The organism is Streptomyces noursei ATCC 11455 (genome assembly GCF_001704275.1).
GTDB lineage: Bacteria > Actinomycetota > Actinomycetes > Streptomycetales > Streptomycetaceae > Streptomyces > Streptomyces noursei.
The window spans coordinates 2,850,660-3,081,345 of record NZ_CP011533.1 but is presented as its reverse complement, the minus strand read 5'-3'; the positions used below and the strand labels follow the sequence as shown (position 1 = coordinate 3,081,345).

At 72.1% G+C, this 230,686-nt stretch carries 168 protein-coding genes, 1 tRNA gene, 3 rRNA genes and 2 pseudogenes (2 of these 174 only partly in view); 115 read left to right on the top strand and 59 right to left on the bottom strand.

Annotated elements, in window-relative coordinates; genetic code table 11:
* Positions 1 to 84, top strand: partial view of a DUF4232 domain-containing protein gene (locus SNOUR_RS12685; RefSeq protein ID WP_067346562.1) — the end only. It extends 639 nt beyond the left edge of the window; the window shows 84 of its 723 coding nt (coding positions 640–723); its start codon lies off the left edge, out of view; the stop codon is at positions 82 to 84.
* A 192-nt stretch (positions 85 to 276) separates the two neighbouring features.
* On the opposite strand, the gene SNOUR_RS47125 is transcribed toward SNOUR_RS12685, so the two are convergent.
* Both SNOUR_RS47125 and gabT read right to left on the bottom strand, forming a co-directional pair.
* Positions 277 to 1,116: a phosphatase PAP2 family protein gene (locus tag SNOUR_RS47125; RefSeq protein ID WP_312632558.1), complete on the bottom strand. Its 840-nt coding sequence runs from the start codon at positions 1,114 to 1,116 to the stop codon at positions 277 to 279.
* Positions 1,117 to 1,617: 501 nt separating this feature from the next.
* Positions 1,618 to 2,967, bottom strand: a complete 1,350-nt coding sequence (gene gabT, locus SNOUR_RS12675; protein WP_067346560.1) for a 4-aminobutyrate--2-oxoglutarate transaminase — start codon at positions 2,965 to 2,967, stop codon at positions 1,618 to 1,620.
* Positions 2,968 to 3,220: 253 nt separating this feature from the next.
* On the opposite strand from gabT, the gene SNOUR_RS12670 reads away from it, so the two are divergent.
* The 10 genes from SNOUR_RS12670 (at position 3,221) to SNOUR_RS12625 (ending at position 19,050) form a co-directional block, all read left to right on the top strand.
* Positions 3,221 to 5,398, top strand: coding sequence for an ATP-binding protein (locus SNOUR_RS12670; protein WP_067346559.1), 2,178 nt, complete (start codon positions 3,221 to 3,223; stop codon positions 5,396 to 5,398).
* 305 nt (positions 5,399 to 5,703) lie between these two features.
* Positions 5,704 to 7,392: a PucR family transcriptional regulator gene (locus SNOUR_RS12665; protein ID WP_067358219.1), complete on the top strand. Its 1,689-nt coding sequence runs from the start codon at positions 5,704 to 5,706 to the stop codon at positions 7,390 to 7,392.
* A gap of 251 nt (positions 7,393 to 7,643) precedes the next feature.
* The gene (locus SNOUR_RS12660; protein ID WP_067346557.1) at positions 7,644 to 9,101 is read left to right on the top strand and encodes an aldehyde dehydrogenase family protein; all 1,458 of its coding nucleotides are present in this window, start codon (positions 7,644 to 7,646) and stop codon (positions 9,099 to 9,101) included.
* A 551-nt stretch (positions 9,102 to 9,652) separates the two neighbouring features.
* Entirely contained in the window at positions 9,653 to 11,572 is a 1,920-nt protein-coding gene (locus SNOUR_RS12655) for an acyl-CoA dehydrogenase family protein (RefSeq protein ID WP_067346555.1), read from the top strand.
* A gap of 99 nt (positions 11,573 to 11,671) precedes the next feature.
* Entirely contained in the window at positions 11,672 to 13,012 is a 1,341-nt protein-coding gene (gene dxr, locus SNOUR_RS12650) for a 1-deoxy-D-xylulose-5-phosphate reductoisomerase (protein ID WP_067358216.1), read from the top strand.
* Positions 13,009 to 14,310, top strand: a complete 1,302-nt coding sequence (locus SNOUR_RS12645; RefSeq protein ID WP_067346553.1) for a M50 family metallopeptidase — start codon at positions 13,009 to 13,011, stop codon at positions 14,308 to 14,310. The genes dxr and SNOUR_RS12645 overlap by 4 nt, the downstream gene beginning before the upstream one ends.
* A 177-nt stretch (positions 14,311 to 14,487) precedes the next feature.
* The gene (ispG, locus tag SNOUR_RS12640; protein WP_067346551.1) at positions 14,488 to 15,645 is read left to right on the top strand and encodes a flavodoxin-dependent (E)-4-hydroxy-3-methylbut-2-enyl-diphosphate synthase; all 1,158 of its coding nucleotides are present in this window, start codon (positions 14,488 to 14,490) and stop codon (positions 15,643 to 15,645) included.
* A 168-nt stretch (positions 15,646 to 15,813) separates the two neighbouring features.
* On the top strand, positions 15,814 to 16,659 hold the full coding sequence (locus SNOUR_RS12635) for a GNAT family N-acetyltransferase (RefSeq protein ID WP_067346550.1): 846 nt from the start codon (positions 15,814 to 15,816) through the stop codon (positions 16,657 to 16,659).
* 24 nt (positions 16,660 to 16,683) lie between these two features.
* Positions 16,684 to 17,220 carry a GNAT family N-acetyltransferase gene (locus SNOUR_RS12630; protein ID WP_067346548.1) on the top strand — a complete coding sequence of 179 codons (537 nt, stop codon included), beginning with the start codon at positions 16,684 to 16,686 and terminating at the stop codon, positions 17,218 to 17,220.
* 126 nt (positions 17,221 to 17,346) lie between these two features.
* Positions 17,347 to 19,050, top strand: coding sequence for a proline--tRNA ligase (locus SNOUR_RS12625; protein ID WP_067346547.1), 1,704 nt, complete (start codon positions 17,347 to 17,349; stop codon positions 19,048 to 19,050).
* A gap of 76 nt (positions 19,051 to 19,126) precedes the next feature.
* Here SNOUR_RS12625 and SNOUR_RS12620 read toward each other — a convergent pair whose 3' ends face one another.
* From SNOUR_RS12620 to SNOUR_RS12610, 3 genes are all read right to left on the bottom strand, one after another.
* Positions 19,127 to 20,035: an aminoglycoside phosphotransferase family protein gene (locus SNOUR_RS12620; RefSeq protein WP_067346545.1), complete on the bottom strand. Its 909-nt coding sequence runs from the start codon at positions 20,033 to 20,035 to the stop codon at positions 19,127 to 19,129.
* 50 nt (positions 20,036 to 20,085) lie between these two features.
* Positions 20,086 to 20,589: a ferritin-like domain-containing protein gene (locus SNOUR_RS12615; RefSeq protein WP_067346543.1), complete on the bottom strand. Its 504-nt coding sequence runs from the start codon at positions 20,587 to 20,589 to the stop codon at positions 20,086 to 20,088.
* A gap of 152 nt (positions 20,590 to 20,741) precedes the next feature.
* Positions 20,742 to 21,242, bottom strand: coding sequence for a hypothetical protein (locus tag SNOUR_RS12610; protein ID WP_079142567.1), 501 nt, complete (start codon positions 21,240 to 21,242; stop codon positions 20,742 to 20,744).
* Positions 21,243 to 21,402: 160 nt separating this feature from the next.
* On the opposite strand from SNOUR_RS12610, the gene rimP reads away from it, so the two are divergent.
* The 9 genes from rimP to SNOUR_RS12570 all read left to right on the top strand — a co-directional run bounded on the left by rimP (position 21,403) and on the right by SNOUR_RS12570 (position 31,025).
* Complete coding sequence (rimP, locus tag SNOUR_RS12605; protein WP_067346540.1) at positions 21,403 to 21,972, top strand: ribosome maturation factor RimP; 570 nt, start codon at positions 21,403 to 21,405, stop codon at positions 21,970 to 21,972.
* 2 nt (positions 21,973 to 21,974) lie between these two features.
* Positions 21,975 to 22,967, top strand: coding sequence for a transcription termination factor NusA (gene nusA / locus SNOUR_RS12600; RefSeq protein ID WP_067346538.1), 993 nt, complete (start codon positions 21,975 to 21,977; stop codon positions 22,965 to 22,967).
* Between the two features lie 129 nt (positions 22,968 to 23,096).
* The gene (locus SNOUR_RS42890) at positions 23,097 to 23,375 is read left to right on the top strand and encodes a YlxR family protein (protein ID WP_078875727.1); all 279 of its coding nucleotides are present in this window, start codon (positions 23,097 to 23,099) and stop codon (positions 23,373 to 23,375) included.
* A gap of 178 nt (positions 23,376 to 23,553) precedes the next feature.
* On the top strand, positions 23,554 to 26,640 hold the full coding sequence (infB, locus tag SNOUR_RS42885) for a translation initiation factor IF-2 (protein ID WP_079142565.1): 3,087 nt from the start codon (positions 23,554 to 23,556) through the stop codon (positions 26,638 to 26,640).
* Positions 26,641 to 26,826: 186 nt separating this feature from the next.
* Complete coding sequence (locus tag SNOUR_RS12590; RefSeq protein WP_067346535.1) at positions 26,827 to 27,120, top strand: DUF503 domain-containing protein; 294 nt, start codon at positions 26,827 to 26,829, stop codon at positions 27,118 to 27,120.
* Positions 27,121 to 27,187: 67 nt separating this feature from the next.
* Positions 27,188 to 27,643, top strand: coding sequence for a 30S ribosome-binding factor RbfA (gene rbfA / locus SNOUR_RS12585; protein WP_067346533.1), 456 nt, complete (start codon positions 27,188 to 27,190; stop codon positions 27,641 to 27,643).
* A complete protein-coding gene (gene truB / locus SNOUR_RS12580) occupies positions 27,640 to 28,566 on the top strand; it encodes a tRNA pseudouridine(55) synthase TruB (protein ID WP_067346531.1) in 927 nt (308 codons plus the stop codon). The genes rbfA and truB overlap by 4 nt, the downstream gene beginning before the upstream one ends.
* Before the next feature lie 334 nt (positions 28,567 to 28,900).
* Positions 28,901 to 30,010: a hypothetical protein gene (locus SNOUR_RS12575; protein WP_159425855.1), complete on the top strand. Its 1,110-nt coding sequence runs from the start codon at positions 28,901 to 28,903 to the stop codon at positions 30,008 to 30,010.
* A gap of 61 nt (positions 30,011 to 30,071) precedes the next feature.
* Positions 30,072 to 31,025 carry a bifunctional riboflavin kinase/FAD synthetase gene (locus SNOUR_RS12570; protein ID WP_067346528.1) on the top strand — a complete coding sequence of 318 codons (954 nt, stop codon included), beginning with the start codon at positions 30,072 to 30,074 and terminating at the stop codon, positions 31,023 to 31,025.
* Positions 31,026 to 31,109: 84 nt separating this feature from the next.
* Here the strand turns inward: SNOUR_RS12570 and SNOUR_RS12565 are convergent, their stop codons facing one another.
* The 3 genes from SNOUR_RS12565 to eccE all read right to left on the bottom strand — a co-directional run bounded on the left by SNOUR_RS12565 (position 31,110) and on the right by eccE (position 36,160).
* A complete protein-coding gene (locus tag SNOUR_RS12565; RefSeq protein ID WP_067346526.1) occupies positions 31,110 to 33,740 on the bottom strand; it encodes an SCO5717 family growth-regulating ATPase in 2,631 nt (876 codons plus the stop codon).
* Between the two features lie 345 nt (positions 33,741 to 34,085).
* On the bottom strand, positions 34,086 to 34,934 hold the full coding sequence (locus SNOUR_RS12560) for a hypothetical protein (RefSeq protein ID WP_067346524.1): 849 nt from the start codon (positions 34,932 to 34,934) through the stop codon (positions 34,086 to 34,088).
* Positions 34,934 to 36,160: a type VII secretion protein EccE gene (eccE, locus tag SNOUR_RS12555; RefSeq protein WP_067346522.1), complete on the bottom strand. Its 1,227-nt coding sequence runs from the start codon at positions 36,158 to 36,160 to the stop codon at positions 34,934 to 34,936. The genes SNOUR_RS12560 and eccE overlap by 1 nt, the downstream gene beginning before the upstream one ends.
* Before the next feature lie 333 nt (positions 36,161 to 36,493).
* Here eccE and SNOUR_RS12550 point away from each other — a divergent pair, with 333 nt between their 5' ends.
* The 7 genes from SNOUR_RS12550 (at position 36,494) to SNOUR_RS42875 (ending at position 44,239) form a co-directional block, all read left to right on the top strand.
* Positions 36,494 to 38,161, top strand: coding sequence for a type VII secretion protein EccB (locus tag SNOUR_RS12550; protein ID WP_067346520.1), 1,668 nt, complete (start codon positions 36,494 to 36,496; stop codon positions 38,159 to 38,161).
* Positions 38,162 to 38,572: 411 nt separating this feature from the next.
* Positions 38,573 to 38,893, top strand: a complete 321-nt coding sequence (locus SNOUR_RS12545) for a WXG100 family type VII secretion target (protein ID WP_067346518.1) — start codon at positions 38,573 to 38,575, stop codon at positions 38,891 to 38,893.
* 122 nt (positions 38,894 to 39,015) lie between these two features.
* On the top strand, positions 39,016 to 39,309 hold the full coding sequence (locus SNOUR_RS12540) for a WXG100 family type VII secretion target (RefSeq protein WP_067346516.1): 294 nt from the start codon (positions 39,016 to 39,018) through the stop codon (positions 39,307 to 39,309).
* Between the two features lie 289 nt (positions 39,310 to 39,598).
* Positions 39,599 to 40,879 (top strand): type VII secretion-associated serine protease mycosin, encoded by a 1,281-nt coding sequence (gene mycP, locus SNOUR_RS12535; protein WP_067346515.1) that lies wholly within the window; start codon positions 39,599 to 39,601, stop codon positions 40,877 to 40,879.
* A complete protein-coding gene (locus SNOUR_RS12530; RefSeq protein ID WP_067346513.1) occupies positions 40,872 to 41,201 on the top strand; it encodes a hypothetical protein in 330 nt (109 codons plus the stop codon). The genes mycP and SNOUR_RS12530 overlap by 8 nt, the downstream gene beginning before the upstream one ends.
* A gap of 60 nt (positions 41,202 to 41,261) precedes the next feature.
* Positions 41,262 to 42,827, top strand: coding sequence for a hypothetical protein (locus SNOUR_RS44630; protein WP_067346511.1), 1,566 nt, complete (start codon positions 41,262 to 41,264; stop codon positions 42,825 to 42,827).
* A gap of 86 nt (positions 42,828 to 42,913) precedes the next feature.
* The gene (locus tag SNOUR_RS42875) at positions 42,914 to 44,239 is read left to right on the top strand and encodes a S8 family serine peptidase (protein ID WP_079142563.1); all 1,326 of its coding nucleotides are present in this window, start codon (positions 42,914 to 42,916) and stop codon (positions 44,237 to 44,239) included.
* Positions 44,240 to 44,373: 134 nt separating this feature from the next.
* Here the strand turns inward: SNOUR_RS42875 and SNOUR_RS12520 are convergent, their stop codons facing one another.
* Together SNOUR_RS12520 and SNOUR_RS12515 are read right to left on the bottom strand one after the other, a co-directional pair.
* On the bottom strand, positions 44,374 to 44,586 hold the full coding sequence (locus SNOUR_RS12520; protein ID WP_067346509.1) for a DUF397 domain-containing protein: 213 nt from the start codon (positions 44,584 to 44,586) through the stop codon (positions 44,374 to 44,376).
* Positions 44,583 to 45,431, bottom strand: a complete 849-nt coding sequence (locus tag SNOUR_RS12515; protein WP_067346507.1) for a helix-turn-helix domain-containing protein — start codon at positions 45,429 to 45,431, stop codon at positions 44,583 to 44,585. Before SNOUR_RS12515 ends, SNOUR_RS12520 begins: the two co-directional genes overlap by 4 nt.
* Before the next feature lie 122 nt (positions 45,432 to 45,553).
* On the opposite strand from SNOUR_RS12515, the gene SNOUR_RS12510 reads away from it, so the two are divergent.
* Complete coding sequence (locus SNOUR_RS12510) at positions 45,554 to 46,108, top strand: ATP-binding protein (protein WP_067346505.1); 555 nt, start codon at positions 45,554 to 45,556, stop codon at positions 46,106 to 46,108.
* Between the two features lie 313 nt (positions 46,109 to 46,421).
* Here SNOUR_RS12510 and SNOUR_RS46170 read toward each other — a convergent pair whose 3' ends face one another.
* The 5 genes from SNOUR_RS46170 to SNOUR_RS12495 form a co-directional block, all read right to left on the bottom strand.
* On the bottom strand, positions 46,422 to 47,006 hold the full coding sequence (locus tag SNOUR_RS46170; protein WP_159425854.1) for a hypothetical protein: 585 nt from the start codon (positions 47,004 to 47,006) through the stop codon (positions 46,422 to 46,424).
* 5 nt (positions 47,007 to 47,011) lie between these two features.
* The gene (locus SNOUR_RS12505) at positions 47,012 to 48,691 is read right to left on the bottom strand and encodes an alpha/beta hydrolase (protein WP_067346503.1); all 1,680 of its coding nucleotides are present in this window, start codon (positions 48,689 to 48,691) and stop codon (positions 47,012 to 47,014) included.
* 6 nt (positions 48,692 to 48,697) lie between these two features.
* Complete coding sequence (locus SNOUR_RS45340; protein ID WP_107407297.1) at positions 48,698 to 49,060, bottom strand: type VII secretion target; 363 nt, start codon at positions 49,058 to 49,060, stop codon at positions 48,698 to 48,700.
* Between the two features lie 351 nt (positions 49,061 to 49,411).
* Positions 49,412 to 50,419, bottom strand: a complete 1,008-nt coding sequence (locus SNOUR_RS12500) for a WXG100-like domain-containing protein (protein ID WP_067346502.1) — start codon at positions 50,417 to 50,419, stop codon at positions 49,412 to 49,414.
* A gap of 90 nt (positions 50,420 to 50,509) precedes the next feature.
* On the bottom strand, positions 50,510 to 50,839 hold the full coding sequence (locus SNOUR_RS12495; RefSeq protein ID WP_312632557.1) for a WXG100 family type VII secretion target: 330 nt from the start codon (positions 50,837 to 50,839) through the stop codon (positions 50,510 to 50,512).
* Between the two features lie 290 nt (positions 50,840 to 51,129).
* On the opposite strand from SNOUR_RS12495, the gene SNOUR_RS12490 reads away from it, so the two are divergent.
* On the top strand, positions 51,130 to 51,498 hold the full coding sequence (locus SNOUR_RS12490; protein WP_376738585.1) for a hypothetical protein: 369 nt from the start codon (positions 51,130 to 51,132) through the stop codon (positions 51,496 to 51,498).
* 502 nt (positions 51,499 to 52,000) lie between these two features.
* On the opposite strand, the gene SNOUR_RS12485 is transcribed toward SNOUR_RS12490, so the two are convergent.
* Positions 52,001 to 53,434, bottom strand: a complete 1,434-nt coding sequence (locus tag SNOUR_RS12485; protein WP_067346498.1) for a WXG100 family type VII secretion target — start codon at positions 53,432 to 53,434, stop codon at positions 52,001 to 52,003.
* 341 nt (positions 53,435 to 53,775) lie between these two features.
* Complete coding sequence (locus tag SNOUR_RS12480) at positions 53,776 to 54,087, bottom strand: WXG100 family type VII secretion target (RefSeq protein WP_067346497.1); 312 nt, start codon at positions 54,085 to 54,087, stop codon at positions 53,776 to 53,778.
* Positions 54,088 to 54,233: 146 nt separating this feature from the next.
* Here SNOUR_RS12480 and SNOUR_RS12475 point away from each other — a divergent pair, with 146 nt between their 5' ends.
* Positions 54,234 to 55,529, top strand: a complete 1,296-nt coding sequence (locus tag SNOUR_RS12475) for a C2 family cysteine protease (protein WP_312632556.1) — start codon at positions 54,234 to 54,236, stop codon at positions 55,527 to 55,529.
* A 94-nt stretch (positions 55,530 to 55,623) separates the two neighbouring features.
* Positions 55,624 to 56,061, top strand: a complete 438-nt coding sequence (locus SNOUR_RS48310) for a hypothetical protein (protein WP_312632555.1) — start codon at positions 55,624 to 55,626, stop codon at positions 56,059 to 56,061.
* Between the two features lie 171 nt (positions 56,062 to 56,232).
* Here SNOUR_RS48310 and SNOUR_RS12465 read toward each other — a convergent pair whose 3' ends face one another.
* The 3 genes from SNOUR_RS12465 to SNOUR_RS12455 all read right to left on the bottom strand — a co-directional run bounded on the left by SNOUR_RS12465 (position 56,233) and on the right by SNOUR_RS12455 (position 60,624).
* Entirely contained in the window at positions 56,233 to 57,282 is a 1,050-nt protein-coding gene (locus tag SNOUR_RS12465; protein WP_067346493.1) for an SUKH-4 family immunity protein, read from the bottom strand.
* Positions 57,279 to 59,714 carry an ATP-binding protein gene (locus SNOUR_RS12460; RefSeq protein ID WP_376738510.1) on the bottom strand — a complete coding sequence of 812 codons (2,436 nt, stop codon included), beginning with the start codon at positions 59,712 to 59,714 and terminating at the stop codon, positions 57,279 to 57,281. Before SNOUR_RS12460 ends, SNOUR_RS12465 begins: the two co-directional genes overlap by 4 nt.
* Positions 59,715 to 60,222: 508 nt before the next feature.
* Positions 60,223 to 60,624 carry a hypothetical protein gene (locus SNOUR_RS12455; RefSeq protein WP_067346491.1) on the bottom strand — a complete coding sequence of 134 codons (402 nt, stop codon included), beginning with the start codon at positions 60,622 to 60,624 and terminating at the stop codon, positions 60,223 to 60,225.
* A gap of 239 nt (positions 60,625 to 60,863) precedes the next feature.
* On the opposite strand from SNOUR_RS12455, the gene SNOUR_RS12450 reads away from it, so the two are divergent.
* On the top strand, positions 60,864 to 61,172 hold the full coding sequence (locus SNOUR_RS12450; RefSeq protein ID WP_039632235.1) for a WXG100 family type VII secretion target: 309 nt from the start codon (positions 60,864 to 60,866) through the stop codon (positions 61,170 to 61,172).
* Positions 61,169 to 61,945: a WXG100 family type VII secretion target gene (locus SNOUR_RS12445; RefSeq protein WP_067346489.1), complete on the top strand. Its 777-nt coding sequence runs from the start codon at positions 61,169 to 61,171 to the stop codon at positions 61,943 to 61,945. The genes SNOUR_RS12450 and SNOUR_RS12445 overlap by 4 nt, the downstream gene beginning before the upstream one ends.
* A gap of 112 nt (positions 61,946 to 62,057) precedes the next feature.
* Here the strand turns inward: SNOUR_RS12445 and eccCa are convergent, their stop codons facing one another.
* Complete coding sequence (gene eccCa, locus SNOUR_RS12440) at positions 62,058 to 66,020, bottom strand: type VII secretion protein EccCa (RefSeq protein WP_067346487.1); 3,963 nt, start codon at positions 66,018 to 66,020, stop codon at positions 62,058 to 62,060.
* Positions 66,021 to 66,274: 254 nt separating this feature from the next.
* Between eccCa and eccD the strand changes: the two genes are divergently transcribed.
* The 6 genes from eccD to SNOUR_RS12410 all read left to right on the top strand — a co-directional run bounded on the left by eccD (position 66,275) and on the right by SNOUR_RS12410 (position 73,354).
* The gene (eccD, locus tag SNOUR_RS12435) at positions 66,275 to 67,738 is read left to right on the top strand and encodes a type VII secretion integral membrane protein EccD (RefSeq protein ID WP_067346485.1); all 1,464 of its coding nucleotides are present in this window, start codon (positions 66,275 to 66,277) and stop codon (positions 67,736 to 67,738) included.
* Positions 67,739 to 67,890: 152 nt separating this feature from the next.
* Positions 67,891 to 68,178: a 30S ribosomal protein S15 gene (rpsO, locus tag SNOUR_RS12430; protein WP_039632228.1), complete on the top strand. Its 288-nt coding sequence runs from the start codon at positions 67,891 to 67,893 to the stop codon at positions 68,176 to 68,178.
* Between the two features lie 295 nt (positions 68,179 to 68,473).
* Positions 68,474 to 70,696, top strand: coding sequence for a polyribonucleotide nucleotidyltransferase (locus SNOUR_RS12425; RefSeq protein ID WP_067346484.1), 2,223 nt, complete (start codon positions 68,474 to 68,476; stop codon positions 70,694 to 70,696).
* On the top strand, positions 70,693 to 72,072 hold the full coding sequence (locus tag SNOUR_RS12420; RefSeq protein ID WP_067346482.1) for a M16 family metallopeptidase: 1,380 nt from the start codon (positions 70,693 to 70,695) through the stop codon (positions 72,070 to 72,072). Before SNOUR_RS12425 ends, SNOUR_RS12420 begins: the two co-directional genes overlap by 4 nt.
* Before the next feature lie 47 nt (positions 72,073 to 72,119).
* Positions 72,120 to 72,872 (top strand): 4-hydroxy-tetrahydrodipicolinate reductase, encoded by a 753-nt coding sequence (gene dapB, locus SNOUR_RS12415; RefSeq protein WP_067346481.1) that lies wholly within the window; start codon positions 72,120 to 72,122, stop codon positions 72,870 to 72,872.
* A 5-nt stretch (positions 72,873 to 72,877) separates the two neighbouring features.
* Positions 72,878 to 73,354 (top strand): tetratricopeptide repeat protein, encoded by a 477-nt coding sequence (locus SNOUR_RS12410; protein ID WP_067346479.1) that lies wholly within the window; start codon positions 72,878 to 72,880, stop codon positions 73,352 to 73,354.
* Positions 73,355 to 73,420: 66 nt separating this feature from the next.
* Here the strand turns inward: SNOUR_RS12410 and SNOUR_RS12405 are convergent, their stop codons facing one another.
* Together SNOUR_RS12405 and SNOUR_RS12400 are read right to left on the bottom strand one after the other, a co-directional pair.
* Positions 73,421 to 73,978: an SCO5741 family PH domain-containing membrane protein gene (locus tag SNOUR_RS12405; protein WP_067346475.1), complete on the bottom strand. Its 558-nt coding sequence runs from the start codon at positions 73,976 to 73,978 to the stop codon at positions 73,421 to 73,423.
* 129 nt (positions 73,979 to 74,107) lie between these two features.
* Entirely contained in the window at positions 74,108 to 74,347 is a 240-nt protein-coding gene (locus SNOUR_RS12400; protein WP_039632216.1) for a hypothetical protein, read from the bottom strand.
* A 251-nt stretch (positions 74,348 to 74,598) separates the two neighbouring features.
* Here SNOUR_RS12400 and thyX point away from each other — a divergent pair, with 251 nt between their 5' ends.
* The 8 genes from thyX (at position 74,599) to SNOUR_RS12360 (ending at position 84,967) form a co-directional block, all read left to right on the top strand.
* Positions 74,599 to 75,345, top strand: a complete 747-nt coding sequence (gene thyX, locus SNOUR_RS12395) for an FAD-dependent thymidylate synthase (RefSeq protein WP_067346468.1) — start codon at positions 74,599 to 74,601, stop codon at positions 75,343 to 75,345.
* 224 nt (positions 75,346 to 75,569) lie between these two features.
* Positions 75,570 to 76,469 (top strand): 4-hydroxy-tetrahydrodipicolinate synthase, encoded by a 900-nt coding sequence (gene dapA / locus SNOUR_RS12390; RefSeq protein ID WP_039632212.1) that lies wholly within the window; start codon positions 75,570 to 75,572, stop codon positions 76,467 to 76,469.
* Between the two features lie 114 nt (positions 76,470 to 76,583).
* Entirely contained in the window at positions 76,584 to 78,269 is a 1,686-nt protein-coding gene (locus tag SNOUR_RS12385; protein WP_067346463.1) for a ribonuclease J, read from the top strand.
* A gap of 631 nt (positions 78,270 to 78,900) precedes the next feature.
* Positions 78,901 to 80,429 (top strand): 16S ribosomal RNA (locus SNOUR_RS12380).
* A 304-nt stretch (positions 80,430 to 80,733) separates the two neighbouring features.
* Positions 80,734 to 83,855 (top strand): 23S ribosomal RNA (locus tag SNOUR_RS12375).
* 71 nt (positions 83,856 to 83,926) lie between these two features.
* Positions 83,927 to 84,043 (top strand): 5S ribosomal RNA (gene rrf / locus SNOUR_RS12370).
* Together the 16S, 23S and 5S rRNA genes form the textbook arrangement of a ribosomal RNA operon.
* Before the next feature lie 115 nt (positions 84,044 to 84,158).
* Positions 84,159 to 84,836: a DegT/DnrJ/EryC1/StrS family aminotransferase gene (locus SNOUR_RS12365; RefSeq protein ID WP_067358207.1), complete on the top strand. Its 678-nt coding sequence runs from the start codon at positions 84,159 to 84,161 to the stop codon at positions 84,834 to 84,836.
* Between the two features lie 58 nt (positions 84,837 to 84,894).
* Positions 84,895 to 84,967, top strand: a tRNA-Thr gene (locus SNOUR_RS12360).
* A gap of 95 nt (positions 84,968 to 85,062) precedes the next feature.
* On the opposite strand, the gene SNOUR_RS12355 is transcribed toward SNOUR_RS12360, so the two are convergent.
* Positions 85,063 to 87,723, bottom strand: coding sequence for a SpoIIE family protein phosphatase (locus SNOUR_RS12355; RefSeq protein ID WP_067346461.1), 2,661 nt, complete (start codon positions 87,721 to 87,723; stop codon positions 85,063 to 85,065).
* 261 nt (positions 87,724 to 87,984) lie between these two features.
* Here SNOUR_RS12355 and SNOUR_RS12350 point away from each other — a divergent pair, with 261 nt between their 5' ends.
* From SNOUR_RS12350 to SNOUR_RS12305, 10 genes are all read left to right on the top strand, one after another.
* Positions 87,985 to 93,486: a HAMP domain-containing protein gene (locus SNOUR_RS12350; protein ID WP_079142560.1), complete on the top strand. Its 5,502-nt coding sequence runs from the start codon at positions 87,985 to 87,987 to the stop codon at positions 93,484 to 93,486.
* A 267-nt stretch (positions 93,487 to 93,753) separates the two neighbouring features.
* Positions 93,754 to 94,413 carry a response regulator gene (locus SNOUR_RS12345; RefSeq protein ID WP_067346459.1) on the top strand — a complete coding sequence of 220 codons (660 nt, stop codon included), beginning with the start codon at positions 93,754 to 93,756 and terminating at the stop codon, positions 94,411 to 94,413.
* Between the two features lie 110 nt (positions 94,414 to 94,523).
* On the top strand, positions 94,524 to 97,325 hold the full coding sequence (locus tag SNOUR_RS12340) for a DNA translocase FtsK (RefSeq protein WP_067346458.1): 2,802 nt from the start codon (positions 94,524 to 94,526) through the stop codon (positions 97,323 to 97,325).
* A 224-nt stretch (positions 97,326 to 97,549) separates the two neighbouring features.
* Positions 97,550 to 98,386, top strand: a complete 837-nt coding sequence (locus tag SNOUR_RS12335) for a helix-turn-helix domain-containing protein (RefSeq protein ID WP_067346455.1) — start codon at positions 97,550 to 97,552, stop codon at positions 98,384 to 98,386.
* 105 nt (positions 98,387 to 98,491) lie between these two features.
* Positions 98,492 to 99,997 (top strand): 30S ribosomal protein S12 methylthiotransferase RimO, encoded by a 1,506-nt coding sequence (gene rimO, locus SNOUR_RS12330; protein ID WP_067346452.1) that lies wholly within the window; start codon positions 98,492 to 98,494, stop codon positions 99,995 to 99,997.
* Positions 99,994 to 100,653: a CDP-diacylglycerol--glycerol-3-phosphate 3-phosphatidyltransferase gene (gene pgsA / locus SNOUR_RS12325; RefSeq protein WP_067346444.1), complete on the top strand. Its 660-nt coding sequence runs from the start codon at positions 99,994 to 99,996 to the stop codon at positions 100,651 to 100,653. Before rimO ends, pgsA begins: the two co-directional genes overlap by 4 nt.
* Positions 100,650 to 101,186: a CinA family protein gene (locus SNOUR_RS12320; protein WP_067346443.1), complete on the top strand. Its 537-nt coding sequence runs from the start codon at positions 100,650 to 100,652 to the stop codon at positions 101,184 to 101,186. Before pgsA ends, SNOUR_RS12320 begins: the two co-directional genes overlap by 4 nt.
* Before the next feature lie 94 nt (positions 101,187 to 101,280).
* Positions 101,281 to 101,664 (top strand): helix-turn-helix domain-containing protein, encoded by a 384-nt coding sequence (locus SNOUR_RS12315; RefSeq protein ID WP_067346442.1) that lies wholly within the window; start codon positions 101,281 to 101,283, stop codon positions 101,662 to 101,664.
* A gap of 195 nt (positions 101,665 to 101,859) precedes the next feature.
* Entirely contained in the window at positions 101,860 to 102,330 is a 471-nt protein-coding gene (locus SNOUR_RS12310) for a Dps family protein (RefSeq protein ID WP_067346441.1), read from the top strand.
* 137 nt (positions 102,331 to 102,467) lie between these two features.
* Positions 102,468 to 102,845 carry a hypothetical protein gene (locus SNOUR_RS12305; RefSeq protein ID WP_067346440.1) on the top strand — a complete coding sequence of 126 codons (378 nt, stop codon included), beginning with the start codon at positions 102,468 to 102,470 and terminating at the stop codon, positions 102,843 to 102,845.
* Between the two features lie 51 nt (positions 102,846 to 102,896).
* Here SNOUR_RS12305 and SNOUR_RS12300 read toward each other — a convergent pair whose 3' ends face one another.
* Both SNOUR_RS12300 and SNOUR_RS12295 read right to left on the bottom strand, forming a co-directional pair.
* Positions 102,897 to 103,742 carry an Fpg/Nei family DNA glycosylase gene (locus SNOUR_RS12300; RefSeq protein WP_067346439.1) on the bottom strand — a complete coding sequence of 282 codons (846 nt, stop codon included), beginning with the start codon at positions 103,740 to 103,742 and terminating at the stop codon, positions 102,897 to 102,899.
* A 69-nt stretch (positions 103,743 to 103,811) separates the two neighbouring features.
* Positions 103,812 to 108,551, bottom strand: a complete 4,740-nt coding sequence (locus tag SNOUR_RS12295; RefSeq protein WP_067346438.1) for an ATP-dependent helicase — start codon at positions 108,549 to 108,551, stop codon at positions 103,812 to 103,814.
* A 134-nt stretch (positions 108,552 to 108,685) separates the two neighbouring features.
* Here SNOUR_RS12295 and SNOUR_RS12290 point away from each other — a divergent pair, with 134 nt between their 5' ends.
* The 3 genes from SNOUR_RS12290 to SNOUR_RS12280 are packed head-to-tail and all read left to right on the top strand — an operon-like array spanning position 108,686 to position 110,740.
* Positions 108,686 to 109,588, top strand: a complete 903-nt coding sequence (locus SNOUR_RS12290; protein ID WP_067346437.1) for an AraC family transcriptional regulator — start codon at positions 108,686 to 108,688, stop codon at positions 109,586 to 109,588.
* A gap of 10 nt (positions 109,589 to 109,598) precedes the next feature.
* On the top strand, positions 109,599 to 110,435 hold the full coding sequence (locus SNOUR_RS12285) for an AzlC family ABC transporter permease (RefSeq protein ID WP_376738509.1): 837 nt from the start codon (positions 109,599 to 109,601) through the stop codon (positions 110,433 to 110,435).
* A complete protein-coding gene (locus tag SNOUR_RS12280) occupies positions 110,432 to 110,740 on the top strand; it encodes an AzlD domain-containing protein (RefSeq protein WP_067346433.1) in 309 nt (102 codons plus the stop codon). The genes SNOUR_RS12285 and SNOUR_RS12280 overlap by 4 nt, the downstream gene beginning before the upstream one ends.
* A gap of 48 nt (positions 110,741 to 110,788) precedes the next feature.
* Here SNOUR_RS12280 and SNOUR_RS12275 read toward each other — a convergent pair whose 3' ends face one another.
* Positions 110,789 to 111,712, bottom strand: coding sequence for a hypothetical protein (locus tag SNOUR_RS12275; protein WP_067346432.1), 924 nt, complete (start codon positions 111,710 to 111,712; stop codon positions 110,789 to 110,791).
* Positions 111,713 to 112,276: 564 nt separating this feature from the next.
* Between SNOUR_RS12275 and SNOUR_RS12270 the strand changes: the two genes are divergently transcribed.
* Positions 112,277 to 113,698: a hypothetical protein gene (locus SNOUR_RS12270; protein WP_067346430.1), complete on the top strand. Its 1,422-nt coding sequence runs from the start codon at positions 112,277 to 112,279 to the stop codon at positions 113,696 to 113,698.
* A gap of 683 nt (positions 113,699 to 114,381) precedes the next feature.
* On the opposite strand, the pseudogene SNOUR_RS48305 reads toward SNOUR_RS12270, so the two are convergent.
* The 6 genes and pseudogenes from SNOUR_RS48305 to SNOUR_RS12240 form a co-directional block, all read right to left on the bottom strand.
* A pseudogene (locus tag SNOUR_RS48305) lies at positions 114,382 to 114,945 on the bottom strand (TerD family protein); the annotation flags it as partial.
* A 178-nt stretch (positions 114,946 to 115,123) separates the two neighbouring features.
* Positions 115,124 to 115,804, bottom strand: coding sequence for a hypothetical protein (locus SNOUR_RS12260; RefSeq protein WP_067346428.1), 681 nt, complete (start codon positions 115,802 to 115,804; stop codon positions 115,124 to 115,126).
* 75 nt (positions 115,805 to 115,879) lie between these two features.
* Entirely contained in the window at positions 115,880 to 116,458 is a 579-nt protein-coding gene (locus SNOUR_RS12255) for a TerD family protein (RefSeq protein WP_067346427.1), read from the bottom strand.
* Between the two features lie 139 nt (positions 116,459 to 116,597).
* A complete protein-coding gene (locus SNOUR_RS12250; RefSeq protein WP_067358199.1) occupies positions 116,598 to 116,933 on the bottom strand; it encodes an ArsR/SmtB family transcription factor in 336 nt (111 codons plus the stop codon).
* Between the two features lie 183 nt (positions 116,934 to 117,116).
* Positions 117,117 to 118,754 (bottom strand): LCP family protein, encoded by a 1,638-nt coding sequence (locus tag SNOUR_RS12245; protein WP_312632552.1) that lies wholly within the window; start codon positions 118,752 to 118,754, stop codon positions 117,117 to 117,119.
* Positions 118,747 to 119,322 carry a DUF6542 domain-containing protein gene (locus tag SNOUR_RS12240; protein ID WP_067346426.1) on the bottom strand — a complete coding sequence of 192 codons (576 nt, stop codon included), beginning with the start codon at positions 119,320 to 119,322 and terminating at the stop codon, positions 118,747 to 118,749. The genes SNOUR_RS12245 and SNOUR_RS12240 overlap by 8 nt, the downstream gene beginning before the upstream one ends.
* 391 nt (positions 119,323 to 119,713) lie before the next feature.
* On the opposite strand from SNOUR_RS12240, the gene SNOUR_RS12235 reads away from it, so the two are divergent.
* The 4 genes from SNOUR_RS12235 (at position 119,714) to recX (ending at position 123,247) form a co-directional block, all read left to right on the top strand.
* On the top strand, positions 119,714 to 119,908 hold the full coding sequence (locus SNOUR_RS12235; protein WP_039632166.1) for a DUF3046 domain-containing protein: 195 nt from the start codon (positions 119,714 to 119,716) through the stop codon (positions 119,906 to 119,908).
* A gap of 135 nt (positions 119,909 to 120,043) precedes the next feature.
* Positions 120,044 to 121,228 carry an AI-2E family transporter gene (locus tag SNOUR_RS12230; protein ID WP_312635948.1) on the top strand — a complete coding sequence of 395 codons (1,185 nt, stop codon included), beginning with the start codon at positions 120,044 to 120,046 and terminating at the stop codon, positions 121,226 to 121,228.
* Between the two features lie 222 nt (positions 121,229 to 121,450).
* Positions 121,451 to 122,575, top strand: a complete 1,125-nt coding sequence (gene recA / locus SNOUR_RS12225; protein WP_067346425.1) for a recombinase RecA — start codon at positions 121,451 to 121,453, stop codon at positions 122,573 to 122,575.
* Between the two features lie 6 nt (positions 122,576 to 122,581).
* The gene (recX, locus tag SNOUR_RS12220; protein WP_067346424.1) at positions 122,582 to 123,247 is read left to right on the top strand and encodes a recombination regulator RecX; all 666 of its coding nucleotides are present in this window, start codon (positions 122,582 to 122,584) and stop codon (positions 123,245 to 123,247) included.
* A 70-nt stretch (positions 123,248 to 123,317) separates the two neighbouring features.
* On the opposite strand, the gene SNOUR_RS12215 is transcribed toward recX, so the two are convergent.
* From SNOUR_RS12215 to SNOUR_RS12185, 8 genes are all read right to left on the bottom strand, one after another.
* Positions 123,318 to 123,746 (bottom strand): rhodanese-like domain-containing protein, encoded by a 429-nt coding sequence (locus SNOUR_RS12215; RefSeq protein ID WP_067346423.1) that lies wholly within the window; start codon positions 123,744 to 123,746, stop codon positions 123,318 to 123,320.
* Positions 123,747 to 123,819: 73 nt separating this feature from the next.
* A complete protein-coding gene (locus tag SNOUR_RS12210; protein ID WP_067346422.1) occupies positions 123,820 to 124,362 on the bottom strand; it encodes a cupin domain-containing protein in 543 nt (180 codons plus the stop codon).
* A gap of 99 nt (positions 124,363 to 124,461) precedes the next feature.
* Positions 124,462 to 124,548, bottom strand: a complete 87-nt coding sequence (locus SNOUR_RS48300) for a putative leader peptide (RefSeq protein WP_312635946.1) — start codon at positions 124,546 to 124,548, stop codon at positions 124,462 to 124,464.
* Complete coding sequence (locus SNOUR_RS12205; RefSeq protein WP_067346421.1) at positions 124,541 to 126,313, bottom strand: FAD-dependent monooxygenase; 1,773 nt, start codon at positions 126,311 to 126,313, stop codon at positions 124,541 to 124,543. Before SNOUR_RS12205 ends, SNOUR_RS48300 begins: the two co-directional genes overlap by 8 nt.
* Before the next feature lie 183 nt (positions 126,314 to 126,496).
* The gene (locus SNOUR_RS12200) at positions 126,497 to 127,420 is read right to left on the bottom strand and encodes an amino acid ABC transporter permease (protein ID WP_067346420.1); all 924 of its coding nucleotides are present in this window, start codon (positions 127,418 to 127,420) and stop codon (positions 126,497 to 126,499) included.
* A 91-nt stretch (positions 127,421 to 127,511) separates the two neighbouring features.
* A complete protein-coding gene (locus SNOUR_RS12195; RefSeq protein ID WP_039632149.1) occupies positions 127,512 to 128,159 on the bottom strand; it encodes an amino acid ABC transporter permease in 648 nt (215 codons plus the stop codon).
* 167 nt (positions 128,160 to 128,326) lie between these two features.
* On the bottom strand, positions 128,327 to 129,238 hold the full coding sequence (locus SNOUR_RS12190) for a glutamate ABC transporter substrate-binding protein (RefSeq protein WP_067358193.1): 912 nt from the start codon (positions 129,236 to 129,238) through the stop codon (positions 128,327 to 128,329).
* Between the two features lie 56 nt (positions 129,239 to 129,294).
* On the bottom strand, positions 129,295 to 130,080 hold the full coding sequence (locus SNOUR_RS12185) for an amino acid ABC transporter ATP-binding protein (RefSeq protein WP_067346418.1): 786 nt from the start codon (positions 130,078 to 130,080) through the stop codon (positions 129,295 to 129,297).
* Between the two features lie 283 nt (positions 130,081 to 130,363).
* On the opposite strand from SNOUR_RS12185, the gene SNOUR_RS12180 reads away from it, so the two are divergent.
* Positions 130,364 to 131,107 (top strand): response regulator transcription factor, encoded by a 744-nt coding sequence (locus tag SNOUR_RS12180; protein ID WP_067346417.1) that lies wholly within the window; start codon positions 130,364 to 130,366, stop codon positions 131,105 to 131,107.
* A 15-nt stretch (positions 131,108 to 131,122) separates the two neighbouring features.
* Positions 131,123 to 132,538, top strand: coding sequence for a sensor histidine kinase (locus tag SNOUR_RS12175; RefSeq protein WP_067346416.1), 1,416 nt, complete (start codon positions 131,123 to 131,125; stop codon positions 132,536 to 132,538).
* A 194-nt stretch (positions 132,539 to 132,732) separates the two neighbouring features.
* On the opposite strand, the gene SNOUR_RS12170 is transcribed toward SNOUR_RS12175, so the two are convergent.
* Complete coding sequence (locus tag SNOUR_RS12170) at positions 132,733 to 133,725, bottom strand: TAXI family TRAP transporter solute-binding subunit (protein WP_067346415.1); 993 nt, start codon at positions 133,723 to 133,725, stop codon at positions 132,733 to 132,735.
* A 48-nt stretch (positions 133,726 to 133,773) separates the two neighbouring features.
* On the bottom strand, positions 133,774 to 134,712 hold the full coding sequence (locus SNOUR_RS12165; protein ID WP_067346414.1) for a LysR family transcriptional regulator: 939 nt from the start codon (positions 134,710 to 134,712) through the stop codon (positions 133,774 to 133,776).
* 118 nt (positions 134,713 to 134,830) lie between these two features.
* Here SNOUR_RS12165 and SNOUR_RS12160 point away from each other — a divergent pair, with 118 nt between their 5' ends.
* The 3 genes from SNOUR_RS12160 to SNOUR_RS12150 all read left to right on the top strand — a co-directional run bounded on the left by SNOUR_RS12160 (position 134,831) and on the right by SNOUR_RS12150 (position 137,829).
* The gene (locus tag SNOUR_RS12160; protein WP_067346413.1) at positions 134,831 to 135,448 is read left to right on the top strand and encodes a maleylpyruvate isomerase family mycothiol-dependent enzyme; all 618 of its coding nucleotides are present in this window, start codon (positions 134,831 to 134,833) and stop codon (positions 135,446 to 135,448) included.
* Positions 135,449 to 135,539: 91 nt separating this feature from the next.
* The gene (gene miaB / locus SNOUR_RS12155) at positions 135,540 to 137,048 is read left to right on the top strand and encodes a tRNA (N6-isopentenyl adenosine(37)-C2)-methylthiotransferase MiaB (RefSeq protein ID WP_099055816.1); all 1,509 of its coding nucleotides are present in this window, start codon (positions 135,540 to 135,542) and stop codon (positions 137,046 to 137,048) included.
* A 61-nt stretch (positions 137,049 to 137,109) separates the two neighbouring features.
* Positions 137,110 to 137,829, top strand: a complete 720-nt coding sequence (locus SNOUR_RS12150; protein ID WP_067346411.1) for a class III extradiol dioxygenase subunit B-like domain-containing protein — start codon at positions 137,110 to 137,112, stop codon at positions 137,827 to 137,829.
* 184 nt (positions 137,830 to 138,013) lie between these two features.
* On the opposite strand, the gene SNOUR_RS12145 is transcribed toward SNOUR_RS12150, so the two are convergent.
* The gene (locus SNOUR_RS12145) at positions 138,014 to 138,460 is read right to left on the bottom strand and encodes a hypothetical protein (RefSeq protein WP_067346410.1); all 447 of its coding nucleotides are present in this window, start codon (positions 138,458 to 138,460) and stop codon (positions 138,014 to 138,016) included.
* 181 nt (positions 138,461 to 138,641) lie between these two features.
* On the opposite strand from SNOUR_RS12145, the gene miaA reads away from it, so the two are divergent.
* From miaA to hflX, 6 genes are all read left to right on the top strand, one after another.
* Entirely contained in the window at positions 138,642 to 139,580 is a 939-nt protein-coding gene (gene miaA / locus SNOUR_RS12140; RefSeq protein ID WP_067346408.1) for a tRNA (adenosine(37)-N6)-dimethylallyltransferase MiaA, read from the top strand.
* 109 nt (positions 139,581 to 139,689) lie between these two features.
* Complete coding sequence (locus SNOUR_RS12135) at positions 139,690 to 140,244, top strand: hypothetical protein (RefSeq protein WP_174717865.1); 555 nt, start codon at positions 139,690 to 139,692, stop codon at positions 140,242 to 140,244.
* Between the two features lie 79 nt (positions 140,245 to 140,323).
* Positions 140,324 to 141,202, top strand: coding sequence for a diaminopimelate epimerase (dapF, locus tag SNOUR_RS12130; protein ID WP_067346402.1), 879 nt, complete (start codon positions 140,324 to 140,326; stop codon positions 141,200 to 141,202).
* Positions 141,203 to 141,410: 208 nt separating this feature from the next.
* On the top strand, positions 141,411 to 143,582 hold the full coding sequence (locus SNOUR_RS12125; protein ID WP_067346400.1) for a RelA/SpoT family protein: 2,172 nt from the start codon (positions 141,411 to 141,413) through the stop codon (positions 143,580 to 143,582).
* A 136-nt stretch (positions 143,583 to 143,718) separates the two neighbouring features.
* Positions 143,719 to 145,338 carry a M1 family metallopeptidase gene (locus tag SNOUR_RS12120; RefSeq protein WP_067346399.1) on the top strand — a complete coding sequence of 540 codons (1,620 nt, stop codon included), beginning with the start codon at positions 143,719 to 143,721 and terminating at the stop codon, positions 145,336 to 145,338.
* A 254-nt stretch (positions 145,339 to 145,592) separates the two neighbouring features.
* The gene (gene hflX, locus SNOUR_RS12115; protein WP_067346398.1) at positions 145,593 to 147,080 is read left to right on the top strand and encodes a GTPase HflX; all 1,488 of its coding nucleotides are present in this window, start codon (positions 145,593 to 145,595) and stop codon (positions 147,078 to 147,080) included.
* 135 nt (positions 147,081 to 147,215) lie between these two features.
* On the opposite strand, the gene SNOUR_RS12110 is transcribed toward hflX, so the two are convergent.
* Positions 147,216 to 148,400 (bottom strand): trypsin-like serine peptidase, encoded by a 1,185-nt coding sequence (locus tag SNOUR_RS12110; protein ID WP_174717864.1) that lies wholly within the window; start codon positions 148,398 to 148,400, stop codon positions 147,216 to 147,218.
* A 284-nt stretch (positions 148,401 to 148,684) separates the two neighbouring features.
* On the opposite strand from SNOUR_RS12110, the gene SNOUR_RS12105 reads away from it, so the two are divergent.
* From SNOUR_RS12105 to SNOUR_RS12085, 5 genes are all read left to right on the top strand, one after another.
* The gene (locus SNOUR_RS12105; protein ID WP_067346395.1) at positions 148,685 to 150,079 is read left to right on the top strand and encodes a diaminobutyrate--2-oxoglutarate transaminase family protein; all 1,395 of its coding nucleotides are present in this window, start codon (positions 148,685 to 148,687) and stop codon (positions 150,077 to 150,079) included.
* Positions 150,076 to 152,100 (top strand): IucA/IucC family protein, encoded by a 2,025-nt coding sequence (locus SNOUR_RS12100; protein ID WP_067346393.1) that lies wholly within the window; start codon positions 150,076 to 150,078, stop codon positions 152,098 to 152,100. Before SNOUR_RS12105 ends, SNOUR_RS12100 begins: the two co-directional genes overlap by 4 nt.
* A gap of 36 nt (positions 152,101 to 152,136) precedes the next feature.
* Entirely contained in the window at positions 152,137 to 152,817 is a 681-nt protein-coding gene (locus SNOUR_RS12095; protein ID WP_067346391.1) for a GNAT family N-acetyltransferase, read from the top strand.
* A gap of 100 nt (positions 152,818 to 152,917) precedes the next feature.
* Positions 152,918 to 154,735, top strand: a complete 1,818-nt coding sequence (locus SNOUR_RS12090; RefSeq protein ID WP_067346389.1) for an IucA/IucC family protein — start codon at positions 152,918 to 152,920, stop codon at positions 154,733 to 154,735.
* Positions 154,736 to 154,796: 61 nt separating this feature from the next.
* The gene (locus SNOUR_RS12085) at positions 154,797 to 156,794 is read left to right on the top strand and encodes an ATP-dependent DNA helicase (protein WP_067346388.1); all 1,998 of its coding nucleotides are present in this window, start codon (positions 154,797 to 154,799) and stop codon (positions 156,792 to 156,794) included.
* Positions 156,795 to 156,884: 90 nt separating this feature from the next.
* On the opposite strand, the gene lexA is transcribed toward SNOUR_RS12085, so the two are convergent.
* The gene (gene lexA, locus SNOUR_RS12080; protein ID WP_039632107.1) at positions 156,885 to 157,682 is read right to left on the bottom strand and encodes a transcriptional repressor LexA; all 798 of its coding nucleotides are present in this window, start codon (positions 157,680 to 157,682) and stop codon (positions 156,885 to 156,887) included.
* 560 nt (positions 157,683 to 158,242) lie between these two features.
* Between lexA and nrdR the strand changes: the two genes are divergently transcribed.
* The gene (nrdR, locus tag SNOUR_RS12075; RefSeq protein ID WP_039632105.1) at positions 158,243 to 158,770 is read left to right on the top strand and encodes a transcriptional regulator NrdR; all 528 of its coding nucleotides are present in this window, start codon (positions 158,243 to 158,245) and stop codon (positions 158,768 to 158,770) included.
* A gap of 122 nt (positions 158,771 to 158,892) precedes the next feature.
* On the top strand, positions 158,893 to 161,778 hold the full coding sequence (locus tag SNOUR_RS12070) for a vitamin B12-dependent ribonucleotide reductase (protein ID WP_067346387.1): 2,886 nt from the start codon (positions 158,893 to 158,895) through the stop codon (positions 161,776 to 161,778).
* Between the two features lie 130 nt (positions 161,779 to 161,908).
* Here the strand turns inward: SNOUR_RS12070 and SNOUR_RS12065 are convergent, their stop codons facing one another.
* Together SNOUR_RS12065 and SNOUR_RS12060 are read right to left on the bottom strand one after the other, a co-directional pair.
* Positions 161,909 to 162,748, bottom strand: coding sequence for an alpha/beta fold hydrolase (locus SNOUR_RS12065; protein WP_067346386.1), 840 nt, complete (start codon positions 162,746 to 162,748; stop codon positions 161,909 to 161,911).
* 135 nt (positions 162,749 to 162,883) lie between these two features.
* The gene (locus SNOUR_RS12060) at positions 162,884 to 163,405 is read right to left on the bottom strand and encodes a TerD family protein (protein ID WP_067346385.1); all 522 of its coding nucleotides are present in this window, start codon (positions 163,403 to 163,405) and stop codon (positions 162,884 to 162,886) included.
* Between the two features lie 409 nt (positions 163,406 to 163,814).
* Here SNOUR_RS12060 and SNOUR_RS12055 point away from each other — a divergent pair, with 409 nt between their 5' ends.
* Positions 163,815 to 164,420: a YdbC family protein gene (locus SNOUR_RS12055; RefSeq protein WP_079143410.1), complete on the top strand. Its 606-nt coding sequence runs from the start codon at positions 163,815 to 163,817 to the stop codon at positions 164,418 to 164,420.
* A 9-nt stretch (positions 164,421 to 164,429) separates the two neighbouring features.
* Here the strand turns inward: SNOUR_RS12055 and SNOUR_RS12050 are convergent, their stop codons facing one another.
* The gene (locus SNOUR_RS12050) at positions 164,430 to 165,170 is read right to left on the bottom strand and encodes a TetR-like C-terminal domain-containing protein (protein ID WP_067346383.1); all 741 of its coding nucleotides are present in this window, start codon (positions 165,168 to 165,170) and stop codon (positions 164,430 to 164,432) included.
* Between the two features lie 122 nt (positions 165,171 to 165,292).
* Here SNOUR_RS12050 and SNOUR_RS12045 point away from each other — a divergent pair, with 122 nt between their 5' ends.
* The 5 genes from SNOUR_RS12045 to SNOUR_RS12025 all read left to right on the top strand — a co-directional run bounded on the left by SNOUR_RS12045 (position 165,293) and on the right by SNOUR_RS12025 (position 170,211).
* Entirely contained in the window at positions 165,293 to 166,912 is a 1,620-nt protein-coding gene (locus SNOUR_RS12045; protein ID WP_067346381.1) for an ABC-F family ATP-binding cassette domain-containing protein, read from the top strand.
* An 82-nt stretch (positions 166,913 to 166,994) separates the two neighbouring features.
* Positions 166,995 to 167,654 (top strand): histidine phosphatase family protein, encoded by a 660-nt coding sequence (locus SNOUR_RS12040; RefSeq protein WP_067346380.1) that lies wholly within the window; start codon positions 166,995 to 166,997, stop codon positions 167,652 to 167,654.
* 11 nt (positions 167,655 to 167,665) lie between these two features.
* A complete protein-coding gene (locus SNOUR_RS12035; RefSeq protein WP_067346378.1) occupies positions 167,666 to 168,571 on the top strand; it encodes an ADP-ribosylglycohydrolase family protein in 906 nt (301 codons plus the stop codon).
* 220 nt (positions 168,572 to 168,791) lie between these two features.
* Entirely contained in the window at positions 168,792 to 169,493 is a 702-nt protein-coding gene (gene rnhB / locus SNOUR_RS12030) for a ribonuclease HII (protein ID WP_067346376.1), read from the top strand.
* A gap of 67 nt (positions 169,494 to 169,560) precedes the next feature.
* Complete coding sequence (locus SNOUR_RS12025) at positions 169,561 to 170,211, top strand: hypothetical protein (protein ID WP_067346375.1); 651 nt, start codon at positions 169,561 to 169,563, stop codon at positions 170,209 to 170,211.
* A gap of 123 nt (positions 170,212 to 170,334) precedes the next feature.
* On the opposite strand, the gene SNOUR_RS12020 is transcribed toward SNOUR_RS12025, so the two are convergent.
* A complete protein-coding gene (locus SNOUR_RS12020; RefSeq protein WP_067346373.1) occupies positions 170,335 to 171,072 on the bottom strand; it encodes a hypothetical protein in 738 nt (245 codons plus the stop codon).
* Between the two features lie 560 nt (positions 171,073 to 171,632).
* Between SNOUR_RS12020 and SNOUR_RS12015 the strand changes: the two genes are divergently transcribed.
* Positions 171,633 to 173,792: a RecQ family ATP-dependent DNA helicase gene (locus tag SNOUR_RS12015; RefSeq protein WP_067346372.1), complete on the top strand. Its 2,160-nt coding sequence runs from the start codon at positions 171,633 to 171,635 to the stop codon at positions 173,790 to 173,792.
* An 832-nt stretch (positions 173,793 to 174,624) separates the two neighbouring features.
* Positions 174,625 to 175,185, top strand: a complete 561-nt coding sequence (locus SNOUR_RS48295; RefSeq protein WP_067346370.1) for an ATP-binding cassette domain-containing protein — start codon at positions 174,625 to 174,627, stop codon at positions 175,183 to 175,185.
* Positions 175,186 to 175,260: 75 nt separating this feature from the next.
* Here the strand turns inward: SNOUR_RS48295 and SNOUR_RS12005 are convergent, their stop codons facing one another.
* Positions 175,261 to 175,998: a thioesterase II family protein gene (locus SNOUR_RS12005; RefSeq protein WP_067346369.1), complete on the bottom strand. Its 738-nt coding sequence runs from the start codon at positions 175,996 to 175,998 to the stop codon at positions 175,261 to 175,263.
* 3 nt (positions 175,999 to 176,001) lie between these two features.
* Positions 176,002 to 177,345, bottom strand: a complete 1,344-nt coding sequence (locus tag SNOUR_RS12000; protein WP_067346367.1) for an MFS transporter — start codon at positions 177,343 to 177,345, stop codon at positions 176,002 to 176,004.
* Positions 177,346 to 177,582: 237 nt separating this feature from the next.
* Between SNOUR_RS12000 and SNOUR_RS11995 the strand changes: the two genes are divergently transcribed.
* Together SNOUR_RS11995 and SNOUR_RS11990 are read left to right on the top strand one after the other, a co-directional pair.
* Positions 177,583 to 177,792, top strand: coding sequence for a hypothetical protein (locus SNOUR_RS11995; protein WP_039632078.1), 210 nt, complete (start codon positions 177,583 to 177,585; stop codon positions 177,790 to 177,792).
* A gap of 40 nt (positions 177,793 to 177,832) precedes the next feature.
* Entirely contained in the window at positions 177,833 to 178,264 is a 432-nt protein-coding gene (locus SNOUR_RS11990) for a DUF8711 family protein (protein ID WP_067346365.1), read from the top strand.
* Between the two features lie 174 nt (positions 178,265 to 178,438).
* Here the strand turns inward: SNOUR_RS11990 and SNOUR_RS11985 are convergent, their stop codons facing one another.
* Together SNOUR_RS11985 and SNOUR_RS11980 are read right to left on the bottom strand one after the other, a co-directional pair.
* Positions 178,439 to 179,110, bottom strand: a complete 672-nt coding sequence (locus SNOUR_RS11985; RefSeq protein ID WP_067346364.1) for a response regulator transcription factor — start codon at positions 179,108 to 179,110, stop codon at positions 178,439 to 178,441.
* Positions 179,098 to 180,309 carry a sensor histidine kinase gene (locus SNOUR_RS11980; protein ID WP_067346362.1) on the bottom strand — a complete coding sequence of 404 codons (1,212 nt, stop codon included), beginning with the start codon at positions 180,307 to 180,309 and terminating at the stop codon, positions 179,098 to 179,100. The genes SNOUR_RS11985 and SNOUR_RS11980 overlap by 13 nt, the downstream gene beginning before the upstream one ends.
* Before the next feature lie 241 nt (positions 180,310 to 180,550).
* Here SNOUR_RS11980 and SNOUR_RS11975 point away from each other — a divergent pair, with 241 nt between their 5' ends.
* The 17 genes from SNOUR_RS11975 to trpC all read left to right on the top strand — a co-directional run bounded on the left by SNOUR_RS11975 (position 180,551) and on the right by trpC (position 218,713).
* Positions 180,551 to 181,351 carry an ABC transporter ATP-binding protein gene (locus SNOUR_RS11975; protein ID WP_067346361.1) on the top strand — a complete coding sequence of 267 codons (801 nt, stop codon included), beginning with the start codon at positions 180,551 to 180,553 and terminating at the stop codon, positions 181,349 to 181,351.
* 5 nt (positions 181,352 to 181,356) lie between these two features.
* Positions 181,357 to 184,104, top strand: a complete 2,748-nt coding sequence (locus SNOUR_RS11970) for an ABC transporter permease (protein ID WP_067346359.1) — start codon at positions 181,357 to 181,359, stop codon at positions 184,102 to 184,104.
* 32 nt (positions 184,105 to 184,136) lie between these two features.
* Positions 184,137 to 184,553, top strand: coding sequence for a hypothetical protein (locus SNOUR_RS11965; RefSeq protein ID WP_067346358.1), 417 nt, complete (start codon positions 184,137 to 184,139; stop codon positions 184,551 to 184,553).
* Between the two features lie 190 nt (positions 184,554 to 184,743).
* Complete coding sequence (locus SNOUR_RS11960; protein WP_079142556.1) at positions 184,744 to 186,063, top strand: serine hydrolase domain-containing protein; 1,320 nt, start codon at positions 184,744 to 184,746, stop codon at positions 186,061 to 186,063.
* Between the two features lie 57 nt (positions 186,064 to 186,120).
* On the top strand, positions 186,121 to 200,319 hold the full coding sequence (locus tag SNOUR_RS11955; RefSeq protein WP_067346355.1) for a non-ribosomal peptide synthetase: 14,199 nt from the start codon (positions 186,121 to 186,123) through the stop codon (positions 200,317 to 200,319).
* Between the two features lie 59 nt (positions 200,320 to 200,378).
* On the top strand, positions 200,379 to 208,280 hold the full coding sequence (locus SNOUR_RS11950) for a non-ribosomal peptide synthetase (protein ID WP_067346353.1): 7,902 nt from the start codon (positions 200,379 to 200,381) through the stop codon (positions 208,278 to 208,280).
* 36 nt (positions 208,281 to 208,316) lie between these two features.
* The gene (locus SNOUR_RS11945; RefSeq protein ID WP_039632070.1) at positions 208,317 to 208,529 is read left to right on the top strand and encodes an MbtH family protein; all 213 of its coding nucleotides are present in this window, start codon (positions 208,317 to 208,319) and stop codon (positions 208,527 to 208,529) included.
* 22 nt (positions 208,530 to 208,551) lie between these two features.
* Complete coding sequence (locus SNOUR_RS11940; protein ID WP_067346352.1) at positions 208,552 to 209,568, top strand: TauD/TfdA family dioxygenase; 1,017 nt, start codon at positions 208,552 to 208,554, stop codon at positions 209,566 to 209,568.
* Positions 209,558 to 209,944: a nuclear transport factor 2 family protein gene (locus SNOUR_RS11935; RefSeq protein WP_067346350.1), complete on the top strand. Its 387-nt coding sequence runs from the start codon at positions 209,558 to 209,560 to the stop codon at positions 209,942 to 209,944. The genes SNOUR_RS11940 and SNOUR_RS11935 overlap by 11 nt, the downstream gene beginning before the upstream one ends.
* Positions 209,945 to 209,988: 44 nt before the next feature.
* Positions 209,989 to 211,101, top strand: a complete 1,113-nt coding sequence (locus SNOUR_RS11930; protein WP_067346348.1) for a branched-chain amino acid aminotransferase — start codon at positions 209,989 to 209,991, stop codon at positions 211,099 to 211,101.
* The gene (locus SNOUR_RS11925; RefSeq protein ID WP_067346346.1) at positions 211,098 to 211,613 is read left to right on the top strand and encodes a YbaK/EbsC family protein; all 516 of its coding nucleotides are present in this window, start codon (positions 211,098 to 211,100) and stop codon (positions 211,611 to 211,613) included. Before SNOUR_RS11930 ends, SNOUR_RS11925 begins: the two co-directional genes overlap by 4 nt.
* Positions 211,614 to 211,782: 169 nt before the next feature.
* On the top strand, positions 211,783 to 213,333 hold the full coding sequence (locus tag SNOUR_RS11920) for a tryptophan halogenase family protein (protein ID WP_079142554.1): 1,551 nt from the start codon (positions 211,783 to 211,785) through the stop codon (positions 213,331 to 213,333).
* Positions 213,334 to 213,372: 39 nt separating this feature from the next.
* Positions 213,373 to 214,629 carry a cation:proton antiporter gene (locus SNOUR_RS11915; protein WP_067346342.1) on the top strand — a complete coding sequence of 419 codons (1,257 nt, stop codon included), beginning with the start codon at positions 213,373 to 213,375 and terminating at the stop codon, positions 214,627 to 214,629.
* Positions 214,626 to 215,171, top strand: a complete 546-nt coding sequence (locus SNOUR_RS11910) for a flavin reductase family protein (protein ID WP_312632551.1) — start codon at positions 214,626 to 214,628, stop codon at positions 215,169 to 215,171. The genes SNOUR_RS11915 and SNOUR_RS11910 overlap by 4 nt, the downstream gene beginning before the upstream one ends.
* A gap of 49 nt (positions 215,172 to 215,220) precedes the next feature.
* Positions 215,221 to 216,102 (top strand): dimethylargininase, encoded by an 882-nt coding sequence (gene ddaH, locus SNOUR_RS11905; RefSeq protein ID WP_067346341.1) that lies wholly within the window; start codon positions 215,221 to 215,223, stop codon positions 216,100 to 216,102.
* 89 nt (positions 216,103 to 216,191) lie between these two features.
* Positions 216,192 to 217,889, top strand: coding sequence for a 2-isopropylmalate synthase (locus SNOUR_RS11900; RefSeq protein WP_312632550.1), 1,698 nt, complete (start codon positions 216,192 to 216,194; stop codon positions 217,887 to 217,889).
* Entirely contained in the window at positions 217,889 to 218,713 is an 825-nt protein-coding gene (gene trpC, locus SNOUR_RS11895) for an indole-3-glycerol phosphate synthase TrpC (protein WP_079142552.1), read from the top strand. The genes SNOUR_RS11900 and trpC overlap by 1 nt, the downstream gene beginning before the upstream one ends.
* Before the next feature lie 47 nt (positions 218,714 to 218,760).
* On the opposite strand, the gene trpD is transcribed toward trpC, so the two are convergent.
* Complete coding sequence (gene trpD, locus SNOUR_RS11890; protein ID WP_167739045.1) at positions 218,761 to 219,855, bottom strand: anthranilate phosphoribosyltransferase; 1,095 nt, start codon at positions 219,853 to 219,855, stop codon at positions 218,761 to 218,763.
* Between the two features lie 122 nt (positions 219,856 to 219,977).
* Between trpD and pdxR the strand changes: the two are divergent.
* Positions 219,978 to 221,291, top strand: a pseudogene (gene pdxR / locus SNOUR_RS11885) (MocR-like pyridoxine biosynthesis transcription factor PdxR); the annotation flags it as partial.
* Between the two features lie 11 nt (positions 221,292 to 221,302).
* Here the strand turns inward: pdxR and SNOUR_RS48290 are convergent.
* Together SNOUR_RS48290 and SNOUR_RS11875 are read right to left on the bottom strand one after the other, a co-directional pair.
* Positions 221,303 to 221,968, bottom strand: a complete 666-nt coding sequence (locus tag SNOUR_RS48290; RefSeq protein ID WP_079142550.1) for an anthranilate synthase component II — start codon at positions 221,966 to 221,968, stop codon at positions 221,303 to 221,305.
* A complete protein-coding gene (locus SNOUR_RS11875; protein ID WP_312632549.1) occupies positions 221,968 to 223,404 on the bottom strand; it encodes an anthranilate synthase component I family protein in 1,437 nt (478 codons plus the stop codon). Before SNOUR_RS11875 ends, SNOUR_RS48290 begins: the two co-directional genes overlap by 1 nt.
* A gap of 241 nt (positions 223,405 to 223,645) precedes the next feature.
* Here SNOUR_RS11875 and SNOUR_RS11870 point away from each other — a divergent pair, with 241 nt between their 5' ends.
* Positions 223,646 to 224,995: a class II 3-deoxy-7-phosphoheptulonate synthase gene (locus SNOUR_RS11870; protein WP_067346331.1), complete on the top strand. Its 1,350-nt coding sequence runs from the start codon at positions 223,646 to 223,648 to the stop codon at positions 224,993 to 224,995.
* 23 nt (positions 224,996 to 225,018) lie between these two features.
* Here the strand turns inward: SNOUR_RS11870 and SNOUR_RS11865 are convergent, their stop codons facing one another.
* Entirely contained in the window at positions 225,019 to 226,248 is a 1,230-nt protein-coding gene (locus tag SNOUR_RS11865) for an acyltransferase family protein (protein ID WP_067346329.1), read from the bottom strand.
* Positions 226,235 to 227,383: an alpha/beta hydrolase gene (locus tag SNOUR_RS11860; RefSeq protein WP_067358184.1), complete on the bottom strand. Its 1,149-nt coding sequence runs from the start codon at positions 227,381 to 227,383 to the stop codon at positions 226,235 to 226,237. Before SNOUR_RS11860 ends, SNOUR_RS11865 begins: the two co-directional genes overlap by 14 nt.
* A 279-nt stretch (positions 227,384 to 227,662) precedes the next feature.
* On the opposite strand from SNOUR_RS11860, the gene leuC reads away from it, so the two are divergent.
* The 3 genes from leuC to SNOUR_RS11845 all read left to right on the top strand — a co-directional run.
* The gene (leuC, locus tag SNOUR_RS11855; protein WP_079142548.1) at positions 227,663 to 229,156 is read left to right on the top strand and encodes a 3-isopropylmalate dehydratase large subunit; all 1,494 of its coding nucleotides are present in this window, start codon (positions 227,663 to 227,665) and stop codon (positions 229,154 to 229,156) included.
* 45 nt (positions 229,157 to 229,201) lie between these two features.
* Entirely contained in the window at positions 229,202 to 229,891 is a 690-nt protein-coding gene (leuD, locus tag SNOUR_RS11850) for a 3-isopropylmalate dehydratase small subunit (RefSeq protein WP_312632548.1), read from the top strand.
* 422 nt (positions 229,892 to 230,313) lie between these two features.
* Positions 230,314 to 230,686, top strand: the 5' portion of a protein-coding gene (locus SNOUR_RS11845) for an ArsR/SmtB family transcription factor (protein ID WP_067346328.1). 350 nt of this gene lie beyond the right edge of the window; the window shows 373 of its 723 coding nt (coding positions 1–373); it begins with the start codon at positions 230,314 to 230,316; its stop codon lies beyond the right edge, outside the window.

The window sequence follows — 230,686 nt, the reverse complement described above, 5'->3', positions numbered from 1 at the left end:
CAGTGGCCCTTCGGCGGCGCCATCCTGGACCAGTCCGGCGCCACCCACCCGGGCACCTTCGTCAACCCCGTCAACGTGCCGTAGCCGACGCGCGGCGATCGCCCGCGCGGAGAGGCGAGCTGAGGCGAGGCGGCGGTGCGTCAGGTGATCGTCCGAGGTGGGGTTGCGTCGTGTGCGTCGTGTGCGTCGTGTGCGTCGTGTGCGTCGTGTGCGTCGGGTACGGCGGGTAGAGGGGCGGGCGGTCGGGAGCCGTGCCCCTCGCCGGCCCCGGCGGTGTCAGCCGGGGCCGGCCCCCGGACCCGTATCCCGGCCACTGGTCCGGCTGCCGGCCTGGCCGCCGGTCCGTCCGCCCCACCGGTCGCACACCACGCACCACAGCGGCAGCAGCACCCCCGCCAGGCACCAGCCACCGAACACATCCAGCGGCCAGTGGTAGCCCTGCCGCACCAGCCCCAGCCCGACCCCCGCGTTGAGCAGCCCGGTCGCCACCGCGACCAGCCGCACGGCGAGGGCCGCGACATCGCGCCGACCGCTGCGCCGCCGCGCGGCCCGATCGCCCCGCCGTCCCGCGTACGCCCGGATCAGCAGCAGGGCCACCAGCCCGTACGCCACCGCCGCCGTCGCACCGTGTCCCGACGGATAGAACCCCTCGTGCGACCCGGCCATCCGGGGCGGTCCCGGCCGGTCCAACCACACCTTGAACGGGACGACGAGCGCCGGCACGGCGGCCAGGGCCCCCAACGCGGCGACCGGCGGCAGCCACGCCCGCACCGGACCGCCCGACCCGCCCGGCCCGTTGCCCGCCCCGCGACGCAACCGCCACAGCTCCCACCCGGCCGCCACCAACAGCACCGGCAGCGCCACCGTCGTATTGCCGAGATCGGCGAGGAACTGCGCGAGCGGCCCGGGGACGGCGCTCGCCGCCACCCCGCGGCCCAACCGCTCGTCGAGCCCGCGCACCGCCCCGTGGGCCGCCACCTGCCAGGTGACCAGCGCGAAGAGCAGTGCACTGCACAGCGCGACGAGCCCGCACCGCCGCGCCGACCACGCACCACGGGAAGCGGGATCAGGGGAATGGCGTGCCCGACCGACGAGCCGCCCCTTCACAAAAGACACCCCACATCGTAAAAAGGCAGCCGCTCCGGAACAGGGGGGGGTGGTTCCGGAGCGGCCGTGGGGACCGGTGTGCCGCGCGCCCCGGGGGGTCTGGGGCGGGCGGACATCCGATCGGTGAGGTTTCCCGGAGCCCCTCGTGCCAGGGGTCCCGGTGGTGTGCGCGAGGGCACGGCCAGGTCGAAGCCGGGAAAGCGCCGACCGGGCATCACCCGCAGTCCCCTGCGGGCGGGGTGTTTCTCTCATCTGCAGAAACCGTACGGCACCGGAAGCACGCCCCGTAAGCCGCATCACGTGCCCGCCATTGCCCCCGCACATCTTCTTCACGCCCTCCGTGCGCCCCCTGCGGCCCTGCCGTACGCCCGTCCGAGGAGGCGGCAGGTGAACGGGGCGCGAGCGAACGGGACATGTGAACGGGGCGCGGCCCGGGACACGGACTCCGCCGCGCCCCGGGCCGCGCCCGGAAGGTTTCCGCTCGGCTCACCGCCGCGCGGGGTCGCCCGCTCAGAGGGTGCCGAACGCCGCCTCGAGGATGTCCAGGCCCTCGTTCAGCAGGTCGTCGCCGATGACCAGCGGCGGCAGGAAGCGCAGCACGTTGCCGAACGTGCCGGTCGTCAGGACCAGCAGGCCCTCCTGGTGGCACGCCTTGGCGAGCGCCCCGGTGGCCTCCGGGTTCGGGTCCTTGGAACCGGACTTGACCAGCTCGATCGCGATCATCGCGCCGCGGCCGCGGACCTCGCCGATGATGTCGTACTTCTCCTGCATCGCGGTGAGGCGGCCTTTCATGACCTCCTCGATGTGCTTGGCCCTGGCGTTCAGGTCCAGCTCGCGCATGGTCTCGATCGAGCCGAGCGCGGCGGCGCAGGCCACCGGGTTGCCGCCGTAGGTGCCGCCCAGGCCGCCCGCGTGCGCGGCGTCCATGATCTCGGCGCGACCGGTGACGGCCGCCAGCGGCAGGCCGCCCGCGATGCCCTTGGCGGTCGTGATGAGGTCCGGTACGACGCCCTCGTCCTCGCACGCGAACCACTGGCCCGTACGGCAGAAGCCGGACTGGATCTCGTCCGCGACGAAGACGATCCCGTTCTCCTTCGCGAAGTTCGCGATGGCCGGGAGGAAGCCCTTGGCCGGCTCGATGAAGCCGCCCTCGCCGAGCACCGGCTCGATGATGATCGCCGCGACGTTCTCCGCGCCGATCTGCTTGGTGATCTGCGTGATCACCTGGTCGGCGGCCTCCTGCGCGCAGTTCTCCGGGCCGGTCAGCCAGCGGTAGGGGTAGGCCAGCGGCACGCGGTAGACCTCGGGCGCGAACGGGCCGAAGCCGTGCTTGTACGGCATGTTCTTCGCGGTCAGCGCCATCGTCAGGTTCGTGCGGCCGTGGTAGCCGTGGTCGAACACGACGACCGCCTGGCGCTTGGTGTACGCACGGGCGATCTTGACGGCGTTCTCGACGGCCTCCGCGCCGGAGTTGAACAGCGCCGACTTCTTCGCGTGGTCGCCCGGCGTCAGCTCGGCCAGCTGCTCACAGACCTCGACGTACGACTCGTACGGCGTGACCATGGCACAGGTGTGGGTGAAGTCCGCGAGCTGCGCGGTGGCCCGGCGGACCACGGCCTCCGCGCTGTTGCCGACCGAGGTCACCGCGATACCGGAGCCGAAGTCGATCAGGGAGTTGCCGTCCACGTCCTCCAGGACGCCGCCGCCCGCGCGCTTGACGAAGACGGGCAGCACGGCGCCGACACCGGCGGCCACGGTCTCCTGCTTGCGGGCCCACAGCTCCTGGGACTTGGGGCCGGGGATCGCGGTGACGACGCGACGCTCCTGGGGGAGGGCGGGCCCTCCGGACAGTTCGGTCATGGCAGTCTCCTGGGGGGAACACGGACGTACAGAGGTCTTGTTCTCGCAGGTTAGGGGCGGTGGGTCGGGTCTGGCATGTTCCGTTCGGGAGAAGTGCGCGTGTTGCGTTGTCCGCACCGGACATAGCCACGGGGCGCGGCCAGTAAATTGAGCGGCGGCACGCCCGGCGACGGCGCGCCCGCGCGGGCATGACAACGACAGGCCGGCGAACCGACGCGGCAGGCCACGTCTCAAGGGGGACAAGGGGCACCGGATGGACACCGAGGGCACGCAGGACGCACAGCACACCGCCGCAGCTCCGCCGTCCGGGGCGCGGCACCCCGACCCCGCGGTGCCGCGCCCGGCCGCGCCGCCCGCTCCGCCGCGGCCCACCGCGCCGCCGGCCAGGCCGGCCGCACCGCCGCCCGCTCCCGCCAAGTCCCCCGCCGCGGCGCAGCCGCCGCTGCTGGGCTGGCTGCGCATGCCGCGCCCGGCCTCCGCGCCCGGCATCTGGACGTACGGCCACCGGCCACGCGCCAAGGAAGAGCCGGAACGGATCCCCCTGCGGCAGCTGATCAGCGGCGCGGTGATCTCGTTCCTGTGCGGCTGGCTGCTGTGGTCCCTGCTGTGGAACGGATACCTCGGCACCTATTGGAGTTGGCCGCTGTTGCTGCTCACCCCTGACTCCTGGCGGGCGGCGGGCGGCGACAAGATGGCCTTTGTCTGGGCCTCCTACGTTTACGACGGGCTGGTACTGCTCCTCATCGTCGTCATCTTCGGCCGTCTCGGCCGCTGGCCGGAACTGGTCCGCCGGGTCCTCGGCCCCGTCCGCCGCCTCCGCGACCGTGCCCCCGCGGCCGCGCCCGAACCGGCCAGTGATCCGGCGCAGTGGCCCGAACTCCGTGCCCACGGTGCGCCGGACGCCGCCGACCGGCTCGCCGCCGAGGCCCGCGGCGGCGCGATGAACGACGTGGACGTGGCGCGCATCGGCCGGGCGTGGCGTTCGGTGCGGGCCGGTCGGAACTCCCTGGCCTCCTTCACCGACACCGTCCTGCGGCACGGCGCCGCGGCCTGCGCCCATCCCTCGGGGCAGCGCGACCTGGCCCGTCGTACCGCCCGGCACGACCTGCTCGCGCACCAGGTCCGGATCGGCACCGCGGCCGACCATCCGCGCAATCCGTACCAACACCGGGGCTGCGGCTGCGCGCTGGAGCCCCGGGTGCTGGGTACCTCGCTGCTGGCCGTCGGGCCCGCCGGGAGCGGCAAGACCACCCGGCTGGTGCGTCCGGTCGTGGAGGCGATGTGCCTGCAGGCGCTGGCCGGGCAGTGCGCGGTCGTCGCGGTCGGCCCGGCCGGGGCCGCGCTCGGTCCCGACGACGCGTTCGACGTGGTGGTCCGGATCGGTCGCCCCGATCCGGACTGCGACCTGGACCTCTACGGCGGCACCACCGACCCCGACGAGGCGTCCGGCATCCTGGCCGAGGCGCTGGTCGGCGACCTCGCCGAGCAGCTGCCCGGCGGCGACAGCCGGCGCGCGGCGACCGCCCTGGCCCAGCTGCTCGGCCCGTTCCGCGCCGCCCGCGGCCGCTTCCCGACCGTGCCCGAGCTCCGCGAACTGCTGGACGGTGCGCCGTCGGCGGTGTCCGCGCTGCGCACCGCGCTGGAGGCGTCCGGCGATCAGACCCTGTTGCGCGAACTGGACGCCCGCGCCCGCCAGTCGGAGCGCCCCGGCGATGTCGCCCTCCTCCTCGCGGACCGGATCGCGCTCCTGGACCGACCCGCCTTCGCCGCCTTCTTCGATCCCACGGGGGACAGCCGGCAGGTCTCGCTGCGCGCCCTGGACCACCCGCTGCGGGTCCGCATCGAGCTGCCCGAGCGCGGCCACGCCGAGGCGTCCCGGATCCTCGCCCGGCTGGTCCTGGCCCAGTTCACCGAGTGCGCGGTGGCCCGTGCCGACCGCTCCCTGTTCGCCTGCCTGGTCGTCGACGAGGCCGCGCACACCATCACCGCGGAGGCGCTGCGCGGCCTCCAGCGCCTCCGCTCGGCCAACGCCGGGGCCGTGCTGACCCTGCGGTCGCTGGACGACGTGCCCGAGGCGCTGCGCAGTGCGCTGCTCGGCTCGGTCGGCTGCCGGATGGCGTTCGCGGGCGTCACGCCCTGGGACGGGGCGCCGTTCGCCGAGGTGTGGGGCAAGGAATGGGTGGAGACGCGTGATGTGACGGACCGTCAGATCATTGCGCACGGCGCCGGAATGAAGGCGTTCCACATCGTCCGTCAGCTGGTCACCGGCAAGGCGGCGACCTCCAAGGCCATCACCGTCCGCACCGTCGAGCGCGAGCGCTGGTCCGCGTCCGACCTCGCGAACGCGCTGCCGGCCGGGCACGCGGTGCTGTCGGTGACCACGGTCGACGGGGAGCACGCCCCGCCCGTCCTCGTCGACCTCCGCTCCTGACCGCCCCGTCCCCCTTCCCCGGGGCGAGGCGCGGCCCTCGGCCTGAGGGAAGGGGAGGGGGAGGGGGAGGGGCCGCCGGGCACCCCGTCATCCGTCGTCATCCGTCGTGATCCGTCGGTCATCGGGGAGTGTTCGCGAAACCGTCCGTTGAGGCAGAATCGGCAGCAGCCGTTCATACGGGACGGCGTACACGCCAGCCGTTCATACGGGCGGCGCGGACGATCGGCGGGAGTCGGCAGGAGGCCGGCAGGGGTACTCGGCAGCCGGTCGCGGTCGTGCCGTCCGCCGGAGCCATCGAAGGTCCCATGCCGCACACCCTCGCCTCCCTGGTCAACCACACCGCGCTCAAGCTGACCGTGCTCGCGGGCCAGGACCAGCTGAACGTCCCGGTGCGCTGGGCGCACGCCAGCGAGCTGATCGACCCGGTGCCGTACATGGAGGGCGGGGAACTGCTGCTGATCACCGCGCTCAAGCTGGACGCGGAGGATCCGGAGACCGCGGACCGGTATGTGCGGCGGGTCGCCGAGGCCGGCGTGGTCGGGTTGGGCTTCGCGGTCGGGGTGAACTACGAGGGGGTGCCCGAGGCGCTGGTCGAGGCGGCGCGCCGGCACCACCTGCCGCTGCTCGGGGTGCCGCGCCGGACGCCGTTCATCGCGATCAGCAAGGCGGTGTCGGCGTCCGTGGCGGCCGACCAGTACCGCGCGGTGACCGCCGGTTTCGAGGCGCAGCGGGAGCTGACCCGGGCGGCCCTCAGCGCAGAGGGGCCGACCGAGCTGCTGGCCCGGCTCGCGGCGCACCTGAACGGCTGGGCGGCGCTCTACGACGCGTCCGGAGCGGTGGTGGCGGCCGCCCCCGAGTGGGCGGCGCGGCGGGCGGCCCGGCTCGCCGAGGACGTGGCGCGGCTGCGCGAGCGTCCGGCACCGGCCAGCTCGGTCGTCAGCGACACCGACGGCGACGACCGGGTGGAGCTCCAGTCGCTGGGCACCGGGCGCCGGGCCCGCGGGGTGCTCGCCGTGGGGACCGGAGCGTCGCTGGGGACCGCCGAGCGGTACGCGGTGAACTCCGCGGTCGCGCTGCTGACGTTGACCACCGAGCGGTCCCGGGCGCTCCAGGACGCCGAACAGCGGCTGGGCGACGCGGTGCTGAAGATGCTGCTCGCGGGCGAGCCGGACCACGCCCGGGCGGTGGCCGGGCGGCTCTACGGCGGGCTGCTGGACGCCCCGTTCCGGATGGTGGTGGCCGAGCCGGTGCCCGCCGACGACCAGCCGGCCGCCCCCAAGCTCCCGGCTTCGTTCGACCCGGGTGGCACCCCCGCGCCGTCGGGCGCCGGCGCCGTGCCCGTCCTGGACGCGCTCGCCGACGCCATGGAGTCCGCCGCCGCCCGTACCGGCGAGGCGGTGCTCGCCGTACCGGACGGCGGCCGGCTGATCGTGCTGGTCACGGACGGCGGCGCGGCCGCGGACGCCTGCGCCGCGTTCGCCGCCGAGGCCGAGGCCCGCCTCGGCGCGCAGCCGCGCCCGCGCGGCCGGAACTCCCGGCCCGGCACCGGCCGGGAGGCCGACGGCGTGGCCATCGGCCTCTCCGCCCCCACTGGTCCGATGGCCGCAGCCCACGCCTACCGCCAGGCCGAGCAGGCGCTCTCCGTCGCCCGCCGGCGCGGCCGCACGCTGGTGGAGCACGAGGACGTGGCGGCCGGCTCGGTGCTGCCGCTGCTCGCCGACGACGCGGTACGGGCCTTCGCCGACGGCCTGCTGCGCGCGCTGCGCGAGCACGACGCGACCGGGCGCGGCGACCTGGTGGCGTCCCTGCGGGCCTGGCTCGCCCGGCACGGCCAGTGGGACGCGGCCGCCGCCGACCTGGGCGTCCACCGTCACACCCTGCGGTACCGGATGCGGCGGGTGGAGGAGATCCTGGGCCGCTCGCTGGACGACCCGGACGTCCGGATGGAGCTGTGGCTGGCGCTGAAGGCGACGTCGGCGCAGGCGGGGGAGTAGGGCGGGCAGGACGCGCCGGCGACGGGCCGGCGCAGCGGCCCGGTCGCGCGGCCAGGGGCCGTCCGACCTGCGATGTCATGCCGCGGCGGGGCCGTGGACTCCACCACGGAGAGACGCCCCCGCGGATTACGCCGCTTCGGACAAGCGTCAGGAGGGCGTCGCACCCCTACGGTGGGCTGCAGAGTCCACGCCAAGCCGCTCCCAGAGCTGCGCGCGCACCACCCACCATCACTGAAGGGCCGGGATCCACTGTGCCGAACACTGCTGCAGCCCCCACCGCCTTCTGGCTCGCCGGCCGTGAGGCCACCGGCGAGACCACCTTCGATGTCACCTCCCCCTGGGACGGCCGCCTCGTCGGCACGGTGAGCGTGCCCACCGAGGCCCAGGTCGAGGAGGCCGTCGCCGCCTCCGTCGCGGTCCAGGACGAGCTGGCCGCGACCCCCGCCCACGTGCGGGCCGCCGCCCTGGACCACGTGGTGCGCGGGCTGGTGGAGCGCACCGAGGAGATCGCCCAGCTGATCTCCGCGGAGAACGGCAAGCCCATCAAGTGGGCGCGCGGCGAGGTCGGCCGGGCCGTCTCCGTGTTCCGCTTCGCGGCCGAGGAGGCCCGCCGCTTCAACGGCGGCGAGGCGCAGCGCCTGGACACCGACGCGGGCGGCGCCGGCCGGCTCGCGCTGACCCGCCGCTTCCCGCGCGGCACGGTCCTGGGCATCGCGCCGTTCAACTTCCCGCTGAACCTCTGCGCCCACAAGATCGCCCCGGCCATCGCCGCCGGTGTCCCGATCATCCTCAAGCCCGCCCCGGCCACCCCGCTCTCCGGCCTGATCATCGGTGAGCTGCTGGCCGGCACCGACCTGCCCGCCGGCTCCTGGTCGATCCTCCCGGTCCCCAACGACCGGATGCCGGCGCTGGTCCAGGACGAGCGGCTGCCGGTCATCTCCTTCACCGGCTCCGACACGGTCGGCTACGCCATCCTCGACTCGGTGCCGCGCAAGCACTGCACCCTGGAGCTGGGCGGCAACGGCGCGGCCGTCGTCCTGCCCGACTGGTCCTCCGAGCAGGACCTGGACTGGGCGGCGCAGCGCATCGCCACCTTCGCCAACTACCAGGGCGGCCAGTCCTGCATCTCGGTGCAGCGGGTCATCGCCGACGCCTCGGTCTACGACCGACTGGTGGCCAAGGTCGTGGAGCGGGTCGAGGCCCAGGTCACCGGCGACCCGACGGACCCGGCCACCGAGGTCGGCCCGCTGGTCAGCGAGGACGCCGCCAAGCGCGTGGAGTCCTGGGTGGACGACGCCGTCGAGCGCGGTGCCCGGCTCCTCACCGGCGGCAAGCGCGACGGCGCCTCCTACGCGCCGACCGTGCTGGAGAACGTGCCGGCCGGCGCCACCCTCGCCACCGAGGAGGTCTTCGGCCCGGTGCTCACCCTCCAGAAGGTCGACGGGGTGGACGCGGCGTTCGCAGCCGTCAACGACTCCAAGTTCGGCCTTCAGGCCGGCGTGTTCACGCACGACGCCAGGACCGCCTTCCGCGCCCACCGCGCACTGGAGGTCGGCGGCGTGGTCATCGGCGACGTGCCGTCCTACCGCGCCGACCAGATGCCCTACGGCGGCGTCAAGCAGTCCGGCGTCGGCCGCGAGGGCGTCCGCTACGCCATGGACGACTACACCTACGAGCGGGTCCTGGTCCTCACCGGACTGGACCTGTAGGCCCCGGGAAATCCCGGAACCGGGCGGGCCGGTCGCCCCCGGCCCGCCCGCACCCCCTTTGATCCGGCCTGGTCCGGTGGACAGCGACGGCCGTCCCTTGGGCCGTACCGCCCGCCAGGTCCCGGCCGGCGCACCCCCCGGCGCCGGCCTCTCGCGCGGCGCGCTCCGGCACCCTGTTTCCGGAGCGCGCCGCGTTCCCCGTTTCCGGCACTGCCCCCCGCCAGCCCGGACTTCAGACGCTACGGCCCCGTTCCGCCCCGGATCCTCCTGACCGAGGCGGATGCGGGGCCGTACCGGCGGGGGGAGGAGCCGCTCCGCGCGTACAACCAGCGCGGTATGCCGCACCCCCGCCGGAAGGCCGCCCGGTGCCGCGCGTCCCGTCCCTGGCGGGGACCCTCCCCCATGTCTTGAGGACATGGGAGGTACCCCCACCCCGGCCTCCGCTCCGCTGGTGCAACCCGCGCGGATCGGGTACTTGTCACAAGTAGCACTGCCCGGCGGCCGACCGGTCCGCCGGCAGAACTCCCGATCCGCGGCGAGGTGAGCTCCTGATGACCGCTCCGTCCATCCGCAACGTTTCCGAGCGCGAAGCCCGTCGGGTCGCCGAGGCGGCCCGTGAGCAGGACTGGCACAAGCCCAGCTTCGCCAAGGAGCTGTTCCTGGGGCGCTTCCGGCTCGACCTCATCCATCCGCACCCCACCCCCGCGGTGGACGACGTCCGGCGCGGCGAGAAGTTCCTGGCCACGCTGCGGGAGTTCTGCGAGACGGAGATCGACGGCGCCCGCATCGAACGGGAGGGCCGCATTCCGGACGAGACCGTCCGCGGCCTGAAGGAACTGGGCGCCCTCGGCATGAAGATCGACCCCAAGTACGGCGGTCTCGGGCTCACCCAGGTCTACTACAACCGCGCCCTCGCCCTGGTCGGCTCGGCCAGCCCGGCGATCGGTGCGCTGCTCTCCGCGCATCAGTCGATCGGCGTACCGCAGCCGCTGAAGCTCTTCGGCACCCAGGAGCAGAAGGAGGCGTTCCTGCCGCGGCTGGCCCGTACGGACATCTCGGCCTTCCTGCTCACCGAACCCGACGTGGGCTCCGACCCGGCCCGGCTGGCGACTGCCGCGGTCCCCGACGGCGAGGACTACGTCCTCGACGGCGTGAAGCTGTGGACCACCAACGGCGTGGTCGCCGACCTGCTGGTGGTGATGGCCCGGGTGCCCGCCTCCGAGGGGCACAAGGGCGGCATCACCGCCTTCGTCGTCGAGGCCGACTCGCCCGGTATCACCGTCGAGAACCGCAACGCCTTCATGGGCCTGCGCGGCCTGGAGAACGGCGTCACCCGCTTCCACCGGGTGCGGGTGCCGGCCGCCAACCGCATCGGCCCCGAGGGCGCCGGCCTGAAGATCGCCCTGACCACGCTCAACACCGGTCGGCTCTCGCTGCCCGCGATGTGCGCCGGCACCGGCAAGTGGTGCCTGAAGATCGCCCGCGAGTGGTCCGGCGCCCGCGAGCAGTGGGGCCGCCCGATCGCCAAGCACGAGGCGGTCGGCGCCAAGATCTCCTTCATCGCGGCGACCACCTTCGCCCTGGAAGCCGTCGTGGACCTCGCCTCCCAGATGGCCGACGAGAACCGCAACGACATCCGCATCGAGGCCGCCCTCGCCAAGCTCTACGGCTCCGAGATGGGCTGGCGGATCGCCGACGAACTGGTCCAGATCCGCGGCGGCCGGGGCTTCGAGACCGCCGACTCGCTCGCCGCCCGCGGCGAACGCGCCGTCCCGGCCGAGCAGACGCTGCGGGACATGCGGATCAACCGGATCTTCGAGGGCTCCACGGAGATCATGCACCTGCTGATCGCCCGCGAGGCGGTGGACGCCCACCTGTCCGTCGCCGGCGACCTCATCGACCCCGACAAGTCGCTGGCCGACAAGGGCCGGGCGGCCGCCAAGGCCGGCGGCTTCTACGCCCGCTGGCTGCCCAAGCTCGTCGCCGGCCCCGGCCAACTCCCGCGCACCTACCAGGAGTTCGGTGAACTGGCGGGTCATCTGCGGTACGTCGAGCGGACCTCCCGCAAGCTCGCCCGGTCCACCTTCTACGCGATGTCCCGCTGGCAGGGGAAGATGGAGACCAAGCAGGGCTTCCTCGGCCGGATCGTCGACATCGGCGCGGAGCTGTTCGCGATGAGCGCGGCCTGCGTCCGGGCCGAGCACCTGCGGCTCACCGGCGCCCACGGCCAGGAGGCGTACCAGCTGGCGGACGCCTTCTGCCGGCAGGCCCGGATCCGCGTCGAGGAACTCTTCCACCGGCTGTGGACCAACACCGACGAACTGGACCGCAAGGTCGTCTCCGGCGTCCTCGGCGGTCGCTACACCTGGCTGGAGGAGGGCGTCGTCGACCCCAGCGGCGACGGTGCCTGGATCGCCGACGCCGCCCCCGGCCGGAGCACCAAGGACAACGCCCGCCGGCCCTTCCGGTAAACCCGCACCGCTTCGTACGGGCGGCCCGCGCGTCGCCCGTACGGGGTGCGGGCGCCCTCGGTGGCCGGGGCACCGTGCCGACCGGCCACAATGGACCACATGACGGACAGCCTCGCCCACCCGCACCTGCGCTTCGAGCCGGCCGCCGACGGCTCGGCCGCCAGCCACCCGGCCGGCCCCCGGGAGATCGTGATCCTCGGCTCGACCGGCTCGATCGGCACCCAGGCCATCGACATCGTGCTGCGCAACCCCGACCGGTTCCGGGTCACCGCGCTCGCCGCGTCCGGCGGCCGGGTCGAGCTGCTGGCCGAGCAGGCGCACCGGCTGCGGGTCGCCGCCGTCGCGGTGGCGCGCGAGGAGGCCGTCCCCGCGCTCCGCGAGGCGCTGGCCGCGCGCTACGGCGCCGGCGAGCCGCTGCCGGAGATCCTCGCCGGTCCCGACGCGGCCACCGAGCTCGCCGCCGCCGGCCCCTCGGAGTGCCACACCGTCCTCAACGGCATCACCGGCTCCATCGGCCTCGCCCCCACCCTCGCCGCCCTGAAGGCCGGCCGGGTGCTGGCCCTCGCCAACAAGGAGTCGCTGATCGTCGGCGGCCCGCTGGTCAAGGCCGTCGCCAAGCCGGGCCAGATCATCCCCGTCGACTCCGAGCACTCCGCGCTCTTCCAGGCGCTGACCGGCGGCACCCGCGCCGAGGTCCGCAAGCTGGTGGTCACCGCCTCCGGCGGCCCGTTCCGCGGCCGCACCCGGCGCGAACTGGCCGGCGTCACGCCCGAGCAGGCGCTGGCCCACCCCACCTGGTCGATGGGCCCGGTCGTCACCATCAACTCCGCCACCCTGGTCAACAAGGGCCTGGAGGTCATCGAGGCGCACCTGCTCTTCGACGTCCCCTTCGACCGCATCGAGGTCGTCGTCCATCCGCAGTCCTACGTCCACTCGATGGTGGAATTCACCGACGGCTCCACCCTCGCCCAGGCCAGCCCGCCCGACATGCGGATGCCGATCGCGCTGGGCATCGGCTGGCCCGACCGGGTGCCCGACGCGGCCCCCGGCATCGACTGGACGAAGGCCCGGACCTGGGAGTTCTTCCCGCTCGACGAGGAGGCTTTCCCGTCCGTGCCGCTGGCCTGCCGGGTCGGCGAACTGGGCGGTACCGCCCCGGCCGTGTTCAACGCCGCCAACGAGGAGTGCGTCGAGGCGTTCCTCACCGGCGGGCTGCCGTTCACAGGGATTGTGGATACGGTCGCCGCAGTGGTCGACGAGGGACTGGCATCCGGAGTGGTGATGAAGCAGCAGCACGACGGCGCCCGGCCCTCCGGCACGTCCGGCGGTGGAACCTCCCTCACCGTCGCGGACGTCCTGCAGGCCGAGACCTGGGCGCGCGCCCGCGCCCGCGAACTGGCCGCCGCGGCGGCACGCACCCCATCGGAGGCTCGCGCATGACGACCTGGATGACCATTCTCGGCATAGTCGTCTTCGTCGTCGGCCTGCTGTTCTCCATCGCCTGGCACGAGCTCGGCCACCTCACCACGGCCAAGATGTTCGGCATCCGCGTGCCGCAGTACATGGTGGGCTTCGGGCCGACGCTCTTCTCCCGGAAGAAGGGCGACACCGAGTACGGCATCAAGGCGGTCCCGCTGGGCGGCTACATCCGGATGATCGGCATGTTCCCGCCCGGCGACGACGGGAAGCTGCAGGCCCGCTCCACCTCCCCGTTCCGCGGCATGATCGAGGACGCCCGCTCGGCGGCCTTCGAGGAGCTCCAGCCCGGCGACGAGCACCGGCTGTTCTACACGCGCAAGCCGTGGAAGCGCGTCATCGTGATGTTCGCCGGGCCGTTCATGAACCTGGTCCTGGCCGTGGTGATCTTCATGAGCGTGCTGATGGGCTTCGGCATCAACACCCAGACCACCCAGGTCGGCTCGGTCTCCGACTGCGTCATCTCGGCCTCCGCCAAGACCGACAAGTGCCCGGCCGGCGCCAAGGACTCCCCGGCCAAGGCGGCCGGCCTGCGCGCCGGCGACAAGATCGTCACCTTCAACGGCCGCGCCGTCCCCGACTGGGGCACCCTCCAGGAGCAGATCCGCCGGACCACCGGACCGGCGACCCTCGTCGTCGAGCGGCACGGCGCCAAGGTGACCCTGCAGGCCGACCTCATCGAGAACAAGGTCGCCAGGACCGACGGCCACGGCGGCTACGTCCCCGGCGAGTACGTCACCGCCGGCTTCCTCGGCTTCACCCCGGCCAGCGGCATCGTCCAGCAGACCTTCGGCCAGTCCGTGGACCGGATGGGCAACATGGTCACGCAGGGCGTGCAGTCGCTGGTGCAGGTCCCCGGCAAGATCCCCGACCTGTGGAACGCGGTCTTCAACGGCGCCGAGCGCAAGCAGGACTCCCCGATGGGCGTGGTCGGCGCGGCCCGGGTCGGCGGCGAGGTCTTCTCCCTGCACATCCCGCCGGAGCAGCGGGTGGCGACCATGCTCTTCCTGGTCGCCGGCTTCAACCTCTCACTGTTCCTGTTCAACATGCTGCCGCTGCTGCCGCTGGACGGCGGCCACATCGCCGGCGCCCTGTGGGAGTCGCTGCGGCGGGCCTTCGCCAAGGTCGTCCGGCGCCCCGACCCCGGTCCCTTCGACGTCGCCAAGCTGATGCCGATCGCCTATGTCGTCGCCGGGATCTTCATCTGCTTCACCCTGCTGGTGCTGGTCGCCGACGTGGTGAACCCGGTGAAGCTGACATAGCCCCGTCGTCCCTGAATCGACCGGCCGGGCACGCTGCCACCGTATGGGCGTGCCCGGCCGCCCCCTTTCGAGGGGCGTCAGGGTTCGATGTGCCTCCGGCAACCCGGGTGCCGTAGGCTCGATGACCGGAGCCCGCGGAATCCGGGCCTTGATCCATACCTTGGGGTTGCTCGCCAGATGACTGCCATCGCACTGGGAATGCCGGACGTACCGACCAAGCTCGCCGACCGCCGGGTCAGCCGCAAGATCCAGGTCGGTACGGTCGCCGTGGGCGGAGACGCACCGGTCTCGGTGCAGTCGATGACGACCACCCGGACCTCCGACATCGGCGCCACGCTCCAGCAGATCGCCGAGCTGACGGCCTCCGGCTGCCAGATCGTCCGGGTCGCCTGCCCCACCCAGGACGACGCCGACGCGCTCTCGGTGATCGCGAAGAAGTCGCAGATCCCGGTGATCGCGGACATCCACTTCCAGCCCAAGTACGTCTTCGCCGCGATCGACGCCGGCTGCGCCGCGGTCCGGGTCAACCCCGGCAACATCAAGCAGTTCGACGACAAGGTCAAGGAGATCGCCAAGGCGGCCTCCGACGCCGGCACGCCGATCCGGATCGGCGTCAACGCCGGCTCGCTGGACCGGCGGCTGCTCCAGAAGTACGGCAAGGCCACCCCCGAGGCCCTGGTCGAGTCCGCCCTGTGGGAGGCGTCCCTCTTCGAGGAGCACGGCTTCCGCGACATCAAGATCTCGGTCAAGCACAACGACCCGGTCGTGATGGTCAACGCCTACCGCCAGCTCGCCGCCCAGTGCGACTACCCCCTCCACCTCGGTGTCACCGAGGCCGGCCCGGCCTTCCAGGGCACCATCAAGTCGGCGGTCGCCTTCGGCGCCCTGCTCAGCGAGGGCATCGGCGACACCATCCGGGTCTCGCTCTCCGCGCCGCCCGTCGAAGAGGTCAAGGTCGGCATCCAGATCCTGGAGTCGATGAACCTCCGCCCGCGCCGCCTGGAGATCGTCTCCTGCCCGTCCTGCGGTCGTGCCCAGGTCGACGTCTACAAGCTCGCCGACGAGGTCACCGCGGGCCTGGAGGGCATGGAGGTCCCGCTCCGGGTCGCCGTCATGGGCTGCGTCGTCAACGGCCCCGGCGAGGCCCGCGAGGCCGACCTCGGCGTCGCCTCCGGCAACGGCAAGGGCCAGATCTTCGTCAAGGGCGAGGTCATCAAGACGGTCCCCGAGTCCAAGATCGTCGAGACGCTGATCGAAGAGGCGATGAAGATCGCCGCGCAGATGGAGGCCGACGGCGTCGCCTCCGGCGAGCCGGTCGTCACCGCCGCCGGCTGACCGCCGCCGCACGCGCCGCACACGAGCCCCGCCGCCCACCCCGGGCCGCGGGGCTCGCGCCCGTCCGCCCCAGGGGAGCCCGGGTGCCCCCGGGGCGGTGGAGGTACAGTGCCAGGACCTGCTCCCGCCTGGCCTCCCAGGCCCCGCAACGGTGAGGCTTTCCGACACGTGCTGACGACCACCGCCCTCAAGGTCCTCGAACCGGGAGAGCTCGAAGCGGCCCTCGCGGTCCTGGACCGCGAGCCGGTGGCCAACGCCTTCGTCGCCGCCCGCGTCCAGGTCGCCGGCCTCGACCCCTGGCGGCTCGGCGGCGAGATGTGGGGCTGGTACGTCGGCGGCCGGCTGGAGTCCCTCTGCTACGCCGGCGCCAACCTCGTCCCCGTCTGCGCCACCCCCGAAGCCGTCCGCGGCTTCGCCGAACGCGCCCGCCGCCAGGGCCGCCGCTGCTCCTCCATCGTCGGCCCCGCCGGCCCCACCGCCGCACTCTGGTCACTGCTGGAGCCCCACTGGGGCCCGGCCCGCGAGATCCGCGCCCACCAGCCGCTGATGGTCACCCGCGCCCCGTCCACCGAGGTCGCGCCCGACCCCTACGTCCGGCGGATCCGCAAGGACGAACTCGACGTGATCATGCCCGCGTGCGTGGCGATGTTCACCGAGGAGGTCGGCATCTCCCCGCTCGCCGGCGACGGCGGACTGCTCTACCAGGCCCGGGTCGCCGAACTCGTCGGCGCCGGCCGCTCGTTCGCCCGCATCGAGGACGGCAAGGTGATCTTCAAGGCCGAGATCGGCGCCGCCACGCCGCTCGCCTGCCAGATCCAGGGCGTCTGGGTCGATCCCGCGTACCGCGGCCGGCGCCTGTCCGAACCAGGGATGGCCGCCGTGCTCCGCTACGCCCTCCACGACGTCGCCCCGGTCGTCAGCCTCTACGTCAACGACTACAACACCGCGGCCCGCGCCGCCTACCGCCGAGTGGGCTTCGAGGAAGTCGGCGCGTTCATGAGCGTACTTTTCTGAGGCCCGGCCTTGTACGCTCCGAGCATGGATGACGTCGCGGTCGGCCCCCTCGATCTCGCCGCTCGCGTGGACGACGCGTTGGCCGTGCAGGCCCTCGCGTTCGGGCTCAGCGACGACGAGATCGCCGTCCGCCGCCACATCGTGCTGCGCCACCTCGGCTGCCGCGGCGCCCGCGCCCTCGGCGCCACCACCCCCGCCGGCCGGCTCATCGGCTTCGTCTACGGCATGCCCAACGACCGCGCCTACTGGTGGTCCACCGTCGTCGAGCCCTACCTGTGCAGCCAGGGCCTGGACCACTGGCTCGACGACTCCTTCGTCATCACCGAGCTGCACGTCCACCCCGCCTACCAGAACCACGGCATCGGCCGCACCCTGATCACCGCCATCACCGACGGCGCCGCCGAACCCCGCAGCATCCTCTCCGCCATCGACACCGAGAGCCCCGCCCGCGGCCTCTACCGCTCACTCGGCTACCAGGACATCGCCCGCCGGGTCCTCTTCCCCAGCGCCCCCACCCCCTACGCCGTGATGGGCGCCCCCCTCCCCCTGCCACGCCCCTGATCGGACCACGGCGGGAGAGCCGGCGACGCGGCGAGCGGGCCCAGCGCAGCGGATACCTATTTCCTTGGGCCACACCCCTCCGGCTAACCTCCAGGGAGTCACCTTTCTTACGCAGGAGAAACTCCCATGGCCCACGCCGCACAGGTCCAGCGCATGTCCCGCTTGATGTTCAAGACATTGCGCGACGACCCGGCCGACGCCGAGGTGCTCAGCCACAAGCTCCTGGTGCGCGCCGGCTTCGTGCGCCGCACCGCCGCCGGTGTCTGGTCCTGGCTGCCGCTCGGCAAGAAGGTCCTCGCCAACATCGAGCGGATCGTGCGCGAGGAGATGGACGCCATCGGCGGCCAGGAGGTCCTGCTGCCCGCCCTGCTGCCGAAGGAGCCCTACGAGGCGACCGGCCGCTGGGAGGAGTACGGCGCCGAGCTGTTCCGCCTCAAGGACCGCAGGGGCGGCGACTACCTCCTCGGCCCGACCCACGAGGAGATCTTCACCCAGCTGGTGAAGGACCAGTGCACGTCCTACAAGGACCTGCCGGTGATCCTCTACCAGATCCAGACCAAGTACCGCGACGAGGCCCGCCCGCGCGCCGGCATCCTGCGCGGCCGCGAGTTCCAGATGAAGGACTCGTACTCCTTCGACACGGCCGACGAGGGCCTGGCCGAGTCCTACGCGCTGCACCGCGCCGCGTACCAGAGGATCTTCGAGCGGCTCGGCCTGGACTATCGCATCTGCGCCGCCATCGCCGGCGCCATGGGCGGCTCCAAGTCCGAGGAGTTCCTGGCCCCGGCCGCGGCCGGCGAGGACGTCTTCGCCGACTGCCCGAGCTGCGACTTCGCGGCCAACACCGAGGCGATCACCTACGAGCTCAAGCCGGTGGACGCCGCCGGCGCACCCGCGCTCGAAGAGATCCCCACCCCGGACACCCCCACCATCGAGACGCTCGCCGCGCACCTCGACGTGCCGGCCTCCGCCACCCTGAAGAACCTCCTGGTGAAGGTGGGCGGCGAGATCGTCGCCGTGGGCGTGCCCGGCGACCGCGAGGTCGACATGGGCAAGGTCGAGGCGCACTTCGCCCCGGCCGTCGTGGAGCTGGTCACCGCCGAGGACTTCGTGGGTCGCGACGACCTCGTGCGCGGCTACGTCGGCCCGCAGGGCCTGGAGAAGGTGACGTACCTGGCCGACCCGCGCATCGCGCCCGGCACCGCCTGGATCACCGGCGCCAACAAGGAGGGCCTGCACGCCAAGAACGTCGTCGCCGGGCGCGACTTCGAGGTCGACGCGTACGTCGACGTCGTCGTGGTGCAGGAGGGCGACCCCTGCCCGAACTGCGGCACCGGCCTCAAGCTGGACCGCGCCATCGAGATCGGCCACATCTTCCAGCTGGGCCGCAAGTACGCCGACGCCTTCCAGCTCGACGTGCTCGGCCAGAACGGCAAGCCGGTCCGGGTGACCATGGGCTCGTACGGCATCGGCGTCTCGCGTGCCGTCGCCGCGCTGGCCGAGCAGCACGCCGACGACAAGGGCCTGTGCTGGCCCCGCGAGGTGGCCCCCGCCGACGTCCACGTCGTCGCCGCGGGCAAGGCCAAGCAGACCGAACTCGCCCTGGAGATCGCCGACCAGCTCGGTGCCGCCGGCCTGCGCGTCCTGGTCGACGACCGGCCCGGCGTCTCGCCCGGCGTCAAGTTCACCGACGCGGAGCTGATCGGCGTGCCGACCATCGTGGTCGCCGGCCGCCGCGCCGGCGAGGGCGTCGTGGAGGTCAAGGACCGCCGCACCGGCGAGCGCGAGGAGCTGACGGTCGCCGAGGCCGTCGCCCGCCTCAGCGCCTGACCGCGCAACGGCAACGGGCCGGCCGGGGCACCCGCCCCGCCGGCCCGTTCCGCTTTCCGGCGTGCCCGGTCGGCGGCTACACGTAGGCCGCGAACTCCAGCAGCGACTCGCCGCGCCGCCGGTCGCCCGACACCGACTCCCGGACCCCGGCGCGCACCGCCCGGTACAGCGTCCAGTCGCGCAGCCGCTCCCGGTCCACGTCCAGAGAGTCGGCCAGCTTGGCCACCCGCCGACGGGCCACCGCGGCCGCCCCCGACCCGGCCAGCAGATCCTCGAACCGGTCCAGCACCAACCGCGCCAGGTCGTACGCCCGCTCGCCCACCAGCGGCGCCGGCCCGACCGCCAGCCACGGCACCCGCTCCCCGGCCAGCACCTTCCCCTGCCGGAACGCGCCGTGCAGCACGAACTCCTCCGCCGCCCCGGCCGGCAGCGACCGCCCCAGCTCCAGGGCCTCGTCCACCAGCGGCCCGGCACCCGCCGAGTCCCCGGCGGCCCGGAGCCGCTCGGCGTCCGCCGCGACCCGCTCCGCCACCGTCGCGAACGGATGCCCCGCCGGCGGCGCCACCCACAGCCGGCGCACCGTGCCGGCCGCCTCCAGCAGCGCCTTGGCCTCCGGCAGCGACCGCAGCGACACCGATCCCTGCAAGCGTTCCAACAGCAGCGCGCCGCCGGTCTCGTCGGACCGCAGCAGTCGCACCGCGCCCCAGCCGTCCCACACCCGCAGCGCCGCCGCCTCCTGCGCGGCGGCCCGCCCCGGCACCGGGAACTTCAGGGCCGCCGGCGTGCCGTCCTGCTGCCGCACGAACGCCACCAGACTGCTGCTGCCACCCGGCGCGTGCACCCGATCCAGCGTCAACTCCCAGGATTCCAACCGCTGTTGGACCAGTTCCGGCAGTGCCGCCAGCCAGGCCCGGACGGGGCCCGTCGGATCGCCGCCGAGCGCCCTCACCAATCGTTGCGGCGGTTCGATGGGTGCCGTTGCCATGCCTGAGCTGTCCTTATCGTGGGGGAGTTGCCGCGGTCGCGGCCGGTCGTTCAGAGCTCGCCTGCGTCGGGGCCCGCGGCACCCGACGGGGTGGGCGCCGCGGCCCGCTCCACGAGCCCAGGGAAGGCTACGCCGCTGCCCCGCCAGCGCACCGCGCGCACCGCCGCCTCCCGCAGCGCCGCCGCGGCCTCCTTGCGGTGCGCCCCGCCGGCGGCCCGGACCAGGTCCGCGTAGACGGCCGACACCCGGTCCTCCAGCTCCGCGGCCAGCCGCGCCGCGGCGGGGGCGTCCGGCACCGGGAACGGCAGCTCGTAGGCGGCGGCCGCGGCCTGCGGTGCGCCGCCGAGGTCCCGCACGGTGCGGCGCAGCGCGTCCCGCCGGGCCCGGTGCGCGTCGTACGCGCCCTGCGCCTCCGCGCGGCGGCCGGCCCCGATCCGCCCGCCGACCACGCCGTACCCGTACACCGCGGCGTGCTCGGCCGCCAGCGCGGCCTGCGTCGCGGTCAGTTCGTCCCGGTCGCGATCCCCGTCGCGCTGCGTGCGTGTCCTCGTCATGGCCCGTTCTTTCTCTCTGGTGCGGGGGTGCGTCGCGGTCGGCTCCGCGCCCTACGGTGCGGGCTGCTGCCGCCGCGCGGCGGTGGTCGGGTGGCCCGAACGGCCCAGGAGGGTGCGCCTCCCGCGCGGCGCCGGTCCCGGCGGCTCCCGCCTCACTCCGCCTCGGTCAGGAGGTACGCATGGGCCGCCCCGGCGGCCGCGACCGAGGCGAGCAGCCGGGCGAGTTCGGGCGGCGCGGTCACCAGCGCCGCGGTGCGGGAATCCGCGAGCGTGCGTTCCGCGTCGGCCAGCGCCGCGCGGGCGCTCCGCTCGTCGGCCGGCACGCCGGGCGCGCTGCCGGAGGCGGCGGACGCGGCGGACGCGGAGGGGGCCGCGGACGGCGCACCGGAGGTGAACGCCTCGATGTGGTGGGCGACTTCGTCCCGGAGCACCCGCAGCCGCGCCCCCAGCCCGGGATGCGCCGCGAGCGTCGCGTCGTACCGCGCGAGCAGTGCCCTGCTGTCCCGGGCGGCGCGCGTCCGCACCCGCTCCGCGGCGGCCGAACGCTCGGCCGCCCCCGGGTCGGGCCGGGCCTCCTCGGCGCACCCGGAGAGCAGCGCCGCACCTCCCAGGGCGGCGCCGGCCAGCAGGGTCGTTCTGCGTGTGAGCGCCACTTTCGGCACGTTGCACTTCCCGGGGTCTTCCGTAGTGATCACCGCAGGCGAGGGTATCCGTGACCACCCACCGAATCGTCAGTACCCCGCCGGAACCGATAGGCTTTGACCCGACACGCGACCTAACCACAACAGCACACGCGGCCGAGGAGTCACCCGGATGAGCACCACCCAGAGCGAGAGGCTGCGCGGACTGCTTGAACCGCTCGTCGCCGCGCGAGACCTGGATCTGGAAGAGATCGAGGTGACACCGGCCGGCAAGAGCCGAGTGCTGAGGATCGTGGTCGATTCCGACGAGGGCGTCCAGCTGGACGAATGCGCCGAGCTGAGTCGCGAGGCGTCCAAGATCCTGGACGACACCGACGCGATGGGCGGCGCCCCGTACACCCTCGAAGTGACCTCGCCGGGCGCCGACCGGCCGCTGACCTCGCCGCGGCACTACCGCCGCGCCGTCGGCCGCCTGATCAAGGCCCGCCTCCACGAGGGCGGCGACCTGGTCGCACGGATCATCGCCATGGACGACAGCGGACTGGACCTCGAGGTGCCGGGCGTCAAGGGCCGCAAGCCGACCGCCCGCCGGGTCGAGTTCGCGGAGATCGCCAAGGCGCGGGTCGAGCTGGAGTTCAACCCCAGGCCCGCGCGGCCCGCCCAGCGCGAGCAGATCGACAACGACGCGAACGACGCGAGCGACGCGAACGACGAAAACGACGAGAACAAGGAGGAGGCGTAGCCGTGGACATCGACATGAGTGCCCTGCGGGGTCTGGTGCGGGAGAAGGAGATCTCGTTCGACCTGCTGGTCGAGGCGATCGAGTCGGCCCTCCTCATCGCGTACCACCGCACCGAGGGCAGCCGCCGCCGGGCGCGCGTGGAGCTGAACCGCAACACCGGCCACGTGACGGTGTGGGCGAAGGAGGACCCGGAGGACCTGGAGGAGGGTGCCGAGCCGCGCGAGTTCGACGACACCCCGTCCGGCTTCGGGCGGATCGCGGCGACCACCGCCAAGCAGGTCATCCTGCAGCGGCTGCGGGACGCCGAGGAGGAGATCACGTTCGGCGAGTACGCCGGGCGGGAGGGCGATGTCGTCACCGGCGTCGTCCAGCAGGGCAAGGACCCCAAGAACGTCCTGGTCGACATCGGCAAGCTGGAGGCCATCCTGCCGGTGCAGGAGCAGGTCCCGGGCGAGGAGTACACGCACGGCACGCGGCTGCGGTCGTACGTCGTGCGCGTCGTCAAGGGCGTCCGTGGCCCCTCGGTCACCCTGTCGCGCACCCACCCCAATCTGGTGAAGAAGCTGTTCGCCATGGAGGTGCCGGAGATCGCCGACGGGTCGGTGGAGATCTCCGCCATCGCGCGGGAGGCCGGCCACCGGACGAAGATCGCGGTGCGCTCGACGCGCTCCGGGCTGAACGCCAAGGGCGCGTGCATCGGCCCGATGGGCGGCCGGGTGCGGGCCGTGATGGCCGAGCTCAACGGCGAGAAGATCGACATCGTCGACTGGTCGGACGACCCGGCCGAGCTGGTGGCGCACGCGCTGTCGCCGGCCCGGGTCAGCAAGGTCGAGGTCGTGGACATGGCGGCCCGCTCCGCGCGGGTGACGGTCCCCGACTACCAGTTGTCGCTGGCCATCGGCAAGGAAGGGCAGAACGCCCGGCTCGCGGCGCGGCTCACGGGCTGGCGGATCGACATCCGTCCGGACACCGAGCACGCGCCGGCGCAGGGCTGAGCCACCGGCACGACGGGCCGCGGCGGACGAAAAGAAGTGGTGCCGCGGCGGCCCGCGCGGAATTCTTGAGCAGCGGATCCGGCTTTACCCCATCGGGGTGGAGCGGCCGCGGGGAGGTAGACTTAAGCAGTGTCTGGTCGGACGCATGCCCGCGCATGCCCTGAGCGCACGTGTCTGGGGTGCCGGGAGCGAGCGGCCAAGGGCGATTTGCTGCGCATCGTGGAGATCGAGGGCGAGTGTGTCCCCGATCCTCGCGGTACGCTGCCCGGCCGGGGTGCTTATGTGCACCGGACACTGGTCTGCCTTGACCTGGCGGTTCGCCGCCGGGCGTTCCCCCGGGCCTACCGGGGACGCGGCCCGTTCGACACGGCGGAGTTGCGCCGGTTCATCGAAGGGGGCGCGGGTTGAGCAGCCGCCATGGCAATAACGCACAGCAAGACACGCACAGCGCACGGAAAACCGTGCGGTCAGGTACCTCGCGAGTCGGAAGTAGGTCGAGATTGCGATGAGCACTCGATGAGTACGCGATGAGTACGCCCATGAAGTAGCGACGGTCCGGTGGACACCCGGACCTAGAAGGAGCGAAGTGGCTAAGGTCCGGGTTTACGAACTCGCCAAGGAGTTCGGTGTTGAGAGCAAGGTCGTCATGGCCAAGCTCCAAGAACTTGGTGAATTCGTCCGTTCGGCGTCCTCGACGATCGAGGCGCCGGTTGTTCGCAAGTTGACCGACGCTTTCCAGGCGGGCAGCGGCGGCGGCCGTTCCGCCGGCAAGCCCGCGGCGCCGCGCAAGTCGGCCCCCGCGAAGCCGTCCGCGCCCACTCCGGCGCAGGCGGCGCGTCCGGCTGCCCCGAAGCCGGGCGCCCCCAAGCCGGGCCCCGCGGCCCCGGCTGCCCCCGAGGCCCCGGCTGCTCCGGCAGCCCCGGAGGCCCCGGTGACCCCCGTGGCTCCCAAGCCTGCCGCCGGCCCCACCCCGGGTCCGCGGCCTGCCCCGGCCCGTCCGGCGGCACCCAAGCCCGCCCCGGCCGCGCCCGCGCAGCCGGAGTTCCAGGCCCCGCCGTCGCCGGCCCCCGCAGCCCAGGGCCCCCGCCCGGGTGCTGCCCCGGGCCCGCGTCCCGGCGGCCGTCCCGCGCCCGGCCAGGGCCAGTCGCGCGGCAACGCCCCGCGTTCCGGTGGCCAGTCGGCGCGTCCCGGTGGGCCCCGTCCGGCCGGTCCGCGCCCGGGCAACAACCCCTTCACCTCCGGTGGCTCCACGGGCATGGCCCGTCCGCAGGCCCCGCGGCCCGGTGGCGCCCCGCGTCCCGGCCAGCCCGGTCCCCGTCCGCAGGGCGGCGGCCAGGGTGGTCCGCGTCCGCAGGGCGGCGGCCAGGGCGGCGCGCGTCCGACCCCCGGTGCCATGCCGCGTCCGCAGGGTGCGGCGCCCGGTGGTGCCCCGCGTCCCGGCGGCGGTAACCGCCCGAACCCGGGCATGATGCCGCAGCGTCCGGCTGCCGGCCCGCGTCCGGGCCCCGGCGGCGGTGGTCGTCCGGGCGGCGCCGGTCGTCCCGGCGGCGGCGGTGGTCGTCCCGGTGGCGGCGGCGGCTTCGCCGGTCGTCCCGGTGGCGGCGGCGGTGGCGGTCGTCCGGGTGGCGGCGGCGGTTTCGCCGGTCGTCCCGGTGGCGGCGGTCCCGGTGGCGGCGGCGGTGGCGGCGGCTTCGGCGGTCGTCCCGGCTTCGGCGGTCGTCCGGGTGGTCCCGGTGGCCGTGGTGGCACGCAGGGTGCGTTCGGCCGTCCCGGCGGTCCGGCGCGTCGTGGCCGCAAGTCGAAGCGGCAGCGCCGCCAGGAGTACGAGGCCATGCAGGCCCCGTCCGTGGGCGGCATCATGCTGCCGCGCGGCAACGGCCAGACCGTTCGCCTCTCGCGCGGTGCCTCGCTGACGGACTTCGCGGAGAAGATCAACGCCAACCCGGCGTCGCTGGTCCAGGTCATGCTGAACCTGGGCGAGATGGTCACCGCGACCCAGTCCGTCTCCGACGAGACGCTGCAGCTCCTCGCCGACGAGATGAACTACAACGTCGAGATCGTCAGCCCGGAGGAGGAGGACCGCGAGCTGCTCGAGTCCTTCGACATCGAGTTCGGCGAGAACGAGGGCGGCGAGGAGATGCTCGCCTCGCGTCCGCCGGTGGTGACCGTCATGGGTCACGTCGACCACGGTAAGACCCGCCTGCTGGACGCGATCCGCAAGACCAACGTGGTCGCGGGCGAGGCCGGTGGCATCACCCAGCACATCGGTGCCTACCAGGTCACGACCGAGGTCAACGACGAAGAGCGTCGCATCACCTTCATCGACACCCCGGGTCACGAGGCGTTCACCGCCATGCGTGCCCGCGGTGCGAAGTCGACCGACATCGCGATCCTCGTGGTGGCGGCCAACGACGGTGTCATGCCGCAGACGATCGAGGCCCTGAACCACGCCAAGGCGGCCGACGTGCCGATCGTGGTCGCGGTCAACAAGATCGACGTCGAGGGCGCCGACCCGACCAAGGTGCGCGGTCAGCTGACCGAGTTCGGCCTGGTGGCCGAGGAGTACGGCGGCGACACCATGTTCGTCGACATCTCCGCCCGCCAGGGCACCAACATCGAGCAGCTGCTCGAGGCCGTCGTCCTCACCGCGGACGCCGCCCTCGACCTGCGGGCCAACCCCGACCAGGACGCCCAGGGCATCGCGATCGAGGCCCACCTCGACCGCGGCCGCGGCGCCGTGGCGACCGTCCTGGTCCAGCGCGGTACCCTCCGCGTCGGCGAGACGATGGTCGTGGGCGACGCCTACGGCCGGGTCCGCGCGATGCTCGACGACAAGGGCAACCACGTCGAGGAAGCGGGTCCGTCGACCCCCGTCCTGGTCCTGGGTCTGACCAACGTCCCGGGCGCCGGCGACAACTTCCTGGTCGTCGACGAGGACCGCACGGCGCGCCAGATCGCCGAGAAGCGTGCGGCGCGCGAGCGCAACGCCGCGTTCGCCAAGCGCACCCGCCGGGTGTCCCTCGAGGACCTCGACAAGGTGCTCAAGGCGGGCGAGGTCCAGCAGCTCAACCTCATCATCAAGGGCGACGCGTCCGGTTCGGTCGAGGCCCTGGAGTCCTCGCTGCTCCAGCTCGACGTCGGCGAAGAGGTCGACATCCGGGTGCTGCACCGCGGCGTCGGTGCGGTCACGGAGTCCGACATCAACCTGGCGTCCGGCTCCGACGCGATCGTCATCGGCTTCAACGTGCGGGCCGAAGGCCGCGCCACGCAGATGGCCGAGCGCGAGGGCGTCGACGTCCGGTACTACTCGGTCATCTACCAGGCGATCGAGGAGATCGAGGCGGCCCTCAAGGGCATGCTCAAGCCGGAGTACGAAGAGGTCGAGCTCGGTACGGCGGAGATCCGCGAGGTCTTCAAGTCGTCCAAGCTGGGCAACATCGCGGGTGTGCTCATCCGCTCCGGCGAGGTCAAGCGGAACACCAAGGCGCGCCTCATCCGCGACGGCAAGGTGGTCGCGGAGAACCTCAACATCGACGGTCTGCGCCGCTTCAAGGACGACGTCACCGAGATCCGCGAAGGCTTCGAGGGCGGTATCAACCTCGGCAACTTCAACGACATCAAGGTCGACGACGTCATCGCGACGTACGAGATGCGGGAGAAGCCGCGCGGCTGATCTTGCAGTAGTCCGCCCGGTGTGCGGTCCACCAGGAACGGTGGCCGGGCGGCGGGCGGGCCGGGGCCGGTCGGCGGGAATTTCCGTCGATCGGCCCCGGTCGTTCCGTGTACGGTTCGAAATGACGCCTCCGGCCGACGCCGGGAGGCACCCCGAAGGCCCCACGGGTGGCTTGACCCGTCTTGCATGTACGTAGGGACGTTGTCCTTCGACCTGCTTCTCGGCGACGTACGGTCGCTGAAGGAGAAGCGCTCCGTCGTCCGCCCGATCGTCGCCGAGCTGCACCGCAAGTACGCGGTGAGCGTCGCGGAGGTGGGAGACCAGGACCTGTACCGCAGGGCCCGTATCGGCCTGGCGGTGGTGTCCGGGGACGCCGGACATCTGACGGACGTCATGGACCGCTGCGAGCGCCTGGTCGCCGCACGGCCCGAAGTGGAGCTGCTGTCCGTACGCCGGCGGCTGCACGGCGACGACGAGTGACCCGGGCGACCGGGCGGGTCGACGCCGGTGGAAGCACAATTGTGGAAAAGAAGAAGGAGACGGACCAGTGGCCGACAATGCGCGGGCGAAGAAGCTGGCGGACCTCATCCGGGAGGTGGTCGCCCAGAAGTTGCAGCGCGGCGTCAAGGACCCGCGGCTCGGCACGCACGTGACCATCACCGACACCCGGGTCACCGGTGACCTGCGGGAGGCGACGGTCTTCTACACGGTCTACGGAGACGACGAGGACCGGGCCAGTGCCGCCGCCGGGCTGGAGAGCGCCAAGGGCGTGCTCCGCTCCGCGGTCGGTGCGGCAGCCGGCACCAAGTTCACGCCGACCCTGACGTTCGTCGCGGACGCCCTGCCGGAGAACGCCCAGACGATCGAGGACCTGCTCGACCGGGCCCGGGCCTCGGACGCCAAGGTGCGCGAGGTCTCCTCGGGTGCCAAGTACGCCGGTGAAGCGGACCCGTACCGCAAGCCGGGTGCCGACGAGGACGACGAGGACGCAGCGGCAGAATGAAGCGGCAGAGCACCAAGCCGGGCGGTCTTGTCATCGTCGACAAGCCGTCCGGCTTCACTTCGCACGACGTCGTGGCGAAGATGCGCGGGATGGCCCGTACCCGCCGGGTCGGGCACGCCGGCACCCTCGACCCGATGGCGACCGGTGTCCTGGTCCTCGGCCTGGAGCGGGCCACCAAGCTGCTGGGGCACCTCGCGCTGACGGAGAAGGAATACGTCGGGACGATCCGGCTGGGTCAGACCACGATCACCGACGACGCCGAGGGCGAGATCACCGCGTCCAAGGCGGCGCACGGCCTGGCGCGCGAGGACATCGACGCCGGGGTCGCCGAGCTCACCGGCGCGATCATGCAGGTGCCGTCCAAGGTCAGCGCCATCAAGATCGACGGCAAGCGCTCCTACAAGCGGGTCCGGGACGGCGAGGACGTGGAGATCCCGGCCCGACCGGTCACCATCTCCTCGTTCGTGGTGCACTCCGTGCACGAGTCCGAGGCCGCCGACGGCACCCCAGTGACCGACGTGCTGATCTCCGTCGTCTGCTCCTCCGGCACCTACATCCGCGCCCTCGCCCGCGACCTGGGCGCCGGGCTCGGCGTGGGCGGCCATCTGACGGCGCTCCGCCGCACCCGGGTCGGCCCGTACAAGCTCGACCGGGCGCGGACGCTGGAGCAGCTCCAGGCGGCGGTGGACGACCCCGAGGGCGACGGTCTGCCGGTCATGCCCCTCGGGGACGCCGCGGCCGCCGCGTTCACCCGCTGGGACGTCTCCGAGGCGCAGTCCCGGCTGCTGCTGAACGGTGCGCGGGTCCCGATGCCGCTCTTCGAGGGCGACGGCCCGGTGGCGGCCTTCGGGCCGGACGGGACGTTCCTGGCGCTGGTGGAGAACCAGGGCGGGCGGGCCAAGAGCCTGGCGGTCTTCGCCTAGGGCGCTTCTGACGGAGATCCGCGACGCCACGGAGATCCGTCAGAAGCGCCCCAGGTCGGGTCCGCGCCGTCCCGTCGTCCGTCCGGAGGGCGGGACGGGCGGCGGACCCGGCCCGGCCGCCGTGTGCTTCGGGGGAGTGGTGGAACGCGGGCCGTGCGGATGGGCGCGGAGCGTTCGGCCCGCGCTCCACCGTCCCCCTCGGTGAGACTCTGTCCAGCGCGTTCTCATGATTCACCCCGCCGAGCAGGCGCTCGGAGTGAATCACGGCGCGGAAGGGGGCGCGTTCGCCGTGCGCCCTGTCGCGAAGATCACTGTCTGTCTACCGTCGTCGCCCATGAGCACGCACGGTAACGGGTGGGGAGGTTCGCGGATGGTGGTGCTGGACGCCGACACAGAGGCGTACGGGGACGTGTACGGGGGGCTCGACGGGGGCGCGTACGGAAGCGCGGGCGGGTGGCCCCGCGCAGCTGCGCAGGGTGTGGCCGGTCCGGCCGGCGGCGACCGCGTGGAGGAGCAACTTCCCGTCGAGTGGCGGGAGTTGGTGGGGGCCGCGACCGAGGGCGGGGCGGCCGGTGGCTCGGCGGCCGGCCGGCTGAGCGGGGTCCTGCTGGGGGTGCCGGACGCCACGCCGTATCTGGGCGTGCTGCGGCTGCTCGCCGACCGGATCACCGAGCGGGCGGCGGTGGCGGGCGGCTTCGCGGGCACCGGGCTGGAGGTCTTCGGGCCGGTGTTCTGGCGGTGCCTGGCGCTGGCCGCGGCGGACCGGCTGGAACTGCTGCGCCGACTGCTGCCGGCCGACGGGCCGCGTCCGGCCGCGCGGGGCGGGCGGTTGTCGCGGTCCTTCGCCCGGCCGCCGCGGGTCCGGGTGCACGCCGCCGACGCGGGGGCGGACGGGCGCGCGGACGACAGATGGGTGGACGCCCGGCCAGGGGGCGACGGCGATTCCGCGGGGCCGCCCCAAGGAGGCGCAGAAGCGTTCCGCCCGGACGCCGCGGAGCTCCGCCCCGGGCGGTTCCTGGACCTGGTGGCGGAGCTGCTCAAGGCCGACCCCGAGCGGATCCAGCCGCTGCTGTGCGGCTGGTTCGAGGACACCCGCCCGCTCCGGACGGCACCCGCCGCACCCCATGTGATCACCGTCGCGGACGCCGCGCAGGCCCTGCTGCACACCCATCGCGCCCGGGCGCTGGACGCTCTCGTCGAGACGCTCGCCCGGGTCGCCCACCCCCGGGCCGCGGAGCTGCTGGACGCGCTCGCCGAGGACGAGCCGGCGGCGCTGCGACGGGCCGGGGCGGGCCGGGGGAGCGGTGCTCGGGGGCCGATGCCGGGCCCGCAGACCGCCGCGGCGGAAACCGGCCGATGGCCGGACGGCCCCGCGGCGTGGCCGATGCAACAGCGGCCAGGCCACCCTTCGCGCGAACCCGCGCTCCCGGCATGGCAGTCTTAGACCTGCGTCATGCCGAAATGGCGCAGTGGACGGACAAGAGTTCGGGCGAGGAGCGGGCACAGTGCAGCGCTGGCGTGGCTTGGAGGACATCCCCGAGGGTTGGGGACGCAGCGTCGTCACCATCGGCTCGTACGACGGAGTGCACCGCGGCCACCAACTGATCATCGGGCGGGCGGTGGCCCGTGCCCGTGAGCTGGGGATCCCCGCCGTGGTCGTCACCTTCGACCCGCACCCGAGCGAGGTGGTCCGCCCCGGCACCCATCCGCCGCTGCTGGCGCCGCACCACCGGCGGGCCGAGCTGATGGCCGACCTGGGCGTGGACGCGGTGTTGGTGCTCCCGTTCACCAAGGAGTTCTCCCAACTGGCGCCCGCCGACTTCGTGGTGAAGGTGCTGGTCGACAAGTTGCACGCGCAGGTCGTCGTCGAGGGCCCGAACTTCCGCTTCGGCCACAAGGCCAAGGGCACCGTCGAGTCCCTCGCCGAGCTGGGCCGGACCTACGACTACACGGTGGAGGTCATCGACCTCTTCGAGCGCGGCACCGCGGGCGGCGGCGAGCCGTTCTCGTCCACGCTGGTCCGCCGGTTGGTCGCCGAGGGCGACGTGGCGGGCGCGCGGGAGGTCCTGGGCCGGCCGCACCGGGTCGAGGGCGTGGTCGTCCGCGGGGCGCAGCGCGGACGCGAACTGGGCTTCCCCACCGCCAATGTGGAGACCCTGCCGCACACCGCCATCCCGGCCGACGGGGTCTACGCGGGGCTGCTGCACGTCGAGGGCGAGGCGATGCCGGCGGCCGTCTCGGTCGGCACCAACCCGCAGTTCGACGGCAAGGTGCGCACGGTGGAGGCGTACGCCATCGACCGGGTCGGGCTCGACCTGTACGGGCTGCACGTCGCCGTGGACTTCCTCTCCTACATCCGGGGCCAGGAGAAGTTCGACACCCTCGATGCGCTGCTGGAGCGGATGGCGGTCGACGTGAAGCAGGCCCGCGGGCTGATCGCCGATTCCGGACTGGTCTGACGCACCGGGCGCCCGCACGCGGCGCACGAAGGGGCGGGGCCCGGCAGTCGACTGCCGGGCCCCGCCCCTTCGTTCAGGCCGCGCTCACTGCGGCGGCTGCTGTGTCCAGCCGCCCTGCTCCGGCAACGGCGCGTCCGGGGCAGGCTGTTGCTGCCAGCCGGCCGGCGGCTGCGCGGGGGGCTGCTGCTGCCAGCCGCCCTGCTGCGGCGGGTAGCCGGCCGGCGGCTGGCCCTGCTGCGGGACCTGCTGCTGCGCCTGCTGGGCGTACTGCTGCTGGGCGTACGGGTCCTGCTGCTGCGCGTACGGGTCCTGCTGCTGGGCCTGTTGGGCGTACGGGTCGCCGCCCATCTGCTGCTGGCCCATCTGCGCCTGGGCGTACATCCCCTGCGCCTGCTGCTGGCGCGCGAAGTCCTCGGCGACCAGGGCGGAGAGGTTGAAGTACGCCTCGCGGGTCTTCGGCCGCATCATGTCGAGGTCCACCTCGGCGCCGGCCGCGAGGTGTTCGTCGAAGGGCACCACGACGACGCCGCGGCAGCGGGTCTCGAAGTGCGACACGATGTCCTCGATCTTGATCATCTTGCCGGTCTCGCGGACCCCGGAGATGACCGTGATGCCGCGCTGGACCAGGTCGGCGTAGCCGTGCGCGGAGAGCCAGTCCAGGGTGGTGCTGGCGCTGCTCGCACCGTCCACGGACGGGGTCGAGATGATGATCAACTGGTCGGCGAGGTCGAGGACGCCGCGCATCGCGCTGTAGAGCAGACCGGTGCCCGAGTCGGTGAGGATGACCGGGTACTGCTTGCCCAGGATGTCGATCGCGCGCCGGTAGTCCTCGTCGTTGAACGTCGTGGAGACGGCCGGGTCGACGTCGTTGGCGAGGATCTCCAGGCCCGAGGGGGCCTGCGAGGTGAACCGGCGGATGTCCATGTAGCTGTGCAGGTGCGGGATGGCCTGCACCAGGTCGCGGATGGTGGCCCCGGTCTCGCGGCGGACCCGTCGGCCGAGCGTTCCGGCGTCCGGGTTGGCGTCGATCGCCAGGATCTTGTCCTGCCGCTCGGAGGCCAGGGTGGCGCCCAGCGCGGTGGTCGTCGTGGTCTTGCCGACGCCGCCCTTGAGGCTGATCACCGCGATCCGGTAGCAGGAGAGCACCGGCGTACGGATCAGCTCCAGCTTGCGCTGGCGCTCCTCCATCTCCTTCTTCGCGCCCAACTTGAACTTGGACGGCTGGGCGTTGGCACCCGGCTTGCGCTTCTTGGGCTGGTTGCGCAGCAGGCGGTCGGAGGTCAGCTCGACCGCGGCGCTGTAGCCCAGCGGCGCACCCGGGGTGGCCCGCTGCGGCTGCTGCTGGCCCGGCTGGGAGTACTGGGCGTAGTTGGCCGCCGCGTTGGGGTCGCCGAACTGCTGGCCGGGGGGCTGCTGTTGCTGCCCCGGCTGACCCTGTTGCCCCGGCTGACCCTGTTGGGGGTAGCCGGGCTGGGCCTGCTGCTGCGGCTGCTGCTGGGCCTGCTGCGGGTAGCCCTGCTGCGGATAGCCGTAAGCGGGCTGCTGCGGCTGGGCGTTGGGCTGCGGCTGGGCCTGCTGCGGCTGCTGGGGCTGCTGCTGGACCTGCTGGGGGTAGCCGTAAGCGGGCTGCGGATAACCGTAGCCGCCCTGCTGCTGCGGATAGCCGGCCTGCTGCGGCTGCTGCGGATAGCCCTGCTGCTGAGGCGGCTGGGCCTGCTGCGGCTGGGCCTGCGGCTGTGGCTGCTGCTGGGGATGCGGCTGCTGGGGCGCGACCGGCGGCTGCTGACCGGCCTGCGCCTGCGCCATGCGCGGGTCGGCGGGCTGGAACTCCGGCGGCAGCGGCGGCAGTCCGCCCTGCGCCGGGGCGCCCTGGCCGGGCACGCCCTGCTGCTGCCCGTCCGCACCGGCCCACGGCGCGCCCTGCGCGGGAACGCCCTGCGGCGCCCCCTGCTGCGGCGGCATGGCCTGCGGGGCCTGTGCGGCCTGCGGGGCGACGCCCTGCTGCGGCACACCCGCGACGGGGACCTGCTGCTGCGGAGGCTGCTGCTGGGCCGGCGGCTGTCCCTGGACGGGCTGTGCGACCGGCTGGGCGGCCGCTGCGGCGGCTGCCGCGGTCACGGCGGAGGCATCCGGCCCGGGAGCCGGTACGGGCTGTCCCTCGGGCGCCGGGGCGGGCTCCACGGGGGCGGCCGGCGCGGCCTCCGGCTGCGGCTGCGGTGCCGCGGCGGCCTGCGTCTCAGGTGTCGCCGGTGCGTCGTCCTCGTCGTCGTCCCAGAGGGAGGCCGAGGGGTCCGGTCCGGTGCCGGAACGGACGTTGGCGTCGTCGTCAGCCGCGGCGGGGCCGGCCGCGGCGGGAGCCGACGGACCGTCGGACGCGGCGGCCGGGGCGTCGGCGCCCGCGTCCTGCGGACGCAGCGTCGGGAAGCCGGGAGGCGCGGTCGGATCGGGCGCGGACTGCTGCGGCACGCCGGGGACCGGGGCGCCCTGGGCGGGCGGCCCGGACAGCGGCTGGCCGGTCGGCGGCGGGGTCGTGTCCTGCACCCCGGCGGGCGGCGTCGCAGGGGAGACCGCGATGCCCGCACCACCACTGGTGTCGTTGCTGCCGTACCAGGCCGGAGCCGCGAAATCGATCTTGAACTCGCCGGTCAGGTCGAACTCGGACTGGTCGTCGTCAGGATCGTTCCCGTCCGGGCGGAAAGCCTCCTGGTCTCTCACTGTGCCTCCTGGTCTACTGCAACGCACCTGAACGGCAGGACCGGATACAGGCGGATCGATCGGATGTATCGGAAGTCGGAGCACGCCACCCGGGGTTGCGCCACCACTGCTAAGTCTCCATCCCCGTATCGACTGCCGTCGTGCACTGCCGATGTGATGTGCTTCTGCGGCTCTCCCCACAGCCTAGTCAACAGTCGGCCGATAACGGCAGTCGATGCCATGTCGTCTTCAAGCCCGCTCGGCACGCCTACGGGCGCATCCGTGGATGCGCCCGTAGCTCGTGCCCGGCGGCCGGTGGTGCAACGGGCGCACGCGGCGCCCGGGACAACCGGCCGGTGGGAGCGGTCAGTCCATGCGGCGCGGGCCGCCCAGCAGGTTGGTCTCCGCCTCGGTCGGCTGGGTCATGACGAACTGGTGGTCGCCGTCCCGACGGCACCACAGCATGGCGTTGTCGCTCAGCGTCGGCAGCACCGCGCCGACGTTCTCCGGCAGCCGCATGATCCGCGTCACAACCTCCGCCTCTTCGGGCGAGAGTCGCTGCAGACCGACCAGGTCCGCCCGGCCGAGCATCTGCGGCGAGCGCGGGCCGAGGAACGGCAGCACCGTCAGCACGGTCTGCCAGGGGCTCGGCGCGAGCTGGTTGCGCGGCGGGCGCGCGCCCATGTCGCGGACGACCAGAACGGGGCTGGAAACCGACGGTCCCTGCGGTGCGATCTGACGCACGTCGAAGACCGAGACGCACTGCTGACCGCCGCCGGCGGCCTGCGCCATCTGGCCCCAGGCCGGCGGCCGGGCGGTCTCCACCGCGACCCGGGCGCCGGTGGCGACCGTGCGCAGCGCCAGCACCTGAGCCATCCACATGCTGCCGACCAGCACGATCTCCATCGGCGCCGGACGCACCAGGCTCAGCACGGCGGGCTGGTTCTGCGGGTCGATGCCGATGATGACGCCGTCGTCGCCGACCGGCAGGGTCAGTGCCGCGAGCGACTCGGCGGTCAGCACGTGCGGGTTGCGCCGCGGGCCGCGCAGACCGTAGCCGGGACGCGGCTTCGGCCCGGTGGGCCCGGACTGGTCCTCGTCCGGACGCGGCTGGTGCGAGGGGCGCCGCGCGCCGTCGGCGGGACCGCCGGTCGGAGGGTTGCGCCAGCCGCTGCCGCTGACGTTGACACGGGGCTGATACGTGGGAGTGCCCATCAGCGGGTACCTCCGAGGGGAAGCGTGGCCAGCAGGCCGGGAAGCTGCTCGCGGTCGAGGCGGACCAGCCCGACCTTGACCGAGCCGGAACGGCGCTCCAACTCGTCCTGCGCGGCGGAGAGTTCGTTGTCACTGCGGGTCGACAGCCGGATGTAGCCGGAGATGGCCGGCAGGCGGCCGGCGCCGTGCGTCGCGGTCAGCGCGAAGGTGCTGGCCATCGCCCGGGTGCTGGTCAGCAGCTGGGTGATGGCGGCCAACGGGGCGCCGCCCCGGCCGAGTTGGGGCCACCGGCCGATCCAGTACGTGGTGTGCCAGCGGTCGTCGCAGCGCATCGCGCGGGTGGTCTCCTGGGTGCGGCGGGCGGCCCGGCCGTCCCGGCCCATCGCGCCGTTCGCGGCCCGCGGGCTGACGCACACCGCGGTGCCGACCGCGGCCACCACCTCGCGCTCGTCGAGCACCTTGGCGCGCACGCCGAGCGAGGTGAGACGGCTGACGAGCTGGTCGGCGGCGCGCAGCAGGGAGCGCTGGGCGCCGTCCATGCCGCCGCCGCGGGCCTCGATCGCCTCTGCGCACAGCTCCGGGTCCAGCTTCAGTGCGATCCAGGTCAGCTGCACCGCCGGGGTCTGCGACTGGGCCTGCAGCGGCGCGTAGGAGCGGGCCGCGACCGCCTGCTCGGGCAGGTGCGGCGCCGGGGCGGGCTGGGTGTACTGGACGAACTGCACCGACTCCAGGTGGATGTCCTCGACGTCCAGCGCGGTGTGCAGCACCTCCAGCGGGACCATGTGGCTGCCGCGCTGCGGCCGCAGCGGTTCGTCGCGGGCGTCGACCTGGACGATCGCGGTGAGGAACGTGCCGTCGCCGACGAAGCCGACGTTCCGCTGCTCGTTGTCGGTGTACTCGTAGGTGCGCAGCGCCGGTTCGCACTCCACCAGCGGGGCGAAGGCGGGGTCGACGCCCTGGGTGGCGGCGAGGTTGTCGCTGGCGTTCTTGCTGCGGCGGTTCATCGCGCGCACGGTGGTGATCCACTCGGGCAGCGGGATCTTCCGGCGCCGGCCCAGTGCGAAGACGACGAGGACGACCGCCAGCACACCGGCAACGGTCAGCGCCACCGCGTTGTGCATCGACAGGCCCACCAGCACCAGCGCCGCGGCGAGTTCGATGATGGCCAGCTGCTGGACCCGGACGCCGCCGATGGTCCCGGCCTGCTGACGCAGTCGGGGCGACACCGGCCCGGCAGCGGCCCGACCGCCACTTCCTCCATTGCCCGGAGCTGTACCGTTTTGGCCCCCATTTCCCGCGTTCTGCGGTGCAGCGGAAGGCTGTTGCTGCTGTTGCCGCCCATTGCGGCGTCGAGCCCTGGTGGCGCTGGACATCCCCCGGCCTGCTCCTCTACTGGTGGTGTGCCTTAGGCGAATCGGCTGCCGCTTCTCGGACTGGTGCGTTGGAAGGTGGCACCCGTACCGTACGGCTCGATCGATACACGGCATAGTAGAGGGCGCTACGGCGTGAGTGCCGGGGGCGGTCGATGTGGATCCGACAGGCGGGGAGAGAAAGCAACAATGGCATCACGTCGGGACGAGCTGAATGCGTATTCGTTCGCTCGAAAGCGTACGAATGCGGCATTTCTGAAGCCGCTGCCGAACGGCTCGATCGAAAGTGCGCCCAAGCCGCTGAAGGCGGTGTTGCCCAGCGTGGTGATGGGTGTCGTGATGCTCGTGGGATTCGGAGCCTGCGGCATCCTCAAGCCGGTCGCCCCGCAGGGGTGGGACAAGGTGGGGGCAAATGTCCTCGTCGGTGACGAATCCACCACACGCTATGTCGTTCTGCCGAGCAAGGACGCAAACGGCCAAAAGCAGAATCTGCTGCACCCGGTTCTGAATCTCGCCTCGGCCAAGCTTCTTCTCGACCCGAAGAAGTTCCAGGTCGTCAAGGTCAAGGAATCGGAGCTGGACGGAAAGCTGGCGCACGGCCCGGCCGTCGGCATTCCGTACGCCCCGGACCGGCTGCCCACCGCGAAGACGGTCGACCAGCCGAAGACCTGGGCGGTGTGCGACCGCCCCGGCAGCGGCGAGAACAGCAAGAGCCAGCAGGCCGTCTTCGTCCTCGACGGCAAGGACAAGCTGGACATCGACAACACCAAGAAGGGCAAGCTCGACCTCCACCAGGCCCTGTACGTCGAGGATCCCGACGGCGTGCCGTGGCTGGTGGACAGCAACGGGTTCGCCTTCCAGATGATCGCCGACACGCGGCAGGCGCTGAACGAGGCGAAGGTCGGCCTGAAGCACGCCGACGTCGAGGCCGACCGCACCCTGCGGCGGATCATCTTCGGCTCCCAGGCGGAACCCCAGAAGGTCTCCGCCGACTTCATGAACACGCTGATCAAGAGTCCGTTCCCGATCAGCATGCCGACCGTGGACAACGCGGGTAAGCCGTACCCCTTCGATGACGTCCCGGCCCAGGCGCGCAAGATCGGCTCGATCCTCCAGGACGGCAACGGCCAGAAGTACGTGGTCCAGCTCGACGGCGTCGCGCAGGTCAGCAACTTCGTGGCCAACCTCCTGGAGCAGGGCCCCAACGCGACGGCCGTGAACGGCAGCAGCGGCAAGGCGCTGCAGCCGAACATCGTCGCCACCGGAAGCATTCGCCACCCGAAGCTGGGTACCGACAACCGCCCGTTCGTCTTCGCCGGCAAGATCCCGTTCACGGACCTGGACAACCCGTGGCCCAAGGAGACCGTCACCGCGGCCAACGACTTCGCACACGGATCCCAGACCAGCGGCCTGGGCTCGCCCACGCCGAACGGCGTCTCCTGCAGCGTCTACAAGGGCACCACCAACAAGTTCGCGGGCGTCGATAAGCTCGGCTACCCCAACGGGCTCCCGAACATGGGCACCTGGGTCGGCAAGGACTACCCGGCCAAGATCGCCCCGGGCGCCTCGACCTACGTCACCCCCGGCAGCGGCCTGCTGTACACGCAGGTCGCCAACCCCAAGGCGAACTCCGGCAACCTCTTCCTGGTCACCGACACCGGCCTGCGCTACTCGATCCCGCGGAACAACGACTCCGCCTCCAAGGCCGGCAACGACAAGCAGGAGCAGGACCAGGCGCAGATCCACCTCGGCTACGGCGACGCGCACCCGCCGCTCCTGCTGGAGGCATGGTCCAAGCTGCTCTCCGCGGGGCCGCAGCTGGACGTCGCCAGCGCGAGCAAGCCGCAGGCGTCCTGACGACCGGGGGAGCCGCCGTCAGCGGCTCTCGGGCCGTGTGAGGCCGCGCCGGGCACCCTTCTTCGCAGGGGCGCCGGCGCGGCCTCTCTGTCGCTGCGCCCCGGCAGCCGCCGACACCACCGCGCAGCCGCTCCCGGGCGCCGTCGCCACCCTCCCCGCAGGCCGCCGCATCTCCCCGGAACCTTCACTACCGCTTGTCCGAAACCGCACCATCTGCCCGTTTACATTGAACAGCGGTTTCCCGTCGCGGAGTTGACATTGTTGTGATCCCGTCACAACAGCCGTCCCCCTGTTGGGAACAGGCGTGTGGAGTAGGTAATGTGGCGGGAGGCGTCAGCAGGAGACGCCTACCGCGCCCCGCCTCACCGGCGCCGCGCGGCCGACGTACAAGTCTCATGGGGGACGTTGACCATGGCTGGTCAGTTCACAACCACGCACGAGGAGATGGTCGCGTTCAGCGGCAAGATCGACTCGGTCAACCAGTCGATCAAGGGGGAGATCCAGCGCCTGCAGCAGGTCGTCGACACCATCACCTCCGGCTGGAAGGGCCAGGCGGCCTCTTCGTACCACCAGCTGCAGTCGCAGGTGAACGAGGACGCCAACCGGATCAACCAGCTGCTGGCTGAGATCAAGGAAGCGATCGACCAGACCACGGGCAACTACACGTCCTCGGAAGAGGAGCAGGCTCAGTCGATCTCGCACGTCACCGCCCAGGCTTCCCCGTTCGGATGATGGTGCCGCGCCGCTGACCCGGCGCATGTGCCCCCGCCGTGGCCCGGCAGATCGGTTCCGATTCCGGTCCGCCGCCTCGGCATGTGAATCGACTAGGCAGCATCAACTCCTGAGGAGACCCCATGTCCGGCCAGATTCTGGTCAATTTCCACACGATCAGCCAGGCGAGCTCCGACGTGCGTCAGACCGCCAACAACGTGCGCCAGCAGCTCGACGACCTCGAGGCCGGCGTCAAGCGGATCGCCTCCAGCTGGGAAGGTGCCGCGCAGGAGGGCTACCAGGCCCGCCAGCGTGAGTGGGACCAGCGCGCCCAGCACCTGCAGCAGACGCTCGAGGCCATCGCCAAGGCGCTCGACACGGCCGCTCAGAACTACCAGAGCACCGAGAGCAAGAACGCCAGCATCTGGAGCAGCTGACCTCGCATCCCGCGAGGCCGGATGGCACAGACGGCACACGGCTGAGCAGCCCCTGACGGCTCGCACAGTGTTCATGAGGGCGAGCGCGCACCAGTGCGCTCGCCCTTCTGCCGTCCGATGATGCCTCGGGGATGCCCTGGGGATGTCCCGGGTGATGCCTTCACAAGGCTTCCTCCCGGCGTCACCAATTCCTCACCCGCTCTTCCTCGATTCGACCGCTTCCTCGTCTCCTGTCTTCCTGCAACCCCTCGTCTCGCCCCATCCAACCGCTATGGAGAGCAGAAAACCCGTGGGATCTCGCGCCATTGGTCTACGAACCGGGTATCGCCGCCGCGCGACGGGCGCCCTGGTCACGGCGGCGTGCATCGTCGGCCTGTCGAGTGCCGCCGCCGCACCGGCGGTAGCGGACACGAACACGCCGTTGCAGAGCGGTGAGTGCAAGTTCGGCACCGACGACATCAAGGAGACCCCCTGGTCCCTCCAGCGCCTGCTCACCGATCAGATGTGGGCGAGCGGCAAGGGCGAGAACATCAGGGTCGCCGTCATCGACACCGGCGTGGACGCGGGCAACAAGCAGCTCCAGGACGCCATCGAGGGTCCCGGCAAGTCGTACGTCAAGGACGGCAAGCCCACCCAGGACAAGGTCGGCCACGGCACCAAGGTCGCCGGCATCATCGCGGCCCGCCCCAACACGACGTCCGGCTTCTACGGCCTCGCGCCCAAGGCCAAGGTCGTCCCGTTCCAGCAGACCAGCGACGAGCAGGCCGGCACTGCCGACACCCTCGCCAAGGCCATCGACGATGCGATCACCGCCAAGGTCGACATCATCAACATCTCGCAGGGCACCAACGCCAAGAGGGGCGACCTGGCGCCGCTGGAGCAGGCGGTGAAGAAGGCTCAGCAGGCCGGCATCCTGATCGTCGCCGCGGCCGGCAACAGCGGCGGCAGCGGCGAGGAGCAGAACATCTACCCGGCCGCGTACAGCGAGAACTACGACAACGTGCTGGCCGTCGCCGCCTCGGACCGCAGCAACGAGCGCGCCTCGTTCTCCCAGCCCGGCCGCTTCGTCAACATCGCCGCCCCCGGCGTCGACATGGTCTCCACCGTCCCGCTCGGCGGCAACTGCGTCGACCAGGGCACCAGCTTCGCCGCCCCGTATGCCGCCGGAGCGGCCGCCCTCCTCGTGGCCAAGCACAAGGACGACAAGGTCAAGTGGGGTCCGCGCGAGATCATCTGGCACCTGGAGCAGACCGCGGAACGCGTCCGCCGCGATCGTGACGACAACATCGGTTGGGGTGTCATCGACCCGGTCGCCGCCCTCAAGGACGACACCCGACCGGCCGCCGCGCCCACACCGGACAAGCCCTCCAACGCGGCCGACGGTTCCCAAATCCTGCCGGTCGTCGCCACCCTCGGAGAAACCACCGAGGAACGACGCGCCCGCATCTCCATCTACATCGTCGGCGGCTGCATTCTGGCCGTCGGCGTGGTCGTGGGCTCCTCGATCGCCCTGCGCGACTGGCGCCGCAAGACCGGATTGACATCACACGGGGAGGCCAAGAATGGCTGATCAATATCGGGTGGATCTGAGCGCCCTCGAAGAGACCGTCAGGAAGCTCAACGGCATTCTGAAGGACCTCGGAAACGCCCGCTCGGACACCCAGTACAAGACTTCGCTGTCGCCCAACGCGCTGGGGGCCGATGCGGCGGGGGCCTCTTTCCTCGAGGCGCGCAAGCTGACCAATGCCCACGCGGACATGAAGAACTCGATCGAGTCGATCGTTCAGCATCTCCACGAGGTCATGGACAAGTTCGGTGCCAAGACGAAGAAGGTGCACGGCAACTACCAGAACCAGGAAGCCGATGTCACCGCGAACATGTCCGGTAGCTGACATGGGACCCGGTGTGGGAGAGCCTGAGGTCAGCATGCAGAGCAGTAAAGGGGGAAGCAGATGAGCGGTGGCGCCGATTACGACTACGAGTACATCCCGGCGACGATGTGCTATGCCGCCAAGCACGAAACCAACTTCGCCGAGATGGACATGGACACCATGAAGGCGATGGTGAAGGCGTCCAATCCGTCCGAGGTCCACAATGTGGCGCAGGGCTGGTCGGACGTGCACAAGCAGCTGGTCGGCGGCCAGGGCGGTGGCGTCAAGGGTGCCTTCGACGCCGCGGTGAACGAGGTCCTGCAGAGCTGGCAGGGCGACGCTGCGGACAAGTTCAAGGCCGAAGCCCAGAAGATCAGCAAGAAGATCGCCGACAGTGCGTCGTACGCCGACTACACGTCCCAGGCGATGCGTAACGCCGCGAGCATCCTCGAGCAGCTCAAGCCCGACATCGAGTCGATGGAGAAGCCGAGCGCGGCGAACAAGGCCGTCAACTGGCTTGAGGACGGCGGTAGCCGCGACGACTCCGGCCTGAAGCGCGACCTGGCCAACCCCAACATGAGCACGCAGCAAGCTCTGGACAACAACTCGGGCAACCTGTCCGCGGGTAAAGAGCAGCAGCTGCGCATGGCCGTGAAGATGGAGCAGCTGGGAGCGGCCTATGTGTCGCAGGCTAAGGCTATGGGGACGTGGAGGCAGAGGAGCACTGGCCGAGATGGGCACGAGGATTACCCCGGACCTCCTGGAGGAGACCCGCCGCCGCCCATCCCGATGCCGATGCCCACTGGATCGTCGGGAACCCACCATGTTGGCAACCCGTCGCTGCAGGGGATGGGCACGGGGCCTGGCGGATCGTCCGGTGGAATCAAGTCGCCGCAACTCCAGAGTCCTCACACGCCTGGCATCAGCGGCGGCATCGGAACTCCTGCGCCCGACAAGCTCACCCCCAACGTGCACACCGGCCTTGAGAGCTTCAAGCCTCCGAGCGGCGGCAGTACCGGCATCGGTGGCGGTACGGGCGGGATCGGCGGCGGCCTGCAAGGCGGAGGCGGCATCGGAGGCGGCGTCGGCGGGGGTGCTGGCGGCGGGTCTCTGGGCGGTTCCTCCGGTATCGGTGGAATCGGTGGCTCTACTGGCTTGATCGGCGGCGCCGGTGGCGCCAAGGGCGGCGGTGGAGCTGGTGCCGGCGGCATCAAGGGCGGCGGTGCCTCTGGCGCCGGCGGTGCCGGCGCGGGCGCAGGTGCCCGAACTGGTCGACCCGGCATGCCGGGCATGGGCGGTGCTGCGGGCGCCAAGGGCGCTGGCGCGAAGGGCGCTGGCGGCGGCGCAGGACGCGGTGCTTCTCTGGCCCGTCAGAAGGGCGGCGTGATCGGCGCTGGTGGCGGCAAGGCCGGCGCTGCCGGCCAGGGTGGCTCGGGCCTGCACCGCAGCCGCGGTGGAGCGCAGGCCGGTGCCGCTGGCAGTGGCAGCGGAAGCCGCCGTCCTGCCGGTATGGCAGGGGCGCATGGCGCGCACGGCGCCAAGGGTAAGGACAGCAAGGGCCAGAATGGTGAGCGCCCTGACTACCTGGTGGAGGACGAGGAGACCTGGACGCCGGAGCGTAACGTGGCGCCGAAGGTCATCGAGTAGCAAGCTGCTGTCGGCAATTCGGCAGTAACAAGAGGGGGCCCGATGCGTCAGCTGAGGGCCCCATCCTGTTGAGAGAGGTGTACAGCATGAGCTTCACGCGGACGCTGCGTGCGGTCGGCGGCGCGGTTGTGGCGGGAGCGTTGCTCTTCGGCACCGCGCCGGTTGCATCGGCAGACCAGATCAGAGATGCCCAGTGGCCTCTCCAGGCATTCAAGGCCGATGAGATCTGGAAGATCGCTACGGGAAAGGGAGTGACCGTTGCAGTTATCGATAGCGGAGTTCAGTCCCAACACCCGGATTTGAAGGGCAATGTACTGCCTGGTAAGGACTTTGTCGACGGAGGCGACTCTGCAGAGCCGAAGGGTGATACTCACGGCACGCAGATGGCTGCAGATATCGCTGGACATGGGCACGGCCCGGGTGGCGAGTCGGGCGTAAAGGGTCTTGCGCCGGATGCTAAGATCCTTCCGCTGCGTGAAGACGGCATAAAGTCAAATGGCTTTGGGCCGTCCATTCGCTATGCTGTCGATCACGGCGCCTCGGTTATCAACATCTCGATGGGCACGAGCACGCGGTCCCCTGAGGATGAAAAGGCCATTGCCTACGCTCTCAAGCATGATGTGCTGATCGTTTCGGCTTCTGGAAACAATGGCAAGGGTGCCGAAGATCTCGGGTACCCTGCTAGCTATCCAGGGGTTTTGACGGTTGGTGGAGTCCAGAACACTGGTGAGATCTGGTCCGGTTCCAACTATGGGCCACCGGTGCTGCTGACGGCACCTGCCGTCGGCATCGTTTCTGCGGGAGACAGTGGCACCTCGAAATATCAAAAGGGCACCGGTACATCAGACTCAGCCGCCTTTGTTTCGGCCGCCGCAGCCCTCCTCCGGCAAAAGTTTCCCGACCTGACTGCTGGTCAGATCGTCAACCGGCTGACCAAGACCGCCGGCCTCCCGCCTTCCGCCAAGGGCACCTCGCTCCCGGACGCCCACTACGGCTACGGCTACATCCAGCCGCTCGCTGCACTCACGCGTGACATCCCCGCAGGTCCGAAGAACGGGCCGTTGAAGATGCCGCAGGAGCAGGCGTCTTCCGCAGGGACAGGCGGGCAGGCGGCCTCCGCAGGAAGCAACGGAAGCAGCGGAAGCGACAGCGCCTCGCAGCCTGCAGAGAAGGCGGGCTGGAGCCCGCTCTTCATCGGGCTGCTTGTCGTGGTGGGGCTTGTCGTCGTCGGCGTCATTGTCGGCATCGTGATGCTGGTGCGACGGAAGAGCCGTCGCAACGGCCCGCCGCCCGGTGGTCCCGGTGGCTTCGGCGGCCCTGGTGGCCCGGGGGGCTATGCGCCTTACCCGCAGGGTCCGCCGCAGCAGCCCGGTGCGCCCGGTTCCTACCCGCCGGCGCCTCCCGGCCGGTAAGGCTCCACTTGTAGGGCGAGCGAGTCGAGAAGTAGCGGAAGTTGATTGGGGTCCGCGGCCTTCGGGCCGCGGACCCCAATGTGTTGGAGGCGTCCCATCTCGTGTGTTGGAAGGTGGCCTCACCACCGAGTCGATCAGGGCGCGTGCGATATGGAGAAGTCGACGAATGCGGCCCAGGCGCCCGGGGACGCAGTCAGCGTGCACCTGGTGGTGTCCTTAGAGTCGCGGATGTGCACTGTGGTGGGGTCGGTCGCGGCCTCGACGCATTCGCCGCCTTCCTCGCTGCTGTAGCTGCTTTTGATCCATGTCAGCTGGTACGGGTGTTGCACGGTCGCATCGGCGTTCATGTTGCTCCCAGCACCTTCTCGATATAGGTCAGTGATTCCCTGGGGGTGAGGGCCTGAGCGCGAAGAACCCCGTACTTGTTCTCAAGAGCTCGGACCGAATCCCGGTCTGTGCGGAGGCGGCTCACGTTCTGTACTTCCACGTACGCGATCCTGCGACCTTCCTTGGTCTCGATCAAGGTGAAGGGGCCGGCCAGTCCGGAGTTCTCTTCTCGGCTTAGCGGCATGACCTGGATCTCGACAGTCTTCTTCTGGCCGATGAGCAGGATCTGCTCCAATTGGCCGCGGAGCACGTCCCGTCCCCCGATGGGGCGCAGCAGTACCGACTCGTCGATCACAAAGCTGAACAGCGGCGTCGGGCGGCGGACGAAGATCTCCTGCCGCGCAAGCCGTCCTGCCACGCGTTGTTCGAGGATGCCCTCGTCCAGCGGCGGCCGCATCATCCCGAACACCGCCCGCGCATACTCCTGCGTCTGCAACAGCCCGGGTACGGCCTGTGTCGCATACACATGAAGCCCCACCGCCTTGGCCTCCAGTCGTGCCGCGTCGCGGAAGAACGCCGGGTACTGGGCCCGCGCCACCTCCTCCTTCAACTCGACTAGGACGCCGTGTGCCCCCAGGACCCCGTCCGCCTGGTCGATGAAGTCGGGTGGTGGGATGCGCCGTCCCTGTTCGTAGGAGGCGATGGTGGAGGGGGAATAGCCCGTCCGTGCGCCCAACTCGGTGCGTTCCATGCCCGCCCATTCCCGTAAGCGTTTGAGCTGGCGTCCGAACACCCTCAGGATGCCTGACTCGGGCTCGTACTCCGACTGCTCGTCGTCTTCCGGCCTCTGGCCGCCGTCGTCCATGTTCGCTGCCCTCCCGGTTTCCGGCCCCGCCGCGTACCCGCGCGTCCCAGGTGCGTACAACGCACCGTGGTCAGTGCATCACTCCTCGTCAAAGGTATGTCGGCGGCGGGAGGGTTGGGCCCATGAACAGCACAGTCCGCTCTTCCGTGGCATCTTCCCGAATCAGCGAAACCCACGCAGGGGTCGGTGAGTTCGCGATGCGTTTCACCTCCACGCGGCGCGGTGCCCGGCTGGCTCGCCGGCTGGCGTCGATCCGTCTCGACGAATGGGGGTATCCGTACGGCACCGAGGTCAACGAGTCCGTTACGGCGGTCGTCGGAGAACTCACCGCCAATGCGGCACGGCACGGGCACGTTCCCGGGCGGGACTTCGCGCTCCGGCTGGGGCTCTTCGCGGCGGTGGGGGAAGCGGGCGCCCGGCGCATCCGTGTGGAGGTGTCCGATACGCGGGGCGAGAGGCTGCCTACGGCACCTGCGGCGGCGATCAGGTCCGAAGGGGATGACGCGGCCGCGGATCCTGGTGGTGTGCTCGCGGAGGACGGGCGCGGGCTGCTGATCGTTGCGTACCTTGCGGACAGTTGGGGCGTCGTTCCGCGTTCTGGCGGTCCGGGCAAGACCGTCTGGGCAGAGTACGCCGTGGAACAGCCACAGTCGTTGAGCGGACCGGCAGTGGAATAACTGAAGGCAGGCTGGCCAGATGGGAGTCAGTCGAAACAGCCACAAGGCGTTGGCCTGTCCGAGGAGCCGTGTAACGGGCGGGCCGCCCCTCACACCGTTCCGGGTGTGTGGGGCGTACATTGACTCATCGCGGCCCCTGCATCCTGGTCGTCCTCGGTCGCGACGTCCGATGACGGAATGGAGGCAGTGCGGACACTCCGCCGCTATGGGGTAAGCGGTGTCATCGGGTGGGGCGACCTTACCGATGGCGGCTGTCCGTCCAGGGGCCATCACCTTGGGGCATCATCGCGCTCGCGGCGCCGTGGCGCGGGTGCTACGTGGACCAGTAGCGGTCACGCACGTCCGGGGTGTAGTCGGGGCCACCATTGGGCGCCTTGGGGAATTTATCGCCTTCCTCGCCCTTGAGTTGAAATCCATGCCCTGGGGATATGGCGCCAACGCCGGAGTCGAAGTAGACGTTGTCGACGCCACCCACCGAGATCTTTATGGTGCAGCCGTCTGGCGCCGTAGCGGAAAACGACGGCCTTTCGGGATGTAGCTCGCCAACCTTGAACCCTTCCCGCCTCCAATGTGTATCCACAGCCTTTATCAGCTCGAATAGCTTCTCCTTCGATACCTTGGTGCGCACATAACGAGTTCTGCCAACGGTCAATTCTCCGTTTGACGTGTTCGTGAACGAATTCCTACCCTCTGTTGTCCTGATCGGGCCATCGCGCCACTTAAGTTCCGGGCGTACTGCCTTGAAGGTGTCATCTAGAACAGCATCGACTCGCTTTACAGCCTGATTTGGATTCAGGGTCGGGTCAGGATCACCTCCTGGGAGTGCCGAGCAGCCAGCGAGACAGGTAGACACGAGCGCCACGCTACCGGCTGCTGCGAGGAACTTCCTTCGCCTCATCACTTTCACCGTCCCCCCTGGATGGAAACCTTCTCCGGATGCCCAGCAACGATCGCCCCCATGTTATCCAGAGAGTCGCCGCCCTTATCTCTGTCAAAGTAGTTGGAGTGGGACTCCGAAGGATTGCCAAATGAAACTCCGAATCTTCGCCCACCAAACTCCTCGCTGGCCGGGTCCTGTCCGAAATGAAGTTCATGCGGATCCATGAGATGGGCAATGGCGCCACCAGGGATGAGTTCCAAGTCCGATGGGGCGTGGGTGACCGGATCGCTCTCTGCTGCACCCGCCCATACGTGGTCGGCACCCACACCAAGCTGCTCGGCCCTTTGGGCTCCGGTCCCGGGACTGCCCACCAGGATGATGTCGTCCGCGGGGATTCCACCCTCACGTTGGGCGGCCTGCCCCACCGTGAACGACCCGTAACTGTGTCCGATGGCCGTCACATGCGGCCGTTCACCTTGATGCGTGGCCTGGATGCCATCGAGGAACTTCCCGAACGCCGCGCCGCCCTGCTGACCCCGCTCCCTGTCGGCGACCGCAAGGCTACTCTCCGAGAGTCGATCCGTGCCCAGCTGCGGAGCGTCGTAGCCAAGCCAGACGATAGAAGCCGTTTTGTGGCGCCCATCGCCAGCTTTCTGAGCCGCGTCCCATACATTCCATGCACGGGCGCCGTCTTCGCCTCCAACGTCCCTGAGCTGCGTATTGAGCCCGGGCACATACGCGGCGACATTGTCCGCCGTGTCGGGATCGCCATACGACAGGATGGCCCGTCCCTGCCCCTCGGCCCCGATGCCCAGCAGAAGCGGTTCTGGCCCCTGCCCAGGGTCCATATCCAAGCGAGCCTTGATCATCTGGAATCCCTCGTACTGACGCTGCACAGTTGGCGACATAGGTGTGCCAGGCGGGTGCATGGCGATCAACCGATCAAGGTTGACCCGATTCGCCTTGTCGCGGGTCTTTGCAGGTATACCGTCGAGGTTTCCGATGACACTCGGGTTCAGCGCAAGCTGCTCATCCTTTTCCTCCTCGCTCAAGCCGTTCCACCAGTCCCGGACCGTCTTCGGATTCGTACCCTTGGTGGGAGCTGATTCAAGGCCGACGGCGGTGCCCGCAATTTTGGAAACATCCCCGGCGTCCCTCTGTGACTCCAGGGCATCCACGGTCAGTCCGCGGCCGACCCGAAGTCTTGCCAGGGCGAGGCAGTAGCGAGCGTCTACCTCTGCGGCATTACGAAGGACGGAGAATATCTGCCCCTCAAGGGCACGCCGCTCCTGCTCTTTTGCTGGTACCCCGGCGTCAGGATCTCCGGTGGGTATGTCACCCTCGTCGGCATATATGACCTCACCAGTCGGAGCGACCTGATAGCCCTTCTGGGTGGCTTCGTCCAATGCCTGGTGGAGCGCCTTCTGCTGTGCTCGTAGTTCGGTGATGGCGCCGTCCAGGGTGGTCTGGATCAGTGCACATTCTTGGCTGCCGAACTGAAAGTTCTCGCCCAGTCTGTTCATGCGCTTCTGCGCTGCATCAGCTGCTTCTCCGGACCAGCTGTGCTTCAGTGGAAGGCGCATATGGGCATCTACTCGGTCTTTATAGCCTCCGAGTCGATGGGTTAGCTGTTCCCATTCCTGCTTGGCGCTTTCGAGTGCAGAGAAGCGAAGATTCTCGAGCTCGCGGACAGTCAGAGCCATCGGACATCATCCAAAGGGGCTGGCGTGGCGGGCGGTGTTCTGTGTTGCTGGACGGGTGGAGAGAGAATTTCCAGCGGGACGAGTGAACGAATTGGCGGTTTCCTCATCGTTCCGCTCGTAGTTGTCGGCAGAGGCCCTCAGTGACCGTGCGACCTCGCCGCATTCCCTTCTGACGTCATCGAGTCGGTCGTGCCAGGACTGATGGGTTCTCAGCAGTTCTCCAGTCAGATCAAGGCCCTCGGTCTGCCCCGGCACGGACTGGTGATACGCGCTCAAACTGCCCAAGGCGGTCCCGACGCCGGCTTGCATCTCCTCGCTGTGGCCAGCGGCTGCACGCAGCGCGGCTGGATCGACGTTCGTGGTCGACATGCTTCCCCCAATTCCCCGTTGCTCTGGTTACTCCTGGGTGCGTGAGGGTGCACCATCGAGCACCCCCCCACAGGTTGGTCAGCGTGTCACCCTATGTGACGGCAGCCCTGGGAGCCTTGACGCCACAGCGTGTGATCTGGCCAATCGTGCCGTCCAGTCCGAATTCGGCGAGGGGCTGCCCGCGACGACGGCGGGCACGATGACCGTGACGGACGGTATTGGAGCCAAGAATCCGGGGTGACCGCGGATACGGGCAGTGTGCTCGGTGGTTGAAGGCGGCAGGGCCGCCGCGGGACCGGGGAGGTCAGCTTGCGGCAGCCCTGGGAAAGCGTGGCCGGGAGCGGCTCGGGCTCAGCCGAAGACGTCCTGGACGCTGCCCTTCACGCCGTCCTTGGCGGCGTCCGTGGCGCCCTGGTGGCGGGTGGCGGCGCCGCCGGTGCGTTGGTCGACCTGCTTCTGGGCGTGGTCCAGGCCGCGATTGGTGAGGTCGTCCCTGGCGTGGTCGATGTACGTCTTGGGGTTGGTGAGGTCGTTGGCGCCTGTCTTGACGCCGTCGACGTATTCTTCGGCCTTCTTCTTGCCGATGTCGGCGGTCTCGCCCAGGTTGATTCCGTCGCGTTCGCCGAAGTGGGCTTCGATGCCCTGCTGCGCGACGTTCTGCGCCATTTCCGTGCCGGCCTCTTTGGCCTTTTCCTTGGCCGCGTCGACGACCTTCTCCTTGACGGTGTCCTTGACCGTTTCCTTGATCTGCTGCTTGGCGTAGTCCGTGACGACCTTGCGGGCTTCCTTGGAAACCGCCTTCTTCGCCAGCTTCTTGATGGCGTCCATGGTGGCGTGTTCCATGGCCTTGGTCGCGGCCTGCATCACCTCGCGCTTGATCTTCTCGAGGATCTCCCGGACGATCAGGCGGGTCGCCTGGGTGGCGCCGGCCGCGGCGAGTTCGGACGTACCGAAAGTGAAGGGGGCGGCGGCCTGGGCCGCGATGATCTCGGCGGCCAGCATGACGAGTTGGGCAATGACCGCGATCTTGCCGGCGAGTACCGCGACGGCTGCCGCGTCGAAGGCCAGGGCAATGGCCTCGGCCGCCGCGACGGCGTCCCGGAAGTAATTGTCGCCGCTGCCGCCGCTGCCGTCGTAAGCGCCCCATTCCTTCTGGAAACTCTCGACGGCTTCACCGGAGTTGGCGGAGACCACGGCATTGGCCGCCGTGGCGCCCTGGCCGTGTGCCTCGTTCACCGATTCGGCGAAGGTGCGCCAGGTCTGGGCGCACTCGTGGAGCTTGTCCTCGTCGGCGTCCGGCCAGTTGTAGCCCAGGAGATCCAGGACCCAGGTGACCTCGCTCGGCAGCGTCAGTGACACAGTGCTCGTCCCCCGTGCGGTGGTAGGCGAATTGCTGGTGAAAGGGAGATGCCGGAAGACCGGAAGAAGAGGCGGCCGGCGGTGTGTGCGTCAGATGGCCGGACGGCCGACCGCGCTGATGGTGTGGACGCCCTGCTCGTCGGACTCGGTGTACGAGCGCGCCATTTCCTGGAGGTTGTCGCCGATGCCTTCCAGGCGTTCACCCAAGGAATCCATCGACGTGAACATTCCGTCCCGGATGGGGGTGTAAATGGTGTCGAAGATGTCGCCGAAGTCGCAGTTCTTCCAGGGGTCGCCGATGCCCTTGAGGTCGTCCTGGAGTTTCTTCGACGCTTTGCTGAAATCGTTGCCGACGTGGACGAATGCGGTTCCTTGCGTCCGCAGTACCTCCGGATCCACATCGAATGCGTTGCCCGCCACGATTCCCCCTGTTGTGCGGCTGCGTACCGCACCATGATCATTACGTCTCGTTAACGCCTGCCGGTTCCACAGTAGGCGATCCGCGCGCAAGCATGTCAAGGAGAGTGGCGTGATCGCCACCTGGTGATGGACCCGGGGCAACAATGCGGGGATTCTGGAGAATTGGCCTGCCGGGAACGGGGTGGAACCGGTGGAATGTGGGTGACGGAGGGGTGGGGGATTGGTGTGCGCGGGGTGTGGTTGGTGTCCGAAGTGGGCCCGCGGATCACCCCGTAGACCGCCCCGTAGCAATTTCGATCATGAATGCCACTCAAGGTGATCAGGATGGTCACCGTTCCGGTCGGTCTGATCCGTTCGGTGAGCCCCCTCCTGATGTCGACCTCCCGGATGAGTCGCGGCGCATGGGGCTGACGCCGCGCCAGGCGCGCCGGGTACGGGTCGCACTGGCCTCGGTGATGACGGCCCTGATGGCGGTGCTGCTCGTGGTGCGGCTGGCTTCCCGTGGGTCGGTACTGGTGGTCGGGGTGTACGGGGCCGCGCTCGTGCTCTGTGGAGTCGTCATCGAGATCAGCCGGCACGGGCGTACCCGACTGGGCACCTGGCTGCTGGGCCTGGGGCTGGCGGCCGCGATCACCGCGGATCGGCTGTTGCTGCCCTGAGGGGTGCGGTTCATCCGCAGGGAGCCCGACTTCTGTGGAGTGTGGGTTCCAGAGGGCGTGGCTTCCGCGGGGTGTGGGTTTTGAGGAGTGTGACTTCTGCGGAGTGTGGGTTTCGGAGAGTGTGACTTCCGCAGGGCGTGGGTTTCGAATGGCCTGAAATCCGGAGGTGTTCGCCCCTCGGAATTGGGCTCGGGCGTCTGTGCCGGCGTGGCCCGTTGGCCAACTGGACGAGAAACACGAGGACTTCGCGGTGGGCGCCTGTGATCAGCGGACTCCGGGTGGCTGTCGACGGCCCTCGGGTGGGGCGCCCGGGCGAGGAGGTTCATCCGCGGCCGTCGGACGTCCGGTTCGTGCCCGGACCGCACTGAGGGGGCACCGTGACATCCACGGTGCCCCCTCAGTGGTCAGCCGGTCAGCTGGTCAGCCGGTCGGCGAGGGACGGCGGGCGCCCTGCCGAAGGGAGTCGTCTACCCGAAGGGAGTCGTCTACCCGAAGGGCGTGCCTACCCGAAGGGCGTATCGATCTTGGAGCGGTCGACGCGGTAGGGCTTGGGCTCCTCCGACAGGCCCGTGTCATGCAGGATCTCCTGCTTGACGGCCTCCTTGTTGGTGTCGCTCATCAGTCCCTCCTTCGCCGCGCCCCAGGCCGACTGGCCCGCCGCCTTGCCGAAGCCCTTTCCGCTGCGGTCCTCGGCGAACGTCACGGGGTCGTCCTCGTCCATGCCGAGGCCGGACTTGACCCCCGACTCGACGCCTTCCCGGATCTTGCCCGTGACGAACGAGTCGGCACTCTTGACGCCCTGACGCAGTCCGGCGTCGATGAGCCGCTCCTCGGCGCCGGCGAGCGAGCGGTTCTGGAAGATGTCCTTGCCCACCTTGCCCAGACCCTCGCCGCCCTTCCCGAACTCGCGGACCCCCTCGACGGCCTTCTCGACCTTCTTGATCCCGCTGAGGGCGTTCTTGGCGGTCTTGATGTTCTTGACCGCCTTGACGGCGGAGCCCAGTTCCTTGAGGGCCTTGAGCAACTCTTCCAGCTTCGTGGCGAGTTCCTCGGACACCTTGGCCACGCGGGCGACGAAGACCGCGATCTCCGCCTCGGTGATCAGGGCGTCCGCGATGAGGCCGATACCGGCCGTGAGGACCGCGATCACGGCCTCGGCGGCGAGGGACGCGATCAGCGCCTCGATGGCCTCGCTGATGATCTCGATGATCATGCCCTCGGCCTGTGCGCATTCCTGCGCGGCCGAGTTGATGATCTTCGCGGTCTGGGACATGCCCTCGGCGGTGGAGTCGAGCGCCTCGACCACATCGCCCATGTGGCCGCTGAAGGCGCCGGACGCCTGCCCCTCCCACTGCCGGGAGAGGGGGTTGGCGCTGGTCCTCAGCTCCTCGGCCACCAACTGCACGGCCTTGGCCTGGTTCTGCCATGCGTCGGCCGCGGCGTTCAGCTGGGCGAGGTCTCCGGTGACCTTCTCCAGTACCTTCAACATGCCGGACTTCTCAAGGGCCCACTCGACGGCCTCGTCCAGCATGCCGCCGATGCCGCCCCGGGAGGGATGGGTCGCCTCGGGGAGCGGAGCCATGGGCGCGGGGTTGGGTTTCCGGATCCAGCCGTACGCGTCCCCGGCCGGCACGAGGCCCGTCGTCGCGCCCGGGTACCCGCCGCCGGATCCGCCCGACGTCCCGTACATGCCTCCGGGGCCGCCCGGTGGGGCGGGGGCGGGCATGGTGGACCACTGGCCGGGCGCCCCGCTCTCGCCGCCGCCGGAGCCTTCGCCGCCTGCGCCTGCGCCGCCTTCGCCGCCGCCGGCTCCCTCGCCGCCCTTTTCACCGCCTTCGCCTTCGGAGTCCCCGAAGACCTTCTTGCCGGCCCAGTCGCCGGCGTGCTCGCCGAGCTTCGAGCCGGCGGACTTGCCCGCCTCCTTCAGGCCGTCCATCCAGCTGGAACCGCCCTGCTGGTCCCCGTCTCCGCCGGCGTCACCGCCACCTCCGCCACCGGATCCGCCACCGTTGTCGTCGGGCTGTGGGTGGGGCCGGTTGGGGTCGTGGGGCTGTGGCTGGGGGTGCTCCGGGTCGTGCGGCTGCGGCTGCGGCCGGTTGGGATCGTGGGGTTGCGGCTGGGGCCTGTTGGGGTCGTGGGGTTGCGGGTGAGGCTGCGGCTCCGGGGTCGGCTGGGGGCGCGGTTCCGGCTGCGGGCGCGGCGGCGTCGGGTGGTCGGACGGCCCGTTGTGCGACGGGGCGGACGGGTGGTGCGGAGTCGAGTGCGACCGACGGCTCATCAGGCACCCCCGAAGGACGAGCTGACCGCCTGGTCGTGCTCGGCGTAGTTCTGCGCCGTGAAGTGAAGCCCCTCGGCGGTGTTCGTCAGCGCGCTCACGAGGTCGGCGATGTTCTGCCTGCTCGCTTCGGCGTGCTCTTTGTACGCCTCCGCCAGGTTCTGCGCGTTCGGCAGATGGCCGAAGGCGGTGGACGAGATCTGGATGCCGGCTACCGCATTCTGGACCGTCCTGAGCTGCTCCACCTGCTCGCGGACCGTTGACCCATAACTGCCGATTGCTTCGGGCTCAACCCGAAACCCGGAGTCCCCCATGTCAGGTACCCTTCATAAAGCGGTTGTGAGCCTCACATCGTACTAAGGACTCGTTAAGGCCGGGCGCCAGGGTACGAGGCCCATCACACGCTCTGCACAAGCCGCCCCTCCTATGGGCGGTTGAGCAGCCGTACGGGGGAGGACGGGTGGGATACGGCCGTAACAACTGGCGCCAAGTGGCCGGTTTCGCCGCGGACTTCATCCCGGGCGGCGGTGCCGTGCTCGGCGCGGTCGACCTGGTGCGCGGTGTCAACGACAGCATCGGGCTGAGCCGGCTGAACTACGTCAAGGACGGCCACCCGTTGGTCGAGCTCCCCTGGCAACCCCCTGGCCCGCCGCCGAACCCGCAGCGGGCCGAGGCCGTCGGAGCGCAGGCGTGGAACATGCTGTTCGCCGACGAGACCCGCTACAACGCGCGCTCGCTGCTGGACCAGGTGGCCAACCTCCTGGTCCCGTTGCCGCCGACCGAGCTCGACATGGTGGTCCGCCGGTGGGGCCGGCAGGGCCTGGAGCGGTGGGACGACCTCACCCATGTCGAGGACGAGCACGGCGAACCGGCCTACGACTGGCGCCGGCAGGCCGAACTGTTCAGCTGGCTGCTGCGCTCCGTGAGCCCGTACGCGGCGATGCTGGTCGGCACCTGGATGGTGTGCAGCCAACCCGAGTACGACCCGGGGTGCGCCTGCGCGGACCACGGCTGGGTGCTGCCCGAGGGGCCGTTCGCGCAGGTCGACGGCGCCTACTTCACCCAGGACTGGAAGCGGGTCTCCGGCTCGACGGAGGCGATGTCCTGGCAGGACATGGACCAGGGACGGTTCGGCACCTGCTGGTTCCTCACCAGCATCCAGGGGGTGATCCAGGCCAACCCCCAGCACGCCGCCCGCCATCTCCGACTGGAGGCCAACGGCACGGTCACCTGCACGCTCTACGTCCAGGGACGGCCGGTCGACATCACGATGGTGCCCGACCTGCCCTACGGCCACAACATGCTGTGGTGCGCCAAGGGGCACACGGAAGACGCCCGATACGCGGAGACCTGGCCCGGCTACTACGAGAAGGCCGTCGCGAAGCTGCGCGGCGGCTACGAAGAGGTCACCGGCGGCTTCGTGAACGACGCCTTCGGCCTCCTCACCGGCCGGGAGCCGCAGCCGCTCGACTACCACTCGCCCTGGCTCTGTCACGAGATCGCCGACCGGCGGTCGCGCGGCCACGCAATCGCCGTCGGCACCTGGGGCAGGGGGAACGACCGCGAGAAGCTGGCGGACGGCCGGCTGGCCACGAGCCACGCCTACTTCGTGAAGGACGTCGACGTGGCCGGCGGCCGGATCTGCCTCGGCAACCCCTGGGGCGACGGCGCCACACGCAAGATGTGGGAGTGCTGGCTCACCCTCGACGAGGTCCGGACCTACCTCAACAAGTGCTGGGCGGTCGAGACCTGGTGACGCCGCGCCGCCGTCGACTCCCTGCCGGTCCGCTGTCGCTCCGCTCCGTCTCCGGCACCATGTGCCACCGGTCTTCGCCGTAGCATTCCCGCTCATGGATGCAGCGGGGCGCAGCGGTGAGGCGACGGTCGAGCAGGGGCCGGTCGAGGACGAACAGGCCGGGCACGGCCGGACCGAGGAAGGCCGGACCGAGCACGACCAGGTCGAGCAGGACCGGGCCGACGACGGTCAGGCCGACGACAGTCAGGACGACGACCCGGCGGAGAGCGGCCGGATGGGGCTGACGCCTCGCCAGGCACGACGGGTGCGGGTCGTGCTGGCCTCGGTGATGATGGCCGCGATGGCGGTGCTGCTCGTGGTGCGGCTGGCGACCCGCCACTCGGTCCTGGTGGTCGGGGTGTACGGGGCGGCACTCATACTCTGCGGGATCGTCATCGAACTCGCCCGCAACGGGCGGACCCGATTGGGCACTTGGCTGCTGGGCCTGGGACTCACGGCGGCGATCGCCGCTGACTGGCTGCTGTTGCCCTGAGGGGCCAGGGCTGGCGTGATGCCCCCTGACGCATCCGAGGGGCGGCGGCTCGCCGCCCGGCTCCGGCCGGTCCGCCCCGGGCAGGCGGAACGGCCGGAGTGGGGCAACCGTGGTCACCTCGTTCCGCGACGGCGCAGGGCGGCCTGTACGGGCGCAGGGCGGATCGGAGCGTCAGAACAGGCCGTGCCACATCTGCTCGGTCACCAGGGACCACCAGTTGTCGGCGTCGTCCAGGGACCAGGGGTCGAGGGCCACGAGCTGTTCCTGGAAGGCGGCGACCGCGGCGCCCGCGGCATACGGGTCGAGGTGCGCCAGCTGCCGGCGCGTGGTGACCAGGAGGGCGAGCGAGCGCAGGTAGGCGGCGAGGGAACGGTTGACGAAGCGGGCGCCGCCGGTGCCGGGTTGGACGGCCCACAGGGTGCCCAGCTGGCTCGGGTCGTCCTCCGGTGCGACGCACTGGACGGCGAGGGTGTACAGGCCGTCGGTGCCGAGGCGGACGTATCCGGAGAGGATCTCCAGGATCTGCGGCTGGGCGTTCGTCCCGGTTTCCCGGAGGTGGGTGGCGACGTCGGCGAACAGGCCGCCGGCCGGCGGGGCGGCCGGGTCGTCGGCGGTGAAGAAGTAGGGCACCTGGGCGGGGAGACCGGCCTCGGTCAGGGTGGTCCTGGTGTCCTCGGGAAGCCGGGTGGCGCCGAGCGCCGCGGCGTCGGGGCGCCGTACGCCGTCGGGGCCGAAGACCTCGGCGAGATGGGCGCCGAGGTCCGCGGCGGGCAGCGGCGGCGCGGGGGCGACGGCCTGCGGAACGGGCGCCCGATGCGGCTGGGGCGGCGCCTGCCGGCCCGCGAGCTGGTGCATGGTCTCGATGTGCCGGAGCAGCCCGGCGATGCCCGCGGCGCGCTCCTCGGGGCGCGCGCCGTAGTCGGTGGTGCAGGAGAACGCGGCGTTGGGGAAGGCCCGGAGGACGAAGTCGCCGGTGTAGCCGCCGGGCAGCATCGCCGGCCGCAGGTCGGTGTGGACGGCGCGGACCGCGGCACCGTCCACGCCCTGCTGCCGCAACTCCTCGAACAGCTGGTACTCGGCGGGCGGCAGGCCGGGGCGGGAGACCTTGGCGAGGCTGGTCTCCTCGCCGGTGGACGGGTCGAGATAGGTCGCCACGGCGGTGTTGCCGGGGCCGACGACCGGCGGCTGGGCGGTGGGGTCTGCCTGCGCCTGGGTGTTCACGAGTGGTCTCCTTCGGGGCCGCGGGTGCGGCCGTGGGCGGCGGCGTCGGTGGACGGGACGGTGGCCGGCGCGGCGGCCTGGGCGGGGACGGCGGCGGGGGCTGCGGTATCGACCGCCCCGGTGGTGCCGGCCGACCCGGTGACCCCGGCGCCCTCGGTTACTCCAGTGGCGTGGGTGGCGTCGGTGGCTTCAGTCGGCTCGGCGTCCGGTGTCGGGGCAGGCGCCGCGGCGGGTGCCGGGGCAAGGATCTGACGGGCCGTCACACCGCGTTCGGTGGCGACCAGGAGGATGCCGTCCGGGGTGAGGTCGGCGTCCCGGAACGGGGAGTCGGAGATCAGCGCGGTCACTACCTCTCCGCTCGCCCGGGCCCACACCCGCAGGTAGTCGGCGCCGCGGCTGAACCCGTACGGAGCCGCCGCCTGCTCCTGCTCCGACGGGCGCAGCACCTGCGCGGGGTCGGCGTCGACGGGTGCCGGGCGGAGGAGGTCGTGGAGCAGGAGGGCGGTGGGCGTGGTCGCGGGGGCGGGAGCGGCGTCGGCGTCGATCGGAGGGGCCGCGGACTCCTCCGCAGCCGTATCCGCAGCCGTATCCGTAGTCGCGGTCGTAGTGGCAGTGGCAGTCGCCGTCGGCTCCGGGGCGTCCGCGGTCGGCAGTGGACGGGAGCCCGGCGTGCCCGCCGGGACCAGCAGCGCGGCGACGGGGCGGCGGGTGCCGTCGGGCGCCGCCGGATCCGCGCCCTCCCGCGCCGGCAGGAACCCGGCCGTCACCGAGGTCACGCCCGGCAGCGGCAGGCTCCACAGGGTGCGCCACGGCAGGTCCAGGCCCAGTCCGTGCAGCGCCTCCGCGTACGGCAGCAGCCCGTCCTCGACGAACGCGGTCTCCAGGAGCGCCGCCCGCATGTCGAGCGGGGCCTCGGAGCGGGTGAGCAGGGGAGCGGTGCGCAGATACGTACGGGCCGGTGCGCCCAACTGGTCGAGCGGTACGGCCTCGACGGCGGCGCGCAGCCGGGTCGGGTCGGCGTGGGTGAACAGGCCCGGGTCGGTGAGGAGTTGTGGGAGCAGCCCGGCTTCGAGGGTGTGCGCGGCGAGGTAGTCGCGGACGTAGGGGTCGGCCTGGGACCAGTCCTGCCGGGGCACCGCCTCCAGCAGCGCCATGGCGATCTTGGTCTGGGCGTCCCGGGGGTTCGCCGTGCCGGCGCGGAGCTCGGCGGCGAGGCCCGGGTGGGTCAGGCGGATCAGCGTGCGGGGCGTGCCACCGGAGGTCTCCGGGGCGCCGGAGATGTGCTCGTCCCCGGACGCATTCGTGTGGCCCGCGGCAACGCCGTCCACCGCCCCCTCGTCGGCGTCCGCACCCTCGTCACCGCCGTCCGCGGGAGGTGCCACCGGCTCCACGAACGGGGCGGCCAGCAGCATCCCGTCGGCGATGACCCGGCCCATGTCGTGTCCGGCGACGGCGTTCGCCAACGGGTGCCACAGCTGCACCGGGAGCCCGTCGCCCTCGGCGAACGCCAGCGGCGCCAGCATCTGCCGGAGCGTCCGCGGATCGGCGCCCAGACGGCGGGCGTGCAGGTCGAGGACGTCGCCGACGGTGCGGGGCAGCTGCGCCTCGTCGGCGGGATCGAACCCCTCGGGGTGGGCGAACAGCGACCGCACGGCCAGGTGGACCGTCAGCCGGCTGCCGTCGGCGCGCCGGGCCAGCGCCTCGGCGAGCGCCCGGCGCGCGTCCGGGTCGGTGGTGAACGGGAGGTCGGGGGCGCCGGCCTCCGGGGTGAGCGCGGTCTCGGCGTGCAGGACCAGGCCCTCGGGGTCGGCCCACTCGGGCGCGTCGAGGTCGATCACCTGCACCTGGCCGCGCGGCAGCGCACCGGCCAGCTCGGCGGCGAGTTCACGGGGCACATCGGCCAGGAGGTGCACCGTCGGCGTCGCGGCGAGCGGTACGAGGACCTCGCGCACCAGGCGCGCCGGCTCGTTGGCGGCGCGCACCGGACCGGCCAGGTCGACGTCCGGTACGACGACCGTCAGCGGCTCCTCGCGGGCGGCGAGTTCGGAGAAGACGTCCGCCGTGCGCCCGGCGGCGAGGCCGAGGTGGTCGGCGAGGAGCCACAGCACCTGTGCGGCCGTCAGGCCCCGGGGGCTCGGTACGGCCGGCGCCGGGAGGTCCGGGGGGACCGTCGCCGGGTCCAGGTCGTCCAGCGGGAGCTGCTTGCGGTAGTCGGGGTCGCACAGCATCAGGAAGCCCGCGAGCAGGCGGGAACACCCGCTGCCGGGGCTGCCGGTGAGAACGACCACCCGCGGTGCGCCGGGCCACCGCATGCGCCAGGCGGCGAGGGCGCGGAGGGCGGCGGTGCGGCCCCCGACGTACGGGTGCGGCGCGTAGTGGGCCGCAGTGCCGGCCGCGTCGTCTGAGGCGTTCATGACTTCCTCGTCCCCCATCGATCCCGCCCTCCACTCCCGTGGATCCGTGCAAGTACTGGCTAGATCCTATGTTCCGGTCCGGAATCAGGGGACGGCCGAGGGGCGGCTGTTCCGGAACCGGCACACGGGGCAGCGCGCCCGGGCGAGCAGGGGGGAGGTCGGGGCGCATGGGAAAGGTGGGCCTTATTCCCGTTTTGCAATTTCTGCGTGATGTCGCGTTCTTGTCTGGTGTGTGCTTTTCCGGTGCGTTCTTATCCCGTGTGCACTTGCCCGACTCGGGGTGGATCGGCGTGGTGTTGTCCGGCGCGATATTCCTCCGGATCTCCGTCGGGCGGGCCGGAAGAGACCAGCGAAGAGACGAGCGTTGCCGGGCGGTGAAGAACGCCGCCGAGCGATGCGGAACGCCGCCGGGCGGCGCGGAATGATGCCGAACAGAGATCAAAAGATCCGCCCGCGTCGTGCCGGGCACCCGGCCCACGCGGGCGGATCCTGGCGTTTGACGGGGTCCAGGACCCAGGGGGGCGGTTCAGCGGTGGCCGCGCCCGCCGCCGCGGCGCGGGCCGGTGACGAGGTCGAGGCTCGGACCGTCGCGCTCGGCGCGCTCGCGGTCCTCCTCCTCGTCCTGCTTCTTCTGCCACTCGGCGAACTTCGCGCGGGACTCCTCGCGCTCGGCCGCCGTCTGGTTCTCGGCCGCGCGCCGGATCTGGTTCATCCGGTCGCCCAGCGCGTCCATGTAGCCGGGCGTCTCGATGGCTTCCTTCATGCCCATCCGGCCGGAGAGCACTTCCTGGGCCATCTCCTGGAGCTTGCCGCCCACCTTGGGGTTCTCCGCAAGCACCTTCAGCGCCTTCCGCAGGCGGGCCGCCTGCTCATGGTCGTGGGCGACGTCCATCAGGTCGTCGTCCTGGATCTGCCGCTCGTTGCTCATGTCTGCCCCCTTGTACGTGGTGGCACAGCAACCGCGCGTGCTGCACCGGCGTCATGAGTGTAATGACGGATGTGAACGGGTCGTCAAGGCAGGGGTTGTCGGTATTGCCGGATATTGCTCCGTATCCCTTCCGCGCTTCGCGCAGAAGCGACTCCGCCAGGGGCTTCGGGCCTTTTGCGGGTGTGCTAGACCTGAGGCGATGTACAGCAGGTCGCTGTCATTCAATTCGGGGAGAAATGATGTCCGATGAAGTCCGGCTCAGTACCGAGGAGCTGCACAAGCTCGGTACGACCTTCGAGATTCGAGCGGAAGAACTGAGCCGGCACCTGAGCGCATTCAGACGGCGTACGGACGCCGACGCGCTCAGGGACGGTTTCGGCAGCGATGAAGCGGCCCGGCCCTTCCGCGAGTTGTTCGAGGAGGCCGAGCGCGCCCTGGCACAGCTCCAACAGCGGCTGGCCGAGGTCGGCGGCGGCATCAAGGAGACCGCCGCGAACACCCAGGCCACGGAGGACGAGCTGGTCGAGATGATGCGGAGCGTCAAGTGACGGAACCACGACGCAATCCCCATGCGCTGCACGACGCGGCGGCCGGCTGGCGGGACATGGGCAAGCACCTGGACGGGCTCGTCCGCGACCTCGACCGGCACGTCGGCGCCGCCGCCTCGGCCGACTGGCACGGCCCGGCGGGCGAGGCGTTCGCCGCCGAGTGGCACCGGCTGAAGCGGTCCGTCGACGAGTCCCTGCCGGTCTTCGAACTGGCCGCGGCCGACCTGGAGAACGCCGCCGACAACCACCACGGCGACAGCACCGGCGGGGCCCACGACAGCGGCTCGGCGAGCGCCACGCAGCCCGCCTCGCAGTCGTCGGGCCAGGGAATGGCCTACGGCCTCATGGCGCTGGGCCAGCTCGCCAACGGCCTCGGCGGCGCGTTCGGCAAGCGCGGCGGCCGGGGCGGCGGCCAGAGCCAGGCCCCGCAGCTGCGGCACCAGTGGGAGACGTCCACGGCCGCCCACGGGCCCGACCCGTTCGGCACGCCCCGGGACGGCGCGGCGGCGACGCGCGGCGGCGAGGGCATCGCCAAGGGCGTCCGGACGAACCCGGCCGAGGCGCAGCGCGCGGCGGAGGAGCAGGAGGCGAAGGCCGCCGCGCGGCAGAAGGCGGCGGAGAAGGCGGCCGACGGGAAGGCGCCGGCGAAGGGCTCCGCACCGGCCGGCGACCAGGCGGAGAAGGCCGCCGGCGCCGCCTCCGGTGAGGGCCGGGCCGCGGACGCAGCCGCCCCGCCCGGCCCGGACGTCACCCAGCACGGCGCCTTCGGCTGACCCGAGGACGGCGCGCGAACAACACGAGCGACGCGAACAACGGAACAACGAAAACGGCGGTGGGGCGCCCCTCCTGAGAGGGACGCCCCACCGCCGTTGTACGGGCTGTCTGCTACTGGCCGCTGAGCGGCAGGAAGCCGGTCTGGACCAGCTGCGCACCGCGCTTGCGGGTGATGAACATGCCACGGCCGGGCGTGAGCTGCTGACCCTTGATGTTGCCCATCAGCGGGCCCTCGCCCGGGTCGGCCGACAGGATCAGACCCTGCGCGCCGAGCTCCTTGGAACGCTGCATGACCGGCTCGAACGAGGACCGGCCGGCACCCGAGGAGCTGCGCGCCAGGATCAGGCGCAGACCCAGGTCACGGGCGAACGGCAGGTACTCCAGCAGCGGCTGCAGCGGGTTGCCGCTGCTGGTCGCCACCAGGTCGTAGTCGTCGACGATCACGAACGCGTCCGGCAGGTCGTACCAGCTGCGGTTGCGCAGCTGCTCCGGCGTGACGTCCGGCCCCGGCATTCGTCGGCCCAGCGAACCGGCGAGCCCGCTGATGACCTCCTGGAGCTGCGGCCCCGCGGCACAGTACTTGTACAGGTGGCTGTCGGGGATCTCACCGAGCAGTGCGCGACGGTAGTCGCCGACCACCATGAGCGCCTTGTCGGTCGGGTACCGCTCGGCGATCTGCTTGGTCAGCAGGCGCAGCAGCGAGGACTTGCCGGACTCGCTGTCGCCGTAGATGACCAGCAGCGGGTCGGTCTCGAAGTCGATGAACGCCGGGGACAGCGTGGTCTCGTCGACACCGATCGCGATGCCGTGCTCGGGGTAGTCGCCGCCCCGGGGCAGGTCGCTGGCGTGCAGCATCGTCGGCAGCATCCGCACCTTGGGGGCGGGCTCGCCCTTCCAGTGCTCGTTGACGGTCTGCACCAGGTTGGCGATGCCGTCGCTGGTGGTCTCCGGGTCGCTCATGCCGTCCAGGCGCGGCAGCGCGGCCAGGAAGTCCAGCTTCTCCGGGGAGAGGCCGCGGCCCGGCTTTCCCATCGGGACGTTCTCCGCGCGCTTGCGGTCGAACTCCGACTCCATCGGGTCGCCCAGGCGCAGCTCCACGCGGTTGAGGAGCTGGTCGCGCAGGGCGGGACGCACCTCGGTGTAGCGGGAGGCCGCGAGGATCAGGTGGACACCGAAACCGAGACCCCGGCTGGCGATGTCCAGGATCACCGGGTCGAGCTGCTCGTAGTCGGTCTTGAACGTGCCCCAACCATCGATGATCAGGAAGACGTCGCCCCACTTCTGGTCGGGGAAGGCGCCCGCGGCCCGCCGCTGGCGGTAGGTACCGATCGAGTCGATGTTGTTGGAGCGGAAGAACTCCTCGCGCTCGTTGAGGATGCCGGTGACCTCGGCGACCGTACGGCGGACCTTCTCCGCGTCCAGACGCGAGGCGACACCGCCGACGTGCGCCAGGCCCTCCATGGTCAGCATGCCGCCGCCACCGAAGTCGAGGCAGTAGAACTGCACTTCGGACGGGGTGTGGGTGAGCGCGAACGCCGCCATCGCGGAACGGATCAGCGTCGACTTGCCGGACTGCGGACCACCGACGACCAGACCGTGACCGGCACCGGCGGAGAAGTCCAGGTACATGACGTCACGCCGCTGCTCGAACGGCTTGTCCACCAGCGCGACCGGCACCACGAGCTTGCCCAGCGCGGTGTACTCCGGCGCGTGCACGCCCCGCTCGGGGGTGACCGCCAGGGCCGGCAGCAGCTGGTTGACCGTGGGCGGCTCCTCCAGCGGCGGCAGCCACACCTGGTGGGCCGGCGGGCCCTGGCCCTGCATCCGCTGGACCATGACGTCCAGGACGGTGTCGGCCAGCGCGTCGTCGATCTCGGGGGTGTCCGGCTCGATCGGGGTCGGGTCCTCGATGATCTGCTCGACGACCGGGGCGGCCGTGAAGGGCACCGGGAGCCGGTTGGCCCGACCGCCGCCGCTGCCGCCGCGACCGCTGCCGCCCGGACCGCGGTAGGTGCCCGAGACGTACGCGGCCTTGAACTGGACCATCGTCTCGGTGTCGTACTTCAGGATGCCGGAACCCGGAACGTTCGGCAGGTGGTAGGCGTCCGGCACACCGATCGCGGTCCGCGACTCGGCGGCGGAGAAGGTCCGCAGACCGAGTCGGTAGGACAGGAAGGTGTCCAGACCGCGCAGCTTGCCCTCTTCCAGACGCTGCGAGGCGAGCAGCATGTGCACACCCATCGAACGGCCGATACGGCCGATCTGGATGAACATCTCGATGAAGTCGGGCTTGGCGGCGAGCAGTTCGGAGAACTCGTCGATGATCATCACCAGCGACGGCAGCGGGTCCAGCGGAGCGCCGGCGGCACGCGCCTTCTCGTAGTCGGTGATGTTCGCGTAGTTGCCCGCCGAGCGCAGCAGTTCCTGACGGCGCTGGAGCTCACCGGTGATCGAGTCGCGCATGCGGTCGATCAGCGTGACGTCCTCACCGAGGTTGGTGATGACGGCCGCGACGTGCGGCATCTCGGACATACCGGTGAAGGTGGCGCCACCCTTGAAGTCCGCGAGGATGAAGTTCAGCGTCTCCGAGGAGTGCGTCACCGCGAGCGCGAGCACCAGGGTGCGCAGCACCTCGGACTTACCGGAACCGGTCGCACCGACACACAGGCCGTGCGGGCCCATGCCCTGCTGCGAGGCTTCCTTGATGTCCAGCATGACCGGCTGGCCGTCGCGGTCGACACCGATCGGCACCCGCAGTCGCTCGGACAGCGTCCGGGGCCGCCAGGTCTTGGAGACGTCCAGCGTGCCGGCGTCGGCGATGTTGAGCAGGTCGGTGAAGTCCAGCGCGGACAGCAGCGGTTCCTCGCCGTCGGCGCCCGAACCGGCCCGCAACGGCGCCAGCTGACGGGCCAGCGCCTCCGCCTCGGCGATCGACAGGGTGTCGCACGTGCCGTTGTAGACCGCGCCGCTCGCCGACTCCAGCACCAGCTTGCCCGGCCACACCTGGATCGCCAGACCACCGCGGATCTCGTCCAGGTCGCCCGGCACGATCTCCAGGATGGAGACGCCCTGCAGGCCCTCGGCCCCGGCGATCACCGAGTCCATCGGGACCTCGCCGCCGTCCAGCACGACGAGGACGTGCGGGGTGTCGGTCACCGGAGCGCCCTGCGGGTTGAACCGCCCGCGGCCGTCCAGCTCGTCCGCCAGCAACTCCTCGATCTCGCCGAGGTCGCCGACGACCAGCCGGCGGGTACCGGCGCCGTCGGTGGTCTTGTCCTGGACCTGCGGCAGCCACTTGGTCCACTCCCACTCGGCCTGCGCACCCGGCGCGGCCACCACGGCCACCACCAGGTCCTCGGGCGAGTGCAGCGTGCACAGCTGGGCGACGAGGGCGCGCGAGGCGCCGTAGACGGTGTCCGGGTCACCGGACACCGTCAGGTGGTAGAAGGCGCGCAGCGACACCGCCAGCGGGAGGCTCTCCAGGTGGCCGTGCTTGTCGAGGAATTCCTTCATCGCGTGCGCGGTCAGCGGCTCCAGCTCGTCGACCGGAGCGGTCTCCGGCGCGCGCAGCGGAGTGGCCAACTGCTGGGGGCCCAGCCCCAGGCGCACCTGGGCGAAGTCCGGGTCGTTCGCCCGGCGCTCCCACACCCGCTTGCCCTCGGCCACGATGGACCACAGCTGGCTCGGGTCGGGATGGGTGAACAGCTGCGCGTCCCGCTGCCTGCGCGCGGTGCGCCGCACCTCTTTCCGCTTCTGGGCGAGGTACTTGAGGTAGTCCTGGCGCTCCTGGAGCATCTGTCCGGAAGGACCCTGGCGGGCCTTGACGATCTGCATGATCGCCATCGCCAGCGTGGAGGCGACCATGAATCCGCCCATGATCATCATGAACGGCTGCTTCCCCATGAACAGGAAGCCCGCCGAGGACGCCATGCCCATCATGGGCAGGAAGGTCATCAGCAGGTTCTCCGGCTCGCCCTCGCGGGGAAGCTCCGGAGGGGCCTCAAGTACCACCTCCTCCGAGGGGACTTCAGGTGGCAGCGACCGGGGCGGGCGCTTGACGATGACAACGCTCACCGAGGCATCAGTCCTTCATGCATCTCGCAGTCTCGGACCGCCCCCGTTGGATTCGACGGTCCCCCGAGCCAAGTCCTTGGCCCGACGCAGGCGTTGATCCTACTGTTACGCGTCAAGTCAAGGGGTGGGTGGGGCAGTGCCCCGTTCGGACGGTACGCTGACGCACCGCGAGCGCGCCACAGCCCCGTCAGGACGGCCTTATATATAGGGCGCGCGACGCGACAAAACGCCCAACGGATAGGGGGAACCGCCAGGTGAGCACGAGCACTGGCACCGGCTTCTGCCGGGTCACAGTCGCCGCGCCGGACGCACGGATCGACGTGGCACTGCCGGAGGACGTGGCACTCGTCGATATCTACCCGGAGATCCTGCGACTCTCCGGGCAGTCCCAGGCCGAGGGCGCCCCGACCGGATATCACCTCGTACGCCGCGACGGAACGGTGCTCGACGCCGGGCAGTCGCTGGCCCAGCAGCAGATCCTCGACGGTGACCTGCTGCTGCTCAAGCCGTTCGCCGAGTCGTTGCCGCTGCCGGTCTTCGACGACGTCTCGGACGCCATCGCCTCCGCGGTCAAGCAGAACCGCAGCCGCTGGAGCGACGACCTGATGCGCGTCGTCGGCCTCAGCGCCGGCGTGCTGCTGCTGGTGATGATGGCCTTCGCGCTGTGGTTCTCCAACCCGGTCAACCGCGACATGCACCGCCTCCCCGGCATCATCGCCGGCGTGGTGGGCGTCGTCCTGGTGGCCCTGGCCGGCGTCCGCGCCCGGGTCTACGACGACCACGCCTCGTCGATCGCCCTGGGCCTCTCGGCGCTGCCGCACCTGCTCATCGCGGGATCCGGCATCTTCCCCGTCGACACCGGCGGCGGCCCGGGCCGGCTCCACCTGCTCGTCGGTTGCGTGACGGTGCTGATCGCCTCGGTGCTGCTGGTGGTGCTGCTCCCGCGCGGTGACGCGCCCTTCGTCGCGGCCGCCTTCCTCTCCGCCATCGGCACCGTCGCGGTCTTCGCCGCGATCCTCACCGATGCCGCCCCGATCGAGGTCGCCGCGGTCACCGCCGTCGTCTCCATCGCCATGGTCGCCTGGCTGCCCAGCCTCTCCGCCCGGTTCGCCCGCCTGCCCATCGGCTACCGCTCGCCCGACCAGATCGCCAAGGGCGCCCTGGAGTCCGGTTCCGAGACCGAGTCCGTCGACTTCGTGAAGATCGGCAACCAGGCCAAGCGCGGCCACGAGCTCCTGCTCGGTCTGGTCGCCGGCTGCTCCGCCCTGGTCGTCGGCTCCGCCGGTATCGTCCTCGGCTTCTCCGACAACGTCTGGGCCCAGGTGCTGGCCATGACCGCGGGCATCACGATCATGCTGCGCGCCCGGCTCTTCGACTACACCGCCCAGGTCGCCTGCCTGACCATCGCCGGCATCTTCACCATCGTGCTGCTCATCCTGGGCATCGCGCTGCACCCGCCGATGGACATCTTCGTCACCCTGGAGCGCTTCCAGGACTCCGGTCCGCTGAACATCCGCACGGTCTGGTTCTCCACCAGCATCGCGGTGGGCGCGGCGATCCTCGTCGGCGTCGGCCTGGTCGTCCCGAAGAAGGGCGTCACCCCCTTCTGGGGCCGGATCCTCGACATCTTCGACGGCCTGGTCCTGCTGTCCCTGGTGCCGCTGTGCCTGGCGGTCCTCGACGTGTACGGCACCGTGCGCGGCCTCACCAGCAGCTAGCGCGCGGCACCGCCCGCAGGACGGCCCCCCGACCACCCGGTCGGGGGGCCGTTTCCAGCTGGTACGCTGTGTGACGGTCCATTCGAGTCATCCAAGATTCCCTGTGCCGTAAATCCAGGGACGCTCATGGACCACAACCCGAAGGAGTACGCGTGTCGCTCGACGCCGCCACGAAGAAGCAGATCATGGCCGAGTTCGCCACCAAGGAGGGTGACACCGGCTCCCCCGAGGTCCAGGTCGCGCTGCTCTCCCGCCGCATCTCGGACCTGACCGAGCACCTCAAGACCCACAAGCACGACCACCACTCCCGCCGTGGTCTGCTGCTGCTGGTCGGCCAGCGCCGCCGCCTGCTGCAGTACCTGGCGAAGAAGGACATCATGCGCTTCCGCCAGCTGGTGGAGCGCCTGGGCATCCGCCGCGGCGCGGCGGGCGCCAAGTAAGACGCCACAGAGGGAGCGGTTCCCACCGGGGGCCGCTCCCTTTGCCGTACGCACCGGACAGCCGTACCGCCGCGCGGTGGACGGAACCTTTGTAGTCTGGTGCCATATCGCAAAAGCGAACGCGGTAGGAGCGCCTCCTGGCCGCCGGTCCTCGGTAGTGGCCCCCGGACGGCGCATGGTCACTCCATGCGGCACCACTCCGGGTGCTTCGATCGAAGACCGGCCCGCACCGGCGCTCCACCGAAGACGGTCCCCTGCCACACGGGCAGCGGACGCAGACGAGGAGATATTCCTGGTGGAGAACGAGACCCACTACGCCGAAGCCGTGATCGACAACGGCTCCTTCGGCACCCGCACCATCCGCTTCGAGACGGGCCGCCTGGCCAAGCAGGCCGCCGGCTCCGCCGTGGCGTACCTGGACGACGACACCATGGTGCTGTCGGCCACCACCGCTTCCAAGAACCCGAAGGACCAGCTGGACTTCTTCCCGCTGACCGTCGACGTCGAGGAGCGGATGTACGCGGCCGGGAAGATCCCCGGCTCCTTCTTCCGCCGTGAGGGCCGCCCCAGCGAGGACGCGATCCTCACCTGCCGTCTCATCGACCGGCCGCTGCGCCCGTCCTTCAAGAAGGGCCTGCGCAACGAGATCCAGATCGTCGAGACGATCATGGCGCTCAACCCCGACCACCTCTACGACGTGGTCGCCATCAACGCCGCCTCCTGCTCCACGCAGCTGGCCGGCCTGCCCTTCTCCGGCCCGATCGGCGGCACCCGCGTCGCCCTGATCAACGGCCAGTGGGTGGCGTTCCCGACCCACACCGAGCTGGAGGACGCGGTCTTCGACATGGTCGTGGCCGGCCGGGTGCTGCCCGACGGCGACGTCGCGATCATGATGGTCGAGGCCGAGGCCACCGAGAAGACCATCGAGCTCGTCAAGGGCGGCGCCGAGGCCCCGACCGAGGAGGTCGTCGCCGCCGGTCTCGAGGCCGCGAAGCCCTTCATCAAGGTCCTGTGCAAGGCCCAGTCGGACCTCGCCGCCAAGGCCGCCAAGCCGACCGGCGAGTTCCCGGTCTTCCTCGACTACCAGGACGACGTCCTGGAGGCGCTGACCGCCGCGGTCAAGACCGAGCTGTCCCAGGCGCTCACCATCGCCGGCAAGCAGGAGCGCGAGTCCGAGCTGGACCGCGTCAAGGCGCTGGCCGCCGAGAAGCTGCTCCCGGAGTTCGAGGGCCGCGAGAAGGAGATCTCCGCCGCGTACCGCTCGCTGACCAAGGCCCTGGTCCGTGAGCGCGTCATCAAGGAGAAGACGCGCATCGACGGCCGTGGCGTGACGGACATCCGTACGCTCGCCGCCGAGGTCGAGGCGATCCCGCGGGTGCACGGTTCCGCGCTGTTCGAGCGTGGCGAGACCCAGATCCTGGGCGTCACCACCCTCAACATGCTCCGCATGGAGCAGCAGCTGGACACCCTCTCCCCGGTGACCCGCAAGCGCTACATGCACAACTACAACTTCCCGCCGTACTCCACCGGTGAGACCGGTCGCGTCGGCTCCCCCAAGCGCCGCGAGATCGGCCACGGCGCGCTGGCCGAGCGGGCGCTCGTCCCGGTCCTGCCGACCCGCGAGGAGTTCCCCTACGCGATCCGCCAGGTCTCCGAGGCGCTGGGCTCCAACGGCTCGACGTCCATGGGCTCGGTCTGCGCCTCCACGATGTCGCTGATGAACGCCGGTGTGCCGCTCAAGGCCCCGGTCGCCGGCATCGCGATGGGCCTGATCTCCCAGGAGATCGACGGCGAGACGCACTACGTCACCCTCACCGACATCCTCGGTGCGGAGGACGCCTTCGGTGACATGGACTTCAAGGTCGCCGGCACCAAGCAGTTCGTCACCGCGCTCCAGCTCGACACCAAGCTCGACGGCATCCCCGCCTCGGTCCTGGCCGCCGCGCTGAAGCAGGCCCGCGACGCGCGCCTGCACATCCTCGACGTGATGAACGAGGCCATCGACGTCCCGGACGAGATGTCCCCGAACGCGCCGCGGATCATCACCGTCAAGATCCCGGTGGACAAGATCGGCGAGGTCATCGGCCCCAAGGGCAAGATGATCAACCAGATCCAGGAGGACACCGGCGCCGACATCACGATCGAGGACGACGGCACCATCTACATCGGTGCCGCCGACGGCCCGGCCGCCGAGGCCGCCCGCGCCACGATCAACGGCATCGCCAACCCGACCATGCCGGAGGTCGGCGAGCGCTACCTGGGCACCGTCGTCAAGACGACCACCTTCGGTGCGTTCGTGTCCCTGCTCCCGGGCAAGGACGGCCTGCTGCACATCTCGCAGATCCGCAAGCTGGCCGGCGGCAAGCGCGTCGAGAACGTCGAGGACGTGCTCGGCGTGGGCGCCAAGGTCCAGGTCGAGATCGCCGAGATCGACCAGCGCGGCAAGCTCTCCCTGATCCCCGTGATCGAGGACGAGGACGCCGCCAAGGACGACACGAAGGACGACGCCGCCAAGTGACGTCCCGCACGCACGCGACGACGGCCCGCACCTCCACGGAGGGGCGGGCCGTCGCCCGTACCCAAACGCTTCTGAAGGGCGCCGCGGGCGCCGGCACGGTCCGCCGCACCACCCTCCCCGGCGGGCTGCGCGTGGTCACCGAGACGCTGCCCACCGTCCGCTCCGTCACCTTCGGGATCTGGGCACACGTCGGCTCCCGCGACGAGACCCCGGCCCTGAACGGCGCCACCCACTACCTGGAGCACCTGCTCTTCAAGGGCACCCGACGGCGCTCCGCCCTGGACATCTCCGCCGCCGTCGACGCGGTCGGCGGCGAGATGAACGCCTTCACGGCGAAGGAATACACCTGCTACTACGCGCGGGTGCTCGACACCGACCTGCCGCTCGCCATAGACGTGGTGTGCGACATGCTCACCGGCTCGCTGATCGAGGCCGAGGACGTCGACGCCGAGCGCGGGGTGATCCTCGAAGAGATCGCGATGACCGAGGACGACCCGGGCGACTGCGTGCACGACCTGTTCGCGCACACCATGCTCGGCGACACCCCGCTGGGCCGCCCCGTCCTGGGCACCGTGGACACCGTCAACGCGCTCACCGCCGACCGCATCCGCCGCTTCTACAAGAAGCACTACGACCCCACCCACCTGGTCGTCACCGCGGCCGGCAACGTCGACCACGCCAAGGTGGTCCGCCTGGTGCGGCGGGCCTTCGAGCAGGCCGGCGCGCTGGACCGCACGGACGCCGCCCCGATCGCGCCGCGCGCCGGCCGCCGCGCCATCCGCACCGCCGGCCAGGTCGAACTCCTCGGTCGCAAGACCGAGCAGGCGCACGTCGTCCTCGGCATGCCCGGGATGTCCCGCAACGACGACCGGCGCTGGGCGATGGGCGTGCTGAACACCGCCCTGGGCGGCGGGATGAGCTCCCGCCTGTTCCAGGAGGTCCGGGAGAAGCGCGGTCTGGCGTACAGCGTGTACTCCTTCACCTCGGGCTTCGCCGACTGCGGACTCTTCGGCGTCTACGCCGGCTGCCGGCCCAACCAGGTGCACGACGTCCTCAAGATCTGCCGCGACGAACTCGACACGGTGGCGACCGAGGGCCTCACCGACGACGAGATCCGCCGCGCCATCGGCCAGCTGCGGGGCTCCACGGTCCTCGGGCTGGAGGACACCGGGGCGCTGATGCACCGGCTCGGCAAGAGCGAGCTGTGCTGGGGCGAGCACATGTCCGTCGACGAGGTGCTGTCGCGGATATCGGCGGTGACCCCGGACGAGGTCCGCGCGGTGGCCCGTGATGTCCTGGGCGCACGCCCCTCGCTGTCCGTCATCGGCCCCCTGAAGGACCGGCAGGCGGCCCGCCTGGAGGACGCCGTCGCCTAGGCGACGGCGTTGGCGTGCCGCCCCACCACGAGAGAGAGCGGAAAACGATGAGCAAGCTGCGCGTGGCCGTCCTGGGAGCCAAGGGCCGTATCGGCTCCGAGGCCGTCCGGGCCGTCGAGGCCGCCGACGACCTGGAGCTGGTCGCGGCCCTCGGCCGCGGCGACAAGCTGGAGACGCTGGTGGAGACCGGCGCCCAGGTCGTGGTGGAACTCACCACCCCCGACGCGGTGATGGACAACCTCGACTTCTGTCTGCGGCACGGCATCCACGGTGTGGTCGGCACGACCGGCTGGACCGACGAGCGCCTCGCGCAGCTGCGCACCTGGCTCGACGCCGCCCCCGGCGCGGGCGTGCTGATCGCCCCGAACTTCTCGATCGGCGCCGTGCTCACCATGCGCTTCGCGCAGCAGGCGGCCCGGTTCTTCGAGTCCACCGAGATCATCGAGCTGCACCACCCCAACAAGGCGGACGCGCCCTCCGGCACCGCCGCCCGCACCGCCCAGCTGATCGCCGAGGCCCGCGCGGAGGCCGGCTGCCCGCCCCAGCCGGACGCCACCCGGACCGCCCTGGACGGTGCCCGCGGCGCGGACGTGGACGGCATCCCGGTGCACTCGGTGCGGCTGCGCGGTCTGCTGGCACACCAGGAGGTGCTGCTCGGCGGCGTGGGGGAGACCCTCACCATCCGCCACGACTCGCTGCACCACAGCAGCTTCATGCCGGGCATCCTGCTCGGCGTGCGGCGCGTGGTGGACACCCCGGGCCTGACGGTGGGCCTGGAGAACTTCCTCGATCTGGGCTGACGGCAATGGGTGGAAAGATCACGTACATCTTCCTCGCCACCGTGCTGGTGCTGGTCTTCGGCGTGGTGGCCATGGAGGGCGTACTGCTCCTGATGACCGGGGAGCCGGCGGCGATGGGCATGGGCGCGGTGGCCTTCGTACTGCCGTGCCTGGGCGGCTGGTTCCTGTGGGCCAACACCCGCTTCGCCCGCGACGCGAACCGGCTGGCCCGCGAGCTGGAGGCGGAGGGCGGCCTGCCGCTCGACGACATCGCGCGCACCCCCGGCGGCCGGATCGACCGGGACGCGGCCGACGCGGTCTTCGCCCGGCGGCGGGCCGAGACCGAGGAGGCGCCCGGCGACTGGCGCACCTGGTTCCGGCTCGCCGTCGCCTATCGGGACGCCCGGGACACCCCGCGGGCCCGCAAGGCCATGCAGCGCGCCATCGCCCTGCACGACGGCAGGCCGGTCCCCGGCGACCCCGAGCCCGCCCGGACCGCCTGAGCCCCGCACACGACGACCGCCCGGGTCCGTACGGAACAGCCGTATGGACCCGGGCGGTCGTCGTGTTCAGCGCGCGCGGTACTCCGCCGCCCACGCCTCCAGCACATCGGCGGCCCGCTCGAACGTCCTCGGGCGGCCCAGGAAGTCCGCGTTGTGATCCGTCAGCAGGGTCCGCAGCGGCTCCCTGCCCACCCGCTCGACGTGCAGGGCCTGGCCCTGCACCGTCCGCGGCCAGCCCAGCCAGCGCACCGGCTGCTGGACCGTGCGGACCACGGCGACCGCGGACCACGGCAGGGTCGTGGTGCGCAGCAGCTGCACCTGGCGCAGCCCCTGGGCGCTGACCCAGATCCCCACCCGCACCAGCCGCAGTGCCAGCGCGATCACCACCAGCCCCACCGCCGCGCAGACCGCCGCCCCGGCCGGCGACCCGGCCAGCGCGATGATCAGCGCGGAGAACAGGACGAACGAGGCGAGCAGCAAAAACACCGCCGCCGTCCCCACACGCCACGGTCCGGGGCGGTAGGGACGGCGCCAGTGGTCGGGGCCGTGAGACGGCGGGGGGACGGGATCCGCACGGCCGTCGGCCTGGAGGGCGCGGTCGGCCGTCAGGAAGGGCAGGGGCACGGCTGGGTCCTCACTCAGGGCTGGTCAGCACGGATGTCATGCCGACGGAAGCTGTGAGCGGTGAGGCTATCGGGACTGGCGGAGCGGAACCACCCGGGCGGAACCCCGGTGGCCCGCTCCACCGCCGGCTCAGCGGTGCGCTGCCTCGGACTGGTGCACCCCGGTCGAACCGGAGGTGTCCTGCTGGAGGGCCGGCAGGCCGAACAGCAGGGCGCCCGTCAGACCACCCACCACGGTGAGGGTGATCAGGGACTGGCCGACGAGCTGCGCACGCGACGGGCGCGGGCGCGGCGGGGGAGTGATATTGCTGCGGAACCGGTCTGCCTCGGCAACGAAGGCGAACGGGACGGGCTCTCGCCGGCGGAACATGAGGGGGCTCTCCTTGGAACCTCGAAGTGGGCACTGTCACAGGGAAAGACGACTGAGGCGTCCTTTTGGTGCCCGTTTTCCGTTACTTCTGTGAAAAATATCAACCGCCGCCCGTCGACTCGCAGGCGGGGCCTCCTTTTTCCGTTTTGTTACGGATTCATCGCTAACGCGGCATCAGCTACCGTTCCTCGGCCTGTCGGTGGCGGGCCGTAGGCTGGACGCGCACGAGGATCGATTGGAAGGAACCGCCGGTGTCCCACACCCCCGAGAGCGCCGAAAGCGCACCCGTCAGCTTCCGCAGCGAGGTGACGGTCGAGCTGGTCAAGCACAGCGCGGCGGACAGCGACGTGCTGTGGGCGGCCCGGGTCTCGACGGCGGGTGAGCAGTCCCTGGAGGAGCTGCAGAAGGACCCCGAGCGCTCCAAGGGCCTGATCAACTACCTGATGCGGGACCGGCACGGCAGCCCGTTCGAGCACAACTCCATGACGTTCTTCATCAGCGCCCCGATCTTCGTCTTCCGTGAGTTCATGCGGCACCGCGTCGGCTGGTCGTACAACGAGGAGTCCGGTCGCTACCGCCAGCTGGAACCGGTCTTCTACGTCCCCGGTGAGTCCCGCAAGCTCGTCCAGCAGGGCCGCCCCGGCAAGTACGAGTTCGTCGAGGGCACCCCCGCGCAGCACGAACTCACCGGCCGCGCCATGGAGGACTCCTACCGCCAGGCGTACGACGCCTACCAGGAGATGCTCGCCGCCGGTGTGGCCCGCGAGGTCGCCCGCGCGGTGCTCCCCGTCGGCCTCTACTCCTCGATGTACGCCACCTGCAACGCCCGCTCCCTGATGCACTTCCTCGGTCTGCGGACGCAGCACGAGCAGGCGAAGGTCCCCTCGTTCCCGCAGCGCGAGATCGAGATGGTCGGCGAGCGGATGGAGGCCCACTGGGCCAAGCTCATGCCCCTCACCTACGCCGCCTTCAACGCGAACGGTCGTATCGCTCCGTAACGCTTCGCGCGCGCACGGCGCCGTACATTTCCGGGCCGGTGAGCGGGATGCCCTGTCGCCGAAATACTCGTCCGAAGTGTCCGGATTGCGGCGCTTTGAGAAGTTCATTTACGCTGAACAAACGGACCCGGCACTGCTTGAACCCCCGAGCAGGCAGTGCCGGAGTCCACATCCCTGCTCCCCACCGGCACACCCCGCGGCGCCCTACGAGTAGCGTGGGACCCATGGCTCCGACTTCCACACCGCAGACCCCCTTCGGGCGGGTGCTGACCGCCATGGTCACGCCGTTCACGGCGGATGGCGCTCTCGATCTTGACGGCGCGCAGCGGCTCGCCGCACATCTGGTGGACGCCGGCAACGACGGTCTTGTCGTCAACGGCACCACTGGAGAGTCCCCGACCACCAGCGATGCGGAGAAAGCCCAGCTGGTCCGCGCCGTGGTCGAAGCCGTCGGCGACCGTGCCTTCGTCGTCGCCGGAGCCGGTACCAACGACACCCGGCACAGCCTTGAGCTGGCCCGCGCCGCGCAGGACGCCGGCGCGCACGGCCTGCTCGCGGTCACGCCGTACTACAGCAAGCCCCCGCAGGAGGGCCTGCTGCGACACTTCACCGCCATCGCGGACGCCACCGACCTGCCCGTGATGCTCTACGACATCCCCGGCCGCAGCGGCGTCCCGATCAACACCGAGACCATGGTCCGGCTCGCCGAGCACCCCCGGATCGTCGCCAACAAGGACGCCAAGGGCGACCTCGGCCGCGCCAGCTGGGCCATCGCCCGCTCCGGCCTCGCCTGGTACAGCGGCGACGACATGCTCAACCTCCCGCTGCTCTCGGTCGGCGCGGTCGGCTTCGTCTCGGTCGTGGGCCACGTCGTCACCCCGGAGCTGCGCGCCCTCCTCGACGCCCACCTCACCGGTGACGTCACCAAGGCGACGGAGATCCACCAGAAGCTGCTCCCCGTGTTCACCGGCATGTTCCGCACCCAGGGCGTGATCACGACCAAGGCCGCCCTCGACCTGCAGGGCCTGCCCGCGGGTCCGCTGCGACTGCCCCTGGTGGAGCTCTCCCCCGAGGAGACCGAGCAGCTCAAGCGCGATCTCGCCGCCGGCGGGGTACAGCTTTAGAACACAGACTTCATAACTGCATACGGAACAACAACCGCCACATAGCAAGTGCACGAATGTCATGCGCGCCACGTGCCTCGACGGCAGCGTGGCGCGCATGGTGAGGAGAGTCTTTTGAGTCATCCGCACCCTGAGCTCGGCGCTCCGCCGAAGCTTCCCGAAGGTGGCCTGCGCGTCACCCCGCTCGGCGGCCTGGGCGAGATCGGCCGCAACATGACGGTCTTCGAATACGGCGGCCGGCTGCTGATCGTCGACTGCGGAGTGCTCTTCCCCGAGGAGGAGCAGCCTGGAATCGACCTGATCCTGCCCGACTTCACGTCCGTCAGGGACCGCCTCGACGACATCGACGGCATCGTGCTCACGCACGGCCACGAGGACCACATCGGCGGTGTCCCCTACCTCCTCCGGGAGAAGCCGGACATCCCGCTGATCGGCTCCAAGCTGACCCTGGCCCTCATCGAGGCCAAGCTCCAGGAGCACCGGATCCGCCCCTACACGCTGGAGGTCGCCGAGGGCGACCGCGAGCGCCTGGGCCCCTTCGAGTGCCAGTTCGTCGCCGTCAACCACTCCATCCCCGACGCGCTCGCGGTCGCCATTCGCACCCCCGCGGGCATGGTCGTCCACACCGGCGACTTCAAGATGGACCAGCTCCCGCTGGACCGTCGGCTGACCGACCTCCCGGCCTTCGCCAAGCTCGGCGAGGAGGGCATCGACCTCCTCCTCTCCGACTCCACGAACGCCGAGGTCCCCGGCTTCGTCCCGCCGGAGCGCGACATCTCCAACGTGCTGCGCCAGGTGTTCGCCAGCGCGCAGAAGCGCATCATCGTCGCCAGCTTCGCCAGCCATGTGCACCGCATCCAGCAGATCCTCGACGCGGCGCACGAGTACGGCCGTCGGGTCGCCTTCGTCGGCCGTTCCATGGTCCGCAACATGGGCATCGCCCGCGAACTGGGCTACCTGAACGTTCCCGCGGGCCTGGTCGTCGACGTCAAGACCCTCGACGACCTGCCGGACGACGAAGTGGTGCTGGTCTGCACAGGCTCCCAGGGCGAGCCGATGGCCGCCCTCTCCCGGATGGCCAACCGCGACCACCAGATCCGCATCGTCCAGGGCGACACGGTCATCCTGGCCTCGTCGCTCATCCCCGGTAACGAGAACGCGGTCTACCGCGTGATCAACGGCCTCAGCCGTTGGGGCGCCCACGTGGTCCACAAGGGCAACGCCAAGGTCCACGTCTCGGGCCACGCCTCGGCCGGCGAGCTGCTGTACTTCTACAACATCTGCAAGCCGAAGAACCTCATGCCGGTCCACGGTGAATGGCGCCACCTCCGTGCCAACGCCGAACTGGGCGCGCTGACGGGCATCCCCAAGGACCGCATCGTCATCGCGGAGGACGGCGTCGTCGTCGACCTGGTCAACGGCATCGCCAAGATCGCCGGCAAGGTCCAGGCCGGCTACGTCTACGTCGACGGCCTCTCGGTCGGCGATGTCACCGAGGCGCACCTCAAGGACCGCCGCATCCTGGGCGACGAGGGCATCATCTCGGTCTTCGTGGTCGTGGACAGCAGCACCGGCAAGACCGTCGGCGGCCCCAACGTCCACGCCCGTGGCTCGGGCATCGACGACAAGGACTTCAGCGCCGTCGTCCCCAAGATCGACGAGGCACTGGCGAAGGCGGCCCAGGACGGCATCGCCGAGCCCCACCAGCTCCAGCAGCTGATCCGCCGCGCGGTCGGCAAGTGGGTGTCGGACAACTACCGTCGCCGCCCGATGATCCTCCCCGTGGTCGTCGAGGTCTGACGGACCGTCCGTACGAAGGTCCTCAAGTAGGAGCGGGGCGCCTGGATTTGCATCCAGGCGCCCCGCTCCAGTACGTTTACGGCTCCGCCAGAACGGGAAGCGCCGCACGCTACGCGTACGGACTGTTCCCCACGGACCGCGGAATTCCGACCCAGAGCAATCTGATAAAGTCGGGATCAGCCGAAAGGCAAAACCCTCCGACGAAAATCGGAACCGAATTCGAAGCCGGTAGCGCCCCTCGGGAAGCGGCTCGGAAACGAAAAAGGATCTGATAAAGTCGGAACCGCGAGGAAGCCGAAAGGTCGAATCGCACCGGCGAAAATCGGAGCCGAAAGGATCTGATAGAGTCGGAGACGCAAGACCGAAGGGAAGCGCCCGGAGGAAGCCCGAGAGGGTGGCCGAAGGAAGCGTCCGTTCCTTGAGAACTCAACAGCGTGCCAAAAGTCAACGCCAGATATGTTGATACCCCGTCTCCATCATGGAGATGAGGTTCCTTTGAAAAGTCCTTCCAATAGCTTTGGGAGGCACACAGCGAGGACGCTGTGAACCGCGAGGATTATTCCTTCTCGTGGTTCCGCTCAACGCGAGTGTTGATACCGGCAGTTTTTCATTAAACGCAGTCCGGAAAGCATTCACGGAGAGTTTGATCCTGGCTCAGGACGAACGCTGGCGGCGTGCTTAACACATGCAAGTCGAACGATGAACCGGCTTCGGTCGGGGATTAGTGGCGAACGGGTGAGTAACACGTGGGCAATCTGCCCTTCACTCTGGGACAAGCCCTGGAAACGGGGTCTAATACCGGATATGACACGGGGTCGCATGATCTCCGTGTGGAAAGCTCCGGCGGTGAAGGATGAGCCCGCGGCCTATCAGCTTGTTGGTGAGGTAATGGCTCACCAAGGCGACGACGGGTAGCCGGCCTGAGAGGGCGACCGGCCACACTGGGACTGAGACACGGCCCAGACTCCTACGGGAGGCAGCAGTGGGGAATATTGCACAATGGGCGAAAGCCTGATGCAGCGACGCCGCGTGAGGGATGACGGCCTTCGGGTTGTAAACCTCTTTCAGCAGGGAAGAAGCGAGAGTGACGGTACCTGCAGAAGAAGCGCCGGCTAACTACGTGCCAGCAGCCGCGGTAATACGTAGGGCGCGAGCGTTGTCCGGAATTATTGGGCGTAAAGAGCTCGTAGGCGGCTTGTCGCGTCGGATGTGAAAGCCCGGGGCTTAACCCCGGGTCTGCATTCGATACGGGCAGGCTAGAGTTCGGTAGGGGAGATCGGAATTCCTGGTGTAGCGGTGAAATGCGCAGATATCAGGAGGAACACCGGTGGCGAAGGCGGATCTCTGGGCCGATACTGACGCTGAGGAGCGAAAGCGTGGGGAGCGAACAGGATTAGATACCCTGGTAGTCCACGCCGTAAACGTTGGGAACTAGGTGTGGGCGACATTCCACGTCGTCCGTGCCGCAGCTAACGCATTAAGTTCCCCGCCTGGGGAGTACGGCCGCAAGGCTAAAACTCAAAGGAATTGACGGGGGCCCGCACAAGCAGCGGAGCATGTGGCTTAATTCGACGCAACGCGAAGAACCTTACCAAGGCTTGACATACACCGGAAAGCATTAGAGATAGTGCCCCCCTTGTGGTCGGTGTACAGGTGGTGCATGGCTGTCGTCAGCTCGTGTCGTGAGATGTTGGGTTAAGTCCCGCAACGAGCGCAACCCTTGTTCTGTGTTGCCAGCATGCCTTTCGGGGTGATGGGGACTCACAGGAGACTGCCGGGGTCAACTCGGAGGAAGGTGGGGACGACGTCAAGTCATCATGCCCCTTATGTCTTGGGCTGCACACGTGCTACAATGGCCGGTACAATGAGCTGCGATACCGCGAGGTGGAGCGAATCTCAAAAAGCCGGTCTCAGTTCGGATTGGGGTCTGCAACTCGACCCCATGAAGTCGGAGTTGCTAGTAATCGCAGATCAGCATTGCTGCGGTGAATACGTTCCCGGGCCTTGTACACACCGCCCGTCACGTCACGAAAGTCGGTAACACCCGAAGCCGGTGGCCCAACCCCTTGTGGGAGGGAATCGTCGAAGGTGGGACTGGCGATTGGGACGAAGTCGTAACAAGGTAGCCGTACCGGAAGGTGCGGCTGGATCACCTCCTTTCTAAGGAGCACTTCTTACCGAGCTTTGCTTGGTCAGAGGCCAGTACATCAGCGAGTGTCTGATGCTGGTTGCTCATGGGTGGAACGTTGACTACTCGGCGCGATTGGTGTGAGGACTGTTAGTACTGCTTCGGCGTGGAACGCAGGGTCTCATCTGGTCGGGTCGGGCACGCTGTTGGGTATCTGAGGGTACGGACTACGGTCTGAACCTTCGCGATGCCGGCCCCAGTGAACTCAGCCTTAGGGTTGGGGTGGTGGGTGGCTGGTCGTTGTTTGAGAACTGCACAGTGGACGCGAGCATCTGTGGCCAAGTTTTTAAGGGCGCACGGTGGATGCCTTGGCACCAGGAACCGATGAAGGACGTGGGAGGCCGCGATAGGCCCCGGGGAGCTGTCAACCGAGCTTTGATCCGGGGGTGTCCGAATGGGGAAACCCGGCAGTCGTCATGGGCTGTCACCCGCTGCTGAACACATAGGCAGTGTGGAGGGAACGCGGGGAAGTGAAACATCTCAGTACCCGCAGGAAGAGAAAACAACCGTGATTCCGGGAGTAGTGGCGAGCGAAACTGGATGAGGCTAAACCAGTCACGTGTGATACCCGGCAGGGGTTGCGTGGTTGGGGTTGTGGGAGCTTTCTTGATCGGTCTGCCGGCCGGTCGGTGAGTCAGAAACCGTTGATATAGGCGAAGGACATGCGAAAGGTCCGGCGTAGAGGGTAAGACCCCCGTAGCTGAAATGTCAGCGGCTTGCTTGAGAGCCACCCAAGTAGCACGGGGCCCGAGAAATCCCGTGTGAATCTGGCGGGACCACCCGTTAAGCCTAAATATTCCCTGGTGACCGATAGCGGATAGTACCGTGAGGGAATGGTGAAAAGTACCGCGGGAGCGGAGTGAAATAGTACCTGAAACCGTGTGCCTACAAGCCGTGGGAGCGTCGCCATGCAGCTTGCTGTGTGGTCGTGACTGCGTGCCTTTTGAAGAATGAGCCTGCGAGTTTGCGGTATGTTGCGAGGTTAACCCGTGTGGGGAAGCCGTAGCGAAAGCGAGTCCGAATAGGGCGTTGGAGTAGCATGCTCAAGACCCGAAGCGGAGTGATCTAGCCATGGGCAGGTTGAAGCGGAGGTAAGACTTCGTGGAGGACCGAACCCACCAGGGTTGAAAACCTGGGGGATGACCTGTGGTTAGGGGTGAAAGGCCAATCAAACTCCGTGATAGCTGGTTCTCCCCGAAATGCATTTAGGTGCAGCGTCGTGTGTTTCTTGCCGGAGGTAGAGCACTGGATAGGCGATGGGCCCTACCGGGTTACTGACCTTAGCCAAACTCCGAATGCCGGTAAGTGAGAGCGCGGCAGTGAGACTGTGGGGGATAAGCTCCATGGTCGAGAGGGAAACAGCCCAGAGCATCGACTAAGGCCCCTAAGCGTGTGCTAAGTGGGAAAGGATGTGGAGTCGCAGAGACAACCAGGAGGTTGGCTTAGAAGCAGCCACCCTTGAAAGAGTGCGTAATAGCTCACTGGTCAAGTGATTCCGCGCCGACAATGTAGCGGGGCTCAAGTACACCGCCGAAGTCGTGTCATTGCGATATTACTCCTAACGGGGATCGTGATGGGTAGGGGAGCGTCGTGTGCCGGGTGAAGCAGCCGTGGAAACGAGTTGTGGACGGTTCACGAGTGAGAATGCAGGCATGAGTAGCGATACAAGAGTGGGAAACTCTTGCGCCGATTGACTAAGGGTTCCTGGGTCAAGCTGATCTGCCCAGGGTAAGTCGGGACCTAAGGCGAGGCCGACAGGCGTAGTCGATGGACAACCGGTTGATATTCCGGTACCCGCTTTGAAGCGCCCAATACTGAATCAGGCGATGCTAAGTCCGTGAAGCCGCCCTGATCTCTTCGGAGTTGAGGGGAGTGGTGGAGCCGACGGACCAGACTTGTAGTAGGTAAGCGATGGGGTGACGCAGGAAGGTAGTCCAGCCCGGGCGGTGGTTGTCCCGGGGTAAGGGTGTAGGCCGTGTGGTAGGTAAATCCGTCACGCGTTAAGGCTGAGACCTGATGCCGAGCCGATTGTGGTGAAGTGGATGATCCTATGCTGTCGAGAAAAGCCTCTAGTGAGTTTCAAGGCGGCCCGTACCCTAAACCGACTCAGGTGGTCAGGTAGAGAATACCGAGGCGTTCGGGTGAACTATGGTTAAGGAACTCGGCAAAATGCCCCCGTAACTTCGGGAGAAGGGGGGCCATTTCTGGTGATCCGTTTTACACGGTGAGCTGGGGGTGGCCGCAGAGACCAGCGAGAAGCGACTGTTTACTAAAAACACAGGTCCGTGCGAAGCCGTAAGGCGATGTATACGGACTGACGCCTGCCCGGTGCTGGAACGTTAAGGGGACCGGTTAGCTCCATTTCGGTGGGGCGAAGCTGAGAACTTAAGCGCCAGTAAACGGCGGTGGTAACTATAACCATCCTAAGGTAGCGAAATTCCTTGTCGGGTAAGTTCCGACCTGCACGAATGGCGTAACGACTTCTCGACTGTCTCAACCATAGGCCCGGTGAAATTGCATTACGAGTAAAGATGCTCGTTTCGCGCAGCAGGACGGAAAGACCCCGGGACCTTTACTATAGCTTGATATTGGTGTTCGGTTCGGCTTGTGTAGGATAGGTGGGAGACTTTGAAGCGCCAACGCCAGTTGGTGTGGAGTCGCTGTTGAAATACCACTCTGGTCGTGCTGGATGTCTAACCTGGGTCCGTGATCCGGATCAGGGACAGTGTCTGGTGGGTAGTTTAACTGGGGCGGTTGCCTCCTAAAGGGTAACGGAGGCGCCCAAAGGTTCCCTCAGCCTGGTTGGTAATCAGGTGTTGAGTGTAAGTGCACAAGGGAGCTTGACTGTGAGACTGACGGGTCGAGCAGGTACGAAAGTAGGGACTAGTGATCCGGCGGTGGCTTGTGGAAGCGCCGTCGCTCAACGGATAAAAGGTACCCCGGGGATAACAGGCTGATCTTCCCCAAGAGTCCATATCGACGGGATGGTTTGGCACCTCGATGTCGGCTCGTCGCATCCTGGGGCTGGAGTCGGTCCCAAGGGTTGGGCTGTTCGCCCATTAAAGCGGTACGCGAGCTGGGTTTAGAACGTCGTGAGACAGTTCGGTCCCTATCCGCTGCGCGCGTAGGAGTCTTGAGAAGGGCTGTCCCTAGTACGAGAGGACCGGGACGGACGGACCTCTGGTGTGCCAGTTGTTCTGCCAAGGGCATGGCTGGTTGGCTACGTTCGGAAAGGATAACCGCTGAAAGCATCTAAGCGGGAAGCCTGCTTCGAGATGAGGGCTCCCACCCACTTGATGGGGTAAGGCTCCCAGTAGATGACTGGGTTGATAGGCCAGATATGGAAGCGCCGTAAGGTGTGGAGTTGACTGGTACTAATAGGCCGAGGGCTTGTCCTCAGTTGCTCGCGTCCACTGTGTTGGTTCTGAAGCCACGAACAGACCAACGGTTGTTCTTTGTTTCATAGTGTTTCGGTGGTTATAGCGTTAGGGAAACGCCCGGTTACATTCCGAACCCGGAAGCTAAGCCTTTCAGCGCCGATGGTACTGCAGGGGGGACCCTGTGGGAGAGTAGGACGCCGCCGAACTATCATTCAGCTCCGGTCCCTGAACCTTCTGGTTCAGGGACCGGAGCTTTTTTGTTAGGGGTTTGCAGTCTTGGACGTAACGTGACGTTCAACTGTCCTGGACATGCTCCGCGGCATGGGGACAGTGGGAACGCTCAGGTCGGCCGGTGTCCGTGCTGGTGACGAGGTGGTGGTGCCGGCCTACGGCAGTGCCGAAGTCGCCCGGGCCGTCGTGGAGTTGGGGGCCGTGCCGGTGTTCGCCGATGTGGATGCCGAGAGCTACTGCCTGGATCCGGCGGCGGTGGCGGACGTGGTGACCCGGCAGACCGCCGCGGTGGTGGCGGTGCACCGGTTCGGGCGGCCGGCGGACGTGGCGTGGATGCGTGAAGTCGGCCAACGACACGGGCTGTTGGTGCTGGTCGAGGACGAGCCCGGGGTGCGGCCGGAGGAGGCGGAGCTGCGGCGCGAGCACGCCAGGTATCTGGACGGACGGCTGAGCGGGGTGCGGACGCCGGCGCCCGCGGCCGGGCACAGCTATGAGCGGTATGTGGTGCGGGTGCCGGGGAACGGGCGGCCGGACCGGGACGCGTTCGCACGGGCCTTGCGGGGCAAGGGAGTTGGCTGCAAGGTGCCGGTGCAGGCACCGGTGTACCGGATGCCGGGGCTGCGGCGGGACGTCTTTCTGCCGGAGACCGAGCGGGCGGTCGACGAGACGTTGGCGCTGCCGGTGGACGCCGGAATGACGCGGCGTGAGGTGCAGCGGATGGCGGCGGCCTGCAATGCGCTGGGGGGATTGCTGCAACCGGCTTTCTAGGGCCGCGGGGCCAGTTCGGAAACAGTCCGGGGGTGGGGTAGTATTTATCTCGTTGCCGGCCCCAATAGCTCAGTCGGCAGAGCGTCTCCATGGTAAGGAGAAGGTCTACGGTTCGATTCCGTATTGGGGCTCAGATAAGGGAAAGTCCCCCACCGGTTGGTGGGGGACTTTTTCATTTGTGGGGCGGGTAGGGCGGGGGTTGCCCCGCCGCCCTACCCGACTGGGGCTAGGCGGCGGGGATTTCGGGGACGCGCAGGGCCAGAATGGCCATGTCGTCGGAGGCCGGTTCGGCGGCGAAGCGTTCGACGGCGCGCAGGACGCGGGCGGCGACGGCGCCGGCGGTGAGGCCCGTACACGTCGTCAGGACATCGGTGAGGCCGTCGTCGCCGAGCATGCGGGTGCCCTCGCGGCGTTCGGTGACGCCGTCGGTGACGCACAGCAGGACGTCGCCCGGCGCGAGGGTGACGGTCTGTTCGTAGAGTTCGAGGTCGTCCATGACACCCAGGAGGGGCTGGGGCTCGGCGGCCGGCTCGACCGAACCGTCCTGGCGGAGGCGGAGCGGCAGCGGGTGGCCGGCGCAGACCACCTTCAGGAGCGCGCTGCCGTCGTCCTGCGGCCACAGTTCGCCGTAGAGGAGCGTCAGGAAGCGGCTGCGGGCGCCCTCGTCGAGGATGGCGGCGTTGAGCCGCTCCAGGACGGCGGGGCCGCCGAAGCCCTCACGGGCGAGGAGGCGGAGGGCGTGGCGGGCCAGGCCGGTGACGGCGGCGGCTTCCGGGCCGGTACCGCAGACGTCACCGATGGCGAAGCCGTAGGCGCCGTCGCGGATCGGGAAGAGGTCGTAGAAGTCGCCGCCGACCTCGTTGCCCTCGCCGGCCGCGCGGTAGATGACCTCGGCCTCGACGCCGGGGATGTCGGGGAGCTCCGGGGGCAGCAGGCTGCGCTGGAGCGACTGGCTGATGGCGGTGCGCTCGCTGTAGAGGCGGGCGTTGTCCAGGGCCAGGGCGGCGCGGCGGGAGAGGTCCTCGGCGAGTTCGAGGATCTCCTGGCGGAAGTGCTCCTCGGTGGGCTTGCCGAGGGTGAGCATGCCGATGACGCGGTTGCGGGCGACGAGGGGGAGGACGACGGTCTCGCCGCCGACCGCGGAGGCGGTGGCGAGGGTCGCGCCGGGCCCCTTGGAGGGGCGGGCGGACTCCTCCAGGCCGAGGCTGCGCAGGGAGGTGCGCAGTGCCGCGTCGTGGGCGGCGTCGGCGGGGGCGGTCCAGACGCGGGCGCCGGGGGTGGGGACCGGTTCGGGCGGGTCGACCTTCATCAGCAGGGTCTTGAGGCCGTCGATGCGGTCCTCGTCCTCGTGGAGGACGTAGGAGAGTTCCGGTTCCGAGGTCTGGTCGGCGACGGTGTAGACGGCGCACCAGGTGGCGAGGGTGGGGACCGTCATCTGGGCCATCAGGGCCAGCGTCTGGTCGCGGTCGAGGGTGCCGGCCAGCAGGTCGGACGCCTCGACGAGGAAGGAGAGGGAGCCGCGGCGGAGCTTCTCCAGTTCGGTGAGGCGGGCCCGTTCGACGGCGAGGGCGATGCGGTCGGCGGCGAACTGGAGGCGCAGGGCCTCTTCGTTGGTGTAGCGGGAGGGGCTCTCGGCGGCGACGCCCAGCGAGCCGGTGAGTCGGCCCTCGACCTTGAGCGGGACGGTGACGACCGAACGCATGCCCGTGCCGGCGAGCAGCGGGACGGCACCGGGGACGGCGGTGAGGTCCTCGTGGACGGCGGGCATCCGGGCGGAGCCGTAGCGTCCGGAGCCGGCCTCGACGGGGACGCGGGCGAACCGCTGGCGTGCGGAGGGCAGGCCCGTCGAGGCGCGCACCTCCAGCTCGGTCTCGTCGTCGGTGGCCAGCAGGAGGTAGGCGGCGTCGCCGTCGAGCATGTCGCGGGCCCGTTCGACGGTGCGCTGGAGCAGGCCGTCGAGGTCGTCGGGGGCGGGGGAGCCGATGAAGACCTCGAAGGGGTCGGCGGGCCGCCCCTCGGGCACGGAGGTGCCGTCGGCGGAGGGGGGACGCTGCGGGCTCTGCAGGATCGCGCGCTCGTGGTCGCGGACCAGGAGACAGACCGTGGACGCCTCACCGTCGGTGTCGCGGACCCGCAGATGGGAGGCGTAGACGGGAACGACCCGGCCGTCGGCGCCCCTTATGCCGTAGGAGCCCTCCCAGCGGGAGAGCTGGAGCGCCTCGGCGATGCCGGTGCCGGTGCCGGGGGTGTGCGGCCAGGCGGCGAAGTCGGTGAGGGGCTTGCCGATGATCTGTTCGGGGTCGTAGCCGAAGAGGTCCTGGGCGTCCTCGTTCCAGAACGTGACGCAGCCGCCGCGGTCGATCTGGACGACCGCGACCCGGACCCGGGTGTCGGCGACCGGGAGGGCGTCCACGGGGAGGGCGGGGCCGGCGGAGCGGGTGCCGGCCGGGCGCTCGGGGAGGTCGAGGTGGAACCAGACGTGTTTCTGGGCGGCGGTGTACTCCACGCCCCAGCGGGCGGCCAGCGCGCCGCACAGCAGCAGGCCGCGGCCGCCCTCGCGGTCGGGGTGGACCACGGTCTGGCCGTGGTTCTGCAGGGGGATTTCGCGCTCGGGGTAGCGGTCGGCGACGGAGATCCGGATGCCGCCGTCGGTGCGCAGGCACAGCACGTCGGCGGCGGTGCCGGCGTGCACCACGGCATTGGTGACCAGTTCGCTGGTGAGGACCACGGCGTCGTCGACGACGTCGGCGTAGCCCCAACCCTGGAGGGTGTCGCGGACGAAGGCACGGGCAGTGGCGACCGAGCGCCCGACCGGCTCGAAGGTGGCGGCGGCCCGCGCGGTGATCACTGGTCTCCTCATGCGTGTGTCGGTGATCTGCTCCCCCATGGTCGTGGTGCCCCTCCGAATACCTGTCGTGCTCGCACCACCGCCCGTAGGGAAATACCGGGGCGGATGGAAAGCCGTATGCCAGGTTACTTACCTTCGCCGGGCCCGGGGATGCCGGTCACGTGTCTTTCGCCCCAATCGTGCATCGGGACGGTGTGCGATGCTGCCGAACTGTTATGGCCTGGTTGAGGCATGGTGAAACACTGGGCAAGCATGAAGAGAGAGCCCGGAGAGAACAGTCGACCCTGCAGGAGGGACACGGTGGAGTCTGGCGCAGCGGCGCGGGGCGCAAGCACGCGCGCGAAAGGCGGACGATCCCGGACTAATGGGACGACTGAGGTCGATGCGGCCGCATTGAATCGGCTGCTCGCCGCGCTCGTCGCCATGCGGGACGGGAACTTCCGCAAGCGGCTCACGGTTTCCGGCGAAGGCGTCATGTCGGAGATCGCGGCGGTCTTCAACGAGGTCGCCGACCGCAACCTCCACCTGACCGGTGAGCTGGCGCGGGTGCGCCGGGTCGTCGGGCGGGAGGGCAAGCTCACGGAGCGGCTGGAGGTCGGCGCGGCCGAGGGCTCCTGGGCCGCGGCCATCGAGGCGTCCAACGCCCTGGTCGACGACCTGGTGCGGCCGGTCTCCGAGGTGGGGCGGGTGCTCTCCGCGGTCTCCGAGGGCGACCTGGAACAGCGGATGGACCTGCGGTCGCGGAGTTCGGACAGCTCTTCGGAGCATCCCCTGCGGGGTGAATTCCTGAAGGTCGGCCGGACCGTCAACGGCCTGGTGGACCAGCTCTCCGCCTTCACCGACGAGGTCACCCGGGTGGCCAGCGAGGTCGGCACCGAGGGCAAGCTCGGCGGCCAGGCGCGGGTGCGAGGGATGTCCGGTTCGTGGAAGGACCTCACGGATTCCGTCAACACCATGGCGTCCCGGCTGACCGCGCAGGTGCGTGACATCGCTCTCGTCACCACGGCCGTCGCCAAGGGCGATCTCTCGCGGAAGGTGACCGTCCATGTCGCCGGCGAGATGCTGGAGCTGAAGAACACCGTCAACACGATGGTGGACCAGCTGTCCTCGTTCGCCTCCGAGGTGACCCGGGTCGCCCGCGAGGTGGGCACGGAGGGCGAGCTGGGCGGCCAGGCCCAGGTGCCCGGCGTGGCCGGGGTGTGGAAGGACCTGACCGACTCCGTCAACCTCATGGCGGGCAATCTCACCGCGCAGGTGCGCGGGATCGCCCAGGTCACCACCGCGGTCGCCAACGGCGACCTCTCGCAGAAGGTCACGGTCAGCGCGCGCGGCGAGGTGGCGCAGCTGGCCGACACCATCAACACGATGACCGAGACCCTGCGCACCTTCGCCGACGAGGTGACGCGGGTCGCGAACGAGGTCGGGGCCGAGGGCCAGCTCGGCGGGCAGGCGCAGGTGCCGGGCGCCGCCGGCACGTGGAAGGACCTCACCGACTCCGTCAACAACGCCTTCCGCAACCTCACCGGGCAGGTCCGGGACATCGCGCAGGTGACGACCGCGGTGGCCAACGGCGACCTGTCGCAGAAGGTCACCGTCGATGTGGCCGGCGAGATGCTGGAGTTGAAGAACACCGTCAACACGATGGTGGACCAGCTCTCGGCGTTCGGCTCCGAAGTGACCCGGGTGGCGCGGGAGATCGGCGTCGAGGGCGAACTGGGCGGGCAGGCCGCCGTACCGGGTGCGGCCGGCACCTGGAAGGACCTCACCGACTCCGTCAACACGGCCTTCCGCAACCTCACCGGGCAGGTGCGCAACATCGCGCAGGTGACGACCGCGGTGGCCAACGGCGACCTGTCGCAGAAGGTCACCGTCGACGTCTCCGGCGAGATGCTCCAGTTGAAGAACACCGTGAACACCATGGTGGACCAGCTGTCGTCGTTCGCGGACCAGGTCACCCGCATGGCCCGGGACGTGGGCACGGAGGGCCGGCTGGGCGGTCAGGCGCGGGTGGACGGCGTCAGCGGCACCTGGAAGGAACTGACCGACTCCGTCAACTTCATGGCGGGGAACCTCACCTCGCAGGTGCGGCAGATCGCCCAGGTGACGACGGCCGTGGCGCGCGGCGACCTGTCGCAGAAGATCGATGTCGACGCGCGCGGCGAGATCCTGGAGCTCAAGAACACCATCAACACGATGGTCGATCAGCTCTCCGCCTTCGCCGAGCAGGTGACCCGGGTGGCCCGGGAGGTCGGCACCGAGGGCCGGCTCGGCGGGCAGGCGCAGGTGCCGGGCGTCGCCGGCGTCTGGCGCGACCTGACCGACTCGGTGAACGGCATGGCCGGCAACCTCACCGCGCAGGTCCGCAACATCGCGCAGGTCGCGACGGCGGTCGCGCGCGGTGACCTGTCGCAGAAGATCGACGTGGACGCCCGCGGCGAGATCCTGGAGCTGAAGAACACCCTCAACACGATGGTGGACCAGCTCTCCTCGTTCGCGGAGGAGGTCACCCGGGTCGCCCGCGAGGTCGGCACCGAGGGCATCCTGGGCGGCCAGGCCGAGGTCCAGGGCGTCAGCGGGACGTGGAAGGACCTCACCCAGTCCGTCAACTTCATGGCGAACAACCTGACGTCGCAGGTGCGCAACATCGCCGAGGTGACCACGGCGGTGGCCCGCGGCGACCTGTCCAAGAAGATCACCGTCGACGCCAAGGGCGAGATCCTCGAACTGGTCACCACCGTCAACACCATGGTCGACCAGCTGTCCTCGTTCGCCGAGCAGGTCACGAGGGTGGCCCGCGAGGTCGGTACGGAAGGCCAACTCGGCGGTCAGGCGCGGGTTCCGGGCGTCACCGGCATCTGGAAGGACCTCAGCGACAACGTCAACCTGATGGCCAACAACCTGACCATCCAGGTGCGGAACATCTCGCAGGTCTCGGCGGCGGTCGCCAACGGCGACCTGACGAAGAAGGTGACGGTCGAGGCGCGCGGCGAGGTCGCGCAGCTGGCCGACACCGTCAACACCATGGTGACCACGCTCTCGTCGTTCGCCGACGAGGTGACCCGGGTGGCCCGTGAGGTGGGCACCGACGGCATCCTGGGCGGTCAGGCCCGGGTGCCCGGCGTCGCCGGCACGTGGAAGGACCTCACCGAGTCGGTGAACTCCATGGCCAACAACCTGACCGGGCAGGTCCGCAACATCGCCATGGTCACCACCGCCATCGCCAAGGGCGATCTGACCAAGAAGATCGACATCGACGCGCGGGGCGAGATCCTGGCGCTGAAGACGACCATCAACACGATGGTCGACCAGCTGTCGTCGTTCGCCGAGCAGGTCACCAGGGTGGCCCGCGAGGTGGGCACGGAGGGCCAGCTGGGCGGTCAGGCGCAGGTGCGCGGTGTGGCCGGCACCTGGAAGGACCTGACGGAGTCGGTGAACGAGATGGCCGGGAACCTCACCCGGCAGGTGCGGGCCATCGCCGCGGTCGCCGCCGCGGTGACCCTCGGCGACCACAACGTCCGCATCGACGTGGACGCGGCCGGCGAGATCCTGGAGCTCCAGGACAACATCAACACCATGATCTCCACGCTCCGGGAGACCACCCTCGCCAACGAGGAGCAGGACTGGCTCAAGGGCAACCTCGCCCGGATCTCCGGTCTGATGCAGGGCCGCCGCGACCTCAAGGACGTGGCCACGCTCATCATGAGCGAGCTCTCGCCCGCGGTCTCCGCGCAGCACGGCGCGTTCTTCCTCGCCGCGCGGCCCGACGTGCAGGAGATCGGCACCGACGGCGACGGCCGGTACGAGCTGCGGCTGATGGGCTCGTACGGCTACTCCATGGGCGAGATGCCGACGACGTTCAGGCCGGGGGAGACGCTGATCGGGACGGCGGCCGAGGAGGGCCGCACGATCCTGGTGGAGAACGTGCCCTCCGGCTACCTCAAGATCGCCTCGGGGCTGGGAGAGGCGCCGCCGGCCAACATCATCGTGCTCCCGGTGCTCTTCGAGGACAAGGTGCTCGGCGTGATCGAGCTGGCATCCTTCCAGCCCTTCACCCAGATCCAGAAGGACTTCCTCAGCCAGATCGCCGAGATGATCGCGACCAGCGTCAACACCATCTCGGTGAACACCAAGACCGAGGTGCTGCTGGGCCAGTCGCAGGAGCTGACCGAGCAACTGCGCGAGCGCTCGGCGGAGTTGGAGAGCCGGCAGAAGGCGCTGGAGCTGTCCAACTCCGAACTGGAGGAGAAGGCCGAGCAGCTGCGGGCGCAGAACCGCGACATCGAGGTGAAGAACACCGAGATCGAGGAGGCGCGGCAGGTCCTGGAGGAGCGCGCCGAGCAGCTCGCGGTCTCCATGCGCTACAAGTCGGAGTTCCTGGCGAACATGTCGCACGAGCTGCGCACGCCGCTGAACTCGCTGCTGATCCTCGCCAAGCTGCTGGCCGACAACGCCGAGGGGAACCTCTCCCCGAAGCAGGTGGAGTTCTCCGAGACCATCCACGGCGCCGGCTCGGACCTGCTCCAGCTGATCAACGACATCCTCGACCTGTCGAAGGTCGAGGCCGGCAAGATGGATGTCAGCCCGACCCGGATCGCGCTGGTCCAGCTCGTCGACTACGTCGAGGCCACCTTCCGGCCGTTGACCGCCGAAAAGGGGCTCGACTTCTCGGTGCGGGTCTCGCCGGAGCTGCCGGCGACGCTGCACACCGACGAGCAGCGGCTGCTGCAGGTGCTGCGCAACCTGCTCTCCAACGCGGTGAAGTTCACCGACAGCGGCGCCGTCGAGCTGGTGATCCGGCCGGCCGGCGAGGACGTCCCGGTGGCCATCCGCGAGCAGTTGCTGGAGCACGGCTCGCTGCGCGACCCGGACGCGGCCATGATCGCCTTCTCGGTGACCGACACCGGCATCGGTATCGCGTCGAGCAAGATGCGGGTCATCTTCGAGGCGTTCAAGCAGGCCGACGGCACCACCAGCCGCAAGTACGGCGGCACCGGTCTGGGCCTGTCCATCAGCCGGGAGATCGCCCGCCTGCTGGGCGGCGAGATCCACGCCCAGAGCGAGCCCAACCGCGGCTCGACGTTCACCCTGTACCTGCCGCACAACCCGGGCGGACTGCCGCCGCAGGGCTACCCGCAGCTGGTCGCCGGCGGGTTGGCGCTGGACGCCGAGGCGCGCGAGGTCGAGGACGGCGGCCAGGAGAGCGAGGAGCCGCAGCGCGAGCCGGGCGGCGGGAGCCTCAACCGGCGCCGCCGGCGGGCGGTTTCGGGCGGTGCGCGGCGGTTCGCGCTGCCGGGTCAGCCGGTCGTCGGTGCGGTCGGCGCGCCGCATCCGTCCCCGTCGACGGTGCAGCAGTCCGGCCACCAGGTGGACGAGTCCTGGCTCGGCAACGGCCAGGACCTGGTCGACCCGGGCTTCGAGGGCGGGTTCCACGGCGAGAAGGTGCTGATCGTCGACGACGACATCCGCAACGTCTTCGCGCTCACCAGCGTCCTGGAGCAGCACGGCCTGTCGGTGCTGTACGCGGAGAACGGCCGGGAAGGCATCGAGGTGCTGGAGCAGCACGACGACATCGTGCTGGTCCTGATGGACATCATGATGCCGGAGATGGATGGTTACGCGACCACCGCGGCGATCCGGCGGATGCCGCAGTTCGCCGGGCTGCCCATCATCGCGCTGACCGCGAAGGCCATGAAGGGCGACCGGGAGAAGAGCATCGACTCCGGGGCGTCGGACTACGTGACCAAGCCGGTGGACACCGATCATCTGTTGTCGGTCATGGAGCACTGGATGCGCCAGAGGTGACGGGCCGTCCCCCGGGCGTCCAGTATGGGAGCCGGAAGAGGATCATCGCGTGCTGACTCAGTGTGGCCGTGGACGTGTGGAACCGCGGGATTCGGGGAACCTTCTCGTCTCTCGCTGCGTTTCTGCTACGTGCACAGTGACATCGCGGTGACAGGGTGTGGCGACAGGCGGGGTGCAGCTACCATGACCGGCACAAGGACGGGCGGCGTGACGGAGTCGTCCCCTGGGGCGGCGTCCGGTTCGATGCCGGGGCGAGGAGGACGGGCCATGGTGCAGAAGGCCAAGATCCTCCTGGTCGATGACCGGCCGGAGAATCTGCTGGCGCTGGAGGCGATCCTCTCCGCGCTCGATCAGACACTGGTGCGGGCATCGTCCGGGGAGGAAGCGCTCAAAGCACTGCTCACCGACGACTTCGCGGTGATCCTGCTCGATGTGCAGATGCCGGGGATGGACGGCTTCGAGACCGCCGCGCACATCAAGCGGCGGGAGCGCACCCGCGACATCCCGATCATCTTCCTCACCGCGATCAACCACGGCCCGCACCACACCTTCCGTGGCTACGCGGCCGGCGCGGTCGACTACATCTCCAAGCCGTTCGACCCGTGGGTGCTGCGCGCCAAGGTCTCGGTCTTCGTCGACCTGTACATGAAGAACTGCCAACTGCGCGAGCAGGCCGCGCTGCTGAGGCTGCAACTGGACGGCGGCCGGCAGAGCGTCGGCGAGGCCAAGGAGTCCCCCGGGCTGCTCGCCGAGCTCTCCGCGCGGCTGGCCGCGGTCGAGGAGCAGGCCGAGGCGCTCTCCAAACAGCTCGACGAGTCCGCGGACGCCGCGGCGGTGGCGACCGCCGCGCACCTGGAGCGCAAGCTGACCGGCCTGCGACGGGCGCTGGACGCCCTGGAGCCCGGTGCCGGGGCGCCGACCGGCTGACGGGGCGTAAGAGGCCGTCTGACGGCCATTCATGAGCCCGGTGCGCGACACGAATGGGTGAAGCGCCGTGCGCTCGTGCCACGCAGGCCGGCGCCTGTAATCTCGTCGGCATGGCCTCACGTACGTCCGGCAAGGGAACCCAGCGCACGGCGGGCCCCTCGAAGCCGCGCGCCGGACAGTCCGGGGGCGCCGCGAAGAAGACCGCCGCCAAGAAGGCGCCCGCGAAGCGGCCGCCGGCCAAGAAGGCCCCGGCCGCCAAGAAGGCCCCGGCGAAGCGGGCGCCGGCCAAGAAGGCGGCGCCGAAGCCGGCGCCGTCGCCGACCGGCGGCGTCTACCGCCTCGCGCGCGCCTGCTGGCTCGGCACCGCGCACGCCATCGGGGCGGTGTTCCGCGGCTTCGGCCGCGGCGCCAAGAACCTCGACCCGGCGCACCGCAAGGACGGGTTGGCGCTGCTGCTCCTGGGCCTGGCGCTGGTCATCGCGGCCGGCACCTGGTCCAACCTCTCCGGTCCGGTCGGCAACCTCGTCGAGCTGCTGGTCACCGGCGCGTTCGGGCGGCTCGACCTGGTCGTCCCGATACTGCTCGGCGGCATCGCGATCCGGCTCATCCGGCATCCGGAGCGGCCGGAGGCCAACGGACGGATCATCATCGGGCTCTCGGCGCTGGTGGTCGGCGTGCTCGGACAGGTGGCGATGGCCTGCGGATCCCCGGGGCGGGGTGACGGGCTGGCCGCCATACAGGACGCCGGTGGCTACGTCGGCTGGGCGGTGTCCAAGCCGCTGATCTTCACCGTCGGGCAGACCCTGGCGGTGGCGCTGCTGGTGCTGCTGACCGTCTTCGGTCTGCTGGTGGTGACCGCGACGCCGGTGAACGCCATCCCGCAGCGGCTCCGGGCGCTCGGCACCCGGCTCGGCCTGCTGGAGGCGTCGGACGATGCCGCCGGGGCGGTGTACGAGGACGACGAGACCGGGTACGCGGCGGAGTGGCGCGAGCAGCCGGCCCGCCGGGCGCGGCGCGGCGCCCCGGCGGACAACGATCCGGACGTGCTGGAGGAGGCCGCGCTGGCCAAGCGGCGTCGGCCGCGGCGCGCGGCGCAGCCCGCAGACCGGCCGATGGACGCCGTGGACGTGGCCGCCGCGGCCGCCGCCGCGCTGGACGGCGCGGTGCTGCACGGCGTCCAGCCCTCGCCGCTGGTCGCCGAGCTCAGCGGCGGCATCTCCGGGGAGCGGCGGGAGCGCGGCGCGGACACCGGGGAGCAGAGCGGTGCGGTGCCGCCGGCCCGCGGTGCGGAGCCGCCCGCGGCGACGCCGGCTCCCGAGGCCCGGCGCCCCTCGGTGCCCGATCTCACCAAGACGTCGGTGCCGGACCTCACCAAGGCCGCGCCGGAGGCGTCCGGCGACCTGCCGCCGCGTGCCGAGCAGCTCCAGCTCGCCGGCGACATCACCTATGCCCTGCCGTCGCTCGACCTGCTCACCCGCGGCGGTCCCGGCAAGTCCCGCAGCGCCGCCAACGACGCCATAGTGGACGCGCTGACGAACGTCTTCACCGAGTTCAAGGTCGACGCCGCGGTCACCGGCTTCACCCGCGGTCCGACGGTCACCCGCTACGAGGTCGAGCTCGGCCCCGCGGTGAAGGTCGAGAAGATCACGGCCCTGGCCAAGAACATCGCCTACGCCGTGGCCTCCCCGGACGTGCGGATCATCTCGCCGATCCCCGGCAAGTCCGCGGTCGGCATCGAGATCCCGAACACCGACCGCGAGATGGTCAACGTCGGGGACGTGCTGCGCCTCGCGGACGCCGCGGGGGACGACCACCCGATGCTGGTCGCGCTCGGCAAGGACGTCGAGGGCGGCTATGTGATGGCGAACATCGCGAAGATGCCGCACGTGCTGGTCGCCGGTGCGACCGGTTCGGGCAAGTCGTCCTGCATCAACTGCCTGATCACCTCGATCATGATGCGGGCCACCCCCGAGGACGTCCGCATGGTGCTGGTGGACCCCAAGCGGGTGGAGCTGACGGCCTACGAGGGCATTCCGCACCTGATCACGCCGATCATCACCAACCCCAAGCGGGCCGCCGAGGCGCTGCAGTGGGTGGTGCGGGAGATGGACCTGCGCTACGACGACCTCGCGGCGTTCGGCTACCGGCACATCGACGACTTCAACGAGGCCATCCGGTCCGGCAAGCTCAAGACGCCCGAGGGCAGCGAGCGGGAGCTGTCGCCGTACCCGTACCTGCTGGTGATCGTGGACGAGCTGGCGGACCTGATGATGGTCGCGCCGCGGGACGTCGAGGACGCCATCGTCCGGATCACGCAGCTGGCCCGCGCGGCCGGCATCCACCTGGTGCTGGCCACCCAGCGGCCGTCGGTCGACGTCGTCACCGGCCTGATCAAGGCCAATGTGCCGTCCCGGCTGGCGTTCGCGACCTCCTCGCTGGCCGACAGCCGGGTCATCCTGGACCAGCCGGGTGCCGAGAAGCTGATCGGCAAGGGCGACGGGCTGTTCCTGCCGATGGGCGCGAACAAGCCGGTCCGGATGCAGGGCGCGTTCGTCACCGAGGAGGAGGTGGCCGCCGTCGTCCAGCACTGCAAGGACCAGATGACGCCCGTCTTCCGGGACGACGTCACGGTGGGCACCAAGCAGAAGAAGGAGATCGACGAGGACATCGGCGACGACCTCGACCTGCTGTGTCAGGCGGCGGAGCTGGTGGTGTCCACCCAGTTCGGATCGACGTCGATGCTCCAGCGCAAGCTGCGGGTGGGATTCGCGAAGGCTGGGCGGCTGATGGACCTCATGGAGTCCCGGAACATCGTCGGGCCGAGCGAGGGCTCCAAGGCGCGCGACGTATTGGTCAAGCCCGATGAATTGGACGGAGTGCTGGCGGTCATCCGGGGGGAGGCTCTTCAGTAGCACGTACGTGCGGACCGCGTTGTCCGTGCGCGGAGGCAACCGTTTTCCTTGGCCGTACGTCAAGTTGAGGGAGGCGGAGGAGGCCCCTGCGGCCTCCGGCCCCGAGGCAGCGCCGCGGGGCGTTCTGATGGCGTACAAACCCGGCTCTCCCGCTTGCCCGACCCTTTCGCAACACCCCTAGACTGAACTTCCAGCAGGTGGCTACACGCTCGAAAGGCGCCCCCGTGTCCATCGGCAACTCCCCCAACTCTCCTGAAGAGGACCGGCCTTCCGCCGGTCCCGACCGGCCGTCGGTCGGTCGTGTCCTCCAGCAGGCCCGCATCGGCGCGGGACTGACCGTCGAAGAGGTCAGTACGGCGACGCGGGTGCGGATTCCCATCGTGCAGTCGATCGAGCAGGACGACTTCTCGCGCTGCGGCGGCGACGTCTATGCGCGCGGACACATCCGCACGCTCGCCCGTGCCGTCTCCCTGGACCCCCAACCCCTGATCGAACGCTACGACGCCGAGCACGGCGGCCGGCCCTCCCCGACCGTCGCCGCCCCGCTCTTCGAGGCGGAGCGGATCCGATCGGAACCCCGCCGCCCCAACTGGACCGCCGCGATGGTCGCGGCCATCGTCGCCGTCATCGGCTTCGCCGGCTTCACGTTCTTCAGCAGCGGCAGCAAGCACGAGGGCACCCCGATCGCCTCCGACACCGCCAAGGCCGACAAGCCGGGCCCGGCCCGCACCATCCACCCCCGAGCCCCCCAGCCGGCCCAGCCGGCACCCTCCGACAGCGCCATCGCCGGACTGCCCAAGGACAAGGTCACGATCAAGGTGACCGCCAAGGACGGGCAGAGCTGGGTCTCCGCCAAGGACGCCGACGGCAAACTCCTGCAGGACGGGCTGCTCAAGCAGGGGGAGTCGAAGACGTTCACCGACAAGAAGCGGATCGACCTCGTCGTCGGCAACGCCGGCGCCGTACAGCTGTACGTCAACGGCAAGGAGGTCAAGAAGGTCGGCGACGAGGGCTCCGTGGAGCGGCTGAGCTACACGCCGGGAGACCCGCAGGCCGGCTGAGGAGCCGTGTCCGGAAGGTCTCCGCCGCCCGTCCCAGGCCCCCGGGGACGGGCGGCGGAGACCTGCGCGCCATGGGGGTGTCCGGGACGAAGTAGGCTGAGCACCATGCCCGAACGCCGCACCGTCGCCCTTGTCACCCTTGGCTGCGCCCGTAACGAGGTGGACTCGGAGGAGCTCGCAGGCCGCTTGGCAGCGGACGGCTGGGAGCTCGTCGAGGACGCCACCGACGCGGACGTCGCCGTCGTCAACACCTGCGGCTTCGTCGAGGCCGCCAAGAAGGACTCCGTCGACGCCCTGCTGGAGGCCAACGATCTGAAGGATCATGGCCGCACCCAGGCCGTCGTCGCCGTCGGCTGCATGGCCGAGCGCTACGGCAAGGAGCTCGCCGAGGCGCTGCCCGAGGCGGACGGGGTGCTCGGGTTCGACGACTACGCCGACATCTCCGATCGGCTCCAGACCATCCTCAGCGGGGGCGTCCACGCCTCGCACACCCCGCGCGACCGCCGCAAGCTGCTGCCGATCAGCCCGGCCGAGCGCCAGGACGCCGCCGGCGTCGCGCTGCCCGGCCACTCCCAGTCCGGTGCCGACGAGCCGGCGGCCCCGCCCCAGGACCTGCCCGTGGGCGTCGCGCCGGCCTCCGGGCCGCGGGCGCCGCTCCGCCGCCGGCTGGGCAACGACCCGGTGGCCTCGGTGAAGCTGGCCTCGGGCTGCGACCGGCGCTGCTCGTTCTGCGCGATCCCGTCCTTCCGCGGCTCGTTCATCTCCCGCCGTCCCTCGGACGTGCTGGGCGAGACACGCTGGCTGGCCGAGCAGGGCGTGAAGGAGATCATGCTGGTCTCCGAGAACAACACGTCCTACGGCAAGGACCTGGGCGACATCCGGCTGCTGGAGACGCTGCTGCCGGAGCTGGCGGCGGTCGACGGCATCGAGCGGATCCGGGTCAGCTACCTGCAGCCCGCCGAGATGCGGCCCGGCCTGATCGACGTGCTGACCGGCACCGACAAGGTGGCCCCCTACTTCGACCTGTCGTTCCAGCACTCCGCGCCGGGGGTGCTGCGCGCGATGCGGCGGTTCGGCGACACCGACCGCTTCCTGGAACTGCTGGAGACCATCCGCGGCAAGGCGCCCCAGGCCGGCGCCCGCTCCAACTTCATCGTCGGCTTCCCCGGCGAGTCGGAGAGCGACCTGGCGGAGCTGGAGCGCTTCCTGGGCGAGGCCCGGCTGGATGCCATCGGCGTCTTCGGCTACTCCGACGAGGACGGCACCGAGGCCGCCGGCTACGACGACAAGGTCGACCCCGAGGTGGTCGCCGAGCGGCTGGCGCGGGTGTCCCGGCTCGCCGAGGAGCTGACCGCGCAGCGGGCGGCCGAGCGGGTCGGGGAGACCGTCCGGGTGCTGGTGGACCGGGTCGACGACGAGGACGACGGGATCGTCGGGCGGGCCGCGCACCAGGCGCCGGAGACCGACGGGGTCACGCTGCTCACGACCGACCAGGACCTGCGTCCCGGTCGTATGGTCGAAGCAAAGGTGGTCGCGAGCGAGGGCGTGGACCTCGTGGCGGAGGTGCTGTCGGTGGACGGTACGGGGTGTAGCGAGGAGGCGGGCAGATGAGCGGAGCCTCGGCTTCCGCCGCCGGGGGGCCGCGCACCGCGCCGGCCGTCCGGCAGGCCGGGCTGTGGAACATCGCCAATGTCCTGACGATGCTGCGGCTGGTGCTGGTGCCGGCGTTCGTGCTGCTGCTGGTGCACGACGGCGGGACGAGCCCGGCCTGGCGGTCGTTCGCCTGGGCGGCCTTCGCCATCGCCATGATCACCGATGTCTTCGACGGGCATCTGGCGCGCACGTACAACCTGGTCACCGACTTCGGCAAGATCGCCGACCCGATCGCGGACAAGGCGATCATGGGGGCCGCGCTGATCTGTCTGTCGGGGCTGGGGGACCTGTCCTGGTGGGTCACCGGCGTGATCCTCTTCCGGGAGCTCGGCATCACGCTGATGCGGTTCTGGGTGATCAAGCACGGAGTGATTCCGGCCAGTCGCGGCGGCAAGATCAAGACATTGGCGCAGGGCACCGCCGTGGGCATGTACGTCCTGGTGCTGAGCGGGCCGCTGGCCACCTTCCGCTGGTGGGTGATGGCGGTGGCGGTGGTGCTGACCGTGGTGACCGGGCTCGACTACGTCCGGCAGGCGGTGGTGCTGCGGCGGGCCGGGCTGGCCCGGGAGCGCGCCGAGCGGGCCGGAACCGCCGAGAGGACCGACGCCCGGTGAGCGCGCCGGGTTCTGCGGCGGCCGGGGCACTGGAGGTGCTCGCCGGGCGCGGTCAGAGCCTGGCGGTGGCCGAGTCGCTGACCGGCGGGCTGGTGGCCGGCGAGCTGACCGGCGTCCCCGGGGCCTCACGGGTGGTGCGCGGGGCGGTCACGGCGTACGCCACGGACGTCAAGCGGGAGCTGCTCGGTGTGGACGGCGCGCTGCTGGCCGCGCGCGGGGCCGTGGACGGCGAGGTCGCGCGGCAGATGGCGCGCGGGGTGCGGCGGGTGCTCGGTGCCGACTGGGGCATCGCGACCACCGGCGTGGCCGGGCCCGATCCGCAGGACGGGCAGCCGGTGGGCACCGTCTACGTGGCCGTCCAGGGCCCGGACGGCCAGGAATCAGTACGACGGCTGGCGCTGGCGGGGGATCGTGACCGGATCCGTCGTGACAGCGTTCAGGCCGTGCTCGCGCTGCTGTTGAGCGAACTCACAGAAAATGCGCGGGCACAGGATACGGAACAACACGGGGGGAATGGATGTTTGCAGCCCTGAGTGAACACGTACTCGCTCCCGGCACGGCTGCGGCCCGAGGCGGTACGGTGGGGCGAGAAGGATCCGCATCCGAGGTCCGAGGAGGGAGCCAGCGATGATTCTGCTTCGTCGCCTGCTGGGTGACGTGCTGCGCCGACAGCGTCAGCGCCAAGGCCGCACCCTGCGCGAGGTCTCGTCCTCCGCCCGGGTGTCGCTCGGCTACTTGTCCGAGGTCGAGAGGGGGCAGAAGGAGGCGTCCTCCGAACTGCTCTCGGCGATCTGCGACGCGCTGGACGTCCGCATGTCCGAGCTGATGCGGGAGGTCAGCGACGAGCTGGCGCTCGCCGAGCTGGCCGCCTCCGCGGCGGCGACCGACACGGTGCCGGCACCGGTGCGGCCGAAGCTCAATTCGGTGTCCGTCACTTCTCTGGCCGGCATGCCCGAGGAGCGCGTGACCATCAAGCCCCCGGCCGACGTCGTGGATGTCGTCGCGGCCTGACACCACAGACAACGCAGAGCCTTCAGCCCCGGCGGGCAGCAGCCCGCCGGGGCTCGCTGCATGCCCGTGCGGCGTCGGGGCGGGTGCCCGGCCGGACCGGCTGGGCTGCTCGGGGCGGAGCCTTGGCCCGTACCATGGGGCTGAATCGGGTTATTCGCCCAAATGCCAGCAATACGCCTGAAGTGGAGTATCTGGATGTCTGTGGTCACCAGCACGCTCTCCGATCAAGCCCGCTCCGTCGTCGGCAACGCCCTCCAGGGCGCCCTGGTCGATCTGGTGGATCTCTCCCTGGTCGCCAAGCAGGTGCACTGGAACGTCGTCGGTCCGCGCTTCCGCTCCGTCCACCTCCAGCTCGACGAGGTCGTCGCCATCGCGCGGCAGCACGCCGACACGGTGGCCGAGCGGGCCTCGGCGATCGGGGTCACGCCGGACGGCAGGTCCGCGACGGTCGCCAAGACCAGCGGCATCAGCGAGGCGCCGGACGGCTGGGTCAAGGACGGCGACGTCGTGCGGACGATGGTGGACGCGCTCGGCGCGGTCATCGGGCGGATGCGGGAACGGATCGCCGCCACCGACGAACCCGACCCGGTCAGCCAGGACATCCTCATCGGTCTCACCGCCGACCTGGAGAAGCACCACTGGATGTTCCAGGCCGAGGCCCACTGACCGCGGCGCGCCGACCGGGCGGCGGCCCGCTCCGCCGCCCGGGAGCCCCGGAGCGCACCGCGCGCGCCGGGCGTGCGTCGGTGCGCCCCTGCCGCCGGATGGTGGGACCGGTCTAGCGTCGGCCCGAGGAGGCAGGCATGGCGAGGCGTGCGAGGCCCCTGCCGGGGCGGTGGATATGCGCGGCGCTCGTCGGGGGTCTGTGGTGCTGGGCGGTGTGCCGGCTGGTCCTGTGGCCGGGGTCGACGGGGCCGGTGGAGGGCGCGGTGGCCACGGCCGGCTGGGGGCTCAGCCTGCTGCCGGTGCACTGCGTTCCGTGGAGCGGGCGGCGTCAGGGGGCGCGGGCCGACCGTACGGGGCGCGGGGGAGTGGCGGCGGCCGTCGAGGCACGGCTCGCCGAGGTGTGGCGGCGCAGCGGGTTGGAACGGCTGGTCGAGGCGTGGCGGCGCACCGGGGTGGGGCGCCGGTGGGAGGCGTGGCGTCGTCGCGCGGCGGAGGATCCGGCCGGTCGTGAGTGACGCGGCGGGCGGTGCCGGGCGTGCCGCGGGGGCCGAGCGGCCCCGAGGACGTCAGCGGGTCGGGGGTGCCGGGGGTGCGGACGGCTGGCAGGTGGGGCACCAGTAGGTGACGCGTTCCTCGGCGGTGGGGTCCTGGTCGGCGGTGCGGATCGGGGTGCCGCAGCGCAGGCAGGGGTGGCCGGCGCGGCCGTAGACCCACAGCCGGCGGTCGGGGCGGGCTCCCCCACCGCCCTGGAACGGGCGTGGGCGGTACCCCCACGGGGTGGTGACGCGGGCCGGGCGCTGCTTGTTGGCCTCCAGGAGCTTCTTGGCCAGGGCCGGGGCGCGCTCGGGGGAGGCCAGGCCGCCGACCGGGAGCCAGGGGGAGGCGCCGAGCAGGAAGCACAGCTCGGACTTGTAGACATTGCCGATGCCGGCGAGGTTGCGCTGGTCGAGCAGGGCCTCACCGAGAGGCCGGTCGGGGGCGGCCAGCAGCCGGCGCAGGGCCTCGGCCGGGTCCCAGTCCGGGCCCAGCAGGTCGGGGCCGAGATGGCCGGTGACCCGGGACTCGTCGGCGGTGCGCAGCAGTTCCAGGACGGGGAGGCGGTAGCCGACGGCGGTGTGCGCCGCGGTGCCGAGGACCGCCCGGATCTGGTGCGCGGGGCCGCCGCGCCAGCGCTCGGCCGGGGCGTAGATCTTCCAGGCGCCGTCCATCCGCAGATGGGAGTGGAGGGTGAGGCCGCCCTCGAAGCGGGTGAGCAGGTGCTTGCCGCGGGGCACCACCGCCAGCACCTCGCGGCCGGTCAGGTCCACCGTGGCGAGGCGGGGGACGCGCAGGTCGCAGCGGGTCAGCGGGCTGCCGGCCAACGCCTGGTGGAGACGGTGCGCCAGCCGCCAGACGGTGTCGCCTTCGGGCATGGGGCCATCATGCACCGCCCGGCGGGGGATCGGGCGCCCCCGTCCGGGCCCGCTGCCCCACCGGCGGGCTCAGCCGCGCAGCCGCAGCCCCCGCGGCGTCGGGTGGAAGCCCGCGGCCTCCAGGACGGGCGCGAACGGGGAGGTGAGGGCGGCGGTGCCGTTGATGCGCTCGGTGGTCAGGGTGCCGACGGCGCCGGCCCGGGCCGCCGCGACGAGGGCCTCGACGGCCGGCCGGAGCCGGGGGTCGGCGGCGGCCTCGGCCGGGTCCGGGCCCAGTGGCCATATCAGCAGGGTCTTGCCGCCGCGCTCCATGTAGAGCGCCAGCTCGCCGTCGACCAGGACGACCAGCGAACCGGCCTTGCGGCCCGGCTTGTGGGTGGCGCCCTCGGGGGGCTCGGGCCAGGACAGGGCGGCGCCGTACGCGTTGGCAGGGTCGGCGGCGGCGAGGACCAGGGCGCGGCGGGGCTGCCCCGGGCCGCCGTCCGGGAAGGGGGCGTCGGCGCCGCGCTCCCGTTGGTTGCTGATCGCCCGGAGCCGGTCCACCGCGCCGTCCATCGCGAACTGGGCGGCGCCCAGCCCCTCGACGACATAGCCGCGGCGGGCCTGCCCGGACTCCTCGAAGACGGACAGCACGCGATAGGCGGCGGAGAAGCCGCCGGCGACCCCTTCGGCGGCGACCGCGCCGCGGGTGACGATGCCGTGCCGGTCCAGGAGCGTACGGGCCAGGGCGTGGGCGCGGCGGGTCGGATCCGGCTCGGGGGCGGGCAGCAGCGACCAGCGGCCGCCGACCGTCGGCGGGCCGGAGCGGGAGGCGGTGGGGCGCGCGGCGGCGGTCAGCGTCCCGTATCTGCCGCGGGGGACGGTGCGCCGGGCGCGGTGGGCCGTGGAGCCGGCCGTGCGGCCCGAGCCGAGCAGGGCGCGCAGCGGCGCCAGGGTGTCGTTGGTGAGCCGGCCGGACCAGGCCAGCTCCCACAGCGCGTCGGCGAGCTGCGGATCGGTGGCGTCCGGATGCGTGGTGGCGCGGACCTGGTCGGCGATCTGCCGGAAGAACAGGCCGTAACCGGGGGCGAGGGCGGTCAGCACGGACTCGTGCAGTGCGGTCGGCTCCAGGGGCAGCGGGGGCTGGAGGAGCAGGGGCGCGGTGTCGGCGAGGTGGAGGGAGAGCCAGCCGTCCTTGCCGGGCAGGGCGCCGGCGCCGGCCCACAGCACCTCGCCGGTGGCGGTGAGCTCGTCCAGCAGGGCGGGGGTGTAGCCGCCGACCCGGGACGGCAGGATCAACTTCTCCAGTGCGGAGGCCGGCACCGGCGCGCCCTGGAGCTGCTCGATCGCCCGGACCAGGCCGTCGATGCCGCGCAGCCCGTACCCGGAGGTGGCGGTGGCGACCGGTGGTGCGGGTGCCCCGGAGGCGGGCGCCGGGCGCGGGACGCCGACGTGCTGCCACTGGGGCAGGAAGGCGGCCAGCGCGGCGGGCGGCACCGGCTCCAGCTCCTCGCGCAGCGCGGCCAGCGAGCGGCGGCGGAGCCGGCGCAGCACCTGGGCGTCGCACCATTCCCGGCCGATGCCCTCGGGATGGAACTCGCCCTGGACCAGGCGGCCGGTGGCGGCCAGGCGGTGCAGGGCGCCGTCGGTGACGGCGGTGCCGAGGCCGAAGCGGGTGGCCGCCTGCTCGGACGTGAACGGGCCGTGGGTGCGGGCATGACGGGACAGCAGATCGCCCAGCGGGTCCTTGACCGGCTCGGTGAACGACTCGGGGACACCGACCGGAAGCGCGGTGCCCAGGGCGTCCCGGAGCCGGCCGGCGTCCTCGACGGCGGCCCAGTGCTCGGCGCCGGCGATCCGCACCCGGATGGCGCGCCGGGCCCGGGCCAGCTCCTCGGGCCAGGCCGGCTCCGCGCCGCGCTCGGTCAACTCGGCGTCGGTCAGCGGCCCGAGCACCCGCAGCGCGTCGGCGACGCCCTCGACGTCCTTGACGCGGCGGTCCTCGGTGCGCCATTGCAGCTCGGCCTCCAGATCGGCCAGCACCTGCGCGTCCAGCAGCTCGCGCAGCTCGGCCCGGCCCAGGAGTTCGGCCAGCAGTCGGGAGTCCAGGGACAGCGCGGCGGCCCGGCGCTCGGCCAGCGGGGAGTCGCCCTCGTAGAGGAACTGGGCGACGTAGCCGAACAGCAGCGAGCGGGCGAACGGGGACGGCTCCGGCGTCGTGACCTCCACCAGGCGGACCCGGCGGGCCTCGATGTCGGCCATCAGCTCCGTCAGACCCGGGACGTCGAAGACGTCCTGGAGGCATTCGCGGACCGCCTCCAGCACGATCGGGAACGACCCGAACTCGGATGCGACCTGGAGGAGTTGGGCGGCGCGCTGGCGCTGCTGCCACAGCGGGGTGCGCTTGCCGGGGCTGCGGCGGGGCAGCAGCAGGGCGCGCGCCGCGCACTCCCGGAAACGGGAGGCGAACAGCGCGGAGCCGCCGACCTGGTCGGTGACGAGCTGATCGACCTCGCCGTGCTCGAAGACCACATCGGCGGCGCCCACCGGGGACTGCTCGGGGTCGTACTCCGCACGGTCCGCGGCGCCGAAGCCGCCGTCGCCGTCGAGGAATTCCAGGCCCATCAGGTCGGCGTCCGGCAGCCGCAGCACGATGCCGTCGTCGGCGTGCATCACCTGGGCGTCCAGGCCGTAGCGCTCGGCGAGCCGGGCGCCCAGGGCCAGGGCCCAAGGGGCGTGCACCTGCGCCCCGAAGGGGGAGTGGACGACGATCCGCCAGTCGCCCAGCTCGTCGCGGAAGCGCTCGACGACGATGGTGCGGTCGTCCGGGACATGGCCGCAGGACTGGCGCTGTTCGGAGAGATAAGCCAGGACGTTGGCGACCGCCCGGTCGTCGAGCCCGGCGGCGGACAGCCGGGCGGCCGCGTCCTCGGCGGAGAGCGAGCCGATCTCCCGGAGGAACGCGCCCAGCGCACGGCCCAGTTCGAGCGGGCGGCCGAGTTGGTCGCCCTTCCAGAACGGCAGTCGGCCGGGCACCCCGGGGGCGGGCGTGACCAGCACCCGGTCGCGGGTGATGTCCTCGATGCGCCAGGAGGTGGTGCCGAGGGTGAAGACGTCGCCCACCCGGGACTCGTAGACCATCTCCTCGTCCAGTTCGCCCACCCGTCTCCCGCCACCGCCCTTGCCGGAGCTCTCGCCGGCGAGGAAGACGCCGAACAGGCCGCGATCGGGGATCGTGCCGCCGGACGTCACGGCCAGCCGCTGGGCACCGGGGCGGCCGGTGACGGTCTGTGCGACGCGGTCCCAGACCAGCCGCGGGCGCAACTCGGCGAAGGCGTCGGACGGATAGCGCCCGGCGAGCATGTCCAGCACCGAGGTGAACGCGGACTCCGGGAGCGCGGCGAACGGGGCCGCCCGGCGGACCACGGCCAGCAGCTCCTCGACGTCCCAGGTGTCCATCGCCGCCATCGCGACCAGCTGTTGGGCCAGCACGTCCAGCGGATTGGCGGGCACCCGCAGCGCCTCGATGGCGCCCGAGCGCATCCGCTCGGTGACCACCGCCGCCTGCACCAGATCGCCGCGGTACTTGGGGAAGACGATGCCCTTGGACACCGCGCCGACCTGGTGGCCGGCCCGGCCCACCCGTTGGAGCCCGGAGGCCACCGACGGCGGCGACTCCACCTGGACGACCAGGTCGACCGCACCCATGTCGATGCCCAGCTCCAGGCTGGACGTGGCGACCACCGCGGGCAGCCGGCCCGCCTTGAGGTCCTCCTCCACCAGGGCGCGCTGCTCCTTGGAGACCGAGCCGTGGTGGGCGCGGGCCAGCAGCGGCGGCGCGCCCTTGGCGGCACCGGACTCGGCCATCAGCTCGGCGGGGGAGTGGTGCTCGGGCAGGGCCGTGCCCATGGTGCGCTCGTAGGCGATCTCGTTGAGGCGGTTGCACAGCCGCTCCGCGAGGCGGCGGGAGTTGGCGAAGACGATCGTGGAGCGGTGGGCCTGGACGAGGTCGGCGATCCGCTCCTCGACCTGCGGCCAGATGGACGGCTTCTCGCCCGTCTCGCCCTCCTGGACGGGGGCGCTGCCGAGCTCTCCCATGTCCTCCACCGGGACGACCACCGAGAGGTCGAACCGCTTGCCGGACGGCGGCTGGACGATCTCCACCCGGCGCCGCGGCGACAGATAGCGGGCCACCTCCTCCACCGGGCGGACCGTCGCGGACAGCCCGATCCGGCGCGCCGGGCGGTCGAGCAGCTCGTCCAGCCGCTCCAGGGACAGCGCCAGATGGGCGCCGCGCTTGGTGCCGGCGACCGCGTGCACCTCGTCCAGGATGACCGTCTCGACGCCGGCCAGTGCCTCCCGGGCCGAGGACGTCAGCATCAGGAACAGCGATTCGGGCGTCGTGATCAGGATGTCCGGCGGGCGGGTGGCCAGCGCGCGGCGTTCGGCGGCCGGGGTGTCGCCGGAGCGGATGCCGACCCGGATGTCCGGCTCCGGCAGCCCGAGGCGGATCGCCTCCTGCCGGATCCCCGTCAGCGGACTGCGCAGATTCCGCTCCACATCGACGGCGAGGGCCTTCAGGGGCGAGACGTACAGCACCCGGCAGCGCTTCTTCGGCTCGGCGGGCGGCGGGGCGCTCGCCAGTGCGTCCAGCGACGCCAGGAACGCGGCCAGCGTCTTGCCGGAGCCCGTCGGCGCCACCACCAGGACGTCGGATCCCTCGGCGATCGCCCGCCAGGCGCCCTCCTGCGCGGCGGTGGGTGCGCTGAACGCCCCGGCGAACCAGCCGCGGGTCGCGGGCGAGAACGAATCGAGCGCTGCCTCGGTCATGCTCCCCATCGTGCACCGGACCACTGACAATCCGGTCCGCCGCCGGCCGCGGCCCGCCGCGGGGCCGTCGCCGCGCGGCGTCCACGGTGCGGACACCCTGTCGCCCGGCCGCCGGGAATCCGCACAATGAGGGCATGGGCATGATCAGTACGGATGGTGAGCCCACCGCGCCGCGGGCCCCCGACGAGTGGGCGCGCCACTGGCGCTACCCCGGGCTGCCCGGCCTCGACCTGCTGCGCGCCCGCTACGTCCGGCATTCCTTCCCCCGGCACGCCCACGACGGGTATGTGCTCTGCGCGGTCACCTCCGGGATCGAGGCGGTCGGGCTGCGCGACGGCGTGGTGCGCGCCGGACCCGGCTCCGTCGTGATGATCAATCCGGAGGTGTCGCACACCGCGCGGGCCGGCGCCCCCGAGGGCTGGGCCTACGCCACGCTCTACCCCTCGGCGGAACTCGTCGCCGGGATCGCCCAGGAGACCACCGGGCTGTGCGGCACCGCGGGCTTCGTCCGGACCGTCGCCGACGAGCCCGGCCTCGGCCGGCTGATCGCCGGCGTCCACCGGGCCGCCGAGGCCGGCAACGCGCTGGCCGCCGACAGCCTGCTGCGGATCGTGGTGGCCCGGCTGCTGCGCGGCCACGGGGGACCGCTGCCGGCCCGCGCGTCCCGGGCGGCCGGCGCCCGTACCGCCGCCCGGGCCCGCGCCGTCCTGGAGGAGCGGATGCCCGATCCGCCCACCCTGGAGGAACTCGCCCGGGAACTGGGGACCAGCCCGTTCGCGCTGCTGCGGGCCTTCCGGGCCGCGTACGGCATGCCGCCGCACACCTGGCTCACCGACGCCCGGGTGCGGCGCGCCCGCCGGCTGCTGGAGGCCGGCACCCCGCCCGCCGAGACGGCCGCGGCGGTCGGCTTCACCGACCAGCCGCACCTGAACCGGCACTTCACCCGGATCGTCGGGGTGCCGCCGGGCGCCTACCGCCGGGAGCGCGCGGCGGCGGGCGCAAGAACGTACAAGACCGCGGGGGACGCGCCCTCCTAGGGTCCAGGGCGTGGCTGAACAGACAGATCGCGCAGTACCGGCGGAGATACGCCCCGCCCAGGTCCGCGGCCCGGGGAGCCCCGCTACCGGGGCGCACGACGAGCCGCCGCCCGTACCGGAGCGGCCCGACGCGGCCGTCGTCAGGGACGCGTTGGGGGTCGGCATCGCCGTCGGGCTCTCCGGCTTCGCCTTCGGCGTGACCTCCGCCGGTGCCGGGCTCAGCGTCTGGCAGACCTGCGCCCTGAGCCTCCTTGTCTTCACCGGGGCCTCGCAGTTCGCCCTGGTGGGCGCGCTCGCCGCGGGCGGCAACCCGTTCACCGCGGCGGCCGGGGCCTTCTTCCTGGGCGTCCGCAACGCCTTCTACGGGCTGCGGCTCTCCGCCGTCCTCGGTTACCGCGGCGCGGTCCGGCCGCTGGCCGCCCACTGGATCATCGACGAGACCGCGGCCGTCACCCTGGCCCAGACCGGGCGGCGCAGCGCACGACTGGGCTTCACCGTCACCGGGCTGTCGCTGTACTTCCTGTGGAACCTCACCACCCTCGGCGGTGCCCTGGGGGCCCGGGCGCTCGGCGACACCGCCGCCTGGGGCCTGGACGCGGCCGGCCCCGCGGTGTTCGTGGCGCTGCTCGCGCCGATGCTGCGGTCCGCCGTGGAGCGGTGCACGGCCGGCCTCGCCGTGCTGCTGCTCCTGGTGACGCTGCCGGTCCTGCCCGCCGGGGTGCCGGTGCTGCTCTCGGCGCTCGCCGCGCCCGCCGTCCTCGCCGTCCAGGGACGGTGGCGACGGAAGCCCGCCCCACAGGAGCGGGCCGGCGCGGACCACGACACCGTCGAGGAGGACCGGACATGAACGTCTGGATCGCGATCGGCGTCACCGCCGTCGGCTGCTACCTGGTCAAGTTCCTCGGCCTGTCGGCACCCGCCGGCGTCCTGGAACGCCCTCTGGTCAAGCGGTTGGCCGCGCTGCTCCCGGTGGCCCTGCTGGCCGCGCTGACCGCCCAGCAGACCTTTGGCGACGGCGGGCACCTGATGCTCGACGCCAGGGCCGCCGGGGTCGCCGCGGCCGTCGTCGCCCTGCTGCTGCGCGCCCCGTTCCTGCTGATCGTCGCGGCCGCGGTGGCGGTCACCGCCGGGGTGCGCGCCTTGGGCGGGTGACCGCGCCGCCGGGCCGTCGAAGGGCCCGGCGGGCGGCCGTCCGGCCGCTCAGCCCAGTGGCCGCCCGTACGCCCGGAGCGTGAGCAGCGCCTCCAGGGTCACCAGCGGGCGGCCTTCCACCTCCGTACCGGGCGCCCACAGGCGCCAGTTGACGGGCCAGCCGCCGTCCTCCCCCTGGAGCGCGACGAGGTGGTCCAGGGCCCGGTCCATCTCCTGGTCGGTGAACCAGCCGCGGGCCAGCGAATCGGGCGCGGCGGCGAAGTCGTACGCGAAGTGGTGCTCCCCGGGGGCGTACCCCTCCGGGACCGGGACGTCGGCCGCCCGCCCCGGATCCAGCACGACCAGGTCCTGCTCCCGTACCAGCCGGCCCAGCCGCCGCGCCGCCGCGGCCGCCCGCGGCCGGTCCGGGGCGCCGTCCAGGAACGCCACCGCCGCCGCGACCTCGTAGGGGTGGGTCTTCTCCAGGGACTCCACGGTCGCCCAGCAGTAGTCGGTCGCCCGGAACAGCCAGGCGTGCCACACCTGATTGCGGTGCAGCAGCCCCACCACCGGGCCGGTCGCCAGCAGCGAGCTCGGAGGGTCGTCCACCACGGGGATCCAGGGCGCGGCCGGATAGCCGCGCAACGAGGGGTGCACCGCCGGCAGCGCCCCCTCGGACGTCGAGATCCGCGTCAGGTAGCGGCAGATCCGCTCCACCCGGCGGCCGTCGCACCGCCCGATCCGGTTCAGGACCTTCAGCGCGTGCGCGGTGTGCAGTGGTTGGCTGACCGGGCCGCGCAGGTCGGGTTCCAGGGCGTGGCCGTAGCCGTCGTCGTCGTTGCGGTACGCGGTGAGCGCGGTCTCGACCGGATCCGCGCCGCCGCCGAGGAAGTGGTGCGCGAAGAGCCGCTGCTCCAGCACCCGGGCGGTCAGCCAGACGAAGCGCTCGGCACGCGCCAGAGGGGTCGCTGGGGGACTTACGTTTTCGGCCATGGCCCGACCGTAGGGGCGAAAGCCCGCGCCGGCACGGGCTCGGGGCCCGCTGCCCTCCGAGGGCGGGACCCTGGAGGCATCCGGTTGACGATCTCCGCCGTGGACGCGGGGCGTCTCCAGGGGCGGGACGGGGATTGCGGGTTCGCGGCGCGCGTGCTGCAATGCCGCGCGTGATGGGTCAACTCCCGCTGCACCGGCGCCTCTTCCTGGACCTCGCGCGGCTCGCCTCCGCGGCGTGTCGTCCGGCGGGGCGCTGACCCCGTCCCGCGCGCCCCGTGCGCACGCCGCCGTCCCGGGCGTCAGCCGCGCCCGACGGCAGCCGCCGGCGGACCCCGCCCCGTCCACGTCACCCGCGCGGGACCGGCCGCCCCGGATACCCGCGGGGTATGCGCCGGTCCCACCGGACAGGACGTCAACCCGCCGTCCCGGTACACCGGTTGACGAGGCACCCGTCCCGCACCATCGCCGCCGCCGAGCGGCCAGCGGATGCGCCGTCCCGCCCGCGCCTCGCGCGCCCGACCCCGGTGCGCGTGCCCTCCCGTTCCCCGAACCTGGAGCCGATCCGTGCCCACTCGCAGCAAGAAGACCCGCATCCTGGCGCTCGCCGCCGCGCTGGCCGCCGTCCTCGGTACGGCGGGGCCCGCGCGGGCCGCGGCCCCGCCCGCCAACCCCCACCTCGCCGCGGGCGGGGCGGGGGCCATGCACGGCGACACCGCCTCGTCGGACACCACGCCCCGACCGGGCCCGGGGACGGGCCGGGTCGCCGCCCACCGCACGGCGCTGCAGTCCGCCTGCCCGACCGTGCTGGCCGGCTCCGACGGCTACCCGGTCGCCGTCTGCACCGGCATCTTCGACCGGGCGCCGCACGTCCATCTGCTGGACCCGGCCACCGGCGCCTCGCTGACCGAGCTCGAGCTCGCCAAGTCCGGTGTGCTGGGCGGCATATACAGCTATCTGGACGAGCGGGACCGGCTGGTCGTCGCCGACGGCTCCGGCGATCTGCTGCGGATCGCCCACGTCCGGACGGCGGGCGGCGGCTGGGAGTTGAAGGTCGTCGAGCGGACGCCGCTGACCGGCGCCGTGGCCTCGGGGGACAGCGTGGTCGGGCTCTCCCCGGACTGGCGGGGGAGGGTGTGGTTCGCGACCGCGCACGGCCTCGTCGGCACGGTGGACACCACGACGAAGGCGGTGCGCACGGCGGACCTCGGCGAAGCGGTGGCCAACTCCCTCTCCACCGCGCCCGAGGGCGCCGCGGTGGCCACCGACCATGCGCTGTACCTGCTGCGCGCGGGCGCGGACGGGACGCCCCGGATGGCGTGGCGACGGGCGTACGACCGCGGGCCGGCCCGCAAGCCGGGGCAGCTCAGCCACGGGACGGGGGCCACCCCGACGTTCTTCGGGCCGCGCACCGGTTCGGAGTACCTCGCGATCACCGACAACGCCGCGCCCCGGGAGAACCTGATCGTGGTGGCCACCAAGGACGACCGCACGGTGTGCCGGATCTCGGTCCTCGACCCCAACGGGAGCGGCACCGAGAACTCGCCCGTCGGGGCCGGCAACAGCGTGTACGTGGCGAGCACCTACGGCTATCCGTACCCGGCGGTGCCGGACGGCGCGGGGCCCGCCGAGCCCGCGAGCGCGCCGTTCGGCGGCGGGCTGACCCGGGTCGACCTCGACCGGGACGGCAGCGGCTGCGCGGTCCGCTGGGACGCCCGGATCCGCTCGGCGGCGGTGCCCAAGCTGTCCGTCGCGGACGGCATGCTCTACACGGTGGAGCGCACCGGAGTCCTGGACCCGGCCCGGACCGGCATCCTGGACCGCTACGACTTCCTGGCGGTGGACGCGGAGACCGGCCGGGTGGCGCACCGCAGCCACCTGGGGACCGGCTTCCTCTTCGACACGCTCCAGATGGCGGGCAACGCCACGCCGGGAAGGGTGTGGTGGCAGGGCACCGTCACCGGGGTGGTGCGGATCGCGCCCCAGTAGCCGGAAGGCGTCGGCGCCCGGCCGTCCGTCGGGGGACGCGGCCGGGCGCCGAGGGGGTCATGCCGTGCGACGGGGCATCAGTACTCGTCGCCCTCGTAGTAGTTGTTGACGACCACCTCGGGCTCGTCGTCGTCGAACGCCTCGTTCAGCAGCGCGCCGCCGACCAGACCCGCGGCACCGGCGCCGATCAGCGCGCCGGCACCGAAGCGCCGGCCGCCGCCCTGGTGCTGCTCCGGCTGCTGCGGATAGCCCTGCTGGGGGTAGCCCGGCTGCGCCTGCTGCGGGTAGCCCTGCTGGACGGGCTGCGGGTAGCCGGCCTGGGCCGGGGTGTAGAACGGCGGCGTGGTGGTCTGTACCCGCTGCGCGCATCCGCCGCAGGTCTGGACCTGGCGCGGCACACCCCACTGCGGGGACCACATCACGGGCGTCATTCCGGGGCCGTGGCTGGGGTCGAAGAAGCAGGTCATGTCGGAACTTCCTGTCGGTTGCGGTGATGTGGCGGGGGTGGAGCCCGCTCCGGACGGCGCCACTCCGGCGGCGGCCACGGCCACGGACGTCGCCGTGGGCGTGGCCGCCGCCGACGGGGCGGCGGGCCCGGTGGGGGTGGTGGATGGGGGTCCCCCCTGCTCGAACGGAGTTGAGAGCTTGGGGGCGGTCGGGGCGGCTGCCGGCTCCGGGCGCAGCACCTCGACGCCGTAGTCCTGCGCGATCCCGGCGAGCCCGGAGGCGTAGCCCTGGCCGATCGCGCGGAACTTCCAGTCCGTGCCGTGGCGGTACAACTCGCCGAAGACCATGGCGGTCTCGGTGGCGGCCTGGCCGGAGAGGTCGAAACGGGCCAGCTCGGCGCCGCCGGTCTGGTCGACCACGCGGATGTAGGCGCTGCTCAGCTGGCCGAAATTCTGCCGGCGCTGCTCGGCCTCGTAGATCGAGACCGGGAAGACGATCTTTGCGACCCCGGGCGGGACCGCGCCGAGGTCCACCTCGATCTGTTCCTTGTCCTCGCCGGTGGGGCGGCTGCCGGAGTGCCGCACCGCGCCGTCGGGGCTGGTGAGGTTGTTGAAGAACACGAAGTGCTGGTCGGAGAGGACCTTCCCGGACTCGCCGCACAGCAGCGCGCTGGCATCCAGGTCGTGGCCGGTCCCGGTGGTGGTTCCCACCTGCCAGCCCAGCCCCACCCTGACGGCGGTCAGACCCGGGGCCTGCTTGCTGAGCGACACATTGCCGCCCTTGGTCAGGGCCACGCCCATGAGCTTCCTCCATACGTTCCCGGCATCAGGCGTCCGTCGGCTACAACGCCAAGGAAATCGGCAAGGTTCCCTATCTTGCGCAATGCTTGAAGTATGCGACTGAGAAGTCGTCAGGACGGTCCCGCCACCGCGTCCTGACGCCTTTCTGTCGCGGTGCTGTCACCACGCGACGGTCCGGTCACCGTGCGACGGCCCGCCCGGCCTGCGCCCAGTTCGCGTGCAGCCGGTCCAGGTAGGACCGGGCCTGGGCGCCCGGCGCGGTGCCGTGGGCGAAGGCGAGCATGTTGCCGGCGCCGGCGTTGTAGCCCAGCGCCAGCAGGTCGTCGCGGGAGTATCCGGCCGGTCGTTGCGCGGGCAGTCGGCGGTCCAGGTCGTGCAGGTACCAGGCGGCCGCCTCGACGGCGAGCTTCCGGTCGTCGGGCAGTTCCTCCCACTTCCGGTCGGCGAAGTCCCGGCCGCGCCTGACCTCGTCGAAGGCGGCCCGGTGCATGTTGGCGATGCCGAACGCGGCATCGGGCTTGTAGCGCTGCCAGGCCCGCTCCAGCGCCGGATCGTGCGGCTTGTACGCCTCGTTGTAGAGGATCGCCATCAGCAGCTGGGGGTGGACGCCGGCCGCCGTCGCGTACGTGCGCACCGCGGCGGCGCAGTCGGCCGGGTCGTACGCCCCGTCGGGCCGGGGGGCCGTGGGGTCGCCGTCGGGCGTCGCGGAGGGAGTGACGTCCGGTGCGGTGGACGTCGTGCCGGACGGCTGGGGCGCGGCGCCGGGAGCGGGGCCGTGGCCCGTGTGCACCAGTGCCCAGACCGCCACGGCGGCGCCGGGCAGCACCCACCAACGCCGTCGCGCCCGGGCTGTCGCCATGTCCCGCTCCCTCCGGAAGCCGCCGCTTTGGCGTCGGACGGACCGTCCCGCCCGGCCCGCCGGCCGACGCGCCGCTCAGCCGACGTTGACCCCGAAGTCCTGGGCGATACCGCGCAGTCCCGAGGCGTAGCCCTGGCCGATGGCCCGGAACTTCCACTCCGCGCCGTGCCGGTAGACCTCGCCGAAGACCATGGCGGTCTCGGTGGAGGCGTCCTCCGTGAGGTCGTAGCGGGCGATCTCCCGGCCGTCGGCCTGATTGACCACGCGGATGAACGCGTCGCGGACCTGGCCGAAGCTCTGGCCGCGCTGCTCGGCCTCGTAGATGGAGACCGGGAAGACGATTTTGGTGACCTGCGCGGGGACGGTGGCCACGTCGACCTGGATCTGTTCGTCGTCACCGTGGCTGCCACCGGTGAGGTTGTCCCCGGAGTGCACCACGGAACCGTCCGGGCTGGTGAGGTTGTTGAAGAACACGAAGTGCTGGTCGGAGACGACCTTGCCGGACTGTGCGCACAGCAGCGCGGAGGCGTCCAGGTCGTAGTCGGCGCCGGTGGTGGTGCGGACGGCCCAGCCCAGCCCGATGGTCACCGCGCTGAGGCCGGGGGCCTCCTTGCTGAGCGAGACGTTGCCGCCCTTGGCCAGGGTCACACCCATGAAAAACCCTCCAGCGTTCCTTGGAGCCGGTCTGTGCTGTCGTCCTGGACAACGCGGGGAACCTCATCTTGGTTCCATGATTGCGCAATATCTAAAACGTCTGGGGCGTCGGGGAGCGTGGACGGGCCCGGGTCGGCCCTCAGCCGCCCAGGCGGCGGAGCCGGGGTGGCGCGGTGTGCGCGTCGCGGGCGGCGAGTTGGACGACGAGGGTGCGCATCACGGCGACGGTGTCGGGGTCGTCGACGAAGTAGACGACCCGGCGGCCTTCGCGGCGGGAGCGCACCAGTCCGGCGAGCTTGAGCTTGGACAGGTGTTGGCTGATCGCGGGCAGGGCGCCGCCGACCCGTTCGGCCAGTCCGCTGACGTCGCTCTCGCCCTGGGCCAGTGCCCAGACGATGTGCAGCCGTGGGGGAGAGGCCAGCAGCCCGAACATCGCGGCCGCCTCGGCCAGTACCTCGGCGGACGGATCGGCCATCGTGCCCGTCTCCTGGCCCGCTCCCTCGATGCTCTTCACCACTGCGGCTCTCCCCGTTTCTCGCCCCGGTCGGCCCAGTCTAGGCGGCGCGCCCCCGGCCCGTACGGCCGCCGGTGCCGGCGGTGCCCCGGTGACGGGCGGGGAGTTCGGGGGCCACCGGGGTCACCGGTGGCCCGCCGGGCGTCAGTTGACGCAGGGGATGCCGCCCTCCTTGACGGAGTCGCCGGCGAAGGCGTCGGACGGGACGGGAGAGGGGGAGCTGCCCGTCGTGCCGGGGTCGGCGGACTTCTCCGGGGTCGCCGCCCCGGTGGCGGGCGGGGCCGTGAAGTCGCCACCGAGGACGACCTGGACGTGTCCGGCGGGCACCGAGGCGCTGGGGACCGGCGCGGCGGTGCTCAGCCGGTCGCCGATCTGCCGGGCGGCCTCCTGCGCGCCGGCGCCGTAGAGGACGGTGGTGCGCTGCCGGGGGGTGGCGTTCTCGGTGCGGCCCGCGGTGTAGCCGAGCGAGGTCAGCGCCTTGAGCTCGTCCGCCGCGGCGCCCTTCTTCCCGGAGCCGTTGAGGACGTCGACGGTCGCCGGGGCGGCCTTGACGGACGCGGACGGCGACGGTGCCCCGTCGCCGGGCCGGTCCGAGGAACCGGGCTTCTCGCCGATCAGGGACTGCACGATGGACCGGATCTTGGGCACGTCCACGAGATTGACGGACTCGCGGTTGCGGGTGGCGAAGCCGGCGATGGGCAGGGTGTGGAACACCACGTTCCCGCCGGTCAGGTTGGTGGCCTGCTGGGCGAAGTCCAGCACGTCGAACTTGCTGTCGATGACCAGGTCCTTCTTCACCACGTCGAACAGCCCCTGCAGCTTGCCCAGGTCGGTGAAGACCCCCTGGCTCTTCAGCTTGTGGGTGACCGACGAGATGAACGCCTGCTGGCGGTGGGTGCGGTCCAGGTCGCCGCCGTCCAGACCGTGCCGCTGTCGGACGAAGGCGAGTGCCTGCTTCGGGTCGAGCTGTTGGTGGCCCGCCGGGAAGTCGGCGCCCGAGTAGCGGTCCTTGACCGGGTGCTTCAGGCAGACCTCGATCGGCTGGAGCACCTTGGCGATGTCGTAGAAGCCCAGCAGGTTGACCTCGGCGAAGTGGTCGATCGGCACCTGGAGGAAGTTCTGCACCGTCGCCAGCGTCGCCTCCCGGCCGGCCTCCCGGCTCCGGCTCTCCAGGTCGGCGCCCTTGACCCCCTGGGCGGAGAACTTGTCGTGGGCGCCCGTATAGGCGTTGGCGTACGCCTCCTTGATCTTGAAGTGCCCCTGGGAGGTGCCGTCCCCGTTGAAGGTCTGCACATAGTCGTCGCGCGGGACGGAGAACGCGGTGACCTTCCCGCCGTCCGCCGGGATGTGCATCAGGATCAGGGTGTTGGTGTTGTAGTAACCGATGTCGCTGGACCCGGCGTGCAGCTGGTCCTTGACGAACTCCCGCGGCAGGTCGTTGCCGTTCATGTCCTTGCGCGAATCCAGGCCGATCAACAGCAGGTTGACCGAGTTGTCCAGGTGCTTGGGCGCGTCCTTGCCGCCGATGGCGTTGAGCGCGTCGGAGGTGTTCAGCCCGCTGCTGACCCAGTTGTACGCCGCCCAGGACACCCCGCTGGCCAGGAGGACCAGCGCCGAGGAGAGGGCGAGCGCGGTCCGTCCGGCGACGACCAGGGGGGAGCGCCGCCGTCCGCCGCGCCCGTCGGCCGGCCGCCGGCGTGCGGCCCGCCCGCCGGTCCCCCCGGCCTCCCGGCCGTCCGGTCCGTACGGACTCCGCCCGTAGGGGCTGTGGTCGTCATGCACCGCTGTTCCTCCTGCTCCGCTTCCGGTCGCCGCGCCGGCCGGCCCGTATGCCCCGGACCGTCAGCACCACGATCAGCACCGCCTCGGCCGCCGCCATGGCCGGGAACCCGTCCACGGCCCAGCGCACCGCCGCCGTCGCCAGGCCCTTGCCCTGGACGGTGGTGGTGCCCGCCAGCTGCTCGCACGCCACGGTGACGACCGCCACCACCAGGGGCGGCGCGGATATCAGCCACCAGGCGCCGGCCCGGGTGCAGGTTCTGCCGGTCAGTGCCGCGCCGAGCGCCGCGGCCACCGCGAACACCCAGCCGGGCCGCCCGCCGAGCGCCACGTCGACCGCGGCACCCGCGGCCGTCACCGCCAGCGCCACCACGGCGGCCCGGAGCGCTGGGCGCCCGCGCTCCGCCCGGTCCGCCCGTGCACCGGCCCGCCCGGGGGCCGGCCCGATGCCGGCCGCTCCCGGGTGCCGGTCCCCGCGGCGGCGCGGACCCGGTACCCGGCGTGAGACCTGTGCCCGGTCCCGGGCCAGGTCGTCGTGCCCGTTCGGGGCTTCGGTGCGCTGACCTGTCATTCGCATCCTTCGGACGGCCGGACCGGCGAGGCGGTCGCGGGGGCATGCCGCACGGCGGCAAGGGGTGGTTCCGGCCGGGAAGACGACGATTGCGCCGAGCCGGTTTCACATTTGACTGCTCGATTGCGCAATCTAGCAAGTGTAAGAAGGGTGATCGGACCGGCCGCCCTGGGCACGCCGCGACAAACCGGGACGGGCGGGATCCGGCCACGGAGGGGCGGCGGCGCCGGCCCCGGCACTGGGAGTCCTCGGTCCCCGCCGATCTTCGCTGGCCTTTCGTCCGGCCGCGGCGGTATGAAGGGGGCTGGACCCGGATGCCCTCCCGGGCGCTCGCGCGGGGAGGCGGGAAACCGGGGAACGTGCAGGCCGGAGTGGGTACGAGGCGGGGATCATGCGGTTGACGGTGTTCTGGGAGCGGATGGCGGACCACTTCGGTGCGGGCTACGCCGACTCGTTCGCGCGCGATCACGTGATGGCGGAGCTCGGCGGTCGCACCATCCACGAGGCGCTGGCGGCAGGGTGGAGCGCCAAGGAGGTCTGGCGGGTGGTCTGCGCGGTGATGGACGTGCCGCAGAGCAAGCGGTGAGCGGGCCGCGGCCGGGTGTCGGTGCGGTAGGCGACACTTGGCAGCGTGTCCGTGACAGATGAGACCAGCAGCCACGACGGCCCCCGCCCCGACGACCCGCCGCGGGACCGGTCCGGCGACCGGCGCGAGGCGAGGATGCCGCGCTGGCTGCCGCGCGCCATGGTGCTCGCCCTCGCGCTGGTGGCCTGCTTCCAGCTCGCCACCTGGGGCTTCCACCAGCTGATCGGCCTGCTGCTGAACGTCCTCATCGCGTTCTTCCTGGCACTGGCCATCGAGCCGGCCGTCGACTGGATGGCCGGTCGGGGCATGCGCCGCGGGCTCGCCACCGGCCTGGTGTTCCTCGGGATCGTCGTCGCCACGGTCGGCTTCTTCGCGCTGCTGGGGTCCATGCTGGCCGGCCAGATCGCCACCATGGTCGAGGAGTTCCCGCAGTACCTGGACTCCGTCATCAGCTGGATCAACAGCACCTTCCACACCCACCTCTCCCGGGTCCAGGTGCAGAACAACCTGCTGAACTCCGACTGGCTGCAGAAGTACGTCCAGGACAGCGCCAACAACGTCCTGGCGGTCTCCGCACAGGTGCTGGGCGGGCTGTTCAACCTCCTCACGATCGCGCTGTTCTCGTTCTACTTCGCCGCCGACGGCCCCCGGCTGCGGCGGGCGCTGTGCTCGGTGCTGCCGCCCCGTCGTCAGGCCGAGGTGCTGCGCGCCTGGGAGATCGCCGTCGCCAAGACCGGCGGATACCTCTACTCCCGCGGGCTGATGGCGCTGATATCCGGCATCGCGCACTACGTCCTGCTGGAGATCCTGGGGGTTCCCTACGCCCCGGCGCTCGGCATGTGGGTCGGCCTGATCTCGCAGTTCATCCCGACGATCGGCACGTACATGGCGGGTGCGCTGCCCATCCTGATCGCGTTCACCGTCGACCCCTGGTACGCGCTGTGGGTCTTCGGCTTCGTCGTGGTCTACCAGCAGTTCGAGAACTACCTGCTCCAGCCCCGGATCACCGCCAAGACCGTGGACATCCACCCCGCGGTCGCCTTCGGATCGGTGATCGCCGGCACGGCGCTGATGGGCGCGGTCGGCGCGCTGATCGCGATCCCGGCCACCGCGACGCTCCAGGCGTTCCTGGGCGCGTACGTCAAGCGGTACGAGGTCACCCCGGACCCGCGGGTCCGCCGCTGGTCGCGGCGGCGCGGCGCGGCGCCGGAGGGCACCGGGGGCGCCGGGGACGTCGGGACGGCCGCGCCGGTCCCGGACCCGATCCCCGTCCCCGTCCGGGAGGGCGGGCCGGGCGAGGCGCGGCGGGACGCGGAGTGACTCCGGCGCCGCGGCGGTGCGGCGAGCGGCGCGCTTGACACCAAAATCGAACATCCATTCTCATGGGGAATCCGGCCGCCTGACGCGGCTCCGGCCCAGCGGAATCCAGGGCCGTCCGCGGAGTTATCCACAGGCCGGAGCCGGGGTCCGGGCGCATTGTCAGTGGCAGGGGTTAGCGTCATGGACGTGAAGCGATCGACTCAAGCAAACCGGGTGGAACCCATGGCAGGCACCGACCGCGAGAAGGCGCTGGACGCTGCGCTCGCACAGATTGAACGGCAATTCGGCAAGGGCGCGGTCATGCGCATGGGCGAGCGGTCGAAGGAGCCCATCGAGATCATCCCGACCGGCTCGACCGCCCTCGACGTCGCCCTCGGCGTCGGCGGCCTGCCCCGCGGCCGGGTCGTGGAGATCTACGGACCGGAGTCCTCCGGTAAGACCACCCTGACCCTGCACGCGGTGGCGAACGCACAGAAGGCCGGCGGCCAGGTCGCGTTCGTGGACGCCGAGCACGCCCTCGACCCCGAGTACGCGCAGAAGCTCGGCGTCGACATCGACAACCTCATCCTGTCCCAGCCGGACAACGGCGAGCAGGCCCTGGAGATCGTCGACATGCTGGTCCGCTCCGGGGCCCTGGACCTCATCGTGATCGACTCGGTCGCCGCCCTGGTGCCGCGGGCCGAGATCGAGGGCGAGATGGGCGACTCGCACGTCGGCCTCCAGGCCCGTCTGATGAGCCAGGCCCTGCGCAAGATCACCAGCGCGCTCAACCAGTCCAAGACCACCGCGATCTTCATCAACCAGCTCCGCGAGAAGATCGGCGTGATGTTCGGCTCCCCGGAGACCACGACCGGTGGCCGCGCGCTGAAGTTCTACGCCTCCGTCCGGATCGACATCCGCCGGATCGAGACCCTCAAGGACGGCACCGAGGCGGTCGGCAACCGCACCCGCTGCAAGGTCGTCAAGAACAAGGTCGCGCCGCCCTTCAAGCAGGCCGAGTTCGACATCCTCTACGGCCAGGGCATCAGCCGCGAGGGCGGCCTGATCGACATGGGCGTCGAGCACGGCTTCATCCGCAAGTCCGGCGCCTGGTACACCTACGAGGGCGACCAGCTCGGCCAGGGCAAGGAGAACGCCCGCAACTTCCTCAAGGACAACCCCGACCTCGCCAACGAGGTCGAGAAGAAGATCAAGGAGAAGCTGGGCATCGGCGTGAGGTCGGCGGACGCCGCGGCGGAGCCCGGTGCGGATGCCGCCGGCCCGGCGGCGGAGGCGTCGGCCAAGGCCGCGCCGGCGGCGGCCGCCAAGACCGCCAAGGGCACCAAGGCCGCGGCGACCAAGAGCTGACCCGTCATGACACGGCGAACGGAATGGCCCGACGGCGCCGGCTACGGCGCTGTCGGCGACGCCGAGAACCGTAGTGGCCGCGCGGGCGGCGCCGCTCCCGAAGGCGGCGCCGCAGCCGAGGACGGCGGTGGTCCCCTCCCGTCGAGGGCCGGGTCGGGACCGCCGCGTACGCCCGAGGAGCAGGCGCGGGCGATCTGCCTGCGCCTGCTCACCGGGAGTCCGCGGACCCGTCGGCAGCTCGCCGACGCCCTACGGGAGCGGGGCATCCCCGAGGAGGCCGCGGAGGAGGTGCTCGCCCGCTTCGAGGACGTCGGGCTGATCGACGACGCGGCGTTCGCCGGCGCCTGGGTGGAGTCCCGGCACCACGGCCGGGGCCTGGCCCGCCGTGCCCTGGCCCGGGAGCTCCGCACCAAGGGGGTGGACTCCGCCCTGATCGACGAGGCCGTCGGCCGCCTCGACCCGGAGCAGGAGGAGACCACCGCCCGCGTGTTGGTCGACCGCAAGCTGCGGGCGACCCGCGGCCTGGACCGCGACAAGCGGCTGCGCCGGCTGGCCGGCATGCTGGCCCGCAAGGGCTATCCGGAGGGCCTCGCCCTCCGCGTCGTCCGCCGAGCCCTGGAAGAGGAGGGCGAGGACCCCGAGATGCTGGATCACCACCTGCCGGACGCCTGAAGCGTTCCGGCCGGTGGCGTTCCGGCCGCCCTGTGTCCTCGAACTCCCGTCCCCCGCGGGGGGCTTGCCGTCACGTTCCCGTTCGCCCTCCGGACGGACGGCGGGACTTTGCGGACACACCCTGGCCGTCCACCGGCAGGCCCGCCGCGCGCCATGCCTGGAAGCCGCCGATCAGGTCGGTGGCGCGGTGCAGGCCCAGTGCGTGCAGGGAGACCGCGGCGAGGCTGGAGGCGTAGCCCTCGTTGCAGATCACGACGACCGGCAGATCGTGGTGGGTCGCCTCGGGGGCGCGGTGCGCGCCCGTCGGATCGAGCCGCCATTCCAGCTCGTTGCGCTCGACGATCAGCGCCCCGGGGACGGTCCCGTCGCGCTCCCGCAGCTCCGCGTAGCGGATGTCCACCAGCAGACCGCCGGTCGCCTGGAGCGCCGCGGCCTGTTCCGGATCCACCCGGGTCAGCGCGCGCCGGGCCCGTGCCAGCAGTTCGTCGATCCCGCTCATGCCGCGAACCTCCGTCGCCCGCCCCCGCGTGCGCCGGTCGCACGCCCTGCCGTCGTGTGCCCGCTCCGCTCGCTCATGTCCACTCCCCCGGGCGTTCGATCTCCTCCAGCCGCAGCACCGCTCCGCTGCGGCTGTACCGCCGCATCAGTGGCAGCGGCGGGTAGTAGGCGTGCACGGACACCGCATGGGTGTCGGCGGAGAGGTTGAGCACCTGGTGAACGTGGTGCGGGCCGAAGGCCCGCCCCCGCCCGTCGCTCAGCCGGCGCTCCCGGTCGACGCCGTCGGCGAGCTCCAGGGTCTTCCAGCCCTCGGTGGGGATCGTGGCGGCGAGCGACTGCTCGGTCAACTCCCCGGCGGCCGCCGCGAAGGCGCCGCGCGAACCGCCGTGGTCGTGCCAGCCGGTGCCGGTGCCGGGCGGCCAGCCGATCAGCCAGGCTTCGCCGCCGCCCGGCCCGTCGAGCCGGATCCAGGTGCGGCCTTCCGGATCGAGCGGCAGGGACGCGACCAGCGCGCGGTCGGCGGCGGTACGGCGGGCGAAGTCGAGGAGTTCGGCGGCGGTAGGGCCGCCGTCATGGGCGCGGGCACGCGGGCGCGCGGGGGACTGTACATCGGGCACGGAAACCGTCCTGAGTGATCGTGAGGGGCGCGGCCGTCGCACCACGACGCACTGCCGCGCAGAGGAGGCCGCCGCGGTCACCGGCCACGGCGGAGGAGATCAACAGGACGGACGACACCTGCAGCCCGCATAGCGGACCAGGTCCACATGGACCCTCCGCCAGAATCGCGAGCCGTGATCAGTCACTCTCGGAGTGAAGCACGGAGCTTCCCGGAGGGTCAACCGGCACAGCGTCTCCCGACGGCCCCGTCGGAGCGCCGTCCGGCCGGTCACCGGACTCCCCGGCGGTCCCGTCCGCGGCCGGCCGTCGGACCCCTTCCCCGGGCGCCCCGCCGCGCACCGCGTCCGCGCAGGCGGCCAGTTCGTCCGGGCGGACCCCGGACAGCGCGGCGACCACATGGCCGTCGGGCCGCACCACCAGCACGGTGTGCGCCGCGGCCCCCGGATACGCCTCGGTGACCAGGACCTCCGCGCGCATCGGCAGCGCGGCGACCGCCTCCGACAGACGGGGCATCAGCCCCGCCGACTGCCAGTGCCGCCGGTCCCACACGCCGGTACCGGGCGCCACCAGCACCACCAGCAGCCCCTGCCCGAGCCGGTCGCGCAGCCCCACCGACGAGCCGTCCGAGGCGGTGACCGGCACCTCCACCACCGGCTCCCCCGGGAGGGTGCCGACCGTCGCCTCGCCGGGCAGCCCGGCGGGCGCCGCCAGCGGCGTCCCCGCGTAGGAGGGCGCCCCGCCGAGGGGACCGCGACCCAGGTGGCCGTCGGTCAGCAGGGTGCTGCGCCCGCGCGCCGCGCCCGGCAGCACCGTCCGCCAGCGCACCGCTCCACCGTCCCGCAGCAGCGGCAGCGCCGAGTCGGTGGCCCGCAGCCGGGCGGCGACCGCGCCCCGACGCTCGACCTGATAGCTGTCCAGCAACGTCTCGGTGGCGCCGTGGTGCCAGGCCAGGCCCAGCTTCCAGGCGAGGTTCTCGGCGTCCCGCAGGCCCTCGTCCAGGCCCTGGGTGCCCAGTGCGCCCAGCAGATGGGCGGCGTCGCCGGCGAGGAAGGCGCGGCCCCGCCGCCAGGTCCGGGCGAGCCGGTGGTGGACGGTGTGGACACCGGTGTCGAGGAGTTCGTAGGGCGGGACCAGACCGGTGTGGCCGCGTCCGCCGGGCGTGCCGCCCTCGTCGCCGGTCCCGTCCGCCGCCGCCTCCGCCGCCCAGCCGGCCAGCGAGTCGCGGATCCGGGCCACCAGCGCGTCCGGGGTCACCAGGTCGCGCCCCGGGGGCAGCAGCCAGTCCAGCCGCCAGACCCCGCCGGGCAGCGGGCGGGCCGACACCTCGCTGACCCGTCCGCCGCCGTGCCGGGCCGGGGAGCGGTGCAGCAGCGCCTCGCCGGGCCAGGGAAGTTCGGTGCGCAGCGTGGCCACCGCGTGCCGCTCGACGGCGGTGCGCCCGGGGAAGCGGACGTCCAGCAGCTTGCGGACGGTGGACCGCGGGCCGTCGCAGCCGACGAGGTAACTCCCGCGCCACCACGTTCCGTTGTCGCCGCGGGTCTGGGCGCTGACACCCTTGGCGTCCTGTTCGACGGCGGCCAGCCGGCTGCCGGAGACGACCTGGGCGAGCGGTTCGCTGGTCAGCGCGGTGCGCAGCGCGCGGGTCAGCGCGTGCTGGGGGAGGTGCAGCGGGGACGCGTCGTCGCCGAAGGCGACCCGTTCCAGCAGTCGGCGGCGGCGCATGGTGCGCCACGCCGACCAGCGGGCGCCGGTGCCCGACAGGGCGTCCGCGCAGCCGAGCCGGGCGGCGAACGCCGCGGTGTCCGGGCGGAGTACGACGGTGCGGGCGGGCCGGGGCTCCTCCTGGCCGTCGGTCTCGTCGAGGACGACGACGGGTACCGCGTGCCGGGTCAGCGCGAGGGCGAGGGCGAGTCCGACCGGGCCGGCACCGACGACGATCACCGGCTCCACGGCGCGGCTCCCTGGATCCGGCGGTACGTACGGGACGTGCGGGAACTGGCAGTGGGGGCCCGGTGCGTGATCACACAGCGTATGCAACCCATTGCGACCGCCGCCGTCAAGTGACGGAGGCGGTGGCGCCGTTGCCACCGCCTCCGGACGGCCGGTACCGGCCGCGGTGGGCCGGACCTTCCGTCAGTCCTTCGTGCCGGCCGGGGCCTCGGCGCTCTCCGCGGCGTCCGCGGCCGCCACCGGCTCGGCTGCCGCGCCGACCCGGATACCGGTCCGGGCCCGGCGCCCGCGCCGCTCGATCCAGGTGGCCAGGGCGGACAGCGCCAGGCACATCGCCACGTAGATGCTGCCGATGACGATGATCACCGGGATGTAGGTGTCGTTCCCGTTGACGATGATGTTGGTGCTCATCAGGCGGGCGGTGTAGAGGAGTTCCTCGAAGGTGATGATGTAACCGAGCGAGGTGTCCTTCAGGGTCACCACCAGCTGGCTGATGATCGTGGGCAGCATCGCCCGGACCGCCTGCGGGAGCAGCACGGTCGTCATGACCTGCGTCTTGCTCAGGCCGAGCGCGTACGCGGCCTCCTTCTGGCCCTTGGGCACGGCGTTGATGCCGGCCCGCAGCACCTCGGCCTGCACCGAACCGTTGTAGACCGTCAGGCCCGCGACCAGCGCCCAGAACTGCGGCTGGCTGCCGGTCAGGCCCAGCGCGTCCCGGTTGGTGAGCAGGATGACCCACAGTGCGTAGATCGTGATCAGCAGCGGGACCGCGCGGAACAGCTCGATGAAGCCGGTGGCCAGCCAGCGGATCGGCTTGTGGTCGGAGAGTCGGGCCACCGTCAGCAGCAGGCCCAGCACCAGCGACAGCACCGCCGCCACCGCAAAGACCTGAAGGGTCGTCAGGACACCGTCGCGGATGCTGGTACGCACCCCGGCGTAGTTGAAGATCCGCCAGACCTCGGGGTCCAGTTGGCCCTTGGCGTCCAGCCGCAGGAACGCGAAGGCGATCAGCCCCAGCACCGCCAGCGCGCCGATGACGCTGTAGACGCGGTTGCGGGCCTTCGCCTTCGGCCCCGGCACGTCGTAGAGAACGCTCGCGCCACTCATGCCCTTACCTCGCTTCGTCCCGTCCCGCCGGTGCGCGGCGACGGCGCCCGTCCGTACATGTCGTTCCTGGTGTCACGGCTGCCGGTGCCACTCATCGGGCGACCCCCAACCGGCGCTCCAGCAGCCGGAACAGGCCGCTGACTGCGAAGGTGATGACGAGGTAGGCCAGCGCCGTCCACAGGAAGATCCAGGCGATCGGGTAGCCCCTGTCGTTGAGCAGCTTGGAGACGTTGAACAGCTCGCCGTAGCCGAACGCGCCGGCGATCGCGGAGTTCTTGGTGAGCGCGATGATGATGCTGCTCAGCGGCGGGATCACGGTGCGGGTCGCCTGCGGGAGCACCACCAGCCGCAGCGTCTGGGGGAAGCTCATGCCCAGGCTGCGGGCCGCCTCCGCTTGGCCCAGCGGCACGGTGGTGATGCCGGACCGCACCGCCTCGCACACGAACGAGGAGGTGTAGAAGCCGAGCGCCAGCGTGGCCAGGACGTACGGGCTGGCACCCTGGAAGAGGATCTGCGGCACGACGAAGAAGGCGACCAGGAAGAGCAGCGTCAGCGGCGTGTTGCGCAGCACCGTCACCCAGGCCGTGCCGAAGGCGCGCAGCGGCGGGACCGGAGAGACCCGGAAACCGGCTATGAGCACGCCGAGCACCAGCGCGAGCAGCGCGGCGGACGCGGTGATCGCCAGGGTTCCGAGGAACCCGTCCCGGAACTCGGGCAGATAATCGAGGAGTACGTTCATGGGGTCTCCGCGGTAGCGGTCGGGTCGGCGGCGGGTAACGGCGGGGTACTACGGGCAACTGCGCGACGCCGCCCGCGGGGCGGTGGGGGTGCGCGGAAGACAGCGCGCCCCGTACACCCGTCGCGGCGGGCGTACGGGGCGGCGCGGTCCGGTGCGTGCGCGGGCCGTCAGTAGCGCGGCAGCGGCGTCTCCGGGGCGACGTAGGCGGAGCCGGACTTGCCGAGCGTGGCCTCGTACGCCTTCTTGTAGTCGCCGTTCTTGATGTGGTTCTCCAGCGCGGTGGTGATCGCGTCGCGCAGCGCCTTGTCGTCCTTGCCCAGGCCGACGCCGTAGGGCTCCTTGGTGAAGGGCTTCCCGACGACGCGGAGCTTGCCCGGGCGCTGGGCGGCGTAGCCCTTGAGGATCGCGTCGTCGGTGGTGACCGCGTCGACCGAGCCGTCCAGCAGGTTCTTCACGCAGTCCGAGTACTTCGACAACTCGGTGGTGTTGGCGCCGTACTTCTTCTTCTTGATCTCCTGGAGCGGGGTGGAGCCGACGATCGAGCAGACCTTCTTGCCCTGGAGGGCGTCCGGCCCGGTGACCGCCTTGTCGTCCTGGCGCACCAGGAGGTCGGCGCCGGCGGTGTAGTACGGGCCCGCGAAGCTGACCTGCTTCTTGCGCTCGTCGTTGATGGTGTACGTACCGACGTAGTAGTCGACCTGGCCCTTGGAGATGGCGGTCTCGCGGACGTTGGAGTCGACGGTCTGGAAGTTGATCTGCTTCGCGGAGAAGCCCAGGTCGGCGGCGATCATCTTGGCGATCTCGATGTCGAAGCCGGAGTAGGTGTTGGTCGCCGGGTCCTTGAAGCCGAGGAACGGCTGGTCGGCCTTGACGCCGATGGTGATCTTGCCGGCCTTCTGGGCCTTCTGCAGCGTCGGGGAGTCGACCTTGACGTCCTTGGCGACCTGGTAGTCGGCGCTGTAGACGTCGCTTCCGGGCTGCTTGTCGCCTGCCGATCCGGACTGGCCGCCGCACGCGGTCGCCGTCGCCGCCAGCGCGAGCATCATCGCGCCCGCCGCAGCCGTCTTACGCATCCTCATGGTGAACATCCTTTGGTTCAACAGGTGTTGGCAATCATGGTGGCCCGACTGCGGCCTCAGTGGTGGAGGATCTTCGACAGGAAGTCCTTCGCCCGGTCGGTGCGCGGGTTGTTGAAGAACTGGTTCGGCTCGGCCTCTTCGATGATCTTGCCGTCCGCCATGAAGACCACCCGGTTCGCCGCGGAGCGCGCGAACCCCATCTCGTGGGTGACCACGACCATCGTCATGCCGTCCCGGGCGAGCTGCTGCATGACCTCCAGCACCTCGTTGATCATCTCCGGGTCCAGCGCCGAGGTCGGCTCGTCGAAGAGCATCACCTTCGGGTCCATCGCCAGGGCGCGGGCGATCGCCACCCGCTGCTGCTGGCCGCCGGAAAGCTGGGCGGGGTACTTCTCCGCCTGGGCGCCGACGCCGACCCGGTCGAGCAGCGTCCTGGCCTTCTTCTCCGCGGTCGCCTTGTCCGTCCTGCGGACCTTGGTCTGGCCCAGCATCACGTTTTCCAGCACGGTCTTGTGCGCGAAGAGGTTGAAGGACTGGAACACCATGCCCACGTCGGCACGCAGCCGGGCCAGTTCACGCCCCTCCTGGGGCAGCGGCTTGCCGTCGATGCCGATACTGCCGGTGTCGATGGTCTCCAGGCGGTTGATCGTGCGGCAGAGGGTGGACTTGCCGGACCCGGAGGGCCCGATCACCACGACCACCTCGCCGCGCCGGATCGTCAGGTTGATGTCCTGGAGCACGTGCAGCGCGCCGAAGTGCTTGTTCACGTTGTCCAGCACGACCAACGGTTCTCCCGCGGGCGCAGGGCCCCCGGCGTTCTTGGCCACCGGTACTTCGCTCATCGGCGTACAGCTCCGTCCTCCTCGGTTGGGAGGACCCTAATGACGGGCTGCGACCAGCGTCATTACTTCTGAGCGAGAATTGAGCATAACGATCCGGCTGCAAACGGACACCTAGTGTGAACGGGCAGGCGGGCGGGGCGGCGAGCGAATACTGACGGTACGTCCCCGGGGGGGTACCGGGTGGGTAACGGATGGCGGACCGGAGGTGGCGGCCTCTTGACGGCTGGGCCACCCATCGCCGTAGATGCCCTGTGGCCCGTACGCGTACCGAGAGGAGGGCCCGATGAGACTGCTGCTCGTCGAGGACGACGACCATGTCGCCGCGGCCCTGTCCGCGGTGCTGTCCCGGCACGGCCTGACCGTGGTGCACGCCCGCAGCGGCGGCGAGGCGCTGCAGGCGCTGCTGCCCGACGACGCCGAGCCGTTCGCCGTGGTGCTGCTCGACCTCGGGCTGCCCGACCAGGACGGCTTCGAGGTGTGCGGCCGGATCCGCAAGGTCTCCGCGACCCCGGTCATCATGGTCACCGCGCGCTCCGACGTCCGCTCCCGGATACACGGCCTCAACCTCGGCGCCGACGACTACGTCGTCAAGCCCTACGACACCGGTGAACTGCTGGCCCGCATCCACGCGGTGAGCCGGCGCACCGGCGCGGCAGGGACCGGCGCCGACCAGCCGGTCGAGGAGAGCGTCCCCCGGGAGCCGCTGCGGCTCGGGTCGCTCGCCGTCGAACTCCCCACCCGCCAGGTGTCCGTGGACGGGACGGTCGTCCCGCTCACCCGTAAGGAGTTCGACCTGTTGGCCCTGCTCGCGCAGCGCCCCGGGGTGGTCTTCCGCCGGGAGCAGATCATCAGCGAGGTCTGGCGGACGAGCTGGGAGGGCACCGGCCGCACGCTGGAGGTGCACATCGCCTCGCTCCGCGCCAAACTCCGCATGCCGGCGCTGATCGAGACGATCCGCGGCGTCGGCTACCGCCTCGTCGCCCCGGTCGCCGGCCCCGCGCCGGACGTCCGGCCGCCGGCCCCCTGACGGCTGCCCGGCCCCGTGCGCACCCGACTCCTCCCGCTCCTCATCGTGCTGATGGCCGGCGTGCTGCTCGCGCTCGGCGTGCCGCTCGGCGTGATCACCGCCGGGGTGGAGCAGCAGAAGGTGGTCGTCGACCGGATCGACGACGCCGCCCGGTTCGCCTCCCTCGCCCAGTTCGTCACCGCCCGCCCCAGCGCCGACGCCGGCAACAAGACCCCGGAGGAGGACGAGCGGCTGGCCACCCTCCGGGCCGAACTCACCCGCTACGAGGAGCTCTACGGGATCCGGGCCGGCGTCTTCTACCGCGACCGCACCCCGATGGCCGCCGCCCCGCAGGACCTGACGGTGCCGACCGGCGGTGAGGGCGCCCAGGCGTTCAGCGAGGCGCTGGCCGGCCGCCGCAGCCACGACCCGCACCAGATCTGGCCCTGGGACGACACCGGCCGGATCCCGGTCGCCTCGCCGGTCATCCGCGACGGCGACGTGGTCGCCGTGGTCGTCACCGACTCGCCCACCGGCCGGATGCGGGCGCGCATCCTGCACGGCTGGCTGCTGATCGCGGCCGGGGAGTGCGCGGCCATGCTGGTCGCCGTCGCCGCGGCGTTCCGGCTCACCGGCTGGGTGCTGCGCCCGGTCCGGGTGCTCGACACGGCCAGCCACGACATCGCCACCGGCCGGATGAACGCCCGGGTCGCCGCCACCGCGGGACCGCCCGAACTCCGCCGGCTGGCCCGCTCGTTCAACGAGATGGCCGACCACGTCGAGGACGTCCTGGAACAACAGCGCGCCTTCGTCGCCGACGCCTCCCACCAGCTGCGCAACCCGCTGTCCGCGCTGCTGCTGCGGATCGAGCTGCTGGCCCTCGAACTCCCCGAGGGCAACGAGGAGATCGCCTCCGTCCGCACCGAGGGCAAACGGCTCGCCCGAGTGCTGGACGACCTCCTCGACCTGGCGCTCGCCGAGCACGCCGCCGCCGACCTCCAGCTCACCGACGTCGCGGCGCTGGCCGCCGAACGCATCGACGCGTGGCGCCCGTTGGCCGAGGACAAGGGCGTCCGCCTCACCTACGAGGGGCGTCCCGCGGTCACCGGCTGGGCCGACCCGGTCGCCCTCTCCAGCGCCCTGGACGCGGTCGTCGACAACGCGCTGAAGTTCACCCCGGCCGGTGAACCGGTCGCGGTGGCGGTGACCCCCGACGGCGAACGCGTCACGATCACCGTCGCCGACCGCGGACCCGGGTTGGCCGAGGACGAACTTGCCCGGATCGGCGACCGGTTCTGGCGCAGCGGCCGGCACCAGAACGTCTCCGGCTCCGGCCTCGGCCTGTCGATCACCCGCACGCTGCTCGCCGCCGGCGGCGCGACCATCGCCTACGCGCCGCACCCGCCGCACGGCCTGACGGTCACCGTCTCCGTGCCGCGCAGCGCGCCCTGACCGGTCCGCGGCATCGCGCACCCCGCATCGCGCGACCTCTTGCACGACGTATTGCACGACGTATTGCGCGGCTCATTGCACCGAGGCAATCACGGCATTGCGCCGCGCATCGCACCGACCGGCTCGCCGCACACCGGGCGACGCACCCGCCGTTGCCCCCCCCGCCGTTGCCCTTGCGGTTCCCGCCGCTCCCGTCACTGCTTGACCGAGACGTAGTAGTCCCGGGCCCCGGTGTGCAGCGGCAGCGGATCGGTGAACACCGCCGTGCGCAGGTCCACGTTCTGCGCCGCGTGCACCTCGTGGCCGATCGCGTCCCGGCTGTTGATGACGGTCCGGGTGATCCCGAACGTCAGCGCCGCGTCCTCCCGGTCCGTGGTCACCAGCAGGTTCGCCACCGCGATCGTCTTCACCGCCTGCCCGTTCTGGACCCGCGGATAGGCGTCGGCCGGCATCACCGCCGCACGGTAGTAACGGGTCCGCTCGCCCTGCCGGTGCAGCGCCGGGATCAGGTCCCCCAGCTGCACCAGCCGCACCGGGTACCGCTGCGCCAGGCGCTGCACCGCCAGCGTCGGCAGCCCGCCCGACCAGAAGAACGCGTCCAGATCGCCGTGCTCCAACATGCCCGGCATCCGGTCGATGCCCACCCGTACCGGGACGATGTCCGTCCCGAAGTCCAGGCCGGCCGCCTCCAACAGTCGCCGGGTGATCAGCTGGACGCCCGACCCGTCCGCGCCGACCCCCACCCGCAGCCCCCGGAGATCGCGGGCCGAGCGCACCGCGGACCCCCGGGGCACCACCAGCTGCATGTAGTCGTCGTAGAGCCGGGCGCAGGCCCGCAGCCGGTCCGCGCCGGGCTCCTGCCGGTCGCGGTAGGTGGCCACCGCGTCCGCCGTAGCGATGGTGAACCCGGCCCGCCCGGTGGCAAGTTGGCGCAGATTGTCGATCGATCCCTCGCTCCGCTCCAGGCGCAGGTCCACCTCCGGCAGGTCCCGTGCGAGATCGTCCTTCAGCAGCTCCCCGTAGCGCGCGTACACCCCGGTCGGCACGCCGGTGGCCAGCGTCACCTGGCCCCGGGGTGTGGCGGACCCGCCCGGCCGCACACACCACAGCACCAGCCCGAGCAGGGCCAGGGCCGCGGACGCCGCGGTCAGCGCCCGGCGGCGGCCGGGGCGGGAGAGGATCGCCATGGGCCGGATCCTGCCAGCCCGCACGCCCCTAAGGGAGGGGCCGGAAGGTCACGTCTCGGCCGCCGTCCGGTCACCGGGCCGGGGCGCCGTCCCCAAGGCCCCCCGCAGCCGCTCCAGCAGCGCCCGGGCCGCCGGCCCGGCCGGCCCGTCCGCCCGCCAGGCCAGCGCGATCCGGCCCCGCGGCCGGGCCCCGCGGAACTCCAGCGTCCGCAGTCCGCCGGCGCCCGCCGCGGCGCCCGCCGGCACGACCGCCACGCCCAGGCCGCGCGCCGCGAGCCCGGCCAGCAGCTTCGGCGACGCCGCCTCGAAGGCGATCCGCGGCCGGAACCCCGCGTCGGCACAGACACGTTCCAGCGCCGCGCGGCTCCCGGTGCCGCGCGGCAGGCTGATCAGCGGCAGGTCGCGCAGCGCGGTCAGCGGGATCCGCCCGCCGTCCGCGTCCGCCAACAGCGGATCGTCCGGGGCGACCGCCGCGACCAGCGGTTGGTCCACGACGATCTGGAACGCCAGCCCCGGCGGCGGCTCCTCATCGGCGGTCCCGAGCAGCGCCAGGTCCAACTCCCCGCACTGCAGCGCGGCGAGCATCCGCTCCGAACTGTCCTCGGTGAGCGCGATGTCCACCTGCGGATGGGCGTCGTGGAAGTCCGCCAGCAGCGACACCGCCTCGGCCTCCCGCACCACGTCGGCCCCCGACACCAGCCCGAGGGTGACCTGGCCGCGCAGCAGCCCGGTGAACTCCGCCACGGTCTCCCGCACGCCCTCGACGGCGGCCAGCGCGGCCCGCGCGTACGGCAGCACGGCCGCGCCCACCTCGGTGAGCGTCACCGACCGGCCGGAGCGGTCCAACAGCGGCTGCCCCAGCTCCCGTTCGAGCTGCCGGACCTGGGCGCTGACCCCCGGCTGGGCCAGGTGCAGACGGGCCGCGGCCCGGGTGAAGTTGGCCTCCTCCGCCACCGCGACGAAGTACTGGAGCTGCCGAAGTTCCATAACCAGCGATTCTAGGTGCGAGAAGATCAAACTCTTGGACTTATGGTCGCGCCGCCAACATCCTGGAAACCGACCGGCCCCCCCGCATACCGGGCCGGACCGGACCCGGGGAGCAACGATGGACATCCGTGCCGCGATCGCCGCCGAACGCCGCGCACTCGCCGACCTGCTGGACGCCCTCTCGCCCGAGCAGTGGGACGCGCCCTCACTGTGCGCGGGCTGGCGGGTTCGCGAGGTGGCGGCCCACCTGTCGCTGGGCTTCCGCTACTCCTTCCCCAAGATCGCCGCCGAGCTCCTCAAGGCCCGCGGCAGCCTGCACCGGATGACCGACCGCTGCGCCCGCGAGGACGCCGCCACCCTCCCGCCGGCCGCCCTCGCCGCGGCCCTGCGGGACAACGCGCACCACCCCTGGACCCCACCGGTCGGCGGCTTCGAGGCGGCTCTGGGCCACGACGTCGTGCACGGCCTCGACATCGCCGTCCCGCTCGGCCTGGACCGCCGCGTCCCCGAGGACCGGCTGCGGGTCCTGCTCGCCGGCATCACTCCGCGCGGCGCGAAGTTCTTCGGCGCCGACCTCGACGGCGTCGCCCTGCGCGCCGACGACCTGGACTGGTCCTACGGCACCGGGACCCCGCTCCGCGGCGCCGCCCAGGACCTCCTGATGGTGGCCTTCGGCCGGAAACTCCCACCGGGCCGGCTGCACGGCGAGGCACGGTCCCGTTTCGCCACGGCCTGAGCCCGTGCCGCCCCCGTGGTCGCGCCCCGCGACCACGGCCGCGGAGCACCCCGGCGGGAGCCCGTACCCTGGACGGGTGAGCGGTAACGACGTGGCCGGGGGAGCAGGGGCCGAAGTGAAAACGTACGAGGTGCGCACCTACGGGTGCCAGATGAACGTCCATGACTCCGAGCGGCTCTCGGGCCTGTTGGAGGACGCGGGCTACGTACGGGCCCCGGAGGGCACCGACGAGGGCGACGCCGACGTCGTCGTCTTCAATACCTGCGCGGTGCGCGAGAACGCCGACAACCGGCTGTACGGCAACCTCGGCCGGCTCGCGCCGGTCAAGGCCCGGCGGCCCGGCATGCAGATCGCGGTCGGCGGCTGCCTGGCCCAGAAGGACCGCGACACCATCGTCAAGAAGGCGCCCTGGGTGGACGTCGTCTTCGGCACGCACAACATCGGCAAGCTGCCGGTCCTCCTGGAGCGCGCCCGCGTCCAGGAGGAGGCGCAGGTCGAGATCGCCGAGTCGCTGGAGGCGTTCCCCTCGACGCTGCCGACCCGTCGGGAGAGCGCCTACGCGGCCTGGGTCTCCATCTCCGTCGGCTGCAACAACACCTGCACGTTCTGCATCGTCCCGGCGCTGCGCGGCAAGGAGAAGGACCGCCGCCCCGGCGACATCCTCGCCGAGGTCGAGGCGCTGGTCGCCGAGGGCGTCTCCGAGATCACCCTGCTCGGCCAGAACGTCAACGCCTACGGCTCCGACATCGGCGACCGCGAGGCGTTCAGCAAGCTGCTGCGGGCCTGCGGGAAGATCGAGGGGCTGGAGCGGATCCGCTTCACCTCCCCGCACCCGCGCGACTTCACCGACGACGTGATCGCGGCGATGGCCGAGACGCCCAGCGTCATGCCGCAGCTGCACATGCCGCTGCAGTCCGGCTCCGACACCGTCCTGAAGGCGATGCGCCGCTCCTACCGCCAGGAGCGCTACCTCGGGATCATCGAGAAGGTGCGCGCCGCCATCCCGCACGCGGCGATCACCACCGACATCATCGTCGGCTTCCCCGGCGAGACCGAGGAGGACTTCGAGCAGACCCTGCACGTCGTCCGGGAGGCCCGGTTCGCCCAGGCGTTCACCTTCCAGTACTCCAAGCGCCCCGGCACCCCCGCCGCCGAGATGGCCGACCAGATCCCCAAGCAGGTCGTGCAGGCCCGCTACGAGCGCCTGGTCGCTCTCCAGGAGGAGATCTCCTGGGAGGAGAACAAGAAGCAGGTCGGCCGCACCCTGGAGCTGATGGTCGCGGAGGGCGAGGGCCGCAAGGACGACGCCACCCACCGGCTCTCCGGCCGCGCCGCCGACAACCGCCTGGTGCACTTCACCAAGCCGGACGAGCCGGTGCGCCCCGGCGACGTGGTCACCGTCGAGGTCACCTACGCCGCCCCGCACCACCTCCTCGCCGAGGGCCCGGTCCTGGAGGTGCGCCGCACCCGCGCCGGCGACGCCTGGGAGAAGCGGCAGGCCACCGAGGCCGCCAAGCCGGCCGGGGTGCTGCTGGGCCTGCCGAAGGTCGGCGTCCCGGCGCCGCTGCCGGCCTCCGCGCCCGGCTGCGGCTGCGACTGACCCCGGCCGCTCCCGGCCGACCGGCGGCCCCGCGCGACGGCCCGGGCGTTACGCTGCGTGCATGCTCGTAGCCGCCGCCATCTGCCCCTGTCCGCCGCTGCTCGTCCCCGACGTCGCCGCCGGCGCCGCACCGGAGCTGGACCCGGTGCGCGCCGCCTGCCTGGACGCCGTCGGGGTGCTCGCCGCGGCCCGGCCCGACCGGCTGGTCGTGCTGGGCCCGGCCGCCGACGAGAGCGGCGAGGGACGGTATCCGCAGGGTGCCCCCGGCTCGTTCCGCGGCTTCGGGGTGGAGCTCGACGTGACGCTGGGCGCCGACGGCGCGGCGCCGGCGCCCGGGCCGCAGCTGCCGCCGTCGCTGGCCGTCGGCGCCTGGCTGCTGTCCCGCACGGCCTGGTCCGACGCACCCGTGGAGGGGCTGGGGGTGGCCGAGCGGCTGCCCGGCGACCGCTGCCGCCCACTGGGCCGGGAACTCGCCGGTTCCGCGTCCCGGGTGGCGCTCCTGGTGCTCGGCGACGGCAGCGCCCGCCGCTCGATCAAGGCGCCGGGCTACTTCGACGAGCGGGCCGAGGCGTTCGACGCCGACGCGGCCCGCGCCCTGGGAACCGCCGACACCACCGCGCTGGCCGCCCTGGACGACCGGCTGGCCGCCGACCTGCTCGCGTCCGGACGGTCCTGCTGGCAGGTCCTGGCGGGCGCCGCCGAGGGAGCCGGGCTGCGAGGCCAACTGCTGCGCGAGGAGGCCCCGTACGGCGTCGGCTACATGGTGGCGGCCTGGACGTGATCCCGCGCGGACGGGCGGTCCAGCGGCTCCGTCCTCCCGGCGTCGTGCTCTGAGTTTCCCGGGTTCTCCGCGTTCTCTGCCGTCTCGGTGGTTCTTGCCTTTCCGGCCGCGCACGCCGCGGCGCGGCGGACGCGGGGGAGCCGGAGCGCCCCGCGTCCGCCGCGCCGCGGCTGTCGACGGTCGGCTACTTCCGCGTGCCGCCGCCCGCCTCGCTGTCCACCGCGGGCTCCGCGGCCTGCTGCCGCGGGATCCCGGCGGCACCGTCCGCGGCGCTCGTCCCGACGGGCGCCGGCTCCGCGCCGTCCGCCGCCGTGCCGTCCGGCTCCGCGGCGGCCTGCTCCGCGGAGGCCCCTGCGCCCTGCGCCGCATCCTCCTCCGCCGTGTCGGCCGCCTCCTCGGGCGGCTCCGCGGCGCCGTCCGCCTCCCGGCCCCCCGCGGCGTCCTCCGGTGCCTCCGCAGCCTCGGCAGCCTCCGTTGCCGTCTCCGCCAGCGCCTGCGCCGCGGTCTCGGGCGGTTCCGGGGCGGCGGCCCCCTCCGCCCCCGACGACTCCTCCGCCGCAGCCTCCGCCACCGCGGCACCCTCCTCCGCCGCGTCGGACTTGCGCCGGCGGAACCGCGAAAACACGCCCATAACTGCTCCTACGCTCCTCATGTGGGCGAAATCCCTCATCGCCCGGAGCGTCCCCTTGCGTCGCCCGACGGGCCCCGGCAGCGCACCGGCGTTCGGGATCTCGCATCAGGCAACGATGCCGTCCGTGCCCCGTCACGTCGCTCGTTCGAGATGGCGCCGGGAGGTTTGCGAGACTGACGGGGTGAACACCGTCGCCCCCGCTCCGCGGGTCATCGCCGTCGTCGGCCCCACCGCGGCCGGAAAGTCCGATCTGGGCGTCGCGCTCGCCCGGCACCTGGGCGGTGAGGTGATCAACGCCGACTCGATGCAGCTCTACCGCGGCATGGACATCGGCACCGCCAAACTCACCCCCGAGGAGCGGGCGGGCGTCCCGCACCACCTCCTCGACATCTGGGACGTCACCCGCGCGGCCAACGTCGCCGAGTACCAGCGGCTGGCCCGCGCCGAGATCGACCGGCTGCTGGCCGAGGGGCGCACCCCGGTCCTGGTCGGCGGCTCCGGCCTCTACGTCCGCGGCGCCCTGGACGTGCTGGACTTCCCCGGCACCGACCCCGCCGTGCGCGCCCGCCTGGAGGCCGAGCTCGCCGAGCAGGGCAGCGGCGCCCTGCACGCCCGGCTCGCCGCCGCCGACCCGGAGGCCGCCCGCGCCATCCTGGCCGGCAACGGCCGCCGGATCGTGCGCGCCCTGGAGGTCATCGAGCTCACCGGCCGCCCGTTCACCGCCAACCTCCCGCGCCACGAAGCGGTCTACGACACCCTGCAGATCGGCGTCGACGTCGAGCGCCCCGAGCTCGACGAGCGGATCGCCACACGGGTCGACCGGATGTGGGAGGCCGGCCTGGTCGACGAGGTGCGCGGACTGGAGGCCGAGGGGCTGCGCGAGGGCCTCACCGCCTCGCGGGCGCTCGGCTACCAGCAGGTCCTGGCGTATCTGGCGGGGGAGTGCACCGAGCAGGCGGCGCGTGACGAAACGGTGCGCGCCACCAAGCGCTTCGCGCGCCGTCAGGACTCGTGGTTCCGCCGGGACCCGCGGGTCCACTGGCTCAGCGGCGCCGCCGACCGGCGGGCCGACCTCCCGTCCCTGGCACTGGCGTTGCTCGAACGACCGGTCACAGCCTGATCACGTCATGGCATCGGGACGCTCCGGCCGTCATCCGGGCCCCTGAGGGCGTGTCATCATCGACCATCGATCGAGGCGTGCAAGCTGGCAGTGGGGAGGGCGCGTGGCAATGGAGGCCGGCCCTCGCAACCGAGCCCAACAACCGGACCGGGACGCTGCCGGGGCGGCGGCGCAGGCCGAGGACGGCCCGGCCGTGCCCGACGCCCGCACCGAGCCCGACGACCGCCTCCACGCGCCCGAGGACGGCATCCCCGACGGCCACCCGGCCACCCTCGACGCCTCGGACGGCCCCGACGCCGAGCCCGGCCCGACCCCCGAGGGCGGCGAGTCCTTCCGCGACCTGCGCCCGCCCCGGCGGCTGCGGCTGTGGCAGCTCGCCCCGATAGTGGCGCTGGCCGCCGTCGGCTCGCTGATGTTCGCCTTCCCGCTGGCCTTCGAGTTCGGCGGCGACGGCGGCGCGGTGATCGCCATGCTCGGCCTGCTGCTGTGCTGCTGCGCCGCCGGCGCGGGCATGATGGCGGCCCGCCGGGTCGGCCACACCTGGCCCGGCCTCCCGGTCCGCGGCTCCGGGCGCCGCGCCAGCTGGCGGGTGGTCCTCCTGTATGCGAGCGTGGTCGCCGTCCTCGCCGCGCTGGCGATCTGGCGGGTGGCCCGCCTCCGCTGAGGCCCCGCTCCCCGGCCCGGCGCCCGCCGCGGCCCGGCCCCGACCGGCCGACGTTCCGCCCTCCCCGTAGGATTCAAGGGTGACCAGCACCCAGCGCATCGCCTTCCTCAAGGGCCACGGCACCGAGAACGACTTCGTGATCGTCCCGGATCCGGACGGCCGGATCGACCTGCCCGCGACCGCCGTCGCCCGGATCTGCGACCGCCGCGCCGGGGTGGGCGGCGACGGACTGCTGCACGTGGTGCGGTCCGCCGCGCACCCGGAGGCGCGGGCGATGGCCGACGACGCCGAGTGGTTCATGGACTACCGCAACGGCGACGGCACGATCGCCGAGATGTGCGGCAACGGCCTCCGGGTCTTCGCCCGCTACCTCCTGCACGCCGGGCTGGTCGAGGCCGGCGACGTCGCGATCGCCACCCGCGCCGGGGTGCTCCGGGTGCACCTCGCCAAGACCGGCGACGTGACCGTCTCCATGGGGCGCGCCGTGCTCCCCGAGGACGGCGTGGTGGTCGAGGTCGGCGGGCGCAGCTGGCCGGCCCGCAACGTCAACATGGGCAACCCGCACGCCGTCGCGTTCGTCGAGGACCTGGCGCACGCCGGTGAGCTGCGGGAACAGCCGGAGTTCGGCCCGGCCGCGGTGTACCCGGACGGTGTGAACATCGAGTTCGTCGTGGACCGCGGCCCGCGCCACGTGGCGATGCGGGTGCACGAGCGGGGCGCCGGCGAGACCCGTTCCTGCGGCACCGGCGCCTGCGCGGTGGCCGTCGCCACGGCCCGCCGGGACGGCCTGGACCCGGCCGTGACCGGCACCCCGGTGACGTACCTCGTCGATGTGCTGGGCGGCAGCCTGACCATCACCGAGCTGCCGGACGGCACGGTCGAGATGACCGGTCCGGCCGTGATCGTGGCCGAGGGCACCTTCGCGCCGGAGTGGCTGGCGGGCGTGCTCGCCGGCTGACGGGCGCCGGAGCACGCCCCTCGCCCAGGGGAAGCGGTTTCGGCGAGGAGAAACGATTCCGGCCAGAAAGTTCCCTCGAATGGGTGATCCGTTTCACGCTGAGCGAGAGGCGGACAGCGCTGCGTGATGGGCTCGGTAGCATCAAGCACCGGCCCAGGCGCCCGAACTGACGGCGTCCCACCGCCGGTCGACGCCGCCGGAGGTGCCCATGAGCGCAGAGGCCACGAACCCTGGTAACCCTGAAGCAGCGGACCGCCGGCGCGGCCGCCCCGGGCCGGCGCTCCGGGGGCTCCGCCGCATCGGCCGCGCCGCACTCCTCGGCCCCGCCCCCCGCGACGGGCTGCCGGACGCCCTGGAACACGTCGCCAAGGTGCACCGACACCACCACCCCGACGCCGACCTGGACACCCTCAGCAGGGCGTACCAACTCGCCGAGTCCTCGCACCGCGGCCAGACGCGCAAGAGCGGCGAGCCGTACATCACCCACCCGCTCGCGGTCACCCTGATCCTCGCCGAACTGGGCGCGGAAACCACGACGTTGACCGCCTCCCTGCTCCACGACACCGTCGAGGACACGGATGTGACGCTGGATCAGGTGCGGGCCGAGTTCGGCGCCGAGGTCTGCTACCTGGTCGACGGCGTCACCAAACTGGAGAAGGTCGACTACGGCACGGCGGCCGAGCCGGAGACCTTCCGCAAGATGCTCGTCGCCACCGGCAACGACGTCCGGGTGATGTCCATCAAGCTCGCCGACCGGCTGCACAACATGCGCACCCTCGGCGTGATGCGCCCGGAGAAGCAGGCCCGGATCGCCGGGGTCACCCGCGACGTGCTGATCCCGCTCGCCGAACGCCTCGGCGTCCAGGCGCTCAAGACCGAGCTGGAGGACCTGGTCTTCGCGATCCTGCACCCCGAGGAGTACGCCGAGACCCGGCGCCTGGTGGAGAAGTACGGCGGCCACCCCGACCCGCTCGCCGCGATCGCCGCCCGGGCCCGGACGATCCTGGCCGACGCCGGCATCGACGCCCAAGTCCTCGTCCGGCCACGGCACTTCGTCTCCGTGCACCGGGTCCTGCTGGCGCGCGGCCGGATCACCGGCGCGGACCTGGGGCGGCTGCTGGTCCTGGTGGCCGAGGACGCCGACTGCTACGCCGTCCTCGGGGAGCTGCACACCTGCTTCACCCCGGTGGTCTCGGAGTTCAAGGACTTCATCGCGGCCCCCAAGTTCAACCTCTACCAGTCGCTGCACACCGCCGTCGGCGGCGAGACCGGCGAGATCGCCGAGACCCTGATCCGCACCCACCGGATGCACCGGGTCGCCGAGGCCGGGGTGATCGCGTTGGGCAACCCCTACGCCCCCACCGACGGCGCGGACGCACCCGAGGGCGAACGGGCCGACCCCACCCGTCCCGGCTGGCTCGACCGGCTCCTGGAATGGCAGCGCACCACCCCCGACCCCGACACCTTCTGGACCTCGCTCCGCGACGACCTCGCCCAGGACCGCGAGATCACCGTCTTCTGCACCGACGCCGCAGCGGACGGCCCGGCCGGCACCATCGGGCTGCCCGCCGGAGCGAGCTGTGTGGACGCGGCGTACGCCAAGCACGGCGAGGCCGCGCACGGCTGCATCGGCGCCCGGGTCAACGGCCGCCTCGCCACGCTCGGCACCGTCCTGCACGACGGCGACAACCTCCACCTGCTGATGGCCCAAGACGCCGATGGCCTGGCCGGACCCTCGCCGGAGTGGCTCGACCACACCCGCACCCCCGCCGCCCGACTCGCCATCTCCCGCTGGCTGGCCCGGTCCCAGGGCACCGCCGTGCCGCCCGCCGCGCCCGCCGGGCGGCACGGCGAACGCCGCCGGGTGCCGGCCCACCGCCCGGCCGGCCCGGACCGCGCCGGGGCCGCCTCCGGCCTGGTGGTGGCCGATCTGCCCGGCGCCACCGTCCGGCTGGCCGGCTGCTGCACACCGGTGCCGCCGGACACCGTCACCGGCTTCGCGGTCCGCGGCGGCACGGTCACCGTGCACCGCGCCCTGTGTCCGGCGGTGGCCCGGATGGCGGCGATGGGTCGGCAGCCGGTCGGGGTGCGCTGGCGGGGCGCGGCCAAGGGCGGCCACGGCTGCCGGGTGACGCTGCTGGCCGAGGCGTTCAGCCGGCCGCATCTGCTGCCCGACCTCACCGAGGCGATCGCCGCCCAGGGCGCCGCGGTGGTCTCCGCCGCCGTCGAACCCCCGCACGAGCAACTGGTCCGGCACACCTACACCCTCCACCTGCCCAACGCCGCCGGGCTGCCCTCCCTGATGCGCGCGATGCGCCAGGTACCCGGCGTCTTCGACGTGGTCCGGGCCGCCACGGCGGTGCGCACGGGGAACTGCTGACCCCGCTCCCGGAATCCGCCCGTCCGACAGCAGAACGCGCGCGCGGGCGCAAGCGGACGGGCGAGCAGCCGCTCGTTCGGGTGCCGTCCAGCCGTGCCGTCCACGGGCGGGCGGGCCGCGCTGATACCGGTAGCCCATGTCCCTTCCCTTGCGCCGTCCGTCCGGCGAGCCCGACGGGCCAGCCGCCGACCGTTCCGCCCTCGACCGGGACCGCCCCCGCGCGCGCCGCGGCCGGATCCCCCGCCGGGCCGCCGCCCTCGGCCTCGCCGTCGCCGCCACGATCGCTGCGGCCGCGCCGCAGCCGGCCGAGCCGCTGGGCATCGGCGACCGCCTCTTCCCGATGCTCGGCAACCCCGGCTACCACGTCACCTCGTACGACATCTCCCTGGACTACTCGGGCCACAACGACCGTCCGATGGACGTGATCACCGTGATCAAGGCCCGGGCCACCGCCAACCTCGATCGGCTCAACCTCGACTTCGCCGACGGAACCGTGCGTTCGGTCCTCGTCGACGGGCAGCCCGCCCGGCACGAGCAGGCCGGCGAGGACCTGGTCCTCACCCCCGCCTCGCACATCCACCCCGGGCAGGACCTGCGGATCGTCGTCCACCACACCAGCGACCCGCGCGGCCGGGGCGACGGCGGCTGGATCCGCACCACCGACGGACTGGCGATGGCCAACCAGGCGGACGCCGCGCACCGGGTCTTCCCGTGCAACGACCACCCCTCCGACAAGGCCGAGTTCACCTTCCACATCACCACGCCCGAGGGCCTGGTGGCGGTCGCCAACGGGCTGCCGGTCGGCGAGGGCACCCGCGGCGCGCGCCGCACCTGGACGTACCGCACCGCCCACCCCATGGCCACCGAACTGGCGCAGATCTCCATCGGGCGGTCCGGCGTCGTGAACCACCACGGTCCGCACGGGCTGCCGCTGCGCGACGTCGTCCCCTCCTCGGCCCGGCTCCAGCTGGCCCGCTGGCTCGCCAAGACGCCGGACCAGATGGCCTGGATGGAGAGCAAGGTCGGACCGTTCCCGTTCGAGACGTACGGGGTGCTGATCGCCGACGCCAGCACCGGCTTCGAGCTGGAGACCCAGACCCTCTCGCTCTTCGAGAAGCGCCTGTTCACCACCGTCCAGCTGCCCGACTGGTACGTGGAGTCGGTGATGGTGCACGAGCTGTCCCACCAGTGGTTCGGCGACAGCGTCAGCCCCCGCCGGTGGTCCGACGTCTGGCTCAACGAGGCCCACGCCACCTGGTACGAGGCCCTCTACGCCGATGAGAAGGGCGACCACCGCGCCTCCCTGGAGACCCGGATGAAGCACGCCTACGAGGCGTCCGACGGCTGGCGCGCGGAGGGCGGCCCGCCCGCCCTGCCCAAGGTCCCCGACAAGGGCCGGAAGACCGGCATCTTCCGCCCGGTGATCTACGACGGCAGCGCCCTGGTCCTGTACGCCCTGCGGCACAAGATGGGGAAGGCCGGCTTCGAGCGCCTGGAGAGGGAGTGGGTGGCCAAGCACCGCGACGGGGTGGCCGGCACCGCCGACTTCATCGACCTCGCCTCCCAGATCTACGGCCACAACCTCTCCGGCTTCTTCTGGGACTGGCTGTACGGCGCCAAGACCCCGCCGATGCCCGGCCACCCGGACTGGAAGCAGCAGCAGGTCAAGAAGGTCCCGGCGGACGGCGGCAAGCAGCAGTCCGCGGAGCGGCACGTGGCGACCACGCCCGGTGCGCCGCACCTGCACAAGGGGTGACCGTCGCCCGGAGTGGAAGGCGTGCGGGCCGTGCCGGCGGCACGGCCCGCACGGCGCACCCGGCGCACACCGGAAATCCGCGTGACGTCCGTCTCCGGACCGTGCGACCATCAACGGGCCGACACCGGCCGCACCGGGAATCTCCGGGGCGGCCCGGACGTTGAGCAGATCGAACGGCAGTGCCAAAAGCAGTGCCGCACCAGTCCCGACGGGACCGCCCGGTCCCGGGGGCTCCCTACGACGCAAAGGATCAAATGACCTCCTCTTCTTCCCTTCCACAGGACCGGCAGCGCCTCCCCGAGAGCCTTCGGGCCGACGCCCTGATGGAAGAGGACGTCGCCTGGAGCCACGAGATCGACGGGGAGCGCGACGGCGACCAGTACGACCGCTCCGACCGCGCGTCGCTGCGGCGCGTCGCCGGACTCTCCACCGAGCTCGAGGACGTCACCGAGGTCGAGTACCGGCAGCTGCGCCTGGAGCGCGTGGTGCTCGTGGGCGTCTGGACGTCCGGGACGGTGCAGGACGCGGAGAACTCCCTCGCCGAGCTGGCCGCGCTGGCCGAGACCGCCGGTGCCCTGGTGCTCGACGGCGTCGTCCAGCGTCGCGACAAGCCGGACCCGGCCACCTACATCGGCTCGGGCAAGGCCCTGGAGCTGCGGGACATCGTGCTCGAATCCGGGGCCGACACCGTGGTGTGCGACGGTGAGCTCTCCCCGGGCCAGCTGATCCACCTGGAGGACGTCGTCAAGGTCAAGGTGGTCGACCGGACCGCCCTGATCCTCGACATCTTCGCCCAGCACGCCAAGTCCCGGGAGGGCAAGGCGCAGGTCTCGCTGGCGCAGATGCAGTACATGCTCCCCAGGCTCCGCGGCTGGGGCCAGTCGCTGTCCCGGCAGATGGGTGGCGGTGGCTCCGGTTCGACGGGCGGCGGCATGGCCACCCGTGGTCCCGGTGAGACCAAGATCGAGACAGACCGGCGGCGGATCCGCGAGAAGATGGCGAAGATGCGCCGGGAGATCGCGGAGATGAAGACCGGCCGGGACGTCAAGCGCCAGGAGCGCCGGCGCAACAAGATCCCCTCGGTCGCCATCGCCGGCTACACCAACGCCGGCAAGTCCTCCCTGCTCAACCGCCTCACCGGCGCCGGTGTCCTGGTGGAGAACGCCCTGTTCGCCACCCTGGACCCGACCGTCCGACGGGCCGAGACCCCCAGCGGGCGGCTGTACACCCTCGCCGACACCGTCGGCTTTGTACGCCACCTGCCGCACCACCTCGTCGAGGCGTTCCGCTCCACGATGGAGGAGGTCGCCGACGCCGACATCATCCTGCACGTGGTGGACGGCTCGCACCCGGTGCCGGAGGAGCAGCTGGCGGCGGTCCGCGAGGTGATCCGCGACGTGGGCGCCACCGAGGTGCCCGAGATCGTGATCGTCAACAAGGCCGACGCGGCCGATCCGTTGACCCTCCAGCGGCTGCTGCGCCAGGAGAAGCGCGCCCTGGTGGTCTCCGCCCGCACGGGTGAGGGCATCGAGGAGCTGCGGAACCTGCTCGACGCGGAACTCCCGCGCCCCCAGGTCGAGATCGAGGTGCTGGTGCCCTACACCAAGGGCGCCCTGGTCTCGCGGGCGCACGCCGAGGGCGAGGTCATCTCCGAGGAGCACACCGGCGAGGGCACGGTCCTCAAGGCCCGGGTCCACGAGGAACTGGCCGCCGAGTTCCGCCCGTTCCTCCCGGCCGCCTGACGGCTCGGACCCGCACGCACGCAGGACACGGCGAAGGCCCGCCCCCGGTTTCCCGGGGGGCGGGCCTTCGCCGTTGCCGTGGGGGCGCCACGGGCGGGCGGCGCCGTCGCCCGGCGCCGCCCGCTCACGTCGTCGCTACTGGTTCGCCCACTTCTTGCTCATCGCGTCGAAGATGGACTTGGCCTCGGTGCCCAGGTGCGGGCCGGCCAGCCACTGGGCCGGACGCGGCCCCATCGACGTGTTGGAGACCAGCACCGGCTTGCCGTCCGCGCCCTTGATGAACCAGGGGCCACCGGACGAACCACCGGTCATGGTGCAGCCGATCCGGTACATGGTCGGCTTCTTGGCGTCCAGCGTCAGCCGGGTCGGCTTGTCGGTGCAGGACTGCTGCGTCGCGCCGTCGAACGGCGGCTCGGCCGGGTAGCCCTGCGCCGTCAGGCTGGAGATCTTCGTCATCGCCGGGGCGCCGAAGTCCACCGCGTAGGCGCTGCCGGCCATCTCCTCCAGCGACTTGCCGCCGGTGCTCTCCTCCGGCTTCACGTGCATCAGCGCGAAGTCGTACGGCGCCATCGGCACGCCCGGGACGGCGCCGCCGTCGGCGATCCACTCCTTGGTCGTCGCCATGTCGTCCGCCCACCACTTGCCGGACGGGACGCGGTCCTCGAACGGGGTGGTCTTCATCTGGGCGGCCGACGCGCCGGTCCGGTTGAAGTTCGGCACGAACATCATGTTGCGGTACCAGCCGCCGTCCTTGCCGGCGTGCACGCAGTGCGCCGCGGTCCAGACGAGGTTGGACTTGCCGGGGTGCGCCGGGTCCTTGACGACGGTGGCGGAGCAGCGCGACTCGCCCTTCGGCGTGCTGAACAGCAGCAGGCCCACGCCGGGCGCGGTGGAGGTGTAGGGCGTCTTCACCGAGCGCGCGGGGACCGCGGTCGGCTCGGGGTCGGTCTTGCCCTGGTCCTCGGTGATGTCCGAGGGCTTGCTCGGGTCCTGGGGCGGCTTGACCTTATTGATCTTGTCCGGGTCCCAGAAGTTCTTGATGACCGGGTTGATGAACTCGCCGGCTTCGCGAAGCCACTTGTCCTTGTCCCAGTTCTTCCACTCCCCGTTCTTCCACTTGTCCAGGTCGACGCCGTGTTCCTTCAGCTTGTCCTGGAGCTCCTTGGGGATCTTGATCGCACCCCCGCCCGCGGTGTCCTGGGACGACGCGGTCGGCTTGGCATCCGCGTTGTCGCCCGACGGCCCGCAGCCGGTCGCGGTCAGCGCCACGACGGCGGTGAGGGCGGCGGCGGCCAGCACTGGCCGACGTATCGATCGCATGGGTGGTTCTCCCCCTGTGTCAAACGGACTGAGCCGGAGCGGCTCATGAGCGGAGCCCCCGGTCCGGTTCTTGTCATGAACCGCAAGACCCGGGTGCAGCCCCCCACTATGCCGGTGTCCGGGGGGACGGCGGTACTCGGGTCCCCGGTTCCCGGCCGTCAAGGATCTTGACGTGGCCCGTGTTCCCGCGCGGGTGGCGTCGTTGGTACGTACGGGGGACGGCCGGGCTGTCTGCCGGGCCCGCGCGGTATCCAGCAGTTCACCAGCAGGAGGACACAACTGCCGTGGCGTTGACCGAAACCGTGCCGGCGGCCGCGCCGCCGGCCCACGAGGGAATCCTGCGCCGCCAGGCCCTGCGTGAGTCCGCCGCCCGTACGTATGCGCGCTCGCTGCCGATCGTCCCGGTGCGCGCCCGCGGGCTGACCATCGAGGGCGCCGACGGCCGGCGCTACCTCGACTGCCTCTCCGGTGCCGGCACCCTGGCGCTGGGCCACAACCACCCCGTGGTCCTGGAAGCCATCCGCACCGTCCTCGACTCCGGCGCGCCGCTGCACATCCTCGACCTCGCCACCCCGGTCAAGGACGCCTTCACCACCGAACTCTTCGCCTCCCTGCCCGAGGAGTTGGCCGAAAAGGGCAGGATCCAGTTCTGCGGCCCGGCCGGCACCGACGCCGTCGAGGCCGCCTTCACCCTCGTCCGCACCGCCACCGGCCGGGACGGCCTGGCCGCGTTCTCCGGCGCCTACCACGGCATGACCGCGGACGCCCTGGCCGCCTCCGGGGGCGCCCGGCACGCCGGCGTGGCCCGGCTGCCCTACCCCTACGCCTACCGCTGCCCCTTCGGCGTCGGCGGCGAGCGCGGCGCCGAACTCTCCGCGCGCTGGACCGAGAACCTCCTCGACGACCCCAAGGGCGGGGTGCCCCGGCCCGCCGGGATGATCCTCGAACCGGTCCAGGGCGAGGGCGGCGTGATCCCCGCCCCGGCCGACTGGCTGCGCCGGATGCGGGAGCTCACCGCCGCCCGCGACATCCCGCTCATCGTCGACGAGGTGCAGACCGGCGTCGGCCGCACCGGCACCTTCTGGGCCGTCGAACAGAGCGGCATCGTCCCCGACGTCCTCGTCCTGTCCAAGGCGATCGGCGGCAGCCTCCCGCTCGCGGTCATCGTCTACCGCGAGGAGCTGGACGCCTGGCGCCCCGGCGCGCACGCCGGCACCTTCCGCGGCAACCAACTCGCCATGGCCGCCGGCACCGCCACCCTCGCCTACGTACGCCGCAACGGCCTCGCCGGCCGCGCCGCGGAGCTCGGCGCCACGATGCTCGCCCGGCTCCGCGGGCTCGCCGCCGCCCACGACTGCATCGGCGACGTCCGCGGCCGGGGCCTGATGATCGGCATCGAGATCGTCGACCGCGACGCCGACGCCGACCCGCTGGGTGCCCGCCCCGCCGACCCGGCGCTGGCCGCCGCCGTCCAACAGGCGTGCCTGGACCGCGGCCTGATCGTCGAACTCGGTGGCCGGCACTCCGCCGTCGTGCGGCTGCTGCCGCCCCTGACCCTCACCGACGAACAGGCGGACGCGGTCCTCGACCGCCTCGCCGACGCCATCGCGGCGGCCGTCCGCACCGCCCCCGGGCCCACGGGCTCGTCCCCCACGACACTGCGAGGCACCCCCGCATGAACGAACGCCCCGGCCCCGACGCCGCCCACGCGGCCGAACGGCTCCCGCTCCCGCACCAGGGGGCCGGCCTCATCGAGCCGTCCGTCCCGCGCCAGCAGCGCCGCCCCGGCGACGACACCTGCCACCAGCAGACCCCGGCCGCCGGCCGCCGCGTCCCCGGCTCGCACGACCCCGTGCGCCACCCCGACGCCGACCCCCTGGACCACCCGGACCCGGCCGTCGCCGCCGACGCCGCCGGCATCGAGAACCTCCTCCGCTGCTGGCTGCGCGAGCACGGCACCGCCCGCCCGGCCGGCGGCCGGCTGCGCCTCCCGCTGCACGCCAGCGCCACCGCCCTGCACATCCCGGTCCGCTACTGGTCACCCACCGGCTGGCACCGCCTGGGCGCCCCCACCCTGGAGGGCACCCCGCCCGGCTCGGCCCCGCTGGACGCCGTCACCCTCGCCGCCCTGCTGCGCCGCGAGGCCGCGCACGGCGGCGACCGGCGCGCCTCGGACGGCGGCGAACACCGGGTCGCCGACGGCGACGAACCATCCGCCGCGGACGACGCCCCGCAGGCCCCGGATGGCGACGGCGCCGAACTCGTCGGCCGGGTCGCCAACTCCGTGCGCACCACCGCCCTGTTCATCGCCGACCGGCGCGCCCGCCCCGCCGAGGAACAGGGCTCCCGTTTCCTCGAAGCCGAGCAGTCGCTCCTCCTGGGCCACCCCCTGCACCCCACGCCCAAGAGCCGCGAGGGCCTCACCGACGCCGAGACCGTCGCCTACTCGCCCGAACTCCGCGGCGCCTTCCCGCTGCACTGGGTGGCCGTCCACCCCTCCGCGGTCGCCGCCGACTCCGCCTGGACCGAGCGCGGCCGCACGGTGCCGGCCGGGCAGCTCACCGCCGAACTGGCCGGCGAGGGCCTGCCGCTCCCCGACGGCACGGTGCCCCTGCCGCTCCACCCCTGGCAGGCCCGGGACCTCGCCGCCCGCCCGGAGACCGCCGCGCTGCGCGACGCCGGACTGCTGCACGACCTCGGCCCGCACGGCCCCCGTTGGTACCCCACCTCCTCCGTCCGCACGGTCTGCCGCCCCGGGGCGCCCGCCATGCTCAAGCTCTCCCTGGGCCTGCGCATCACCAACTCCCGCCGGGAGAACCTCCGCAAGGAGCTGATCCGCGGCGTCGAGGTGCACCGACTGCTGCGCACCGGCCTGGCCGCGCAGTGGCGGGCCGCCTTCCCCGGCACCCCCGGCTTCGACATCGTCCGCGACCCCGCCTACCTCGCCGTCGACGGGCCGGACGGCACCCCCGTCCAGGGCCTCGACGTGGTCATCCGCCACCAGCCCTTCGGTCCCGACGACGACGCCGTCTGCCTCGCCGGACTCACCGCGCCCCGTCCCTGGCCCGGCCACGGCGCGATGCGCTCCCGCCTGGAGAGCGTGGTCGGCGCGCTCAGCGCCCGCACCGGGCGGCCGGCCGGCGCGGTGGCCACGGAGTGGTTCCTGCGCTACCTCGAAGCGGTGGTCCGTCCCGTCCTGTGGCTCGACGGGACGGCCGGCGTCGCCCTGGAGGCCCACCAGCAGAACACCCTCGTCCTGCTGGACGCGGACGGCTGGCCGGCCGGCGGCCGCTACCGCGACAACCAGGGCTACTACTTCCGGACCTCCCGCCGCGCCGAACTGGAGAGCCGACTGCCCGGCATCGGCACCGCCAGCGACACCTTCGTCGCCGACGACGTCACCGACGAGCGGTTCGCCTACTACCTCGGCATCAACAACGTCCTCGGTCTCATCGGGGCGTTCGGCGCGGCCCGCCTGATCCGCGAGGAGGTGCTGCTCGCCGCCTTCCGACGGTTCCTCGTCGATGCCGCCGCCGCGCCCCGGGCGCACCGCTCCACCCTGCCGGAGCGCCTGCTCTCCGCCCGCACCCTGCGCTGCAAGGCCAACCTCGCGACCAGGCTGCACGGCCTGGACGAACTGGTCGGCCCGGTCGACACCCAGTCCGTCTACGTCACCCTGTCCAATCCGCTCGCGCTCTAGGTCCTGCTGTCCCCCAGCCCCACAGGAGAGCGTCACGTGCCACCCACCGATTCCGGCCCCACCACCGCGCCGGACGACACCTTCGGCGACCGGCCCGCGCCCCACCCCGGCGCGGCGCCGCCCGCAGCCCCCACCCCGGCCGCGGGCCCGTTGCTGGACGACCTGGCCGGCTGGCCACCGGCCGCCACTCCCGTCGGGGCGTTCGCCCTCGTCCCGGTGGACCTCGACCGCGACCTGGACCGGATCGTCGCCTGGATGAACGATCCGGCCGTCGCCGCCTTCTGGGAACTGGCCGGCCCCCCGGAGACCACCGCCGCCCATCTGCGCCCCCAGCTGGACGGCGACGGCCGCAGCGTGCCGTGTCTGGGCGTGCTGGACGGCGTCCCGATGAGCTACTGGGAGATCTACCGCGCCGATCTGGACCGGATCGCCCGCTACTACCGGGCCCGCCCCCACGACACCGGCATCCACCTGCTCATCGGCGGCACCGGCGACCGCGGCCGCGGCCTCGGCACGACGCTGCTGCGCGCCACCGCCGACCTCGTCCTCGACCACCGCCCGCGGTGCGGGCGCGTCCTCGCCGAACCGGACCTGTGCAACACCGGCTCCGTGGCGGCGTTCCTGAGCGCCGGCTTCCGCTACGCCGAGGAGATCGAACTCCCCGAGAAACGCGCGGCGTTGATGATCCGCGACCGCGCCCACCGCCACCTGCTCTGACCCCGGGGCCGTCTGTCGACGGCCCCGGCCCGGTCCGCCATCCATCCCGCCGGCCCGGTTGTCCCCCGCACGTGCCGGTCCCGTCCCGAGGAGTCCCACCTTGTCTCCTGCGTCCCGCCCCTCCGCTCCCGCCGACCGCCGCGCCCCGTCCACCACGGCCGGGCACACCCCGTCGCACGACGCCTGGCAGCGCGCCGCCCGCAGGCTCTTCGCCAAGACCCTCGCGGAATTCGCCTACGAGGAGATCCTCGTCCCCGAACCCGACGGCACCGCCCCCGACGGCAGCCCCCGCTACCGCCTACGCGTCACCGACGACCTCACCTACCGCTTCACCGCGCACAGAAGCGCCTACGGGCACTGGCGCGTCGACCCCCACTCGATCGCCCCGCACGCCGATCCGCTGCGCTTCCTCACCCACGCCCACGACACCGTCCTGAGCCTGTCCGGCGACACCACCGGCCACCTCATCCGCGAGCTGACCGCCACCCTCGCCGCCGACACCCGCCTGGACGCCACCGCGCTCAGCGCCGCGGAACTCGCCGACCTGGACTACGCCGCCCTCGAAGGCCACCAGACCGGCCACCCCTGGCTCGTCGCCAACAAGGGCCGCCTCGGCTTCTCCGCCGCCGACGCCGAGACCTGGGCCCCCGAGGCCCGCACCCCGCAGCGGCTGCCCTGGCTCGCCGCGCACCGCAGCATCGCCCACTACCGCGGCGTCCCCGCCCTGGCCACCCCCGACCGCCTCTACGGCGAGGAACTCGCCCCGGCCACCCGGCACGCCTTCGCCGCCACCCTGACCGACGCCGGCCGCGACCCGGCCGACTACCTCTACCTCCCCGTGCACCCCTGGCAGTGGGACGAGACCATCGCCCCGCTCTTCGCCCCGCAACTCGCCGACCGATCCCTCGTCCCGCTGCCCAGCGACGACGACCTGCGGCTCCCGCAGCAATCGATCCGCACCTTCCTCAACCTCACCCGCCCCCGGGCGCGCACCGTCAAGCTGCCGCTGTCCATCCTCAACACCCTGGTCTGGCGCGGTCTGCCCACCGAGCGCACCCTGGCCGCCCCCGCCGTCACCGCCTGGGTGCACGGCCTGCGCGACGGCGATACGTATCTGCGCGACGAGACCCGGGTGATCCTGCTCGGCGAGACCGCCTCGGTCACCGTCGAGCACCCCCTCTACGACCGGCTCCCCGGCGTCCCCTACCAGTACAAGGAACTGCTCGGCTGCATCTGGCGGGAGCCGCTCGCCGGCCGGCTCGACCCGGGGGAGCGCGCCCGCACCCTGGCCTCCCTGCTGCAGACCGACCCCGCCGGCCGCGCCCTGACCGCGGAGCTGGTGCACCGCTCCGGCCTGTCCCCGCGGGACTGGCTGGCCCGGCTGTTCGGCGCGCTGCTGCCGCCCCTGCTGCACTTCCTCTACCAGTACGGCACGGTCTTCTCCCCGCACGGTGAGAACGCCATCGTCGTCTTCGACGAGGACGACGTCCCCACCCGGCTGGCCATGAAGGACTTCGTCGACGACGTCAACACCAGCGCCCAGCCGCTGCCCGAGCAGGACACCATGTCGGACGACGTCCGGGCGGTGCTGCTGACCGAACCCCCGGCGTTTCTCACCCAGTTCATCCACTCCGGCCTGTTCGTCGGCGTCTTCCGCTATCTGGCGCCGCTGTGCGAGGAGCAACTCGGCGTACCCGAGGGCGAGTTCTGGTCACTCGTCCGGGCGGAGATCCTGCGCCACCACGAGCGGTTCCCGCACCTCAAGGAGCGGCAGGAGACCTTCGACCTGCTCACCCCGAAGATCGAGCGGCTCTGTCTGAACCGCAACCGGCTGCATGTGGACGGTTACCGCGATCGCCGCGACCGCCCGCACGCCGCCGTGCACGGCACCGTCCCCAACCCCCTGTACGCACCGTGATCCCTGCCTGTCCCGTGATCGCCCCGCGCTGTCAGTGGTCCCGCGTAGGCTTGCAAGCGCTATGACGAAGCCCTCTCTCCCCGATCTGCTCCACGCCGCCGTCTCCGCCGTCGGCGGCACCGAGCGGCCCGGCCAGGTGGCCATGGCCGAGGCCGTCGCCGAGGCCGTGGACGACCAGGCCCATCTGCTGGTGCAGGCCGGCACCGGCACCGGAAAGTCCCTCGGCTATCTGGTGCCGGCGCTGGCCCACGGCGAGAGGGTGGTGGTCGCCACGGCCACCCTCGCCCTCCAGCGCCAGCTCGTCGAGCGCGATCTGCCGCGGACGGTCGAGGCGCTGCATCCGCAGCTGCGCCGCCGGCCGCAGTTCGCGATGCTCAAGGGCCGCTCCAATTACCTCTGCCTGCACCGCCTCCACGAGGGCGCCCCGCAGGACGAGGAGGACGGCCTCTTCGACGTCTTCGAGCAGGCGACGCCGACCAGCAAGCTCGGCAAGGACCTGCTGCGGCTGCGCGACTGGGCGGACGAGACCGAGACCGGCGACCGCGACGATCTTTCCCCCGGCGTCTCGGACCGCGCCTGGGGCCAGGTCTCGGTCTCCTCCCGGGAGTGCCTGGGCGCCTCGAAGTGCGCGTACGGCGCGGAGTGCTTCGCCGAGGCGGCCCGGGAGCGGGCCAAGCTCGCCGATGTGGTGATCACCAACCACGCGCTGCTGGCGATCGACGCCATCGAGGGCGCGCCGGTCCTGCCGCAGCACGAGGTCCTGATCATCGACGAGGGGCATGAGCTGGTCTCCCGGGTCACCGGCGTGGCCACCGGCGAGCTCACCCCCGGCCAGGTCAACCGCGCCGTGCGGCGCGCCGCCAAGCTGGTCGACGAGAAGGCCGCCGATCAGCTCCAGACCGCCGCCGAGACCTTCGAGCGGCTGATGGAGCTGGCGCTGCCCGGCCGCCTGGAGGAGATCCCCGAGGAGCTGGCGTACTGCCTGATGGCGCTGCGGGACGCGGCCCGCACGGTGATCGTCGCGCTCGGCTCGACCCGCGACAAGTCCGTCCAGGACGAGGACGCGGTCCGCAAGCAGGCCCTGGCCGCGGTGGAGAACGTCCACGACGTCGCCGAGCGCATCGCGAACGGCTCCGAGTACGACGTGGTCTGGTACGAGCGCCATGAGCCCCGCGGCGGAGCCGCGCCTCGCTTCAGCGGGGCGTCGCTGCGGGTGGCGCCGCTGTCGGTCTCCGGTCTGCTGCGGGAGAAGCTCTTCACCGACCGCTCCGTGGTGCTGACCTCCGCCACCCTCAAGCTGGGCGGCGACTTCAACGGCGTGGCCGCCTCGCTGGGCCTGGGCCCGGAGGGCACCGCGGGCGAGGACGAGCCGGTCTGGAAGGGCCTGGACGTCGGCTCGCCGTTCGACTACGGCAAGCAGGGCATCCTCTACGTCGCCAAGCACCTCGCCCAGCCGGGCCGGGAGGGCAGCCGCACCGACATGCTCGACGAGCTGGCGGAGCTCATCGAGGCGGCCGGTGGCCGGACGCTGGGGCTGTTCTCGTCGATGCGGGGCGCCCAGGCCGCGGCGGAGGCGATGCGCGGCCGGCTCGACATGCCGGTCCTCCTCCAGGGCGAGGAGACCCTCGGCGAGCTGATCCGGACGTTCGCCGCGGACGCCCGGACGTGCCTGTTCGGCACCCTGTCGCTGTGGCAGGGCGTGGACGTCCCGGGCCCGAACTGTCAGCTGGTGGTCATGGACCGGGTGCCCTTCCCGCGGCCGGACGATCCGCTGATGAGCGCCCGGCAGAAGGCCGTGGAGGAGGCCGGCGGCAACGGCTTCATGGCGGTCGCGGCGACTCATGCCGCGCTGCTGATGGCGCAGGGGGCGGGCCGTCTGGTCCGCGCCACCGGCGACCGCGGCGTGGTCGCGGTGCTGGACCCGCGCGTGGAGCGAGCCCGCTACGGTTCCTTCCTCCGCAAGTCCATGCCGGACTTCTGGTACACCACCGACCGCAATCAGGTCCGCCGCTCGTTGGCCGCCATCGACAAGGCGGCCAAGGAGGCGGCGGGGGAGTAGCCGGGGAGCGGGGCCCGCTGTGACAGCGCAGAGCCCCGGGACGGAACCGGCGCAGTGGTTCCTTCCCGGGGCTCGGTCGTGGGGGCGCGGTCAGACCCGGCGCAGCACCGCCACCACCTTGCCGAGGATGGTCGCCTCGTCGCCGGGGATGGGCTGGTACGCGGCGTTGTGCGGCAGCAGCCATACATGGCCGTCCTCGCGCTTGAAGCGCTTGACGGTCGCCTCGCCGTCGAGCATGGCGGCGACGATGTCGCCGTTCTCCGCGACCGGCTGGCGGCGGACGGTGACCCAGTCGCCGTCGCAGATCGCCGCCTCGATCATGGAGTCGCCCACGACCTTCAGCACGAACAGCTCGCCGTCGCCGACCAGCTGACGGGGCAGGGGGAAGACGTCCTCGACGGACTCCTCGGCAAGGATCGGGCCGCCGGCCGCGATCCGGCCGACCAGCGGGACGTAGGACGCGGCGGGCTTGCCGGCGGTCTCCGTCGCCGCGCTCGTCGGCTGGTCCGACGCACGGACCTCGTACGCCCGCGGGCGGTGCGGGTCGCGGCGCAGGAAGCCCTTCCGCTCCAGGGCCATCAGCTGGTGGGCGACGGAGGAGGTGCTGGAGAGCCCGACGGCCTGGCCGATCTCCCGCATGGACGGGGGATATCCGCGCCGCTGCACCGAATCCCGGATCACTTCGATCACCCGGCGCTGGCGGTCGGTGAGCCCGGAACTGTCGGCGCGAATGCCCGGGGGGCGCCCCGGCAGCGAACGGGTCGGCTTGTGCTCTTCGGAGTCCGACGTGGTGTCTTCCATCGGCCGCGGTGCCCTTTGCGGTTGCTCGAATCGGCTCTGGGAGTGGCTTTGTGCGGTGATGGTCGCGCTGTCTGCGGTGGTGGTCACGTCGGCCCCTCTCGAAATGTTCTCCCTAGTTAGCCAACGGTAGTTGCTTTCGAAAGGTTGCGCCAAACACACGTTCGAGTGAAAAATTCCGCGATTGGCTGACCTGATCAAGTGCCGCGGTGTATGGCCGAATGGCAATTCGGTCCTCCGGGACGTCCCGCCCCGGATTCCCGTCCGGATTCCTGTCCGAAATGCCGGCCGGAACCCGTCCCGAAAAGCGTGGGACGGTGCCGCGGGGGAGGTTCGCCGCGACGTGGCCGATTGTGTCATCCCCGCCCCTGCGGCCCCCGCGCCGGGTGGCTTCCCGTACCCTCTTGGACGGCCCGCCGCCCCGTGGCCGCCGCGACACGCGGTAGGCAGATATAAGCACCCCGACACCACATCTAGTGCTTAGATGCGTTCGACCGCCTACAAGTTGTGGTGCCGGGTCAGTCGGACCCCGCGGATCGCCTATGCTTGTGGCTGCTCCGAAGGGCCCGTACGGACCGGCCGGAGGTTCCGTCGCCGTACGCCGGTTCCGTTGGCGTGCGTCCGTTTTCGAGGGTGAGGAGGGTGGAGCCATGCACTGCCCCTTCTGCAGGCACCCGGACAGTCGGGTCGTCGACAGCCGCACCACGGACGACGGGACGTCGATCCGCCGGCGCCGCCAGTGCCCCGACTGCTCCCGCCGGTTCACTACCGTCGAAACGGCGTCACTCATGGTGATCAAGCGGAGCGGGGTCACCGAGCCCTTCAGCCGCACCAAGGTCATCGCGGGGGTGCGCAAGGCGTGCCAGGGGCGTCCGGTCACCGAGGACGCCCTCGCCAAGCTCGGCCAGCGGGTCGAGGAGGCGGTGCGCGCCACCGGCAGCGCCGAGCTGACCACCCATGACGTCGGGCTCGCCATACTGGGCCCGCTGCAGGAACTCGACCTCGTCGCGTACCTGCGCTTCGCGTCCGTCTATCGGGCGTTCGACTCACTTGAGGACTTCGAGGCGGCCATCGCCGAGCTGCGGGAGCAGCGCGAGCAGGGGCCGCCCGCGCACGGCGGGAGCAACGAGGAGGCCGGCGAGCCGGCCGTTCCCGTGCCCGCCACCGCCGCCGACTGAGTTCGGCGCGCACTTCCAGACCCGGGTCGGGGCGAGAGCAGGGCGCCCCGGTGCGGGAAGACATACACCGTGCCACGGAATTTGTGTGCACATATGGGCGTTTGCCCGTACAGGGAGGCGGAATGACAGAGACGACGAGCGGCCCGGCACGAGGCTCCCGCGCCAAGGGCAGCAAGGCTGGCAAGGGTCTGCGTATCGAGCGCATCCACACCACCCCCGGCGTGCATCCGTACGACGAGGTCGTGTGGGCGCGCCGTGACGTCGTCATGACCAACTGGCGCGACGGCTCGGTCAACTTCGAGCAGCGTGGCGTCGAGTTCCCCGACTCCTGGTCGGTGAACGCGGTCAACATCGTCACGAGCAAGTACTTCCGCGGCGCGGTGGGCTCCCCGGCCCGCGAGTCGAGCCTCAAGCAGCTCATCGACCGCGTGGTCAAGACGTACCGCAAGAGCGGCGAGGAGAACGGTTACTTCGCCTCCCCGGCCGACGCCGAGATCTTCGAGCACGAGCTGGCCTACGCCCTGCTCCACCAGGTCTTCAGCTTCAACTCCCCGGTGTGGTTCAACGTCGGCACCCAGCAGCCGCAGCAGGTCAGCGCCTGCTTCATCCTCTCCGTGGACGACTCCATGGAGTCGATCCTGGACTGGTACAAGGAAGAGGGGATGATCTTCAAGGGCGGCTCGGGTGCCGGCCTGAACCTCTCCCGCATCCGCTCCTCCAAGGAGCTGCTCTCCTCCGGCGGCAACGCCTCCGGCCCGGTCTCCTTCATGCGCGGCGCCGACGCCTCCGCCGGCACCATCAAGTCCGGTGGCGCCACCCGCCGCGCGGCCAAGATGGTCGTCCTGGACGTCGACCACCCCGACGTCGAGGCGTTCATCGAGACCAAGGTCAAGGAAGAGGAGAAGATCCGCGCGCTGCGCGACGCGGGCTTCGACATGGACCTGGGCGGCGACGACATCACGTCCGTCCAGTACCAGAACGCCAACAACTCGGTCCGCGTGAACGACGAGTTCATGAAGGCCGTGGAGTCCGGCGCGAAGTTCGGCCTGCGCGGCCGGCTGAACGGCGAGATCATCGAGGAGGTCGACGCCAAGGGCCTGTTCCGCAAGATGGCCGAGGCCGCCTGGGCCTGCGCCGACCCCGGCATCCAGTACGACGACACCATCAACCACTGGCACACCTCGCCGGAGACCGGTCGCATCACCGCGTCCAACCCGTGCAGCGAGTACATGCACCTGGACAACTCCTCGTGCAACCTCGCCTCGCTCAACCTCCTGAAGTTCCTCAACGACGACGACCAGGGCAACCAGTCCTTCGACGCCGTGCGGTTCGCCAAGGTCGTCGAGCTGGTCATCACGGCCATGGACATCTCGATCTGCTTCGCGGACTTCCCCACCGAGAAGATCGGCGAGACCACCCGCGCCTTCCGCCAGCTGGGCATCGGCTACGCCAACCTCGGCGCGCTGCTGATGGCCACCGGCCACGCCTACGACTCCGACGGCGGCCGCGCCCTGGCCGGTGCCATCACCTCGCTGATGACCGGCACCTCCTACAAGCGCTCCGCCGAGCTGGCCGCGGTCGTCGGCCCGTACGACGGCTACGCCCGCAACGCCGACGCCCACAAGCGCGTCATGAAGCAGCACTCCGACGCCAACGGCAGCGCGGTGCGCATGGACGACCTGGACACCCCGGTCTGGGCCGCGGCCACCGAAGCCTGGCAGGACGTGCTGCGCCTCGGCGAGAAGAACGGCTTCCGCAACGCCCAGGCGTCGGTGCTGGCCCCGACCGGCACCATCGGCCTGATGATGGACTGCGACACCACCGGCGTCGAGCCGGACCTGGCGCTCGTCAAGTTCAAGAAGCTGGTCGGCGGCGGCTCCATGCAGATCGTGAACAACACGGTCCCCAAGGCGCTCAAGCGGCTCGGCTACCAGCCCGAGCAGGTCGAGGCGATCGTCGCCCACATCGCCGACCACGGCAATGTCGTCGACGCCCCCGGCCTCAAGCCGGAGCACTACGAGGTCTTCGACTGCGCCATGGGCGAGCGTGCCATCTCCCCGATGGGTCACGTCCGCATGATGGCCGCGGCCCAGCCGTTCCTCTCCGGCGCGATCTCCAAGACGGTCAACGTCCCGGAGTCGGCCACCGTCGAGGAGATCGAGGACGTCTACTTCCAGGGCTGGAAGCTCGGCCTGAAGGCGCTCGCGATCTACCGCGACAACTGCAAGGTCGGTCAGCCGCTCTCCGCCAAGAAGAAGGAGGAGGAGAAGAAGCCCGAGGCCGCCGCGAAGACCGCGGAGAAGAAGGTCGTCGAGTACCGTCCGGTCCGCAAGCGTCTGCCCAAGGGCCGCCCGGGGATCACCACCTCCTTCACCGTCGGCGGCGCCGAGGGCTACATGACCGCCAACTCCTACCCGGACGACGGTCTCGGCGAGGTCTTCCTGAAGATGTCCAAGCAGGGCTCGACCCTCGCGGGCATGATGGACGCCTTCTCCATCGCGGTCTCGGTCGGCCTCCAGTACGGCGTGCCGCTGGAGACCTACGTCTCGAAGTTCGTCAACATGCGCTTCGAGCCGGCCGGTATGACCGACGACCCGGACGTGCGGATGGCGCAGTCGATCGTCGACTACATCTTCCGCCGCCTGGCGCTGGACTTCCTGCCGTTCGAGACCCGCTCGGCCCTCGGCATCCACTCCGTCGAGGAGCGCCAGCGCCACCTGGAGACCGGCTCCTACGAGCTGCCCGAGGACGAGGTCGACGTGGAGGGCCTGGCCCAGTCCGCGCCCCGGCAGACCGACACGGTCAAGGACCCGGCCCCGGCGATCAAGGCCGTCGAGGAGACCGCCGCGCCGGCTCCCAAGCAGGCGCACACCAACGCCGAGCTGGTGGAGATGCAGCTGGGCATCAACGCCGACGCGCCGCTGTGCTTCTCCTGCGGCACCAAGATGCAGCGGGCCGGCAGCTGCTACCTCTGCGAGGGCTGCGGTTCGACCAGCGGTTGCAGCTGAGCCCGGCGCCCCGAGGGGGCGACGGCCGGTGAGCGGCCGGTGAGCGGCCGGTGAGCCTGAGCTGACCAGGGCGGTGGAGTACGGGGAGACCCGGCTCCACCGCCCTGTCGCGTCCGGGGCGGTCGCGGGCCTACGGGAGGAAGTCCCCGATGGTCCGGGTGAAACGCTCCGGGTCGTCCAGCCACGGGAAGTGGCCGGCGCTCGGCTGGACGGTCAGCGTGGCGCCGGGCAGCAGCGTGGCGATCTCCGCGGCGACTCGGGGCAGCGGGCCGCTGTCCCGTTCGCCCGCGAGCAGCAGTACCGGCGCATCCAGCGAGGCCAGGGCGGCCCGCGCCGCGGCCGGGTCGAAGGCACCGGCGGACGCGTACCGCTCCGCGGCCTCCTCGTTGGTCTGCGCCACCTCCGACGCGGCGTGCTCCTTGGCCGCCGCGTCCCAACGGCCGTAGAAGAACGGGGCGATGGCGTCCCAGTCGGCATCCGTGGCGGTGCCGTCCCAGACCGCCTCGTAGGAGCGGTACGCGTCCGGGAACCACGGTTCGGCGGACCGCAGGGCGGCCGCTTCCCGCCGATGCGCCTCGGTGAACTCGATGCCCAGGGCACGGGCCCGGCCGGTGACCAGGGTGAGGCTGCGGATGCGCGTCGGATAACGGGCCGCGTAGAGCAGGGCGAGATCGCCGGCGGCGGAGTGCGCGAGAACGTCGACGCATGCGAGGCCGAGATGGGCCCGGAGCGCCTCGACGTCGTCCACCTGCCGGTCACAGCGGTAGGTCGCCGGATCGGTGGGAATGCCCGAATCACCGGTGCCGCGGAGATCGAGCTGGATCAATTGCCGGTGGGCCGCCATTCCGCCCAGATCGCCGAAGTAGGCGGAGGCGCGCATCGGGCCACCGGGAAGGCAGAGCAGCGGCTCGCCTTTCCCGACGAGGTGATAGGCGAGCGGGGTTCCGTCGGGCGCGGTGAGAACAGACATGGCGGTAATCCTGGGCACGAGCGAGGAGTGCGGCAAGCGGTTATGCCGGGGCCCCGGGGCGCGTGCGCGGTGGTGGAACGTCGGAGGGGAGGCGGCTCGTCGCCGCCTCCCCTCCACCTCTGCCGTGGGTGACCGTCAGGCGCCCATCAGCCGGGTGAACTCATCCGGGTCGGTGTCGAACCCGCGCAGTACGGGCTGGAACCGCCATTCACCCGAGGCGTCCCGCGCGAACTCGGCGCAGGCCGCCGCGGTCGCGTCCGGAACGCCGGCGAAGTCGTCGCGGGCCAGCCTGGTGTATCCCTCGCGTACCTCGACGAGGGTGTTGGCGACCTCGCCGAAGACCTTGCGGCCGTGCGCCTGCTGGATCACCACGCCCACCACCACGCGGGCGTAGCGCTCGGACAGTCGCTCCAACTCCAGTGTCATGACCTCGTCGTCGCCGAATCCCTGGCCGGTCCGGCTGTCCCGGTTGAGCGTGATGGTCCCGTCCGGCGATCGGCTGTCGAAGTGCACCAGGTAGGCCGGCTCTCCGTGCGGCGCGTCCGCCGGGTACGTCGCCGCGATGAGGTCCAGGTCGATGTCCGGCTCACCGATGGGGCTGGGATCCCATCCGAGTGCCACCACGACCTTCTCGATCCCCTTGTTGAACGTGCTCACCGGGTCCCCTTCCGTCAGCTCCCGTGGCCCAGCCCGTCTGCGATTCCGCGGACAACTCCTCGGGTTTTCCCCGTGTTCGACCATCGTGCCACGCGGTCGCGGGAGTCGGCCCGGTAAGTCCGTGGCCGGCCATGGGTGTTCGTGGCCTCGACGCAAAGGGCCCACTGTTTTCGGTGCAATGTGGCGCCATGTGTCGGTGCAATGGAATGCATTGTCTTCGGTGCGGTGAGTCTATTGCTCTGAGAGCGTCCTGAAGGTGGCGAGGGCGAGGGTGTCGGGCCGCCGTCGAGGAGGTGGGGCGCCGGGTGGGCGTGACGGCCTCCAGCGACGCGCGCCCGTAAGGGAGTTCGGGGCGGCGGGAAGCCGGCGGGCAGCGGTTCCGGTGGTCACCGGGCCGTACGATGGCGCGGTGCTGGTCAAGTGGATTCGCCTCACCGTCGTGGACCGCCGAGGGTTCGAACGGGGGCAGCGAAAATGGGCCGGGCTCCTGGGAGAGCCCGGCTTCCGGGGACAGGCCGGAGGATGGAGCCGTTCCCGTCCCGGCGTGGCCCACCTGGTCGGCTTCTGGGAGAGCCGGGCGTTCTACGACTCCTTCATGGCGCGTTCGCACGACCGGTTGGCCGCCGCCCAGACCGGCACCTACAAGGACGCGCAAGTCCGGCTGTTCGAGCACGAATTCGACGTGAAGGTGGGGTTCCGTCCGGCCTTCGGTGACGCGGACGTGCTGCGGTTGGCGCACTGCCTGGTGCGCGAGGACCGGGTCGATCACTTCGTGCTCATGCAGGAGAAGGTGTGGAACCCGGCGATGGCCGGGTCGCCCGGCATGCTCCGGGGCATGGTCGGGCGGGCGCCGGGCGAGGAGTTCCTGGTCCTGTCGATGTGGCAGTCGGCGGCCGAGCGCGGCAAGTACCGTCCGGAGCGGGTGGAACGGCTGGCGCTGCGGGCCCAGATAGCCGCCGACGTGCAGGCGATCGCGGGCGACGTGGTGCAGCTCGAACCCTCCTGGACGGTGTGAGCGCCGCGGTCAGACCTCCTGTCGCGGCGGGGCGGACGCGACGCCTGTCGGGCGGCCGGGGGTGACGTGGCCGGGGGTGAAGACGCCCGCGTGGGCCGCGGCCAGTGCCGCCGCGGCGGCTTGGTCGGCGAGCGCCTCGTCGATCGGTTCCCGGGTGATGAACAGCCGGCAGAGCAGCGGGGCGGGCACGGCCCGCACCAGTGCCCCGGCGTCGACGGCGGCCCCCTCCGGGTCGGCCGGTAGTTCCCCGCGCGCGACGGCGCGCTCCACGATGGCCTCGCAGCGCGCGAACCGCTCGGCGTAGTAGGCGTGCAGCGCCGCCGCGGCCCGCTTCGACTGGAAGCCGGCCGCGATCATCGCGGAACCGGAAGCGCCCGTCGCGGCCTCGGTGAACGAGGTGACGACCTCGCGGGCGAGCGCCCGCAGATCGCCCTCCAGCGACCCGGTGTCGGGCGGCAGCCAACTGTCCTCGCCCGCCAGGTCCAGGGCGTCGGCCACCAGGCCCTCCACGTCGCCCCAGCGGCGGTAGAGCGTGGTCTTGTGCACCCCGGAGCGGGCGGCGACGTACTCGACCGTCAGCCCGGGGTAGCCGAGTTCGCCGAGGCCGGCCAGGACGGCGTCGCGGACGACGGCCCGGGTGCGGGCCGTTCGCCCGCCGGGGCGTCGGGTGCCGGGGCGTCGGGTGCCGGGGGTGGGGGACGACGCCGGACCGTCGCTCTCGGACTGCTTCTTCTCGCCCTCGCCGGACAATTGCAACTCCTGTTGCGTTAGGGGTGCGGGTGTGTCATTCTCATCGTAACGCGACAGGAGTTGCGTTTGCTGGTCGGCGGAGGTGCTGTCCGGCGTGCCCGCGGCAACCCCCGGAGGATCGTGTGCCCACTCAGATCTCGCTGCACGACGTCAGCAAGTCCCACGCCGACCGCCCTCTCCTCGACCGCGTCTCCCTGGCCGTGCGCCCCGGCGAGCGCCTCGGGATCGTCGGGGAGAACGGCGCCGGAAAGTCCACCCTGCTGCGCCTCGTCGCCGGCCTGGAGCCACCCGACGAGGGCCGCGTCGTGCTCACCGCCGACGGCGGCACCGGCTACCTGGGCCAGACCCCCGACCTCCCCCCGGACCGCACCGTCCAGGACGCCGTCGACGCCGCCCTGGCCGAACTCCGGGACATCGAGCGCCGGCTGAGGTCCCTGGAGGCGACCCTCGGGGACGCCGCCCCGGCGCAGCTCGACGCGTACGGCGACCTGCTCACCCGCTTCGAGCTGCGCGGCGGATACGAGGCCGACGCCCGCGTCGACCGCGCGCTGCACGGCCTGGGCCTGGACGGTCTGGACCGCGGCCGGCTCCTCGGCAGCCTCTCCGGTGGCGAACAGGCCCGCCTCGGCCTGGCCTGCCTGATCTCCGCGGCGCCCGAGGTCATACTCCTCGACGAACCGACCAACCACCTCGACGCCGCCGCCCTGGACTGGCTGGAGGAGGCCCTGCTCGCCCACCGCGGCACGGTCCTCGCGGTCTCCCACGACCGGCTCTTCCTGCAGCGCGTCGCCACCGCGGTCGTCGAGGTCGACGCCGACCGCCGCGCCCTGGTCCGCTACGGCGAGGGCTACGGCACCTTCCGCGCCGCCAAGGCCGCCGCCCGCCGCCGCTGGGAGCAGGAGCACGCCCAGTGGTGCGACGAGATCGCCCGGCTCACCGCGCACGCCGCCGGCGCCGCACGCGGCGTCGCCCAGGACCGGGGCATGAAGGACAACAACAAGATGGCCTACGACCGCGACCGCGGGCGGGTCCAGGCATCCGTCTCCAGCCGGGTGCGCAACGCCCAGGAACGGCTCCGCCGGCTCCGGGCCGAGCCGGTGCCCCGGCCGCCCGAGCCACTCCGCTTCCGGGCCGCCCCCGACTCCGGCGGCACCGCCGGCACCCTGGTCCGCCTCGACGACGTCCGGGTCGGCGACCGCCTCGCCGTGGACACTCTCACCGTTCGCGCCGGCGAGCGGATCCTCGTCCACGGTGCCAACGGCGCGGGCAAGAGCACCCTCCTGCGGGTCATGGCGGGCGCCGTCGAGCCCGATCGCGGCACGGTCGTCCGCCGGGGCCGGATCGGCTTCCTGGCCCAGGAGATACCGGTCTCCCGGCCCGCCGAGCCGCTGCTGGCCGCCTTCGGCCGGGGCCTGGCCGGCGACCCTGACGAGCTGACCGCCCTGCTGCTGTCCTTCGGCCTGTTCCGGGAGCGCGACCTCCACGTCCCCGTGGGAGCGCTCTCGGCCGGCCAGCGCCGCCGGCTGGCTCTGGCCCGTCTGCTCGCCCGCCCCGCCGACCTGCTGCTGCTCGACGAACCCACCAACCATCTGGCGCTCGCCCTCGTCGAGGAACTGGACGAGGCGCTCGCGGCCTGGCCCGGCGCCCTGGTCGTGGTCTCCCACGACCGGCTGCTGCGGCGCCGCTTCGCCGGCCGGCCGTACGAGCTGCGCGACGGCCGCCCGGCCCTCGTCGCCTGCTGAGGCCCCGGCGCGGGCCGGCGTCCCGCCCGGTGCCCGTCCGCCGCACCCGGCATGTACAGGGCAGGCGTTTTAGGCTGGCGGCATGGCCCGGCCCCGACGCATCGTCCTGCTCCGCCACGGCGAGTCCGTGGGGAACGTCGACGACACCGTCTACGAGCGCGAGCCGGACCACGCGCTCGCCCTGACGGCGACCGGGCTGCACCAGGCGGAGGAGGCCGGCCGCGCGCTGCGCGAGATGTTCGGCCACGAGCGGATCTCCGCCTATGTGTCGCCCTATCGCCGCACCCACCAGACCTTCCGTTGCCTGGACCTCGATCCCGGCCGGGTGCGGGTCCGCGAGGAGCCCCGGTTGCGGGAGCAGGACTGGGGCAACTGGCAGGACCGCGACGACGTGCAGCGCCAGAAGGTGTACCGCGACGCCTACGGCCACTTCTTCTACCGCTTCGCCCAGGGCGAGTCCGGCGCCGACGTCTACGACCGGGTCGGGGCCTTCCTGGAGAGCCTCTGGCGCAGCTTCGAGGACCCCCAGCACCCGCCCAACGTCCTGATCGTCACGCACGGCCTCACCATGCGGTTGTTCTGCATGCGGTGGTTCCACTGGTCGGTCGCCGAGTTCGAGTCGCTGTCCAACCCCGGCAACGCCGACTGGCGCGCCCTGCTCCTCGGTCCGGACGGCCGCTACACCCTCGACCGCCCTTTCGACCGCTGGTGTGAACCCGAGCCTTATGGCGTCACCGGTTAAAGTGCACAGCGATGACGACCCCTGATCCTCGTGACGCCGAGCGTTGTGCGCGGGCCCTGGCGAGCCTGCGCGGCCTCTCCGTGGGCGACGCCCTCGGATCGCAGTTCTTCGTCCCCGCCCACTACCCCGCCCTCAAGCGCCGCGAGCTGCCGCCCGCGCCCTGGCGGTGGACCGACGACACCGAGATGGCCTGCTCCGTGCTGGCCGTCCTCACCACCCACCACCGCGTCGACCAGGACGCCCTGGCCCGCTCCTTCGCCGACCGCCACGACGACGGCCGCGACTACGGGCCGGCCGTCGACCGCCTCCTCCGCCTGATCCGCGAGGGCGGCGACTGGCGCGAGCTGTCCGCCGCGCTCTTCAACGGCCACGGCTCCTGGGGCAACGGCGCCGCCATGCGCATCGCCCCGCTCGGTGCCTGGTACGCCGACGACCCCGAGCAGGCCACCCACCAGGCGGAGATCTCCGCGTACCCCACCCACCAGCACCGCGAGGCCGTCGTCGGCGCCATGGCGGTGGCCGCCGCGGCCGCCCTGGTCGCCGACCCGTCCCGCACTCTCGGCCCCGCGGAACTGATCGACGGCGTACTGTCCCTGATCCCGCGCAGCGCCGTACAGGCCGGTCTGCGCCGGGCCCGCGACATGCTCGACTACGGCGACCCCGGCACCGTCGCCGCCGTCCTCGGCTGCGGACGCCGCACCACCGCCCACGACACCGTGCCCTTCACCCTCTGGGCCGCCGCCCGCAACCTCGGCGACTTCGAGCGGGCGTTCTGGACCACCGTCCGGGCCGGCGGCGACGTCGACACCACCTGTGGGATCGTCGGCGGCATCGTCGCCGCGGCCCCCGGCGGCACCCCGCCCCAGGAATGGCTCGACCGCACCGAGCCGCTGCCCGCCTGGGCCCCCACGCTCTGACCGGCGCCCCGGGACCGCTCCGCCCCGGAGCGCAACGGGCCCTGCCGGCAGGCGACTTCGCGCCCGTCGGGTGATCTCCGCGCGCCCGTCCGCGGGCTTGCGCGGCGCCGCAGGCAGTCGCCGCGGAGCGCCACTCGCGGCCCTTCGTCGGCGCCCCTGCGCCGCTGCTCGGGATCCGATGCGGACGACGGCGCCGAATAGGCGTAACCTGGCTGGCGCCATGCCGTACGAGCCTCCCACCCATACCGTCGAGCGATCACTGCGCGCCACCACCGGCGCCAAGATCGTCGCGGGGATCGACGAGGTCGGACGCGGTGCCTGGGCCGGCCCGGTGAGCGTCTGCGCAGCCATCACCGGCCTCCGTAGGCCACCGGACGGACTCACCGATTCCAAGTTGCTGACCCCCAAGCGCCGCACGGAACTCTGCGATGTGCTCGCGGACTGGGTCACCTCCTACGGTCTGGGGCACTCCTCCCCGGAGGAGATCGACGCCCTGGGCATGACCGCGGCACTGCGGCTCGCCGCGGTGCGCGCCCTGGAGGCGCTTCCGGTCCGGCCGGACGCGGTCATCCTCGACGGCAAGCACGACTACCTGGGCGCGCCGTGGCGGGTCCGTACGGTCATCAAGGGCGACCAGTCCTGCATCGCGGTCGCCGCGGCGTCCGTGATCGCCAAGGTGCGACGGGACGCCATGATGGCCGAACTCGGTCTGGAATACGCCGACTTCGACTTCGCGACCAACGCCGGCTATCCCTCGCCGACCCACCGCACCGCCCTGGAGGAGCACGGTCCCACGCCGTACCACCGGGTGTCCTGGTCCTACATGGACGCCCTGCCCCGGTGGCGGCACCTGAAGAAGGTGCGCGTCACCCCCGAAGCAGCCGCTCTGGAGGCCGGTGGCCAACTCGGCTTCGACTTCTGAGCGGAGCGGGGCGGGAATTCGGTACCCACTGACATGTCCCGCACCTACGTTTGATAGATATCCCTTTATGCCTCTCATCCCCGAGGAGCCTCAGATTCACGAGAGTGTCCCGGGTCCCCGCGCAACTCCGGCCGCCGGCCGCACCGCGCCGACCCCCCGTCCCGTCCCTGGTCCCGGTCCCCGCCCCGCCCCGCCGCGAGGCGCCCCCGCGTCCAGTGCCCGTCCGGGCAAGCCCGGACCTGCCGCTCCGCCCCGAGGGTCCGTCCCGGCCCCGCCGGCGCAGCGCACCGGTTCCCCGCAGCCTCCGGCCGCCCCGGCCGAAGCCGTCGTGGGCACCCAGCTCCAGCTGATCCCGGCTCCCGCCGACGGCGCCGTCGATGCCGCCGACGAGGCCGTCGACCTGCTCCTGGACTCCGGCCGCGCGCCGGGCGAGGTCCTGGTGCTGACCACCGGCGAGAACCACCCGTGGGCGGCCCACGAACTGTCCTTCGGCGAGGGGTCCTACTGGGCCCAGCACGACGCCGGTGACGACGTGTTCTACGCGGACGCCGGCGCCGAACGCCTCGGCGGACGGCCGGTCGTGGTCGTCGCCGTCAACGGTGGCGACGACGCGGTCACCGCGCGGGCACTGCCGGCCGCCATGGCCCGTGCCGGAGCGCTGCTGATCGTCTGCGGCGACCCGGAGCGGATCAACGCCGTGCTCGGCGCGAACGCCTGACCCCTGCTGGTCGGGCGCGGCCCGCCGGCCCTGTGGCCGGTCGGGCTCGCTCGCGCACCCGCGCACGGGGCGAACGGCGGGTCGTCGTGAAGAGGACCTAGGGCCTGTCCGATGGGTCAGGCCCTAGCGTGCCGCCGGGTGACGGCGGATTTCGGGTGTGCCGCCGGCGGCGGGCCGGGGCGTTCCCCGGCCGCCGCCGCGTGGCTGCTCGCCCGGCGTCGCGGTCCGTCCCGGGGGGACGCGCTGCGGGGCCACCGGTGCCTGGTCGGCCGTCCCGTTCCCCGTGTCGCGGCCGGCCCGTGCCGTATCCGGCCCGCGTCCGGACTTCGTGGGGACGGCCGTCCTGGGGCGTCGCCCGCCCCGCTCTTCGCCCAGTACTTGCCAGCGGTCCCGGGTCAGCGCGATGAACGCCCCGCAGCGGAGGCCGTGCAACGTACAGGCATCGCGCAGGCCCCACATCCACGCCCCGTCCACCGCCGTCCAACGGGGCTCGCCCTCCCGGCAGAGCAGCAGCACCGCCGTCCGGACCGGCACCCGCAGCCGCAGGTCGTGCGGGATGATCCGACGCAGTTGGGTCAGCAGCGCGTTGCGGTACTCCCAGCCGTCGGGCGGAGCCGCCGGGCCGGTGAACGACGCGCTGGCGACGATCCGTTCCTGGGCGTCCAGCACCGCCACGATCACCGTGGACGGGCCGGGGCGATGACGGCCGTGCAACTCGGCGACGACCTCGCGGGGACTGCGCAGCAGCGGGATCCCCGCCGAAGCCCACTCCGCGGGCTCCAGCAGCCGCCCCAACCGGGCGGCGGGGCCGTCCGCGTCGGGCGGTGGGTCCTGCGGGGGCCGGGCGAATCCGAAGGTCATCGTCCTCCCTTCGTCTACGCGTCCGTGCCGCGGGCCATGGCCGGGTGCGCCGGTGCACCACGGCATGACCCGGTCGGACCGCGAACGGCCGGATATCGGGAAGCGCTTCCCATTCTCGCGGCTCGTACAGGCTTGCGGCAACGAGCAATTCCCCGCGCACGGCCGGAAACACCCGGTGTGCCCTCGCTATCCCTGCCCGCCGCACTCGCCGCCGATGCCCGGGTTCCCCTCCCTTCTCTCAGGGCACCGGCGTCGGCGACGGCCACACCGCCCGCCGGCCTCGGCCCAACACCCGGCCGGTAGCGTCCGGTTCACGCCTGGGGGGTGAACGGCGCTCGGCGGCGAGGCCCACGGGCGGCAGGCGCCCGGGGCCGGCTCCGTCGGGGGCGCGCCGCAACGCCGGGCGGGACCGCGGGCGCGGCAGGCGACGTCCGAAGCGGTCCGCCCCCACGGCGACCGCGCGCCGGCGTGCTGCGCGGGCGGCCCGTGGACCGTTCGCGAGGTGCCCGTCACAGGGGGTGAGCTGGCTGACAGCCCCGACCATCGGGTTGCATGGGGGCATGGACGAACCGGAGCTCCGTACCGAAGCCGATGCCATCCTCGCCGAGCTGGTCGGCGACCCGGGAGGGTCGGCGCGCTTGCGGGAGGACCAGTGGCAGGCGGTGGCGGCGCTGGTGGCGGAGCGCCGGCGGGCCCTGGTGGTGCAGCGCACCGGCTGGGGCAAGTCGGCGGTGTACTTCGTCGCCACCGCGCTGCTGCGCCGACGCGGCTCCGGCCCCACGGTGATCGTCTCGCCGCTGCTGGCGCTGATGCGCAACCAGGTGGAGGCGGCGGCGCGGGCCGGGATCCGGGCGCGCACCATCAACTCGGCCAACCCGGAGGAGTGGGAGTCCATCTACGGGGAGGTGGAGCGGGGCGAGACCGACGTCCTCCTGGTCAGCCCGGAACGCCTCAACTCAGTGGACTTCCGTGATCAGGTGCTCCCCAAGCTGGCGGCCACGACCGGCCTGCTGGTGGTGGACGAGGCGCACTGCATCTCCGACTGGGGCCACGACTTCCGCCCCGACTACCGCCGGCTGCGGGCGATGCTCGCCGAGCTCGCCCCCGGCGTCCCGGTGCTGGCCACCACCGCGACCGCCAACGCCCGGGTGACCGCGGACGTGGCCGACCAGCTGGGGACCGGCGGCGGCCGGGCCCTGGTGCTGCGCGGCCCGCTGGAGCGGGAGAGCCTGCGGCTGGGGGTGGTCCGGCTGCCGGACGCCGCGCACCGCCTGGCCTGGCTCGCCGAGCACCTGGACGAGCTGCCGGGCTCCGGCATCGTCTACGCGCTGACCGTGGCCGCGGCCGAGGAGGCCACCGCCTACCTCCGGCAGCGCGGGTTCCCGGTGTCCTCCTACACGGGGCGCACGGAGAACGCCGACCGGCTCCAGGCCGAGGCCGACCTGTTGGAGAACCGGGTCAAGGCGCTGGTCGCGACGTCGGCGCTGGGCATGGGCTTCGACAAGCCGGACCTGGGCTTCGTGCTCCACCTCGGCTCGCCGTCCTCGCCGATCGCCTACTACCAGCAGGTCGGGCGCGCGGGGCGCGGCGTGGCGCACGCCGATGTGCTGCTGTTGCCGGGCAAGGAGGACGAGGCCATCTGGCGCTACTTCGCCGACACCGCCTTCCCGCCCGAGGCGCAGGTCCGGCAGACCCTCGCGGTGCTCGCGGAGGCCGGTCGGCCGCTGTCCGTGCCGGCGCTGGAGGCGGCGGTGGACCTGCGGCGCAGCCGGCTGGAGACCATGCTCAAGGTGCTGGACGTCGACGGCGCGGTCAAGCGGGTCAAGGGCGGCTGGACCGCCACCGGGGCCGCGTGGGTGTACGACGCCGAGCGCTATGCCTGGGTGGCACGGCAGCGGGCCGCCGAGCAGCAGGCCATGCGCGACTACGTGGGCACGACCGGGTGCCGGATGGAGTTCCTGCGCCGGCAGTTGGACGACGAGGGGGCGGCCCCGTGCGGCCGTTGCGACAACTGCGCGGGGCCCTGGGCCGATTCCGCCGTGTCGGCGGAGACGCTGACGGCGGCGGTGAAGGAGCTGGACCGCCCGGGGGTGGAGATCGAGCCGCGCCGTATGTGGCCGACGGGGATGCCCGCGCTGGGCATCGACCTCAAGGGGCGCATCCCGGCGGGCGAACAGTGCGCCACCGGGCGCGCCCTGGGGCGGCTGTCGGACATCGGCTGGGGCAACCGCCTGCGCCCGCTGCTGGCGGAGCAGGCGCCCGACGGGCCGGTGCCGGACGACGTCCTGCGGGCCGCGGTGGCGGTGCTGGCCGACTGGGCGCGTTCCCCGGGCGGCTGGGCGTCGCAGGCCCCGGATGCCGCCGGCCGGCCGGCGGGGGTCGTCGCGGTGCCGTCCTCGACCCGCCCGCAGTTGGTGGGGTCGCTCGCCCAGGGGATCGCGACCGTCGGCCGGCTCCCCTTCCTCGGCTCGCTGTCGTACACCGAAGCCGGCGGTGGGCAGGCCCCGCGCCGCAGCAACTCCGCGCAGCGCCTCAGGGCGCTGTCCGGCGCGTTCGCCGTCTCCGAGGAGCTGGCCGACGCCCTGGCCCGCGCGCAGGGCCCCGTCCTGCTCGTGGACGACTGCACCGACTCCGGCTGGACGCTCGCCGTCGCCGCCCGCCTGCTCCGCCGGGCGGGCAGCGGGCCGGTGCTGCCGCTGGTGCTCGCCGCGGCGGGCTGAGCCGGCCGGTGCGGTGGGGCGGCCGTCGCGTCGGTCGCCCGGCCCCGGCTCGCGGTCCGGCGACGGGCCCACCGGCCCGATCCGGCCCCGTCGGCCGAATTTCGCGCCCCGTCGCGAAAATTCCTCGGTCGTAATGTCTGGGCAATGCCGCGTCTCGCGATGTGGACGGGGTAAGTCCCGAGAGGTTAAGGTGCGGCCGAATGTCATCGGTGCGGGATACCTCGGGCGACCTCCGGGCGAGCCGGGCCGATACGGAGGCGACGCGTCGGTGTTACGGCGCCGAAACATTCTTCGGCGGCCCGGTCGGCGCGCACGTCTTTAGTGGGCCGCGATATGCGGCTGATAGCGGTGGTTGCTCGGCGAGGTGTGAGGGATTCGTGAAGTGATTCATGGATCACTACGAATATTCCGGTTCATTTCTCGCCAAGGCGTGGCCGAAATTGCGTCATGGCGGTGTCTCGACGGTTCTCGGTGACCCCGGAGCGCATTCCGTAAGCGGGTGATGTGCCATTAAACAGGCGCTCCCGACCAACGGGTGCAGCCGAGACAAGAGGCTCCTGTACTGGGCAAACGGGAGCAACAGCGAGATCCCGAAGGCTCTGTCGACCGTTTTGACACGGTTCCGGATCATGCGGTATTTGCGCTGGTGAGCTCCGACACGCCGGAGCGGGAGAGGGTGCTCGCACTACGGCCTTGGGTGAGCTAACTGTACCTGTGACCCACTTGAGAACCCCCTGTTCCGGGTCGCTCACCATCGGTATGTTGGGCGCAGCTGATACGCCAGTCAGGCGCGGCGGCGGATCATTTCGCCGCGGTATAGGAGAAGGCATCGATGAGCTACGTGAAGTCGGGCGAATTTGTCGACCGCGCCCCCGACGTCGTCACGCTCGACAATGTTTCGAAAGTCTATGAAGCGGCCCCGGATGCGGTGCACGCGCTGCGCAATGTGTACCTCGGGGTATCGGCCGGGAGCTTCCTCGCCGTAATGGGCAAGGGAAAGTCGGGAAAGACCACGCTGCTGAAGTGCCTGTCCGGGGAGACCCGGCCGTCGTCCGGTTCGCTGCGCCGCCGGGCCGGGGCCCAGGGCGGCGTCACGGTCACCTGGCCCACGGCCGAGGAGGGCGCCTCGTCGCTGGAGGCCGCGCTGGCCCGCCGCCCCGAGCTGCTGCTCGCCGACGACGCGTCGGAGGAGTGCGGGTCGGCGCTGCGGCGGGCCGTGGACGAGCGGGGCGTCGCGGTGGTCATGGCCACGACGGCACCGGCCGCGGCGGCGCAGGCCGATGCCGTCGTGTTCCTGGACGACGGTGCGGTGGTCGACATGATCGCCGACGCCGGCCCGCAGGCGATCCGGGAGTGCCTGGAACGGGCCGGCGGCCTCGGCGCCGGTCGCTGAGCCGCCGCCGGGCGGACGGCGGGAGGGCGACGACCGGTCCCGGGGCCCGTCCGGCCCCGATCCGTCGGACGGCCTCTAGACCAGCGTCCGACCGACGATCTCCAGCAGCGGTGCGGCCTCCCGCAGGAAGAAGTGATCGCCCGTCAGCTCGTGCGAGGTGAAGCGACCGTCGACGTGGTGGGCCCAGTCCTGGACCTGGCGGTGGGTGGCCTCCGGATCGGCGGATCCGGCGAAGGCCGTGACGTCGACGGGTATCACGGCGTCCGGCGCCGGCACACAGCTCTCCGACAGCGCGAAGTCGGCGCGCAGCATGGGCAGCAGCAGCTCGATCAGCTCGGGGTTCTCCAGGAACTCCGGCGGGGCGCCGTTCATCTTCCGTATCTCCGCGAGCAGTTCCCCCTTCGGCAGGGTGTGCCGCAGGAGCGGGCTGGGGTGCGGGACACAGCCGGAGACGAAGACGTGCGCGGGACGGTGCCGGCCCGCCCGGCACAGGTGATGGGCCAGGGAGAAGGCGATCTCGCCGCCCATGCTGTGGCCGAAGAACGCGAAGGGCCGGTCGAACCAGCTCGCCAGGTTCTCGGCCAGCTGCGGGACGAGCTCCTCGACGCGGGTCTGCGGCGTTTCGCCGAAGCGCTCCTCACGGCCCGGCAGCAGTACGGGGCAGACCTCGACGGACTCGGGCAGGAAGCGGCTCCACGAGGTGAAGATGCTGGAGCCGCCGCCGGCGTAGGGGAAGCAGAACAGCCGGACGGCCGCCGTGGGGCGCGCCGGGCGGGCGACCGCCCAGCGGGGCGGGCGGGGTGGGACGGGCATGGGTCACCTTTCCAGGGGTTCGGAGGTTGCGGAGGTCGGCTCGGGACCGGCGGCGTCGGCCGGGTCGGAGGCGGCGGAAGGAACCGGGGACGGGGAGAGGGGCGGTGCCTCGTCCTCTTCCGGTGTGCCGTGCACGGAGGTGAAGGCGCGCAGGGCGGGGCTGAGACCCGCCGCGAGCGCGGCCAGCAGGAGGACGCCGGCGCAGGTCAGAACCGCCTGAGCGGGGCCGCCCGCGTCGACCAGCAGGCCGCCGAGAAGCGGGCCCGCGGCGCCCGCGACGCCGCCGGCCAGTCCCAGGGCCGCGCTGACCCGCCCGCGCAGCCGGTCGGGGGTGAGCGCCATCTGGTAGGTCACCACGGCGGTCTGCACGGTGGGCGCCAGGAAGGCGATGGCGGCCAGCACGGCACCGAAGAGGTAGCCGCTGGTCCTCACCAGCAGCAGCGGGGTCACCCCGGCGCCCAGCCACCCCAGGAGGATGATCGCGGCGCGGGGCGTGAGGAGCCGGTGCATGCGGGGCGCCAGCAGCGCGCCGGCCAGACCGCCCGCGCCGACCAGCACACCGATGGCGCCGATCTCGGCGGCGGGGATCTTCGCGCGCTGGGCGAGCGTCAGCACGATGAGGTAGAGCGCGTTGAAGCAGACGCTCACCCCGACCGCGACCGCCATGCTCGCCCGGATGACGGGACGCCGCCAGATCCATCCGATGCCCTCGCCGATCTCGCCGACCAGGGAGCGCCGCGCGCCGGCGGTGCCCGTTCCACCCGCCCCGCCCGGTCGCTTCAGCCGCAGGAAGAGGAGCATCACGAACGAGCCCGCGTAGGTCACCCCGTTCACCAGGAACGGCAGGGCCTTGTGGGCGGTGAACAGGAATCCGCCGATGCCGGGGCCCGCCAGGGTGGCGAGGTAGCTGCGGGCCGCGCTCACCGAGACGGCCGTCGGCAACTGCTCCTTGGTGACGACCTGGGGGAGGGCGGCCTCCTCGGCGGGCGCGAACATCGCGGCGGCCGCGCCGTCGACGACCGCGACGGCCAGGATGTAGCCGAACGCGACGCCGTCGCCGAGCAGCATCAGCCCCAGGCCGACCATCATCGGCACCCGCGACAGCTCGCACAGCAGCATGATCCGCTTGCGGTGCCAGCGGTCGATCAGCGCACCGGCCGGGACGAGCACCACCAGCCGGGTCAGGGCGCTGACGGCGCCGGCCGCGCCCGCGTCGACGGCGGAGTCGGTCAGCATCAGGACCAGCAGCGGCAGCGCGAACACCGAGATCTGCGCGCCGAGTTCGGAGAGCGCCTGGCTGCCCCACAGCAGGTGGTAGTTCGTGTTGCGGCGCAGGGGGAGCGTCATGGGCGCATGCTGTCATCGCCCCGCCGGGCGCGGCAGGTGTTTAAGGGTGGGCGGAACTCCCCTGGTGGGAAGGGGGATCGGGCGCCGTGTCCAGGTGCTGAACCCGCGATGGTGGTGCAGGCTCCACCCCGGTTCGGGGGCGCGGTGTACTGACCGGTCGACGGTCGCTCGGACAGCATGGAGGCAGACAGCGCGGCTCGGGCCGTGCGAGACGACGGGTACGACTGGAGACCTCTCATGGCACGTACGCACCGCGAGCGCGGCGCCCATTGGATCGTTCCCCCGCTGTTCGTCTTCTTCGCGGGCGCCATGCTGACGTCGGTGATCTCCCATGTGGTCACCGGGGACACGCACACCACCGTGATGATCGCGGGCTTCACCCTGGACGCCATCGCACTGCTCTGGGGAGTGGTGCGCTGGCAGCGGGCCGGAACCGCCGATGACTGAGCCGTACGGACCTTCCGAACCCTCCGAGGAGAGCAGCACCATGCATGCGTCCGCGACCCGTGAGGGTCCCCTGCGCGGAAAGTGGCGGTCCGTCACCAGGGCGGCGGTCGCGATCGCCCTGGTGGTCCCGGCGGCATTCTCCATGGCGGCCTGCGAGAACTCACCGCAAAAGGCCCTCGACCGCGGGGACACCTGTCTGAAGATCCTGGACGTGGCGCTGTTCGACCCCCACCCCAAGGACGCGGCGGTCGCCGAGAAGGACGTCGAGGACCGGGCCGACAGGCTGGACGAACTGGCGAAGCAGACGGACGACGCCAAGCTCCGCAAGGCCGCGCAGGACACCGCGAAGGAGCTGCGCGCCACGACGCTCAAGGAGCGGACCCCCGGCTCGGTCACCGCGTACCTCTCCGGCCAGAACAAGCGGCTCAAGAAGCTGCGCGGTACGTGCACCTCCGTGGGCGACTACCTGTAGCGGAAGTCCGGCCGCGGCAAAGCCGCCCCACAGACCGGGAGTTCCCCAGCGGTCGGCCCGTCCTCCGTCGAGGCCGCGCGGAATTCCCCCCACCCGGGTGTTCGGAGTCCCCCGTCTCCGGACACCCGGGTGCTTCGCTGCCCGGGGGCCGCCGCCGGGTGCCGTGCGCACCGCTCAGACCGCGGGGCTCTCCGGCGCGCTGTTCCCCAGGAACGCCAGCACGGCCAGCACCCGGCGGTGCACGCTGCCGCCCTCCGGCGGCAGGCCCAGCTTGTCGAAGACGCCGCGGATGTGCTTGCTCACCGCGCGCTCGGTGATGACGAGTTTCTCCGCGATGGCGGCATTGGCCAGGCCCTGCGCCATCATCTCCAGCACCTCGTGCTCGCGCGGGGTCAGCGCCTGCAGCGGGCGGGCGGCGGCCTTCTGGCTGACGATCTCCGTGATGACCTCGGGGTCGAGCGCGGTGCCGCCGCTGACGATGCGCTCCAGCGCCTCCAGGAACTGCTCGACCCGGCCGACCCGGTCCTTGAGCAGATAGCCGATCCCACGGGCGCCCTGCGCCAACAGCTCCGCCGCATACGCCTGTTCCACGTACTGCGAGAGCACGAGGATCGGCAGGTCGGGGAGTTCCTTGCGGGCCTGCACGGCGGCGCGCAGGCCCTCGTCGCGGAAGCTGGGCGGCAGCCGGACGTCCAGGACCGCGGCGTCGGGGCGGTGTTCGCGCAGCGCCGGCATCACCTCGGGGCCGGCCGCGCAGGTGGCCACCACCTCATGGCCGTTGCTGGTCAGCAGCAGGACCATGCCCTCCCGCAGCAGCGCGTTGTCCTCGGCGATCACGATCCGCACGGCAGCTCCACTTTCAGCTTGGTCGGCCCGCCCTCGGGGCTGGTGAGGCTGGTCGTGCCGTCGAGCGCGGCGACCCGCCGGCGGATGCCGACCAGGCCGCTGCCGCCGACTTCGTCGGCACCGCCGTGTCCGTCGTCGGTCACGGTCACCTTCAACACGCCGTTGCCCCGGGTGAATCGTACCGATGCCTGGGTGGCCCCGGAGTGCTTGCGGATGTTGGTCAGCCCCTCGGCCACCACGAAATACGCCGCGGCCTCGACCGACGCGGGCAGCCGGTGGCCGTTCTCCACCGAATTCAGGCTCATTTCCACCGGGATGTCGGAGGAGGCGGCCAACGCCCGTACCGCACCGGCCAGTCCCCGGTCGGTCAGCACCGGCGGATGGACCGTGCGGACCACCTGCCGCAGATCGGCCAGCGCGCCCTCGACGCCCGCCTGCGCCTCGTCCAGGCGGGCGAGGGCGGCGTCCGGATTGCTGCGGAGCTGCTGCTTGGCCAGCCCGATGCGCAGCGACAGCGCGACGAGCTGCGCCTGCACACCGTCGTGCAGATCCCGTTCGATGCGGCGCAGTTCGGCGCTGTGCGCCTCCACCGCGCCGGCCCGGCTCTCGGACAGCTCGGCGACCCGCTCGGCCAGCCGGGCCGAGGCGGACGGGCGCAGCAGCGCCGCGGTCCACCGGGCCTGGAGGTCGGCCAGGGCCACGATGTGGCGCAGCACCAGCGAGCGGCGCGGGGTCGCCGGCACGCCGTACTCCGACTCGCGGCGCCGGGCGAGCCGGCCGCCCAGCCCCATCCCCAGGCCGTCCACCAACAGGCCCACCAGCCACAGTGGCACCGTCAGCACGCTGAAGACGACGAACGTCACGGTGGCCATCGGCAGCCACAGGGTGTCGCGCCAGGTACCGGGGTCGGTGAGCGCCAGCCGCACCCGGTCGGCGGGGGCACCGTCGAGGGGGAGGTACTCCTCGGGGACCGGAGCGCCCAGCCAGCCTCCGGCGCGCACCCGCTCGTAGCCGGCCAGTCGGCGCAGCAGCCGGACGATCTCCGGCATCGCCGGGGCGCCGATCACGAACACCGTGAACAGCAGGCCGATCGGCACCAGGAACGCGGTGAGGAAGCACAACCAGGCGAGCGGAATGCCGAAGTAGAGGTAGTAGCCGGCATGCCAACTGGCGCGTAACTGTCTGGCGAAGTCGTCCATCGTGGGCTCCCTCCGGTGCGGGACACCACTTGAGGTCCCGGCGCATGGTGAGGATACGGATCACCGTATGTCGAACGGGTGCGGATGCGCGGTGCTCCGGTCACCCCGGGCGATGGTGGGGCTGGCTGTACCCCGGGACGGGTGTGCGCTCTCTCGTGCCCCGCGGCCGTGATCCATACCGTTCACAGCAGACAGGACGACTGGCGGATCAGCCGTCCTCGGACGAGCCCGGAGGACGCACATGGTCAGGCTTCGCACGGCGAAACGCGCCGCGGCGGCGGCCGCTTCACAGGAGGCCGGACCGACGGCCGCGCTGGCGCTGGAGTCGGTCACCCGGCGCTACCGCCGCGGCGGCCGCGACGTGAACGCGCTGGACGAGGTCAGCCTCACCCTGCGGCGCGGCCGGTTCCTGGCCGTCATGGGCCGCTCCGGATCCGGCAAGACCACCTTCCTGCAGTGCGCCGCCGGGCTCGACCGCCCCACCTCGGGCACCGTGCGGATCGGCGAGACGGATCTGTCGCGGCTCGGCGAGGCGGGGCTGACCCGGCTGCGCCGGGACCGGATCGGCTTCGTCTTCCAGGCGCTGAACCTGGTGCCGTCGCTGACCGTGGCGGAGAACACCGCGCTGCCGCTGCTGCTGGGCGGCGACCGGCCCGAGGACCCGGCCGTCCGGGAGCGGGCGCTGGCCGTCCTGGCGGCCGTGGGGCTCGCCGACCGGGCCGACGACTCGCCGCTGACGCTCTCCGGCGGTCAGCAGCAGCGGGTGGCGATCGCCCGCGCGCTGGTCACCGACCCCGCCGTGATCTTCGCGGACGAGCCGACCGGCGCCCTCGACCCGGTCACCGCCCGCGACGTGCTCACCCTGCTGCGCGACGCGGTGGACCGCGAGGGGCACACCGTGGTGATGGTCACCCACGACCCGGTGGCCGCGTCCTGGACGGACGAGGCGGTGTTCATCGAGGCCGGCCGGATCGCCAACCGGATGGACCGCCCCGAACCGGACGCGGTCGCCCGGACGTTGGCCGCACTCGGGGAGCGGTGAGCGCGATGTCCGTTGCCACCGGACCCCGGACCGGCCCCGCGGAGCTGCGGCCGGTGCGCGCCGACTCCCCGGCCCGCACCCTGCGCACCGCCCGCTTCCTGGCCACCCGTTCACTGCGGCGGCACCGCAAGGCATGGGCCGCGGTGTTCGCCGCCCTGGTGCTGACCTCGCTGCTGCTGGGCAGCTTCGCGCTGGCGACCCTGTCGGCGTTCGTCGGCCACGCCCGGGTGGAGCGCTACGCCGCCACCACCGCGGTGGTCACCGGCAACCAGACCACCCGCTACACCGCCAAGCCCTGGGGCGATCCGCCCATGACGGAGACCCAGTCGCTCACCGAACGGGTCCGGGTGCCGCGCGCGGTGGGCGCGCGGCTCGCGGCCGTCCCGGGGGTCAGGGCGGCCGTCGCGGACGACGCCGTTCCCGTCGCGCTCGCCGCCAGGGACGGCGGCCCGGTGGCCGGTCCGCGCAGCGACTCCGGCAACTCCCCGATCTTCGGCCACCCTTGGTCGGCCGCCGCGCTGGCCCCCTTCACCCTGCGGGCCGGGCACGCCCCGACCGGGCCCCGGCAGGTCGTCCTGGACGGCGATCTGGCGGCCCGCGCCGGCGTCCGCACGGGCGAGCGCATCACGCTCCAGACACTGGGCGCCCCCACCCCCTACGAGGTCGTGGGCATCGCCGCGCCCGCGGCACGGGGCGACGCCACCGGGCTCGGTCACCAGGGTGCCGTCTTCTTCGACGACGAGACGGCCCGCCGGCTCGCCGGGCACCCCGCCACCACCGACGCCATCGGGATCCTCGCCGACCCCGGGGTGGACGTCCGCCAGCTCTACCCCCGGCTGCGCCAGGCGCTGGACGGCGCGCACCCGGCCCGTGACGCCTCGGCCGGCACCCGCTACAAGGAGGACGCCACGGCACTGCGGGTGCTCACCGGCAACGGCCGCGGCGAACCGGAGTTCCTGGAGTCGGCGCCCAGCCGGATGAGCCTGTTGATGCTGCTCGCGACGGTCTGCGTCACCGTGTTGATGATCGCCGTCCTGGTGGTCTCCAGCACCGTGGCCCAGGCGGTCCACCAGCGCTCCCGCGAGATGGCGCTGCTGCGCGCGGTCGGCGCCACGCCCCGGCAGCTGCGGGCGACCGTCGCCCGCGAGATCAACGTGGTCGCGGTGGCCGCCGCGCTGCTCGGCGCGATCGGCGCGGTGCCGGTCTTCCTCCAGCTGATCGCGATGCTCCAGGAACGCGGCGCGGTGCCGATGGGGCTCGAACTGCCCACACCGGTCTGGATGTTCGCGGTGCCCGTGCTGACCGCCGGGCTCACCCTGCTGGTGGCCCGGCTGTCCGCCGCGCTCGCCTGCGGCCGGATCGCCAAGCTCCGCCCCGCGCAGGCGATGGGCGAGGCGCAGCGCGAGCCGGCACAGCCGGGCCGCGGGCGGACCATCACCGGGCTGGTGGTGCTCTTCCTCGGCATGAGCTCGGCCGGTACCGCGGCGCTGCAGTACGGGGAGTTGGCCGCGGCGGCCGCCAGTACGGCGGCGCTGGCTCTGGTCATCGCCTGTGCGCTGCTCGGGCCCTGGATCGCCCGCGGGGCGATGCGGCTGCTGGCCGTCCCCGCGCGGCGACTGGGCGGGGCGGGCGGCTACCTCGCGGCCGCCTCCTCGCACGCCAACTCCCGCCGCCTGGGCGCCGCGATCACCCCCATCGTGCTGGTGGTGGCGTTCGTCGGGGTGCAGCTCTCGGCCGGCGCCACCCTCGACCGGCAGGGCGGCGCCCAGGCCGCCCAGGCCCTGCGCGCGCAGCTCGCGGTCACCACGGACGGGCCCGGCATCCCCGACGAGGCGGTCCGCCGCGCCGGGGAGGTGCCCGGCGTGGCCGCGGCCACCGGCGTCCTGCACAGCACCGTCGTGCTGGCCCGCCGCGAGACCGGCGAGCCCAAGCTCGACCGGCTGCCGGTCATGGGCGTCGACCCCGCGGCGCTGTCCGCCACCCTCGACCCCGCCGTCCTCTCCGGGACGCTCGCGCACCTGGGCCGCGGCACGGTCGCGGTGGGCAAGGACCGGGCCCGCTCGCTGGACCTGAAGCCCGGCTCGACGGTCACCCTCCGCTACGGCGACGGCGCCGCCGTCCCGCTGAAGGTCGCCGCGGTCTACCAGAACTCCCTGGCGCTCGGCGACTTCCTCTTCGCCGCCCAGGAGCTGGCCCCGCACCTGGCCGCCCCGCTCAACTCCCGCATCCTGCTGGGCCTGAAGCCGGGGGCCGACCCCGCCGCCGTGCGCAAGGAACTGGCCGCCGCCCTGACGACCGCCGCCCTGCACACCACGGTGACCGAGCGGCCCACGACCGAACACCTCCAGGCCGAGGACCGCGGCATCGGCCAGGTGATCACCGTGGTCGCGGTCGGCGTGATCGGCGGCTTCACCGCCATCGCGGTGCTCAGCACGCTGACCCTGATCATGGTGGGTCGCCGCGGCGAACTGGTCCTGCTGCGCCTGGTCGGCGCGAGCCGCGGACAGCTGCGGCGGATGCTGGGCGTCGAGGCGGCCATCGTCGTCACGGTCGGGGTGGTGGTCGGCGCGCTGGCCGCGGCGATCCCGCTGACCGCGTTCAGCCTCGCGTTGACCGGTTCGGCGCCCTACATCCCGCCCGCGCAGGCAGGATTGATCGTCCTGACGGTGGTGGTCACCTCGGCGGCCGGATACCTGCTGCCCGCCCGCTCGGCGCTGCGCACCCGACATCCGGCCGACCTGACCCGCCGCTGACCACAAGAGACGAGACGAGGAGAGCCCACACCATGGCCCGACGACTGACGGTGACGGCGTTACTGGCCCTCATCGGGGCGGCCGCACTCGTACTGAGCGCCTTCCAGCCCTGGTATCAGGGGCGCGATCCCCGGTCCGTGCCCGTCGCGGAGCTGTTCACGGGACTGACCGACAAGAGCGGCGCCGCGACCGCCACCTCGATGCTGCTGCCGCTCGCGGCGGCCGGAGCGCTCGCGCTCCTCGCGCTCGCGGTCCGCTCCAAGGCGGCGATGGCGCTGGCCGCACTGGTGGGGCTGGCCACCTGCGTGCTGTGGGTGGTCCAGCAGATCCGCGCACTCGCGCCGATCGCCTTCGACTGGACCGCCATCGAGCCGGGTCTGCGCAACGCCGCCGGGGGCGTACTGCTGCTGTTGATCGCCGTCGCGGTCCTCCCCACCAGGGAGCGCTGAGCCACCCCGCCGATCCCGTTTTTGCCCCTCTGACATGCATCTTTCCCACTGCACTTAAAGCCCTGTTCGAACCTTTCGCCCTCCTGAAGACTTCCGTTCGAACGGCCGTCCGCGACCTTGTGCCGCGGCCGGCCGCCCCGGTCGCGTCCCGCGGCCGGGGCACGACCGGAAGCGGGGGAGGGCGTTCGCGGTGCACGGGGACTCAGCGGATCCAGCGGGGTACGGCGCCGGTGACGGCTCCCCCCTCGACCTCGACCTGGACCGTCTCGCCCGTGACTGCGACGTGGCCGGCGGACAGCTGGCCGTCCACCACCACGGTGTGCTGGAGACCTGGGAGTTCGGCGAGGAGGAACCCGGCGCCGGACGGCCGGTGCACTCCGCGACGGCCTTCCCCTACGGGTCGACGACCAAGGTGTGCACCGCCACCTCCGTCCTGCAACTGGTCGGCGACGGCGACCTGGACCTCGACCGGCCCGTACGGGAATGGCTCCCCGAGGCCGGGACGGTTCCCGAAGCGCGGCGCGACCACCCGGCCCTCGCCGCCACCCTCCGCCAACTCCTCAGCCACACCGCCGGACTGCCCTCCGACCACGACGACGCGGACGCCTCCTCGCTGCGCCGCTGGCTGACCGGCTTCCTGGCCGCACCGGCCGACGCCCGGCCCGCCCCGGGCACCTTCTCCTACTCCAACGTCGGCTACGGCATCGCCGGACGCGTCGTGGAGTCCGTCACCGGACTGCCCTGGTACGAGGCGGTACGGGACTACCTCCTGCGCCCGCTGGGCACCGCCATCACCGCGCTGCCCGCCGAACCCGGCTCGCTGCCCGCCGGCGGGCTCGCGGGCAGCGCCGCCGACCTGGTGCGGCTGGGTCTGCTCCACATCGCGGAGCCGGGCCGCCCGGACCTGGCCGACCCGGCGGCCCTGGGGGAGGCGACCCGGCCCACGGCCGGCGCCGACCCGTTCGGGCTGGCCGACGGCTGGGGCCCGGGCCTGGGCCACTTCGGCCCCGCGGAGGACCGCTGGCTCGGCCACGACGGCACGCTGGACGGCGCCACCTGTCACCTGCGGATCCACCCCCGGCGCGGCACCGTCATCGCGCTGACCACCAACTCCCCGACCGGGCAGGCCCTGTGGGACGCCGTGGTCGGCGCACTGCGGGACGCGGGCATCGACGTCGGCGTGTACCGCCCCGCACCCCCGCCGTCCCTCGCGCAGGGAGGCGCCCCCGCCGGCGCGGCGGCCTTCGCGGACTGCACGGGCACCTACCGCAACGGCGACCTGGCCGTGACGGTCGGCCTCGACGGCCCGCACCTCGTACTGGAACTCCCGGGCGGGGCAAGGGAACTGGCCGAGCCGCTGGCCCGGCGGACCTTCGCCGCCCGGGGGGCCGGGGCCTTCCTCGGGCGCTTCGCCGTCGACGCGCGCACCGGCGCGGTCCACGCCCTCCAGTACAGCGGCCGCACCCTCCTGCGGGACACGGGCCGCGCCCACGGCGCACGGCCGCACTAACCCCGACGGCGGTCGGCACACCTCACCCACACCAACGGCGCTCTATGGGGTCTCGGCATGAACTTGGACAACCGCTCCCTCACCCACGGCCGCCCCGCGGCCCACGGCACGACCCTGCACGGGCTCTTCGAGGCCCAGGCCGCCCGCCGGCCCGCCCACCCGGCCGTCACCTGCGGGCCGCTGCGGCTCGGCTACGGCGAGGTGGACCGGCGGGCCGACCGGCTCGCGCACCGGCTCGCCGCGCGGGGCGTGGGGCCCGAGACCCGGGTGGGCGTCTGCCTGCGGCGCGGCCCTGAACTGATCGTCGCCCTGCTGGCCGTCCTCAAGGCCGGCGGCGCCTATGTGCCGCTGGACCCCAACTACCCCGCCGAACGGCTGGCGTTCATGGTGGACGACGCCGGAATCGCCCTGGTGATCAGCGCGACGGACCTCGACACCCGCCCGTCCAACGCGCCCGCCACCCTGCTGCTGGACGCCCTCGACGAGGACGCCTCCGACGAGGACGCCTCCGACACCGCGCCGCACCTCCCGCCCGTCCCCGCGGTGCATCTCCCGCCCGTCCCCGCCCTGCATCTCGACAACACCGCCTATGTCCTGTTCACCTCCGGCTCCACCGGCACCCCCAAGGGCGTGGCCGTCACCCACCGGGGCATCGAGGTGCTGGGCGCCGCGCACGCCACCGCCCTCGACATCGACGAGGACAGCCGGGTGCTGCAGTTCGCCTCGCCCAACTTCGACGTGTCCATCGCCGACCTGGTGCAGACCTGGTACGCGGGCGCCACGCTGGTGCTGCCCGACGGACCCACCCAGGCCGTCGGCGAGGAACTGGCCGCTCTGCTCGCCGGCGAGGCCGTCACCCACGCCATGATCCCCCCGTCGGTGCTGGCGACCGTCCCCCCGGTCGAGCTGCCGCACCTGCGGGGCCTGGCCACCGGCGGCGAGACCTGCCCGCCCGAGCTGGTCGCCCGCTGGGCCCGGGGCCGCCGGATGTTCAACGCGTACGGGCCGACCGAGGCCACCGTCACCGTCACCCTGAACGGGCCGCTGCCGGCCGACCCGGACGGCGCGCCGCACCTCGGCCGGGGCATCGCCGGGGTCCGGGTGACGGCGCTGGACGAGCTGCTGCGCCCGGTGCCGGAGGGCGGCGTCGGCGAACTGTGCGTCGCCGGCCCCGGCCTGGCCCGCGGCTACCAGGGCCGCGCCGCCCTCACCGCCGAGCGCTTCGTCGCCGACCCGCACGGCCCCGCCGGATCCCGGATGTACCGCACCGGCGACCTGGTGCGGCGACTGCCCGACGGCGCCTACGAGTTCCTCGGCCGGGCCGACCACCAGGTCAAGATCCGCGGTCTGCGGGTGGAGCTCGGCGAGATCGAGACCGCGCTGACCGCGCACGAGCAGGTGCTCCAGTCCGTCGTCACCCTCGACGCCGGCAACGGCACCCCGCGGCTCTTCGCGCACTACGTCCCGCTGCGCCCCTCCCCCACTCTCGACTCCGCTCAAGCGGGAGGTACCCCCATCGCCCCCGACGCCGCCGACCTGCGCGCCCACCTGTCGGGGCGGCTGCCCGCCCACATGATCCCCACCGCCTTCGTCGCCGTGGACCGGATGCCGCTCACCCCCAACGGCAAGGTCGACCGCGCGGCGCTGCCCGAACCCACCGCCACCGAGCGGGCCGCCTACGTCGCGCCCCGCACCGACCTGGAGGGGGCGCTCGCGGAGATCTGGGCCGAGGTGCTGGGAGTGGACCGCGTCGGCGTCGAGGACGACTTCTTCCTGGCCGGCGGCGACTCCATCGCCGCCCTGCGGATGGCCTTCCAGGTGACCGGCCGGCTCGGGCTGACGCCCGCCACCACCGCGCTGTTCGACCACCCGACGATCGCGCGGTTCGCCGCCCACCTCGCCGAGTCCGGGCGCGCCGACGCCACCGAGCCGCTGGTGCCGGTGAACCGGCACGCCGCACTGGCCGCCTCCTCCGCCCAACGGCGACTGTGGTTCCTGGACGCCTACGAGCCCGGCGGCGCCGCCTACAACTGCGCCACCGGACTGCGGCTCACCGGACCGCTGGACCACCCCGCGCTCGCCGCCGCGCTCACCGCCCTGGTCGCCCGGCACGAACCGCTGCGCACCACCTTCACCGAGGCGGACGGCCGGGTCCTGCAGGTCATCGGCGAGCCCACCGAGGTCCCGCTGCCCCTGACCGACCTCACCGGTCACACCGACGCGGCCACGGCCCACGACCGGCTGGACGCGGCACTGCGCGCCGAGGTCTCGGCCCCCTTCGACCTGCGCACCGGCCCCGTCCTGCGCGCCCTGCTGCTGCGCACCACCCCCGAGACGCACCTGCTGGTGCTCACCGCGCACCACATCGCCGCCGACGCCTGGTCGATGGACCTCCTGACCCGCGAGCTGGGAGCCCTGTACGCCGCCGCGTCGGCCGCCCCCGACGCCGGGCCCGCGCACCTCCCGGCCGCCGCGGGCCTGCCCCCGCTCCCGGTCCAGTACGCCGACTTCGCCGCCTGGCACCACGATCGGCTGCAGGCGCCGGACATCGACGCCCAACTCGCCTACTGGAAGGACACGTTGGAGGGCGTCGCGCCCCTGGAGCTGCCCACCGACCGGCCCCGCCCGGCGGTGCGGACCTCCGCCGGCGCCCGCCACCTCTTCGACCTGCCCGCCGACACCGTCCGGGCGCTCACCACGCTCGGCCACGAACAGGGCGGCACCCTCTTCGCGCCGCTCGCCGCCGCAGTGCAACTGCTGCTCGCCCGCTGGTCCGGGCAGCGGGACATCGCGCTGGGCACCGTCGACACCGGCCGCGACCGCGTCGAGATCGCCGACCTCGTCGGCTTCTTCGTCGACACCCTGGTGCTCCGCGCCGACGTCGACGAGACCCAGACCTTCCGGCGGTTCACCGCCCGCACCCGCGAGAGGGTGCGCGAGGCGCTCGACCACGCGGCCGTCCCCTTCGACCGCGTCGTGGACGCCGTGCTGCCCGAACGCGACCCCAGCCGCCCGCCGCTCGTCCAGGCCGTGCTGGTCCTGCAGAACGCCCCCGTGGGCCTGCCGCGACTGCCCGGCATCGACACCGCCGAACTCGAACTGCCGCGTGAGGCCGCGCTCTTCGACCTCACCATGGAGTTCTGGCAGCGCCCCGACGGCGCCCTGCGCGGCTCCCTCGAATACAGCACCGACCTCTTCGACGCCGCCACCATGGAGCGGTTCGCCGGCCATCTGCGCTCCCTGCTCGGCGCGCTGGCCACCGCCCCCGACCGCCCCATGGCCGAGGCCGGCATGCTCGGCGCCGACGAGACCCGCCGCCTCCTCACGGAGTACAACGCCACCGGGCGCGGCATCGCCCCCGCGACCCTGACCGCCCTCTTCGCCGACCAGGCCGCCCGGACCCCCGACGCGGTCGCCCTGCTGCACACCGGCACCCGCCTGACCTACGCCCAACTCGACGCCCGCAGCAACCAGGTGGCGCACCACCTGGCCGCCCGCGGCGTGCGGTCCGGCGACCGGGTGGGCGTCTGCCTGGAGCGCGGCCCCGAGCTGATCTGCGCCCTGCTCGGCATCCTCAAGGCCGGTGCGGCGTACGTGCCGCTGGACCCGAAGTACCCGGCCGCCCGCCGCGCGTTCATGAGCGCGGACGCGGGCATCGCGCTGCTGGTCACCGACCGGACGCGGCACGGGGCGGACGACGGCGCCGACCACCTCCCCCGCCTCCTCGTGGACGACGACCGGGCCGCCCTCGACGCCGAGCCGACGCACCCGCTCGCCGTCACCGTCACCCCCGACAGCGGCGCCTACGTCATCTACACCTCCGGCTCCACCGGCACCCCCAAGGGCACCCTCACCCCCCACCGGGCCGTCGACCGCGTGGTGCGCCACACCCCCTACCTGTCCCTCACCGAGGGCGACGTGGTCGCCCAGCTGGCCTCGGTGTCCTTCGACGCCGCCACCTTCGAGATCTGGGGCGCCCTGCTCAACGGCGCCACCCTCGCCATCGCCCCGCCCGGCGTGCTCGCCGCCCCCGAACTGGGCGCGTTCCTCTCCTCGTACGGCGTGACCACGCTGTGGCTGACCGCCGGACTCTTCCACGAGGTCGTGGACGCCGACGTCGAGGTGCTCGCCGGACTGCGGCACCTGCTGGCCGGCGGCGACGCCCTCTCCGCCCGCCACTGCCGCACCGTCCTGACGCGCCTGCCCGAACTCGCCCTCATCAACGGCTACGGCCCCACCGAGACCACCACCTTCGCCGCCGCCGCACGGCTGCTGCCCGCGCACCTCGCGCACGACACCGTGCCCATCGGCCGCCCGATCGCCGACACCCGCCTGTACGTCCTCGACGGCCGGCTGCGCCCGGTGGGCCAGGGCATCGTGGGCGAGCTGTACATCGCCGGTGAGGGGCTGGCCCAGGGCTACGCCAACCGGCCGGACCTGACCGCGGAACGGTTCCTCGCCGACCCCTTCGGCGCCGCCGGCACCCGGATGTACCGCACCGGCGACCTGGTGCGCTGGACCGCCGACGGCATGCTGGAGTTCCTCGGGCGCGGCGACGACCAGGTCAAGGTGCGCGGCTTCCGGATCGAACTCGGCGAGGTCGAGGCGGCGCTCGCCGCCCACCCGGACGTGGCGCGTGCCGTCGTGGTCGCCGCCGCGACGGGCCGGGGCGGCGCCAAGCGGCTCGTCGGCTACGCCGTACCGCGCCCCGGCGCCACCCTGGAACCGGCCGCCCTGCGCGCCCACCTCGCCGCGACCCTGCCCGACCACATGGTCCCGCCCCTCTACGCGGTCCTCGACGCGTTGCCGCTCACGCCGAACGGCAAGGTCGACCGTCGTGCGCTGCCGGCTCCGGAGGCGGTGTCGGGCGACACGGCGCGGTTGGCTCCGCGGACTCCGGTGGAGGAGACGCTGGCGGGGATCTGGGCGGAGGTGCTGGGTCTGGAGGCGGTCGGGGTCGAGGACAACTTCTTCGACCTGGGCGGCGACTCCATCCTCAGCATCCAGGTCGTCTCCCGCGCCCGCCGGGCCGGCCTGGTGCTCGCCTCGCAGGACATCTTCGTACGGCAGACCGTCGCGGAACTCGCCGCCGGGCTGCAGAGCGCGGCCGACGACGACACCGACGTCCTCGACGAGCCCCCCGTGGAGGGACCCGTGGTACTGACCCCCATCCAGCGCTGGTTCTTCCGGACCCACCGCGAGGCGCCGCACCACTTCAACCAGGCGCTCCAGCTCGAACTGGCCCCCGGCACCGACCCGGAGGCGCTGGCCGGCGCGGTGGCCGCGGTGGTCGCGCACCACGACGCGCTGCGGCTGCGCTACGAGCGCACCGGCGCGGGCTGGCGGCAGCGCAACCTCGCCGAGGACAAGACCGTCGCCCTGGACCGGCACGACCTGTCCGGCCTGGACGCGGCGGCCGGCCGCACCGCCATGACCGAGGTCACCGATGCCCTCCAGACCGGCTTCGACCTCTCCACGGGCCCGCTGATCCGCTTCGCCCTCTTCGAACTCGGCGACAACCAGGTCGAGTTGGCGATCGTCGCCCATCACTTGGTGGTGGACGGGGTGTCGTGGCGGGTGTTGTTGGAGGACTTGGAGGCGGCGTACGGGCAGGTGGTGTCGGGTGTGTCGGTGGATCTGGGGGTGAAGTCGACGTCGTTCCGGGAGTGGGCGTCGCGGTTGCGGTCGCATGTGGAGGCCGGTGGTTTTGATGGGGAGTTGGCGTACTGGTCGGGTGTGGGGGCTGGTGTGTCGACGGTGTTGCCGGGTGTGAGGGAGGTGGTGCCGGGTGGGTTGCGGGTGCGGTCCGCGGAGTTGTCGGTGGAGGCGACGCGTGGGTTGTTGCAGCGGGTTCCTGGGGTGTATCGGACGCGGGTGAACGAGGTGTTGTTGGCGGTTCTGGGTCGGGTGTTGGGGGAGTGGTCGGGCCAGGACCGGGTGGTGGTGGATGTGGAGGGGCACGGTCGGGAGGAGATTTTCGAGGGGGTGGATCTGTCGCGGACGGTGGGGTGGTTCACGACGGTCTTCCCGGTGGAGCTGGCGACCGGTGGGCGGTGGGACGCGCTGGTGAAGTCGGTGAAGGAGACGTTGCGGGGGGTTCCGCATCGTGGTCTGGGGTATGGCGCGCTGCGGTATCTGGGGGATCCGGATTCCGCGGCGGGTGAGTTGGGTCGGGCGGTCCGGCCGCAGGTCAGCTTCAACTACCTCGGCCAGTTCGACGGCATGACCGCCGACAGCTCCCTCTACCGGGCCATGCTGCCCAACCCCCGCGGCGAGCACAGCCCGCTGGACGCCCGGCCGTACGCGCTGGACGTGGTCGGCCGGGTCGTCGACGGCCGGCTGGTGATGGAGTGGGCCTGGTCGGACGGCGTCTTCGAGGACGCGACCATGGACCGGCTGGCCACCGACTTCAACGCCGCGCTGGAGGAGTTCCTGGCGCACTGCGCGGAGCCGGGCGCGGGCGGCTGCACGCCGTCGGACTTCCCGCTGTCCGGGCTGGACCAGGCGGGCGTGGACCGGGTGGTGGGCGACGGCCGCGGCGTCGAGGACGTCCTGCCGCTGCTGCCCATGCAGTCCGGAATGCTCTTCCACGCCCTGATGGAGTCCGCCTCCCTCGCCTACTTCGAGCAGCTGATGTTCGTCGTCGACGGCGTCACCGACGCCACCGCCTTCGGCGCGGCCTGGCAGCGCGTGGTCGACGAGGTGCAGGCGCTGCGGGTCGGCGTGGTCTGGGAGGGCGTCGCCGAGCCGGTGCAGGTGGTGCACCGCGAGGTGACGCTGCCCGTGGAGATCGTGGACTGGCGTGGTGCCGACGAGGAGGAGCAGTCCGCCCGTTGGGAGGCATGGGTCGGTGCGGACCGTGCGCGGGGGCTGGATCTGCGGCAGGTGCCGCTGGCCAGACTGTCCCTGGCCCGGCTGACCGACGACCGGATCCGGGTGCTGTTCACCTTCCACCACATCCTGCTGGACGGCTGGAGCCTGGCCCGGGTGCTGTCGGCGGTCTTCGACGGCTACGCGGGAGTCGGCACGGCAGCGGTCTCCGGCGGACGGCGCCTGGCCGACCACGCGCGGTGGCTGGCCGACCGCGACCTGCCCGCCGCCGAGGAGTTCTGGCGCGGCGTCCTCGACGGGTTCGACACCCCGGTGGCCCTGCCGCAGGACCGCCCCGCGGTCCGCGGCCGATCCCGCTCCTCCGCCCGGGCCGCCGTCAAGCTCCCCACCGAACTCACCGAGCAGCTCTACGCGTTCGCCCGCCGCCACCGGTTGACCGTCAACGCCGTGGTCCAGGGCCTGTGGGCGCTGATGCTCGCCGGGCGCAGCGGCCAGCACGACGTGGTGTTCGGCGCGACCACCTCCGGCCGCCCCACCGACCTGACCGGCGCCGACGAGATGATCGGCCTGTTCATCAACTCCCTCCCGGTGCGCACCCGACTGGCACCGGAGCTGGGCGTGGTCGAGTGGCTCCAGCGCCTCCAGGCCGAACAGGTCGAGGCCCGCCGCCACGACCACCTCCCGCTGACCCGCATCCAGGCGCTGGCGGACCTCTCCGCCGACCAGGCACTGTTCGACTCGCTGGTCGTCTTCGAGAACTACCCGGTCGACACCGACGCCGCCGCCGAACACGGCCTGAAGGTCGGCGAGATCAGCGCCGTCGAGGCCACCAACTACCCCCTCAACCTGCTCGCCTACGGCGGCGACCGGCTGGAGTTCGTCCTCGCCTACGACCCCGAGGTCTTCGACCAGGCGACGGCGCGGGGACTGTGCGACGAACTCGCCCGGTACGCCCGCACCGTGGCCGGCGCCACCGGCCGCAAGCTGGGCGACCTGGAGCTGGTCGACGCCGGCCAGCGGCGGCGGCTCCTGGAGGAGTGGGGCCGCGACGAGCGGCACGTCGCACCGCGCACCCTCGGCGAGATCTTCCGGGACCAGGCGGCCCGTACGCCGACCCTGCCGGCCGCCGTCTGCGGTGGGACCACCCTCAGCTACGCCGAACTCGACGCCCGGATCGGGCGGATGGCGCACCACCTCGGCTCCCTGGGCGTGCGCGCCGGCGACCGGATCGGGGTCGCCCTGCAGCGCGGCATCGACTGGCTGGTCGCCCTGCGCGCGGTCCTCCACATCGGCGCCGTCTACGTCCCCATCGACCCGACGTACCCGGCCGAGCGGATCACGCACATGGTCACCGACTCGGGCGTGACGCTGCTGCTGACCGAGCAGCGCCTCGACGGCACGCTGCCCGCGCTCGACACCGTCCTGGTCGTGGCCGTGGACACCCTCGGCGCCGAGCCGGCGGCCCTGCCGGACACCCTCCCGGACGTCCACGACGACCCGCGGGCGCCGGCCTACATCATCTACACCTCCGGCTCCACCGGAGTCCCCAAGGGCGTCGAGGTCCCGCACACCGGATTCGCCGCGCTGCTCACCACCGTCGTGGGGGACCTCGCGGTGGCCGAGGGCTGCCGGGTGCTGCAACTGGCGTCCCCCAGCTTCGACGCCTCCGTGATCGAGGTGCTGATGTCGCTCGGCGTCGGCGGCACGCTCGTCCTCCCGCCGGCGGAGACGCTCTCCGCCGAGCAGCTGGTGGAACTGCTCCAGCACCACCGGATCAGCCACGCCATGATCCTGCCCGCCATGCTCGCCACCCTGCCCGCCGCCGAACTGCCCGACCTGCGGACGCTGTTGGTCGGCGCGGAGGCGGTCAGCGCCGACCTCGTCGACCGCTGGGCGGACGGCCGGCGGATGGTCAACGGGTACGGCCCGACCGAGGCGACCATCGCCACCAGCTTCAGCCACCCGCTCGTCGCCGGGCGCGCGGGCGCCCCGCCGATCGGCCACCCCTGCGTCGACGTCCGCACCTACGTCCTCGACCCCTGGCTGCGGCTGGTCGCGCCGGGTGTCGCCGGTGAGCTGTACATCGGCGGCGAGGGCGTCACCCGCGGCTATGTGAACCGGCCCGCGCTCACCGCCGAGCGCTTCGTCGCCGACCCCTACGGCGCGCCGGGCGCCCGGATGTACCGGTCCGGGGACGTGGTGCGCTGGGGCGACGACGGTCAACTGCACTTCGTGGGACGGGTCGACGCCCAGGTCAAGGTGCGCGGCCACCGCGTGGAGCTGGGCGAGGTGGAGACCGCGCTGGCCGGCCACCCGGCCGTCGGCCAGGTGGCGGTGCTCTTCCGCACGGACGGGCCGGGCGCCCGCCTGGTCGGCTATGTCTCGCCCGCGGCCGGGGTCGAACCGGACGCCCCGGACCCGGCCGCCCTGCGCGCGTTCCTCGCCGACGGACTGCCGGACTACATGGTGCCCTCGGTGTTCGTCACGCTCGACGCGTTGCCGCTCACGCCGAACGGCAAGGTCGACCGTCGTGCGCTGCCGGCTCCGGAGGCGGTGTCGGGCGACACGGCGGGGGCGGCTCCGCGGACTCCGGTGGAGGAGACGCTGGCGGGGATCTGGGCGGAGGTGCTGGGTCTGGAGGCGGTCGGGGTCGAGGACAACTTCTTCGACCTGGGCGGCGACTCCATCCTCAGCATCCAGGTCGTCTCCCGCGCGCGGGCCGCGGGCCTGTCGATCGCCCCGAAGGACGTCTTCGACCAGCAGACCGTACGGGCCCTGGCCGAGCGCATCGCGGAGACCGCGCAGGCGGCACCCGCACCGGCCCGGCCGGCCGTGACCGGCCCGGTGGGGACGACGCCCATCCAGGAGTGGTTCTTCACCTCCCACACCGAGGCCCCGCACCACTTCGACATGTCGATGGCGGTGACCCTCGGGAAGGACGTGGACCGCGCGGCGCTGGCGGCCGCGGTGGCCGCGGTGGTGGCCCACCACGACGCGCTGCGGCTGCGCTTCGTCCGCGGCGCGGACGGCGCCTGGACGCAGTCCGTGGCCGACGCCGCCCCCGTCGCCGTGGACCACACGGACCTCGCCCACCTCCCTGCCGCGGCCCGCCGGGCCGAACGGGACCGCCTGGTCGCACAGGCCCAGAGCGGCCTGGACCTCACCGAAGGCCCGCTGCTGCGCGCCCTGTCCTTCGCCTCGGACGCCCATGACGACATCGAACTGGTCCTGGTCGCCCATCACTTGGTGGTGGACGGGGTGTCGTGGCGGGTGTTGTTGGAGGACTTGGAGGTGGCGTACGGGCAGGTGGTGTCGGGTGTGTCGGTGGATCTGGGGGTGAAGTCGACGTCGTTCCGGGAGTGGGCGTCGCGGTTGCGGTCGCATGTGGAGGCCGGTGGTTTCGATGGGGAGTTGGCGTACTGGTCGGGTGTGGGGGCTGGTGTGTCGACGGTGTTGCCGGGTGTGAGGGAGGTGGTGCCGGGTGGGTTGCGGGTGCGGTCCGCGGAGTTGTCGGTGGAGGCGACGCGTGGGCTGTTGCAGCGGGTTCCTGGGGTGTATCGGACGCGGGTGAACGAGGTGTTGTTGGCGGTTCTGGGTCGGGTGTTGGGGGAGTGGTCGGGCCAGGACCGGGTGGTGGTGGATGTGGAGGGGCACGGTCGGGAGGAGATTTTCGAGGGGGTGGATCTGTCGCGGACGGTGGGGTGGTTCACGACGGTCTTCCCGGTGGAGCTGGCGACCGGTGGGCGGTGGGACGCGCTGGTGAAGTCGGTGAAGGAGACGTTGCGGGGGGTTCCGCATCGTGGTCTGGGGTATGGCGCGCTGCGGTATCTGGGGGATCCGGATTCCGCGGCGGGTGAGTTGGGTCGGGCGGTCCGGCCGCAGGTCAGCTTCAACTACCTCGGCCAGTTCGACACCGCGGCCGCCCCGTCCGGCGAGGCCCTCTTCCGCGCGTCCGACTTCGTCCAGGACGGCGACACCAGCCCGCTGGACGCCCGGCCGTACGCGCTGGACGTGGTCGGCCGGGTGGCCGACGGCCGGCTGGTGATGGAGTGGGGCTGGTCGGACGGCGTCTTCGAGGACGCGACGGTGGACCGGCTGGTGTCCCGCTTCATGGCCGCGCTGGAGGAGTTCCTGGCGCACTGCGCGGAGCCGGGCGCGGGCGGCTGCACGCCGTCGGACTTCCCGCTGTCCGGCCTCGACCAGGCGGGCGTGGACCGGGTGGTGGGCGACGGCCGCGGCGTCGAGGACGTCCTGCCGCTGATGCCCATGCAGTCCGGAATGCTCTTCCACGCCCTCATGGAGTCGGCCTCGCCCGCCTACTTCGAGCAGCTGATGTTCGTCGTCGACGGGGTCCCCGACCCGGCCGAGTTCGCCGCTTCGTGGCAGCACGTGGTCGACGAGGTGCAGGCGCTGCGGGTCGGCGTGGTCTGGGAGGGCGTCGCCGAGCCGGTGCAGGTGGTGCACCGCGAGGTGACGCTGCCCGTGGAGATCGTGGACTGGCGGGGCGCCGACGAGGAGGAGCAGTCCGCCCGTTGGGAGGAATGCGTCGGTGCGGACCGTGCGCGGGGACTGGACCTGCGGCAGGTGCCGCTGGCCAGACTGTCCCTGGCCCGGCTGACCGACGACCGGATCCGGGTGCTGTTCACCTTCCACCACATCCTGCTGGACGGCTGGAGCCTGGCCCGCGTCCTGAGCCTCGCCTTCGACGACTACACCGCGCGCCGGGACCGCAGACCGCTGCCCGCCATCGCCGGCGGCCGGCGTCTGGCCGACCAGGCCCGCTGGATGCGGGAGCGGGACGTCCCGGAGGCGGAGGAGTTCTGGCGCGGCGTCCTCGACGGGTTCGACACCCCGGTGGCCCTGCCGTACGACCGCCCGACGGACCGCGCCGGCCAGTCCCGGTCCTCCGAGCGGGTGAGCGTGGAGCTGTCGCCGGAGCTGACCGAGCGCCTCTACGCCTTCGCGCGCCGCCACCGGCTGACCGTCAACGCCGTGGTCCAGGGCCTGTGGGCGCTGATGCTGGCAGGGCGCAGCGGCCAGCACGACGTGGTGTTCGGCGCGACCACCTCCGGCCGCCCCACCGAGCTGACCGGCGCGGACGACATGCTCGGGCTGTTCATCAACTCCCTGCCGGTGCGCACCCGGCTGGCACCGGAGCTGGGCGTGGTCGAGTGGCTGCAGCGCCTCCAGGCCGAACAGGTCGAGGCCCGCCGCCACGACCACCTGCCGCTGACCCGCATCCAGGGACTCGGGCAACTCCCCGCAGACCAGGCACTGTTCGACTCCCTGGTGGTCTTCGCCAACTACCCGGTGGACACCGACGCCGCCGCCGAGAACGGCCTGAAGCTCGGCGGGATCACCGCCGTCGAGGCCACCAACTACCCCCTCAACCTCGCCGCCTACACCGGCGACGGGCTCACCCTCACACTCCTCTACGACCCCGAGGTCTTCGACCGCTCCACCATCGAGGCGCTGCGCGACGACCTCACCCTCCACGCCGAGACGGTGGCCGCCCCCGACGGGGCCGACCGCACCCTGGGCACGCTCGACCTGGTCGACGCCGAGCGGCGGCACCGCATCCTGGAGGAGTGGGGCCGCGGCGCCCCCGGCGAGCCCGGCACCACCCTCACCGAGGTGTTCGCCCAGCAGGTGGCCCGCGCCCCGGGCAACACCGCGCTGCTCGTCGACGGGCGGGAGCTGAGCTACGCCGAGGTGGACGCCCGGGCCAACCGGCTCGCCCACCGGCTGGTCGACCTCGGAGTGCGTCCCGACACCCGCGTCGGGGTGTGCCTGGGGCGGCACGCCGAGCTGTTCGTGGCCCTGCTGGCCGTGCTCAAGGCCGGCGGCGCCTACGTACCGCTGGACCCGGAATACCCGGCCGACCGGCTGGCGTTCATGGTCACCGACTCCGGCGCGGAGCTGGTCGTCACCGACACCGCCTCGGCGGCGGCGCTGCCGCCCGGCGACGCCCGGCGGGTGCTGCTCGACGCTTCGGACGACGAGGCGGCCGACCGGTACCCGGACACCGCGCCCGAGGTGCCGCTGCACCCCGACAACCTCGCCCACGTCATCTACACCTCGGGCTCCACCGGCCGCCCCAAGGGCGCGGTGCTGCCGCACCGCGGAGTGCTGCGGGTGGCCCGCGACCCCAAGCTGGCGATGAGCGAGCGGGACGTGGTGGGCCAGTTGGCCACGGTGTCGTTCGACGCCGGGACGCTGGAGATCTGGAGTGCCTGGCTCAACGGCGCGGCGCTGGCCGTCAGCCCGTCCCGGGTGATGTCGGCGGCCGAGACCGGGGAGTTCCTGCACACCCGCAAGGTGACCGCGATCTGGATCACCGCGGGGCTGTTCCACGAGATGGTCGACAGCGACGTGCGGATCTTCTCCGGGCTGCGGCTGATCATGTCCGGCGGCGACACGCTCTCGCCGGCGCACGCCACCAAGGTCGTCGCCCAACTGCCCGGCGTCCGCATGATCAACGGATACGGGCCGACCGAGGGCACCGTCTTCACCTCGCTCCACATCGTGGGCGGCGGGGGAGGAGCCGAGAGCTCGGGGCCCGCGGACGCCGGCCCGCTGCCCATCGGCACCCCGATCGCCGGCACCCGCGTCTACGTCCTGGACCCCGCGCTGCGGCCGGTGCCGCCGGGCGTGCCGGGTGAGCTGTACCTCACCGGCGACGGCATGGCCCGCGGCTACGTCAACCGGCCCGGCATCACCGCCGAGCGATTCGTCGCCGACCCGTTCGGCACGCCCGGGGCGCGGATGTACCGCTCGGGGGACCTGGTGCGCTGGCTGCCCGACGGCAACCTCGACTTCGTCTCCCGCACGGACTTCCAGGTCAAGATCCGCGGTCTGCGGATCGAGCTGGGGGAGATCGAGGCCGCGGCCGCCGCCCACCCCGGCGTCGCCCAGGCCCTGGTGCTGGCCCGCGAGGACATCCCGGGCAGCAAGCGCCTGGTGGCCTACGCCGTGCCGGTACCGGAACAGGCCCCCGCGCCCGAGGAGCTGAAGGAGTTCATGGCCCGCTCGCTGCCCGGCTACATGGTCCCGGCGGCGGTGATCGTCCTGGACGCCTTCCCGCTCACCCCGAACGGCAAGGTCGACCGGCGGGCACTGCCCTCGCCCGAGGAGGCGGCGGGAGAGCGCGCCGAGCACATCGCGCCGCGCACCCCCGGCGAGGAGATCCTCGCCGGCATCTGGGGCGAGGTGCTGGGCCTGGCGCAGGTGAGCGTCGAGGACAACTTCTTCGACCTCGGCGGCGACTCCATCCTCAGCATCCAGGTCATCTCCCGCGTCCGCGAGGTCTTCGTGACCGATCTGCCGGCCCGCGCCCTGTTCGACAACCCGACGGTGGCCGCCCTGTCGGCGGCGGTCGAGGAACAGCTGCTGGCCGAACTGGAGCAGGAGCAGCCGCGCGACTAGCCCGGCCGGCAGCCCTCCGAGAACCCACTCACCCGTAGTACGCACGTAAGGAGACACGCATGGACGCCGCGGCATCCCGCGAGAGCTGGATACAGTCCCTTCCCGAGCACCTCCGGGACCGGATGCGCTCCCGCCTCGCCGGCGACGCCGGGGACGGGCGAGTGGGCCGGATCGTGCCGGTGGGCCGGGACCGGGACCTCCCGCTCTCCTTCGCCCAGCAACGCCTGTGGTTCCTGGACGAGTTCGAGCCCGGCAGCGCCGAGTACAACTCCTGCACCTCGCTGCGGCTCACCGGCGAGCTGTACGTCCCGGCGCTGGAGCTGGCCCTGACCGCGCTGGTGGCGCGCCACGAGTCGCTGCGCACCACCTTCGACGCGGTGGACGGGCAGGGCAGGCAGATCGTCGGCGAGCCCTTCCCGGTGGTGGTGCCGGTCGCACAGGTCCCGCGGGCACCTCGGGAGGACCGGGACGCGATCGTCCGGAGCCTGCTGCGCGCGGAGGTGGCCCGCCCCTTCGACCTGCGCACCGGCCCGCTGCTGCGCGGCCTGCTGCTCCGGCTCGACGAGCGGGAGCACATCCTCGCCCTGACCCTCCACCACATCGTCACCGACGGCTGGTCGATGGGGATCATCGGCAGGGAGCTGAGCGCCCTGTACGACGCCGCGCTGCGGCCCGGCGCGGCCACCGTCCCGGCGGTCCTGGAACGGGCCGGCCTGGCTCCGCTGGCCCTCCAGTACGCCGACTTCGCCGTCTGGCAGCGCGAGCGGCTCTCCGGCGCGGAGCTGGACCGCCAGCTCGCCTACTGGACCGGCAAGCTGGACGGGGTCGCCCCGCTGGAGCTGCCCACCGACCGGCCGCGCCCGGCGGTGCGCACCTCCGCCGGCGCCCAGCACCTCTTCTCGCTGTCGCCCGGGACCACCGAGCGGCTCGCCAAGGTGGCCAGGGACCGGGGCGCGACCCTGTTCATGGCCGTCACCGCACTGAGCCAACTGGTCCTCGCCCGCTACTCGGGACAGCACGACATCGCCGTGGGCACCTCCGTCTCCGGGCGGGACCGCGGCGAGGTGGAGGGGCTGGTGGGCTTCTTCGTCAACACCCTGGTGCTGCGCGCGGAGGTCGACGAGGCCCGGTCCTTCGGCGATTTCCTGGACTCCGTGCGGGAGACCGTGCTGGAGGCGTTCGCGCACGCCGAGGTGCCGTTCGAGCGGGTGGTGGACGCGGTGGTCACCGACCGCGACCTGAGCCGTCCACCGCTCGTCCAGGCCATGGTCTCCCTGCAGAACACCCCCGCCGAACCGCTGCGGCTGTCCGGGCTGACGCTGGAGGAGTACATCTTCGCCCGCGAACAGTCCCTCTTCGACATCGACTTCGACTTCTGGGAGCGCGACGGCGGCCTCCTGGGCGCCGTCCAGTACAACCCCGACCTCTTCGACGCGGCCACCGTCGAGCGGCTCTGCGTGCACCTGCGGACCCTCGCCGAGCGGCTGACCGCCGAGCCCGGCCGCCCCATGGACCGCGTCCCGATGCTCACCGAAGAGGAGGAGCACCGGCTGCTGGTGGACTGGAGCGGCGCCCGGCGCGAGCTGCCCGCCACCACCCTGCCCGCGGTGTACGAGGAGCAGGCCGCCCGCACGCCCGACGCCACCGCCCTGGTCTGCAACGCCGTCGCGCTGACCTTCCGCGAACTGGAGGAGCGCGCCAACCGGCTGGCGCACCACCTTCTCTCCCGCTCCGTCGGCCCCGAGGACCTCGTCGCCCTGGCGCTGCCCCGCACCGAGGACATGGTCATCGGCATCCTGGCGGTCCTCAAGGCGGGCGCGGCCTATGTGCCCGTCGACCCCGATCTGCCCCGCGACCGGGTGGAGTTCATGCTGGCGGACGCCGCGCCGGCGCTGGTCGTGGTCGCCGGTGAGGACACCGCGGCCCGGCTCGGGGTGCCGCCGTCCGTCCCGGTCCTGGACCTGACGGGCGCGTCCGCCCGCGCGCTCCTGGCCGCCTGCCCGGGGACCGCCCCCACGGACGCCGACCGCCGCACCCCGCTGCGCCCGGCCCACCCCGCGCACCTCATCTACACCTCCGGCTCCACCGGCCGTCCCAAGGGCGTGCTGACCGACCACGCCGGGCTGCTCAACCTCTACCGCAACCACGAGGCGGAGTTCATCCGCCCCGCGGCCCGGGCCGCCGGCGGACGGCGCTTCAAGGCCGCACTGACCGCGGTGTTCTCCTTCGACACCTCGTGGGAGGGCCTGCTGTGGATGGTCGCGGGCCACCAGCTGCACGTCATCGACGACGAGGTGCGGCGCGACCCCGAGGCGATCGTCGGATACGTCCGCAAGGAACGCATCGACCTCCTCGACCTCACCCCGACCTACGCCGAACAGGTCCTCGCCGCCGGGCTGCTGACCGGCGACGACCACCGGCCCGCGGTGCTGATGCTCGGCGGCGAGGCGGTCGGCGAGGCGCTGTGGCAGCAGCTGCGGGACGCCCCCGACACCGTCGGCTACAACTTCTACGGGCCGACCGAGGCGACCGTCGACACCCTGTGGTGCACACTCGCCGACAGCCCCCGCCCGGTCGTGGGCCGCCCCGTCCACAACACCGGCATCCGCGTGCTGGACCGCCGGCTGCGCCCGGTCCCGGTCGGCGTCGCCGGCGAACTGCACCTGACCGGCCCGCAGTTGGCCCGCGGCTACCTGGGGCGCGCGGCGCTGACCGCCGAGCGGTTCGTCGCCGACCCCTTCGGCGAGCCCGGCACGCGCATGTACCGCACCGGCGACCTGGTGCGCTGGACCGCCGACGGCGTCATCGAGTACCTCGGCCGCACCGACGACCAGGTCAAGGTGCGCGGCTTCCGCATCGAACTGGGCGAGATCGAGGCGGCGCTGGCCGCACACCCGGACGTCGCCCAGTCCGTGGTGGTGGCGCGCGAGGGCCGCGCGGGCGGCAAGCAGCTGATCGGCTATGTCGTGCCGGACCCGGGCGCCACCGCCCCGGACACCGCCGAGTTGCGCGAACTGCTCTCCCGCACCCTGCCCGACTACATGGTGCCCACCGTCGTCGTCGCCCTCGACGCGCTGCCGATGACCAGCAGCCGCAAGGTCGACCGCAAGGCCCTGCCGGCCCCCGACCCCGCCCTCTTCGCCTCCGCCGCCGCCCGCGTCGCCCCCCGCAACACCCTGGAGGAGACGCTGGCCGGCATCTGGATGCAGGTGCTCAGGCTCGACGGCGTCGGCGTGACGGACAACTTCTTCGAGCTGGGCGGCAACTCCATCCTCAGCATCCAGGTGATCTCCCGGGTGCGGAAGACCTTCGGCATCGAGCTGTCGGCCCGCGCCCTCTTCGACCGGCCGACGATCGCCGGCTTCGCCGAACAGGTCGCCGCGGGTCGGGCCGCCGCCCGCACCGGCCGGATCACCCCGGCCGACCGGGACCGCGCGCTGCCGCTGTCCTTCGCGCAGGCCCGGATGTGGTTCCTGGACGAGTTCGAGCCCGGCAACGCCGCCTACAACGCCGGCGGCGTCCTGCGGCTCACCGGCCCCCTGGACACCGGGGCCCTGGCCGCCGCCCTCTCCGCCCTGGTGCGCCGCCACGAGGTGCTGCGGACCACCTTCGACACCGTCGACGGCGAGGCCGTACAGCGCATCGGCGAGCCCTACGACGTCGCCGTCCCGCTCGCCGAGCTGACCGCCTCCGACCCCGCCGCCCGCGAGGCGGAACTCCAGGACACCCTGCGCGCCGAGATCGCCGTCCCGTTCGACCTGCGCACCGGCCCCCTGCTGCGGGCGCTGCTCGTCCGGGCCGCCGACGACGCGCACGCCCTCGCCGTCACCCTGCACCACATCGTCACCGACGGCTGGTCGATGGGCGTGGTCGCCCGCGAGCTGGGCGCGCTCTACGACGCGGCGCTGGAGTGCGGCTCCCGAGACGCCGCCGAGGTGCTGCACCACGCCGGCCTGGCCCCGCTGGCCGTCCAGTACGCGGACTACGCCGTCTGGCAGCGCGACCACCTGACCGGAGCCGAGCTGACCCGCCAACTCGACTTCTGGAAGGGGAAGCTGGACGGGGTGGCGCCGCTGGAGCTGCCCACCGACCGGCCCCGCCCGCCGGTGCGCGGCTACGCGGGCGCCCTGCGCGGCTTCGCGCTGTCGCCCGCCGCGACGGCCGGGCTCGCCCGCGCCGCCCAGGAGCACGGCGCCTCGCTCTTCATGGCCGTCACCGCGCTCAGCCAACTGGTCCTCGCCCGCTGGAGCGGACAGCGCGACATCGCGGTGGGCACCCTCAACTCCGGCCGCGACCGCGGCGAGGTGGAGGACCTGATCGGCTTCTTCGTCAACACCCTGGTGCTGCGCGAGGACGTCGACGAGCGGCTGCCGTTCGGGGAGTTCCTGGACTCCGTGCGCGAGACCGTGCTCGCGGCCTTCGCGCACGGCGAGGTGCCCTTCGAGCGGGTGGTGGACGCGGTGGTCGCCGAGCGCGATCTGAGCCGCCCGCCGCTGGTCCAGGCGCTGATCGCGTTCCAGAACACGCCCGCCGAGCCGATGCGGCTGCACGGCCTGGAGTTGTCCGAGCAGCCGCTCGCCCGCGACTTCTCGCTCTTCGACCTGACCCTGAACTACTGGGAGGAGGACGGCGCGCTGCGCGGCTCCGTCGAATACAGCACCGACCTCTTCGACGAGCCCACCATCGCCCGCCTCACCGGCCACCTCGCCACCCTCGCTGAGGCGCTGACCGCACCCGCCGCGGCCGAACGGCCCATGGCCGCACTGCCGATGCTCACCGCCGCGGAGCGGGAACGCGTCGCCGCGGACCGGACCGGCGACCGCCACCCGCTGCCGGACGCCACCGTCATGGACCTCTTCGAGAACCAGGCGGCCCGCACCCCCGACGCCCCCGCGGTGGTCTCCGCCGACGCGGCCCTCACCTACGCCGTACTCAACGAGCGCGCCAACCGCCTGGCCCGCCACCTGGTGAGCCTGGGCATCGGGCCCGAGGACGTCGTCGCGGTCGGCATGCCCCGGTCGGCCGACCTCCTGGTCGCGCTGTACGCGGTCCTCAAGGCCGGCGCCGCCTATCTCCCGGTCGACCCCGACTACCCGGCCGAACGCATCGCCGCACTGCTCGCCGACGCCCGCCCGGCCTGTGTACTCGCCGCCGGACCCGCTGACCCCGCTTCCCCGCTGGCGGCAGCGGGCGCCCCGTGCCTGGTCCTGGACGACCCCGCCACCCGGGCGGCGCTGGCCGGAGCGCCGGGCAGCGACCTCTGCGACGACGACCGGCGCGCGCCGCTGCGCCCCGGCAACGCCGCCTACGTCATCTACACCTCCGGCTCCACCGGCCGCCCCAAGGGCGTGGTCGTGCCGCACCGGGGGTTCGTCAACTACCTGCGCTGGTGCGAGGGTTCCTACCCCGGCATCCGCGGCGGCGCCGTGCTGCACTCCTCGGTCTCCTTCGACCTCACCGTCACCACCCTCTTCGGTCCGCTGATCGCCGGCGGCACGGTCTACGTCAGCGACCTGGAGGACCTGGACCCGACGTTGTGGGGCGCCGCGGGCCGGCCGGTGCCGACGTTCCTCAAGGCCACCCCGAGCCATGTCGGGCTGCTGGAGTCGCTGCCCGCCGAGGTGCTCGCCCACGGCGACCTCGTCGTCGGCGGCGAACAGCTCCTGGGCGAGGCGCTCGACGCCTGGCGCGGCGGCCACCGGGGGGCGACCGTCGTCAACGAATACGGGCCGACCGAGGCGACCGTGGGCTGCGTGGTGCACCGTCTGACCCCCGAGGACCCCGTGCCGTCCGGCCCGGTGCTCATCGGCGGCCCGTCGTGGAACATGCGCGCCCACGTCTTGGACGCCCTGCTGCGGCCGGTCCCGGTCGGCGTGCCCGGTGAGCTGTACGTCGCCGGCGCCCAGCTCGCCCGCGGCTACCTGGGACGCCCGGGACTGACCGCCGAGCGGTTCGTGGCCGATCCGTTCGGGGAACCGGGGGAGCGGATGTACCGCACCGGGGACCTGGTGCGGTGGACCGCCGACGGCGGCCTGGAGTACCAGGGCCGCACCGACGACCAGGTCAAGATCCGGGCGCACCGGATCGAACTGGGCGAGGTGGAGGCGGCGTTGGCCGCGGCCCCCGGCGTCGGCCAGGTCTGTGTCGTCGCGGCCGAGGGGCCCGGCGGGCTGCGGCTGGTCGGCTATGCGGCGCCGCGGCCCGACGGTCCGGCGCCCGACGCCGCGGCGCTCAAGGAGTTCGCCGCCCGCGTCCTGCCCGAGTACATGGTCCCCTCGGCCCTGGTGGTGCTGCCCGAACTGCCGCTGACCATCAACGGGAAGGTCGACCGCGCGGCGCTGCCCGCACCGGAGGCCGCCGCCGCGGCACCGGCCCCCGCCGAGGAGCCCACCACCGACACCCAGCGGCTGCTCGCCGGAGTCTTCGCCGAGCTGCTCGGCCTGGACCACGTCGGCCTGGACGACGGCTTCTTCGACCTGGGCGGCGACTCCATCCTCAGCATCCAGCTGGTCGCCCGGATCCGCCGCGCCGGCCTGCCGCTCACCTCGAAGGACGTCTTCCGCAGCAACACGGTGCGGGCACTGGCGGAGCTGATCGACGCCGGGCGGGACGCGGCCCGGACGGCGGACGAGGTCCGGCCCGGGGCGCCGGCGGCCACCAGGCCCGCGCCGCTCACCCCGATACAGCACTGGTTCTTCGACACCTACCGCACCGCGCCGGGGCACTACAACATGTCCGTGCTGCTGGAACTCGCCCCGGACGCCGACCACACCGCGCTGACCTCGGCGGTCCGGGCCGTGACGGCGCGGCACGAGGCGCTGCGGACGAGGTTCCCCGAGGGCCGGGAGCGGACCCAGCGGCCCGAACCGGACACCGTGCCGGTGCCGTTCGACCGGGAGGACGTCTCCGGCGTCGCCGCGGACGCGCTGGCCGCGACGCTCGACCGCGCCGTGACGGCGGCCCAGTCCTCCCTGGACCTCGCCCGGGGGCCGGTGGCCAGGGCGGTGCTCTTCGACGGCGGTACGGCGCACCCCTCCCGGCTCCTGCTGGTCGCCCACCACCTGGTCACCGACGCGGTCTCGCTGCGCATCCTGCTGTCCGACGTCGAGGCCGCCTACGCCCAGGCGCGCACGGGCGAGCCGATCCGGGTGGCGCCCGTACCGACGTCCTTCGCCCAGTGGGCGACGCGGCTGCGCGACCACGCCGGCACCCTCGACGGCGAACTCCCCTACTGGGAGGGAATACTGGAGAAGACCGCGCGGAATTCCGCGGCCCTTCCGGTGGATGCCGACGGCGCGCATACGGTATCGTCCGAGGCGGAATTCACGGTCGAACTGACCGAAATAGAAACCGAAGCGCTGCTGCGGACCGCGCCGGGCGCCCATCGGGTCCGTACCGAAGATCTTCTGCTGACCGCCCTCGGTGCAACGCTTTCCGAATGGACCGGCGGCGACGGCATCACGGTCGACCTCGAAGGCCACGGCCGCGACGAGATATTCGACGACCTGGACCTCTCCCGCACCGTCGGCTGGTTCACCACCCTCTACCCGGTGCATCTGCCCCGGTCCACCGGCGACGCCCCGCGCGCCAGGGCCAAGGCGGTGGCACGCCTGCTGCGGGCCGTCCCCGGCCGCGGCCGGGGCTACGGCGCGCTGCGGTACCTCGCCAAGGCACCCGCGCTGACCTCGGCGAACACGCCGCAGGTGGTCTTCAACTACCTTGGCCGCTTCGACCAGACCCCCGGCGGCGACCGGGCGGCGGGGCCCTTCGCCGCCGTCCTGCCGGCCGCCGCGCAGCAGAGCGACCGGGGCGAGCGGCCCCATCTGCTCGACCTCGCGGGAGCGGTGCACGGCGGGCGGTTCCGCCTCACCCTGCGCTATTCCCGCGCCGTGCACCACGAAAAGACCATCGCCGCGCTCGGTGAAGGTTTCCTGCGCGAACTGCGCACCCTCCTCGGCTAATCTCCGAAATTCCGGACGCAACGAAAGGAAAATCCCATGTCTGCCAACCCATTCGAGAATGACGAAGCCTTCTACCTGGTGCTCCGCAACACCGAGGGACAGCACTCCCTGTGGCCCAGCTTCGCCGAAGTCCCCCAGGGCTGGGAGGTCGCCTTCGGCCCGCAACTGCGCCAGGAATGCCTGGAATTCGTCAACGAGAACTGGACCGACATGCGCCCCAAGTCCCTGATCGAGGCCATGGGTGCCTGAGCAAGAGAGGCGGAACAGCACCATGGTTGAGGAACTGCCCGAGCACCTGACCCTCCTCGGCGGCCGGCCCGGCCGCCTGGAGGGCACGGCCCACACCAAAGTCGTCGTCTACGAGGGCTTCCGGGCCGACGCCCCCGGCGCGACCGCGGACATCGCCCGCTGGGCCACCGAACAGCGCCCGCACCTCATGGAGGCCCTCGACACCCACGGCGCGGTGCTGGTGCGCGGCGTGGTCGACAACGCCGCGCTGCTCAACGACGTCGCGGCCCGGATCGGCGGCGAACTGCTCAGCTACACCGAGCGCTCCACGCCCCGCAGCCAGGTCGACGGCAACGTCTACACCTCCACCGAGTACCCGGCGAACCAGACCATCGTCCAGCACAACGAGAGCGCGTACGCGCACAGTTACCCGCGCTGGCTGTTCTTCGCCTCGATCGTCGCCGCCGACACCGGCGGCGAGACCCCCCTCGCCGACACCCGTGCGCTGCTGGACCACCTGCCCGCCGACCTGGTGGCCCGCTTCCGGGACCAGGGCGTGCTCTACACCCGCGCCTACCGCGAGGGCATGGGCCTGACCTGGCAGGAGTCGTACCAGACCGAGGACCGCGCCGAGGTCGAGCGCTACTGCAAGCAGCACGGCATCGAGTTCACCTGGACCGAGGACGGCCTGCGGACCCGGCACCGCCGGCCCGCCCTGGTCACCGACCCGGTCAGCGGCCGCGAGTCGTGGTTCAACCAGGCCCACCTCTTCCACACCTCCAACCTGCCCCCGGCCACCCGGGAGGCGCTGGCCGAGATGTTCGACGAGGAGGACATGCCGCGCGCCGCCTACTTCGGCGACGGCACGCCCATCACCGACGAGGAGATGGACACCGTCCGGGACGCGTTCGAGACCTGCCTGTACGCCTTCCCCTGGGTCCGCGGCGACCTGCTGATCGTCAACAACCTGCTGGTCTCGCACGGCCGCCGCCCCTACACCGGCGAGCGGCAGACCCTGGTCGCCATGGCGGGCGCGGGAGGTGGCGACGGTGCGCACTGACCCGACGGACCCGGCCCACGAGGCCAGGGCGGCCAAGGTGCGCGAGTACTACCGCCTGGTGGACGCCGCCGACGTGCCCGGCCTGATCGCGCTGTTCACCGAGGACGCCGTCTACCGGCGCCCCGGCTATCCGCCGATGCGCGGCCACCAGGGCCTGCGCGCCTTCTACACCGGCGAGCGGGTCATCGCGCGCGGCCGGCACACGGTCACCTCGCTCCTCGTCGAGGGCGAGCGCAGCGCGGTCACCGGCGTCTTCGAGGGCGTCCTGAAGGACGGCAGCGAAGTCTCCCTGGAATTCGCCGACTTCTTCGTGCACCGCGACGACGACCAGTGCTTCCGCCAACGGGACACCTACTTCTTCGCCCCGCTGGTCTGACGCCCCGACCGCCCGATCCGCACGACCCGCCACAGGAGGCCGGAGTGCACCTCGTGTCCAAACCCGTCGCCCGCCCGCTGACCCCGACGCAGCGCGCGGAACGCACCACCTCGACCGCCTTCGGCTCCGCCTTCACCGAGCACCTGGTCTCCGTCCGATGGAGCGAGGAACGGGGCTGGCACGAGGCGGAGCTGCGCCCCTACGAACCGCTGGTGCTGGACCCCGCCACGGTCGGCCTGCACTACGGGCAGGTCGTCTTCGAGGGCCTCAAGGCGTTCCGCTCGCACACCGGCTCGGTCGGCGTCTTCCGGCCGGACGCGCACGCCCGCCGGATGCGCGCCTCCGCCCGCCGGCTGATGATGCCCGAACCGCCCGAGGAGCTGTTCCTCACCGCGGTGGACGCCCTGGTCGCCCAGGACCAGCAGTGGATACCCGACGACCCCGCCATGAGCCTGTACCTGCGGCCGCTGCTGTTCGCCAGCGAACGCACCCTCGCGCTGCGCCCGGCCCGCGAGTACCGCTTCCTGCTGATGGCCTTCGTCACCGAGGGCTACTTCGGCCCCGCCCAGCGCCCGGTACGGGTCCAGGTCACCGAGACCTACTCCCGGGCCGCGGCCGGCGGGACCGGCGCCGCCAAGTGCGCCGGCAACTACGCCGGCAGCCTGCTGCCCCAGGCCGAGGCCCAGGAACAGGGCTTCGACCAGGTCGTCTGGCTCGACCCGGTGGAGCGCCGCTGGGTGGAGGAACTGGGCGGGATGAACCTCTTCTTCGTCTACGGCTCGGGCCGCGACGCGCGCCTGGTCACCCCGCCGCTGTCCGGCAGCCTGCTGGCCGGGGTGACCCGGGACGCGCTGCTGCGCCTCGCCCCCGCCCTGGGAGTGCCCGCCGCCGAGGAGCCGATGAGCCTTGCGGAGTGGCGCCGCGGCTGCGCCGCCGGCGAGCTGACCGAGGTGTTCGCCTGCGGCACCGCCGCCCGGATCACCCCCGTGGGCGAGGTCGGCACCGCCGACGGCAGCTGGACGATCGGCGACGGCACCACCGGCGAGGTCACCACCCGGCTCTCCGACGCCCTCTTCGGCATCCAGCGCGGGGAACTGCCCGACCGCTGGTCCTGGATGCGGCCCGTCGCCCCGGCACCGCAGCCGGCCGGCACATGACCACGCGGCCGACCCCGGATGCCGGGCAGGGCCAACGCCCGGCATCCGCACGACTGTTGGGGCTCCTGGACGCGGTCGGTGCCCGATACCGGCTGCTCCCGCACCCGCCCGAAGGGAACACCGCACGGGCCAGCGAGCTGCGCGGGCACCCCCTCTCCGCGGCGGCGAAGTGCATGATCGTCACCGTGCCGGACGCGCTGCCCGCCGCGCGGCAGGTCCTCGCGGTCATCCCCGGCGACCGGCGGGTGGCCCTCCCGCGGGTGGCCGCCCAGTGCGGCGCCCGCCGGGCCAAGCTGGCCGACCGCGCGCTCGCCGAGCGCCTGAGCGGCTGCGTCAGCGGCAGCATCATCCCCTTCTCGTTCCACGACGAGCTCACCGTCCTGGCCGACCCGGCGCTGCTGGACGAGCCCGTCCTGTATTTCAACGCGGCCCGCCTGGACCTCTCGGTGGCGCTGGCCACCGAGGACTACCGCGCGCTGGCCGATCCCAAGGTCGTCCCGATCGCCGAATGACGGCGCCGGCGACACCCTGCGCCGACTTCGCCAAGTGGCCTGAAATGCGCCCTGAGATGCGTCTTTTCAACAGCGCTTAAGAGCCTGTTACTCCGTCCCGGCCTGCTGAAAGCTGAGCGCCGACTCGACGTATTTCCCGCCCGTCACCACCACCTCCGGAGGAATTCTCGTGCTTTCCAGCGTAGTTATTGTCGGCGGCGGCACATCGGGCTGGATGACCGCCGCGTATTTGCGGGCCGCGCTCGGTACGAGCGTCAATGTCACCGTCATCGAGTCCAAGCGGATCAAAACGATCGGCGTCGGCGAGGCCACGTTCTCCACCGTGCGCCACTTCTTCGACTACCTCGGCCTCTCGGAGAACGACTGGATGCCGAAGTGCAACGCCACCTACAAGCTCGGCATCCGCTTCGAGAACTGGCGCGCCAAGGGCCACTACTTCTACCACCCCTTCGAGCGGCTGCGGGTCGTCGACGGCTTCCCGCTCACCGAGTGGTGGCTGAACAAGAAGCCCAGCGACCGCTTCGACCAGGACGTCTTCCTGATGTCCGAGATCTGCGACACCATGCGCTCGCCGCGCTACCTGGACGGCACCCTCTTCGAGCAGGACTTCGTCGAGCACGGCGGCTCCATGGACCCGGAGCGCTCCACCCTCTCCGAACAGGCCACCCAGTTCCCCTACGCCTACCAGTTCGACGCGTCGCTGCTCGCCGACTTCCTCACCGAGTACGCCACCACGCGCGGTGCCCGGCACATCGAGGACGACGTGGTGGAGGTCGTCCGCGACGAGCGCGGCTGGATCAGCCATCTCAAGACCCGCGAACACGGCGAGCTGGCCGGCGACCTGTTCGTCGACTGCACCGGCTTCGCCGGCCTGCTGCTCAACAAGACGCTGGGCGAACCGTTCGTCTCGTACCAGAACACCCTGCCCAACGACAGCGCGGTGGCGCTGCGCGTCCCGCACGACGCCGAGCGCACCCGGCTGCGCCCGTGCACCACCGCCACCGCGCAGGAGGCCGGCTGGATCTGGACGATCCCGCTCTTCGAGCGCATCGGCACCGGCTACGTCTACGCCAGCGACTACACCACCCCCGAAGAGGCCGAGCGCACCCTGCGCGAATTCGTCGGCCCGCAGGCCGCGGACGTCGAGGCCAATCACATCCGCATGCGGATCGGCCGCAGCCGGCACTCCTGGGTCAACAACTGCGTGGCCATCGGCCTTTCCAGCGGATTCGTCGAGCCGCTGGAATCGACCGGCATCTTCTTCATCCAGCAGGGCATCGAGGAACTCGTCAAGCATTTCCCGGACGCGAAGTGGGACCCGAAGCTCCGCGATTCCTACAACCGCGTCGTGGCCAACACCATGGACGGCGTACGGGAATTCCTGGTGCTGCACTACCGCACCGCGGCCCGCAACGACAACGCCTATTGGCGGGACGCCAAGACCCGCGAACTCCCCGACGGGCTGGCCGCCCGCCTGGAGGCGTGGCAGTCCAAGCTGCCCACCGAGGAGACGGTCTTCCCGCACTACCACGGGTTCGAGCCCTACTCCTACCACGCGATGCTGCTCGGCCTCGGCGGCCTCGACGTCAAGCCCGCGCCCGTCCTCGCGCACATGGACGACTCGCGCGCCGCGCAGGAGATCCAGCGGCTCAAGGACCAGGCCCGCGACATCGCCAAGCGGCTGCCCAGCCAGTACGAGTACCTCGCCCAGATGCACTGACCGTCGGGCCCCACCCCCCAGCAGGACGAAGGAGAGACCGTGGACGCACTGACCCTCGCCCCACCGGCGCTGGTTCTGGGGGCGATCGTCCCCACCGCGCTGCTGGGCCGCTGGGCGGCCCGTCGCCTCGGCCAGCCCGAGGTGGTCGGCGAGATCTCGGTCTGCCTGCTGCTGGGGGTGCTGCTGGTCACCCGGTTCGGCTGGGGCGGTGCGCACTCCCCGGGCAAGGACGTGCTGGCGGAGCTGGGCCACCTCGGGCTGGCGCTGTTCCTGGTGGGAGCCGCGCACGAGATCCGCGGCGGTGCGTCCCGGCTCAGCGGCCGGGCGGTCGCCTGGCTGACGGTCGGCTCCGCGCTGCTGCCGATGGCCGCCGGCGCACTGCTGGCCGCATGGGTCCTGCGCTACGGCGGACCCCGGTTGCGCGGCGGGGCCGACACCCCGGCGCTGGTGCTGCTGTTGATCGTCTCGCTGGCCGTCACCGCCGTCCCGGTACTGGCCGGCATCCTCAAGGACCGGCGGATGCAGCACACCGAGACCGGGCGACTGGCGATGGCCAGCGCGGTCACCATCGACGCGGTCACCTGGGTGCTGCTCGCGCTGTCCGTGGCGCTGGCCACCGGCGACGGCGGCGTCGATCGGGCCGGTGCCGTCCTCGCCTGCGGCGCGCTCGGCGCCTACGCGGTGCGCCGGCTGGCCGCCGCCGCCCCGGTGCGGACCGCGGCCGCCGCCCACCCCGCGGCGGTACTGGTCCTGGTCGCCGCGGCGGCCTTCGGCGCGGCCACCGCCACCGGCCAACTCGGCCTGACCGAGGTCTTCGGCGCGGCGCTGATGGGCCTGGCGCTGCCCGCCGACGGCGAGCGCGGCCCGTTCACCCGGGCCGCCGACACCCTCGGCAGAGCCGGCCGGGTGGCCCTGCCGCTCCTCTTCACGATCACCGGCACCTCGCTCGCCGTCGGCCCGGACGCGGTGTTCTCCTGGCCGGCGGTGGCGCTGGGCACGGGGCTGGCCATCGCCGGGAAGCTGATCGGCAGCTATCTGGGCGCGCGGGCCGGCGCCCGGTCGCACCGCGAAGGGCTGCGCCTGGCCGCCCTGATGAACACCCGCGGCCTGACCGAGATCGTCGTCCTGCAGACCGGCTACAGCGCGGGCATCCTCACCTCCGGCCTCTATCTGGCGCTGATCATCATGGCGCTGATCACCACCGCACTCAGCGGCCCGCTCCTGTGGGTCGCCGACCGCCGCACCCGCCCCGTCCCCGTGGGCGCGGAGCCCACCCTTCTACCAGCCGAGCGGTGAGTACCTTGGACCTCGCAACGACACCTGCCGACGAGACCGCGACCGTCCGCGAAGCGACCGGCCCGGACCGGTTCCGGGCACTGATGTCCGGCTTCCCCAGCGGCGTCGCGATCGTCACCGCCGTGGACGAAGACCACCGCCCCTGGGGCATGACCTGCTCGGCGCTGTGCAGCGTCACGGTCGACCCGCCGACGCTGCTGGTCGGGATGCGGAGCCAGAGCCCCACCCTGGCGGCGGCCCTGCACACCGGCACCTTCGCGGTCAACCTGCTGCACGCCAAGGGCCGGGAGACCGCCGAACTGTTCGCCTCCGGCGACCCGGACCGCTTCGCCGTCACCGCCTGGGACACGCCCGCCGGCGGCGCCGGCCCCCATCTGACCGAGGCCGCCCGGGCGGTCGCCGACTGCCGGATCACCGAGACCGTACGGGTCGGCGGCCAGCGCATGGTCTTCGGCGAGGTCTACGGGATCCGTGAACTGGCCGACACCGAGCCCCTGTTGTACGGCCTGCGGTCCTACCGCGCCTGGCCGTCCCCGGCCTGAGCCCCGCCGCACCGCCCGTCCACCCCACACCCACGTGAACTGGAGCATCATGAGCGAGTCCGCGCCCCGTGCCCACCGCCGTGCCCGTACCGCCCGGCCCCGGCGCTACCTGATGTGCCGCCCCACCCACTTCGAGGTCAGCTACTCCATCAACCCCTGGATGGACCCCGCCAAGCCCGTCGACGCCGAACTGGCCGTCGCCCAGTGGGAGCGACTGCGCGCCCTGTACGGCGACCTCGGCCACCAGGTGGAGCTGATAGACCCGATCCCGGGCCTGCCGGACATGGTCTACGCCGCCAACGGCGCCACCGTCATCGACGGCAAGGTCCTCGGCGCCCGCTTCCGCAACGCCCAGCGCACCGCCGAGGGCCCCGCCTACCTGGACTGGTTCCGCGCCGCCGGCCTCCCGACGCTGCACGACCCGCAGCACATCAACGAGGGCGAGGGCGACTTCCTGGTCACCGGCAGCTGGATCCTGGCCGGCCGCGGCTTCCGCAGCGCCCCCGAAGGACACGCCGAGGCCCAGGAGTTCTTCGGCCGTCCGGTCATCGGCCTGGAGCTGACCGACCCCCGCTACTACCACCTCGACACCGCGCTGGCCGTCCTCGACCACGACGAGGTCATGTACAACCCCGAGGCGTTCTCGCCCGGCAGCCTCGCCGTGCTGCGGCGCCTGTTCCCCGACGCGGTCCTCGCCGACCCCGCCGACGCCGCCGTCTTCGGCCTCAACGCGGTCAGCGACGGCCGCCACGTGGTGCTGCCCGAAGCGGCCACCGGGCTCGCCGCGCAGCTTCGCGCGCGCGGCTTCGAACCCCTCGGCGTCGACCTGTCCGAACTGCTCAAGGGCGGCGGCAGCGTCAAGTGCTGCACCCTCGAACTGCGCCCGGCGGCCGGCCCGGACACCACCGCAAGACCGCACGAAAGAGCCTGACGGCTCGCCACCCACGGCGAACGGTGCCGCGCGGCAACCGCTCCGCGGCGCGGCGCCCCGCCCTTCCGCATGTCCTACGGGAGGCCCTCATGGAGGACAGCACCGTCCACGCACGGCACACCGCACCACTCCTGCCGCACACCGGCGTGCAGCGCCCCAGCCGCATGCCGACCGGCAAGTACCGCCCCTACCGGCCCCTCGGACTCCCCGACCGCACCTGGCCGGACCGGGTGGCCCACCAAGCTCCCCTGTGGTGCAGCGTCGATCTGCGCGACGGCAACCAGGCGCTGATCGAACCGATGAACGTCGAGCGCAAACGCCGGATGTTCGACCTCCTGGTGTCCATGGGCTTCAAGGAGATCGAGGTCGGCTACCCGACGGCCTCCAGGGACGACCACGCCTTCGTCCGCCACCTCATCGAGGACGACGCCATCCCCGAGGACGTCGTCATCCAGGTGATGTCCCCCATCCGCGAGGACTTCATCGAGCGCACGGTCCGCTGCCTGCGCGGCACCCGGCGCGCCTGCCTGCAGGTCTTCAACCCCACCTCCGAGGCGCAGCGGCGGCTGGTGCTGCGCGCCGACCGGGGGGCCACCCTCGCCCTCGCCCTCGACGGCGCCCGCCAGGCCCTGCGCCTGCAGGACTCCCTCCCCGGCACCGAGCTCCACCTCCAGTACGCCCCCGAGTCCTACACCCAGACCGAGCCCGACTACGCGCTGGAGATCTGCAACGCCGTACTGGACCTCTGGGCACCCCGCGCCGACCACACCCTGCGCATCAACCTCCCCGCCACCGTCGAGGTCTTCCCGCCCCAGGAGTTCGCCGACCGGATCGAGTACGTCAGCCGGCACCTCGCCCACCGCGACCGCACCCTGCTGTCCGTGCACCCGCACAACGACCGCGGCAGCGGCGTCGCGGCCGCCGAGATGGCCGTGCTGGCCGGCGCGCAGCGCGTCGAGGGCACCCTCTTCGGCAACGGGGAACGCACCGGCAACGTCTGCCTGATCACCCTCGCCATGAACCTCTTCTCGCAGGGCGTCGACCCGATGCTGGACCTCGGCGCCATCGACCGCATCCGGCGCGTCGTCGAGGACTGCAACCAGATGCCGGTACCGGCCCGACACCCCTGGGCGGGCGACTTCGTCTACACCTCGTTCGCCGGCACCCACCAGGACGCCATCAGCAAGGGCCTGCTCGCCCGGCAGAAGGCCGGCGACCGCGGCGTGTGGGACGTGCCCTACCTCCCCGTCGACCCCCGCGACATCGGACGCGACTACCAGGCCCTGATCCGGATCAACACCCAGTCCGGCAAGGGCGGCATCGCCCACCTCCTGCGCAGCGAGTACGGCCTCGAACTGCCCCGGCGCCTGCAGATCGACTTCGCCGCGGTGATGCAGCAGCGCTGCGAACGCACCGGGGGCGAGGCATCCGCCCCGCAGCTGTGGCTGACCTTCGAGGAGACCTACGCCCTGCCGCGCGCCGCGGACGCCCCCGCGCACCCGCCGGTCCCCCCGATCGGGGAACCGACCGGCGCCGCCGCCGACCGCTGGCGCGCCCCCGCACAGGACCTGCTCGGCGCGCTGGGCGCGACCGGCCAGGTCCGCCACCTACAGGTCGACCGGGTCTCCGGCCGCCTCAACGGCATCGTCGCCTACCTGGAGGTCGTGGTGGGCGACCGCGCCTTCTGGGCCGTCGGCCGGCACCCCGAGGAGAGCGAGGCGGTGCGCCGCGCGGTACGCTCCGCGGCCCGGCGCGCCGCCCTGCCGCGCACCCCGGTGGCGCCGTGATGCCATCGAGAACACCGAGAACACCGAGCACACCGACCGTGCTCGACCGGATCGTGACCGGCGTGCGGGAGGACCTCGCCGTCCGCCGACGCGCCGTGCCCGAGGCCGCGTTGCGGGACCGGGTGGCCGAACTGCCGCCGGCCCGCGACGCGGTGGCGGCGCTGCGCCGCCCCGCCGGCGTCCAGGTCGTCGCGGAGGTGAAGCGGGCCAGCCCCTCCAAGGGAGCGCTGGCCCCGATCGCCGACCCCGCCGCACTGGCCAGGGCGTACGAGGACGCGGGTGCCGCGGCCGTCAGCGTGCTCACCGAGGAGCGCCGCTTCCGCGGCTCGCTCGACGACCTCGACGCGGTCCGGGCCCGGGTCGGACTCCCCGTGCTGCGCAAGGACTTCATCGTCACGCGCTACCAGCTGTGGGAGGCGCGGGCGCACGGCGCCGACCTGGCACTGCTGATCGTGGCCGCGCTGCCGCAGCCGGAGCTGGTCGCACTGATGGCGACCGCCGCCGAACTGGGCCTGACCGCCCTGGTGGAGGTGCACGACGAGGCGGAGACCGAACGGGCGCTGGCCGCCGGGGCGAGGGTCGTCGGGGTCAACGCCCGGGACCTGCGGACCCTGGAGATCGACCGGTCCGTCTTCGGACGGCTGGCGGCACTGCTCCCCGAGGACGTGGTCCGGATCGCCGAGTCGGGGATCCGGGGCCCGGCGGACGTCGCCGCGGTGGCGGCCCACGGCGCGGACGCCGTACTGGTGGGGGAGGCCCTGGTCACCGGTGCCGACGGCCCGCGGCGGACGCTGGCCGCGCTGCGCGCCGCGGGACGGCGCTGACGCGGCACGGTGCGGTGGCCCCCGGTGCGGCGCCGGGGGCCACCGCCCTACCGCCCGCCCCCGGCCGCCAACTTGGCGGACACCCGCACCCAGCGCTGGAGCACCTCCGCCGCCGCCCCCGAGTCGATCGCCCGCGCGGCCCGCGCCATCCCGGCCGCCAGGCGCACCGCGAGCGGCTCGTCCGTCGGCGCGAGCGCCGCCAGTCCCGCGGCGGTGTTCAGCAGCACGGCGTCGCGCACCGGCCCCCGGGCACCCGCCACGAGGTCCCGCACCACCTCGGCGTTGCGCGCGGCATCGCCGCCCCGCAGCGCCTCCGGCGGGGCGTGACCGACGCCGACCTCCCGCGGATCGAACACCTCCTCGCGCACCGCCCCGTCCCGCACCGACCAGACCGTGGAGGTCGTGGTGACCGTCAGCTCGTCGAGCCCGTCGTCACCGCGGAAGACCAGCGCGGACGCGCCGCGTCGGGCCAGCACCCCGGCCAGCAGCGGCGCCAGCCGGGTGTCCGCGACGCCCACCGCCTGCGCCGTGGGGCGCGCCGGATTGGTCAGCGGGCCCAGCGCGTTGAAGACCGTCGGGATGCCCAACTCCCGCCGTGGAGCGGCCGCGTGCCGCATCGAGGGATGGAACATCGGCGCGAAGGCGAAGGTGATGCCGACCTCCGTGGCCAGCGCCGCGACGTCCGCCGCGGGCAGGTCCAGCGCCACCCCCAGCCGCTCCAGCACATCGGCCGACCCGGAGGCGGACGACGCCGAGCGGTTGCCGTGCTTGACCACCCGCGCGCCGGCGCCCGCCGCGACGATCGCCGACATCGTGGAGATGTTGACACTGTGCGACCGGTCGCCGCCGGTGCCGACGATGTCCAGCGTCGGCCCGGGCACCGCCAGCGGCACCGCGTGCGCGTACATGGCCCGGACGAACCCCTCGACCTCGTCGACGGTCTCGCCCTTGGCCCGCAGCGCCACCACGAGCCCCGCCAGCTGCGCGGGGGTCGCCCCGCCCCGCATCACCCGGTCCATCGCCCGGGCGGTGTCCTCGGCGGTGAGGTCCTCGCCTGCCAGCAGCGCCGTCAGGAGCGCGGCCCAGGACACCTCCCGGTCCGCCGCGTGTCGAGCCGTCGCATGCCGATCCGTATCGGTCACCGGTGGCCCCCTTTCCTCACGGCAATTCTGGGGTCCGCGGTAAACCGGCCGACAGACCAATTCACCGCAGCAATTCCGGTCCACTTTCCGCCCATCGCCGGGGAGAAGAAGGGGAAGAAGAAATGTCCTGGCACGCCCTCATCGACGTGTCCCGAAACTCCGCATTACCACTCACCGCGCAGATCGAATCCACCCTGCGCCGCGACATCGCCGCCGGAGTGCTGCACCCCGGCACCCCGCTGCCCTCCAGCCGCCAACTCGCCGAGGACCTCGGCGTCTCGCGCAGCGTGGTGGTCGAGGCGTACGGCCGACTGATCGCCGAGGGCTACCTGGAGGCCGTCCGCGGCTCGGGCACCCGCGTCGCCCCGCACACGGCGCCGCCCGCGCCGCCGACCCGGCCCACGCTGCTGGACGACGGACTGGTCCCACCGGCCCGTTGGGACCTGCGCACCGGCACCGCCGGCCCGACCGGTTTCCCGCACCGCGAATGGCTCGCCGCCTACCAGCGCGCCCTGGGCGGCGCCGGCCCGCAGGACCTGGACTATCCGCCGCTGTCCGGCGTCGGCGCGCTGCGCGAGGAGCTCGCCCAGTACCTCGGGCGGGCCCGCGGGGTGCTCACCACCCCCGGCCAGGTGATGGTGACGTCCGGCTTCGCCCAGGCGCTCGGCCTGCTGTGCTCCGTCCTGTCCGACCAGGGCGTCGACCGCATCGCCATGGAGGACCCCTGCCACCACCGGCAGCGGCAGTTCCTCCAGGAGGTGGGGCAGCGGCCGGTACCGGTCCCGGTGGACGGCGAGGGCATCGACGTCGACGCGCTGGCCCGCACCGGCGCACGGGCCGTCCTGGTCACCCCCGCCCACCAGTTCCCCACCGGCGCCACCCTCACCACCGCCCGCCGGGAGGCCCTGATCCGCTGGGCCCGGGACGTCGACGCCTGGGTGATCGAGGACGACTACGACGGCGACCTGTGGCTGGAGCGCGGCGCCCGCCCGCCCGCGCTCCAACGGCTCGCCCCCGAACGCGTCGTCTACGGCGGCACCGCCAGCAAATCCCTCGCCCCCGGCCTGCGCTTCGGCTGGCTGGCGGCCCCCGCCCGGCTGCTGGCCCCCCTGGAGCGGATGCGCTCCCACCACGACCTGGGCTCCGACGTCTTCACCCAGCTCGCCTTCGCCGAGTTCCTGCGCTCGGGCCACTTCGACCGGCATCTGCGCCGCCGCCGCGCCGGCTACCGCATCCGCCGGGAGACCCTGGTCCAGGCCGTGCTCCGCCATCTGCCCGGCGCCCGGATCGAGGGCGCGGCGGCCGGACTGCACACCTATGTGCGGTTGCCGCCCCGCACCGACGAGGCCGCCCTCGTCGAGCGGGCGCTGCGCCGCTCGGTGCTGGTGCGCGGCGGACGCCTCCACCACGCCCGCCCCGAACGGGCCGCGCCCGCCCTGGTGTTGGGCTACGCGACGGTGCCCGGCACCGGCATCGCGGAGGCGGTGCGGGCACTGGGGGCGGCATACCGGACGGGGGACGGCCCGAGCCCCGCACCGGCACCGGCACCGGCACCGGCGAGGAAGTTCCCGAACAGCTGCATCCCGCCCTCCGTCATGATGCTCTCGGGATGAAACTGCACGCCCTCCACGGCCAGTTCGCGGTGGCGCAGCCCCATCACATAGCCGTCGTCCTCGGACGTCGCGGTCTCCACCAGCGCGTCCGGCAGCGGCCGGGAGACGATCAGCGAGTGATAGCGGGTGGCCACCGTGCCCGACCCCAACCCCGCGAACACCCCGGCCCCGTCGTGCCGCACGGAACTGGTGCGCCCGTGCAGCAGATGCTCGGCCACCGTCACCCGCCCGCCGAAGGCCAGCGCGATCGCCTGGTGCCCCAGACACACCCCCAGCACCGGCACCGTCCCCGCGAAACGCCGGACCAGCTCCACGTGCCCGGAGTCGGCCGGATGCCCCGGACCGGGCCCCAGCACCACCGCGTCCGGCCGCCCGGCGGCCAGCTCCTCCGGGCCGCGGGTCCGCGACCGCACCACCTCGGTGTCGGCCCCCAACGCCCGCAGGTACTGGTCGATGATGTGCACGAAGCTGTCATACGCATCCACCAGCAGCACCCGCATCACACCAGCTCCTTCCCGGTCAGCGCCCAATAGGCGGCGCCCATCTTCGCCAGGGTCTCCTGCCACTCCGCCTCGGGCGTCGACTCGGCCACGATGCCCGCCGAACTCTGCGTGGAGTAGGTGCCGGTGCGCCCGTCGTGCACCACGGTGCGGATGCACAGCGCCAGCTCGCTCCAGCCCCGCACGTCGATCAGCCCGACCGCGCCCGCGTACATCCCGCGCGGCTCCCGCTCCAGCCCGTCGATGATCTCCATCGCGCGCAGCTTCGGCGCGCCGGTCATCGTCCCCGCGGGGAAGGTCGCGCACAGCGACCGCCAGACGTCGGCATCCGGCTCCAGGTCCCCGGTGACCGTCGAGACCATGTGGAAGACGTGCGAGTACGCCTCGACGACCATCAGGTCGTCCACCGCCAGCGAGCCCGGCCGGCACACCCGCCCGATGTCGTTGCGGCACAGATCGACCAGCATCACGTGCTCGGCCTGCTCCTTGGTGCTGGCCAGCATCTCCTTCACCCGCAGCTGGTTCTCCTCCTCCGAGGCCACCAGCCGCGTCGTGCCGGCGATCGGCCGCATCGCGATCGTGCCGCCCTCGGTACGGAAGAACAGCTCCGGACTGGCCCCGATCAGGGTGTCCCCGGCGCGCGGTGCCAGGTACATGTACGGCGAGGGATTGCGGTGCCGCAGCCGCCGGTACACCTCGACGGGCGTCAGGTCCGTGGCGACGTCCACCCGGTGACCGATCTGGATCTGGTAGATGTCCCCGACCTGGATGTGCTCCAGGCACCGCCGCGCCCAGCCGAGGAACGTCCCCCGGTCCACGCTGTCGCGCACGGAACGCGGCGCGGGCGCCTCGGGGCAGTCGGTGAGGTCCTCCGCCGGGCCCGCCAGGAGCGCCGCGACGTCCGGCACCGCCGCGTCCGGGAACGCCGCGGACCGGGCGCTGAGCAGCCGCACCCGGCCCTCCCGCCGGTCGTACCAGACGGTCTCCCGGTAGAGCGTGAACGTCATGTCGGGCCCGCCGACCGCACCGCCGCGCTCCGGCAACGCGTCCATGTGCCAGGCCGCCTCGTACCCCAGGGCGGCCAGGAACCCGAACGCGTAGGAGTCGTCCGGCAGTTCGCCGGGGCCCTCGCCCGACACCGCGAACAGCGCCTGCGCCCGGCGCAGCAACTCCCACACCTGCTCGGGACGCCGGAACCTCCCCTCTACCATCCCCGCCGCCCGGGCCGCCGCGGCGAGGTGCGCGCGCAGCGGCGCCGCGCCCTCGATCTCCACCCGCCCGGCGAACACCCGCACCTCGGCCAGCCGGCCGTGCCCGACCACCGCCCAGCGGCGGCCCCGCTCCGGCCCCGAAAGGCTCTCGAAGAGAAACACCTCGCCGCGACCCGATTCCCGTTCCAGGGCCGCATAAAGCCGCAACGGATCGTGCGGCGCCATTTCCCGCACCGACACCCGCACGCCAATTGGCGGGGCGGCGGCTCCACTTCTGCATTCCATTCCGCAAGCCAAGCATTTCGCCGCGGACGGCGACCAGACCAATTGGGCGATGCCGCAGCAGTCCACTCCGAGGGCGCTTGACCGCGTTCCACGCGACGGGTTGGAATCCCTTCGGCAGTGGCGCCCACCGCAGCGAATCCAGGCGCATTCCGTCGGTTCCCACCCCTAGCGAAGGCCCGCGATGACGACGCACCACACGCCCCCACCCGGCACCCCCGACGCCTGGCGCGGCCGCCCGGCCGCCCAGCAACCCCACTGGCCCGACCAGGAGTTGCTGCGCGAGGTCACCGACGGGCTCTCCCGCGCCCCCGCACTGGTCTTCCCGGAGGAGTGCGACCGACTGCGCGCACGGATGGCCGCGGTCGCCCGCGGCGAGGCGTTCCTGCTCCAGGGCGGTGACTGCGCCGAGACCTTCGCGGCGGTCACCGCCGACGCCATCAACCGCAAACTGCGCACCCTCCTCCAGATGGCCGTGGTGCTGACCTACGGGGCCGCCGTCCCCGTCGTCAAGGTCGGCCGGATCGCCGGCCAGTACGCCAAACCCCGCTCCCGGCCGACCGAGACCCAGGGCGACGTCACCCTCCCCGCCTACCGCGGCGACGCCGTCAACGGCCTGGCCTTCACGGCCGCCGACCGCCGCCCCGACCCCCGCCGGCTGCGCCGGATGTACGAGGCGTCGGCCGCCACCCTCAACCTCGTCCGCGCCTTCGCCACCGGCGGTTATGCCGACCTCCACCAGGCCCACACCTGGAACCGCGGCTTCGTCTCCGACTCGCCCGCCGGCCGCCGCTACGAGGAGCTGACCGACGCGATCGAACGCTCGCTGCGCTTCATGGCGGCCTGCGGCGTCGCACCCCGGGAACTACGGGCCGTCGAGTTCTTCGCCGGCCACGAGGGCCTGCTGCTCGACTACGAGGCCGCACTGACCCGCACGGACCCCCGCACCGGCCTCCCGTACGCCGGCAGCGGCCACCTCCTGTGGATCGGCGAGCGCACCCGCGACCTGGACGGCGCCCACGTCGCGTACTTCTCCCGCATCCGCAACCCCATCGCCGTCAAGCTCGGCCCGAACGCCACGGCCGACCAGGCCCTGGCCTACAGCGAGAAGCTCAACCCCACCGCCGAACCGGGCCGGTTGACCTTCGTCGTCCGGATGGGCGCCGCCGCGGTCCGCGACCGGCTGCCCACCCTCGTGGAGAAGGTCACCGCGCAGGCCGCACCCGTCGCCTGGGTCTGCGACCCCATGCACGGCAACACCTTCGAGGCCCCCAGCGGCCACAAGACCCGCCGCTTCGACGACATCCTCAGCGAGGTCGAGGGCTTCTTCGCGGTGCACCGCGCCCTGGGCACCCACGCCGGCGGCCTCCACGTCGAACTCACCGGCGACGACGTCACCGAGTGCATCGGCGGCGGCGACGAGGTCCTGGTCGCCGACCTCCCCCGCCGCTACGAAACAGCCTGCGACCCCCGGCTCAACCACCGCCAGTCCCTCGAACTGGCCTTCCTGGTGGCCCAGATGCTCCGCGACTGACCCCCGCGCGCCGGGCCGCGCGGTCACCACCCGGCGACCGTGTAGAGCGCGAACCCGGTGGCGAGCAGCGCGGCGGCGGCCCGCCGCCCCCTGGTCGCCCCGGTCCAGGGGGCCTCGAAGCGCCGCGCGTACCACCCGATCAGGAGCAGCGCCGCCGCGAAGACGGGCAACCACGCCAGCCGGGCCACGATCCACGGCAGGCCGTCGGGCGCCGTGGTCAGCCCCGGCACCGCGCCGAAGAAGGAGCCCGGCACGGCCGCGGCGAGCATCGCCGTCTGGTGCCAGCAGAAGACCGTCATCGCCGAGAGGTTGATCAGGACGACCGGCGCCCACAGGGCCGGGCGGCGCAGCAGCCGGCCGAGGCGGTCGCGCAGCAGCACGGCGGCACCGGACTGGGCGGCGGCCAGCGCCAGGACGAGGAGGGACGGCGGATGGGAGTTGGTGCGGTCCCGGCCGGGGACGCCGACCATGCTCGCGGGGTAGTGGAAGACGAGCAGCAGCAGCGCGAACAGCGCGGCGCCACCGGCCAGCAGCACCCACCCGGCCCGCTTCCCCAGCCGCTTCTCGCCCCAGCTCACGCCGAGTTGATAGGCGAACAGCCACCCGGGGAGGAGGTTGAGCAGACCCAGCCAACCGGGCATCGCCGCCGCGGACGGCCCGTAGCGCAGCAGATCGACCACGGCGACGCAGCCGAGCAGCGGCGCCGCCGCCCAGCCGCCCAGCCGCCGCGCGGCCCGCGCGCAGAACGGGGTCAGCGCCGTCACTCCCGCATAGACGCCGACGAACCACAGCGGCTGGACGACCAGCGTCGCCCCGGTGCGCAGCGTGGCGGCCGGCACCCCCAGCACGGACAGCAGCGGCAGCAAGGCGGCCCAAACCGCCGTCACCCCGACCACCGGACGGCCCAGGCGGGCCAGCCGCCCGCGCAGCCACCGGGCCGTGGACGTGCCGCGCGCGGCGGCCCGCCGGTACGAGAGCACCGACGCGTGGCCGCCGACCAGGAAGAAGACCCCGAGCATCTGCAGCACCCAGCTCAGCGGCGCGAGGAAACCGAGGGCGGTCAGCGGGCTGGCGTTGTGCAGGGCCCCGTCCGCGTCGCGGGTGAAGCCGCCGAGCAGCCAGTGGCCGGTCGGTACGGACAGCAGGGCGAGGGCCCGCAGACCGTCCAGGGCGCGGTCCCGGCCGACCGGCGTGCGGGCGTCCACCGCCGCGACCGCACGGCGCACCGGGGCCAGGAGATCAACCGAGGTCATGGCGGCACTCCTGCCGGTCGGCGGCGCAGCGGACGGCGTGGTACGCGCCGAGGGTGATGTCGGCGAAGTTGGCCAGGGAATCGGTGCCGGGGGCGAAATAGCCGGTGTGGCCCCGGGCGCGGTCGGCGGAGACGCGGCGCGCACCGTAGGCGGGATCGGTGGGGTCCGTGCCGTGGCCCAGACCCAGCAGGCGGGTGTGCGGGGCGTCGCCGATCCAGTCGGTGGCGTCCCGGGCCGCCCAGACGCGGGCGGTGCTGCGCAGACCGGCGGCGGTGTCCGCGCGGGTGCCGGGGCTGCCGAGGAAGACCAGGTCGGCGACGGCGCCCGGGGCCGTGTCCGGTGCCGCCACCCCGCACACGACTGAGCCGTAGCTGTGGCAGAACACGCTGGGCGCCGGCCGGCCGAGGGCCCGCAGACCGGCCAGGAGGCGGTTCAGCCGGGGCGCGCCGGCCTCGGCCAGGCGGCCGGTGGCGGCATCCGGGCCCAGGCCGACCGGGGTCGTGTACCCCGCCCAGGCGATCACCGCGGTCGGCGTGCCAGGGGTGTTTTCGGCCATCTTGGCGCGCAACGCCCGCGCCATACCGGACGGCGTGCCGTACGGATCCTCGGCCCGCTCGAACGACCCGAGATCGATATCGGAACCGGGCACGACGACGGCCGTCCGCCGCGCCGCCGCCAAATCACCGTAGACCTCGGCGAGTTGGCCGCGCCCGCGCGGATCGAAGGCGAGAATCCGCCGCCCGGGCCGGAGGAACGCGGCGTACCGTGCGGCACTCCGCCCGTCCCCCCGCCTTTCCGCTTTCTCCTCCTCGGCCCTTATCGCCAGGGAATTGGCCCGATAGCGCAGGGAAAGCGGAGCCCCGTCGAGATTTCCCACGACGAGCGGGTGGCGCGCCGCCAACTCCTCCCGCCGCACACCGTCCAGCCGCGCGAAGAAAGCCGCCACCTCCCGCGGTGCGGCGCCCGCCGGATCGGGCAGCGCCCGGCCCAGGGAACGGTCCGCGCGCCAGGCGGCGGCGCCCGGCGGCGGGCCCGTGACGGCCTGCTGCGCACTGCCCGCGACCCAGCCGCCGCTACCCACGACGGAGAGGAGAACCAGCCCGATCACACGTGTCAGCCGCCTCTTCCCGAGCATGTCGGTCACGTCCCCTCTCCGCCCGGACGCGCACGGCCCGGCCGCCATTCATGCTGGCCGTGGGAAGCCGGGAACACAGTGACGTCAGCAGGCCGACCACCGGGGGGCCAGCTGTACTCGGCGCCCCGGGGCTACCCCCACCCCGGGTGGGGCCACCTGGAACATTCGGCCTCGGCTTAATGCCCTGGCCGGTGCCGGGGCCCGATGAAAGCCTTCGGGAAATTCGTCCGCCGTTCGCCCACCGGCCGAACGGTCCGGAACCTGGGCCGGGGGAATCCGATGAGCATCCCGAGAACGACCGCCGAACCGTCCGGCGCCACCGCCCCGGGGAAGAGCGGCGCACCGGAAGTGCCCGCCGCACCGGCAACCGCCGCCGAACCGAGAACGCTCGCCGAGAAACTGTGGGAAAGCCATGTCGTCCACCGGGCGCCGGGCGAGCCCGATCTGCTCTACGTCGATCTGCACCTGACGCACGAGGCCACCTCCCCCCAGGCGTTCGACGGACTCCGCCTCACCGGACGCGGTGTGCGCCGCCCCGAGCTGACCCTCGCGCTGGAGGACCACAACGTCCCCACCGACACCCACGAGGTCCAGGACCCCGTCAGCCGCACCCAACTCGACACCCTGCGCGCCAACTGCGCGGCCCACGGCGTCGAGCTCTACCCGATGGGCCACCCCCGCCAGGGCATCGTCCACGTCGTCGGACCCCAACTGGGGCTGGTCCAACCGGGGATGACGGTGGTCTGCGGCGACAGCCACACCTCCACCCACGGCGCGTTCGGCGCCCTCGCCTTCGGCATCGGCACCAGCGACGTCGAGCACGTGCTGGCCACCCAGTGCCTGGCGATCGACCGCCCCCGCACCATGGCCGTCGAGTTCACCGGGACGCTGCCGCCCGAGGTCGGGGCCAAGGACCTGATCCTCGCGCTGATCGCCCGGATCGGCACCAACGGCGGCCGCGGCCACATGATCGAATACCGGGGCGAGATCGTCCGCGGGCTGTCCATGGAGGCTCGGATGACGCTGTGCAACATGACCATCGAGGCCGGCGCCCGCGCGGGCCTGATCGCCCCCGACCGGACCACCTTCGCCTACCTGGCCGGGCGCCCCCACGCCCCCGAGGGCGCCCGGTGGGACGCCGCGCTGGCCCATTGGCGCACCCTGCACACCGACCCCGGCGCCACCTTCGACCGCACGGTCACCGTGGACGTCTCCGCCCTCACCCCGCTCGTCACCTGGGGCACCAACCCCGGCCAGGTCGCCCCGGTGGCGGGCGTCGTCCCGGACCCCGAGGAACTGGCCGACCCCCAGGCCCGTCAGGCCGCCCACCGCGCCCTGGACTACATGGACCTCACCCCCGGCACCGCCCTGCGCGAACTGGCCATCGACGTGGTCTTCCTCGGCTCCTGCACCAACGGCCGGATCGAGGACCTGCGGGCCGCCGCCGGCGTGCTGCGGGGCCGCCGGGTCGCCGACGGCACCCGGCTGATCGTGGTCCCGGGTTCCGCGCAGGTGCGCGCCCAGGCCGAGCGGGAGGGCCTGGACGAGGTGATCACCGCCGCCGGCGGCGAATGGCGGCTGCCCGGCTGCTCGATGTGCCTGGGTATGAACGCCGACCGGCTGCGCGGCGCCCAGCGCTGCGCCTCCACCTCGAACCGCAACTACGAGGGCCGCCAGGGCGGGCAGGCCCGCACCCACCTCGTCTCGCCGTCCGTGGCCGCCGCGACCGCCGTGGTCGGCCGTCTCGCCGCACCGGCCGACCTGGTCCCGTAGCGCCCCAAGGCCCGGCCCCCGTAGGACGAAAGGAACGGAGTCCCGTTGACCGCCTCGCCCCCCTCTTCGCATCCGATGCCGGACCGGACGCCGGAGCCGTCCCCGGAGAACCGCCCGCCAACCGGCCCGACGCCGTTTCAGGTCTACACCGCGCGGGCGGTCGCCCTGCGCCGGGACAATATCGACACCGATCAGATCGTGCCCGCCGAATTCTGCAAGAGGGTAACGAAAACCGGTTATGCGGACGCGCTGTTCGCCCGTTGGCGAAAGGAACCCGACTTCATTGTGGACCGCCCCGTGCACCGGGGCGCCGGAGTGCTGCTGGCGGGCCGCAACTTCGGAATCGGCAGCTCCCGGGAGCACGCCGTATGGGCGCTGAAAGACGGCGGGTTCAGGGTCGTCATCGCCACCGGTTTCGGTGACATCTTCCAGCGCAATGCGATGAACAACGGATTGCTGCCGGTGGACCAACCGCTGTCGGTCGTGGAACTCCTGATGGCCGAGGTGGAGCGGGACCCGGAGCGGGAAATCACCGTCGACCTGGTGAATTGCCGGCTGACGACGGGAAGTTCCGAGGGGGCGGACGGCTGGGACTTCACCGTGAACGAACGGGCCAGGCAACTCCTCCTCAAGGGCCAGGATGCCATTTCGGCCACCCTGCAGCGCGACGCCTCCATCGCGCGGTATGAGGCGGGCCGCCCCGACTGGCTGCCCACGTTGCGCCCGACTGACTGACGCCACTGGCAAGGTGCAGTCAGCTGAACCCTCATGGTTGTGCCAACTGCCGGATACCCCAAGGCCACGCGGGTTTCTGAGAGTTGTCGAATGCCAACCGGTTTGGCTCGTGATAGCGTCGAATGGACTTGCGAGTTGGACGGTGGTGGAGCGGCTAGTCGCCGGTGAAACCAAGACCGCGTCGACGATGCGCACGGATCCTGCGGGGGAGTATGCGTCGCATATACTTTACGTCAGAAAGCTTGTCAAGGACCAGAGTTTCACCCGAGGTCAGCCAGTTACGGGAGGCCCTCTTCGCGCTGGAAATGCTCAGCGTGGGCGGGGGTGGTCCCGTTTTCAAGCCATGGCGCAAGCGGATAGGAAGTACGGCGAATATCCGCGCATTGGTGAAACTTGCACAGGTCATACGGCCGTTACCGGATATGGACCAGGTCCTGCGGCGCGACGGCAACGAGTCGCAGACCGGCGCCGACCACGCCGACCGACCCGTTCGGCCACAAGTCGTCCGCGATCTGCAGGAGTTCCACGCCCATGCGGTCGCGCCCTACTGGGCCGCGATCGCCAGGGCACTGCACGCCGACCGCACCGCCCGTGGCCAGATCATGCTCAGCGACGGCGTCGGCAAACTGCTCGGCACCCTCCACCCGGCCATTCGCTGGACGCCGCCGGTCCTGGAGATACCGGGCACCGGCGACGACGTGAAGCTGGAGGCGGACGGGCTGGTCCTGGCCCCCTCCCTCTTCCTGGCCGGCCGCCCGCCCACGCTCCTGGGCGACGGCGACGACGCCTGCCAGG

Coding starts and splice junctions, on each gene's coding strand:
- SNOUR_RS12275 (WP_067346432.1), bottom strand. CDS start 111,712: ATGGCCGAAAACGTAAGTCCCCCAGCGACCCCTCTGGCGCGTGCCGAG.
- recA (WP_067346425.1), top strand. CDS start 121,451: ATGGCAGGCACCGACCGCGAGAAGGCGCTGGACGCTGCGCTCGCACAG.
- SNOUR_RS12410 (WP_067346479.1), top strand. CDS start 72,878: ATGGGTGGAAAGATCACGTACATCTTCCTCGCCACCGTGCTGGTGCTG.
- SNOUR_RS12615 (WP_067346543.1), bottom strand. CDS start 20,589: ATGACGAGGACACGCACGCAGCGCGACGGGGATCGCGACCGGGACGAA.
- SNOUR_RS12295 (WP_067346438.1), bottom strand. CDS start 108,551: ATGACCGAGGCAGCGCTCGATTCGTTCTCGCCCGCGACCCGCGGCTGG.
- SNOUR_RS12170 (WP_067346415.1), bottom strand. CDS start 133,725: ATGGCGATCCTCTCCCGCCCCGGCCGCCGCCGGGCGCTGACCGCGGCG.
- rimP (WP_067346540.1), top strand. CDS start 21,403: ATGAGCACCACCCAGAGCGAGAGGCTGCGCGGACTGCTTGAACCGCTC.
- SNOUR_RS12100 (WP_067346393.1), top strand. CDS start 150,076: ATGAACGAACGCCCCGGCCCCGACGCCGCCCACGCGGCCGAACGGCTC.
- SNOUR_RS12590 (WP_067346535.1), top strand. CDS start 26,827: ATGTACGTAGGGACGTTGTCCTTCGACCTGCTTCTCGGCGACGTACGG.
- SNOUR_RS12300 (WP_067346439.1), bottom strand. CDS start 103,742: ATGCCCGAAGGCGACACCGTCTGGCGGCTGGCGCACCGTCTCCACCAG.
- SNOUR_RS48310 (WP_312632555.1), top strand. CDS start 55,624: ATGGATGCAGCGGGGCGCAGCGGTGAGGCGACGGTCGAGCAGGGGCCG.
- SNOUR_RS12355 (WP_067346461.1), bottom strand. CDS start 87,723: ATGGGGGAGCAGATCACCGACACACGCATGAGGAGACCAGTGATCACC.
- SNOUR_RS12550 (WP_067346520.1), top strand. CDS start 36,494: ATGGCATCACGTCGGGACGAGCTGAATGCGTATTCGTTCGCTCGAAAG.
- SNOUR_RS48295 (WP_067346370.1), top strand. CDS start 174,625: ATGAGCTACGTGAAGTCGGGCGAATTTGTCGACCGCGCCCCCGACGTC.
- SNOUR_RS12505 (WP_067346503.1), bottom strand. CDS start 48,691: ATGGCTCTGACTGTCCGCGAGCTCGAGAATCTTCGCTTCTCTGCACTC.
- SNOUR_RS11860 (WP_067358184.1), bottom strand. CDS start 227,383: ATGCTCGGGAAGAGGCGGCTGACACGTGTGATCGGGCTGGTTCTCCTC.
- SNOUR_RS12035 (WP_067346378.1), top strand. CDS start 167,666: ATGACGACCCCTGATCCTCGTGACGCCGAGCGTTGTGCGCGGGCCCTG.
- recX (WP_067346424.1), top strand. CDS start 122,582: ATGACACGGCGAACGGAATGGCCCGACGGCGCCGGCTACGGCGCTGTC.
- SNOUR_RS11980 (WP_067346362.1), bottom strand. CDS start 180,309: ATGGACGACTTCGCCAGACAGTTACGCGCCAGTTGGCATGCCGGCTAC.
- SNOUR_RS12195 (WP_039632149.1), bottom strand. CDS start 128,159: ATGAACGTACTCCTCGATTATCTGCCCGAGTTCCGGGACGGGTTCCTC.
- SNOUR_RS11870 (WP_067346331.1), top strand. CDS start 223,646: ATGACGACGCACCACACGCCCCCACCCGGCACCCCCGACGCCTGGCGC.
- SNOUR_RS11945 (WP_039632070.1), top strand. CDS start 208,317: ATGTCTGCCAACCCATTCGAGAATGACGAAGCCTTCTACCTGGTGCTC.
- SNOUR_RS12485 (WP_067346498.1), bottom strand. CDS start 53,434: ATGGACGGCCTGAAGGAGGCGGGCAAGTCCGCCGGCTCGAAGCTCGGC.
- SNOUR_RS11940 (WP_067346352.1), top strand. CDS start 208,552: ATGGTTGAGGAACTGCCCGAGCACCTGACCCTCCTCGGCGGCCGGCCC.
- SNOUR_RS48290 (WP_079142550.1), bottom strand. CDS start 221,968: ATGCGGGTGCTGCTGGTGGATGCGTATGACAGCTTCGTGCACATCATC.
- SNOUR_RS12260 (WP_067346428.1), bottom strand. CDS start 115,804: ATGGCGACAGCCCGGGCGCGACGGCGTTGGTGGGTGCTGCCCGGCGCC.
- nrdR (WP_039632105.1), top strand. CDS start 158,243: ATGCACTGCCCCTTCTGCAGGCACCCGGACAGTCGGGTCGTCGACAGC.
- SNOUR_RS12630 (WP_067346548.1), top strand. CDS start 16,684: ATGGATGACGTCGCGGTCGGCCCCCTCGATCTCGCCGCTCGCGTGGAC.
- SNOUR_RS12310 (WP_067346441.1), top strand. CDS start 101,860: ATGTCTGTGGTCACCAGCACGCTCTCCGATCAAGCCCGCTCCGTCGTC.
- SNOUR_RS12000 (WP_067346367.1), bottom strand. CDS start 177,345: ATGACGCTCCCCCTGCGCCGCAACACGAACTACCACCTGCTGTGGGGC.
- SNOUR_RS12025 (WP_067346375.1), top strand. CDS start 169,561: ATGCCTCTCATCCCCGAGGAGCCTCAGATTCACGAGAGTGTCCCGGGT.
- SNOUR_RS11925 (WP_067346346.1), top strand. CDS start 211,098: ATGACCACGCGGCCGACCCCGGATGCCGGGCAGGGCCAACGCCCGGCA.
- SNOUR_RS11955 (WP_067346355.1), top strand. CDS start 186,121: ATGAACTTGGACAACCGCTCCCTCACCCACGGCCGCCCCGCGGCCCAC.
- SNOUR_RS12455 (WP_067346491.1), bottom strand. CDS start 60,624: ATGAGCAACGAGCGGCAGATCCAGGACGACGACCTGATGGACGTCGCC.
- SNOUR_RS12645 (WP_067346553.1), top strand. CDS start 13,009: ATGACGACCTGGATGACCATTCTCGGCATAGTCGTCTTCGTCGTCGGC.
- SNOUR_RS12625 (WP_067346547.1), top strand. CDS start 17,347: ATGGCCCACGCCGCACAGGTCCAGCGCATGTCCCGCTTGATGTTCAAG.
- gabT (WP_067346560.1), bottom strand. CDS start 2,967: ATGACCGAACTGTCCGGAGGGCCCGCCCTCCCCCAGGAGCGTCGCGTC.
- SNOUR_RS12160 (WP_067346413.1), top strand. CDS start 134,831: ATGGACATCCGTGCCGCGATCGCCGCCGAACGCCGCGCACTCGCCGAC.
- SNOUR_RS12400 (WP_039632216.1), bottom strand. CDS start 74,347: ATGTTCCGCCGGCGAGAGCCCGTCCCGTTCGCCTTCGTTGCCGAGGCA.
- SNOUR_RS11990 (WP_067346365.1), top strand. CDS start 177,833: ATGCATGCGTCCGCGACCCGTGAGGGTCCCCTGCGCGGAAAGTGGCGG.
- SNOUR_RS12510 (WP_067346505.1), top strand. CDS start 45,554: ATGAACAGCACAGTCCGCTCTTCCGTGGCATCTTCCCGAATCAGCGAA.
- SNOUR_RS12460 (WP_376738510.1), bottom strand. CDS start 59,714: ATGGGGGACGAGGAAGTCATGAACGCCTCAGACGACGCGGCCGGCACT.
- SNOUR_RS12665 (WP_067358219.1), top strand. CDS start 5,704: ATGCCGCACACCCTCGCCTCCCTGGTCAACCACACCGCGCTCAAGCTG.
- SNOUR_RS12530 (WP_067346513.1), top strand. CDS start 40,872: ATGGCTGATCAATATCGGGTGGATCTGAGCGCCCTCGAAGAGACCGTC.
- SNOUR_RS12015 (WP_067346372.1), top strand. CDS start 171,633: ATGGACGAACCGGAGCTCCGTACCGAAGCCGATGCCATCCTCGCCGAG.
- truB (WP_067346531.1), top strand. CDS start 27,640: ATGAAGCGGCAGAGCACCAAGCCGGGCGGTCTTGTCATCGTCGACAAG.
- SNOUR_RS12560 (WP_067346524.1), bottom strand. CDS start 34,934: ATGGGCACTCCCACGTATCAGCCCCGTGTCAACGTCAGCGGCAGCGGC.
- SNOUR_RS12040 (WP_067346380.1), top strand. CDS start 166,995: ATGGCCCGGCCCCGACGCATCGTCCTGCTCCGCCACGGCGAGTCCGTG.
- SNOUR_RS12450 (WP_039632235.1), top strand. CDS start 60,864: ATGTCCGATGAAGTCCGGCTCAGTACCGAGGAGCTGCACAAGCTCGGT.
- SNOUR_RS12670 (WP_067346559.1), top strand. CDS start 3,221: ATGGACACCGAGGGCACGCAGGACGCACAGCACACCGCCGCAGCTCCG.
- leuC (WP_079142548.1), top strand. CDS start 227,663: ATGAGCATCCCGAGAACGACCGCCGAACCGTCCGGCGCCACCGCCCCG.
- SNOUR_RS12290 (WP_067346437.1), top strand. CDS start 108,686: ATGGGCATGATCAGTACGGATGGTGAGCCCACCGCGCCGCGGGCCCCC.
- SNOUR_RS12540 (WP_067346516.1), top strand. CDS start 39,016: ATGTCCGGCCAGATTCTGGTCAATTTCCACACGATCAGCCAGGCGAGC.
- SNOUR_RS12545 (WP_067346518.1), top strand. CDS start 38,573: ATGGCTGGTCAGTTCACAACCACGCACGAGGAGATGGTCGCGTTCAGC.
- SNOUR_RS12305 (WP_067346440.1), top strand. CDS start 102,468: ATGGCGAGGCGTGCGAGGCCCCTGCCGGGGCGGTGGATATGCGCGGCG.
- SNOUR_RS12240 (WP_067346426.1), bottom strand. CDS start 119,322: ATGACAGGTCAGCGCACCGAAGCCCCGAACGGGCACGACGACCTGGCC.
- SNOUR_RS12065 (WP_067346386.1), bottom strand. CDS start 162,748: ATGTCTGTTCTCACCGCGCCCGACGGAACCCCGCTCGCCTATCACCTC.
- SNOUR_RS12005 (WP_067346369.1), bottom strand. CDS start 175,998: ATGCCCGTCCCACCCCGCCCGCCCCGCTGGGCGGTCGCCCGCCCGGCG.
- SNOUR_RS12165 (WP_067346414.1), bottom strand. CDS start 134,712: ATGGAACTTCGGCAGCTCCAGTACTTCGTCGCGGTGGCGGAGGAGGCC.
- SNOUR_RS12215 (WP_067346423.1), bottom strand. CDS start 123,746: ATGAGCGGGATCGACGAACTGCTGGCACGGGCCCGGCGCGCGCTGACC.
- SNOUR_RS12520 (WP_067346509.1), bottom strand. CDS start 44,586: ATGAACGCCGATGCGACCGTGCAACACCCGTACCAGCTGACATGGATC.
- dapA (WP_039632212.1), top strand. CDS start 75,570: ATGGCTCCGACTTCCACACCGCAGACCCCCTTCGGGCGGGTGCTGACC.
- SNOUR_RS42875 (WP_079142563.1), top strand. CDS start 42,914: ATGAGCTTCACGCGGACGCTGCGTGCGGTCGGCGGCGCGGTTGTGGCG.
- SNOUR_RS12135 (WP_174717865.1), top strand. CDS start 139,690: ATGGAGGCCGGCCCTCGCAACCGAGCCCAACAACCGGACCGGGACGCT.
- SNOUR_RS45340 (WP_107407297.1), bottom strand. CDS start 49,060: ATGTCGACCACGAACGTCGATCCAGCCGCGCTGCGTGCAGCCGCTGGC.
- hflX (WP_067346398.1), top strand. CDS start 145,593: ATGACCTCCTCTTCTTCCCTTCCACAGGACCGGCAGCGCCTCCCCGAG.
- SNOUR_RS12110 (WP_174717864.1), bottom strand. CDS start 148,400: ATGCGATCGATACGTCGGCCAGTGCTGGCCGCCGCCGCCCTCACCGCC.
- dapB (WP_067346481.1), top strand. CDS start 72,120: ATGAGCAAGCTGCGCGTGGCCGTCCTGGGAGCCAAGGGCCGTATCGGC.
- SNOUR_RS12020 (WP_067346373.1), bottom strand. CDS start 171,072: ATGACCTTCGGATTCGCCCGGCCCCCGCAGGACCCACCGCCCGACGCG.
- SNOUR_RS12200 (WP_067346420.1), bottom strand. CDS start 127,420: ATGAGTGGCGCGAGCGTTCTCTACGACGTGCCGGGGCCGAAGGCGAAG.
- SNOUR_RS12575 (WP_159425855.1), top strand. CDS start 28,901: ATGAGCACGCACGGTAACGGGTGGGGAGGTTCGCGGATGGTGGTGCTG.
- SNOUR_RS12120 (WP_067346399.1), top strand. CDS start 143,719: ATGTCCCTTCCCTTGCGCCGTCCGTCCGGCGAGCCCGACGGGCCAGCC.
- SNOUR_RS12150 (WP_067346411.1), top strand. CDS start 137,110: ATGCTCGTAGCCGCCGCCATCTGCCCCTGTCCGCCGCTGCTCGTCCCC.
- SNOUR_RS12340 (WP_067346458.1), top strand. CDS start 94,524: ATGGCCTCACGTACGTCCGGCAAGGGAACCCAGCGCACGGCGGGCCCC.
- trpC (WP_079142552.1), top strand. CDS start 217,889: ATGCCATCGAGAACACCGAGAACACCGAGCACACCGACCGTGCTCGAC.
- SNOUR_RS12085 (WP_067346388.1), top strand. CDS start 154,797: ATGACGAAGCCCTCTCTCCCCGATCTGCTCCACGCCGCCGTCTCCGCC.
- SNOUR_RS12230 (WP_312635948.1), top strand. CDS start 120,044: ATGCCGCGCTGGCTGCCGCGCGCCATGGTGCTCGCCCTCGCGCTGGTG.
- SNOUR_RS11970 (WP_067346359.1), top strand. CDS start 181,357: ATGTCCGTTGCCACCGGACCCCGGACCGGCCCCGCGGAGCTGCGGCCG.
- ddaH (WP_067346341.1), top strand. CDS start 215,221: ATGAGCGAGTCCGCGCCCCGTGCCCACCGCCGTGCCCGTACCGCCCGG.
- SNOUR_RS11975 (WP_067346361.1), top strand. CDS start 180,551: ATGGTCAGGCTTCGCACGGCGAAACGCGCCGCGGCGGCGGCCGCTTCA.
- SNOUR_RS12250 (WP_067358199.1), bottom strand. CDS start 116,933: ATGGCCGATCCGTCCGCCGAGGTACTGGCCGAGGCGGCCGCGATGTTC.
- pgsA (WP_067346444.1), top strand. CDS start 99,994: ATGAGCGGAGCCTCGGCTTCCGCCGCCGGGGGGCCGCGCACCGCGCCG.
- SNOUR_RS11950 (WP_067346353.1), top strand. CDS start 200,379: ATGGACGCCGCGGCATCCCGCGAGAGCTGGATACAGTCCCTTCCCGAG.
- SNOUR_RS12185 (WP_067346418.1), bottom strand. CDS start 130,080: ATGAGCGAAGTACCGGTGGCCAAGAACGCCGGGGGCCCTGCGCCCGCG.
- SNOUR_RS44630 (WP_067346511.1), top strand. CDS start 41,262: ATGAGCGGTGGCGCCGATTACGACTACGAGTACATCCCGGCGACGATG.
- SNOUR_RS12280 (WP_067346433.1), top strand. CDS start 110,432: ATGAACGTCTGGATCGCGATCGGCGTCACCGCCGTCGGCTGCTACCTG.
- SNOUR_RS12180 (WP_067346417.1), top strand. CDS start 130,364: ATGAGACTGCTGCTCGTCGAGGACGACGACCATGTCGCCGCGGCCCTG.
- ispG (WP_067346551.1), top strand. CDS start 14,488: ATGACTGCCATCGCACTGGGAATGCCGGACGTACCGACCAAGCTCGCC.
- SNOUR_RS11875 (WP_312632549.1), bottom strand. CDS start 223,404: ATGGCGCCGCACGATCCGTTGCGGCTTTATGCGGCCCTGGAACGGGAA.
- SNOUR_RS12125 (WP_067346400.1), top strand. CDS start 141,411: ATGAGCGCAGAGGCCACGAACCCTGGTAACCCTGAAGCAGCGGACCGC.
- dxr (WP_067358216.1), top strand. CDS start 11,672: ATGACGGACAGCCTCGCCCACCCGCACCTGCGCTTCGAGCCGGCCGCC.
- SNOUR_RS12620 (WP_067346545.1), bottom strand. CDS start 20,035: ATGGCAACGGCACCCATCGAACCGCCGCAACGATTGGTGAGGGCGCTC.
- SNOUR_RS12315 (WP_067346442.1), top strand. CDS start 101,281: ATGATTCTGCTTCGTCGCCTGCTGGGTGACGTGCTGCGCCGACAGCGT.
- SNOUR_RS12070 (WP_067346387.1), top strand. CDS start 158,893: ATGACAGAGACGACGAGCGGCCCGGCACGAGGCTCCCGCGCCAAGGGC.
- SNOUR_RS11865 (WP_067346329.1), bottom strand. CDS start 226,248: ATGACCTCGGTTGATCTCCTGGCCCCGGTGCGCCGTGCGGTCGCGGCG.
- SNOUR_RS12235 (WP_039632166.1), top strand. CDS start 119,714: ATGCGGTTGACGGTGTTCTGGGAGCGGATGGCGGACCACTTCGGTGCG.
- rimO (WP_067346452.1), top strand. CDS start 98,492: ATGCCCGAACGCCGCACCGTCGCCCTTGTCACCCTTGGCTGCGCCCGT.
- SNOUR_RS46170 (WP_159425854.1), bottom strand. CDS start 47,006: ATGAGGCGAAGGAAGTTCCTCGCAGCAGCCGGTAGCGTGGCGCTCGTG.
- SNOUR_RS12345 (WP_067346459.1), top strand. CDS start 93,754: ATGGTGCAGAAGGCCAAGATCCTCCTGGTCGATGACCGGCCGGAGAAT.
- SNOUR_RS12480 (WP_067346497.1), bottom strand. CDS start 54,087: ATGGGGGACTCCGGGTTTCGGGTTGAGCCCGAAGCAATCGGCAGTTAT.
- SNOUR_RS11965 (WP_067346358.1), top strand. CDS start 184,137: ATGGCCCGACGACTGACGGTGACGGCGTTACTGGCCCTCATCGGGGCG.
- SNOUR_RS12365 (WP_067358207.1), top strand. CDS start 84,159: ATGGGGACAGTGGGAACGCTCAGGTCGGCCGGTGTCCGTGCTGGTGAC.
- SNOUR_RS12190 (WP_067358193.1), bottom strand. CDS start 129,238: ATGAGGATGCGTAAGACGGCTGCGGCGGGCGCGATGATGCTCGCGCTG.
- rnhB (WP_067346376.1), top strand. CDS start 168,792: ATGCCGTACGAGCCTCCCACCCATACCGTCGAGCGATCACTGCGCGCC.
- SNOUR_RS12145 (WP_067346410.1), bottom strand. CDS start 138,460: ATGGGCGTGTTTTCGCGGTTCCGCCGGCGCAAGTCCGACGCGGCGGAG.
- SNOUR_RS11995 (WP_039632078.1), top strand. CDS start 177,583: ATGGCACGTACGCACCGCGAGCGCGGCGCCCATTGGATCGTTCCCCCG.
- SNOUR_RS12515 (WP_067346507.1), bottom strand. CDS start 45,431: ATGGACGACGGCGGCCAGAGGCCGGAAGACGACGAGCAGTCGGAGTAC.
- SNOUR_RS12655 (WP_067346555.1), top strand. CDS start 9,653: ATGACCGCTCCGTCCATCCGCAACGTTTCCGAGCGCGAAGCCCGTCGG.
- SNOUR_RS12255 (WP_067346427.1), bottom strand. CDS start 116,458: ATGGGTGTGACCCTGGCCAAGGGCGGCAACGTCTCGCTCAGCAAGGAG.
- SNOUR_RS11900 (WP_312632550.1), top strand. CDS start 216,192: ATGGAGGACAGCACCGTCCACGCACGGCACACCGCACCACTCCTGCCG.